192 protein-coding genes, 2 tRNA genes, 3 pseudogenes and 2 riboswitches are annotated in these 230686 nt (G+C 71.9%); of the genes and pseudogenes, 72 read left to right on the top strand and 125 right to left on the bottom strand.

Annotated features, from left to right (window positions below):
- Positions 1–577: 577 nt before the first annotated feature.
- Positions 578–705, top strand: a pseudogene (locus tag ACIBJE_RS06825) (IS5/IS1182 family transposase); the annotation flags it as partial.
- A gap of 52 nt (positions 706–757) precedes the next feature.
- Here ACIBJE_RS06825 and ACIBJE_RS06820 read toward each other — a convergent pair.
- Together ACIBJE_RS06820 and ACIBJE_RS06815 are read right to left on the bottom strand one after the other, a co-directional pair.
- On the bottom strand, positions 758–967 hold the full coding sequence (locus tag ACIBJE_RS06820; RefSeq protein WP_396744043.1) for a DUF397 domain-containing protein: 210 nt from the start codon (positions 965–967) through the stop codon (positions 758–760).
- Entirely contained in the window at positions 964–1740 is a 777-nt protein-coding gene (locus ACIBJE_RS06815; protein WP_396744040.1) for a Scr1 family TA system antitoxin-like transcriptional regulator, read from the bottom strand. The genes ACIBJE_RS06820 and ACIBJE_RS06815 overlap by 4 nt, the downstream gene beginning before the upstream one ends.
- Positions 1741–2048: 308 nt before the next feature.
- On the opposite strand from ACIBJE_RS06815, the gene ACIBJE_RS06810 reads away from it, so the two are divergent.
- The 3 genes from ACIBJE_RS06810 (at position 2049) to ACIBJE_RS06800 (ending at position 4112) form a co-directional block, all read left to right on the top strand.
- Positions 2049–2327 carry a hypothetical protein gene (locus tag ACIBJE_RS06810; protein WP_396744037.1) on the top strand — a complete coding sequence of 93 codons (279 nt, stop codon included), beginning with the start codon at positions 2049–2051 and terminating at the stop codon, positions 2325–2327.
- Positions 2328–2451: 124 nt separating this feature from the next.
- Complete coding sequence (locus ACIBJE_RS06805; protein ID WP_396744034.1) at positions 2452–3165, top strand: class I SAM-dependent methyltransferase; 714 nt, start codon at positions 2452–2454, stop codon at positions 3163–3165.
- A gap of 41 nt (positions 3166–3206) precedes the next feature.
- On the top strand, positions 3207–4112 hold the full coding sequence (locus ACIBJE_RS06800; RefSeq protein WP_396744031.1) for a MerR family transcriptional regulator: 906 nt from the start codon (positions 3207–3209) through the stop codon (positions 4110–4112).
- Positions 4113–4233: 121 nt separating this feature from the next.
- Here ACIBJE_RS06800 and ACIBJE_RS06795 read toward each other — a convergent pair whose 3' ends face one another.
- From ACIBJE_RS06795 to ACIBJE_RS06760, 8 genes are all read right to left on the bottom strand, one after another.
- Positions 4234–5163 (bottom strand): ROK family protein, encoded by a 930-nt coding sequence (locus tag ACIBJE_RS06795; RefSeq protein WP_396744028.1) that lies wholly within the window; start codon positions 5161–5163, stop codon positions 4234–4236.
- Positions 5164–5200: 37 nt separating this feature from the next.
- Positions 5201–6658: an argininosuccinate lyase gene (locus ACIBJE_RS06790; RefSeq protein ID WP_396744025.1), complete on the bottom strand. Its 1458-nt coding sequence runs from the start codon at positions 6656–6658 to the stop codon at positions 5201–5203.
- A gap of 60 nt (positions 6659–6718) precedes the next feature.
- On the bottom strand, positions 6719–7672 hold the full coding sequence (locus ACIBJE_RS06785) for an amidohydrolase family protein (RefSeq protein WP_396744022.1): 954 nt from the start codon (positions 7670–7672) through the stop codon (positions 6719–6721).
- Positions 7669–8586 (bottom strand): creatininase family protein, encoded by a 918-nt coding sequence (locus ACIBJE_RS06780; protein ID WP_396744019.1) that lies wholly within the window; start codon positions 8584–8586, stop codon positions 7669–7671. Before ACIBJE_RS06780 ends, ACIBJE_RS06785 begins: the two co-directional genes overlap by 4 nt.
- A complete protein-coding gene (locus ACIBJE_RS06775) occupies positions 8583–10376 on the bottom strand; it encodes an ABC transporter permease (protein WP_396744016.1) in 1794 nt (597 codons plus the stop codon). Before ACIBJE_RS06775 ends, ACIBJE_RS06780 begins: the two co-directional genes overlap by 4 nt.
- Positions 10373–11446: an ABC transporter ATP-binding protein gene (locus tag ACIBJE_RS06770; protein WP_396744013.1), complete on the bottom strand. Its 1074-nt coding sequence runs from the start codon at positions 11444–11446 to the stop codon at positions 10373–10375. Before ACIBJE_RS06770 ends, ACIBJE_RS06775 begins: the two co-directional genes overlap by 4 nt.
- Positions 11447–11544: 98 nt before the next feature.
- Complete coding sequence (locus tag ACIBJE_RS06765; RefSeq protein WP_396744010.1) at positions 11545–12597, bottom strand: extracellular solute-binding protein; 1053 nt, start codon at positions 12595–12597, stop codon at positions 11545–11547.
- A gap of 36 nt (positions 12598–12633) precedes the next feature.
- Complete coding sequence (locus ACIBJE_RS06760; RefSeq protein ID WP_396744007.1) at positions 12634–13797, bottom strand: ROK family protein; 1164 nt, start codon at positions 13795–13797, stop codon at positions 12634–12636.
- 419 nt (positions 13798–14216) lie between these two features.
- Here ACIBJE_RS06760 and ACIBJE_RS06755 point away from each other — a divergent pair, with 419 nt between their 5' ends.
- Positions 14217–16916 (top strand): sugar-binding protein, encoded by a 2700-nt coding sequence (locus ACIBJE_RS06755; protein ID WP_396744004.1) that lies wholly within the window; start codon positions 14217–14219, stop codon positions 16914–16916.
- 177 nt (positions 16917–17093) lie between these two features.
- Here ACIBJE_RS06755 and ACIBJE_RS06750 read toward each other — a convergent pair whose 3' ends face one another.
- The 4 genes from ACIBJE_RS06750 to ACIBJE_RS06735 all read right to left on the bottom strand — a co-directional run bounded on the left by ACIBJE_RS06750 (position 17094) and on the right by ACIBJE_RS06735 (position 23015).
- Complete coding sequence (locus ACIBJE_RS06750; protein WP_396744002.1) at positions 17094–19361, bottom strand: hypothetical protein; 2268 nt, start codon at positions 19359–19361, stop codon at positions 17094–17096.
- On the bottom strand, positions 19358–20368 hold the full coding sequence (locus ACIBJE_RS06745; RefSeq protein ID WP_396743999.1) for a glycosyltransferase family 2 protein: 1011 nt from the start codon (positions 20366–20368) through the stop codon (positions 19358–19360). Before ACIBJE_RS06745 ends, ACIBJE_RS06750 begins: the two co-directional genes overlap by 4 nt.
- Positions 20369–20539: 171 nt before the next feature.
- Positions 20540–22273, bottom strand: coding sequence for a glycoside hydrolase family 3 protein (locus tag ACIBJE_RS06740; protein ID WP_396743996.1), 1734 nt, complete (start codon positions 22271–22273; stop codon positions 20540–20542).
- 250 nt (positions 22274–22523) lie between these two features.
- Positions 22524–23015 carry a DUF3145 domain-containing protein gene (locus tag ACIBJE_RS06735; protein WP_396743993.1) on the bottom strand — a complete coding sequence of 164 codons (492 nt, stop codon included), beginning with the start codon at positions 23013–23015 and terminating at the stop codon, positions 22524–22526.
- 451 nt (positions 23016–23466) lie between these two features.
- Here ACIBJE_RS06735 and ACIBJE_RS06730 point away from each other — a divergent pair, with 451 nt between their 5' ends.
- The 7 genes from ACIBJE_RS06730 to surE all read left to right on the top strand — a co-directional run bounded on the left by ACIBJE_RS06730 (position 23467) and on the right by surE (position 31649).
- The gene (locus ACIBJE_RS06730; RefSeq protein ID WP_396743990.1) at positions 23467–23796 is read left to right on the top strand and encodes a hypothetical protein; all 330 of its coding nucleotides are present in this window, start codon (positions 23467–23469) and stop codon (positions 23794–23796) included.
- 212 nt (positions 23797–24008) lie between these two features.
- Positions 24009–24935 (top strand): alpha/beta fold hydrolase, encoded by a 927-nt coding sequence (locus ACIBJE_RS06725; RefSeq protein WP_396743987.1) that lies wholly within the window; start codon positions 24009–24011, stop codon positions 24933–24935.
- A 123-nt stretch (positions 24936–25058) separates the two neighbouring features.
- Entirely contained in the window at positions 25059–27176 is a 2118-nt protein-coding gene (locus ACIBJE_RS06720) for a HelD family protein (RefSeq protein WP_396743985.1), read from the top strand.
- A gap of 207 nt (positions 27177–27383) precedes the next feature.
- Positions 27384–28298 (top strand): cation diffusion facilitator family transporter, encoded by a 915-nt coding sequence (locus ACIBJE_RS06715; RefSeq protein WP_396743982.1) that lies wholly within the window; start codon positions 27384–27386, stop codon positions 28296–28298.
- A 153-nt stretch (positions 28299–28451) separates the two neighbouring features.
- A riboswitch (cyclic di-AMP (ydaO/yuaA leader) is annotated at positions 28452–28583 on the top strand.
- Between the two features lie 13 nt (positions 28584–28596).
- Positions 28597–29661, top strand: coding sequence for a coiled-coil domain-containing protein (locus ACIBJE_RS06710; RefSeq protein WP_396744542.1), 1065 nt, complete (start codon positions 28597–28599; stop codon positions 29659–29661).
- Between the two features lie 165 nt (positions 29662–29826).
- On the top strand, positions 29827–30813 hold the full coding sequence (locus ACIBJE_RS06705; RefSeq protein WP_396743979.1) for a PfkB family carbohydrate kinase: 987 nt from the start codon (positions 29827–29829) through the stop codon (positions 30811–30813).
- Positions 30810–31649: a 5'/3'-nucleotidase SurE gene (gene surE / locus ACIBJE_RS06700; RefSeq protein WP_396743976.1), complete on the top strand. Its 840-nt coding sequence runs from the start codon at positions 30810–30812 to the stop codon at positions 31647–31649. Before ACIBJE_RS06705 ends, surE begins: the two co-directional genes overlap by 4 nt.
- A 31-nt stretch (positions 31650–31680) precedes the next feature.
- Here the strand turns inward: surE and ACIBJE_RS06695 are convergent, their stop codons facing one another.
- Complete coding sequence (locus ACIBJE_RS06695; protein WP_396743973.1) at positions 31681–32052, bottom strand: STAS domain-containing protein; 372 nt, start codon at positions 32050–32052, stop codon at positions 31681–31683.
- Positions 32053–32386: 334 nt separating this feature from the next.
- Here ACIBJE_RS06695 and ACIBJE_RS06690 point away from each other — a divergent pair, with 334 nt between their 5' ends.
- Entirely contained in the window at positions 32387–32530 is a 144-nt protein-coding gene (locus tag ACIBJE_RS06690; protein ID WP_157748954.1) for a hypothetical protein, read from the top strand.
- Positions 32531–32755: 225 nt separating this feature from the next.
- The gene (locus ACIBJE_RS06685; protein ID WP_396743969.1) at positions 32756–33163 is read left to right on the top strand and encodes a hypothetical protein; all 408 of its coding nucleotides are present in this window, start codon (positions 32756–32758) and stop codon (positions 33161–33163) included.
- A gap of 69 nt (positions 33164–33232) precedes the next feature.
- Here the strand turns inward: ACIBJE_RS06685 and ACIBJE_RS06680 are convergent, their stop codons facing one another.
- The 3 genes from ACIBJE_RS06680 to ACIBJE_RS06670 all read right to left on the bottom strand — a co-directional run bounded on the left by ACIBJE_RS06680 (position 33233) and on the right by ACIBJE_RS06670 (position 38753).
- Positions 33233–33871, bottom strand: coding sequence for a maleylpyruvate isomerase N-terminal domain-containing protein (locus ACIBJE_RS06680; protein WP_396743966.1), 639 nt, complete (start codon positions 33869–33871; stop codon positions 33233–33235).
- Positions 33872–34010: 139 nt separating this feature from the next.
- Positions 34011–36755 carry a cellulose binding domain-containing protein gene (locus ACIBJE_RS06675; protein ID WP_396743963.1) on the bottom strand — a complete coding sequence of 915 codons (2745 nt, stop codon included), beginning with the start codon at positions 36753–36755 and terminating at the stop codon, positions 34011–34013.
- Positions 36756–36977: 222 nt separating this feature from the next.
- Positions 36978–38753 (bottom strand): hypothetical protein, encoded by a 1776-nt coding sequence (locus tag ACIBJE_RS06670; protein ID WP_396743960.1) that lies wholly within the window; start codon positions 38751–38753, stop codon positions 36978–36980.
- Between the two features lie 186 nt (positions 38754–38939).
- Between ACIBJE_RS06670 and ACIBJE_RS06665 the strand changes: the two genes are divergently transcribed.
- Together ACIBJE_RS06665 and ACIBJE_RS06660 are read left to right on the top strand one after the other, a co-directional pair.
- Entirely contained in the window at positions 38940–39629 is a 690-nt protein-coding gene (locus tag ACIBJE_RS06665; protein ID WP_396743957.1) for a BON domain-containing protein, read from the top strand.
- Between the two features lie 113 nt (positions 39630–39742).
- Positions 39743–40294, top strand: a complete 552-nt coding sequence (locus ACIBJE_RS06660) for a DsbA family protein (RefSeq protein ID WP_396743955.1) — start codon at positions 39743–39745, stop codon at positions 40292–40294.
- 24 nt (positions 40295–40318) lie between these two features.
- Here ACIBJE_RS06660 and ACIBJE_RS06655 read toward each other — a convergent pair whose 3' ends face one another.
- Complete coding sequence (locus tag ACIBJE_RS06655; protein ID WP_396743952.1) at positions 40319–42979, bottom strand: LuxR C-terminal-related transcriptional regulator; 2661 nt, start codon at positions 42977–42979, stop codon at positions 40319–40321.
- A 149-nt stretch (positions 42980–43128) separates the two neighbouring features.
- On the opposite strand from ACIBJE_RS06655, the pseudogene ACIBJE_RS06650 reads away from it, so the two are divergent.
- From ACIBJE_RS06650 to serS, 5 genes and pseudogenes are all read left to right on the top strand, one after another.
- Positions 43129–43452: pseudogene (locus tag ACIBJE_RS06650) on the top strand (hypothetical protein); the annotation flags it as partial.
- 191 nt (positions 43453–43643) lie between these two features.
- Positions 43644–44786, top strand: coding sequence for an alcohol dehydrogenase catalytic domain-containing protein (locus ACIBJE_RS06645; protein ID WP_396743949.1), 1143 nt, complete (start codon positions 43644–43646; stop codon positions 44784–44786).
- A 149-nt stretch (positions 44787–44935) separates the two neighbouring features.
- Positions 44936–46135, top strand: a complete 1200-nt coding sequence (locus ACIBJE_RS06640; RefSeq protein ID WP_396743946.1) for a saccharopine dehydrogenase family protein — start codon at positions 44936–44938, stop codon at positions 46133–46135.
- A gap of 35 nt (positions 46136–46170) precedes the next feature.
- A complete protein-coding gene (locus tag ACIBJE_RS06635; RefSeq protein WP_396744539.1) occupies positions 46171–47244 on the top strand; it encodes a MerR family transcriptional regulator in 1074 nt (357 codons plus the stop codon).
- Between the two features lie 223 nt (positions 47245–47467).
- The gene (serS, locus tag ACIBJE_RS06630) at positions 47468–48757 is read left to right on the top strand and encodes a serine--tRNA ligase (RefSeq protein ID WP_396743943.1); all 1290 of its coding nucleotides are present in this window, start codon (positions 47468–47470) and stop codon (positions 48755–48757) included.
- Positions 48758–48925: 168 nt separating this feature from the next.
- Here serS and ACIBJE_RS06625 read toward each other — a convergent pair whose 3' ends face one another.
- Positions 48926–49780 (bottom strand): alpha/beta fold hydrolase, encoded by an 855-nt coding sequence (locus ACIBJE_RS06625; protein ID WP_396743940.1) that lies wholly within the window; start codon positions 49778–49780, stop codon positions 48926–48928.
- A gap of 44 nt (positions 49781–49824) precedes the next feature.
- Between ACIBJE_RS06625 and ACIBJE_RS06620 the strand changes: the two genes are divergently transcribed.
- The gene (locus ACIBJE_RS06620; RefSeq protein WP_396743938.1) at positions 49825–50364 is read left to right on the top strand and encodes an NAD(P)/FAD-dependent oxidoreductase; all 540 of its coding nucleotides are present in this window, start codon (positions 49825–49827) and stop codon (positions 50362–50364) included.
- 33 nt (positions 50365–50397) lie between these two features.
- On the opposite strand, the gene ACIBJE_RS06615 is transcribed toward ACIBJE_RS06620, so the two are convergent.
- Positions 50398–50619, bottom strand: a complete 222-nt coding sequence (locus ACIBJE_RS06615; protein ID WP_396743935.1) for a hypothetical protein — start codon at positions 50617–50619, stop codon at positions 50398–50400.
- A 125-nt stretch (positions 50620–50744) separates the two neighbouring features.
- Between ACIBJE_RS06615 and ACIBJE_RS06610 the strand changes: the two genes are divergently transcribed.
- The 6 genes from ACIBJE_RS06610 to ACIBJE_RS06585 all read left to right on the top strand — a co-directional run bounded on the left by ACIBJE_RS06610 (position 50745) and on the right by ACIBJE_RS06585 (position 58426).
- Complete coding sequence (locus tag ACIBJE_RS06610; RefSeq protein ID WP_396743932.1) at positions 50745–51956, top strand: helix-turn-helix transcriptional regulator; 1212 nt, start codon at positions 50745–50747, stop codon at positions 51954–51956.
- A gap of 332 nt (positions 51957–52288) precedes the next feature.
- On the top strand, positions 52289–53485 hold the full coding sequence (locus ACIBJE_RS06605; RefSeq protein ID WP_396743930.1) for a helix-turn-helix domain-containing protein: 1197 nt from the start codon (positions 52289–52291) through the stop codon (positions 53483–53485).
- A 238-nt stretch (positions 53486–53723) separates the two neighbouring features.
- On the top strand, positions 53724–54434 hold the full coding sequence (locus ACIBJE_RS06600) for a hypothetical protein (protein ID WP_396743927.1): 711 nt from the start codon (positions 53724–53726) through the stop codon (positions 54432–54434).
- A gap of 251 nt (positions 54435–54685) precedes the next feature.
- A complete protein-coding gene (locus ACIBJE_RS06595; protein WP_396743924.1) occupies positions 54686–56134 on the top strand; it encodes an alpha-amylase family glycosyl hydrolase in 1449 nt (482 codons plus the stop codon).
- A gap of 126 nt (positions 56135–56260) precedes the next feature.
- On the top strand, positions 56261–57184 hold the full coding sequence (locus tag ACIBJE_RS06590) for a L,D-transpeptidase family protein (protein WP_396743921.1): 924 nt from the start codon (positions 56261–56263) through the stop codon (positions 57182–57184).
- Between the two features lie 102 nt (positions 57185–57286).
- Positions 57287–58426: a site-2 protease family protein gene (locus ACIBJE_RS06585; RefSeq protein WP_396743918.1), complete on the top strand. Its 1140-nt coding sequence runs from the start codon at positions 57287–57289 to the stop codon at positions 58424–58426.
- A 27-nt stretch (positions 58427–58453) separates the two neighbouring features.
- Here the strand turns inward: ACIBJE_RS06585 and ACIBJE_RS06580 are convergent, their stop codons facing one another.
- From ACIBJE_RS06580 to ACIBJE_RS06530, 11 genes are all read right to left on the bottom strand, one after another.
- Positions 58454–59095 carry a DUF2306 domain-containing protein gene (locus ACIBJE_RS06580; RefSeq protein WP_396743915.1) on the bottom strand — a complete coding sequence of 214 codons (642 nt, stop codon included), beginning with the start codon at positions 59093–59095 and terminating at the stop codon, positions 58454–58456.
- A 390-nt stretch (positions 59096–59485) separates the two neighbouring features.
- Entirely contained in the window at positions 59486–62848 is a 3363-nt protein-coding gene (locus ACIBJE_RS06575; RefSeq protein WP_396743912.1) for a BTAD domain-containing putative transcriptional regulator, read from the bottom strand.
- A gap of 51 nt (positions 62849–62899) precedes the next feature.
- The gene (locus tag ACIBJE_RS06570; protein ID WP_396743909.1) at positions 62900–64168 is read right to left on the bottom strand and encodes an FAD-binding protein; all 1269 of its coding nucleotides are present in this window, start codon (positions 64166–64168) and stop codon (positions 62900–62902) included.
- A 52-nt stretch (positions 64169–64220) separates the two neighbouring features.
- Positions 64221–65150 carry an LLM class F420-dependent oxidoreductase gene (locus ACIBJE_RS06565; protein WP_396743906.1) on the bottom strand — a complete coding sequence of 310 codons (930 nt, stop codon included), beginning with the start codon at positions 65148–65150 and terminating at the stop codon, positions 64221–64223.
- A 92-nt stretch (positions 65151–65242) separates the two neighbouring features.
- Positions 65243–67498: a heavy metal translocating P-type ATPase gene (locus ACIBJE_RS06560; protein WP_396743903.1), complete on the bottom strand. Its 2256-nt coding sequence runs from the start codon at positions 67496–67498 to the stop codon at positions 65243–65245.
- On the bottom strand, positions 67495–67701 hold the full coding sequence (locus ACIBJE_RS06555; protein ID WP_396743901.1) for a hypothetical protein: 207 nt from the start codon (positions 67699–67701) through the stop codon (positions 67495–67497). Before ACIBJE_RS06555 ends, ACIBJE_RS06560 begins: the two co-directional genes overlap by 4 nt.
- Positions 67702–67970: 269 nt before the next feature.
- Entirely contained in the window at positions 67971–68201 is a 231-nt protein-coding gene (locus ACIBJE_RS06550) for a ferredoxin (RefSeq protein WP_396743898.1), read from the bottom strand.
- Positions 68202–68212: 11 nt separating this feature from the next.
- Positions 68213–69418, bottom strand: coding sequence for a cytochrome P450 (locus tag ACIBJE_RS06545; protein ID WP_396743895.1), 1206 nt, complete (start codon positions 69416–69418; stop codon positions 68213–68215).
- A 365-nt stretch (positions 69419–69783) separates the two neighbouring features.
- On the bottom strand, positions 69784–70617 hold the full coding sequence (locus ACIBJE_RS06540; protein ID WP_396743892.1) for an ABC transporter ATP-binding protein: 834 nt from the start codon (positions 70615–70617) through the stop codon (positions 69784–69786).
- Positions 70617–71708 (bottom strand): FecCD family ABC transporter permease, encoded by a 1092-nt coding sequence (locus ACIBJE_RS06535; protein ID WP_396743889.1) that lies wholly within the window; start codon positions 71706–71708, stop codon positions 70617–70619. The genes ACIBJE_RS06540 and ACIBJE_RS06535 overlap by 1 nt, the downstream gene beginning before the upstream one ends.
- The gene (locus ACIBJE_RS06530) at positions 71705–72673 is read right to left on the bottom strand and encodes an ABC transporter substrate-binding protein (RefSeq protein ID WP_396743887.1); all 969 of its coding nucleotides are present in this window, start codon (positions 72671–72673) and stop codon (positions 71705–71707) included. The genes ACIBJE_RS06535 and ACIBJE_RS06530 overlap by 4 nt, the downstream gene beginning before the upstream one ends.
- Before the next feature lie 334 nt (positions 72674–73007).
- Here ACIBJE_RS06530 and ACIBJE_RS06525 point away from each other — a divergent pair, with 334 nt between their 5' ends.
- The 7 genes from ACIBJE_RS06525 (at position 73008) to ACIBJE_RS06495 (ending at position 82677) form a co-directional block, all read left to right on the top strand.
- A complete protein-coding gene (locus ACIBJE_RS06525) occupies positions 73008–74459 on the top strand; it encodes an MFS transporter (protein ID WP_396743884.1) in 1452 nt (483 codons plus the stop codon).
- Positions 74460–74499: 40 nt separating this feature from the next.
- Positions 74500–75150 (top strand): sulfotransferase family protein, encoded by a 651-nt coding sequence (locus ACIBJE_RS06520; protein ID WP_396743881.1) that lies wholly within the window; start codon positions 74500–74502, stop codon positions 75148–75150.
- Positions 75151–76626: 1476 nt separating this feature from the next.
- Positions 76627–77853, top strand: a complete 1227-nt coding sequence (locus ACIBJE_RS06515; RefSeq protein ID WP_396743878.1) for a cytochrome P450 — start codon at positions 76627–76629, stop codon at positions 77851–77853.
- Positions 77854–78003: 150 nt separating this feature from the next.
- Positions 78004–78957 carry an L-tyrosine/L-tryptophan isonitrile synthase family protein gene (locus tag ACIBJE_RS06510; RefSeq protein ID WP_396743875.1) on the top strand — a complete coding sequence of 318 codons (954 nt, stop codon included), beginning with the start codon at positions 78004–78006 and terminating at the stop codon, positions 78955–78957.
- Entirely contained in the window at positions 78954–80000 is a 1047-nt protein-coding gene (locus tag ACIBJE_RS06505) for an HAD-IIA family hydrolase (RefSeq protein WP_396743872.1), read from the top strand. Before ACIBJE_RS06510 ends, ACIBJE_RS06505 begins: the two co-directional genes overlap by 4 nt.
- 74 nt (positions 80001–80074) lie before the next feature.
- On the top strand, positions 80075–80644 hold the full coding sequence (locus ACIBJE_RS06500; protein WP_396743869.1) for a copper resistance protein CopC: 570 nt from the start codon (positions 80075–80077) through the stop codon (positions 80642–80644).
- Positions 80641–82677, top strand: coding sequence for a cytochrome c oxidase assembly protein (locus ACIBJE_RS06495; RefSeq protein WP_396743866.1), 2037 nt, complete (start codon positions 80641–80643; stop codon positions 82675–82677). Before ACIBJE_RS06500 ends, ACIBJE_RS06495 begins: the two co-directional genes overlap by 4 nt.
- A 73-nt stretch (positions 82678–82750) precedes the next feature.
- Here ACIBJE_RS06495 and ACIBJE_RS06490 read toward each other — a convergent pair whose 3' ends face one another.
- The 11 genes from ACIBJE_RS06490 to ACIBJE_RS06440 are packed head-to-tail and all read right to left on the bottom strand — an operon-like array spanning position 82751 to position 93583.
- Positions 82751–83644: a methyltransferase domain-containing protein gene (locus ACIBJE_RS06490; protein ID WP_396743863.1), complete on the bottom strand. Its 894-nt coding sequence runs from the start codon at positions 83642–83644 to the stop codon at positions 82751–82753.
- A gap of 32 nt (positions 83645–83676) precedes the next feature.
- Complete coding sequence (locus tag ACIBJE_RS06485; RefSeq protein ID WP_396743860.1) at positions 83677–84270, bottom strand: NADPH-dependent FMN reductase; 594 nt, start codon at positions 84268–84270, stop codon at positions 83677–83679.
- Positions 84267–86024: an AMP-binding protein gene (locus tag ACIBJE_RS06480; RefSeq protein ID WP_396743857.1), complete on the bottom strand. Its 1758-nt coding sequence runs from the start codon at positions 86022–86024 to the stop codon at positions 84267–84269. Before ACIBJE_RS06480 ends, ACIBJE_RS06485 begins: the two co-directional genes overlap by 4 nt.
- A 27-nt stretch (positions 86025–86051) precedes the next feature.
- Positions 86052–87530 carry an aminotransferase class III-fold pyridoxal phosphate-dependent enzyme gene (locus tag ACIBJE_RS06475; protein WP_396743854.1) on the bottom strand — a complete coding sequence of 493 codons (1479 nt, stop codon included), beginning with the start codon at positions 87528–87530 and terminating at the stop codon, positions 86052–86054.
- A 37-nt stretch (positions 87531–87567) separates the two neighbouring features.
- The gene (locus ACIBJE_RS06470) at positions 87568–89037 is read right to left on the bottom strand and encodes an aminotransferase class III-fold pyridoxal phosphate-dependent enzyme (RefSeq protein ID WP_396743851.1); all 1470 of its coding nucleotides are present in this window, start codon (positions 89035–89037) and stop codon (positions 87568–87570) included.
- A 47-nt stretch (positions 89038–89084) separates the two neighbouring features.
- Complete coding sequence (locus ACIBJE_RS06465) at positions 89085–90161, bottom strand: type III polyketide synthase (RefSeq protein ID WP_396743848.1); 1077 nt, start codon at positions 90159–90161, stop codon at positions 89085–89087.
- Positions 90158–90634 carry a hypothetical protein gene (locus tag ACIBJE_RS06460; RefSeq protein ID WP_396743845.1) on the bottom strand — a complete coding sequence of 159 codons (477 nt, stop codon included), beginning with the start codon at positions 90632–90634 and terminating at the stop codon, positions 90158–90160. Before ACIBJE_RS06460 ends, ACIBJE_RS06465 begins: the two co-directional genes overlap by 4 nt.
- 3 nt (positions 90635–90637) lie before the next feature.
- Positions 90638–91429 (bottom strand): bifunctional 2-polyprenyl-6-hydroxyphenol methylase/3-demethylubiquinol 3-O-methyltransferase UbiG, encoded by a 792-nt coding sequence (gene ubiG, locus ACIBJE_RS06455; RefSeq protein ID WP_396743842.1) that lies wholly within the window; start codon positions 91427–91429, stop codon positions 90638–90640.
- Positions 91429–92127, bottom strand: coding sequence for a hypothetical protein (locus ACIBJE_RS06450; RefSeq protein ID WP_396743839.1), 699 nt, complete (start codon positions 92125–92127; stop codon positions 91429–91431). The genes ubiG and ACIBJE_RS06450 overlap by 1 nt, the downstream gene beginning before the upstream one ends.
- Positions 92128–92132: 5 nt before the next feature.
- Positions 92133–93305, bottom strand: a complete 1173-nt coding sequence (locus ACIBJE_RS06445) for an acyl-CoA dehydrogenase family protein (protein ID WP_396743836.1) — start codon at positions 93303–93305, stop codon at positions 92133–92135.
- Positions 93302–93583 carry an acyl carrier protein gene (locus ACIBJE_RS06440; protein WP_396743833.1) on the bottom strand — a complete coding sequence of 94 codons (282 nt, stop codon included), beginning with the start codon at positions 93581–93583 and terminating at the stop codon, positions 93302–93304. The genes ACIBJE_RS06445 and ACIBJE_RS06440 overlap by 4 nt, the downstream gene beginning before the upstream one ends.
- A 417-nt stretch (positions 93584–94000) precedes the next feature.
- Between ACIBJE_RS06440 and ACIBJE_RS06435 the strand changes: the two genes are divergently transcribed.
- Entirely contained in the window at positions 94001–96211 is a 2211-nt protein-coding gene (locus ACIBJE_RS06435) for an MMPL family transporter (protein WP_396743830.1), read from the top strand.
- 370 nt (positions 96212–96581) lie between these two features.
- On the opposite strand, the gene ACIBJE_RS06430 is transcribed toward ACIBJE_RS06435, so the two are convergent.
- The 3 genes from ACIBJE_RS06430 to ACIBJE_RS06420 form a co-directional block, all read right to left on the bottom strand.
- Positions 96582–98903 carry a glycosyl hydrolase 53 family protein gene (locus ACIBJE_RS06430; RefSeq protein WP_396743827.1) on the bottom strand — a complete coding sequence of 774 codons (2322 nt, stop codon included), beginning with the start codon at positions 98901–98903 and terminating at the stop codon, positions 96582–96584.
- A 654-nt stretch (positions 98904–99557) separates the two neighbouring features.
- Positions 99558–102107 (bottom strand): FtsX-like permease family protein, encoded by a 2550-nt coding sequence (locus ACIBJE_RS06425; protein ID WP_396743824.1) that lies wholly within the window; start codon positions 102105–102107, stop codon positions 99558–99560.
- Positions 102104–102853 carry an ABC transporter ATP-binding protein gene (locus tag ACIBJE_RS06420; protein ID WP_396743821.1) on the bottom strand — a complete coding sequence of 250 codons (750 nt, stop codon included), beginning with the start codon at positions 102851–102853 and terminating at the stop codon, positions 102104–102106. Before ACIBJE_RS06420 ends, ACIBJE_RS06425 begins: the two co-directional genes overlap by 4 nt.
- Positions 102854–102995: 142 nt before the next feature.
- Here ACIBJE_RS06420 and ACIBJE_RS06415 point away from each other — a divergent pair, with 142 nt between their 5' ends.
- From ACIBJE_RS06415 to ACIBJE_RS06405, 3 genes are all read left to right on the top strand, one after another.
- On the top strand, positions 102996–104222 hold the full coding sequence (locus ACIBJE_RS06415) for a sensor histidine kinase (RefSeq protein ID WP_396743819.1): 1227 nt from the start codon (positions 102996–102998) through the stop codon (positions 104220–104222).
- Positions 104219–104860: a response regulator gene (locus tag ACIBJE_RS06410; protein WP_396743816.1), complete on the top strand. Its 642-nt coding sequence runs from the start codon at positions 104219–104221 to the stop codon at positions 104858–104860. The genes ACIBJE_RS06415 and ACIBJE_RS06410 overlap by 4 nt, the downstream gene beginning before the upstream one ends.
- A gap of 79 nt (positions 104861–104939) precedes the next feature.
- Positions 104940–107078, top strand: coding sequence for a TPM domain-containing protein (locus tag ACIBJE_RS06405; protein ID WP_396743813.1), 2139 nt, complete (start codon positions 104940–104942; stop codon positions 107076–107078).
- A 444-nt stretch (positions 107079–107522) separates the two neighbouring features.
- Here ACIBJE_RS06405 and ACIBJE_RS06400 read toward each other — a convergent pair whose 3' ends face one another.
- Both ACIBJE_RS06400 and ACIBJE_RS06395 read right to left on the bottom strand, forming a co-directional pair.
- A complete protein-coding gene (locus ACIBJE_RS06400) occupies positions 107523–108254 on the bottom strand; it encodes a hypothetical protein (RefSeq protein WP_396743810.1) in 732 nt (243 codons plus the stop codon).
- A gap of 85 nt (positions 108255–108339) precedes the next feature.
- On the bottom strand, positions 108340–108942 hold the full coding sequence (locus ACIBJE_RS06395) for a hypothetical protein (RefSeq protein ID WP_396743807.1): 603 nt from the start codon (positions 108940–108942) through the stop codon (positions 108340–108342).
- 354 nt (positions 108943–109296) lie between these two features.
- Here ACIBJE_RS06395 and ACIBJE_RS06390 point away from each other — a divergent pair, with 354 nt between their 5' ends.
- On the top strand, positions 109297–110757 hold the full coding sequence (locus ACIBJE_RS06390) for a multicopper oxidase family protein (RefSeq protein WP_396743804.1): 1461 nt from the start codon (positions 109297–109299) through the stop codon (positions 110755–110757).
- Positions 110758–110820: 63 nt separating this feature from the next.
- On the opposite strand, the gene ACIBJE_RS06385 is transcribed toward ACIBJE_RS06390, so the two are convergent.
- Genes ACIBJE_RS06385 through ACIBJE_RS06365 form a run of 5 tightly spaced genes read right to left on the bottom strand, consistent with a single transcriptional unit; the run spans position 110821 to position 116486 of the window.
- Complete coding sequence (locus tag ACIBJE_RS06385) at positions 110821–111999, bottom strand: acyl-CoA dehydrogenase family protein (protein ID WP_396743801.1); 1179 nt, start codon at positions 111997–111999, stop codon at positions 110821–110823.
- On the bottom strand, positions 111996–112952 hold the full coding sequence (locus tag ACIBJE_RS06380; protein WP_396743798.1) for a hydroxyacid dehydrogenase: 957 nt from the start codon (positions 112950–112952) through the stop codon (positions 111996–111998). Before ACIBJE_RS06380 ends, ACIBJE_RS06385 begins: the two co-directional genes overlap by 4 nt.
- An 8-nt stretch (positions 112953–112960) precedes the next feature.
- Complete coding sequence (locus ACIBJE_RS06375) at positions 112961–114397, bottom strand: aldehyde dehydrogenase family protein (protein WP_396743795.1); 1437 nt, start codon at positions 114395–114397, stop codon at positions 112961–112963.
- A 2-nt stretch (positions 114398–114399) separates the two neighbouring features.
- The gene (locus tag ACIBJE_RS06370; protein ID WP_396743792.1) at positions 114400–115443 is read right to left on the bottom strand and encodes an ABC transporter ATP-binding protein; all 1044 of its coding nucleotides are present in this window, start codon (positions 115441–115443) and stop codon (positions 114400–114402) included.
- On the bottom strand, positions 115443–116486 hold the full coding sequence (locus ACIBJE_RS06365; RefSeq protein ID WP_396743789.1) for an ABC transporter ATP-binding protein: 1044 nt from the start codon (positions 116484–116486) through the stop codon (positions 115443–115445). The genes ACIBJE_RS06370 and ACIBJE_RS06365 overlap by 1 nt, the downstream gene beginning before the upstream one ends.
- 122 nt (positions 116487–116608) lie before the next feature.
- Between ACIBJE_RS06365 and ACIBJE_RS06360 the strand changes: the two genes are divergently transcribed.
- From ACIBJE_RS06360 to ACIBJE_RS06345, 4 genes are read left to right on the top strand one after another with little or no spacing between them, the layout of a single operon-like run.
- Entirely contained in the window at positions 116609–117139 is a 531-nt protein-coding gene (locus ACIBJE_RS06360) for an Lrp/AsnC family transcriptional regulator (protein WP_396743786.1), read from the top strand.
- A gap of 20 nt (positions 117140–117159) precedes the next feature.
- Positions 117160–118107: a nickel ABC transporter permease gene (nikB, locus tag ACIBJE_RS06355; protein WP_088982628.1), complete on the top strand. Its 948-nt coding sequence runs from the start codon at positions 117160–117162 to the stop codon at positions 118105–118107.
- A complete protein-coding gene (locus ACIBJE_RS06350) occupies positions 118097–118990 on the top strand; it encodes an ABC transporter permease (protein WP_396743782.1) in 894 nt (297 codons plus the stop codon). Before nikB ends, ACIBJE_RS06350 begins: the two co-directional genes overlap by 11 nt.
- Positions 118991–119017: 27 nt before the next feature.
- Positions 119018–121201 carry a thiamine pyrophosphate-dependent enzyme gene (locus ACIBJE_RS06345; protein WP_396744536.1) on the top strand — a complete coding sequence of 728 codons (2184 nt, stop codon included), beginning with the start codon at positions 119018–119020 and terminating at the stop codon, positions 121199–121201.
- A 230-nt stretch (positions 121202–121431) separates the two neighbouring features.
- On the opposite strand, the gene ACIBJE_RS06340 is transcribed toward ACIBJE_RS06345, so the two are convergent.
- From ACIBJE_RS06340 to ACIBJE_RS06320, 5 genes are all read right to left on the bottom strand, one after another.
- Positions 121432–122412, bottom strand: a complete 981-nt coding sequence (locus ACIBJE_RS06340) for a D-2-hydroxyacid dehydrogenase (protein ID WP_396743780.1) — start codon at positions 122410–122412, stop codon at positions 121432–121434.
- Positions 122409–122609 carry a 4-oxalocrotonate tautomerase family protein gene (locus ACIBJE_RS06335; protein ID WP_396743777.1) on the bottom strand — a complete coding sequence of 67 codons (201 nt, stop codon included), beginning with the start codon at positions 122607–122609 and terminating at the stop codon, positions 122409–122411. Before ACIBJE_RS06335 ends, ACIBJE_RS06340 begins: the two co-directional genes overlap by 4 nt.
- Positions 122610–122614: 5 nt before the next feature.
- The gene (locus ACIBJE_RS06330; RefSeq protein ID WP_396743774.1) at positions 122615–123487 is read right to left on the bottom strand and encodes a tetratricopeptide repeat protein; all 873 of its coding nucleotides are present in this window, start codon (positions 123485–123487) and stop codon (positions 122615–122617) included.
- A gap of 68 nt (positions 123488–123555) precedes the next feature.
- The gene (locus tag ACIBJE_RS06325; RefSeq protein ID WP_396743771.1) at positions 123556–125169 is read right to left on the bottom strand and encodes an ABC transporter substrate-binding protein; all 1614 of its coding nucleotides are present in this window, start codon (positions 125167–125169) and stop codon (positions 123556–123558) included.
- 29 nt (positions 125170–125198) lie between these two features.
- Positions 125199–126254, bottom strand: coding sequence for a dipeptidase (locus ACIBJE_RS06320; RefSeq protein WP_396743768.1), 1056 nt, complete (start codon positions 126252–126254; stop codon positions 125199–125201).
- Between the two features lie 333 nt (positions 126255–126587).
- Here ACIBJE_RS06320 and ACIBJE_RS06315 point away from each other — a divergent pair, with 333 nt between their 5' ends.
- Positions 126588–129605 carry a CHAT domain-containing protein gene (locus ACIBJE_RS06315; protein ID WP_396743765.1) on the top strand — a complete coding sequence of 1006 codons (3018 nt, stop codon included), beginning with the start codon at positions 126588–126590 and terminating at the stop codon, positions 129603–129605.
- A gap of 122 nt (positions 129606–129727) precedes the next feature.
- Positions 129728–130009, top strand: a complete 282-nt coding sequence (locus tag ACIBJE_RS06310) for a hypothetical protein (protein WP_396743762.1) — start codon at positions 129728–129730, stop codon at positions 130007–130009.
- Positions 130010–130260: 251 nt separating this feature from the next.
- Here ACIBJE_RS06310 and ACIBJE_RS06305 read toward each other — a convergent pair whose 3' ends face one another.
- Positions 130261–131151 carry a hypothetical protein gene (locus tag ACIBJE_RS06305; protein WP_396743759.1) on the bottom strand — a complete coding sequence of 297 codons (891 nt, stop codon included), beginning with the start codon at positions 131149–131151 and terminating at the stop codon, positions 130261–130263.
- A gap of 180 nt (positions 131152–131331) precedes the next feature.
- Here ACIBJE_RS06305 and ACIBJE_RS06300 point away from each other — a divergent pair, with 180 nt between their 5' ends.
- Positions 131332–132363 (top strand): beta family protein, encoded by a 1032-nt coding sequence (locus ACIBJE_RS06300; protein ID WP_396743756.1) that lies wholly within the window; start codon positions 131332–131334, stop codon positions 132361–132363.
- On the opposite strand, the gene ACIBJE_RS06295 is transcribed toward ACIBJE_RS06300, so the two are convergent.
- Positions 132329–132898 (bottom strand): sce7726 family protein, encoded by a 570-nt coding sequence (locus ACIBJE_RS06295; protein ID WP_396743753.1) that lies wholly within the window; start codon positions 132896–132898, stop codon positions 132329–132331. The genes ACIBJE_RS06300 and ACIBJE_RS06295 overlap by 35 nt on opposite strands.
- A 357-nt stretch (positions 132899–133255) precedes the next feature.
- Here ACIBJE_RS06295 and ACIBJE_RS06290 point away from each other — a divergent pair, with 357 nt between their 5' ends.
- Positions 133256–133558 (top strand): hypothetical protein, encoded by a 303-nt coding sequence (locus ACIBJE_RS06290; RefSeq protein WP_396744611.1) that lies wholly within the window; start codon positions 133256–133258, stop codon positions 133556–133558.
- 127 nt (positions 133559–133685) lie between these two features.
- Here the strand turns inward: ACIBJE_RS06290 and ACIBJE_RS06285 are convergent, their stop codons facing one another.
- A complete protein-coding gene (locus tag ACIBJE_RS06285) occupies positions 133686–134750 on the bottom strand; it encodes a DUF5937 family protein (protein ID WP_396743751.1) in 1065 nt (354 codons plus the stop codon).
- Between ACIBJE_RS06285 and ACIBJE_RS06280 the strand changes: the two genes are divergently transcribed.
- Positions 134749–136083, top strand: a complete 1335-nt coding sequence (locus ACIBJE_RS06280; protein WP_396743748.1) for an MFS transporter — start codon at positions 134749–134751, stop codon at positions 136081–136083. The genes ACIBJE_RS06285 and ACIBJE_RS06280 overlap by 2 nt on opposite strands.
- Positions 136084–136441: 358 nt before the next feature.
- On the opposite strand, the gene ACIBJE_RS06275 is transcribed toward ACIBJE_RS06280, so the two are convergent.
- A complete protein-coding gene (locus ACIBJE_RS06275) occupies positions 136442–138520 on the bottom strand; it encodes a helicase-associated domain-containing protein (RefSeq protein ID WP_396743746.1) in 2079 nt (692 codons plus the stop codon).
- 795 nt (positions 138521–139315) lie between these two features.
- Between ACIBJE_RS06275 and ACIBJE_RS06270 the strand changes: the two genes are divergently transcribed.
- Positions 139316–139555 (top strand): hypothetical protein, encoded by a 240-nt coding sequence (locus ACIBJE_RS06270; protein WP_396743743.1) that lies wholly within the window; start codon positions 139316–139318, stop codon positions 139553–139555.
- Positions 139556–139560: 5 nt separating this feature from the next.
- Positions 139561–139947, top strand: coding sequence for a hypothetical protein (locus ACIBJE_RS06265; RefSeq protein ID WP_396743740.1), 387 nt, complete (start codon positions 139561–139563; stop codon positions 139945–139947).
- 197 nt (positions 139948–140144) lie between these two features.
- Here the strand turns inward: ACIBJE_RS06265 and ACIBJE_RS06260 are convergent, their stop codons facing one another.
- From ACIBJE_RS06260 to ACIBJE_RS06200, 13 genes are all read right to left on the bottom strand, one after another.
- Positions 140145–140330, bottom strand: a complete 186-nt coding sequence (locus ACIBJE_RS06260) for a hypothetical protein (protein ID WP_396743737.1) — start codon at positions 140328–140330, stop codon at positions 140145–140147.
- A 1046-nt stretch (positions 140331–141376) separates the two neighbouring features.
- Positions 141377–142756, bottom strand: a complete 1380-nt coding sequence (locus ACIBJE_RS06255) for a DUF3631 domain-containing protein (RefSeq protein WP_396743734.1) — start codon at positions 142754–142756, stop codon at positions 141377–141379.
- Complete coding sequence (locus ACIBJE_RS06250; RefSeq protein ID WP_396743731.1) at positions 142753–143520, bottom strand: DUF6884 domain-containing protein; 768 nt, start codon at positions 143518–143520, stop codon at positions 142753–142755. Before ACIBJE_RS06250 ends, ACIBJE_RS06255 begins: the two co-directional genes overlap by 4 nt.
- Positions 143517–144419: a bifunctional DNA primase/polymerase gene (locus ACIBJE_RS06245; RefSeq protein ID WP_396743728.1), complete on the bottom strand. Its 903-nt coding sequence runs from the start codon at positions 144417–144419 to the stop codon at positions 143517–143519. Before ACIBJE_RS06245 ends, ACIBJE_RS06250 begins: the two co-directional genes overlap by 4 nt.
- Positions 144420–144701: 282 nt before the next feature.
- On the bottom strand, positions 144702–144941 hold the full coding sequence (locus ACIBJE_RS06240) for a hypothetical protein (protein WP_396743725.1): 240 nt from the start codon (positions 144939–144941) through the stop codon (positions 144702–144704).
- A 122-nt stretch (positions 144942–145063) separates the two neighbouring features.
- Positions 145064–147022, bottom strand: a complete 1959-nt coding sequence (locus ACIBJE_RS06235) for a conjugal transfer protein TraB (RefSeq protein ID WP_396743723.1) — start codon at positions 147020–147022, stop codon at positions 145064–145066.
- The gene (locus ACIBJE_RS06230; protein WP_396743720.1) at positions 147019–147399 is read right to left on the bottom strand and encodes a hypothetical protein; all 381 of its coding nucleotides are present in this window, start codon (positions 147397–147399) and stop codon (positions 147019–147021) included. The genes ACIBJE_RS06235 and ACIBJE_RS06230 overlap by 4 nt, the downstream gene beginning before the upstream one ends.
- A 149-nt stretch (positions 147400–147548) precedes the next feature.
- The gene (locus tag ACIBJE_RS06225; protein ID WP_396743717.1) at positions 147549–148013 is read right to left on the bottom strand and encodes a Pycsar system effector family protein; all 465 of its coding nucleotides are present in this window, start codon (positions 148011–148013) and stop codon (positions 147549–147551) included.
- 86 nt (positions 148014–148099) lie between these two features.
- Positions 148100–148975 (bottom strand): ABC transporter permease, encoded by an 876-nt coding sequence (locus ACIBJE_RS06220; protein WP_396743714.1) that lies wholly within the window; start codon positions 148973–148975, stop codon positions 148100–148102.
- A complete protein-coding gene (locus ACIBJE_RS06215; RefSeq protein WP_396743711.1) occupies positions 148975–149313 on the bottom strand; it encodes a hypothetical protein in 339 nt (112 codons plus the stop codon). The genes ACIBJE_RS06220 and ACIBJE_RS06215 overlap by 1 nt, the downstream gene beginning before the upstream one ends.
- A 112-nt stretch (positions 149314–149425) precedes the next feature.
- Positions 149426–149794 carry an RRQRL motif-containing zinc-binding protein gene (locus ACIBJE_RS06210; RefSeq protein WP_396743708.1) on the bottom strand — a complete coding sequence of 123 codons (369 nt, stop codon included), beginning with the start codon at positions 149792–149794 and terminating at the stop codon, positions 149426–149428.
- On the bottom strand, positions 149794–150027 hold the full coding sequence (locus ACIBJE_RS06205; RefSeq protein WP_396743705.1) for a DUF6284 family protein: 234 nt from the start codon (positions 150025–150027) through the stop codon (positions 149794–149796). Before ACIBJE_RS06205 ends, ACIBJE_RS06210 begins: the two co-directional genes overlap by 1 nt.
- Positions 150027–150266 carry a helix-turn-helix domain-containing protein gene (locus ACIBJE_RS06200; RefSeq protein WP_145836502.1) on the bottom strand — a complete coding sequence of 80 codons (240 nt, stop codon included), beginning with the start codon at positions 150264–150266 and terminating at the stop codon, positions 150027–150029. Before ACIBJE_RS06200 ends, ACIBJE_RS06205 begins: the two co-directional genes overlap by 1 nt.
- 136 nt (positions 150267–150402) lie before the next feature.
- Between ACIBJE_RS06200 and ACIBJE_RS06195 the strand changes: the two genes are divergently transcribed.
- The gene (locus ACIBJE_RS06195; protein WP_396744533.1) at positions 150403–151161 is read left to right on the top strand and encodes an XRE family transcriptional regulator; all 759 of its coding nucleotides are present in this window, start codon (positions 150403–150405) and stop codon (positions 151159–151161) included.
- A gap of 4 nt (positions 151162–151165) precedes the next feature.
- On the top strand, positions 151166–151636 hold the full coding sequence (locus ACIBJE_RS06190; RefSeq protein ID WP_396743701.1) for an NUDIX hydrolase: 471 nt from the start codon (positions 151166–151168) through the stop codon (positions 151634–151636).
- On the opposite strand, the gene ACIBJE_RS06185 is transcribed toward ACIBJE_RS06190, so the two are convergent.
- The 7 genes and pseudogenes from ACIBJE_RS06185 to ACIBJE_RS06155 all read right to left on the bottom strand — a co-directional run bounded on the left by ACIBJE_RS06185 (position 151624) and on the right by ACIBJE_RS06155 (position 157984).
- Positions 151624–152187, bottom strand: coding sequence for an HD domain-containing protein (locus ACIBJE_RS06185; RefSeq protein WP_396743698.1), 564 nt, complete (start codon positions 152185–152187; stop codon positions 151624–151626). The two genes, ACIBJE_RS06190 and ACIBJE_RS06185, sit on opposite strands and share 13 nt — an antisense overlap.
- A 157-nt stretch (positions 152188–152344) precedes the next feature.
- Positions 152345–154378 carry a hypothetical protein gene (locus ACIBJE_RS06180; protein WP_396743695.1) on the bottom strand — a complete coding sequence of 678 codons (2034 nt, stop codon included), beginning with the start codon at positions 154376–154378 and terminating at the stop codon, positions 152345–152347.
- Between the two features lie 323 nt (positions 154379–154701).
- Complete coding sequence (locus ACIBJE_RS06175) at positions 154702–155634, bottom strand: hypothetical protein (protein WP_396743692.1); 933 nt, start codon at positions 155632–155634, stop codon at positions 154702–154704.
- Between the two features lie 103 nt (positions 155635–155737).
- Positions 155738–157009 carry a tyrosine-type recombinase/integrase gene (locus tag ACIBJE_RS06170; protein WP_396743689.1) on the bottom strand — a complete coding sequence of 424 codons (1272 nt, stop codon included), beginning with the start codon at positions 157007–157009 and terminating at the stop codon, positions 155738–155740.
- A 68-nt stretch (positions 157010–157077) separates the two neighbouring features.
- A tRNA-Ile gene (locus ACIBJE_RS06165) sits at positions 157078–157154 on the bottom strand.
- A gap of 250 nt (positions 157155–157404) precedes the next feature.
- A pseudogene (locus ACIBJE_RS06160) lies at positions 157405–157831 on the bottom strand (FAD-dependent oxidoreductase); the annotation flags it as partial.
- A gap of 80 nt (positions 157832–157911) precedes the next feature.
- Positions 157912–157984, bottom strand: a tRNA-Asn gene (locus ACIBJE_RS06155).
- Between the two features lie 263 nt (positions 157985–158247).
- On the opposite strand from ACIBJE_RS06155, the gene ACIBJE_RS06150 reads away from it, so the two are divergent.
- Complete coding sequence (locus tag ACIBJE_RS06150; RefSeq protein WP_396743686.1) at positions 158248–158676, top strand: hypothetical protein; 429 nt, start codon at positions 158248–158250, stop codon at positions 158674–158676.
- Between the two features lie 91 nt (positions 158677–158767).
- On the opposite strand, the gene ACIBJE_RS06145 is transcribed toward ACIBJE_RS06150, so the two are convergent.
- From ACIBJE_RS06145 to ACIBJE_RS06075, 15 genes are all read right to left on the bottom strand, one after another.
- Positions 158768–159778 (bottom strand): sugar phosphate isomerase/epimerase family protein, encoded by a 1011-nt coding sequence (locus ACIBJE_RS06145; protein WP_396743683.1) that lies wholly within the window; start codon positions 159776–159778, stop codon positions 158768–158770.
- Positions 159779–160190: 412 nt separating this feature from the next.
- Positions 160191–162299 (bottom strand): ThuA domain-containing protein, encoded by a 2109-nt coding sequence (locus tag ACIBJE_RS06140; RefSeq protein WP_396743680.1) that lies wholly within the window; start codon positions 162297–162299, stop codon positions 160191–160193.
- Positions 162300–162328: 29 nt separating this feature from the next.
- Entirely contained in the window at positions 162329–165163 is a 2835-nt protein-coding gene (locus tag ACIBJE_RS06135; protein WP_396743677.1) for a PQQ-dependent sugar dehydrogenase, read from the bottom strand.
- 1332 nt (positions 165164–166495) lie between these two features.
- Entirely contained in the window at positions 166496–167722 is a 1227-nt protein-coding gene (locus ACIBJE_RS06130) for a Gfo/Idh/MocA family protein (protein ID WP_396743675.1), read from the bottom strand.
- Positions 167723–167742: 20 nt separating this feature from the next.
- Positions 167743–168795, bottom strand: a complete 1053-nt coding sequence (locus tag ACIBJE_RS06125) for a substrate-binding domain-containing protein (protein WP_396743672.1) — start codon at positions 168793–168795, stop codon at positions 167743–167745.
- 121 nt (positions 168796–168916) lie between these two features.
- A complete protein-coding gene (locus tag ACIBJE_RS06120; protein ID WP_396743669.1) occupies positions 168917–170026 on the bottom strand; it encodes an ABC transporter permease in 1110 nt (369 codons plus the stop codon).
- Between the two features lie 40 nt (positions 170027–170066).
- Positions 170067–171575: a sugar ABC transporter ATP-binding protein gene (locus ACIBJE_RS06115; RefSeq protein WP_396744530.1), complete on the bottom strand. Its 1509-nt coding sequence runs from the start codon at positions 171573–171575 to the stop codon at positions 170067–170069.
- A gap of 65 nt (positions 171576–171640) precedes the next feature.
- Positions 171641–172819, bottom strand: coding sequence for an ROK family protein (locus tag ACIBJE_RS06110; protein WP_396743666.1), 1179 nt, complete (start codon positions 172817–172819; stop codon positions 171641–171643).
- Between the two features lie 258 nt (positions 172820–173077).
- Positions 173078–174220, bottom strand: a complete 1143-nt coding sequence (locus ACIBJE_RS06105) for a YihY/virulence factor BrkB family protein (protein WP_396743663.1) — start codon at positions 174218–174220, stop codon at positions 173078–173080.
- 87 nt (positions 174221–174307) lie between these two features.
- Complete coding sequence (locus tag ACIBJE_RS06100) at positions 174308–175117, bottom strand: ABC transporter permease (RefSeq protein WP_396743660.1); 810 nt, start codon at positions 175115–175117, stop codon at positions 174308–174310.
- A gap of 9 nt (positions 175118–175126) precedes the next feature.
- Positions 175127–175936 carry an ABC transporter permease gene (locus tag ACIBJE_RS06095; RefSeq protein ID WP_396743657.1) on the bottom strand — a complete coding sequence of 270 codons (810 nt, stop codon included), beginning with the start codon at positions 175934–175936 and terminating at the stop codon, positions 175127–175129.
- 14 nt (positions 175937–175950) lie between these two features.
- A complete protein-coding gene (locus tag ACIBJE_RS06090) occupies positions 175951–176880 on the bottom strand; it encodes an ABC transporter ATP-binding protein (RefSeq protein ID WP_396743654.1) in 930 nt (309 codons plus the stop codon).
- A gap of 63 nt (positions 176881–176943) precedes the next feature.
- The gene (locus tag ACIBJE_RS06085; RefSeq protein ID WP_396743651.1) at positions 176944–177477 is read right to left on the bottom strand and encodes a hypothetical protein; all 534 of its coding nucleotides are present in this window, start codon (positions 177475–177477) and stop codon (positions 176944–176946) included.
- Positions 177477–179342, bottom strand: coding sequence for a DNA primase (gene dnaG / locus ACIBJE_RS06080; RefSeq protein ID WP_396743648.1), 1866 nt, complete (start codon positions 179340–179342; stop codon positions 177477–177479). Before dnaG ends, ACIBJE_RS06085 begins: the two co-directional genes overlap by 1 nt.
- A 109-nt stretch (positions 179343–179451) precedes the next feature.
- Positions 179452–181083, bottom strand: coding sequence for a BCCT family transporter (locus ACIBJE_RS06075; protein WP_396744527.1), 1632 nt, complete (start codon positions 181081–181083; stop codon positions 179452–179454).
- A 127-nt stretch (positions 181084–181210) separates the two neighbouring features.
- On the opposite strand from ACIBJE_RS06075, the gene ACIBJE_RS06070 reads away from it, so the two are divergent.
- On the top strand, positions 181211–181891 hold the full coding sequence (locus ACIBJE_RS06070; RefSeq protein ID WP_396743645.1) for a hypothetical protein: 681 nt from the start codon (positions 181211–181213) through the stop codon (positions 181889–181891).
- Between the two features lie 47 nt (positions 181892–181938).
- Positions 181939–183819, top strand: a complete 1881-nt coding sequence (locus ACIBJE_RS06065) for a glycerophosphodiester phosphodiesterase (RefSeq protein ID WP_396743642.1) — start codon at positions 181939–181941, stop codon at positions 183817–183819.
- 150 nt (positions 183820–183969) lie between these two features.
- Here ACIBJE_RS06065 and ACIBJE_RS06060 read toward each other — a convergent pair whose 3' ends face one another.
- The 3 genes from ACIBJE_RS06060 to ACIBJE_RS06050 all read right to left on the bottom strand — a co-directional run bounded on the left by ACIBJE_RS06060 (position 183970) and on the right by ACIBJE_RS06050 (position 189289).
- On the bottom strand, positions 183970–184833 hold the full coding sequence (locus ACIBJE_RS06060) for a peptidoglycan DD-metalloendopeptidase family protein (protein WP_396743639.1): 864 nt from the start codon (positions 184831–184833) through the stop codon (positions 183970–183972).
- A 115-nt stretch (positions 184834–184948) separates the two neighbouring features.
- Entirely contained in the window at positions 184949–185785 is an 837-nt protein-coding gene (locus tag ACIBJE_RS06055) for a siderophore-interacting protein (RefSeq protein ID WP_396743636.1), read from the bottom strand.
- Positions 185786–185800: 15 nt separating this feature from the next.
- Positions 185801–189289, bottom strand: coding sequence for a tetratricopeptide repeat protein (locus tag ACIBJE_RS06050; RefSeq protein ID WP_396743633.1), 3489 nt, complete (start codon positions 189287–189289; stop codon positions 185801–185803).
- Positions 189290–189430: 141 nt separating this feature from the next.
- Here ACIBJE_RS06050 and ACIBJE_RS06045 point away from each other — a divergent pair, with 141 nt between their 5' ends.
- Both ACIBJE_RS06045 and ACIBJE_RS06040 read left to right on the top strand, forming a co-directional pair.
- Positions 189431–190852, top strand: coding sequence for an FG-GAP-like repeat-containing protein (locus tag ACIBJE_RS06045; protein WP_396743630.1), 1422 nt, complete (start codon positions 189431–189433; stop codon positions 190850–190852).
- Positions 190853–190911: 59 nt separating this feature from the next.
- Entirely contained in the window at positions 190912–192153 is a 1242-nt protein-coding gene (locus ACIBJE_RS06040) for an FG-GAP-like repeat-containing protein (RefSeq protein ID WP_396743628.1), read from the top strand.
- Positions 192154–192294: 141 nt separating this feature from the next.
- Here ACIBJE_RS06040 and ACIBJE_RS06035 read toward each other — a convergent pair whose 3' ends face one another.
- Entirely contained in the window at positions 192295–193545 is a 1251-nt protein-coding gene (locus ACIBJE_RS06035) for a deoxyguanosinetriphosphate triphosphohydrolase (protein WP_396743625.1), read from the bottom strand.
- Between the two features lie 5 nt (positions 193546–193550).
- On the bottom strand, positions 193551–193910 hold the full coding sequence (locus tag ACIBJE_RS06030; RefSeq protein WP_396743622.1) for a VOC family protein: 360 nt from the start codon (positions 193908–193910) through the stop codon (positions 193551–193553).
- 292 nt (positions 193911–194202) lie between these two features.
- On the opposite strand from ACIBJE_RS06030, the gene ACIBJE_RS06025 reads away from it, so the two are divergent.
- Positions 194203–194703 (top strand): roadblock/LC7 domain-containing protein, encoded by a 501-nt coding sequence (locus ACIBJE_RS06025; RefSeq protein WP_396743619.1) that lies wholly within the window; start codon positions 194203–194205, stop codon positions 194701–194703.
- Between the two features lie 227 nt (positions 194704–194930).
- On the opposite strand, the gene ppdK is transcribed toward ACIBJE_RS06025, so the two are convergent.
- Complete coding sequence (gene ppdK / locus ACIBJE_RS06020) at positions 194931–197666, bottom strand: pyruvate, phosphate dikinase (protein WP_396743616.1); 2736 nt, start codon at positions 197664–197666, stop codon at positions 194931–194933.
- A 313-nt stretch (positions 197667–197979) separates the two neighbouring features.
- On the opposite strand from ppdK, the gene ACIBJE_RS06015 reads away from it, so the two are divergent.
- A complete protein-coding gene (locus tag ACIBJE_RS06015; RefSeq protein WP_396743613.1) occupies positions 197980–199716 on the top strand; it encodes a beta-N-acetylhexosaminidase in 1737 nt (578 codons plus the stop codon).
- On the opposite strand, the gene ACIBJE_RS06010 is transcribed toward ACIBJE_RS06015, so the two are convergent.
- Positions 199647–200420 carry a response regulator gene (locus tag ACIBJE_RS06010; RefSeq protein WP_396743610.1) on the bottom strand — a complete coding sequence of 258 codons (774 nt, stop codon included), beginning with the start codon at positions 200418–200420 and terminating at the stop codon, positions 199647–199649. The genes ACIBJE_RS06015 and ACIBJE_RS06010 overlap by 70 nt on opposite strands.
- A gap of 372 nt (positions 200421–200792) precedes the next feature.
- Between ACIBJE_RS06010 and ACIBJE_RS06005 the strand changes: the two genes are divergently transcribed.
- Positions 200793–203657: an AfsR/SARP family transcriptional regulator gene (locus ACIBJE_RS06005; protein ID WP_396743607.1), complete on the top strand. Its 2865-nt coding sequence runs from the start codon at positions 200793–200795 to the stop codon at positions 203655–203657.
- A gap of 53 nt (positions 203658–203710) precedes the next feature.
- Here ACIBJE_RS06005 and dusB read toward each other — a convergent pair whose 3' ends face one another.
- The 4 genes from dusB to ACIBJE_RS05985 all read right to left on the bottom strand — a co-directional run bounded on the left by dusB (position 203711) and on the right by ACIBJE_RS05985 (position 207778).
- On the bottom strand, positions 203711–204877 hold the full coding sequence (gene dusB / locus ACIBJE_RS06000; RefSeq protein ID WP_396743604.1) for a tRNA dihydrouridine synthase DusB: 1167 nt from the start codon (positions 204875–204877) through the stop codon (positions 203711–203713).
- A gap of 463 nt (positions 204878–205340) precedes the next feature.
- Positions 205341–206720 (bottom strand): glycine--tRNA ligase, encoded by a 1380-nt coding sequence (locus ACIBJE_RS05995; RefSeq protein ID WP_396743601.1) that lies wholly within the window; start codon positions 206718–206720, stop codon positions 205341–205343.
- Between the two features lie 142 nt (positions 206721–206862).
- Positions 206863–207411, bottom strand: coding sequence for a hypothetical protein (locus ACIBJE_RS05990; RefSeq protein WP_396743598.1), 549 nt, complete (start codon positions 207409–207411; stop codon positions 206863–206865).
- 25 nt (positions 207412–207436) lie between these two features.
- Entirely contained in the window at positions 207437–207778 is a 342-nt protein-coding gene (locus ACIBJE_RS05985) for an antibiotic biosynthesis monooxygenase family protein (RefSeq protein ID WP_396743595.1), read from the bottom strand.
- A gap of 28 nt (positions 207779–207806) precedes the next feature.
- On the opposite strand from ACIBJE_RS05985, the gene ACIBJE_RS05980 reads away from it, so the two are divergent.
- The 8 genes from ACIBJE_RS05980 (at position 207807) to ACIBJE_RS05945 (ending at position 212615) form a co-directional block, all read left to right on the top strand.
- Entirely contained in the window at positions 207807–208064 is a 258-nt protein-coding gene (locus tag ACIBJE_RS05980) for a DUF6703 family protein (RefSeq protein WP_396743592.1), read from the top strand.
- A gap of 251 nt (positions 208065–208315) precedes the next feature.
- The gene (locus ACIBJE_RS05975; RefSeq protein ID WP_396744524.1) at positions 208316–209329 is read left to right on the top strand and encodes a metal ABC transporter substrate-binding protein; all 1014 of its coding nucleotides are present in this window, start codon (positions 208316–208318) and stop codon (positions 209327–209329) included.
- Complete coding sequence (locus ACIBJE_RS05970) at positions 209326–210090, top strand: metal ABC transporter ATP-binding protein (protein ID WP_396743589.1); 765 nt, start codon at positions 209326–209328, stop codon at positions 210088–210090. Before ACIBJE_RS05975 ends, ACIBJE_RS05970 begins: the two co-directional genes overlap by 4 nt.
- Entirely contained in the window at positions 210087–210953 is an 867-nt protein-coding gene (locus ACIBJE_RS05965) for a metal ABC transporter permease (RefSeq protein WP_396744521.1), read from the top strand. The genes ACIBJE_RS05970 and ACIBJE_RS05965 overlap by 4 nt, the downstream gene beginning before the upstream one ends.
- 43 nt (positions 210954–210996) lie before the next feature.
- Positions 210997–211296, top strand: coding sequence for a metalloregulator ArsR/SmtB family transcription factor (locus ACIBJE_RS05960; RefSeq protein ID WP_088982587.1), 300 nt, complete (start codon positions 210997–210999; stop codon positions 211294–211296).
- A 64-nt stretch (positions 211297–211360) separates the two neighbouring features.
- Positions 211361–211762, top strand: coding sequence for a Fur family transcriptional regulator (locus ACIBJE_RS05955; RefSeq protein ID WP_396743585.1), 402 nt, complete (start codon positions 211361–211363; stop codon positions 211760–211762).
- Positions 211763–211832: 70 nt separating this feature from the next.
- The gene (locus ACIBJE_RS05950; protein WP_396743582.1) at positions 211833–212438 is read left to right on the top strand and encodes a hypothetical protein; all 606 of its coding nucleotides are present in this window, start codon (positions 211833–211835) and stop codon (positions 212436–212438) included.
- Positions 212439–212447: 9 nt separating this feature from the next.
- Positions 212448–212615 (top strand): hypothetical protein, encoded by a 168-nt coding sequence (locus ACIBJE_RS05945; RefSeq protein WP_396743580.1) that lies wholly within the window; start codon positions 212448–212450, stop codon positions 212613–212615.
- 61 nt (positions 212616–212676) lie between these two features.
- Here the strand turns inward: ACIBJE_RS05945 and ACIBJE_RS05940 are convergent, their stop codons facing one another.
- The 6 genes from ACIBJE_RS05940 to ACIBJE_RS05915 all read right to left on the bottom strand — a co-directional run bounded on the left by ACIBJE_RS05940 (position 212677) and on the right by ACIBJE_RS05915 (position 218900).
- Positions 212677–214650 (bottom strand): acyl-CoA dehydrogenase family protein, encoded by a 1974-nt coding sequence (locus ACIBJE_RS05940; protein ID WP_396743577.1) that lies wholly within the window; start codon positions 214648–214650, stop codon positions 212677–212679.
- Positions 214651–214774: 124 nt separating this feature from the next.
- On the bottom strand, positions 214775–215278 hold the full coding sequence (locus ACIBJE_RS05935; protein ID WP_396743574.1) for a DUF6328 family protein: 504 nt from the start codon (positions 215276–215278) through the stop codon (positions 214775–214777).
- A gap of 271 nt (positions 215279–215549) precedes the next feature.
- Positions 215550–216341, bottom strand: a complete 792-nt coding sequence (locus tag ACIBJE_RS05930) for a sugar isomerase domain-containing protein (RefSeq protein ID WP_396743571.1) — start codon at positions 216339–216341, stop codon at positions 215550–215552.
- Positions 216338–217168, bottom strand: a complete 831-nt coding sequence (locus ACIBJE_RS05925) for an alpha/beta fold hydrolase (protein WP_396743568.1) — start codon at positions 217166–217168, stop codon at positions 216338–216340. Before ACIBJE_RS05925 ends, ACIBJE_RS05930 begins: the two co-directional genes overlap by 4 nt.
- A 44-nt stretch (positions 217169–217212) precedes the next feature.
- Entirely contained in the window at positions 217213–217947 is a 735-nt protein-coding gene (locus tag ACIBJE_RS05920) for a TIGR03943 family putative permease subunit (RefSeq protein WP_396743565.1), read from the bottom strand.
- Complete coding sequence (locus ACIBJE_RS05915) at positions 217947–218900, bottom strand: permease (RefSeq protein ID WP_396744518.1); 954 nt, start codon at positions 218898–218900, stop codon at positions 217947–217949. Before ACIBJE_RS05915 ends, ACIBJE_RS05920 begins: the two co-directional genes overlap by 1 nt.
- Before the next feature lie 310 nt (positions 218901–219210).
- A riboswitch (TPP riboswitch) is annotated at positions 219211–219316 on the top strand.
- Positions 219317–219392: 76 nt separating this feature from the next.
- Between ACIBJE_RS05915 and ACIBJE_RS05910 the strand changes: the two genes are divergently transcribed.
- The 3 genes from ACIBJE_RS05910 (at position 219393) to ACIBJE_RS05900 (ending at position 222355) form a co-directional block, all read left to right on the top strand.
- Positions 219393–219983: an ECF transporter S component gene (locus ACIBJE_RS05910; RefSeq protein WP_396743562.1), complete on the top strand. Its 591-nt coding sequence runs from the start codon at positions 219393–219395 to the stop codon at positions 219981–219983.
- 123 nt (positions 219984–220106) lie between these two features.
- Positions 220107–221558 (top strand): ABC transporter ATP-binding protein, encoded by a 1452-nt coding sequence (locus ACIBJE_RS05905; protein ID WP_396744515.1) that lies wholly within the window; start codon positions 220107–220109, stop codon positions 221556–221558.
- Complete coding sequence (locus ACIBJE_RS05900) at positions 221555–222355, top strand: energy-coupling factor transporter transmembrane component T family protein (protein ID WP_396743559.1); 801 nt, start codon at positions 221555–221557, stop codon at positions 222353–222355. The genes ACIBJE_RS05905 and ACIBJE_RS05900 overlap by 4 nt, the downstream gene beginning before the upstream one ends.
- A 167-nt stretch (positions 222356–222522) precedes the next feature.
- Here ACIBJE_RS05900 and ACIBJE_RS05895 read toward each other — a convergent pair whose 3' ends face one another.
- The 11 genes from ACIBJE_RS05895 to ACIBJE_RS05845 all read right to left on the bottom strand — a co-directional run bounded on the left by ACIBJE_RS05895 (position 222523) and on the right by ACIBJE_RS05845 (position 230294).
- The gene (locus tag ACIBJE_RS05895) at positions 222523–223065 is read right to left on the bottom strand and encodes a DUF6886 family protein (protein WP_396743556.1); all 543 of its coding nucleotides are present in this window, start codon (positions 223063–223065) and stop codon (positions 222523–222525) included.
- Positions 223066–223126: 61 nt separating this feature from the next.
- A complete protein-coding gene (locus ACIBJE_RS05890) occupies positions 223127–223876 on the bottom strand; it encodes a hypothetical protein (protein WP_396743553.1) in 750 nt (249 codons plus the stop codon).
- A 73-nt stretch (positions 223877–223949) separates the two neighbouring features.
- The gene (locus ACIBJE_RS05885) at positions 223950–224183 is read right to left on the bottom strand and encodes a hypothetical protein (protein WP_396743550.1); all 234 of its coding nucleotides are present in this window, start codon (positions 224181–224183) and stop codon (positions 223950–223952) included.
- A gap of 341 nt (positions 224184–224524) precedes the next feature.
- Positions 224525–225334, bottom strand: coding sequence for a class F sortase (locus ACIBJE_RS05880; protein WP_396743547.1), 810 nt, complete (start codon positions 225332–225334; stop codon positions 224525–224527).
- Complete coding sequence (locus tag ACIBJE_RS05875) at positions 225318–225989, bottom strand: hypothetical protein (RefSeq protein ID WP_396743544.1); 672 nt, start codon at positions 225987–225989, stop codon at positions 225318–225320. Before ACIBJE_RS05875 ends, ACIBJE_RS05880 begins: the two co-directional genes overlap by 17 nt.
- Before the next feature lie 323 nt (positions 225990–226312).
- Positions 226313–226849 (bottom strand): alpha/beta fold hydrolase, encoded by a 537-nt coding sequence (locus ACIBJE_RS05870; RefSeq protein ID WP_396743541.1) that lies wholly within the window; start codon positions 226847–226849, stop codon positions 226313–226315.
- A complete protein-coding gene (locus ACIBJE_RS05865) occupies positions 226825–226956 on the bottom strand; it encodes an alpha/beta fold hydrolase (protein ID WP_396743538.1) in 132 nt (43 codons plus the stop codon). The genes ACIBJE_RS05870 and ACIBJE_RS05865 overlap by 25 nt, the downstream gene beginning before the upstream one ends.
- 100 nt (positions 226957–227056) lie before the next feature.
- Positions 227057–227245 (bottom strand): hypothetical protein, encoded by a 189-nt coding sequence (locus ACIBJE_RS05860; protein ID WP_396743535.1) that lies wholly within the window; start codon positions 227243–227245, stop codon positions 227057–227059.
- A 92-nt stretch (positions 227246–227337) separates the two neighbouring features.
- On the bottom strand, positions 227338–228147 hold the full coding sequence (locus tag ACIBJE_RS05855) for an isoprenyl transferase (protein WP_377654447.1): 810 nt from the start codon (positions 228145–228147) through the stop codon (positions 227338–227340).
- 28 nt (positions 228148–228175) lie between these two features.
- The gene (gene recO, locus ACIBJE_RS05850; protein ID WP_396743531.1) at positions 228176–228997 is read right to left on the bottom strand and encodes a DNA repair protein RecO; all 822 of its coding nucleotides are present in this window, start codon (positions 228995–228997) and stop codon (positions 228176–228178) included.
- 52 nt (positions 228998–229049) lie between these two features.
- A complete protein-coding gene (locus tag ACIBJE_RS05845; RefSeq protein WP_396743528.1) occupies positions 229050–230294 on the bottom strand; it encodes an acyltransferase family protein in 1245 nt (414 codons plus the stop codon).
- Between the last annotated feature and the right edge of the window lie 392 nt (positions 230295–230686).

Here is a 230686-nt window from a genome sequence, read left to right as displayed (position 1 = left end):
GGCGGACACATGGCCATGATCCATCAGACGTGCGGTAACGAGACCACGACGGGGAAGTGTGCAGCGCCTGCGGCGAAGCCCTCGTCCCCGAGCACATGACCTGGGTGAAGCCCTGGAAGAACGCACGGGACGCGCTGGTCCCCCAGGCGTCCCAACCGACCCTGACGGAGCGCACGCACGACCGACGCCACACCGCCGCCGCGAACCTGATCGGGGACCTCGCTCCCGACGCCACGTGCCGGGGCCGCGCCGACCGGCCGCCGGCCCGACGATCGACTCCCCTTGCCGCAGTCCGGGGTGTCCGAGGGCCGGGACACACCAAGATGCCGCACATCGTGTCGATCACCAAGCGGGGCTGACGCGCGGGCCGGGGTGTGGAGCGTGAGGTCAGCCAGTGCCGCGGGCGTGGGCCGTAAGGGCGCGCGTGGGCCGTAAGGGCGCGCGTGGGCCGTAAGGGCGCGCGTGGGCCGTAAGGGCGCGCGTGGGCCGTAAGGGCGCGCGTGGGCGTAGGCGACGAACATCCACCAGGCGAGGCCAGGATGCCGCCGTCGCGGTCCCGTGGTGGGACCTACCGGAACGCAACCGACCCGATGTGCTGATCACGGATGAGGGTTGCGCCCACGGTTCTACCCGGCGAGGTTGCGGCAGCGCGGGATCCGGCATGCCATCCCCGAGCGCTCGGATCAGAACGCGCATCCCTCAGCCACTCGGGCACCCTGGCCATGATCGCCAGGACAACGCCTGGTTGAGAGTCGATTCAGCCGGCGGCGTGGGATCCACTGGTGACGCGGGCGAGGGCGACGAACGCCCGCCACGCGTCGCGGTCGACGGCCAGGGTGCCGCCGTCGCGGTCCTTGCTGTCCCGCACGAGGACGACGTCGGGCATATTGTCGGCCACCTCGACGCATTCGCCGCCGTTGGTGTTGCTCCGGGTGGCCGTCCGCCAGACGGGGTGCTGGGTGCTCACAGCTCGTTCACCTGCTTCAGGATCAGGTCTCTCGACTGGTCGCGGGGCAGGGCGACCGCGCGGACAGCATCCCACGCCCGCTCCAACGCGGAAACCTGCTTCGGGTCGGCCAGCACCCGCCCCTCCAACTGGTCCTCCAGGAAGGCCAAGTGCTCGCCGCCGCCGGTGGCGGCGATGGTGAACGGCCCGGACTGTCCGATGTAGGGGCCCGCACCGAACGGCACCACGTGGACGTAGACCCGGGCCCGCAGCCCGATCTCGGCGAGGTGCAGCAACTGATCCTTCAGCACCGTCGGCTCGCCCCGGCGCAGCGCCGCCTCGTCGACCACGAACGTGGTCAGCGGCGGCTCGGCCCGGTCGAGCAGCGCCTGCCGTTCCAGCCGGAAGGTGACGTGCTCCTCCACCTTGCCGGGCACGTGCAGACCGCTGGCGAGCGTCGCGCGGGCGTACCCCTCGGTCTGGAGCAGACCCGGGATGATGACGGGCTGAAAGCAGCGCAGCGAGGTGGCCTCCCGCTCCACCTCCGCCCACGGCCGGAACCACCGGGGCTGCGCGTCCCGGCGGGCCTCGGCCGCCATCTTGGCGATCAGGTCACCGGTCTCCAGCAGCCCGTCGAGCGCGCGGGCGGTGTCCGGGTGCGGAACCCGCCGACCGGTCTCGAACATCGCGATCAGCGAACCGGAGACGTGCACCGCCTCGGCGGTCTGCTCCTGGGTCAGCCCCCGGGTGCCCCGGGCGTGCTTCATGACCAGGGCGAGATACGTACTCACCACTCACCGCTCCTCACCGTCTGCGGCCCCTTCATCACCAACCGTCGCGTACGCCCCGCCATCCTCGACCCCGGCAGCGGCGAAGTCCAGGGTGGAGACACGCGATTCGGCTGGTGGAGGCGACGCCCGGCAGCCGGATCAGCGCGGGGGCCGCCCCGGCTGCGGCGACCGCCCGGCCCTCCCCCGGCCGTGGCGACCGCCGGGCCTTCCCCGGGGGCGGCCCCCACACCGGCCACGACCGACCCCGGCAGGCCAGCGAGGGTGCGGGGCCGGCCGGACCGCCGCCCGGCGTCGACCTGAGAGGAGATGCCATGGACCGACCCGACCAGCGGCCACATCCGCCGTTACGCCCGCTCTGGCTGTGCCGGGTCTGCCTGACGACCTGGCCCTGCCCGGCGGCGCGGGAGGCGCTGCTGCGGGCGTACGCCGAGGACCGGGTCGGACTCTGCCTGTTCCTCGCCCCGCTGATGCTCGACGCCGACGCCGACCTGCGGGCGCTGCACCCGGCGGACCCGCCGTCGCCGGCCGAGCTGTTCCGCCGTTTCCTCCGCTGGGTCCGCCGTCCGCGCCCCGCTCCGCCGAGGTGGTAGCAGGGGCCCCCTGCGGTGCAAAAATCACCTGTAGGGGGCCCCTGCTACCAACCCGGCGAGAGCCGGGTGGAGGCGCGGGCCGGCGTGGATAGGGTGAGGGTCGCCCGATCTGCGAGGAGTACGCGTGGAAGCGACCGAGATCCGCAAGCTCGCCGCGCTCGAGGACACCCACTGGTGGTACCGCGAGCGCCGCACGCTGCTGGGACGGGCGCTGCGCCGGCTCGCGGCCTCGGGTCACCGTCCCGGCCGGGCGTTGGACGTCGGCGCGGCCGGCGGCGGCAACACCCGCGTGCTGCGGGCGTACGGCTGGCGGCCGGTGGCGCTGGAGTTCAGCGTGGACGGCGCGGAGGTGGCCCAGGAACGTGGGCTGGACGTGATCCGGGCCGACGCCCGGCACCTGCCGGTCGCCTCGGCCGGGCTGGACCTGGTGGTCGCCTTCGACATCCTCGAACACGTGGACGCCGACCACCTCGCCGCCGCCGAGATCCACCGGACGCTGCGGCCGGGCGGGACGGCGTTGATCGCCGTACCGTGCGACATGCGGCTCTGGTCGGCGCACGACGTGGCGGTCGGGCACGTCCGCCGCTACGACCGGGAGTCGCTGCGGGCGACGGTGGAGAAGGCCGGCCTGGTCGTCGACGAGTTGTGGAGCTGGAACGTGCTGCTGCGGCCGGTCGCCGCGTGGCGGCGGCGCACCTCCACCGGCAGCGACCTGGGTGACCTGCCCACCGTGGTCAACCTGGGGCTCCGGGCGGTCGTCGCCGCGGAACGGTACCTGCCGGTGAAGGGGCTGCCCGGGGTGTCGCTGATGCTGCGCGCCCACCGCCCGCCCGCTTGACGACTTGAGTCTCCAGCGGCTGGAGGGTGCACGCTGTGGTCGTGGACGACCGAACCGAGCTGTTCGCCATCGGGCAGCTCGCCGACCGTACCGGCCTGACCGTACGCACCATCCGGTTCTGGTCGGACCAGGGGCTGCTGCCGCCGACCACCCGGTCCGGCGGCGGGTACCGCCTCTACGACGCCGTCGCCGTGGCCCGGTTGGAGCTGCTCCGGACCCTGCGGGACCTCGGCGTCGGCCTGGACGACGTCCGGCGGATCCTGGACCGGCAGGCCGGCGTCACGGACGTGGCGCGAGCGCACGTCCGGGCGTTGGACGCCGAGATCCGGACGCTGCGGCTGCGCCGGGCGGTGCTGCGGTCGGTCGTCCGTCGCGGAAGCACGACCGAGGAGTTGAGACTCATGCACGACCTGGCCCGCCTCTCCGCCCGGGAGCGGCAGCAGATCATCGACGACTTCGTGACGGAGGTGTTCGCCGGCATCGACCCGGACTCCCGCTCCGGCGGTATCGGCGCGGCGATGCGGGGAGCCATCCCGGCCGACCTGCCCGACGATCCCACCGACGAGGAGGTGGACGCCTGGGTGGAGCTGGCCGAACTGGTCGGCGACCCGGCGTTCCGCCGCCGGGCCCGGGAGATGGCGGTGGTCGGGGCGGCCGGTGAGGATTCGCCGCCGGAGCCGATGCCCGACGTGTCCCCGGCCCGGGACGCCCTCGCCGCCGGCATCGCCCCGGACTCCCCCGCCGCCCGGGAGATCGTCGACCGCATCGTCGACCCGGCACTCTCCGCCGGGGAGCGGGTCGCGCTGGCCGACCGGATGTCCACCTTCACCGACCGACGGGTGGAGCGGTACTGGGAGCTGGTCGGGGTGCTCCACCGGCGCCCACCGTTCCCGCCGATGGTGCCGACGTTCGAGTGGCTGATCGAGGCGCTGCGCGCCGCCCGCTGACCGGAAGCGGGGCGAGGCCCGCGCGCCGGGGCCGCCCTGGTCGACTCCGTTCCGGCGAAGTGGGGCCGTCCAGAACGGTGGAGGCCACGGTTTCGGCGGAACGGAGTCGACCAGCCCCGACTCAGCGGGACGCGGGCACCGCCTCGCGGGCGAGGATCACCGCGCCGTGCAGGGCGGCGTCGTCGGCGAACCGGGAGAGCACCATCTCCGGCCGGTAGGGCAGCACCGCGCCGAGCCGCTCGGTCAGCAGACCCCGGATCAGGTCGCTGCCGGCCACCCCGCCGACCAGCACCACCCGCTGCGGGTCGAGCAGCAGGCAGCAGGTGGCCAGGTGGCGGGCGAACTCGTCGACCCGGGCGGTGAGCGCGTCCCGGGCCGGGCCGGGACGCGCGGCGGCGGCGGCCAGCCCGGCCGCCCCGCCCGGCACCCCCTGCTCGTCGGCGACCAGGTCCAGCGCCCGGCCGGAGAAGTCGAGTTCCAGCATGCTGCCGGGCCAGGGGCCACCGGCCACGGCGTACCCGATCTCGCCGGCCGCGCCCCGGTGGCCGGCGACCACCCGGCCGCCCACGGTGACCGCCGCCGCGACGCCGGTGCCGATACCGATCACCAGCCCGGGGTCGGCGTCGCGCAACGCGCCGAGGCGCAGTTCGGCCAGGGCGGCGGCGTTCAGGTCGTTGTCCACCGCGACCGCCGGCACGCCGAACCGGTCGCGGACGGCGTCGGCCAGTCGCAGCCGGTCCCAGCCGGGCACGTTGGGGGCCAGGTCGATGCCGTCGGGCCGGATCACGCCCGGCGAGGCCACGCCGGCCGCCGCGACCGGGCCGCCGACCCGCGCCACCAGTTCTGCGGCCAGCGCCAGTGCCCGTTCCAGAGCCTGTGGGGCGCCCTGTTCGGCGTGCGTGGGAACCCGTTCGCGGGCCAGGAGCCGGCCCTGCCCGTCGGCCACCCCGACGGCCATCTTGGTGCCGCCGAAGTCGATGCCGAGCAGTACCGGCCGGTCACCGGCCGCCGGCGCGGGCTGGGCAGCTCGACCGGACAATCCAACACTCACCGGTCACAACCTCCGGTAGACAGGGCGGGACGCGCGCTCACCGCGCCGCTCGCTCGACGGCGACGGCGTCCAGCGCCGCGTCGGCCCGGGCCAGCCGGCCACGGACCGCGTCGAGGCGGCCGGCGACCGCGTCGAAGGCGACGCGGAGGGTCGCCACCTGGGCCCGTACGGCCTGCGTGCCGGGCCCGTCGACCTGGGCGCGGTCGAGGACCTGCGCGGGACGGACGGCGGCGGCGATCAGGTCGTCGATCGCGCCGTCGTCGAGCCTGTCGGCGATCCCCTCGGCCGCCGCGCGGACCCCGTCGACGGTCCAGGTGCCCGGGGCGCCACCCCGCACCAGCCGGCCGACCACCGAGTGGGCGGCGCGGAACGGCACCCCGTGCCGGGTGAGCGCGTCGGCCGCGGCGGTGGTGGTGGCCCCGGAGGCGACGATCTCCTCCGCCGACGGCGGCTCCAACGGTTCGATCTCGGCGAGGAAGCCGCCGAGCAGCGCGAAGAACCGGTCGGTGCGGTCGTTGCTCTCCCAGAGGCGCACCTGCACGTCGGTGGTGGCGTTGTTGGAGTCCTCCCACCAGGCCGCGCCGACGTTGTTGAGCACGCTGGCGGCGTCGGCGGCGGTGGCACCGGCCATCGAGACCAGGTGTTCCAGCACCACCGGGTTGCGCTTCTGCGGCATGATGCTGCTGCCCTGGGTGAAGTCGCCGGGGGTGGTCACCCAGCGCCAGCTCAGCCAGTCCATCAGGGTGCGGGCCAGCCGGGCGCCGGTGGCGAGGGCCTGCGCGTTGAGGGTGCCCACCCGGACCAGGTGGTCGGCCCCGGCCACCGCCTCGTACGAGTTGGTGACCAGGCCGCCGAAGCCGAGCAGCTCGGCCACCCGGGCGGGGGCGATGTCCAGGTCGGTGCCGGCGAACGCGCAGGAGCCCAGGGGCGAGACGTTGAGCGCCTCGATCAGGTCGGCGTACGCGACGGCCTCACCGGCGAGCGCCTCGGCGTAGCCGGCGAGGGCGTGCCCGATGGTGGTGGGCTGGGCGGGCCGGCGGTGGGTGTAGCCGGTGATCACCACGTCGGCGTACCGGTGCGCGGCGTCCAGGGTGGTCGCCCCGGTGGCGAGAATCCGGCCGAGTACGCCGACGAGCTGGTCGCGCAGGAGCATCCGGAACACCCCGGCGTCCAGGTCGTTACGGCTACGGGCCATCTGCACGTCCAGTTCGGACGCGGGGATGCCGCACGCCTCGGCGAGCCGCTTCTCCAGCAGGTAGTAGGTGTCCTCGAAGGTGCCGTCGAACTCCGGCGCGGGCGTGTCGTCGGCGCGCAGTTCGGCGAGGCCGCGCAGCAGCCGGGCGCCCCGGGCGGCGGGGACGAGTCCCTGCTCGGTCAGCATCACCACGTGCGCCTGGCTGGCCCGCACCATCGCCGGAAACAGGTACCCGACGTGGTGGTCGTACGTGGGCCGCAGGTGGTGCCGCTGGTAGGTGGTCAGCGGGGGTGTGCTCATGACGGGTGTCCACTTCCTTCCAGGCCGGGTGCGTCGCTCGCCGCGCCCGACGTCAGCCGGTCAGTCGTCGAGGCCGAGCAGCCGCTCGGCGTTCCCGGCGAAGATGGCGCGCAGGTGTTCCTCGGGCAGGCCCAGCTCCCGGCAGATTCGCAGCTGGTCGTCGAGGTAACGGGTGACGTAGCCCCGGGGGAACCAGGACGAGTCGCTGCCGAACACGATCCGGTGCGGGCCGATGGTCTCGTAACAGCGGCGGAAGAGGTCCTCCAGGGTCAGCTTGTACGGCATCCAACGCACCCACTGGTTGGAGCCGGAGGTGTCGACGTGGATGTTCGGGCAGCCCCACGCGGCGAAGAACAGGTCCTGCACGTGCTGGACGCCGAAGTGCGGCACCACCACGGCCAGCTCGGGGAAGCGCCGGGCCATCCGGGCCAGCTCGTCCGGGCCGCCGTACCGGCCGTGGGAGAGGCCCCCGGCGCTGCCGTAGTGCCCGATGTGGACCAGCACCGGCACGCCGAGCCGCTGGGCGGTACCCCAGAGCGGGTCGAGGGCCTCGTCGTCGAGGGGGCCGCGCAGCAGCGGGGCGAAGAGCTTCAGCCCGCGCAGGCCGCGTTCGACCACCGCGCGTTCCAGCTCGGCGGCGGCCCCGGGGGCGTACGGGTCGTGGTGGGCGAATCCGAGCAGCAGGTCGGAGTGCCGGTCGACCACGTCGGCGAGGGTGTCGTTGCCGCCGCCGGTGACGAAGACCGCCCGCCGGACGTTCACCGCCCGCAGCTCGTCGGCCCACCGGTCCGCCTCGTCCTGCCAGCGCTCGGCCGGTGGTTCCGGGTCGGGGAAGCCCCACGCCTGCCGCCACTGCCCCGCGTACGGGGCGGAGCCGGCAGCCCGGACGGCCCGCTCGTGCTCTCCGCCCGGGTGCATGCCGGCGGTGTGCTCGCAGGACCGGATGGTCTCGTCCGCGCCGATCCGGAAGTGCAGGTGGAAGTCGACGATGTCGAGTCCCCGGTCGACGGTCATCGGGGCTCCTTCGGTAGCGGGTCGGCGGTGGGCGGATCGGACAGCGGGTGGGCGGTGGGTGCGGCCGGAGGTTCGGCGGACACCCAGGCGGCGACCAGCTCGCGCAGCCGTCCGCCGGCCAGTTCCCGGACCCGTCGCCCGATCGGCTCGTCGGCCAGCGAGATGTGCCCGGACCAGCCCTGCCACGGGTCGGGTCGGGACTCGACCAGCACGTACGGGTGCGGCACCGGCAGCTTGGGCTTCGGCGGCAGGTCGTCGACCGCGCCGAGGCGGACCGCGTCCGGGTCGAAGCCGAGCACCCCGGAGGTCTCGTACGCCCCGCCGTGCCCACGCGCCGGCAGCGGACCGTACAGCGCGGTGGTCTCCTCCGGGGTGACCAGCTGGAACCAGTTGACCAGCAGCAGGCTGGCGGTGCGCCGCCCGGAGACCCACTCCATCGCGGCCCGGACGGTCGACATGTTCGCGTCGTGCCCGTTGACGATCAGCAGCCGGCCGAAGCCGGCCGCCACGATCCCCTCGATCACGTCGGCGAGGTAGCCGACGGCGATCTCCGGGCGGATCGCCACGGTGCCCGGCCAGGGGCGGGTCTGCCCGGGGCAGGCCGCGTACGGCACGGCGGGGAAGAGCACCCCGCGCGGACCGGGTCCCCCGTCGGCCGGCACGTCGTCGCCCGCTGTGCTCCCGCCGGCCGGCGCACCCGCCTCGCTCTCGCCCGCCGACGCGTCCACCGCGCTCTCGCGGGCGAAGCCCTCGGCGAGGATCAGGTCGGTGCCGAGCGGCAGGTGCGGGCCGTGCCACTCGACCGCGCCGACCGGCAGCACCGCGAAGTCGGCCGCGGCGGCGACCGCCGCCAGTTCACCGCCGGGGATCCGGGTGGCGGGGATCAGCCCGCCCCCGGCCGGCCAGGTCGTCACGCCGTCCACTTCGCTGCCTCCCGGCTGGACCGCCGGCCGCCCTCGAGGCGACCGGAGAGCACCATCACCACGAAGATCAGCACGACCTGGAGCATGCCGTACGCGGCGGCGGTGCCGACCTCGAACGAGTACATCCGGTTGTTGATCTCCACGGAGATCGGTGCGGTGTCCGAGGTGTAGATCAGCACCGAGGCGACGAACTCACCGACGCCGTGCACGAAGGCGAGCAGCGCGCCGGCCAGCACGCCGGGGAGCATCAGCCGCAGGGTCACCGACCCGAACGCCCGCCACCAGGACGCGCCCAGGTTGCGGGCGGCTTCCTCCAGCGACGGGTCGATCTGGGCCAGGGTGGCCGAGCTGGACCGGAACACCAGCGGCAGGAACCGGACGAAGTACGCCAGCGGCATGATCCAGAAGGTGCCGATCAGCACCTGCCCGAAGCTGAACGCATTACCGGTGCTGAACGCCGAGATCAGGTTGATCGCGACCACCGTGCCGGGCAGCGCCCAGGCCAGCATGACCGCCACGTCCAGCAGGCCCCGACCACGGAAGTCGAGCCGGCGCACCGCGTAGGCGATGAGCACACCGACCACGATGCAGCCGACGGTGGCGAGCAGGCTCATCCGGAGCGAGTTCAGGATCGGCTGGAACGCGTCCGGGTCGGAGAAGATCGTGACGAAGTTCTGCCAGGTGTAGGCGGCCGGGATCACCTCGGTGGTCCAGGTGCCGTCCTCGGAGAAGGCCACCAGGGCGATGGTCGCCACCGGTGCGAGCAGCACGGCGGTGGCCAGCAGCGACGCGGCCAGCGCCGCCCAGCGCCCGAACGGGTTGGTGATCTCCCGTCGGTGGCTGGCCACGCCCTTGGACTGGGAGCGGTAGCTGCGCCGCCCCTCGTACCAGCGCATGCCGAGCAGGAACAGCACCGAGACCACGCCGAGCACCGAGGCGTACGTGGAGGCCATCGGCAGGTCGCCGTTGGTGCGGTTGATGTAGATCTGCATGGTCATCGTGCGGTCCACCCCGAACAGCAGCGGGGCGGTGTACGACGCCAGCGAGGTCATGAAGACCAGAAGCGAGGCGGAGACCAGCGCCGGGGTGAGCATCGGCAGCAGCACGGTGCGCCACACCCGGACCCGACCGGCCCCCAGGTTGTACGCCGCCTCCTCCACCGACGGGTCCATCCCGGTCAGCGCGGCCGAGGTGGCCAGGTAGAAGTACGGGTACATGGTGAAGGTGTGCACCACCAGCACCCCGGCGATGCCGCTGAACGGCAGCACCGGGTTCTCGGTGCCGAACATCTGCTGGAGCCCGCGCGGCAGGATGCCGGTCTCGCTGTAGAGCAGCTGGAACGAGATCGCCCCGATCAGCGGCGGCAGCGCCGCCGGCACCAGGATGATCGCCTCGATCAGTCCCCGCCCGGGGAACTGGAAGCGCTTGAGCAGGAAGGCCATCGCCACGCCGACGATGCCGCAGAGCAACACGCTGGCCGCGGAGATGATCAGCGAGGTGACCAGGGCGGACCGGGCCACCCCCGCACCGCTGAGGAAGGCGGTGTAGTTCTCCACCCCGTCCACGCCGACGCTCTCGGCGAAGGTGGCGAACATCGGCTGGACGACGTACCCGAAGAGGATCAGGGCGAGCGGGAAGACCAGCACGTACGGGAACCAGCGGGAGCCGGCGCCGCCGCCGAGGCGGTCGGCGAGCCGGCGGCGCGGGGCGCGCGGCGGCGTCGGGTCCCCGGTGACCGGCGGGACCGTGGCCGGGCTCGGAGTGGCGGGGATGGTGCTCACGGGCGGACCACCCACATCCGCTCCGGGTTGGGCCGCAGGCCGACCTGGTCGCCGACGGAAAGACCGGCCGGCACGTCCACTGCGGCCACCTGGACCGGCTCGCCGGCCACGTCGACCACGAGGTTGGTGGCCATGCCGGTGAACTCCACCTCGGTGATCCGGCCGGGCAGCGCGCCCGGGTCGGTGGTGGAGGTCAGGGCGATGTGCTCGGGCCGGACGGAGACCAGGGCGTTCTCCCCGGCCTTGCGGCCGTGCCCGGCGGGCGCGCCGACGGCAACGTCGCCGCCGCCCGGCAGCCGGACGGTGACGCTCCGCTCGGCCGCGTCGACCACGGGCAGGTCGAGCACGTTGCTGCGGCCGATGAAGCGGGCCACGAAGGCGTTGGCCGGCTGGTGGTAGATCTCCTGCGGGGCGCCGATCTGCTGCACCCGGCCGGACTGCATGACCGCGATCCGGTCCGACATGGCCATCGCCTCGGCCTGGTCGTGGGTGACGTAGATCGCCGTGGTGCCGGCCTCCTGCTGGATCCGGCGGATCTCGGTACGGGTCTCCTCGCGCAGCTTGGCGTCGAGGTTCGACAGCGGCTCGTCGAGCAGCAGGGTGCGCGGCCGGATCACCAGGGCGCGGGCCAGCGCGACCCGCTGCTGCTGGCCGCCGGAAAGTTCGTCGATGCGCCGCTCGCCGTAGCCGCCGAGGTGCACCTCGCCCAACGCCTCCTCGACCCGCCGCCGCGCCTCGGCCCGGCTCACCTTGCGGATCTTGAGTCCGTACGCGACGTTCTGCGCGACGCTCATGTGCGGGAAGAGCGCGTAGTTCTGGAAGACCATGCCGGTGTCGCGCTTGTTCGGTGGCCGGCGGGTGACGTCCTCGGTGCCGAAGCGGATCCGCCCGGAGGTGGGGAAGTAGAACCCGGCCACCATGCGCAGGGTGGTGGTCTTGCCGCAGCCGCTCGGGCCGAGCAGGGTGAAGAACTCCCCGGCGGCGATGGTGATGTCGACGTCGTCCACGGCTGCGGTGTCGCCACCGCGCGCGAAGCGCTTGCTCACCGACTCCAGCGTGACATCGATCATGAGGCCCTCTCCTTCGTGCGGTACGCCGCCTGATCGGACGCACCACTGACGGGCGGGTACGCCGGACCGGGGTCGACCCCGGTCCGGCGTCCGCGCGGTCAGCCCTTGTTCTTGATCTGGCTGTTCCAGTGGTTGATCCACTCGGTCTCGTTCTTGCCGATCACGTCCCAGTCGACGTCGAGCGGCTTGAGGTCGAGGTTGGCCAGCCACTCCGGCTGCTCGGCGATCTCCACCGCCGGGATCTGGAAGTACTCCTTGGCCAGCTCACCGCGGAGCTTGTCGTCGAAGAGGAACTCGAGGAACTTCTGCGCGCCCTCGGTGTTGCCGCCCTTGACCGCAGCGAGGCCGTCGACCAGCACCGGAGCACCGGAGGCCGGCATCACGTACCCGAAGGGCATGTTCGACTGGTTGGCCTGGAGCAGGACGTCCTGGAGGTTCCAGGCGCTGAGCGTGCCCTGCTGCCGGGAGAGCTTCAGGTACAGGTCGGCCGGGTTGGCGGCGTACGCGCCGGTGTTGGCGTCGAGCTTCTTGAGCCAGTCGTACCCGGGCTGCGGGTTGCTGCCGTCGGGCGACTGCCGCACGATCATCGCGGAGTAGATCGACCGCATGGTGCCGGAGGCGGCCACGTCCCGGATGATGATCTTGTCTTTCCACTCCGGCTTGAGCAGGTCGTCCCAGTCCTTCGGGGCCTGCTCCGGGGTGAGCGCCTTGTTGTTGTACATGATGACCTCGGGCAGCAGGATCTCCCCGAACCAGCGGCCCTCGGCGTCCTTGTACTTGGCGTCCATCTTGCCGGCGAAGCTCGGCTGCATGGGGGCGAGCAGGTCCTCGGACGCGCCCGCGGAGAGACCCTGCTGGGTGCCACCCCACCAGACGTCGGCCTGCGGGTTGGCCTTCTCCGCCCGGACCCGCTCCAGGATCTCCTGCGCGCCCAGGTTGAGGATCTCGACCTTGCCCTTGTACTCCGGGTACTTGGCGGTGAACTGCTCCACCACGTAGTCGGAGACCTTCTTGTCACGGGCCGTGTAGATGGTCAGCTTCTCGGCGGTCGCACCGCTGGCCGCGTCGTCACCGCCACCGCCGCCACCGCAGGCGGTGCCGGCGGCGAGCACGGTGGCGAGTGCCCCGGCGAGGAGAAGGCGACGTCTCATGGGGTACCTCCGAAGGGGGTGATGGGGAACTGCGGGTCAGGGAGTGGGAAGCAGGTGGGGCAGACCGGCGGCGGCTGCGGAGAGCGCGTAGCTGACCGCGCCGTGCAGCACCGCCCGGTCGCCGAGGACCGCCCGGCGAACCTCGGTCGGGCTGGGCACAGCGGCGGCGACCAGCCGCTGGAGCCGGTTGACGGCCGCGTCGTCGAGCTGGGCGGCGGCCCCGCTGAGCAGCACCCGCCCCGGGTCGACGACGCAGACGCAGGAGACGATCAGCCGGGACCAGGCGGTGAGCACCTCGTCCAGGTAGGCGGCGGCCCGCTCGTCGGCACCGGCCAGCTCGACCAGGGCGGCGACCGGGGCGTCCGGCCGACGGCCGGGGACCAGGGCGACCATCCGCTCGGCGATGGCGTTCTCCGACCAGCGGGCCTCGAACGGGCCGATGCCGTCGTGACCCCGGTCGGTCGGGTCCAGCGGCAGGAAGCCGACCTCGCCGGCCGCGCCGCCGGAGCCCCGGCGGACCTGCCCGTCGAGCACCAGGCCGGCACCGATGCCGTCGGCCACGTGCAGCAGCAGCAGGTCGGCCACGTCGCTGCCGGCCCCGCAGGCGTGCTCACCGGCCGCCATCAGGTTGACGTCGTTGTCCACCACCACGGGCACGCCGAGCCGCTGCTGCACCGACTCCCCTATCGGGAGCCCCTCGACCAGGCCGACCGAGGGGGCGAGCCGGACCGCCCCACCGGAGGAGACCCCCGGCGCGGCGATGGCCACCCCGCGCAGTGCGGGCAGGCCGTCGCCGGCCAGTTCGGGCACCGACCGGCAGACGGTGTCGACGATGTCACCGGCGAGCCGGACCGTGCGGTGAGCGACAACGGTACCGTCGCTGTCGGCGATTTCGCAGCTCAGCCGGGACGGCTCCAGGGAGACCGCGGCCACCAGCTCGGCTCGGGGGTTGAACTCCAGCATCGCCCGGGGACGGCCGGTCCGGGACGTCCCGGGTCCGCGCTCGATGAGGTAGCCCTCGGCGATCAGCTCACGGACCAGCGGGGTGAGCGTGGCCGGACTCAGCCCGGTGAGCTCGGTCAGCTCGGCGCGGGAGAGCACCCGCACCTGGCGGGCGGTGGAGATCACGGAAAGCCGCTTGATCTCCTTCGCCCGCTCCCGGCTCACCGGGCTCGTCGGTGGCGTCACCACGTCAGTCACACTTCCTTCCTACGGCGAACGAATTAACGAGTCAAGTCACGAAAGCATCTCGGGACCCCGAGAAACACCTTGACTAGCTGGCAAAACGCCCTACCGCCGAGCCGCTGACCGAGCGCGACCGCGCCGGATGCGCCGGGTGATCATGACCTCTGCAGGGTGACTTTATTTCTTCCACAAACAAAGAAAGACCTTGCAAAGGATTGACGCGCCGGTGCACCGGTCCTTAGCGTCACCGGCGAAGGCCTTCCAGTGTGTACGGATGCCCGTACCGCTGCGTACCCCGGTGCCCGGTGCCCTTGCCGCGCCTCGCGCCGGCCGTCCCCCATCAGCCGTCCGAACGCGACCGGAGCGTCGAACGCCGCCGTGCGCCCGACGCCGCCGGTCGCTGCCCGGACACCGCCTTCAGCGGAAGGATCTGCATGCGATTCAAGGCGTTCCTGTTACCCACCGCGCTCGCCCTGGCCCTGTCCGGGGCACCCGCCGCCTTCGCCGCCCCCACCGGTGCCACCGGCGCCAAGCCGACCGACGCGGTCGACCTGGACGTGCTCTTCGTCAGCGCCCACCCCGACGACGAGGCCAGCAGCCTCGCCACCCTCGGCCAGTGGAAGGAGAAGCACGGCGTCCGCTCCGGCGTCGTCACCATTACCCGTGGCGAGGGCGGCGGCAACGCCGTCGGCCTGGAGGAGGGCCCCCCGCTGGGCATCATCCGGGAGGGCGAGGAGCGCACGGCCATCGGCCGCGCCGGGGTCGAGAACCTCTACAACCTGGACCGGGTCGACTTCTGGTACACCGCCTCCGCGCCCCTGTCCGAGCAGATCTGGGGCCACGACGACACCCTCGCCCAGATCGTCCGGGTGATCCGGACGACCCGGCCCGAGATCGTCATGACGATGAACCCGTCGCCGACCCCGGGCAACCACGGCAACCACCAGCAGGCGGCCCGGTTCGCCGCCGAGGCGTTCCACGCCGCCGCCGACCCGAAGGCCTTCCCCGAGCAGATCCGCGAGGAGGGGCTCAAGCCCTTCCGGGCGGCGAAGTTCCTGCGTACCGGGGGCACCGGCACTTCCTCGGCCGGCCCGGCCTGCGCCACCACGTTCCGGCCGACCGTCCCCACCGACCAGGTCTTCGGCGTCTGGGAGGGCACCCGGAGCAAGTCCGGTAAGACCTGGGGCGAGATCGAGGTGGACGCCCGCCGGGACTACGTCACCCAGGGCTGGGCGAACAGCGCCGCCGCCCCGACCGACCCGGCGCAGGTGCGCTGCGACTTCTACACCCTGGTCGACAGCCGGGTGCCGTACGACCCGGCGGACACCTCCCCCGAGGCGATCCTGCGCGGCTCGGTGCTGCCCGCCGCCAAGGGCGCCCTCCCCGAGGACACCGAGTTCTACCTGACCGCCGACCGGTTCGACCTCACCCCCGGTCAGACCGTCGAGGTCACCGCCCACGTGCGGACCGCGAAGCGGGCGCTGACCAAGCCGACCGTCTCCCTGCGGCTGCCCGACGGCTGGACCGCCAAGGGCTCCGGTGCGCTGCACGGCGCGGTCGCGCCGGGCAAGGAGCGGACCGCCACCTTCACCGTCACCGTCCCGGCCGACGCCGCCACCAACCAGCAGTCGCTGCTCGGTGCCACCCTCGCCACCGCCCAGGGCACCGGTCGCACTGACCGGGCCGTCCGGGTCGTCGCCGACGTCCGGGGCACCCTGGAGCCGCTGCCCGAGGTCGGCATCTTCCGCGACTGGGCCGGCGCGGAGGGCTACCCGCAGCTCGACACCCTGATCAAGCCGGTGCTCACCCTCGGGTCCGGCAAGAGCCGCGAGGTCCGCGTCGACCTGCGCAACCACGGCTCGACCGCGCAGAGCGGCAGCGTCACCCTCGGCCTGCCGGCCGGCTTCACCGCCGACTCGGCGACGAAGAACTACACCAGCCTGGCCGCCGGGGCGACCGGCTCGGTCACCTTCACGGTGACCAACAGCGACCCGTCGCTGCCGACCGCGAACCAGGGCGGCGTCAACGGCGACTACGGCATCACCATCACCACCACCAGCCAGTCCGGCACCAACGTGGAGGCCGGCGCGCTGGAGATCGTGCCGACCAGCGAGGTCCCGCACGCCGGCCACGACCACGAGGTCGACGGCGAGGCCGGGCCGGGCGAGTACCCCGGCGAGGAGCTGGACTTCTCCCGGATCTGGGAGGGCCAGTCGGTCACTCCGCAGGACGCCTCGGCCAAGGGCCGGATCGCGTACACCGAGGACGCGCTGAAGGTGATCGTGCAGGTCACCGACGACGTCCTCGGCAAGAAGGTCGTGCCGCAGGACTGCAAGCGGCAGCGGCGTACCGACAGCGTCGAGATCATCGTCGACCCGAAGGGCGACTCCTCGGACACCTCCACGGTGTTCAAGGCCGGCATCTTCCCGATCACCGACGACCCGGCCAACGGCAACCCGCCGTGCTGGCAGCGCGACGCCGACAACCGGCAGGGTCCGGGCGCCCAGACCGCGCCGGGGATGACCGTGGTCAGCAAGGTCAGCGAGCCCTACACCGGCTACACCATCGAGGCGAGCATCCCGTTCTCGGTGCTGCCGGACGCCGTCGACCCGCAGCGGATGGGCTTCAACGTGCTGGTCTACGACTCGGACACCCAGGACCTCAGCTCGCAGTCCCGGCTCGGCTGGTCCACCTTCACCGGGGTGCGGGCCGACCCGTACCGCTACGGCCTGGTGACCCTGCCCGGCTACACCCCGGCCGACCGGGAGCCGAGTGAGCCGATCTTCCCGGACACCGCCGCCCGGAGCGTGCACAGCCCGCAGACCATCGCGCAGTCCGCGGTGGACGGGGTGGCGCCGGCCGCCGTGGCGAAGCTCCCCGAGCGGGCGCTGCGCCTGAGCGACCAGCGGGTCACCCGGGACGGGGTGCGGGTCACCCTGCGCGCCGACCGGACCGGCACGGCGTACCTGTACACCTGGGACGGTGACAAGGCGCTCGGCGAGAAGACGGTCGAGCTGACCGCCGGCCGCTCGGTGACCGTCACGGTTCCCGTCGAGGACGGACAGGCCGGCTCGCTGCTGGCCGCCTTCGAGTCCGGCGACGCCGCCCGGGCGTACCAGGTCAGCGTGCGCTGACCCGAGGCGGCCCAGCCACCACCGGGCCAGGTGGTAGGAGGGGTCCCCTGCTCACGCTTCTTGATGAGCAGGGGACCCCTCCTCACGCTTTTTGATGAGCAGGGGACCCCTGCTACCACCGAACCGGCGGGCCGGCGGGCGGGCAGGGGTGGGGTGGGGTGGGGTGCCGGTGCGGGGTCAGCGGAGGCGGTAGACGCTCATCCGGTCGTTGCGGAAGCGCTCGTCGGCCAGGGTGGCCAGGGCGGGCGGCTCCGGGGTGACCGAGCGGTCCAGCACCAGCCAGCGGACGCCGTACCGGTCGCGCAGGTGGGTCAGCCCGGCGACGGTGGGCGCGGTGAACGCCGCGTCGTTGGCGCGCAGCCGTTCCGGATCCCAGAACGGGGCGTAGGCGCCACCGGGTCGGCCCACCATCCGGGGCGCGAAGGACCATCCCTCCACCAGCACCGCGCGCTCGGCGTAACCGCTGAGCCAGAACGAGCGGGCGTCGCACCAGCCGTTGTCCACCACCCGGCAGTGCACGTTGGTGGCGAGCACATCACCCGGGGCGCTGTGGTCCCGCACCCACCGGGCGGCCTCCACCCGGGACGCCGGCATCGGCACCACCGCGTACGCCCCGCCGTTCGGGAAACGCCGGGCGGCGGCGGCGTCCAGCACCAGCCCCGGGGCACCGGCCACCAGGACACCGGTCAGCAGCACCGCCGCGCCCCGTCCGGCCAGCGCCGGCCAGCCACCCACCAGCGCCGGCCAGAGCAGCCCCAGCACGGTCGCCAACACGGCCAGCGCGACCGCCCAGCGCAGCAGCGGCAGCACCGGCTCGTACGCCGGGTCGGACCCGGCGGTCGCCGGGTGCCGCAGCTGGATCACGGTGAGCAGCAGCGCGAGGCCGGCCGCCCCGGCGGCGAGCGCCACCCGCGCGCGCGGCGACAGCGCGGCCCGGTCCAGCACCTCGGCGTACCCCCAGGCGGAGAGGACCACCCCAAAGGCGAATCCGGCCCGGACGAAGTACTGGTTGCTGCTGCCCGGGTGACCGACCAGGAGGTAGATCGCCGGCCCGGCGAGGGCCCCGCCGAGCAGGAAGAGCTGCACCGGCTCCAGCCGACCCCGGCGCAACCCGACCAGGGCCAGCACCCCGGCCAGCCGGAGCTGGAGGTTGAGCAGGAACGCCACCGTGACGGCGACCCAGAACAGCGCGGTGACCGAGCCGGACGACGGCACGTACGCACGCAGGCCGGAGAACGGGTCGACGGTGACCCCGTGGCTGACGAACCGGAACAGCACGGCGGTGGCGAAGAGCTGCGCGGCCAGCGTCAGCCCGACCGCGCCGAGCAGCGCGCGGGGCACCCGGCGGCGCACCACCAGCAGCACCACGGCGGTGAAGCCGAGCGCGCCCAGCGCCACCGGCACGGAGCTGGCCTTCGCTCCGGTGGAGGCGACCAGGAAGAGCGCGGCGAGCACCCACGCGCCCCGGCCCAGCGGCGGCACGGCGCTGCCCCTCGCCCGCCCGACGACCTCGGCGAGCGCCGCGACGAGCGGCAGCAGCAGCACCCAGGAGTACGTCATCGACGGGCTGCCCCAGACGATGAACGTGGCCTGGGTGCCGAAGAGTTGACGGACGCCGTTCTCGTAGCCGAACTCGCCGACGGTGAACATCAGCGCCGCCGCGCCGACGCCCGCGTACGCCCGACCGCTGATCCGCCAGCCGACCACCGCGACCAGCACGGCGGCCAACGCGCAGAGCGCCGGTACGGCCAGCCGGAAGAAGACCGTGGGCAGGTCGACCCCGCTGACCAGGCTGGCCGCCGCCAGGTGGGCGAAGCCGAACCAGTGGTAATGCAGCGGCTCCCCGGCCACCTGCGGCACCTCGGGCGGCATCTGGTGGGTGGCCGCTCCGGCCAGCGAGAGCTGGAACGCCAGGTCGATGTACTGCGCCTGCCCCTCGCTGGTGGGCAGCACCGGGTTGGGACGGAGGAACGACTCGGCGAGGTACCAGGTGAAGCCGGCGACGACGGCGGTCAGCGACCGCGCCCAGCCGGCCGGGACCGGGGTGTACCCGGTGACCCGCCAGTGCCGGCGCAGCCGGGGCACCGCCACGAACGGCGTCACCACCGCCAGCGGCCAGAGCCAGAGCAGATGCGGCACGCCCAGGCCGGTGAACACCGCCCAGCCGGCGAGTTCCAGCACCAGCCCGACCGCCGCGCCGACCGCCAGGTCCTCGACCAGGGTGTGCGGGCGGACGCGGAGCGCCCGGTAGACCAGCGTGCCGGGCAGCAGCACGCCGAGCAGCGCGTACCCGGTGAACCGGGCCAGGTCGACGGCGGGGGTGCCGGTGGCGAGCAGGACGGCCGCGACGACGGCGTACCCGACCAGCGGCGGGGCGACGCGGACGGCGACCGGGCGGCGGGCCGGCGCGACGCCCGACGGCGTTCCGGTGGCGAGCGCGGTCACCGCAGGCTGTCGGCCAGGGTCGTCGGGCCGCCGACCTTCCGCGGGGCGGCCGGGCCGCCGGCTTCCCGGTCGGTCGCGGTGTCGCTGGCCACGACGTACGCCGGGCGGCCCTGCACCACGGTGTAGATCCGACCGACGTACTCGCCGAGCAGGCCGAGGCAGAGCAGTTGCACCGCGCCGAGGAAGAGGATCGCCACGTAGAGCGAGGGCCAGCCGTCCACCGTGGCCCCGACGGACCAGGCGACGACGGTGAAGACCACCAGCAGGCCGCAGACCGCCACCCCCGCCAGCCCGAGCCAGGTGGCGAAGCGCAGCGGCGCGGCGGAGAAGCTGGTGACGCTCTGCGCGGCCAGCCCGGCCATCCGGGACAGCGGGTACTTGGTCCGCCCGGCGGCCCGGCGGTGCCGGTGGTAGGTGACCTCCCCGCTGGGGAAACCGAGCCACGGCACCACCAGCCGGAGCACCGGGGCGGGCTCGGGCAGTTCCCGCAGCGCCTCCACCACGTCCCGGCTGAGCAGCCGGAAGTCGCCGGCCTGCGCGGGCACCTGCTTGCCGACCAGGCGACGCATCAGCCGGTAGTAGCCGGCGGCGGTCCACCGCTTGAACGGGCTGTCGGTGCTCCGGTCGGTCCGGACGCCGTAGACCACGTCGAGGGCGTCGGCGCGGGCGGCGTGGAGCATCTCGACGATCGTCTCGGGTGGATCCTGGAGGTCGGCGTCGATGCTGACCACGTACCGGCCCCGGGCCCGGAGCACCCCGGCGACCAGGGCGGCCTGGTGTCCGCTGTTGCGCCGCAGCCGCAGCACCCGCAGGTGCGGCCAGTCGGCCCGCAGCCCGTGCAGCGCGGTGGCGGTGCCGTCGTCGCTGCCGTCGTCGACCGCCACCACCTCGTACGTCTCGCCGAGGTCGTCGAGGACGGCGCGGAGCCGACGGGCCAACGACGGCAGCACGCTCTCCTCGTTGTACATCGGCACCACCACGGAGAGGACGGGCTCCGGTCGCGTCACCGCACTCGCCCCCCGTCCACCCGCTCCGCCGGTGCTCGGGGCGAACGCTACCAGCCGGAACCGGGTCGCCGGACCGAGCCGCGCGGGCCGGCACCCGACCGCGCGCACGCAGGTCAGCGGGCCCTCAACGACGCAGGTCGCCATCGCTGCACCCGGCCTCGCGCACGCCGGTCAGCGGGAGCAGTTCGGGGCGCGCAGGCCGGTCACCGGCACCGGGGTACGCCCGGTCGGGCGGGCCTTGCCGGCCAGTACGGCGGCCAGCCCGGCCATCGACGCGCGGCTCGACGACCAGGTGGCCAGCAGCGTCGGCGAGGTCGCCTTCGCCAGCACGTACGGGGTGTCCATGGCGACCGTCACGTCGGCGCCGGCGCGCAGGTCGGCAGCGCCGTCACCGTAGCCGACCAGGTGCACCACGGTGCCGCCGCTGGGCACGACCCGCACCCCGGCGGCGGTCAGCGCCTCGGTCAGCGCGGCGCGGGTCCGCTCCCGCCCACCGGAGGCGGTGACGGTGACCGGCCCGGTGACCTTCGCGGCGGTGCACGACCCGCGCAGCACGGTCACCGCGGCGGCGGCCAGGTCCTTCACCGCCCGGTCGTGGACGTCGTCGGCCAGGGTGGACATGTCCGGGGTGGGCCGGTCGGCCAGCCGGAACTTCAGGGTCAGCACCCGGGTGACCGCCTCGACCAGCCGGGTACGGGGCAGCGAGCCGTCCCGCAGCGCGGCGAGCAGACCGTCGTAGGCCTGGGTCACGTTCGGCGGCATGAGGATCAGGTCGTTGCCGGCGTTGAGCGCCCGCACCGCCGCCTCGCCCGGCGGGTAGCGCTTCGCCGGGGCCATGTTCATGCCGTCGGTGATCACCACGCCCTGGAACCCGAGCTGGCCACGGAGCACGTCAGTGAGGAGCTTGCGGGAGAAGGTGCCCGGGGTGCCCGGGTCGACGGCCCGGACGTCGAGGTGGGCGGACATGACCGCCCAGGCGCCCGCGTCGATGCCGGCGGTGAACGGGGGCAGCGCCCCGGTGTCGAGGACCTTGCGGGACTGGGCGAGCACCGGCAGCTCGGCGTGTGAGTCGGCGGAGCTGTGCCCGTGCCCGGGGAAGTGCTTGAGGGTGGCCGCCACGCCCGCGCCCTGTAGCCCCCGGACCGCCCCGCCGACCTGGGCGGAGACCCGCTTCGGGTCGGCCCCGAAAGAGCGGGAGCCGATCACCGTGCTGCGGGTGGCGAGCACGTCGGCGACCGGGGCGAAGTCGAGGTTGATCCCCATGGCGGCGAGTTCGGTGCCGGCGGCCCGCCAGGCGGCCTCGGTGAGCGCCGGGTCGTCGGCCGCCCCGGCGGCGAGGGCGCTGGGCAGCTGGGTCACCCCGTCGGTGATCCGGGTGACCACGCCGTACTCCTGGTCGGTGCCGATCAGGAAGGGGGCCGTACCGGCGGGGAGCTTTCCGGCGGCGGCGCGCAGTCCGGTGGTCAGCCCGTGAACCTGCTTCGGGTTGTCGACGTTGGTGGTCTCCTGGTTGCCCGAGGTCGGATCGTCGGCGGAGAAGCCGACCAGGATCAGTCCGCCGAGCCGGTACTTCGCGATCATCTCGGCCGGCGTGGCGACCCCGGCCAGCGCCTTGTTCCCCTGCGCCGACCCGGCGGAGACGTCCGTGGCCGAGCTGCCGTAGGCGTACGGCATGAGCACCTGTCCGACCAGGTCCTCGTCGCCGAGCGTCGCCACCAGCGCGGCGGCCCGGGCGGCGGGGTCGCCGACCGGCGCCGGAGCGGCCGACGGGGTCGCGGTCGCGGCGTCCGGGTTCTTCGGTGTGACGGGGCGCTCCGACGAGCCCGTGCACCCGGCGGCGGTCAGGACGGCCAGCAGGACGGACGCGACGCCGACGCGTCGGAGGAGACTCGGCACGCGCCCCATCCCATCAAACTCCCTCCGCACCCACCAAATCTGCCGCACCCCCGTACCTACCCGACCGGCACCGGCAATCGGGCCGGGAGTCCGCACCGGTCACCGGTCCGGGGGATGACCCGCGACCCGGCACGACGCGCGGCCGGGGTCGGCGTGGCTCCCGGCCGGTCGGAACGGACCGGGCGGACCCGGGCGGGAGCTGGCGGCCTCGGACGGACCCGGGCGGGAGCGGGACGGTGCGGGTGGCGGCAGGGCCGGGTCAGCCGACCCGGGTGAGGAGGGTCACCGGCGCACCGTCACCGGCGTAGCGGTACGGCTCCAGCTCGGCGTCCCACGCGCTGCCGAGGGCCTTGTCCAGGGCGTGGGCGAGCGCCTCCGGCCCCCGGGCGGCGGCCATGATGCTGCGCAGCCGGTCCTCGCCGAGCTGGATGTCCCCGGCCGCGCCGATCGTGGCCCGGAACAGCCCCCGTCCGGGCACGTACATGAAGCGTTCGCCGTCGGCTCCGGGGCTGGGGTCCTCGGTCACCTCGTAACGGATCATGGGCCACTGCCGGAGGGCGGCGGCCAGTTCGGCGCCCGTACCGGGACGGCCGGTCCACCCGCACTCGGCCCGGCGGGCGCCGGGATCGACGGGTTGGGCCGTCCACTGGAGATTGACCGGCGCGGCGAGGACGCGCGCGATCGCCCACTCGACGTGTGGGCACACGGCGAGCGGGGTCGAGTGGACGTATACGACGCCACGCGTAGGCACGGTGGACCTCCCGGAGAGCGAGGTGCGTCTTCCCCTACGACCTCGATCACCAAGTGGTACCAGGACACACATGATGACTGGTGTGGCGGATGGTGCGCCAGGGAATCGGAAAATTCGCCACGGGAATAGCGGGCCGCGCACCCGCCGTTGCCCTCTGCGACGGCGGGACACCGTTCTCGTCGGCAGCGCGGGCGGCGGCGACCCGGTCACCCCGCCCTACCGGTGACGGCGGCGACGCCGTCGCGCGACGGTTACGACCAGCCGGTCGGCAGGGCACACCGGCCGAGCCGGATGGCGTGGTCGTGTACAGTTCACTCGGCGGTCTGTGCCGCCGTGCATCACCTCGTGGCTTCGTCGCCGCAGGTGACCGCGGGCTCGCCTCCTACCCGGGGGTCGTCCGCACCGCCCCCGGACGTTCCGTCCTCCCGTACGTCTTGCAAGGAGTACCTCCGTGGCGAGCAACACCTCTAAGACCGCGCGCGCGTCAGTCCGGGCCGGCCAGGCTGGCCAGGGTGGCGCCCTCAGCGTGCTGGGCGAGTTCAAGTACCTCATCCCGCTCAACGGCGGCAAGCACGCCTACGTGCGGAACCTGACCAACGGCAAGACCGCGCACCTGCGCACCGACTCCGAGGCGTTCGTCGAGGAGATCCGGGTGCTGGCCGCCGCCGGCCACGCCGCCAAGATCCGGGCGGAGATCAGCAACCTGAACGCCAGCCACCCGGGTGACGGCTGGGACGCGACCGAGAAGCGCCTGGTCGAGGCCGGCGTGTTCGAGGCCTGAGCCGCCCCGTCCGCGACACCCAGAGCCGCCCGCCGGATCTTCCGGCGGGCGGCTCTGTCGTGAGCGGCATTCGCATCGGTAGATTTCCCTCGGGGCGCGAACCCGGGACGGCGATTCTTTCCGTCGGACGATTCGCGTGGTGCCATGGCGGGTAGCCGTTGGTTACCGCCGGGTACCCCCGTGCGGGTCGGTCCGGCCTTGGGGAGGTGGCGATGCCGGAGGGGTTCGAGGTGCGGCTGCCGGACGGTGTCCGGTTGCACGGAGAGACGACCGGGCCGGCCGACGCCGAGGTCACCGCGGTCCTGCTGCACGGCTGGACGCTGGACGGACGCAGCTGGCACCGGCAGCTCGCCGGCATCGGGAAGCAGTTCGGCGACCGGGTACGGCTGGTCACCTACGACGCCCGGGGACACGGCCGGTCGAGCTGCATGGCGCTGCGCACGGCGACCCTGGCGCAGCTCGGCGACGACCTGGCGGCCGTCCTGGACGAGGTCGCGCCGACCGGACCGGTGGTGCTGGTCGGGCACTCCATGGGCGGCATGACGATCATGGAGTACGCGCACCGCCACCCCACGCACTTCGCCACCCGCACGGCGGGCCTGGTCTTCGTGGCCACCACCGCCGAGGGGCACACCCACACCGCGTACGGACTCTCGCCCCGGATCGCCCGGCTGATCCGGCTGGCCGAGACCACCGGGGCCGGGGTGCTGGCCCGGTGCGGCTCGTGGCGGCCACCGCGCGCCCTGCTGCGCGCCCTGCGGCCCTCCCTGCGCTGGCTGCTCTTCGGCGACCGGTGCGACCCGACGGACATCCGACTGGTCACCTCGGCGGTGGCCCACGCCTCGCTGCGCTCGATCGGCGGCTTCCGGGCCTCGATCGGCGCCCAGCACCGCCTGGACACCCTCGCCGAGCTGGGGGACGTGCCGGCGGCGGCGCTGGTCGGCGACCGGGACCGGCTCACCCCGCCACCGTGCGCGGAGTCGATCGCGCAGGTGCTGCCGGCCACCGAGCTGACCGTCTGCCCCGGTGGCGGCCACATGCTGATGATGGAGCGCCCGGACGAGGTCAACGCGGCGGTCGTGGCCGTGCTCCGGCAGGCGCTGGCCACTCCCGGCACCACTTCCTCCATCAGGTTATAACGGGACTGGTCGCGTCCGGATCGGGATGGCCCGACCGCCGGTCGAGCCGCTGCCCGTACCCTCGGCCGGGTCAGGTTGGCGCGGGTCCGCGCCGTCCGCCACCGCCAGCACAGGAGCCCGTGCGTGACCGACCAGAGCACCCTCGAGCAGGAGATGGCCGCCGAGCAGCGGCATCTCGACCGGGTGTACGCCCGGCTGGCCGAGCTGCGGCGGTCGGCCGCCCAGGCCGAACGCGAGGGCTACCGGCTGGCCAAGGTGGGCAACTTCGGGGCGCTGGTCGAGCGGGACGCGATGGTCTTCCACGCCGCCCAGCGCCGGCACCTGCTCGACGCCGAACACGAGGGGCTGGTCTTCGGCCGGCTCGACCTGCGGGACCGGTCGGTGCTGCACGTGGGTCGGCTCGGCGTACGCGGCGAGGACGCCGAGACCCTGGTGGTGGACTGGCGGGCCCCGGCCGCGGCGGCGTTCTACCAGGCCACCCCGGCTCAGCCGCTGGGCGTGGTGCGGCGGCGCACCATCGGGTCCTCCGCCGAGCGGGTCACCCGCATCGAAGACGACCTGCTCGACCCGGCCTCGGCCCCGCCGGAGATGCCGGTGGTCGGCGACGGCGCGCTGCTGGCCACCCTCTCCCGGGCCACCGGGCGGGGCATGCGGGACATCGTCGCCACCATCCAGCGGGAGCAGGACGAGGCGATCCGCTCCCCCGGCTCGGGCGTGACGATCGTCTCCGGCGGACCGGGCACCGGCAAGACGGCGGTGGCCCTGCACCGCGCGGCGTACCTGCTGTACTCCGACCGCAGCCGGTACGCCGGCGGCGGCATCCTGGTGGTCGGCCCGTCGACGGTCTTCGTCGAGTACATCGCCTCGGTGCTGCCGTCCCTCGGCGAGGAGACGGCCACCCTGCACTCCCTCGGCTCCCTCTTTCCCGGCATGTCCGCCACCCGCACCGACCCGCCGGAGGTGGCGGCGGTCAAGGGCTCGCTGCGGATGCGCCGGGTGCTGGAACGCGCGACCCGGGACGCCGTCCCGGACGGCCCGGACGAACTGCGCCTGCTCTACCGGGGGCAGTTGCTCCGGCTGGCCCGTCCCGAGCTGGACGCGATCCGCACCCGGGCACTGCCCCGGGGTGCCCGCCGCAACGAGGTGCGCCGGGCCGGCTTCGACGGGATCTTCGCCGCGCTCTGGGCACAGGCCCGCCGGATCGGCGTCTCCGGCCTACCCCAGCAGCGGGTCTTCGAGGACGAACTGGCCGACCGGACGGAGTTCCGCGAGTTCCTCAAGGCCTGGTGGCCGCGTCTGCACCCGCGTCACGTGCTCGGTTGGCTGGCCCGGCCGGAGCGGCTGCGCGCGTACGCCGGGGGGATCCTCTCCGGCGCGGAGATCCGCACGCTGACGGCGGCCTGGCGGACGCTGGACCGCGACGGGCTGACCATCGCCGACATCGCGCTCCTGGACGAGCTGGACACGCTGCTCGGCCAGCCCATGAAGCCCGCCCGTCGTCGGCGCGACCCGTTCCAGCTCGCCGGCGGCGTCCGGGAGCTCAGCACCTTCGCCGACCGGCAGCGCGCCCAGCGGGCGGCGGCCCGGGAGCGTCCGGCCGACTACCGCGACTACGCGCACGTGGTGGTGGACGAGGCACAGGACGTGTCGCCGATGCAGTGGCGGATGCTCGGCCGGCGGGGTCGGCTCGCGTCCTGGACGGTGGTCGGCGACCCGGCGCAGACCGCCTGGACCGGCGACCCGGCGGAGCTGGGCCGGGCCCGCGACCAGGCGCTCGGCCGGCGCAAGCGACACGAGTTCACCCTGACCACGAACTACCGCAACTCGGCCGAGATCTTCGCGGTGGCGGCGGCGGAGATCCGCACCGTCCACCCGGACCTGCCGCTGCCGACGGCGGTCCGCTCCACCGGCGTGCACCCGGTGGCGCTGACCGTGCCGGCGGCGCAGCTGGCGACGCGGACGGCCGAGGCGGTCGGCGCGCTACTGGCGGAGGTGGCCGGGACGGTGGGCGTGATCACGCCGGTGCCCCGCCGGGACGAGGTGGCCGGCTGGCTGGCCCACCTGGACTCGCCGCGCCTCCAGGTGGTGACCAGCCTCCAGGCCAAGGGCATGGAGTACGACGGCGTGGCACTGGTCGCCCCGGGCGAGATCCGCGCCGAGCCGGGTTCGGGCGTGCGGACCCTCTACGTGGCCCTCTCCCGGGCCACCCAGCGGCTCACCACCATCGACCCGGTCACCTGACCCGTCCCACTCCCACCTCCTACCTTGCACCCCCGCCTCGGCCGCCTGCCTGCCGAGGCGGGGGTGCGCTGGTAGCAGGGGTCCCTTGTTACCTACCCGTGCTACCTCCGCGGCTTTCGCTCCGGCCAATGACCGACACTTACTTGCATACATAGCGATGTGAACATACATTGGGTCCGGACCGAACGGGGAACGGAGGGTGGGGGCGTGGGCGCAGGTCATGACCACCACGGCGGGATCGCGCACGCCGCGCAGCGGCACACCGGCCGACTCTGGGCCGCGTTCGGCCTGCTCGCCACCCTGATGGTGGTCGAGGCGGTGACCGCGCTCGGCACCGGGTCGCTGGCCCTGCTCTCCGACGCCGGCCACATGTTCACCGACGTGCTCGGCATCGGCATGGCGCTGGCCGCGATCACCGCCGCCCGACGGGCCGGCCGGGATCCGCAGCGCACGTTCGGCCTCTACCGGCTGGAGGTGCTCGCCGCCCTGGCCAATGCCGTCCTGCTCTCCGGGGTCGCGGTCTACGTGCTCGTCGAGGCGGTCCGCCGGTTCGGCGACCCGCCGGAGGTGACCATCGGCCCGATGCTGGTGGTGGCGGTGCTCGGCCTGCTGGCGAACCTGGTTGCCTTCGCGCTGCTGCGCGAGGGCGCGAAGGAGAGCATCAACCTGCGCGGGGCGTACCTGGAGGTGCTGGCGGACCTGCTCGGCTCCGTCGGCGTGATCGCCGCCGCGGTGGTCATCGCGCTCACCGACTGGTGGTGGGCCGACCCGCTGGTCGCGGTGGCGATCGGCGTCTTTATCCTGCCGCGCACCTGGCGGCTGGGCCGGGCGGCGCTGCGCATCCTGGTCCAGGCCGCGCCGGAGCACCTCCAGGTCAGCGCGGTACACGACCGGCTGAGCGCCGTACCGGGCGTGGTCGAGGTGCACGACCTGCACCTCTGGACGCTGACCTCGGGGATGGAGGTCGCCTCGGCCCACCTGACCACGGACCCGGCGGCCGAGGTCGGCAGCGTGCTGGCCGCCGCGCGGACCGCGCTGCACGAGGATTTCCACATCGACCACGCCACCCTCCAGGTCGAACCCGGCGAGTCACCGGGCATCTGCGGCCGGGTCGAGTGGTAATTAGGACAGACTTAAATCTCGGAGTGTATTGTCCCGCTATGTCAGTTATGCCGGTGTCATCTCGCGGGAGTGGTGTGGCCAACGCTGCCCGTGGGAGACCGGCTTCGGTAGTCTCGGACCCGGCCACCGCCAGGCGGCGCCCTCCGGCGCCTGCGGTGACCGCCGCCTAATCGCCGGTGACGGCGAGCCGGGGAACCACGTTCTTGGGGTGCATCCGCGTGAGCGGTAGGGATCTTCCGTCCCGAACCCGTCAGCTAACCCGGTCGGCGGCTGACGGAAGGACATGTGCATGCCAGTAGTGGCACCCGTACGACGTACCGCCGCCCGGATGGCGGCACTGATCGCCGCGACACTCGCCCTGGGCGTCGCGGCCACGCCGGCCGTCGTGGCCCCTGTCGCGGCGGCGCCTCCGCTGGCGGCCAGGGCCCCCGGCGACGATCCCGAGGGAGGCACCCCGGCACTGCGCGCCCAACTCGAGGCGGCCAGCAAGGGGTGGCTCGACGCGAAGGACGCGCTCGCGAAGTCGGTCACTCGCCAGCAGAAGATCAACGAACAGCTCGTCACCATCGAGAAGGACCTGGCGATCCGCGACGAGAAGGTCGGCGTGATCGCCGGGCTGGCGTACCGGACCGGCCGACTCGGGCCGGCCTCGGCGTTGCTGACCAGCGACTCGCCGGACAGCTTCATGGACCGGGTCGCCGCGCTCGACGCGGTCGCCGCCAACGAGGACCGCGAGCTGCGGGGCCTGCTCAGCACCCGGGAGCAGGCCAACCGGGCCAAGTCGGCACTGAACCGGGAGATCACCGAGCAGCGCAAGCAGGTCGCGGTGATGGAGAAGCGCAAGCAGCAGGCCGAGCAGGCACTGGTGGTCGCCAACCGGAAAGCGGCGGCCACCACCCCCAGCGGGGGCAGCAAGTCGACCCGGTCCGCCACGGCGAAGCCGGCGCCGCGCAACGCCGACGGCTCCTGGCCGTCCGAGTCGTGCAGCGTCAACGACCCGACACCCGCCGACGGCTGCATCACCCCGCGTACGCTGCACGCGCTCAACCAGGCCAAGGCCGCGGGCTTCACCCGGTACGTCTCCTGCTACCGCCCCGGCGGTTCCGGGGAGCACCCCAAGGGCCGGGCCTGCGACTTCGCCGCGCAGAAGAACGGCTTCGGTGGCGACGCCACCGGCGGCGACAAGACGTACGGCGACAACCTGGCGGCGTACTTCAAGAACAACGCCAGCCGGCTCGGCGTGCTCTACGTCATCTGGTACCGGCAGATCTGGTTGCCCAGCAGCGGGTGGAAGTCGTACAGCGGCGCCAACGGCGACCCGTCCAGCGACCACACCAACCACGTCCACCTGTCGGTGTACTGAGCCACCCGGCGCGGCCCGTCACCCCGACCGGGGTGGCGGGCCGCACGGCTGTCGGCCCCCCGGCCGGCGAACCCGGACACCTCCCGCCACAACCCCCGAAAGGGGTCGCATGAGCGCCCCCGGGAGGGGAAACCGGGCCGCGCGAGCGGACGAGAGGCGGCACCCATGGACGGCCCCGACGGGTACGTGATGGTCTTCGCGCCGGCACCCGTGCTGACGGTCACCATCGACCAGCCGAGCGACGAGACCGAACTGCACCTGCATCCGGGCGGGCAGGGGGTCTGGCAGGCTCGGATGATCATGTCGCTCGGGGTGCCCGTGGTGCTCTGCGCCAGCCTCGGCGGCGAGATCGGTCAGGTGCTCGAACCCCTGCTGGTCACCGAGGGGGTGCGGCTGAAGCGGGTGCTGCGGGACACCGCCAGCGGCGGGTACGTGCACGACCGCCGGGACGGGGCCCGGCGGGAGGTAGCCGACGTCCCCGGTCACCCGTTGACCCGCCACGAGCTGGACGAGTTGTACAACCTGGCGCTCGGCGAGGGACTGCGCGCACCGGTCAGTGTGCTCAGCGGCCCCGGCGCGCCGTCCCTCGTTCCGCCCGACCTCTACCGACGGTTCGCCGCCGACCTCGGCGCGAACGGCGGCCGGGTGGTCGCCGACCTCTCCGGTGAGCACCTCGACGCGGTGCTCGCCAGCGGCCTGTTCTTCCTCAAGGTCAGCCACGAGGAGTTGCTCCGCGACGGGCGGGCCCGCTCGGCGGACGAGGACGAGCTGACCCGCGTCATGTACGACCTGCACGCCGCCGGGGCGGAGACGGTGGTGGTCAGCCGGGCGGAGCAGCCGGCGTTCGCCCTGGTCGACGGGGAGGTCCTCGAGGTCGTCATGCCCCGGCTGGAAGCGGCCGATCCCCGGGGCGCGGGCGACTCGATGACCGCCGGAGTGGCTGCCGTCATCGCCTGCGGCGGCGACATCCGCACCGCGATCCGCACCGGCGCGGCGGCCGGCGCCCTGAACGTCACCCGGCACGGTCTGGGCACCGGACGTCTCGACTCGATCGCCGGGCTGGTGGACCGGGTACGGCTGGCCCCGGCGGGCAACCGCCCCCAGGAGCGAACCACCCCGGAGGAGCTGGCCGACCGGGCGGCCGGACGATGAGCCTGCGGGTGCTGGTCACCAACGACGACGGCGTCGCCGCGCCGGGGCTGGCCCGGCTCGCCCAGGCGGCGGTCGCGCACGGGCTGGACGTGGTGGTCGCGGCCCCGTTGGAGGAGGCGAGCGGCACCAGCGCCTCGATGACCGCGCTGGAACGCGAGGGACACGTGGTGGTCCGGGAGCACCCGCTGCCCGAGCTGCCGGACGTGCCGGTGTACGGGGTCGGCGGCTCCCCCGGTTTCATCGTCCTGATCGCCGTGCACGGCGCGTTCGGTCCGCCGCCGTCGGTGGTCCTCTCCGGGATCAACCGGGGGGCGAACGCCGGCCGGGCGGTACTGCACTCGGGCACGGTCGGCGCGGCGTTCACCGCCGCCGCCAACGGGTGCCGGGCGATGGCGGTCTCGCTGGACGTGCTCTCGACCGCCGACGTCACCGCCGGCAGCGGCGGCGCGGCGGTGCACCCCGCCGCGCGGGTACGTGACACCGAACGGCACTGGTCCACGGCCGCCCGGGTGGCCCTGGACCTGCTGCCCCGACTGACCGCCGGGCCGGTGGAGAGCGTGCTCAACGTCAATGCCCCCGACCTGCCGTTCGAGCGGATCCGGGGGGTGCGCCGGGCGTCCCTGGCCAGCTTCGGCCAGGTGCAGATGACGGTCGCCGAGGCCGGCCACGGGTTCATCCGCACCTCGCTGGAGGAGCCGGGACAGGCGGTGCAGCCGGGCACCGACCTGTTCTGGCTCGCGGAGGGGTACGCCTGCGCGACCGCGATCCGGGCGGTCACCGAGGTGACCGACGTGGACCTGTCCGGACTGAGCGGCGAGGAATGGCGACCGGCCTGACCCGCCGGCGACGGCCGGCGCGTGGGGTCGGTCAGGCGCCCGGCAGCACCTCGGGTTCGGGTGCGGCGGTGGCACCGGCGAAGTACGGCTCCGGCGCGCCGAAGAGGCCGAGCAGGCCGGTCACCCAGAGCTGCCGGTGGACGAACCGGCTGGGCTCGGTGACGACCAGCTTGACGCCGCTCACCCCGGCGGTCTGGAAGCCGGCGACCATCGCACTGATGCCGACCGAGTCGATGAAGGTCACCAACCTCATGTTCAGTTCGATCCGTGCCGGGCGGCTCTTGGCGAGCACCTCGACAACGGCTTCGCGTACCTCGTACGCGGTGTCGACGTCGATCTCACCGCGCGGGGCGATCTCGACGACGCCACCGGCCAGGACCGACTTGACAATCGACAGGCTCACGCGAGCACCTCCACTCGCCCGTGTCCGGGCGCCTCATCAGTACGCGGGCCGCGACCGAGAGTATTCCTCCGACAGCCTCGGTCGCCACCCCCGGGGATGAGCAATTCACGGATCAGGAGCGACAAGTCGCCCATTTCCGACTCCCCTTCCCTCCCCGAACCCCCGGTCCCGGGTCCCGCGCACCACGAACAAGGTTAGCGGTCGCTTTCCGGGGCGGTGCGCATCCGTCCGGTCTGGCGCGTTCGACCGGACGGATGCGCCTCCGACCAGCCATTGACCGACCTGCCTAGCATCAGCCCCACGGAACCGACCGGCATCGACGAAGGAGCCATGGATGATCAAGAGACTGCTCGGACTGGCGGGCGTGGGCGCCCTCCTGGCCCTCGTACTGGCCTGCGGCTTCGGCGGGGCGGGGGACGACGATGACGATGACGACGACGACTTCGCCCGCGGTGTCGCCGTGGTGACGCTGCGCTGATCCGGCGACCCCGTCCGACAACCACACCCGGTGGCGCCCGTCACGCTCGGTGATCGACATCACCGGGCGGGTTTGTCGGGGTGCCGGACGGGGCACGAGGTAACCCGCGCTTGCCCGACCGGGTCGTCCACCCGGACGGGCGACATGGCGGACGGGTGGCGCCGACCGCGCCGGCCCGACGCCGTGGTCCGCCGTGACCGCCGGTATCCCGAGGAGGTAGCCAGGATGATCGGATCCACCCTGCTGGAACGCCGTAGCAGGCCCGAGCGGATCGCGGACCAGGCGTGGCGACACCTGACATCCGCGGTCAACTCGGCCGGCGACAGCGTCCGCGACACCGCCCGTTCCGCCCGGCGGAACGGTCTCACCTTCGCCGACGACGCGGGCGACCTGGTCGGCACCGCCGCCGAGGAGGCCCGTCGCCGGGCCGTGCGCGCCTTCGACGCGCTCGCCGGCCGCCGACCGGCGCTGCCCTGGGCGCTGCTCATCGGCGCCGCCCTGGCCGGGGCGGCGATCGGCTGGGCGGCCGGCTCGGCGGCCCGTGCCGTGGGCAGCCGGGGCGACCAGGAGACGGACGACATCGAGTTCGTCGACGTCGACCGCCCCAACTCGCCGGCCGGCCTGGACACCTGAAACCGGCCCGACCTGTCGGACCCCTGGCCACCGCCGTGGTGACCAGGGGTTCGCGCTGTCGTGGCGGGTTCAGATGGCGGTGATGTCGGCCGGGGCCCGCTCCGCCCGGGACAGCGCCCGCAGCACCGCCGGTTGGCCGTGCCGCCGGACGGCGAGCCGGGTGAGCAGGTCGAGCACCGGGTCGATCACCTCGGCGGGCAGCTCGGGCGGGTCGATTCCGACGCTGACCGCCAGGTCGTCGGAGTGCACGGCGATCTCCAGCAGCCGGGTGACCAGGTAGTCGTCGAGGGTCAACGCCCAGCTACCGAACGGCACCGCCACCACCCGGTCGGCCGGGGCGGCGACCAGCGCCGAGGCCACCTCGTCCAGCGTCGCCGTGATCTGCGCCAGCAGCGCCTCCGGTCCGACCTCGGCCGCCGCCGCTCCGATCCGCCGGACGGCCACGTTGGCCTCCGCGTCCGGCCCGGCGTGGATCCACGGCACCCGACCGAAGTGGGTCAGCAGGTCGACCGGCTCCCCCGGCGGGGCCGGCTGGTCGAGCACCGTCGGAACCCGGAGGACCTGCGCGCCGAGATGCGCCGCGAGCCCGCCCACCCGGAGCCCGTCGAGCGCGCTCGGCTCGGCCCAGCGCCGGGCGACCACCGGTTCGGCGATCAGGGCCACCGCCGAGCGGGCCCCGGTCAGGTACGCCGTCCTGGTCTGATTCATCGACACACCCCTCCGTGGTCAGCGGCACGATCGTACCGGCGGACGGCGAACGGCCCCGGCACGTGCCGGGGCCGTTCGGGTCGGGCCGGACGGTCGGGCCGTTCACGTCAGCCGGACCGGACCGGTCGGGCCGGTCGGGTCAGCGGGCGAGGCAGGTGAGTGTCGCGGGCACCCCGTTCGTCCCCGTCCAGCTCGCGAGAAAGCCGAATCCGGTACTGGCTCCGGCACCGAGTGCGCCGTTCCAGCCGACGTCCCGGACGGAGACCGAGGCACCGTTCTGGGTGTGCTGGCCGCCCCAGATCTGGCTGATCTGTTGGCCGTTCGGGAACGTCCAGCCCACTGTCCAGCCGGAGATCGACGTGGTGCCGGCGTTGCGGACGGTCACCTCGCCCTGGAAGCCGCCCTGCCAGGAACCGGTCACCGTGTACGTCGCCGCGCAGCCGGTGCCCGGCGGCGGGGTGGTCGGGGGAGGCGTGGTCGGGGGAGGCGTCGTGGGCGGAGGCGTCGTGGGCGGAGGCGTCGTGGGCGGAGGCGTGGTCGACGGTGGGGTGCTGGTGGGCGGCGGGGTGGTCGGGTCGGTGCCCAGCCGGTCGGCGACCAGGATGCCCCGGCCGTTGGTGCCGAGGTAGACCCGGCCGTACACGCGCGGGTCACCGGTCAGCGCCTCGCCCGCGTTGCCGTACTGGTGCCGGTCGTCGTTGATCCGCACCCAGTTCGCGCCGGTGTCGTCGGAGCGGAACACGCCGTGCTGGCCGTCGACCGTGCCGAACAGGTACAGCGCCGGGTAGGTCCGCCCGGGAGCGGCCCGGCCGAAGCCGATGTTGCCGGACGTGCTGACCTTGGCCTGCCGGGTGAAAGTGGCACCGGAGTCGGTGGAGCGCCACAGTCCTCCCTCGCCGGCCAGCCAGATGTCCCCCTCCCGGCCGGGCAACGCCTTGAACTTCACGTTTCCGGTGGCGGGCAGCCCGGTCGCGGCCGAGACGGTGAAGCTCGCCCCGCCGTTGGTGCTGACGTAGAACCTGCCGTCCTTGAAGCCGTAGAACTTCTGGGGGTTCACCCGGTCGGACTCGATGGTCGCGTTCGCCGGGACACCGGTCGAGGCGGCCCACGAGTTGCCGAAGCCGACCGAGTGGACGACCTGCTGGCCGGCGTCGCCCGGGGCCCAGACGAACCGGCTGCCGTCGGCGGCGGCGGCGACCGTACCGCCGTTGTTGATCCCGCCCGGCTCGCTGCCCTGGAACCAGTTCGCGCCGCCGTCGGTGGAGAAGGCGACGTGGCTGTCGCCCGGACGGTCGGCGTCGGCGAAGTTGCCGGCCCGCACCATGACCGACGGCTTGGTCTCGGCGAAGTCGACGCTGGTGCTGCTGGTGAAGACCGGCTGGGTGAACATCTTCGCCGGTACGGCGGTCAGGTCGTCGTGCCGGAACCCGCCGATGTCGCCCAGGGCGCTGACCAGCGGCGCGCCGGTCGGTGGGCTGACCAGGTCGAGGACGGCGGTCTCCTCGAGGCCCTTGACCATCGGCTTGATGGTGAACGTGCCGCCGGTGTCCCACTTCGTCAGGTCGGTGCTGCCGTAGATGGTGGCGCCGGTGCCGTACAGGAAGCGGTTGGAGTCGTGCGGGTCGATTTCCACCGACTCGTTCATCCAGCCCAGCTTCGGGGTCTCCTCCGGCGGGTTCGGGTTCGCGCCGAAGTCCAGCCACGGCACCGAGCTGATGTCCATGGTGTACTTCTTGGTCTTGTTCGGGTAGCTGCTCCAGTCCCAGATCCGGGTCCAGGTCGTGCCCCCGTCGGTGCTGCGCCAGAAGATCGCGTCCGGCCACCAGGAGATCTGCGTCGCCACCATCAGCGTGTTCGGCTTCTGCCGGTCGATGGTCAGGCCGCTGTAGCCGAAGTACGCGTCGGTGCTGCTCGACGGGATCGGGCTGATCTGCGTCCACGCGCCGGTGGCCCGGCTGAACTTCCAGACGTCCCCCTTGGCCCCGTCGTACGGGCCGCCGGTGTCGCTGGTGGCGATGTAGAGATGGCCGCCGACGTGGTCCACCACCCCCTTGTGGGCGAGGTAGCCGGTCGGCTGGCCGGGGATCCGCTCCCAGGTGGTCCCGCCGTTGGTGCTCCGGTAGACCGGGTTCTGCTTGTCCGCCACGCCGACGTAGACGGTCTGCGTCGGGTTGCCGGCCGTACCGGTGCTCTTGTCGAAGCTGACCCAGGTGAGGCCCTGGTTCTGGCTCTGGTAGCCGCTGGAGTCGTTCGGGTCGGCGACGTAGTTGCCGACGTTCGGGAAGTTCGCGACCTTCGCCCAGGTCACCCCGTGGTCGGTGCTGCGCCACAGGCCGTTGCCGCCCTCGGCTCCGTAGTAGACGATGCTGTTGCGGTTCGGGTCGACGGCGAGCCGCTCCCCCATGCCCCGGCCGGGCATGTTGCCGCCGTTCTTGAACGGCAGCTCGGTGGCCTGCCAGGTGGCACCCTTGTCGGTCGACCGCAGGATCGCGCCGTTGTTCGGGTCCCAGCTGTTGGTGTACATCCCGACCGCCGCGTAGACCCGGTTGGTCTGCACCGGGTCGGTGGCCAGGCTGACCACGCCGTTCCAGCCCCACCTGTCGTTGCCGACCCAGTCCAGCAGCGGGGTCCAGGACTGGCTGGCCTGCTCCCAGCGGTACGCCCCGCCGATGTCGGTGCGGGCGTAGATCAGGTTCTTCTCGGTGGGGTTGAAGACGATGCCGGGGACGAAGCCACCCCCGTCGATCCGGACGTTCTTCCAGGAGTAGGGTTCGGCCGCCGCGGCGGCGGCCGAACCGGAGGGGGCGACGGTGACCTGGACGGCCAGCACGGCCGCCGCGGCTGCCAGCACGGACGCGGCCGCGCCGGCGACACTTCTCCGCATCAGCGGTTCCTCTCGGGGAGTACGCACCCCGGGCAGGGCTCCGGGGCACCCGGCACGCCGGCCTGACGGCCGCCGCCGGGCGGGTGACTGGTCCGGGGAGCTGCCCGACTCCCCCCACCGGCGCGCTGGCTCCCGCAGCCGAGGAAGGACCTCACCCTAACCGGTCAAACCCCGGTTTGGAAACGTTCCCAACTAAGTATCCCCACCCCCGGGCGGGTCCGGTCACCCCAGGTGGTACACGAACCCGTCGCCGACCTGCTCCCGCCGGACGTCCGGCACGTCCACCGGCCGGTCCGCCACGTCCTGCCACGGCGTACCCACCGCGTACCCGGGCAGCACGACCACCGTCCGGATCCCCCGCTGTCGCAGGTACGCCACCGAGCCCGCGTCCGGGAAGCTGAGGCTGGCCGCGCGGATCTCGGCCTGGCTCGCCGGGGTGAACGAGGCCAGCCCGTTGACCATCCGGGGGAACCCGTCGGTCGACCAAAGCATCACGTGCAGCTCCCGGATGCCGTCGCTGGGCAGCACCAGCAGCGGCCCGTCCACCCCGCGCAGCGCCGCCGGCTGCTCCGGCACCGGCACGTGCGGGGTCCGGTTCACTCCCTCCAACAGCACCAGCGCCAGCGGCACGACCAGCACCAGCCGCCCCCAGCGGGCGAAGCGCCCGTCGGTACGCGTGGCGGACGCGGCCGGCACGTCCCCTCCGCCGGACGGTTCGCGGGTGAGCGCCCCGGCGGCCAGGATGCCGAGCAGCAGGGTGGTCCAGAGCACCAACCGCCCGGGGGTCCGGATGCCGTCCCAGCCCGGCGCGTGCTCCACCAGGGTGGCGTAGCCCGGATCCCCGTCGCCGAGGAAGGCGGTGCCGGCGGCCAACGCCACGCTGACCAGCACCCCGACCAGCAGCAGCAGCCGGTGCCGCAGCCGCCAGGCGGAGAGGAAGAGCCCGGAGAAGGCCAGCCCGAGCAGCACCACCCCGGGCAGCAGGGTCATCTCGTTGGGGAAGCCGAGGGCCTCCCGGGCGGCGGTGTGCCGCTCACCCCAGAGCCAGCTCTCCGGCGGCGCGGTCAGGAACCCGCGCAGCGGCGGGGAGAACATCTCGATGTGCGCGACCGTGCGCCGCCCCTCCGGGTGGCGTTCCACCACCTCGAAGTAGGGGGCGGCCATCAGCAGGGCCACCCCGGCGAAGAGCACCCCGCCGGCCAGGTCGGCCAGGAGCAGGCCGCGCGGAAACGGTCGCCTGCCCCGCCGCCACCAGGCCCAGGCGTAGCCGGCCCCCGCGACCAGGCAGACCAACGCCAGCACGTACGCGAAGGGCAGGCCGATGCCGAAGCCCAGGCTGATCTGCCAGGCGGCGACCAGCCACCCGGTCGCCGCCCAGCCGGGACGGACCCGCTCCGGGCGGTATCCGTGCCGCAGCGACCAGCCGTGCCCCCGGGCCAACATGGCCAACGACAGCGCGATCCCGCCCACGGAGAGCACGTGCAGGTGACCGGCCTGGGCGAGCTTCCACGGGGCGTACGCGAACGCCGCCCCGGCCACCGCCGACCCGGCCCGACCCGCCCCCAACTGCCGGGCCAACGCGTAGGCCCCGACGAACGCCAGGGCGTGCACCAGCACGTAGAGCAGGTTGTAGCGGACCACCGCGGCCACCGGACCGTCCCCGACCATGCCGAACGGGGCGTACCCGAGCAGGGTGTCGGAGTACGCGTAGGTGTACGGCTCGGGATGGAAGGTGTTCGAGTGCCAGAGGCCGGTCGGGTCCGTCAGCAGGGCGTGCCCACCCCAGGCGATCTGCCAGGCCTGGAGGGTCGGGTCGCCGGTGTCCTGCGGGATCGTCCCGGTCAGGTCCCGCAGCGTCGGCCAGGTCAGCACCGCCGCCAGCAGCAACGAGCCGAGCACCACGAGGGTCCACTCGTGCCGGGCCAGCCGCCACAGCGCCCAGCCGACCCGGTCCCGGACACGGGCCGGGGTGGAAGCCGTCTCCCGTTCGGTGCTCATCGCCCGCCCTCGTCGCCGACTGTGACTCGATCGATCCAGATCGTGCCGTACGGCAGCCCGGCTGTCACGCCCGTCCCATCCGGCCGGCACCACCCCTCCGGTCCGGGTGAGGGCGGCTCACCCTCCCCGGGGGCAGCATCGCGGCCGACGGGCGAGGACACCACCCCTGCGGAGAGGAGCCTTCCGATGGGCAGCGCGACGATCATCCGTACCGACCAGGACATCCAGACCGACGTGCTGGACGAGCTGACCTGGGAGCCCCGGGTCCAGCCGCACGAGATCGGCGTGACCGTCACCGAGGGCGTGGTCACCCTCACCGGCTGGGTGGACGGCTACGCCAAGAAGTGGGCCGCCGAACGGGCCGCCCACCGTGTCCCCCGGGTCCGGGCGGTCGCCAACGACCTCGCCGTCCGGCTGCCCACCTCTGCCCGCCGGACCGACCAGGAGGTCGCCACCGCCGTCGTCCGGGCCCTGGAGTGGGACGCTTTCGTGGCGGTGGAGGAGCTGGACGTGACCGTCGCCGACGGCTGGGTGACGCTGCGCGGTCAGGTCGAGTGGGAGTACCAGCGGCGGGCCGCCGACCGGGCGGTGCGGCAGCTCACCGGCGTGCGCGGCGTCAGCAACGGCATCGCCGTACGCCCACGGGCCACTGCCCCGGGCCCGGAGGTCGCCGCCGGCATCCTCCGGGCGCTGGAGCGCGGCGTCGCCGCCGACACCGTCCGGGTCTCGGTCGACGTGTACGGCGACACCGTCGTCCTCGACGGGGTGGTCCGATCCACGGCGCAGCGGGAGGAGGCCGAGCGGGCCGCCTGGTCCGCGCCGGGCGTGACCGAGGTGCACAACCGGCTCGCGGTGCGAACCACCCCGGCGGGGTGAACCGGCCTCACCCGAAGCGCCACCAGGCTGGAAGGCGTGACCGGCCCGCGTCGGCTGCGCCGACCGGCGCGGACCACCGGGCCGGGCCGACCGGGAGGAGGTGAGCGGCGCACATGACCACGTCGCTCCAGGTCACCGTCGCCCGCCTGCGGGCACCGGTCACCGACGCCGACCACGCGCGGGGGCCGGTGGACGCCCCGGTGACCCTCGTCGAGTACGCCGACTTCCAGTGCCGCCACTGCGGCGCGGCCTACCGCAACCTGCGGGACGTGCTGCGCCAGCGGGGCGACCTGGTCCGGCTGGTCTACCGGCACTTCCCGATCGCCAACGTGCACCCGTACGCGGACAGCGCGGCCCAGGTCGCGGAGGCGGCCGGCCGGCGCGGCCGGTTCTGGGAGATGCACGACTGGTTGTACGAGCACCAGGACCAGCTCGACCCGGTGCACCTCACGGTCGGCGTCGAGCAACTGGGGGTCTCCCCCGACGAGGTGAGCACCGAGGTGGACCAGCGGGTGCATGCCGACCGGGTCCGGCGGGACTTCGTCGGAGGCATCCACAGCGGGGTGACCGGCGTGCCGGCCCTGTTCGTCAACGGCGTCTGCCACGAGGGCGGGTACGCCGTCGCGGACCTGCTCACCGCCGTCGACCAGGCAACCGAGGACTGATCCGTCCACCTACCACCTCAGCGCTCAGATCAGGTGGAGTTCGCGGGCCCGGCGCACCGCCTCGCGACGCCGCGTGGCGTCGAGCTTGCGGTAGATGTTGCGGACGTGGGTCTTGACGGTGTTCACCGACAGGGACAGCTCGCTGGCGATCTCCACGTTGGACAGGATGCTCTGGAGGTACCGGAGGATGGTCAGCTCCCGTTCGGTCAGCGGCTCGTCCAGTTTCCGTCCGGGCTCGCCGCCGCACCGCACCGGCTCGCCCGCACCGGACGGGTCGCCTCCGCGGAGCAGGTCGGTGACGAACGCCCAGTACGCGGTGCCGGAGTCCAGGTGCTCGGCGAGCAGGTCCCGCACCCCGGGGACGGCCCGGCTGAGCACCCGCCGGTGCCCGTCCGTCGCGGCGAGCTCCAGCACCTGTTCCACCACCCGGCCGACCCGGCGGGTGTCCCCGGCGTGCCGGGCGAGCAGGGCGTCGAGCAGGCCGGCGTCGAGGCGTACCGGCACCGGCCACCGGTCGGCGTCCGGGGTGTCCCACGGGGGCAGGGCGCGGCCGGCCGCCGCCGGGTCACCGGCGTACGCCTCGACCCGGGCACGCGCCACGGCCAACTCCGGGTGGGTAGTGGCCGGACCGGCGGTGGCGTCCAACAGTTCCCGCGCGGTCCTCAGGTCACCGCGCGCGGCGCAGTGGTCGGCCTCGGCGGCGAGCAGCCGGTCGGCCAGCGCGCGGGCACGGGGGCGGTCGGCCAGCCGGTGGCGTGCCCCGGCCAGCGCACGCTGGGCGGCGGCCGGATCGCGTTCGAGCTGTGCCCGGCAGAACGCGGCCACCGCCGCCACCGTCGGGTCGTAGCCGGGGCTGTCGACGCGCGCCAGGTCCGCCTCGGCCTCGTCGGGCCGGTCCCGGTACAGCGCCACCACCGCCAGGGCCAGGTACGCGTGGCTGCGGTCGGCCGGGGTGACGGGTCCACCGAGTGTCTCCCGGGCGTTCTGCTCGGCCTCGCGCAGGCGGCCGTGCCAGGCCGCCGCCAGGGCGGCCCGGCTGCGGCACAGCAGCTCGGTACGGGTCCGTCCCGCCTGCCGGGCCTCGGCGGACAGTTGGTCGAAGGCCGCCCAGGCGCCGGGCAGGTCCCCCTCGGTCAGGTCGGCGAGCGCGTCGGCGGTGCCGGCGACCAGGTGCCCGTCAGCCCGGTCACCGGCACCTGAGCGGGGGTCGTCGGCGGGACCGGAACGGGAGCCGCCGACGGGGCCGGCCGACGAGCCGGTCAGGGCACGCAGCCGGGCGGCGGCGGCGCGTACCCCGGTGGGGTCACCGGCCAGACGGGCCAGGGCGACCTCCAGCGCGACGGCCAGCCACCGGAGCCGGTCCCGGCGCGGCGCGGGCAGGTCGCGGGCGGCGGTGACCGCAGTGCGTAGGTGCTCGGCAGCGGCGGAGGGATCGGCGGACCGGGCATGGTCGACGGCGAGGGCAAGGGCCAGTTCCGGATCCCGGTCGGTCCGGGCGGCCGGCGGGGCGGGTGGTGGCGGTCCGGCCGGCTCCGGGTCGTACGGAAGAAGCTCCGGCCACCCGACGAGCAGCAGGTCGGTGGCGTGGTCCCAGTCGCCGGCGGCGAGCGCGTGCCGCAGCGCGTCGCCCGGCTGGCCCCGCCCGGCGTACCAGCCGGCGGCCCGGATGTGCAGCTCGCGCAGCTGTCCGTCAGGAAGCTTGGCCAGCTCGGCGCGGAGCAGGTCGGCCAGGAGCGGTTGGCAGCGGTACCAGCCAGGACGCAGGCCGTCGGGATGGAGGAAGCCGGTCGATCGGGCGAGGTCGGCGAGGCGACCGTCCCCGCCGGCCGGTCCGGTCAGCGCGGCGGCCAGGTCGTCGCAGACCGTCCCGGCCACCGCGAGCCGGCGCAACAGGTCGACGTCGTCGCCCGGCAACCCGGCGAGGACCTCGTCCCGCAGGTACCCGGCGACGTCCGGCTGTTCCCCGCCGAACCCGGTGACCACGGCGGCCGGATCGGCGGCGCTCCGGGCGGCCAGCGCGGCCAGGCACAGCCCGGCCGGCCAGCCGCCGGTGCGCTCGCGGAGGGTGGGCACCGATGCGGGCGGCACCACAACCCCGTGCGTGGTCAGCAGGTCGGCGACCTCGTCGGCGCTGAAGGCCAGGTCGTCGGCGTCGATCTCGGTCAGCTCCCCGCGCAGCCGCCACCGGTGCAGCGGCAGCGCCGGATCGGTGCGCGCCGCGACCACCAGGCGCAGCCGTTGACCGGCGTGCCGGAGCAGGAACTCCAGTCCGGCCAGGGCCGCCGGTTCGGTCACCCGGTGCAGGTCGTCCAGGATGAGGACGACCGGCCGGTCCCGGCCGGCGAGAGCGGTGGCGAGCAGTTCGAGATGGTCGGGCCGGTCGGCCGGCAGGTCGGTGGCCCCCAGCGCGGCGGCCAGGTACGACCAGAGCCGCGTCGCGGTGTCGCCCGCCTCGACGGAGAGCCAGGACGGCGGCGACCCGGCGGCCCGTGCCCAGGCGGCGAGCAGGGTGGTCTTACCCCAGCCGGCGGGGGCACGGACCAGGGTGAGCGGTCCGTCGGTGCCGGAGTCCAGCCGGCGCAGCAGCCGGGGACGGAGCACCACCGGCTCCGGCGGCGGCGGTGCGGCCAGTCGGGACGCCAGCAGCGGCACGGTCGGACCCACCCCGCTCGACTGCTCCGGCATCTGTCGGCCTCCCCGTGGTCCCCCGGTCGCGGGCGGCGGTTACCCGGCCTCACGCCGTTCACCCCTTCCGGGGGAACCGGCTTCACCCGACCCGTCGGCAGGGTGCGGGTGGGAATCGGCGGGGAGGACGGAAGGCGGGTGGGACGACCGTGGTACGCGGTAGACGGCCGGGGCCGGTCGGGCGTTGGCAGGTGGTGACCGTGGGCCGTCCGGCGGACGAGGTACTGCCCGGTGGGCGGCTGCCGGAACCGCTGGCCCGGCTCGGCGACGGCGTGCAGGTGCGGTTGCGTGCGGCCCCGGGTGACCGGGGCACCGAGCTGGCCGCCCGCGCGCCGGACGGCCGCTTCGCCGGGATGGCCGCGCACCTGGTCGGTGACGACCCGGACCAGGTGCTGCGGGCCGCGCTGCGCGAGGTGCGCCAGCTCGCCGAGACCGGCGAACCGCTCCGGCCGGACCGGCCCCGGACCGAGCGACTCGCGGACCGACCGAACCTGCCCCAGGTCCGTCAGCCGGTGCAGGATCGCCGGCCGGGTTGGCGCCGTCGGCTCGGCGGAAACCGCTGGCGGGCGGACTGGCGCCGTCGGCTCGGCGGAAGCCGCTGGCGGGCGGACTGGCGCCGTCGGCTCGGCGGAAACCGCTGGCGCGGACGACGGGCGGTGCCCGGGTGAGGGCGCTGTGCTGGGAGGGCGACCGGCTGACCGTCGCCGAGGTGCCCGACCCGGAGCTGCGCAACGGGCACGACGCCATCGTGCGGGTCCGGTGCAGCGCCACCTGCGGAAGCGACCTGCACCTGATCGACGGCGGCGACCTGGGCCCCGGGGACGTGCTCGGGCACGAGTTTCTCGGCGAGGTGGTCGAGGTGGGTCCCCGGGTGCGCCGGCACCGGGTCGGCGACCGGGTGGTGGTCGCCTCGGCGGTGGCCTGCGGCCGGTGCCGGTACTGCCGGCAGGGACAACACTCCTGCTGCGACAACGGCAGCGTCGACCCGGCCGCCGGTGAGCTGGCCTGGGGGCAGGCGCCGGCCGGCTGCTACGGCCACCCGCCGTCCGGTGGCGGCTTCGCCGGCGGTCACGCCGAGTACGTACGGGTGCCGTACGCCGACGTCGGAGCGTTCACCGTGCCGGACGGGGTTCCCGACGAACGGGCGGTGTTCGCCTCGGACGCGGCACCGGCCGGCTGGACGGGGGTGGACGTCGGCGGGGTGCGCCCGGGGGACGTGGTCGCGGTCTGGGGCGCGGGGGCGGTCGGTCAACTGGTCGCCCGAGCAGCGGTGCTGCGGGGCGCGGCCCGGGTCGTCGTCATCGACCGGTACGACGAGCGGCTCCGCATGGTCGAACGGCACACCGGCGCCGAGACGGTGCACTACCAGCGCGCCGACGTCACCGCCGAACTCCGTGAACGCAGCGGCGGGCGGGGTCCGGACGTGTGCGTCGAGGCGGCCGGCACGGTGGACGGCTCCCGGTCGCTGGCTGATCGGCTGCGCCGCGCTCCCCGTACCCCGTTGGCGTTGCGGGAGGCGGTGCACGTCTGCCGCAAGGGCGGCACCGTGGTCGTGCTGGGCGACGTCACCGACTTCGTGGACACCTTCCCGATCGGCGCGGTGGTGCAGAAGGAGCTGACCGTACGCGGGACGCGACCGCACGGCCCGCGGTACATCCCGACGCTGCTGGAGCACATGACCCGGGACGAACTGCGTACCGAGCACCTGGCCACGCATCGACTGCCGCTGGACCGGGGGCCGGAGGGGTACGCCCTGTTCCGCGACCGGACGGACGGCTGCGTCCGCGTCCTGTTCACCCCTCGCTGAGGTGGTTGCAGCCCCGGCTGAGGTGGTGCAGCTTCCGGCTCAGGTGGTTGCAGCTCTCAGCTCAGGTGGTTGCAGGGGTCCCCTGCTACGCAAAAAGCGGTAACAGGGGACCCCTGCTACCAACCCAGCCGGGTGGGAGACTCGGCTTCGTGCCCGATCCCCGCCCGTACGACCTCGTCCTGTTCGGCGCGACCGGCTTCACCGGCGCGCTGACCGCCGCGTACCTGGCCCGCACCGCCCCGACCGGGCTCCGCTGGGCGCTGGCCGGACGTAACCCGGAGAAGCTGGCCGGGGTACGCGACCGGCTCGCCGCCGTCAACCCGGCACTGGCCGGGTTGCCGCTGCTGACCGCCGACGTGACCCACCCGGAGTCGCTGCGCGCGGTGGCGGAGAGCAGCCGGGTGGTGGTCACCACCGTCGGCCCCTACCTGCGGTACGGGGAGCCGCTGGTGGCCGCCTGCGCCCGCGCCGGCACCGACTACGTGGACATCACCGGCGAGCCGGAGTTCGTCGACCTGACGTACCTTCGGCACCACGCGGAGGCCGAGCGGACCGGGGCGCGACTGGTGCACACCTGCGGCTTCGACTCGATCCCGTACGACCTGGGGGTCTGGTTCACCCTCAAGCACCTGCCCACGGACGGGCCGGTCGCCGTCGACGGGTTCGTCCGGGCCGGTGGGCGGTTCTCCGCCGGGACGTACCACTCGGCGCTGACCGCGTTCGAGCGGTCCACACAGATGAGCCGCACGGCGCGGGAGCGCCGGGCCGCCGAGCCCCGGCCCGAGGGTCGCCGGGTCCGGGCCGTACCGGGCAAGATTGGTCGCCGGGCGGACCTGGGCTACTGGGCGGTGCCGTTGCCGACCATCGACCCGCAGGTGGTCCGCCGGTCGGCGACGGCCCGGCCGGAGTACGGCCCGGACTTCACCTACCGCCACTTCGCGGCGGTGAAGCGGCTGCCCACCGTGCTGGCCGGCGCGGTCGGTCTCGGGGCGGTGGCGGGGCTGGTCAAGGTGCCGCCGACCCGGCGGTGGCTGCACGGGCGGCTCGCCTCCGGGCAGGGGCCGACGCCCGAGCAGCGGGCGAAGTCGTGGTTCCGGGTGCGGTTCGTGGGCACCGGCGGTGGCCGGCGGGTGGTCACCGAGGTCGCCGGCGGCGACCCGGGGTACGACGAGACCGCCAAGATGCTCGCCGAGTCGGCGCTCTGCCTGGCGTACGACGACCTGCCGGCCACCGCCGGCCAGGTGACCCCGGTGACCGCGATGGGGGACGCGCTGCTGGAGCGCCTGCTCCGGGCCGGGATCACCTTCCGGGTCGTCGAGGAGACCGGCCCGGCCGGTAGAACGGTTTGACCCTCGACCAGGTCGAGGGACCAGCATCGGTGCCCGTGGAGAGGGAACTGCTCAGCATCGGCGAGCTGGCCCGGGCCAGTGGCCTGACGGTGAGCGCGCTGCGCTTCTACGACCGGGCCCGGGTGCTGGTGCCGGCGTGGGTGGACGCGCACACCGGCTACCGCTGGTACACCGCCGACCAGGTGCGCGCGGCGCGGCTGGTCGCCGGGCTGCGTCGGGTGGGGATGCCGCTGGCCGGCGTCACCGCCGCCGTCGCCGCCGCCGAACCGGCGGTGGTGCACGGGTTGCTCGACGCGCACCTGCGCCGGCTCGAGGACGGGCTCGCCGACGCCCGCCGTGAACTCTCCCGGATCCGTGCCCTGCTCGATCTCGAGGAGACCGTCATGACCACCCGACTCACCCTGCCCCGCACCGCCCTGGCCGCCGCGTTCGACGCGGTCCGGTTCGCCGTCGGCTCCGACCCGGAGCTGCCGCAGCTCGCCACCGTCCTGGTCGACGTGGGGGCGGACGCGGTGACCCTGGTCGCCACCGACCGGTTCCGGCTGGCGGTGGCCGGTGCGCCCGCCGCCGTCAGCGGCCCGCCGGTGCGGGTGCCGGTGCCGGTCGACGTCGCCGACCGGGTCCGGGAACTGCTCGTCGCCGCACCGGCCGGGGACGTGTCCCTGACCGTGGACGCCGACGGGGTCACCGTCACGGTCGGCGGCGACCGGGTCACCGGCCCGGCCGTCGACGTCGACTACCCCGACCACCGGCGGCTGCTGCGCGACCGGGTCGCCGCCACGCCGGCCCGCCGGGCGACGGTGGACGTGCCGGCGCTGCGGACCACGCTGGGCGGTGCGCCCACCGTGCTGCGCGAGCACGACGGCATCCGGTACGAGGTGACCGTGCTCAGCCTGGACGACCGGGGTGCCCTGAACGTGGTCGGCGAGGACGTCCCGACCCGGGACGACCTGCGGGTCGGGGTGAACCGGGAGTTCCTGCTCGACGCCCTGGACGCGGCGGACCGGGGGCAGCTCGTGCTGGAGCTGGACGGGCCGATCACCCCGCTGGTCGTACGCCGCCCGGACGACGAGCTGACCTACTCGCTGCTGATGCCGATCAAGCTCTGACCCGTCCCTGCCCTTGGGCGCGGTTTCGGCGATATCGGGGCCTCCTGCCGGCTGATGCCCCGATATCGCCGGAACGGAGGGTCGCGCCCTGTCCGCACGGCGCTGGGCGGCTCGGCGCCCCCCGCCGGCCGGCGGGGGCGCGAGGGCGCCCCCGGCCGGCGGGGGCGCGACGGTAGCATCTGGTGGTCCCACCCGACGGCCCGGACGGAGCGTACGGAGCAGCATGCTCGACATGGAGTTGATCCGGAAGGATCGGGAGGCGGTCGCGTCCGCGCTGGCCAAGCGGCTCGATCCGGCCGAGGTCACGCGTGCCCTTGACGAGATCCAGCAGCTCGACCAGGACCGACGCGCCCTGATCAGCGCCATCGACGCCGAGCGGCAGCGCCGCAAGGCGGAGGCGCGGGCGTACGCGGCGGCCAAGCGCGCCGGCACCGAGCCCGAGGTCTCCGCCCCGGAGGCGGGCCGCAAGCAGCTCGCCGAGCTGGAGGCCGAGCTGGACGAGGTGCAGTCCCGGCTGCGCGCCAGCATGAGCGAGCTGCCGAACCTGCCCGCCGACGACGTGGTTCCCGGCGGCAAGGAGGCCAACCAGGTCGTCAAGGTCTTCGGTGAGCCGCCGACGATCGAGAAGGTCCGCGACCACGTGGAGCTGTCCCGCGCGCTCGGTCTGGTGGACCACGAGCGCGGCGTCAAGCTCGGTGGCTCCGGTTTCTGGATGTACACCGGTCTGGGGGCCCGGCTGGAGTGGGCGCTGCTCAACTGGTTCGTCGACCGGCACATCGCCGCCGGGTACGAATTCCTCCTCCCGCCGCACCTGCTGCTGCACAGCGCCGGCTTCGCCGCCGGGCAGTTCCCCAAGTTCTACGACGACGTCTACCACCTCGACCGGGAGTCCGCCCCGCGCGGGCAGTTCCTGCTGCCGACGTCGGAGACGGCGATCCTCGGCGCGTACCAGGACGAGATCCTCGACCCGGCGAAGCTGCCGCTGAAGGCGTTCGCCTACACCCCCTGCTACCGGCGCGAGTCGGCCGGGTCGCACTCCGACGAGCGCGGCACCGTCCGGGGCCACCAGTTCAACAAGGTGGAGATCTTCCAGTTCACCCTGCCCGAGCAGGCGGAGGCGGCGCTGGAGGAGATGCTCGCCCACGCGGAGAGCCTGGTCGAGGGTCTGGGGCTGCACTACCAGCGCAGCCTGCTCTCCGCCGGGGACGCCAGCGCGTCCATGCGGAAGACCCTCGACATCGAGGTGTGGATGCCGAGCACCGGGAAGTACAAGGAGGTCTCGTCGGTCTCCTGGGCCGGCGACTACCAGGCCCGCCGGGCGGCCATCCGGTACAAGGAGCCGGGCGGCAAGCAGACCCGCTTCGTGCACACGCTGAACGGGTCGGCGCTGGCCACCAGCCGGCTCTTCCCGGCGATCCTGGAGCAGTTCCAGCAGGCCGACGGCTCGGTGCTGGTGCCGGAGGTGCTCCGCGACCGTCTCGGCACCGACCGCCTCGTCCCCCCGGGTCGCTGACGGGCCTCGGAGTCCAGCAGCCCGAGCGACCCGAGCGGGGGCCGAGTCCGGCGTCGAACAGGTCCCCTGCGAGATTCCTTCGCGGGGGACCTTTCGTCGACCGGTCGACCGGCAGCTCACGATGGCGACGCCGCCACCAACACCGGGCGCTCGGGTGCCGTCGGTGCGTCACCCGGTGGGTCGTGCGCTCGTGAGCAGAGCACGCAGCGCCGCGCCGAACGCCGCGGGGTGTGTCCGATACCCCTCGTGCCCACCCGGCAGGTCGGCCAGACGTTCACCGAGCACGCCCGCGAGCCTGGCCGCGGAGCGGCTGGGGAAGGTGTCGGTTGGTCGGCCGCTGGCGGGCACGATCGTCGTGGCACCCGCGCGTAGCGCCGCCCAGCCAGCGGCGCTGACCCGGTATTCCCACGTCGCGCGCGCCTCCCCGGTGAGGAAGGCGTTGATGTTCGCGACAGTCCGACTGCTGGGCGGCTCCCACACCACCCCGTCCTCGTGGTCGCGTGGATCGTGGGAGGGGTCTCCGAAGCCGGCCCTCAGGATCTTGAGCGCCGCCTGCCACCCCGACTCCGTGTGGACCCGGCGAGCGTCGCGGTGCAACCTGTCGTACCTGGCGCGCTCGGACGCGGTGGCGAGCGACCGCAACGGCGGTTCGTGGGCGATGAGGACACTCACCCGCCGTGGCCGGCGCCACGCGAGTTCCAGGCCGATGACCGCACCGGTGCTGCACCCGAACACGCTGACGGGGGCCTCGCCGAAGATGTGGTCGGCCAGCGCGGCGGCGTCCTCGTCATGCCGCTCGAGTGACACCGGGCGCCCCGGGTCGTCCACCACGGTGCGGGTCTGGCCCCGCCGGTCGTAGGTCAGGACGGTGTGGGTCTCGGCGAGCCGGGTGGCGAGCAGATCGGCGGAGTGCGCGTCACCGCCGCCGCTGGGCAGCAGCATGAGGGGTGGGCCGGCACCGCGCGCGACGTAGTAGAAGTCCGCGCCGTCGCCCCGGAACGTTCCGAAACGGTCAGCGGCCACCGTCGTCCCCGCCGTGGGTCTGGAACTGCTTCTTCGACGCGTGGGTGAGCACCCGGCCACCCCTGGCACAGGCCCTACGCGCCGCCCGACGACTGCGCCCATACACCGCGGAGGGCGACTACAGCTACTCGATGCGCGAACTGTGCGGCGACGGATGGGTGCTCGTCGGCGACGCCGCGCGGTTCGTGGACCCGATCTTCTCCAGCGGTGTCGGCATCGCGCTCAGCAGCGCGCGGCTCGCCGCGAGCAACATCATCGCCGCCGCACCGCTCGGTTTCGACAGGTCCGCGTTCGCCGAGTTCGAGCGCAAGTCGCGCAACGCCACCCAGTGGTGGCGCAACTTCATCACGCTCTACTACCGGCTCAACGTGTTGTTCAGCTCCTACATCCGCAACCCCGAGTATCGGCTCGATCTCATCCGGCTCCTCCAGGGCGACTTCTTCGACGACGACGAGGAGCCGCCGGTGCTCGGGAAGATGAGAGAGAAGTTGGCGTTGGTGGAGAGCAACCCGAACCATCCCTGGCACAGCGGCCTCCGGTCGTTGCAGCCGCAGGCATGGCGGGACGGCTCCGTGCAGCGCTGACCCGACGGACTTTGAGCGGGGCTGGTCATCCACTCACCGCGTCCGGGTCCCAGGCGGTGCCGCCTCACCCGAATCGGCGATCCCAGCCTCGATCCGGAGCCCCAGTCCAGTGAGGACAAGCAGGCCCGCCAGGACGTAGCCGCCGCTCTGGGGGTTCGACGGACTCACCATCAGCAGGGCGATGAGCAGGCCGGCTGCCAGGGAGACGCTGCCCATCGCTCTGGTCGAACCGCTGCGGGGGTACCGGAGATTCATACAGCTCACGGTATAGCGGGGTTCGCTGCCGACGTTCTCTCCGCAGAGCGCGGTCATCCCGATCAAGCCATACGGGGAGTACCGTCATGGGTACACGATGTACCCGATTCGGGTGAGGTGACCCCATGGTCCATCAGGAGCAACCGACGCCAGGACAACGTGTCGAGCGGCTTCGCCGAGCCGCCGGCCTCTCCCGTGAACGCCTCGCCGGGCTGGCCGGGCTCAGTCCGACCACTGTGAAGTTCATCGAGAACGGCCGGCGCAGCCTTACTTTGCGAGCGGCCCAGCAACTCGCTCCACACCTCGGCGTACGCGATTTGGCCGACCTCTTCGGTCCAAGCGTTACCCTCTCCCTCGACGGCCGCCCAAGCCATCCCGCCGTCGAGGATGTCCGCCGTGCGCTCACCGCCTGGCACATCACCGTCGACGGCCCGCCGGAGTCCCCTGAGTACCTGCGCGGTGCGGTGGATTCCGCATGGCAGACCTGGCACACCTCCCGGCTTCAACGGACCGAGGCCGGGCTGATCCTGCCCGGCCTGCTCGACAGCACCCAACGTGCCGCCCGACTGCATACCGGCGAGGACCGGCGGGCCAGTCTCGCCCTGCTCGCGCAGGCGTACCACCTCGCCCAGGCGTATCTGGCCTGGCATGGCGACCGGGAGCTGTGCTGGCTAACGGTGGACCGGGGCATGACCGCCGCGCTGGACGCAGACGATTTGCTGGCCATCGCCCAGTCCATCTGGTACGCCGCCCACCTGCTGCGTGCCGTCGGTCGGGGCGACGAGGCCCTGGATCGGCTCCGGGAGGCCCGTGCACTGATCGAACCGAAGGTGGGCGATGGCGGCGTGGAGTACGCGGAGATGCTGGCCGACCTGAACCTCTGTGCCGCACTGACCCGGGCTCGCACCGGGGACCAGGGCGCCTGGTCGGACTGGGACACTGCCCGGCAGGTCGTCGAGCGCGCACTACCCGACGGGTACGTGGGCCTGCGGACACGAGTGTCCCGGCCGCTGGTGGACGTCTACGCGGTGATGTGCGCCGTCGACCTGGGCGACCCAGACGAGGCACAGCGGCGGGCGCACGCCCTGGATCCGATGTCGATCCCGTCGACCGAGCGGCGGGGCCGGCACTACGTCGAACTTGCCCGCTCGGCCGACCTCGAAGGCGCTCCGGAGGCGGCCCTGCACCTGCTCGGCCGGGCGGAGGCGACGTCACCAGAGACGGTTCGGTACTCGCCGGCCGCCCAGGACATGCTGGTCCGGCTGACCCGGGAGGCACCGGCCTCGGTCCGGAGCGAAGCCGTCGAGTTGGCCCGCCGCGTCGGCGTGACCGACTAGGTACGTCCCGTCACTGGGTACGCGGTGTACCCACGAGCATTCTGCGCACTACTTAACGTCACCTCCGTTGGGCGTTGGGTGAGCGGTAGCGCGTTCACCCCCGCCACGTTCGAGCCGGTGTGGTCCCGATGCCTCCCTTGAGGCGTCGGGCCACGCCCTCCTCGGGAGGTCTTAGGTGGACGGTACAGAAAGTGCTTCACAGCGAAGCCGGGGCGAGCAGATCGAGGCGACAGAGCGGGAGGCGGCGAAGCAGCGGCTCCTTGCGCAGGCCGAGGCGGATCGGATACCCGTGGAGGACATGACCCGGGCGGTACCCGACCGGCGGTGGCGCAGTGGTGGATGAACTGCCGATAGGTCGACGGGTGGCGCAGTGGCGGGTGCGACGACGACTGTCGCAGCAGGTGTTCGCCGACCGGCTCGGCAAGTCGAAGAGTTGGGTGGACAAGGTCGAGCGGGGCGTCCGCGCGCTGGACAAGGTCTCCACGCTCCAGGACATTGCCGCCGTCCTGCGCATCCACACCGCTGTTCTACTGGGTCGAGAGGTCCAGCCCGTCGAGGTGACCGAGCGGACCGCCGACGTGGAGCACATCCGGGCGGCGTTGTCCCGGTACGAGATCCCACTCGGCAGGCCGGCGGGCCGCCGTCCCGTCCTGCCCGTCGACCGGATGGCCCGCGAGGTCGCGCACGCCTGGACCATCTTCCAGTACGCCCGCTACCCGCAGGTGATCGGCCTGGTACCGGACCTGCTGGCCGACGCACAGCGCACCCACGCCCGTAATCCGGTGGCGGGGCGGGTGCCGCTAGTGGAGGCGTACCGGATCACCGCGTCACTGCTGGTCAAGCTCGGTGCCGCCGGCCTGGCCTGGGTGGCGGTCGACCGCGCGATGATTGCCGCGACCGGTGACCGGACTTCGGTCGCCGCCGCCGCCGTACAGCTCGGGCAGGTGCTGCGTGAGGTGGGTCGGGCGAGGGAGGCGAAGTCGGCGATGCTGGCTGCCGCGTACCGGATCGTCCCACCCGTAATCGAGTACGGCACCCCGCCGGAGCTGTCCCTGTGCGGAACGCTGCTCATTCAAGCTGCCCTGGCGGCAGCCCGCTCCGGGGATGACACTGCCGTCGCCGAGTCACTCGACGAAGCCGCTGACATGGCCGAACGGGTCGGCGACGGACACGACCACCACCACACCGCGTTCGGGCCCACCGCTGTGGACCTGGCCCGCACCGCTACAGCCGTCGAACTGGGCGACGCCAGCGAAGCGGTGACCTGGCACGAGAAGGCCATCCAGCGGGACGGCTGGCGATGGCTGCCCGTCGAGCATCGCGCCGCGCACCTGATCGACGCCGCCCACGCGTACCTCCAGGTCGGCGACCCGGTCAACGCCGGCCGGGTCCTGGTCGACGCCGAGCGCACCGCACCGGCCGAAATCCGTCACCGGCCCGCCGCCCGAGACGTGCTTGCCCAAGTAACTCGCAACCCCGATGCCCCCGCAACGGTCACCCAACTCGCCGACACTCTCGGGGTGGGCTGAACGGTGACCGGCCCGCACCTGTCCCTGGCCCAGATCCGCAATCGAATCATCCTCACCGCGCGTGCCGTACTCCGTCAGCACCGACCCGAACCCGACGGCCACTGCCCGGTCTGCCGCACATCGGACTGCCCGGTAGCGACCGTCGCCCACAACGTCCTCCGCACCGCCGAGGAGGCACAGCAGCGGAGCAGGGCAATACCGTCGACCGCACCCGCACCCGGACTGGCCCAGCAAACCGATGACCTCGAACAGCGCCCCAAGCCGTGGTTGGAATGATCTGGATGTGAAGACTGGTGGCACAGGTCGGCCCAACCTGAACGAGGTACGCGATTACCACGTGGCGCGACTCAACCATGCCCTGCGCCGGCCAGGGATGTGGGCCCGCGAAACCACCTTGCGACTGTTCCTGGACGCGGTGGCTTTCGTCGATGGAATCGACCAGGTCTGGCAGGCGGAGTGTGAGCAGCTCAGGGCGCGGGGAGCGTTCACCTCGCTCGGCGTGCCCGGGGCCTTCGCCAGAATCCTGCCCGGATACCACGACGACGGCGCAGCGGTGGCCTCGGTGTACGCCGACATCGCCTGGCGCCATGGTTGGCTCACGGTCGATCGGACCCTTTCCGCCGAAGACCTTCAGCGGCTGGGTGACGGCGTTGCCCACTGGTGTTCCCGAGACCGCAACCTGGACGAGGTCCTAGCCGAATTTGGCTCACCCTCCGTGCTGCTTGGCCCCAGCGATGCCCGTTCCTCCAAGACCCTGGTCTACGCCGCCAACCGCGCCACCGGCCTGATCTGCCTGCACTTCGTCGGCACTCACGACCGGAACGCCACCAAGCCGCAGTCGGAATCCCCGCCGGCGCTGCTGGCGATCCGCCACGGCGACGGCGTTTTCGCGGACACCTTCACCTTCACCCCGACCGGCACCGTCTACCGCCAGCAAGTCGACCGCTGACCACGAGGCGGACGCCCCGACCTGCGGGGTCGGCGGGAGGGTCCAAAGAGAGCCGCGCACCGGAGTATGTGGCAACCCTTGCAGTGACGGCACATCCGCCCCAGCCAGCAGCGATGGGTGTCCATGCGTTGACATGCACTGCAACACGCTCGTAACCTTTCGGCAAGTTTCCATTGCCGCCGCAAGAACGGCACCGAGGTTTCCCTGGCGCGTCCACCATCCGTCCCCCGTACCCCCGTCAGGAGTTCAGGATGCTTCGACGTCGACGCCGCTCGGCGCTGCTGGCCGTGGGCCTGCTCGCCGGTCTGCTCGCGCCGGTCACCGTGGCGGCTCCCCCGGCCGCCGCGGCCCCCTCCGGCACCAAGAAGGTCATCGCCAACCTGTTCGAGTGGAACTGGCCCTCGGTGGCCAGCGAGTGCACCAGCACGCTCGGGCCCAAGGGCTACGGCTACGTCCAGGTCTCGCCACCGCAGGAGCACGTGCGGGGCAACCAGTGGTGGCTGGCGTACCAGCCGGTCAGCTACCGCATCGAGTCGCGCAAGGGCACCCGCGCGCAGTTCCAGTCCATGGTGAACACCTGCCACGCCGCCGGGGTCAAGGTGATCGTGGACGCGGTGGTCAACCACATGTCCGGCCAGGACGCGGGCGGTACCGGCTGGGCCGGCTCGTCGTACCAGCACTACACCTACCCGGGCATCTACCAGTCGCAGGACTTCCACTACTGCGGGCGCAACGGCAACAACGACATCGCCAACTACGGCGACCGGTACGAGGTGCAGAACTGCGAGCTGGTCAACCTCGCCGACCTGAAGACCGAGTCGGAGTACGTCCGGTCGCGGCTCGCGGCGTACCTCAACGACCTGCTCTCGCTCGGCGTGGACGGCTTCCGGATGGACGCCAGCAAGCACATGCCGGCCGCCGACATCGCCGCGATCAAGAGCAAGCTCTCCCGCTCGGCGTACATCGTGCAGGAGGTCATCTACGGCGCGGGCGAGCCGGTCCAACCCGGTGAGTACACCGGCAACGGGGACGTGCACGAGTTCCGCTACGGCAAGGACCTGGCCCGGGTGTTCCGCTCCGAGCGGCTGGCGTACCTGAAGAACTTCGGCGAGGGCTGGGGCCACCTGCCCGGTGGCGTGGCGTCGGTCTTCGTCGACAACCACGACACCCAGCGGGACGTCGGCGGCGTGCTCACCTACAAGGACCGGGGCATCTACGCCCTGGCCAACGCCTTCATGCTGGCCTGGCCGTACGGGTCACCGACGGTGATGTCGAGCTACACCTTCACCAACCGCGACGCCGGTCCGCCCTCGGACGGCAGCAACAAGACCCTGAACACCACCTGCTACTCCGGCTGGGAGTGCGAGCACCGCTGGCCGGTGATCGCCAACATGGTCGGCTTCCGCAACGCCACCGAGGGTGCCGGCGTCTCCAACTGGTGGGACAACGGCTACCAGCACATCGCGTTCAGCCGGACCGGCAAGGGCTTCATCACGATCAACGACGAGGACTTCGCGGTCAACGGCCGGTCCTACCAGACCGGTCTGCCGGCCGGTCGGTACTGCGACGTCATCCACGGCACCTTCAGCAACGGCTCGTGCAGCGGGCCGGTGGTCACCGTCGACTCCGGCGGCTGGTTCGTCGGGAACGTCCCGGCCCACGACGCGATCGCCCTCCACGTGGGCGCACGCGTGTCGTAGCGCCACCGGCTCCGGCCGCCGGGTGTCCGGCGGAAACGTCATCCGTCCTCCGTCATCCGGAGATCCCTTCCCCGACACCGGCGCGGGGAGGGGGTTTTCGGGTTTTCGCCACCGTACAGTCCGTTTGTGCGCTATGACGGACCGAGCCCGGATCGCCGTACCCGCGCGATGGTCACCACCGGCGGCCTGGTCGTCGCGGCGGTCCTCGCCGCCGGAGTGGCGCTGCTCCCCCGGTCGGTTCCCCTGGCCGACGCGTCGACCCCGACCCGCAGCCCGGTCGGCACATCCCCGACCGCCCACGCCCCGGCCGCCGGCCCGGTCCCGTCGCCCACGCCGAGCCGGATCCCGGTCGCCCCACCCGCACCGGACGATCTCCCGGTCGTCACCTACCGGCCGGCACCGGACGGTTTCCCCGCCGACCCGGACCCACTGGACACCGCGCCGTTGACCCAGGGGCTCCGTCCCCTGCGCCGGATCACCGCCCACACCGCGCCGGGTGGCCGTCCGCTGGCGTTCCTCACCCCGCAGATCAGCGGGTACGACCTCGTGGTGCCGATCACCGCGCGGCGGGCCGGCTGGGTGGCGGTGCTGCTGCCCTCGGCGAACCGACGGATCGCCTGGGTCCCGCCGGGCGGCTGGCACACCGTTGCGCTGCCCGACCAGCTCGTCGTGGAACGCCGCACCCACCGGCTGACCTGGCTGCGCCACGGACGGCCGGTGCGTTCCTGGTCGGTCAGCCTCGGCATGCCGGGGCAGGTCACCCCGCTCGGGCGGACCTTCGTGCTGGCCCGCACCCCACCCGCCGAGGCGACGTTCGGTGGCGTGGACGTGCTCGCCCTCGGTGCCGTGCCGGAGGACCCCGCCGCCCTGCCCGCCCGGCTGCGCGGCGCGCACATCGGCATCCACAGCTGGTACCACGACCGGGAACTGGGACGGGACACCACCAACGGCTGCGTCCGGTTGACCCCCAGCGCACAGCAACGCCTCGTCGACGCGCTGCCGCACGGCACCGGGGTGGTGGTGGTCGACCGGCTGCCGGCGTCCCGCTGAGGTCCCGGCCGTCGTCCGCCGCCGTCGGCGACGCGCCCGCCGGGGCGGTGCCAGATCGGATACGCCGGCATGCTCCGCGCCGACTGGGGTATCCGTCCGCCCATGAGGGCGAGTTTCCGGCTCGGCCGGGTGGCCGGCGTCCCCGTCGGCGTCAACTGGAGCGTGCTGGTCATCTTCGCGCTGATCGCCTGGGCGCTGGCCGCGCGGCAGTTCCCCCGCGCCTACCCCGGGGAGCCGGTCTGGGCGTACGTGCTCGCCGGACTGGCCGCCGCGGTGGTCTTCTTCGTCGGCCTGCTCGCCCACGAGGTCGCCCACGCGGTGGTGGCCAGACGGAACGGGCTGGGGGTCGAGGGCATCACGCTCTGGCTGTTCGGCGGAGTCTCCGAGCTGAAGGGCGAAGCGCCGAACCCGGGCGCCGAGCTGCGCATCGCCGGTATCGGGCCGCTGGTCAGCCTGGTCATCGGCGTTCTCTTCGGCGGCGTCGCGGTCGTGCTGGCGCTCGCCGGAGTGCGGGGGCTGCCGGTGGGCGCGCTCTCCTGGCTGGCTGGCATCAACCTCCTGCTCGCTATCTTCAACGTGCTTCCGGCCGCACCGCTCGACGGCGGACGGCTGCTACGGGCGGCGGTCTGGAAGGCCACCGGCGACCCGACCCGCGCCTCGGTGGTGGCGGCCCGCGCCGGCTGGGTGCTGGGCGTGCTGCTGATCGGGCTGGGCCTCTGGCAGTTCCTGGTCGGGGCCGGCATCGGCGGGCTCTGGCTGGTGCTGATCGGCTGGTTCCTGATCGGGGCCGCGACCATGGAGGAACGGCAGGCCCGGATCGGCTCGGCGCTGCACGGCGTACGGGTCGCCGACGTGATGACCCCGCAACCGCAGACCGCCTCGGCGGGGATGACCGTCGGCGACTTCGTCGACAACTACCTCTTCGCGTACCGGCACTCGGCGCTGCCACTGACCGAGGACGGACGGCCGATCGGCCTGGTCACCCTGGACCGGGTCCGGCACGTCGCGGCCGACCGGCGCGGCGCGACCACCCTCGCCGAGGTGGCCTGCCGGGCCGACGAGCTGGTGCTCGCCCGGCCGGAGGAGCAGTTGACCGACCTGCTCCCCCGGCTCAGCGCGTGCGCCGACGGGCGGGCTCTGGTGGTGGTCGACGAACAGCTGGTCGGGATCGTCTCCCCCAGCGACATCAGCCGGGCGGTGCAACGCAGCAGCATGCGCGACCAGCTCGCCGCCCGACGGTGACGCCGCCCGCCCAGCGGCGCGGGCCGGTCAGCCGGCGCGGGCCGCACGGGGGCGGGGGTGACGGTCCAGCCACCACTGCGCGGCCAGCAACGGCAGCGTCCAGCCGAGCCAGGCGGTCGCCCCGGCGATCATCCAGCTCATCAGCTTCTCGTCACCGTGGAAGGTGGTCTCCAGGTGCGGGTTCAGCATGATGAAGAAGACCACGCCCCAGATCCGGTTCGTGATGATCGAGACGGTCAGCGCGAAGCTGCGGACCATCCACCGGCGGTGGTCGACGAACCGGCGCTGCCGGGCCCGCCGCCAACCGACCATGGTGCAGATCAGCCAGAGAGGGGCCAGCACCAACCCGCTGGCCTGGGCCGCCGGTCCGAACGGGGTCACCGCACCGAGGTAGAAGCCGATCACCCCGGCGGGGAGCACCCCGGCGAAGACGTACACCCGGCCGATCCGACGGTGGGCATCCGGGAAGCGCTGCCGGAACCACGGCCACACCTGGAACCAGCAGGTCAGCGTGGCCACCGAGGCGAAGAGGACGTGCGCGACCAGCAGCGGGTAGTAGAGCGGCGCGCCCTCCGGCGGAGTGACCCGTGACTGCCCCTCGTCGAGGGTCAGGTACGGAGGCAGGGAGAACGCCACGAACAGCACCAGCACCACACCCAGGGGTGCCATCCAGGGGCGCCGCCACCACCGGCGGCGCATCCGCCCACCCGTCCCGGCGGCCGGCGCGCGGCTGCCCGGTCGTGGACCGGGGTCCGGCCCGGACGGCGTCGAAACGGTGGGCGGGGTGGTTTGCGTCGTACCGGTCTCGGCCACGGTGGGCTCCTCGTCGACAGGGGACAGTGTGCTGCCGACGAGGGTGGTCGTGCAGGCTGACCGGACACGCACCGGACGCTGACCGCCACCCCCGTCGCCGGTCAGCCACACGTGGAGTCCGGGAGGGTGCCGCCCGGTCAACGGCTTCGTCACGCCGGCCCGGGGGCGCGACGCGGCACGGTTCGGGGGCGCGACGCGGCACGGTTCGGGGGCGCGACGCGGCACGGTTCGGGGGCGCGACGCTGGTCAGGCGCGGAGCAGGTCCCGCAGGGCGGCACGGCCCCGGGTGTGGTCGAGCGCGGCACCCCGGGCGAAGGCGACGGCATAGGCGTCCTCGCCGAGCGCCGTCCGTGTCCCCTCCACCACCCCGGCCACGTCCTGGCTGGCAGTCACCCGCAGGCCGCGTACCGCCGTGGCCACCCCGAGCAGCCACGCGGCCCGCTCGGGTGCCCCGTCGTCCAGCACCACCCCGGCCAGACCCTCGGCCGCATCGGCGATGTCCGGCCCGTTGTGCTGGTGAAGGGCCGCGTCGAGCGCCTCCCGATGCCGGCGGCGGGCCTCGCCGGGATCGCCGCCGGCCTGGGCCACCCGGCCCAGCGCGGTCAACGCGGCGATCCGGACCTCGGCGCCGGTCCAGTCCTCCGAGACCCGGGCCAACGCTTCGATCTGCCGGCGGTGGGCCTCCACCAGGTCACCGGTCAGCCGGGCCACCTCGCCGAGGCCCCAGACGACCTGGGCCGCCGTCGCCGACATGCCACCGCGCCGGGCCAGGTCGGCGGCCTGCCCGTACTCGACGCGGGCGGCGTCGGCGTCACCGGCGCGCAGCAGCCGCTCGGCCCGCCGGCAGTGCAGGTCCGCCACCTCCTCGTACGCGCCGAGTTGCCGGACCAGCCCCAGGGCCTCGTCGCGCAGGGCGAGGCACTCGTCGTCCGCGCCCCGCCAGGCGGCAATGGTCGCCAGCCCGTCCAACGCCTGCGACACGCCCCACCGGTCCCCCACCGACCGGAAACCGGCCAGCGCCTGCCGCAGCTCCGACTCGGCCGAGTCGACGATCCCCCGGAACAGGGCGAGGAAGCCGTTGCCGAAGTGACCGAGCGCCTGCGACCACGGGTCCGTGCCGATCAGCCGTCTGCGCCGGGGCAGTTCCGCGCCCGGCGGTCCGGCGAACTGTGCCCACAGGACGTTGAAGAACGGCTGCCGGGGCGGGTGTTCCATCGCGTCGACCAGGACGGTGGCCCGTCGTACGTGGTCGGCCAGACCGGCACCGGCGCCACCGGACACGGCGTACACCACGCAGAGCACGTACTCCTCGACCAGATCGTCGGGAGGTTCCGGCCCGACCGCGCGCAGCACCTGTTCCGCCAGCGGCGCGATCTCGCCGCGGAGGCCGCGTAGGTACCAGTAGGCGCTCGACGCGCCGATCAGCCGCATCGCCATCGGCGGGTCGGCGGTGACCGCCCAGCGCAGGGCGGCATCCAGGTTGCGGTGCTCGGCGCGGAGCCGGTGCAGCCAGTCGACCTGCTCCGTGCGGCGCAGGTAGCCGTCGGCGGTGGCGGCCAGGTGGAGGAAGTACGCGGCATGGGCCCGACGGAGCGGATCGTCCTCGCCGGCCTCGACGAGCCGATCGGCGCCGAAGGTCCGCACCGTCTCCAGCATCCGGTACCGGCCGGCGGCGTGTTCGAGCAGCGACCGGTCCACCAACGCGGCGAGCAGTTCGGCGGTGTCCGGTCCGCGCCCACGCCCGCGCTGGGTGGTTGCAGGGGACCCCTCCTCGGCAAAATGCGGTAGGAGGGGTCCCCTGCAACCACAAACCTGCTCGGCAGCGGAGACGGTCGTCCCACCGGCGAAGACGGTCAGCCGGCGCAGGAGTCGCCGTTCCGCGTCGCTGAGCAGGTCCCAGCTCCAGCGGACCACGGCGTGCAGGGTCTGGTGCCGGGGCGCGGCGGTCCGGTCCCCCCGGGAGAGCAGCCGGAACCGGTCGTCCAGCCGGGCCGCCACCTCGGACAGGGGCAGGGCCCGTACCCGCACCGCCGCCAGTTCGATCGCCAGCGGCAGGCCGTCCAGCGCGGCGCAGATCCGGCGTACGGTGTCGACGGTGTCGGGGTCGAGGACGAAGTCCGGGCGTACCGCGGCGGCCCGGTCGGCGAAGAGGCGCAACGCCGGGGCGGTGACGGCGGTCCCGGCCGGCGCCTCCGGCGGCGGTACGGGCAGCGGGGGCAACGGGCAGAGCAGTTCCCCGGTGAGGCCGAGCGGCTCCCGGCTGGTGGCCAGGATCCGCAGCTCCGGGCAGGCGGCGAGGAGGCGGCGTACGACCGGCGCGGCGTCGGCGACGACGTGCTCGCAGTTGTCGAGCACGAGCAGCATCCGCCGGTCCGACAGCGCGGTGACCAGACGGGTCACCGCCGGGTCGGCACCGCCGGCCGACACGTCGGCACCCGTCGGTCCACCGCCGTCGGCCGGCGCGCTGTCACCGTGCGGGCCGGCAACAGACGAACCGGTGCCATCCGGGCCGGCAACAGACGAACCCGTGCCACGCGAGCCGGCGACAGGGCGGCCGGCGAGTGGGGTGCGGGTCACCCCGGGCAGGCCGAGGCCGGACTCACGCAGGCCGAACGCGTCGAGCAGGACGGGCACGACCCGTGCGCCGGCCGGTAGCGGGGCGAGGTCGACGAAGCAGACCTCGCCGGCACGCCGGCTGGCCGTTTCGACCGCGAGACGGGTCTTGCCGACCCCACCCGGACCGGTGACGGTCACCAGCCGGCCGGCGTCGAGCAGTCCGGCCACCCGGGCCAGTTCACCCTCCCGGCCGACGAAGCTGCTCAGCTGGGCCGGGAGCCGGGCCGGCGGCGGTGACAACGGGTCGCCGCGCTCGTCGCGCAGCACCGCCAGGTGCACCGCGGCCAGCTCGGCCGAGGGTTCGATGCCGAGTTCCCCGGCGAGGGTGCGGCGCAGGTCGGCGTAGACCCGTAGCGCCTCGGCCGACCGGCCGGTGGCATGCAGCGCCCGCATGAGCTGCCCCCGGGGGCCTTCCCGCAGCGGGTGGGCGGCGACCACCTCGCGCAGCAGGGTGATCGGCGCGTGCGGGTCCCCGGCGGCGAGCGTCGCCTCGGCGTACTCCGCCACGATGCCCAGCCGCAGCTCGGTCAGGCGCGCGACCTGGACGGCGGCGAACGGCGCGGCGGTCACGTCGGCGAGCGGCTCGCCCCGCCAGAACGTGAGCGCCTCGCCGAGCAGGGCGACCGCCCGTGCCGGTGCCCCGGCGGCGAGGGCCTGCCGACCGGCCCGGTCGAGCCGGGTGGCCCGGTGCACGTCGACGTCCTCCGGGTCGACGACCAGCCGGTAGCCGGCCGGGTGCGCCTCGACGGTCACCGTGGTGCCGGTGGCGCGCAGCGCCCGGCGGAGCCGGGACACCTGGGACTGCAACGCGTTCGCCGCGCCGGCCGGCGGGTGCTCCCCGTGCAGGCCGTCGATCAGACGGTCCGCGCCGACCACCCGGCCGGCGTCGAGCAGGAGCAGGGCGAGCAGGGCCCGCAGCTGCCGCCCGCCCAGGGGCAGGGGCGTCCCGTCGACGGTGCGCGCCTCGACCGGGCCCAGGATGCCGAAGAACACGGCCCCGATTCTGACGTACCCGGTCCCGCACGCCGACCGCGTCGTACGGCGTCAGCGGGGGAGGTAGCGATCCACCAGCTCGTTGCGGAACTTTCCGGTCGGGTCGACGGCGACGGTCGCGGCGACCGCGTCGGCGAACCGGGGGTACGCGGCGGCCACCGCCGCCGGGGAGAGACCGAAGACCTTCCCCCAGTGGGGACGGGGGTCGAACGGGGCCAGTCGCTCCTCGACGGCGGCCACCACCGGGGCGACCGCCCCGGCGTCGGCGATCCAGGTGAAGTGGATCGCCACGGTGTCCCGGTCGTACTGGGGGCTCAGCCAGAGCCGGTCGGCGGCGACCGTCCGCAGCTCGCAGATCTGCAACACCGCGGCGATCCGGTCGCGGACGCCGTCCAGCGCGGCCAGCGCCTCGGCCGCCGCCGCCCTCGGCAGGTGGTACTCGGACTGCAACTCCGCGCCGCTGCTCGGGGTGAAGCCGGGTCGGAAGTGCGGTAGCCGCTCGTGCCAGGGACCGGGCACCCCGAGCTGCGCCGTGCAGGTGTCGCCGGGCAGTCCCGGCACCGGGTGCCGGGGCGTGTCGGCCGCCGTCGCTCCGAGCCACCGGACCGGCGGCGGCTCCTGGTCGGCCAGCTGTTTACGCCACACCTGGTCGAACCCGGGGCCCCGCCAGTCGGTGAAGAGGCTCACGCTGTACGCCGAGGCGAGCGCCTCGTCCATCGCCGCGCGGGGCAGGCCCAGGTGGACGTACTGACGGACTTCGAAGGTCGGCACCAGAGCCAGTGTGAGCCGGGTGACCACCCCGTACGCCCCCAGGCCGACCACCGTGCCGGGGAAGCGGGCGTCGGTGGAGTCCACCCGGACCAGATCACCGTCGGCGGTGACCAGTTCCAGGGCGACGACGGAGGTGGCCAGGTTGCCGTGGCGCTCACCGGAGCCGTGGGTGGCGGTGGCGACCGCCCCGGCGACCGAGATGTGCGGCAGGGAGGCGAGGTTCGGTAGGGCGTACCCCTGCTCGTGCAGGCGCGCCGCGACCTCGCCGTAGCGGAGCCCGGCCGCCACCGTGGCCGTGCCCGCGACCGGATCGATCTCGACCGTGGGCGGCAGGCCGTCCACCGCGACCAGGTCGCCGGTGGTGTCGGCGAGCCGGTTGAAGGAGTGCCGGCTGCCGACCGCGCGGATCCGCCGGCTCGCCGCCACCAGGTCGCGCAGTTCGTCGACCGTGGCCGGACGGTGCCGGCGGGCCGCCGCCCAGGTGACGTTGCCGGCCCAGTTCCGCGTGGGCACCCCGGTGTCCGGTGTGGCCCGCCCGTCATCTGGCATGACCTCTCCCCTCGGTCGTCGGCGGTGCACCCGAAGTCGGCGCCGGGAGGCCTCAGACGTGCGGCATGACCTCGGCGGCGACCAGTTCCAGGTGGTCCAGGTCGGCCAGGTCCAGCATCTGGAGGTAGACGCGCTGGCTGCCGACGCCCGCGTACCGGCCGATCTTGTCGACGACCTCGGCGGGCGAGCCGGCTAGCCCGTTCTCCCGCAGCTCGTCCGGGTCACGACCGATCGCCTCGGCCCGTCGCCGGACCTCCGCGTCGTTCCGGCCGCAGCACAGCACCAGCGCGTTGGACCAGCGCAGCTCCGCCGGGTCCCGGCCGATCGCGGCGCAGGCGTCGCGGACCCGGCCGAACTGCGCGGCCGTGTCGTCGACCGAGACGAAGGGCAGGTTGAACTCGTCGGCGAAGCGGGCGGCGAGCCGGGGCGTCCGCTTCGCGCCCAGCCCGCCGAGCAGGACCGGCGGCCGGGGCGACTGCACCGGCTTCGGCATGGCCGGGGAGTCGGTGAGGGTGTAGTACCTCCCGGAGAAGTCGAAGGTCTCCCCCACCGGGGTCTGCCAGAGGCCGGTGATGACGGCGAGCTGCTCCTCCAGCCGGTCGAACCGCTCGGCCAGCGGCGGGAACGGGATGCCGTACGCCTGGTGCTCCGCCTCGAACCAACCGGTGCCGACACCGAACTCGATCCGGCCGCCGCTCATCGCGTCCACCTGGGCCACGGTGATGGCGAGCGGGCCGGGCAGCCGGAAGGTGGCGGCGGTCATCAGCGTGCCGAGACGGATCCGGCTGGTCTCCCGGGCCAGGCCGGCCAGGGTGGTCCAGGCGTCGGTGGGGCCCGGTTCCCCGCTCGCCTCGCCCATCATCAGGTAGTGGTCGGAGCGGAAGAAAGCGTCGTAGCCGGCGTCCTCCGCGCAGCGCGCCACAGCGAGCAACTGGTCGTAGCTGGCCCCCTGTTGGGGCTCGGTGAAGACGCGCAGTTCCATGAGCCGAGCATAGGGAACCGGCCGTCGGTCCGGCGGGCGCACCGGAGGAGGTCCCGGTGGGCGGGCGCCGGGACCGCGCCCGCCCACCGGCGTCACGACGGCGTCCGTGCCGGTTGGAACGTCCGCAGCCGCAGGCTGTTGGAGACGACGAAGACCGAGGAGAGTGCCATGGCGGCACCGGCGATCATCGGGTTGAGCATGCCCACCATGGCCAGTGGCAGGGCGCAGAGGTTGTAGGCGAACGCCCAGAAGAGGTTGCCCTTGATGACCCGGAGGGTGCCCCGGGAGAGGTGCAGGGCGTCCACCACCGCGAGCAGGTCCTCCCGGACCAGGGTCAGGTCCGAAGCCTCGATGGCCACGTCGGTGCCGCTGCCCATCGCGATCCCCAGGTCGGCCTGGGCCAGCGCCGCCGCGTCGTTGACCCCGTCCCCGACCATGGCGACCGTCCGCCCCTCGGCCTGCAACTCCTTGATGATCTGGACCTTCTCGGCGGGCAGCACGTCGGCGATGACGTCGTCGATCCCGACCTCCGCGGCCACCGCCCGGGCCACCTTCTCGTTGTCCCCGGTGAGCAGCACCGGCACCAGACGCAGAGCCTTCAGCTCGGCGACCGCCCGGGCGCTGGTCTCCCGTACGGTGTCGGCCACCACGAAGACGCCCCGGACGACGCCCGCCCAGCCGACCAGCACGGCGGTGCGACCGGCCGCCTCGGCCGCCTGCCGGGCCTCGTCGAGCACGGTCGGGATCTCCAGCCCGGCCTCGGTGAGCAGCCGGGACCGCCCGACGAGGGTCGGCCGGTCGGCGACGGTGCCCCGGACGCCGAGCCCGGGGAGGTCGGCGAAGTCGGTGACCGGCAGCAGCCGCGCGGGGTCCCCGGCCCCGGCCACGATCGCCCGGGCCACCGGGTGGTCCGAGGCGGACTCCAGCGACGCGGCGACCCGCAGCACCTCGTCCCGGTCGGCGTCGCCGACCACCACCTCCAGCAGACTCATCCGGCCGGTGGTGACGGTGCCGGTCTTGTCCAGCACGACGGTGTCCACCTGGCGGCTGTTCTCCAGGATCTGCGGACCCTTGATCAGCACTCCCAGCTGGGCGCCCCGGTTCGTCCCGACCAGCAGGGCGGTGGGCGTGGCCAGGCCGAGCGCGCACGGGCAGGCGATGATCAGGACGGCCACCGCGAAGGCGAAGGACGGCGAGCCCATCCCGGTGCCCAGCCAGAAGCCCAGGGTCCCGACGGCGAGCCCGATCACCACCGGTACGAACACCCCGGCCACCTGGTCGGCCAGCCGCTGCACCGGGGCCTTGCCCGACTGCGCCTCCTCGACGAGCTTGGCCATCTGCGCGAGCTGCGTCTCGGCGCCGACCCGGGTGGCGCGGACCACGAGCCGTCCACTGCGGTTGACCGTCGCCCCGGCGACCTCGTCGCCCGGCGCGACCTCCACCGGCACGGACTCCCCGGTGAGCATCGACACGTCGACGGTGCCGTTGCCCTCCTCGACCACCCCGTCGGTGGCGATCTTCTCGCCGGGACGGACCACGAACCGGTGCCCGACCACCACCCGGTCGATCGGCAGCCGGACCTCAGTTCCGTTCTGCAGGACGGACGCCTCCTTCGCGCCCATCTGGAGCAGGGCGCGCAGCGCGTCCCCGGCGCGGCGCTTCGCCCGGGCCTCGAAGTAGCGGCCGCTGAGGATGAACATGGTGACCCCGGCGGCGACCTCCAGGTAGATGCTGGCCGCCCCGTCGGTCTGCGACACGCTGAGCGAGAACTCGTGCCGCATGCCCGGCGTGCCGGCGACGCCCAGGAAGAGCGCCCAGACCGACCAGCCGAACGCGGCCAGCGTCCCCAGCGACACGAGGGTGTCCATGGTGGCCGCGCCGTGGCGCAGGTTGACGAAGGCCGCGCGGTGCATCGGCCAGCCGCCGTACACCACGACGGGAGCGGCCAGGGTCAGCGACAGCCACTGCCAGTAGGTGAACTGCCAGGCGGGCACCATGGCGAGCGCGATCACCGGTACGGAGAGCGCAATCGACACCATCAGCCGCTTCCGCAGGTCGTCCAGCGGATCGGCCGGCGCGACGCCGCGCCCCACCTCCTCCGGCGGGGGCGGCACCTCGGCGGTGTAGCCGGCCTTCACCACGGTGGCGATGAGGTCCGCCGGGGTGACGTCGCCGGGGAACGCCACGCTGGCCTTCTCGGTCGCGTAGTTCACCGTGGCGTGGACGCCGGGCATCCGGTTGAGCTTCTTCTCGATCCGACTCGCGCACGCCGCGCAGGTCATACCGCCGATGACCAGGTCGATCCGGTTGGCCGCAGGAGACACGTCGGGGGGCGTGGTGACGCTCATCGCGCCACCTCTACCGGGGCGCCGACCAGGGCCGGCGCGGAGGAAACCCGGTCGACCTGCCCGGCCGACATCATCATGTCGTGGCCCTCCCCGCTCTCCGCCGGGGAGCTGATCGGGCCGATGAGCCGGCCGATGATCAGCATCACCGTGAAGACCACGAGCAGGACGAGCAGGTAGGTGCCGAGTCGCCAGATCGCGTTCATGACAGGTCCTCCTCGGGAGAGCCGCCGGGACCGGCCGCCCGCCGGCGGTCGGGGCGTGGCCGGCCGCCCCCGTCACCGACGTCGTCCGCGTCGGGGTACGGGGTCCGCCCACCGCCGGGCGACGGGGTGGCGGCCACCCTCCGGTCCGGACAGAAATTCATGTTCCACACTCCAGCCCAGCGGGCTCCGAAGGCCGGGCGATACCGACCCTGCCACATTCCAGCCGATCCCGACGACACGGCTCCCCCGACCAATTCACCGTTGCTTTTCTAACCGATTATCCGCTGCTCGGCCCCGGTCTCGGCATCGCGTACGCCGATCGCGCTGACGGGGCAGAGCTCCGCCGCCGCGACGACCATCGGATCGCCCTCCGGAACCACCTTCTCCACCGGCTGCGACCACCCGTCCACCAGCCGGAATCGGTCAGGCGCGGTGGCCAGACACATTCCGGAGCCGATACACGAGGAATCGACCTCCACCTTCCACCGTCGCTCCGTCACGGACGGTCCTTCTACCACTCGACCGGCAGCGCCGACGGGCACCGCGCGATCAGTCCGGGCTTCCACGGAACCTCGTCGGCGGGCACCGCCAACCGCAGTTGCGGGAAACGCCCGATGAGTCCCTCCAGGACAAGTTGGATCTCCAGTCTCGCGATCGACGCGCCGAGGCAGTGGTGCGCACCGTGCCCGAACCCCAGGTGGGGATTGTGTGACCGGGCCAGGTCGATCTCCTCCGGGTTCTCGAAGATCCTTTCGTCGCGGTCCGCCGACGCCCGCTGGAAGATCACGGTGTCACCGGCACGAATGGTGACCCCGGCGATCTCGACGTCCTCGACCGCCACCCGGGGGAAACTGCCCACGGAACGGAGCGGGATGATCCGCAACATCTCCTCGATGGCACTGGGCACCAGGCGTGGGTCGTCCCGCAACTGGGCCCAGAGTTCGGGCTGGGCCAACAGCAGGTAGAGCACATTCGCGATCATGCTGAGCGACGTCTCGTGGCCCGCCATGAGGATGCCGATGCCGGTTCGCAGCATCTCCGTCTCGCTGAGCCGGTCCTTCCGCTCGAACGCCTCGAGCAACGTGGTGACGAGATCCTCCCTGGGCTCCCGTCGGCGCTGGTCGGCGAGCTCGCCCAGGTACGCCTCCAACTCGTTGCGCGACCGCTCGATCTCCTCCGGCGGCGCGCCGCTGGTGGCGACGAAGACGTCCGAGAACTGCCGGAACCGGTCCCGGTCCTCGTACGCGATCCCGAAGAGTTCGCAGATCATCGTCACCGGCACCGGAACGGCGAGGTATTCGACCGCGTCGGCCGGGGCGCCGTGCTTCGCCATCGCGTCGAGTTGCTCGTGCACCACCTCCTTGATACGCGGTGCCAGAGCGTCGATCCGACGCTTGGTGAACGCCCCGGCGACGACCCGCCTGATCCGGGTGTGCTCGGGCGGATCCATCGAGAGCAGGTTTCCCTTGCGCAGGGGCAACGGGGTCACCCGCGCGGTATCCGGTTCGGTCGCCCGCAGCGAGCTGAATCGACGGTCGGCGAGGAACTGCTTCAACTCGGTGTAGCCCGTGATCAACCACGCCTCACCCCCGTAGGGCATGCGGACCCGGGTGATCGGTTCGGTACGGCGCAGCTCCGTGTATCGGGGATGGAGATCAAGCTTGTTGACCGGCCCGAAAGGATAGGTGGGCACTTCCGTGGTGTTGTCGGCCGTCATCGTACCCCTCTGGCAGCAATCAGCAGGATCGGCCCGCGCCGACCCCGGCGGGAACGAGGACGAACGTGGTCTGCCGGTGGCCGGTCATCGTCGACCAGGTCATCTGACGGAGCCTCCGGCCGACGTGCTTCCGCGCGTCCCCAGGTACGGCAGCAATCTACCAGCAACATCGATGAACATCCCAGAGCAATGACCACAAGAGCGAGATTGCCGACACGTCCTTCCAATCACTGAGGTCTATTTGTTGTGTTGCCGGAAGCAGCGCCTTTGACCCAATCTTCCGATGTTTCGATGGTCCTTCCCGACGATTCTCGGCATGCTTCGCGCGCCCGCGACAAGGCGGGCGTCGACCGTGGGTTTCGGCGTTACATCTGACTCACCCGTGACGCGTCCGACGGCTTGCAACTCCAGTGACAGGTCCGGGTGGGGCAGACGCACAGCGGGCGGGTGTTGAGCAACGCCCGGCCGGTGTCGGCGTCCGTGTCGATCCGGCCGTCGACCCCGAAGACCGTACGGAGGACCTCGGGGGTGATCGTGCTCTCCGCCGCGCCGGTCGCCACCACCCGTCCCTCCTGGAGCACGACGACCGAGTCCGCGTAGGTCACGGCGAGATCGAGACTGTGCAGCGCCGCCACGGTGGTCACCCCGAGACCCCGGACCAGCTCCATCAACTCCAGTTGGTGACGGATGTCGAGGTGGTTGGTCGGCTCGTCGAGCACCAGCAGTTGCGGCTCCTGCGCCAGGGCACGGGCGAGGAGGACCCGCTGCCGCTCGCCTCCGGACAGCTGACCGACCCGGCGGTGCGCCAGGTCCACCAGCCCGGTCTGCTCGAGAGCCTCCTCCACCGCCTGACGGTCGACGCTGCGGAACCGGTCGAACGTGCCCAGGTGCGGTGAACGTCCCAGGCAGACCGTCTCGAAGACGGTGAACTCGAAGCCGGAGTGCTGTTCCTGGGCCAGCACGCCGGTGTGCCGGGCCGCCTCCGCCGCGGTCATCTTCCAGACGTCACGGCCGCCGACCAGCACCGTCCCGGCGTCGGGCCGGTACGCCCGGTAGACCGTACGCAACAGGGAGCTCTTGCCGCTGCCGTTGGGCCCCACGAGCGCGGTGAACTCACCCGCCCGGTTCGACAGGCTCACCTCGTCGAGGATCCTTCGGCCGCCCCGCGTCACCGACACCCCGTCGACGGACAGGTCCATCACATCTCCTCCCCCGCCAGGCCCCGGGCCCGCATCACCAACAGGAAGAACGGCACGCCCAGGAAGGCGGTGAGAATGCCGATCGGCAGCTCCGTCGGCGAGATCAGCATCCGGGCGGCGACGTCCGACCAGATGAGGAAGAGCGCCCCCAACGTGACGGTCACCGGCAGCATCCGTCGGTGGTCGGCTCCGACGATCATGCGGGCCAGGTGCGGCACGATCAGACCGACGAACCCGATTCCGCCGGAGACCGCGACCACCGTGCCGGTCAGGAGCGTGACCAGGATCAGCAGCTGACGCCGCAGGATGGTGGCGGACACCCCGAGGGCCGCACACGCCTCCTCGCCGAGCACGAGGACGTTCAGCCGGCGACTGACCAGCATCAGCAGCGCCGTGCCGACCAGCACCACCACTGCGGGGACGGCCAGCGACTCCCACCGCGCTCCGGAGAGGCCACCGAGCAACCAGAAGATGATCTGCTGCTGGACGGCCGCGCTCTCCGAACGGGTCAGCAGGAAGGAGGTCACCCCACCGAGCAGGTGCGCGCAGGCCACCCCCACGAGCACCAGCCGCAGGGGCAGCAGGCGGCCGTGCTGCCGCGCCAGGACCAGCACCACCGCCATGGCGGCCGCCGCGCCGAGGAAGGCCGCCGTGGGCAGCGTCAGGGCACCCAGCACGGCCAGCCCGGTGGTGAGTACGACCACCGCACCGACCGACGCGCCGGAGGACAACCCGAGGAGGTACGGGTCGGCGATCGGGTTGCGTACCACGCTCTGCACCACGGCGCCGGAGAGCGCGAGTCCCGCGCCGACCACCGCACCGAGCAGCACCCGGGGGAACCGGATCCGCCACACGATCAGATCCGAGGTCGACGCGCTGTCTCCGCCGCCGGTCAGGTGGTGCAACAGGATCCGACCCACCTCGTCGGGGGGCACCCGGACCGGCCCGATCCCGGTCGCCGCGACCAGCGACACCAGCAGCATCACGAACAGTCCACCGAGCACCACGGCGTACGGGACACGGTCCGGCCGCCGGGCGATCCGCCGCTCGGCCCCGGTGCCGGGGACGGCGCGGGTCTCCGCGACCGTCACGGCTGCCCCGTCCACAGTCCGGTCGCGAGTTGCTCCAGGCCGTCGAGGTTCAGTGGGGTGGGAAAGGAGACCAGGAACTGCGAGGTGCCGACGACGCGCCCCTGTTTGACCGCGCTCGTGTTGGCCAGCAGCGGGTTCGCCTTGACCTGCCGCAGCAGTTCCTCGCCCTTCACCTTGGCGAACGGGTAGTCACTGATCACCCAGATGACCTGCGGATCCCGCTTGAGCACCTCCTCCGGTGAGACGTCCGCGTGCATGGACGTCACGTCGGTGAAGGCGTTCTGGCCGCCGGCCGCCTCGATGAGGGCATGGGCGATGGTCACCGTGCCCGAGGTCTTCAGCGGCTGCCCGGCCACCGGGTTGTCCTGGAGGATCAGCACCCGCGGCTTGTCGGAGCCCCGCTTCGCGACCACGGCCTGTTCCCTGGCACGCAGTTCGGCGATCACCTGCTCGGCCCGCTCCTCCACCTGGAACACCTGGCCGAGGCGGGTGAGGAAGTCGTACGTCGAGGAGAGACTCGCCGGCCCGCCGTTCTTCTCGTCGCCCAGGCAGGCGGACAGACCCTTGGCCCGCATCGTCTCCAGGTCGGCGTCGCTCGGGCTGCCGGGCGCCTGGCCGAAGGTGGAGAAACCGGTCACCACCATGTCCGGGGTGGCGGCGGCCACCACCTCGGTGGTCGCCACGGTCCGCCCGAGCACGGACAACTTCTCCAGCTCGCCCCGGAAGGGCTGCTGGTCGGCGCCGAAGGGGGCCGGATAGCCCGTTCCCACGATCCGGTCGGTCAGCCCCAGCCTCGCCATGGCCTGGGCGGCGTAACCGTCCACGGTGACCACCCGGCGCGGCGACGCGGGCACGGCCAGGTCCCGGCCCTGGCAGTCCTTGATGGTCACGGTGCTGGTCACGCTGGTGTCGGTGTCCGCGCCGGCATCGCCGCAACCGGTGAGCACCACGACGCCACTCATCATGACGGCGAGCCAGGGGGCGGTTCTCGGGAACCGGCGCCGCAGGCCGGCACCGGATGGCCGAGACCGCCGCGCCCGTCCCACCCGATGGAAAGGACGGGCTACCCGTGCATCCCCGCCGGCCCGCCTCCCTGCCAACATCTCAGTCATGTTCCGTTAGTCGCGCTCCGTACCCGGGAAGTTCCCGACGGTTGTGCGATCAGGATCGGACATACCGGTCCCGCCGCAGGTCGTGGGGATATCCAAGAATCTCTTCATCCGTGTGAACCAAATCTGGTAGTGGAGCGACTACCTTCAGACACGAACCCCCCGACGACCGCGCGGATGGAGCTGGAACGTGACGCAGAGCCGGGAGATCACACCTCCGCCGAACGGACCAGCCGCGCCGCGCCAGCGCAACAGCTGGGCGGTCGTGCTCACCGCGGGTCTGATCTCCTTCCTCGTGATGTTGGAGATCAACGTCGTGCACGTGGCGCTCCCCGTCATCCAGCGGGAACTCGGGACCACCCAGGGGGTGACGCAGTGGGTCGCGGTCGGCTACCTGCTGCCGGCGGTGATCCTGGTGCTGCCCTGTGGGCGCTGGCTCGACCAGATCGACCGCAGGACGGCGTACGCCTTCGCGGTCGGCGGTTTCGGGCTCACCAGCCTCGCCGCCGGCCTGGCCCCGGGCATCGAGACCCTGATCACCGCCCGGGTCCTCCAGGGCGTCTTCGCCTCGTTGATCTTCGCGATGGCCCCCGCCCTGGCCGCTCTCGCGGTCCGCGCCGACGCGCACGGGCGGGCGATGAGCGTCATCGCCACCATGGGACCGCTCGGCGCGATCACCGGCCCGTCGCTCGGCGGCCTCCTGCTCGACTCGATCGGCTGGCGCGCGGCCTTCCTGGTGGTCGTGCCCGTGTGCGCCGTGGTACTCCCGATCGGCCTCCGGACGATTCCCGCCACCGGCAAGGCGTTCCGGCTGCCGGACCGGGAGTGGCTGCTGGCCGCCGGACTGATCGCCGTGGCGGTCGGCGCCCTCCTGGGCGGCATCTCGCTGGCCCCGGACCGGGGCCCGGCCTGGCTGCTGCTGTCGCTGCTCGCCGTGCCGGCGCTCCTGGCCTGGCACCGGCTCGGCACCAACCGGCCGGTGCTGGACCTGCTGCGGACGCGGGACATCTCGATGGCGGCGCTCGCGATCGTGACCGGTTCGCTGGGGTACGCGATGCTGGCGTTCGTCGTGCCGTACTTCCTGCTCCAGGTGCTCGACACCAGCGCTGCCGTCGCCGGGCTGACGGTCCTGGCCTACCCGCTGGCCATGGCGGTGTTCGCGCCGCTCGGCGGCACCCTGGCCGACCGCTGGGCACCGGGTCCGGTGGCGCTCGTCGGGGCTCTCCTGGTCGCGACCTCGGTGCTGCTGGTCCAGCCGCTCGCCAGTGACTGGAGTCCGATGGACCTGGCCTGGCGGCTGGCGGTCGGCGGGGCCGGCACCGCCCTGTTCGGCGGGCCCGTCCAGGCCATGGCGATGCGGGCCGCCCCGCGCCCGCTCGCCGCGACCGCCGCAGGCACCCTCCAGTCCGGGCGGATGCTCGGCTTCACCCTCGGTCCGGCCGTCGCCACGGCCGTGTGGGCCGCTTCCGACCACTCGGTCCCCGGCATGAGGAACGCCCTGACCACCTCGCTGACCATCGCCACGCTCGCCGCCGCCGTCCTCGCCGCGGGTCTGCTGCTGACCGCCCGCCGAACCCGGCGCGCCGTGGCGCCCGCCGCCGCCGAACCGATCGAGGTGATGCCCCAGAAGGCTCTGGACTGACCCACCGGCATTTGTCTCCACCGTGGAAGGACGCAATTCGATGGACGTGATCGGGGTCGGCTTCGGCCGGACTGGCACTCTCTCCCTACGGGCAGCTCTCGTGCAGCTCGGCTTCGACCCGTGCTACCACTTCGCCACGCTCTTCGAGAAGCCGGACCAGGCCAAGTACTGGCTGGCCGCCGCGGAGAACGATCTCACCTCGCTCCGTACGGCACTCGAGGGGTACCGCGCGACCGTGGACTGGCCCGCTACCTCCTTCTGGCGCGAGCTGGTGCAGGAGTACCCGCACGCCAAGGTAATCCTGACCACCCGCGACTCGACCGTCTGGTACGAGTCGATGGAGAGGACCATCCTGAGCATGCTGCGGCACGGGAAGCAGACGGGCGCGTTGGTGGCCAACTTCCCGCACCTGCCCGCCGAACAGGTCGTCCAGACCGCGACCCTGGTCGGCCACCGGGTCACCGTGCCCCTCAGTTTCGACGGCCGGGTCGACGACCGTGACCACGTCATCGCCTGCTACGAGCGGCACAACGAGGCGGTCCGCCGGGAAGTGCCCGCCGATCGCCTTCTCGAGTACCAGCCGGGTCAGGGATGGGAGCCGCTCTGCCGGTTCCTCGGCGTGGCGGTGCCGGACAATCCGTATCCGCATCTGAACGAACGTCCCGCTGCACTGCGCGGCCCCGACAGCTGACCGGTCGGCCCGGATGGACGCGACCCGGCGCGAGTTCCGCCGCCGGGTCCCGTCCATCCGGCACTCCGGGCGGGGCGGGGGACGATCACCGGCAGCGGAGCTGCCGTCTCCGCCCCGGCACCCGGCCTCGTCCGTCGGCGCGACCGGTGGACACCCCCGCACCGGACCACCACCGACAGACCCCGCCAGCGTGACCGCACCGCCAGCAGGGTGACCGCCGAAGCAGCTGACCGTTCCGAGCGGAGCCGGCAGCGGGGAGCCCCACCGCGTCCGAACGGATCCGCTCGACTCGGGCACGGGCGGCGCTCGACCCGTTCATCCGAGACTGGGCACACCACCCCGGGCAGGACAGCCCGACCGGCTCCTTCCCGGCCCGACCGCCGTCCGGCCCGGCCGTCAGGTCCATGTCGATGGCGGACCGGACGAGGAACGACCGCCGCCTCCACCGTCGTTCCTGCCCTCGTCCCACCCCGCTGAAGCCCTCGACAGCGGTCCCCGCCGCGCCCGGGCGACATCTCAGCACATTCTTCAACTGATTGATGGCGACATTTCGCGACGCCGCCCGCATTTCCATCATATTGATATATTTCATTTTATATCGGGCAGTCGTTGATGACCTCCAAATGGTTCCCTCTGACATCTTCAGCCATGGGAACATCGGACACTACCGGCGTCGCACAGCGGCGCGCCACCGAGGATCGCGAACGACTCGGGCCGCAACGACGCCAGCGGACGGCAAAAAATGCGAGCAAAGTGCAGCAAAGGCGGCACGCTTCGTGCAACGTTACTGGGCGAACATTCGATTTGGGCGATGATGTGAAAATTCCGTCAGCCCATTCAAGGTCAATAGGTGAGTGATTAACTGGTGTTGGGGCGTTACATTCCCTTGGGGGATGACTTCGCCTGACAGATGGACCACCGGTTCGGCGCGAGCCAACCCCATCGATAGACTCGCGTCGATACCAGAGGAGAGCGGATGCACAAAGTCAAGCGGCGGGTGCCGTGCAGCCACGACCTCCGGTCGTGGCCTCACCCGCCGCACGGGGGCAGCACTCCGAACAGGCGGGACGCCGTTGGGACGACGGCAGGGAAGGGGCTTTTCCCGGCCTCGGACCTCGCTGCGCATCCGTCCGGCTCGACGCGGCGACACCTTTTCCGGCGCGACCACCGGCAGGCCCGGGGCGACACCATCGTTGTAGGTAAAGGTGCCTGATCACTGAGGATGGCCGGGGGTCGAACCGCCATCCCGCCAGTCGACGATTCCCCGTAGAACCAATCTGCGAAGTAGGCCATTGCCTCGTTCCTGATCTGAGGAGACAGGCATGCGGTACCGCATGGCACCGTCGTGTCGACATCGCAGGAAAAAGAATTCCCCGATCTGAACCGATCGCGGCCGGTGCCGCCCGTGCCATCGGTTACGCGGGGCGGTCCGATCGGCCATCATCCGCGCCGCGACTTCCTTACCTGGAGACACCGATGACCTCAGAAAATCCCTATCCGCTCTACGGGCCGGAGTTCAAACGCTGCCCGTACACCACTTACCAGCAGCTACGTGACAAAGGCGAGGTCCACCCCGTCGAGTTTCCCAGCGGAGTGACCGGCTGGCTCGTCACCGGCTATGACGCGGCGGTGCGTACCCTGACCGACCCACGACTCGGGAAGAACCACGACCTGGGTAACGACGCCTGGCGCAAGCTCGCCGCCATCATGCCGGAGCCGCAGCACTCGCAGCTCCAGGTCCACCTGCTGCACCAGGACCCGCCCAAGCACACGTTCATGCGGCGGTTCGTCACCGAGGCGCTCAACCCGCGACGCCTCGAGGCGCTCCGGCCGCAGTTCCAGGCCATGGCCGACGAACTCCTCGACGACCTGGCTCCGGTCGGGCACGGTGACCTGGTCGAGAGCTTCAGTGCCAAGTTCCCGTTCCTGGTGCTGAGCACGGTGATCGGCCTACCGCCCCACCTCGCGCGGCGATTCCGGCGGGAGTGGTGCCGGGTGGTCCAGCCGGTCGGTCCCAAGTCGCCGCACCGCGCGCACTACATCGGCCTCCTGCACGGCCTTCAGGCGTACATCGCCGAGGTGGAGGCGGACCGCCGGGCCGACCCCGGCGACGACCTGCTCTCCAGGCTGGTCGAGGCGAACGACGACGGCCGGTTGAGCAACGAGGAACTCGCCTCGATGATCTTCCAGCTCCTGGTGGCCGGCCAGGAGCCGATGACCAACCAGATCAACACCGCGATGGTGGCCCTGCTGACCCACCCGGAGGCCCTGGAGCGACTGGCCGCCGATCCGGCACTGCTGCCCCGCGCCGCCGAGGAGCTGATGCGATACGACAGTGCCTTCGAGCTGACCACCTGGCGGTTCTTCGCGGAGGACAGCGACCTCTTCGGCACCCGTATCCCCGCCGGTGACTCGGTCATCGTCTCCCTCGCCGCCGCCAACCGGGATCCGGCTCGCTTCGAGCGGGCGGACGAACTCGACCTCGATCGCTCACCGAACCCGCACATCGCCTTCGGGCACGGCATCCACTTCTGCCCGGGGGCCGGTCTGGCCCGTACGGAACTCCAGATCGCGCTGGAGACGATCCTCCGGCGCCTGCCGCACCTGAAGCTCGCCGCGGAGCCCGACGAACTGGGCTGGATCCCGGCCGTCCTCGGCCGGGGCGTCGAACGCCTGCCGGTCACCTTCACGGCGACTCCCTGACCCGTCCACCACCATCCCACGCGGCCGACGCCGTCGGCCGTGCGCGAGCGCGCGCTTTTCCGAGCCACCGGGCCACCCACGCCCGGTCACCGATGACCGCGGGCTCGGACCCCTCCCCTTCCGTAGCGTGATGTCAGCTGGGAGAAGACCATGCCAAGCTCCACCCGATCCGCGCCGCAGGACCACACCAGCGCCGAGCTGATCTCGAACGTCATCCTGCGGTTCCTCCTGCCGCACCGCCGGTCGGAGGCCGGCGAGCACGAGCACACCGACTGCTTCGCCGAGCAGCTCAGCGCGATCCGACACTTCGTCGACCGGCAGGAGCCCATCCTGTTCACCCTGCCGGCCTTTCCCTGCAAGTCGCCCAACCGGCGCAAGGTCCTCGGTCACCTGCCCGACATGGGCGAGCTGCTCTCCCTGCAGTTCCTCAACCAGCTCTGCGACCAGGTAGCCAAGGTGCACACCCCCGGCGCGCGGATGCTGCTCTGCAGCGACGGGCACGTCTTCGGCGACCTGATCCGCGTGCCGGACGACCACATCACCGAGTACGGCGACGAGATCCAGGCGATGGTCGAGCAGTACGGACTGTCCCACATCGAGGCCTTCAGCCTCCAGGACGTCTACGCCGGTCACGACTACGACGGCAAGCGCAAGCTGCTGACCGAGCAGTACGCCCAGTCGCTGGAGAGCCTGCGGGACGAGGTCCGTTCCGACGACAAGACGCTGAGCCTCTACCGGGGGATCACCCGTTTCCTGGTCGAGGACGTCAGCGAGTGGCACGACAGCAAGGCGGCGCTCCAGCGGGACTGCCGGCAGCGGGCGTACGGCGTGATCCAGCGCAGTCGCGCCTGGGGCGACCTGATCGCCGACCACTACCCCGTGTCGGTCCGGCTCTCCATCCACCCGCAGCCCTGCGGGGCGGCGAAGTTCGGCATCCGGCTGCTGGAGATCCGGGACATGTGGCTGACCCCCTGGCACTCAGTGGCGGTGCTGCGGACCGACGGCCGGTTCGCGCTGATGCCCCGGGTCGAGGCCGAGAAGATCGGCAAACTGGTGTACCGGGACGGCCGGCCGAGCCACTTCGTGGTTGACTCCTCTGAGTGACCACTGTGGAGCCGACACCGTGGGGCGACGACCGCCCGCTGGTCGAACGCTACCGGACGATGCTGTTCGACCTGGACGGTGTGGTCTACCGCGGTGCCGCCGCGGTGGACCACGCCCCGCCGGCCCTCGCCGACCTGGTCCGGCACGGGCGGGAGCGGATCTTCGTCACCAACAACCCCTCCCGGACGCCACCCGAGGTGGCCGCCCTGCTGGACCGGCTCGGCGTCCCGGTGCCGGCGGAGTCGGTGGTCACCTCGGCGCAGGTGGCGGCCGCGATGGCGGCGGCCACCGTGCCGGCCGGGTCCCGGGTGCTCGCGGTGGGCGGGGCAGCGGTGCTGACCGCGCTGCGCGAGGAGGCGTTGACCCCGGTCCGCTCGGCTGCCGACGACCCGGTGGCCGTGGTCCAGGGGTCGGCCCCCGAGGTCGACTGGCGGCAACTGGCCGAGGCGTCCTACGCCGTCGCCCGGGGGCTGCCCTGGATCGCCACGAACATGGACCTCGCGGTGCCCCGGGAGGGCGGCATGGCACCGGGCAACGGCGCACTCGTGCACGCCGTGACGCTGGCCACCGGACGGGTGCCGCTGGTGGCCGGCAAGCCGGAACCGGCGATCTTCGGGTACGCCTGCCGGCGCGGGCCGGGTCCACACGTGATGATCGGGGACGGGTTGACCACCGACGTCGAGGGTGCCCGACGCAGCGGTCTGGACAGCGTGCTCGTGCTGACCGGGGTCACCTCCGTCGACCACCTGCTCGACGCGCCGCCCCCGCACCGGCCGACGCACGTCGTCACCGACCTGCGCGGTCTGTTCCGGGCGCCACCGCCGGTGCGGGGCGCGGACGACCGGTACGCCTGCGGCCCCTGGCGCACCCGTCGGGAGGGCGACGACATCGTCCTGACGGGTGGCCCCGGGGACCCGGCCGACGGCGTACGGGTGCTGTGCCACGCGGTGTGGGCCGCCCGGGACGAGGGACGTCCCGCCCTCGTCGCGGCCGGCTCCCGGGAGCTGCTGCGGCCACGGCGCCGGGAGAGCCTGCGGACGTGATCCCGACTCGTGATGGAACCGGACGGGCACGAGGAACGACTCCTGATCGTATGGCCTGAGTAGAGGAGTTCCGAATGCCCCGATGGTCCGGCCCGGCCGGCCTGGTGATCCGACAGGTGGGAGCGGCGGCCGCCGCCATGGCGGTCGTGCTGGCGGTCTCCGCCACCCCGGCCAGCGCGCACGCCCGCCTGGTGGACACCTCCCCCGCCAAGGACGCCACCCTCTCGTCTCCGGTGGAGACGGTGGAGTTCACCTTCGACGACCGCGTCCGGGACGAGTTCGTCACGATCGTGGTGGCCGGACCGCAGGGGCGGTCGTACCTGCGGGGCGAGGTCGAGGTCGACCAGTTCCGGCTACGCCAGCCGGTCTATCCGACCGGCTCCGGTTCGTACCGGGTCGCCTGGCGCGTGGTCGGCTCCGACGGGCACCCGGTGCAGGGCGAGTTCCGCTTCCAGGTGACCCTGCCGGCCGGTCAGGAGCCGGCGGTCCTGCCCCCGGCCGAGGCGGAGGACGGCCCCACCTCGCGCTCCGGCACACCCTGGGTGCTGCTGGCCGGCGGGGGGCTCGTGCTGCTGGCGGCCGGCGTGGCGCTGGCCTCCCGCACGCGCATGCCCCGGCGGCTGACCAGGAAGCTCCCGAGGTGACCCGGATCGAGCAGCGCCCGGCCGACCCCTCGCTCACCGTCCGGCGCGACTCCGGCCCGGCCCGGCTCGTCGCCGCGACGGCGGCCGTCGGGTCCGTGGTCCTCGCCCTCGCGCTCTGGTACGGCGGCGGCACGGACCGCGAGCAGATCCTCGGCCTGCCCGACGGTGGCGCGTTCACCGCCTGGGCGCTGCCGGTCGCCCGGACCCTGAGCTACGTCGGGGCGGTCCTGACCGTCGGCTGGACGGTCGCCGCGGCGTTCCTCCTGCCCGGCCTGGACCGGCTGGTCGGTCCGGTCGGGTACCGCCTGCTGCGCCGGGCGTCCTGGACGGCGGCGCTCTGGCTGGTGGCGACCGTGGTCGCGCTGCCGCTGACCGCCTCCAGCCTGCTCGGCAACCCGGTCGACCAGGTCAGCACGGTCACCGTGTTCAGCCTCGCCATGTCGGTGTCGCAGGGGCAGGGCCTGGTCATCGCGGCGGCCATGATCGCCGTGGTGTTCGCCGCGACCCGCTGGGTGATCACCCGCACCGGTGCCGCAGTCACCGCCCTGCTGGCCGTGGCGGCGACCCTGCCGGTGGTCCTGACCGGCCACTCGGCGGGCTCCGGCAACCACGCGATCGCGGTCAGCAGCGTCGGGATCCACACGGCGGCGGCGGCCCTCTGGGTCGGTGGCCTGGTCGCGCTGCTCACCCTTCCCAATCACCGTGACCTGCCCCTGGCGGCCCGGCGCTACAGCACGACGGCGCTCTGGTGCTTCGTGCTGATGGGGCTGAGCGGGATCGCCAACACCGCGATCCGGCTGTACCGGCCCGACGAGCTGTGGAGCACCCGGTACGGCACGCTGGTGCTGGTCAAGAGCGTCGTGCTGGTGGCGCTGGGCGCCTTCGGGGCCGCACACCGGTGGCGTACCCTGCCCCGGCTCGCCGCCGGCGGGGCGTGGGCGTTCCGCCGGCTCGCCGCAGTCGAGGTCCTGGTACTCGCCGGGATCGTGGCCGTCGGGGTCGCCATGTCCCGGGCCCCCTCGCCGGTGACCGTCGACCCGGCGGAGCCGGACGTCTACACCGAACTCCTCGGCTTCCCGCTGCCTGCCGCGCCGACCGTGGCCCGGCTGCTGGGCCAACCGGTCCCGGACGCGTACTTCCTGCTCATCGCCGTGATCGGCGGGGGCCTGTACCTCACCGGCGTACGTCGACTGCGGCGGGCCGGCCGGGTCTGGCCGACGGCCCGTACGCTCTGCTTCCTCGCCGGCATGCTGGTGCTGGTGGCGGTGACCTGCCTGGGCTTCGCCCGGTACGCGGCGGTGACCCACGCCCACCACATCGGCCAGCACCTGGCCCTGCTGGTGGTCGTCCCGCTGCTGGTCTGCGGCGGGGCGCCCGGCGCCCTGGCCCGGGCGACACTGCGCTCCGGGCCGACGTCCGACCTGCCCGGGGCCCTCCAGTGGTGGGAGACGCTGCGCCGCAGCGGCCCGGCCCGGGCCCTGGGACACCCGGTCAGCGCGGTGGTCGCCTTCGTGGCCTGCCTCTACCTGCCCTACTTCGCCCCGGTGTTGAGCTGGCTGATGCAGCGGCACGTCGGGCACCTGGGGATGCTCACCGCGTTCCTGGCCGCCGGTGGGGCGGTCGCCACGGTGCTGCGCCACCGCCCCCGTCGGGTCGGCGGGGGCGTCCTGGCGGTCGTCACGGCGGCGCTGCTGCTCTTCGCCCTCCTGGTCCGGCGCAGCGACCGGTTGCGGTCGGCCGAGTGGTTCGACCTGGTCCGCACGGGCTGGGCACCGGTCCCGGCCGTCGACCACCGGTACGCGGCCTGGACCGCGCTGGTGGCGGCGGTGGTGCTGACCACGGCCGGGCTCGCCCTGCTCGGGCGTTCCGCCGACGCGACGACCGGCGCGGACCGGCCCACAACGGCCGGCGCGGACCGGGTCGCGACGACCGGTGGCGACCCGCACGCGGTGCCGAGCGCCGACGACTCCCCCACGGTGACGGTCGGCGACGAACGCGCCGGAGCCGGTGGCGGGGACGGTCCGCGGCGCTGAGCACAGCGGCTTCCCGTCGGGTGGCGCGCGGACGCGTCCCCGACGGGAAGCCGGTGTGGTGGCGGGGCGGCTGTCAGCCCGGCTTGACGGCGGTGTAGACGCCGTAGTGCATGACGTCCTTGTCGTACGCCTGCTTCATCAGCGGCACGGAGTTGAGGAAACGGAAGATGTCCGCGCCCTTCGCCCGCACCAGCTTCCAGACGTACGAGGGGTCGCGCATCAGCGGCTTGACGATGTCGGCCGACAGCGCCCAGGTGGCGCGGACGTGCTCGGTCCAGTCGGCGGTCCGCACGTCGGCGTAGCCCAGCTCGCCGCAGAGCCTCGCGTAGTGCTCCAGCGGCAGCACGTGCGAGATGGCGAAGTCCCGGTAGAGCCGGCGCAGCAGCTTGACCTCCTTCGGGTCGAGCCGGTCGTCGCGGCTGGTCCAGGTGGCCACCACGAGCCGGCCGCCCGGCTTGAGGATGCGCAGGTTCTCCGCGAGGTAGGCCCGCTTGTCCGGCATGAGCTCGCAGCTCTCCATCGACCAGACCACGTCGAAGGTGTCGTCCGGGTAGTCGGTGTGCATGGCGTCCAGCACCCGGAACGACGTGCGGTCGGCGACACCCGCCCCGGCGGCCTTGTCGGTGGCCCGCTTGACCTGCTCGTGGCTGAGGGTGATGCCCTCGACGGTGCAACCCAGGTCGGCGGCGAGCATCACCGCGGACGCGCCGATCCCGCAGCCCGAGTCGAGCACCTTCGCGCCCTGCGGGATGCCGCCGAACCGCATCAGCTCCTGGGTGGTGCGCCGCTGCGCGACGTCCCGCGACACGTTCGGCGCGTCGAGGTCCCAGTAGCCGTGGTGGATGTGCTCGCCCCACAGGTCCTCGTAGAGGTCGACGAGCTTGTCGTAGTGGTCGCGCACGGCCCGGTGCAGATCCTCGACCGAGCCCTCCTGGCTCATGCCGGTGTCGGTGGTCTGGGTGCTCACGTGGCGCTCTCCTTGTCGCGAAAGGGGGTGGTTCAGGCGCTGGGAACCAGGCGGGCGGCAGAGCCCCGGCCGGCGAAGTCGGTGACCTGGCCGACCAGGATCGTCAGCCGGCGCATCAGTCGGGCGTCGGCGCGGATCGCCGCGTCCACGTCCTCGACGGCGGCCAGCTCGATCGAGTTGACGGCGACCGCCATCGGCGTGACCCAGCCGCGCAGCGACGTCACGGTGGTGCGCAGCGCGGCGACCGCGGTCGCCGCGCCGTGCTCGCTCCAGCCCACCGCCGCCGAGCCGACCACCTTCCCGTCGAGGTAGGCCGGTCGGTCGGCGGCCAGGTCCTCCAGGTGGTCCAGGGCGTTCTTGAGCAGTCCGGACATGCCGCCGTGGTAGGTGGGCGACACGACGATCAGGCCGTCGGCCCGGCGCACCGCGGCCAGCAGCGCGGCGGCGGCCGGCCGGCGGTGCGGGGCTCCGGGCTGATAGAGCGGCAGGTCCAGGTCCGCCGCGGTGAGCACCGTGCAGCGGGCACCACGGTCGGCGGCGAGGTCGGCGCAGGCGCGCAGCACCCGCTCGCTCACCGACCCCGGCCGCAGCGAGCCGCCGAGCAGTGCCAGCTCCACGGCGGTCACGGAAGCGGTCCGGCGGCCACCATCGCGGCCACCTGGGGACGCTGGAGCTTCCCGCTGGAGGTCTTGGGCAGGGTACGGGGAGCGACCACGACCACCTTCCCGGGGCGTACCCCGGTCAGGTCGCTGACCGCGCGTTCGACGGCGCGGGCGGTCTCGGCGGCCCGCTCGGGATCCCGGTGGGCCCGGCTCTCCACCACCAGCACCATCCGCTCGGTGCCGCTGCGCGGGTCCGGTACGCCGACCGCCACCGCGCCGCCCGCGCGCACCCCGTCGACGGTCTCGGCGGCCCGCTCGAAGGTCTGTGGCTGGTAGTTCCGCCCGGCCAGGATGATCAGGTCCTTGCTCCGGCCGGTGACGTAGAGCTCGCCGTCGAGCAGGAAGCCGAGGTCGCCGGTGTCCAGCCAGCCGTCGCGCAGTTCGAGCAGCGGGTCGGCGGGACCGTTGAGGTAACCGGTCATCATCGACTCGCTGGCCACCAGCACCCGGCCGACGTGCCGGTCGGGCAGGTCCACGTGGTTGCCGTCGGCCACCCGGACCTTGGTGCCCGGCACCGGAATGCCGGAGGAGACGTAGTGGTGGGTGTCCTCCGCCGACTCCGGTGCCAGCGCCCGGCCCTGCGCGGCCATCGCGGTCCGGGAGACCGGCTCGCTCCGGGGCGGGGTGCCGACCGGCGAGAACGTCGCGGCGAGCCCGAGCTCGGCCATGCCGTAGCAGGGCCGCAGGTGCTCCGGGCGGAAGCCGAGCGGCGCGGTCACCGCCAGGAAGTCGCGCAGCGTGCCCGCGTCGACCACCTCCGCCCCGTTGAACGCCGCCCGCCAGCAGCTCAGGTCCACCCCGGTCAGGTCGACCTTCCGGGCCAGCGCGGCGACCAGCCGGTACGCGAAGTTAGGCGCGGGCGAGATGGTGGCCCGGTACTGGTGGATCAGCCGCAGCCAGCGGTCCGGCCGGGTGCCGAAGGCCAGCGGACGGATCAGCACCGACGGCAGGGAGAGCAGGAACGGCGTCATGGTCGCCCCCACCATGCCCATGTCGTGGTGCAGCGGCAGCCAGCTCGCCATCACGTCGTCGGCGTAGAACGGCCCGCCGAGGCCGATCGCGGAGGCCGCCGCGAGCACCGCGCGGTGGCTGAGCACGATGCCCTTCGCCGCCGAGGTGGTGCCGGAGGTGAACTGGATGAAGGCCGGCTCCTCCGGCCCGGCCGCCAGCACCGGGTCGGCGACCACCCCGTCGCCGAACGGCGGGCTGATCACCGCGACGTCCAGACCGGCGAGGGCCTCGACGGTGTCCTCGCGCAGTTCCTCGTCGCAGACCAGCACCTCCGGCTGCGCGACCGCCACGATGTGCCGGACCCGGTCCAGCCAGAGCTGCTTGCGGCCGGCGCTCAGCGGCGGTTCCAGCACCGACGGAACGGCACCGAGCAGTTCCGCCCCGAACAAGCCGGCCAGCAGCGGGGCCGAGGTGTCCAGGCAGAGGCAGACCCGGCCGCCCCGGCGCAGCCCGGCCGCGGCCAGGGCCGCGCCGGCGGCGTGCGCCCGGTCGAGCATCCCGGCCACCGTGATGCGCTGGTCGGCCTCGGGCTCGTCCGGCAGGTAGTAGGCGACCGCGTCGGGTTGCCGGCGCGCCCGCTCCACGAGCGCGCCGGCCACCGTGCCGGCCGGGGTGAGCCGGGCGATCCCGACGGCGGGGTTGTGGGTGTAACCCCGCCGGTCGGGGTGGATCGCGAGGTCGGGGCCTGTGCCGCTGTCGATGCTCATGATGGGCTCCGATGGGGTGGCGAACGATCAGGGAATGACGAACGGGAAGTCGTTGCGGCCCATCTCCCGGGCCGCGTCGATCACCGCGTCGCAGATGGCGTCCACGTCGGCGTCGGAGTGCGCGTCGCCGGTGTAGAACATCGGCATGCTCAGCGTGTAGACGCCGCGTTTGCGCAGCATCAGGGTGAGCACGGCCGGGCCGAGCGGGTTGGCCGCCGCGCCGAAGTCCCGGTAGGTGTCGTAGGAGTCCCGGGCGGTGAAGCCGAAGGTGCCGGCGAAGGCGCCGAAGCCGAGCAGCCGCAGCGGGATGCCGGTCTCGGCGCGGAAGTCCGCCAGCCGCGACTGCACCCGGGCTACCTTGGCCTCGGTCCGCTCGTAGAACGCCGGGCCGGCGTCGCGGAGCATGCTCAGCGAGGCGTACGACGCGGCGATCGACAGGTGGTTGCCGGAGTGGGTGTTCACCACGAAGGTCTTGCTGCCGATGTCGGTCAGCGGCATCCCCGAGGTGTGCGCCACCTCCAGCAGTTCCGCCTTGCCGCCGATGGCCGCCAGCGGCAGGCCGAGACCGGAGACGACCTTGCCGTAGCAGTGCAGGTCGGCGGGGATGTCGAAGTGGCCGGCCGCGCCCGCGGTGCCGAACCGGAAGCCGGTGAGCACCTCGTCCAGGATGAACGGGACGCCGAGGTCCTTGCAGCGGTGCGCGACCTCCCGCAGCTCGGGGATGGTCTGGTCGGTGAACGGCCAGGACTGGCAGGCGGCGTCGGCGATGACGCAGGCCAGCTCGTCGGCGTACTTCTCGACCAGCTTGCTCGCGGCGGCGGCGTCGTGCGGCAGGATCAGCATCTCCAGCTGCGGCACGCCGGTGAAGGCGGTCAGCGGCTCGATGCCGTCCGGGCCGATCTCCGGGAACGGGTTCACCTTCGGGTGACCGTGGGCGAAGAACGAGGTGTTGTGCGCGGCCACGTCGCCGGTGCCGTGCCAGCAGCCCTCGAACTTGGCGACCAGCCGCTTGCCGGTGTACGCCCGGGCCAGCCGGGTGGCGATGGCGATGGCGTCGGTGCCGGAGTTGAGCAGGGCGAACTTCTCGCAGTGCGGGACGAGTTCCTTGAGCAGCTCGCCGAGCTTCAGTTCGAGCGGGTTGAGGTAGCCGTTGCCGGTGCTGCGCAGCGCCTGCTCGCGGACGAACTCGACCACCTGCGGCGGGTTGTGCCCGAACAGCGACTGCCCGCCGAAGCCCAGGTGCGAGTCGAGGTACGTGTTGCCGTCCACGTCGGTGAGCCGGCTGCCCTGGGCCTCGGCGACCCCGAGCGGGAACATCGGGGCGTGGAAGGGCAGGAACACGTGGTTGGTGACCACGTGTTCCCGCACCTCCTCGGCCAACGCCAGGGAGTTCTGCTGCCGCTCCGTCAGCTCGGCGAAGAGGTCACCCACCCAGGGCTGGGACATGACATCGGCGAGGATCTCGGCCGGGGTACGGGTGTCGGGGGTGGTGTCGGCGATCGTCATTGGCGTTGGCCCATCCGTGTTTCGGGGATTTGAGTGGTCAGGCCGGGAGCACGAACGGGAAGCCGTGCTTGTCCAGTTCCCGAGCCGAGTCGAGGACGGCGGCGAGGAGTTCCGCCACGTCCGCGTCGCTGTGCGCGTCGCCGGTGAAGAACATCGGCAGGCTGAGGGTGTAGATGCCGCGACGACGCAGCATCAGGGTCAGCATGAACAGGCCGATCGGGTTCACCGCGCCGGCGAACTCCCGGTAGTCGTCGTACGACTCGCCGGCGACGAAGCCGAACGAGCCGATGAAGTCGCCGAAGCCGAGCAGCCGCAGCGGGATACCGGTCTCGGCGCGGAACTCGGCGAGCCGGTTCTGCACCGTGGCGACCTTGGCCCGGGTCCGCTCGTAGTAGGCCGGGCCGGCGTCGCGGAGCATGCTCAGCGAGGCGAACGAGGCGGCCAGCGAGAGGTGGTTGCCGGCGTGCGTGGTCTGCACGCAGGTCTTGCGGCCCAGGTCGGTCAGGGGCAGACCGGTGGTCTGCATGTGGTCGACGATGTCGGCGCGACCGGCCACGACGGACAGCGGCAGGCCGAGTCCGGTGACCACCTTGCCGTAGCAGTACAGGTCGGCCGGGATGTCGAAGTGGCCGGCGGCGCCGGAGAGGCCGTACCGGAAACCGGTGAGCACCTCGTCGAGGACGAACGGCACCCGCAGGGTCCTGCAGCGCTCCGCAACCGCCTTGATCAGCGGGACGGTGTGCTCGGCGTACGGGAACGACGAGGAGACCGCCTCGCCGAGCACGCAGGCCAGCTCGTCGCGGTGCTTCTCGATCAGCGCCAGCGCGGCGGCGGTGTCGTTGGGCAGGATGAGCAGCTCGGTCCGGTCCGCCGGGGCCACGCCGGTGAGCGCGGGCATCGGGGCGATGCCGTCGGCGGTCACCGCCGGGAAGGGCTGCGTCGGGTGGCCGTGGTACCAGAAGGCGGTGTTGTGCGCGGCCAGGTCGTGCACGCCGTGCAGGGCACCCTCGAACTTGGCCACCAGCCGGCGGCCGGTGTGCGCCCGGCAGAGCCGGATCGCCGCGCTGGTGGCGTCGGTGCCGGAGTTCAGGAAGGCGAACTTCTGGCAGTGCGGCAGCATGTCCTCGAGCAAGTCGACCAGTTGCAGTTCGGTGAGGTTGAGGTAGCCGTTGCCGGTGGAGCGGCCCAGGTGCTCCCGGACGTGCTCGACCACGGCCGGCGGGTTGTGCCCGAACAGCGCCTGCGCCCCGAAGCCCAGGTGCGAGTCGAGGTACGTGTTGCCGTCGATGTCGGTGATCCGGCTCCCGGACGCCTCGGCGACGACCAGCGGGAACTGCGGCGCGTGGAACGGCCAGAAGACGTGGTTGGACGCGGCGCGCTCCCGGACCTGGCCGGAGACCTCGATCGACTGGCGCTGACGCTCCCCGATCTCGGTGAACATGTCGATCACCCAGGACTGGGTGAGCAGGTCGGCGACCAGGTTCTCGGTCGGGTTGGGGGTGGCCATGTGCCGACTCCGTTTCTCGGGTTTCTCTGTGTGGGCAGGCGGCGGAATCAGAAGCGGACCAGGGCGGATTCCATGGTCAGGCCGGGTCCGAAGGCCATCAGGACGCCGTACTCCCCCGGCTTCGGGCGGGAGGTGCGCAGGATGTGGTCGAGGATCAGCAGGACCGTCGGCGAGGAGCAGTTGCCCCAGGAGTTGAGGATCTCCAGCGACGGGCGCAGCGCCGCGACCGGCAGTTCCAGCCGCGCGCCGACGAAGTCGATGATCTTCGGGCCACCGGGGTGGATGCCCCAGTGCGTGATGTCGCCGACCGTGAGGCCGTGCGGCTCCAGGAGCCGGCCGACGAAGGGCCGGATCGTCTCGGCGAGGTAGACCGGCACGTACGGCGAGAGCGTCATCCGGAACGCGTCGTCCATGACCTTCCAGGTCATCGCCGCCGAGGTCTCCGGGTGGGTCTCGGTGTGCGTGCCGAGGACCACCGGCCCCTCGACCGCGTCGACGTCCCCCGGCACCGCCTCCAGCAGCAGGGTGGCGGCGGCGTCGCCGAAGAGGCCGGTGACCACGACCTGCTCCTTGGTCGCCTCGGGACGCAGGTGCACCGAGCAGACCTCGGCACAGGTGACCAGGGCGAGTTCGTCGGGGCGGCCGGCAAGCGAGTCCAGGGCGACCTTCAGGCCGTTGAAGGCCGCGTAGCAGCCCATGTGGCCGACGAAGGTCCGGCGCAGGTTCTTCCGCAGACCGAACTCCTTGGCCAGCAGCATCTCCGGGGTCGGGCCCGCGTAGCCGGTGCAGCTGACGAAGGTGTAGCTGCCCACCCGGTCGGTGTCGACGTCGTCGAGCACTCCGCCGACGGTCTGGCGGCCCATCGCCAGGACGCCCTGTTCCCAGGCCTCGATCCGGGCCTGCATGCCGGGCCAGCCGTCGCCGTAGTGGGCCTTCGGGGGCCAGAGCAGCCGGCGCTGGTCGACCTGGGTGCTCATGAAGAGCTTCTCGGCGTCCGGCACGTCGAGGTAGAGGCCCTTGTAGAAGGAGTCGAACATCTCCCGCTGGGAGATGGCCGGGCCGGCCTGCGCGGTGCGCAGGCCGACGATCCGCGCCGACCGGGTCGGCTCTGTCGCGGTGATCATCCGGACACGCTCCCGGACTCGACCGCCTCCCGGATCGCCTTCACGAAGCCGCCGGTGACCTCGTCGCTCTCCTTCTGGGCGAACGGCTCGATCAGGACGACCACCACCCGCGCGACGTCGACGGACGCCTCGGAGCGGGTGTCGATCTCCAGCACCTGCTCGTCGGGGGTCGGGCCGTCGGTGATCCGGAACGTGCCCCAGGAGCGGAAGTTGGACTCGCCCACCGGCTCCCAGGTGATGGCGTCCGGGTCGGAGGTGTCGAACCGGGCGGTGTACTCCGGGGTGAACCGGACGACCCCGTTGGAGACCTCGGCGAGCCGGTAGTGGTAGAGGTCGTCGCCGACCTGGGACAGCTCCTCCACGCCCGGCATCAGCCGGCCGGTGCCCACGATGTCGAGCATCGTCTTGCGCAGCTCGTCGCGGCTGGTGCGGATGACCGTGTCGCGCCTGGTCTTGGTCCTGATCCAAACCATGTGTCAGCTCTCCTGGGACTTGACGGCCTGGCCGATGTAGCTCACGGCGGTGGACGGGGTGAGGTGGAAGGGGCCGACCGCCCGGCCGCGCAGCGTGGCGGGGACGAGCCTGTGCGGTGGCGCCACGGGTTCGAGGCCCTTGGTCTCGGTGAGGCTCAGGCCGTGCTGGGCGAAGACCGCGCGCAGTTCGTCCGGGCGGATGAACATCTTCCAGTTGTGCGTACCCGGATAGATGATCTTGAGAATCTTCTCGGAGAGCACGATCGCCTTCAGGTAGCTGGCCACCGTGCGGTTGATCGTGTCGAACACGACGATGCCGCCGGGACGCAGCACCCGGGCGATCTCGGCCACCGCGCCGGGCAGGTCGTGCAGGTGCTCCAGCACGTCCGAGACGACCACCAGGTCGACCGCGCCGTCGGGCTTCGGCAGTTCGTACGCCGAGCCGACCTGGTAGTCGACGGTCACGCCGCTGGCCGTGGCGTGCCGGCGGGCGGTCTCGATCGAGCCGGCGGAGAGGTCCACGCCGGTGACCTGGTAGCCCAACGCGGCCATCCGCTCGGAGACCAGTCCGCCACCGCAGCCGATGTCGAGCACCCGCACCCGCGAGCGGTCCTCGCCGAAGGCCCGCCGGGCGGTCGCGTCGAAGTAGGCCACCCGGGCCGGGTTCATGTCGTGCAGGGCGCGCAGCGGGCCGCTCGCGTCCCACCAGGAGTCGCCGACCTCGTGGTAGTACTCGTTGTCGATCGCGACGGCGTCCGGGTCGAGCGCGGCCAGGTGCCGGTCGTTGCCCGCCATCACACCCACCTCGGGGTCTCGTCCGGGTCGATGCCGAAGGCGGCCTTGCCGACCAGTTCCCGGGCGAGCGCTCCGGGGACCGGGGCCGGGGTGGCCTTCAGGTCGTGCCAGATCTGACCGATCCGCGCGGCGGCGTCGGCGTCGACCAGGTCGTACGCGGCGGAGACCACGGCCTCGGCCTCGCCGGCCACGAACAGCCCGGCGGTGCACGCCTCGGCGAGCGCGGCGGCGTCGTCCCCGACGGCCCGGCCGGCCTGCCGGTCCAGCAGCGCGGTCATGGTGTCCAGCGACCCGCGCATCCGGGCCACCGCGAACTGCGGGCCGGGCTGCCGGGCGACGTCACCGAGCTGCCGCACCCGCTCGACCGCGACCGCGTACGCCCGTTCGGCCAGACCGAACTGGACGGCCGCGTGGTGCAGCACCGCCTCGGCCCGCCCCGCGGCCAGCGCCGCGCCGAGGGCGAAGGCCGTCGCCCCACAGCCCCCCGCGAGGGTACGCAGCACCTGCCGCCGCCCCGCGCCGTCGCCGTCGGCGGCGGCGATCACCCCGGCCGCGTCGAGCGCGGCCAGGTTCTCGGCGACCAGGTCCCCGGCGTCCACCCGGCCGGCCCGGCGCTTCTCGAAGTCCGCGGCCAGGTCGGCGGCCGCCCCCACACCCGCGCTCGACATCGTGGCCTCCCCGTTGGTCGTCGTGGTCATCCGGCTCACCCGACCCAGCGCGGCTCGGCGAAGATCGGCACGTCCAGGGCCAACTTGCCGGCCCACTCCAGGACGACGTCGGTGGCCGGCGGCACCAGCAGGCCGGCGACGACGTCCCGGTACATCCGCTGGAGCGGGTCGCTGGAGGCCAGGCCGGATCCGCCCTGCACCTGCATGCCGAGGGTGACCACCTCGTGCGCGAGCCGGGTGACGGTGGTCTTCATGACGCTCATGTCGATGTAGTGCCGCAGCGGGTCCACGTCGTCGTGCTCGGCGTGGACGGCGGCCTCCAGGTGAGCCCGCGCGGCGGCGACCTTGGCGGCCATCTCGGCGACCTTGAACTGGATGCCGGGCAGGTGCGCGTTCGGCTTGCCGATCACGCTGATCACCCGCTGCTGCTGGGTCCGCACCACGTGGTCGAGGGCCGCGCGGGCGATGCCGACGAAGCAGGAGGCGAAGCTGCACCAGGCCCAGTGCACGCCCGACATGAACAGCAGCGGCAGGTTGCCGAGCTCCCCCACCATCCATTTCTCGTCGATGAAGAGGTCCTCCAGGGCGAGCGAATGGCTGCCGGTGGCACGCATGCCGGCGGCGTCCCACTCGGCGGTGACCCGCACGCCCTTCTCCGGCTTGGGGATCAGGAAGGCCATCGGCTGGGGCAGGCCCCGGTCGTCCATCATGGCGGCGGAGAGGAAGAGGTGCGTCGCGCCCGGGAAGCCGGTGAAGAAGCCCTTGCGGCCGTTGAGGACGTAGCCGCCCTCGACCTCTTCGGCCCGCGTGGTCGGGTGCCACCAGTTGCCGCCGACGCCCGGCTCGCTGAAACCGCCGGAGATCACCGCGCCGTCGCGGACCGCCCGGCAGGCCCACTCGGCGCTCGGACCACCGAGGCGGGCGATCATGGCGAGGCCGTGCACGTGCATGTTGACCGCGAACGCGGTCGACGCGCAGCCACCGGCGAGGATCTGCTGCGCCTCGCACAGCTCGGCCAGGCTGGCCCCGTCGCCACCGAACTCCGGTGGCACGGTCATCGCGGTGTAGCCGGTGCGGACCAGCTCGGCCATGTTCTCGTGCGGGAAGCTGAGGTCCCGGTCGTGCCGCGCCGCGTTCTGGGCGAACGTCGGCGCCAGCTCGTGGGCCAGGGCCACGTAGTCGGTGCGGGTGGCGGCTGCCGTGCTCATCTCTTCTCCTCCCCGGCGACACCGGAGCGCGCCAGCAGCTCCGCCATCGATCCGACGCTGTCCACCTCGGAGGACATCGCGTCCTCCAGCCAGCGCAGGAGGTCGAAGTCGGGGTACGCGTCGCGGATGCGGGCGGCCAGCTCGACCAGGTCCAGCGAGTCGAAGCCGAGGTCCCGGGTGATCGACGACTCGGGCCGGATCTCCTCGGGACGCAGGGTCGGCTTCACGGCGACCAGGTCGTCGACGAGCGTCCGCACGTGTCCATCGAGACCGATCATCGTCCCTCCTCGCCAAAAGTGATAAGGTCACAGCGAATCTGCTGAATCCCACAAAGTCTTCCGAGCACGTGGGTATCTCCGATCCGAAACAATGAGGACGCCTTCGGAGGCGGACGCGGCGACAGTCGGAGCGCCCTGAGGCGACACACTCCCGGGGTTGGCGACCTCGGCCGTGCTGGCTCCGCAACGGGGTTGAATGCTTGGACGGGCCACTCGCGAATCACTCAAGGCTCACTCGAGGATTCCTCAACAATCACTCACGGTGCATGAGAGCCAAGTGGTGCTACACGTAGGGTAGCTACGTGTAGCGCTCTCCAGTGAGACTCGAGTGCGACACGAGTCAGCCACGAGACCCTGCTGGACGGCGACCGGGTGGATCGGTCGCCCTGTCGAGAGCGACCAGGGAGCACAACGTCCGTGAACGCCATCGTCCGGTTCTCCATAGCCCGTCCGAAAACCGTCATCGCGATCTGGGTCGTGCTCGCCGCGATCTGCGTGCCCCTGATGATCGCGCTCACCGGGGCGCTGAAGGCCGGGGGTTTCGACAATCCCCGGGGCGAGGCCGCCGCCGGCCAGAAGGTCATCGAGCGCACCTTCGACGAGGCCCCGGAGAGCCTCCAGGTCGTGCTGACCAAACCGGACGGTGACGTCACCGCCGAACTGGCCGAGGCGACCCGGGTGGCCGAGGAGACCCCGCACGTGGCCTCGGTGCAGGACTACCGGCAGGACCCGGAGTGGCTCTCACCGGACAAGCACACGACTTTCCTCCAGCTCGGCTTCCGCGTCGACAAGTCGACGATCCAGCACGAGATCGACGGCCTGCGCGAACGGATGACCGGGGCGATGCGGGACCGGGGCGTCCAGGTGCACGTCACCGGCGCGCAGGCCCTCGACTACGACCTCAGCGTGCAGTCCGAGAAGGACGCCATCACCGCCGAGATGATCGCCTTCCCGCTGCTGATCGTCGTCCTGCTGGTGGTGTTCCGGTCGGTCGGGGCGATGCTGCTGCCGATCGTGCTGGCCGGTCTCGCGCTGGTGGTCGCCTCCGCGATCGGCTACCTGATCACCTTCGCGACGGACCTCTCCACCCTCTACACCAACGCGGTGTCGCTGATCGGCATCGCCGTCGCGGTCGACTACTCGCTCTTCATCATCAAGCGGTACCGGGACGAGCTGGTCGCGGGCGACACGTACGTCCCGGCGCTGCGCACCGCGATGCGGACCGCCGGACACGCGGTGCTCTTCAGCGGCCTTGCCGTGGTGGTGGCCCTGCTCGCCCTCTTCATCCCCCGCATCATGGTGTTCAGCAGCATGGCCATCGCGGGTGTGGTGGTCACCCTGGTCGCCCTGGCCATGTCGATGAGCCTGCTCCCGGCCGCGCTCACCGTGATGGGGCGGCGGATCAACTGGCTGTCGCTCAAGCCGCGCGCCGCGCGCACCGGGCGGGGCGGCGCCGGCCTGCTCACCCGGCTCCAGCGCCGGCCCGCCCTCACCCTCGCCGTCCTCGTGGCGATCTTCGGGGTGATGGCCTGGCCGATGACCGACATCCGGCTCCAGTCGCCGGTGGCCAGCGCGACCATCCTGCCCGAGGACGCCGACTCCCGGCAGGGCATCGAGCGGCTCCAGGCCGCCCTGGAGTTCCGCAACCTCTTCCCGGTGCAGGTCGTGGTGAGCGCGCCCGAGGGCACGTCGCCGGCCACGCTCCTCGACGCCGTACGCACGGTCGCCGGCACGGTCCGGGAACAGCAGAGGATCGACACGGTCACCGACGTGACCAGCATCGGGCTCCCCGCCGAGGCGGTCACCGCCGCGGTGAGCGGCCAGTCGGCGGCGCTGCCGCCCGAGGCGAAGGCCGGTTTCGACCAGCTCTGGGGGGTCGACGGCGACCGTCTGGTCAGCCGGGTCGTGGTGATCCCCGGCTCCGACCCGGACAGCGACGCCGCCCACGACCTGATCCACGACCTGCGCGACGAGCTGCCCGGCGCCGTCCCGGACGGGGTACGCGTCCAGGTGGCCGGAGCGACCGCCACCGGCGTCGACTTCGACGAGATCCTGATCGACACGCTGCCGGCCATCCTCATCGCGGTCGCACTGATCACCATCGCCCTGCTGGCCCGCGCGTTCCGCTCGTGGCTGCTGCCGCTGCTGGCACTGGCGCTCAACGCGCTGGTGGTCGCGGCCAGCCTCGGTCTGCTCACCGCGATCAGCCAGAACTGGCTCGGCCAGCGGATCGACAGCACCACCCCGGCGCTGGTCTTCGCCATCATGTTCGGGCTGAGCATGGACTACATGGTCATCATGATCTCGCGGATGCGGGAGCACTTCGTCCAGCACGGCGACCACCACGCGGCGGTCACCAACGGACTGCGCGACACCGCCGGCCTGGTCAACGGCGCCGCCCTGATCATGGTGGCGGTCTTCGCCTCGTTCCTGGTGGCGAAGGTCAGCGTGGTCCAGCAACTCGGCCTGGGCCTGGGCATCGCGGTCGCCCTCGACGCCGTGGTCATCCGACTGCTGGTGATGCCCGCCGCGCTGAACCTGATCGGGCCGCGCGTCTGGGGCCGCGTGGCGAAGCGCGCCACCGACGGCCAGCGCACCACCGACCCGGAACCGGTGCCCGCCGCCTGACCGACCCGCGTCCGGCCCGAGTCCCGACCAACCTCGTTCCCGTACCGTCCGCCGTCTCCGGTAGCCCTGGCTCCTTCGCCAGGGCTACCGGCGCGTGTGCCCTAAGCGGCACGGCGGGGATCACCAACATCCCCACCAATCCATGAATCGTTTCACATCCCCGAGAAAGACCACCCATTGACAGACGTCAAAGCTACGGCAAGCGTCGTCGGCTGCTGGCGCGTAGCCCCACGGGTCGATGCGGTGGATGATTCCAGGCTGACGGGAACACGCGCCGACGAGTTCCGCTAAATGGATCTTCTGGTACCGGCAGGGTTGCCGGGCCCGGTCTCCCGGGCCCGGCAACGCCTCGGCGGTCCGCCTCAGACCACTACAGGCTGCGGCACTGTCCTGACTTCGGACCGGCCGCCGTGTTGCTGGAGCCGTTGTTCACCGGCGGCGGAGTGTTGTTGCTGCACGCCAACGGGCCCGTGATGGCGTTCCCTGCGATCACGTTCCATCCCACTGTCCCGGTCACCGTCACCGGGCCGGTGATCGCGTTCCGACCACAACCGAGCACCGGGTTCCCGAGGGTCACCGACGAGCCCCCGGAGATGCTCACGGGGCCGGTGATCCGACTGTCGCAGACAACCACCGCCTTCGCGCCGACCGCCTGCACCGGACCGGAGAGAGTCGCGTTGCGGATCTGCAGCGACGCACCGGCACGCACCGACACCGGACCCGACACCTTCGCTCCGTCCAGACACGTCACGCCTCCGGTCACGGTCAGCGGCCCGGCATGCCGTCCGGTGATCACCCGGTCACAGTCAAGTCCAACGTATGCCTCGATGACGTCGACCATCGCGGTCACGGCTCCGAACCGGGTCGAGCCGTGGATGGTGAGCCGGCCGGCCGTGTCGGTGGCGCCGTCGGGCACCGCGTCCCAGGTGACCGGGGTCTGCACCTCCGAACCATCCGCCATTGTCAGCACCTGGACCGAGTCAGGCAGTACGACATCGCCACCGATCAGCACGGCCGGGTAGAGCGTGTCCTCCACCACGTGGGTCGCGTGACTCTTGCTGAAGACGTCGATCGACGCGTTCGGTTCCCAGGTACGCGTCATGCCAGGAACGGGGCTGAACAGGGACTGCCACCTCGCCGGCTCCCACGCCAGAACTCCCAGCCCCTGGTTGTTCGGGATGTCGTTGGCGATCTGGAACACGCGCTGGAGGGCGTCCGCCTGGCCCTGGACGGTCCGCGGGTACGGCGAGTTGGGCATCGGGGTTCCATCGCCACCCGACGCCGGGTACGACGTTTCGGCAATGTCGATCTTGTAACCCGGGTGTGCCGCCGCCACGGCGTTGACGTTGTGCTCGTAGTGGTCGGGCGACCCGTGGTACTGCGGGTAGTACGAGTGGGCGAGGACGTCCGGGTTGGCGCCCTTGGCCTTCACCCGGGTGAGGTACTGGTTCCAGAACTCGAGTGTCCTGTCGAGCTGACCGTTGTCGATGATGATGTGCGTCTCGACGGCGATGTTCTTGCCCTGGGCTGCCGACACGTCACGGACGGCACGGATCCCGGCTGCGGAGAGCGTGGTGAAGCGGTCCCACGCCTCGTCGTACAACCGCTGCTCGGCAGGGTCCTCCGATCGCCAGTAGTTCCAGAGCAGGCCACCACCGGGCTTCGACTGATAGACGTCAGCCTGGTTCCGGAAGTACGCCGGGTTGGTGGCACCGATGTGGGCGTTCTCGCTGCCGTACATGAAGCCGTTCAGGATCTCGTTGCCGATGGCCACCTTGTCCGGCGTGGTGCCCTGCTCGATCAGCTGCTCGAGGTAGTCGTAGGTGTAGTCGTAGACCGCTTTGGTCAGGTCGCCGAACTCAAGCTCCGCCCATGCCCGGGGCTTCGGTTGCTTCACCGGGTCGGCCCACGAGTCCGCGTAGTGGAAGTCGATGCCCAGCCCCATGCCCCGCTCGGCCTTGACCCACTTGGCTACCTCGCGCGTCCGGTCCGGGCCCTGGTACGGGATGGCCTGCACGGCCCCGCTGCTCTCGTTTCGCGGTTCGTTGAAGACACGCAGCCGGGTGTACTCGAAACCACGGTCCTTCAACACGTCCAGCAGGTGAGGACCCGCGCCCCGGTCCGCCGCGAGCGGACTCACCCAGTAGTTCCGTCCTTCCGCGACGTCGTTGTCGACCCACGAGGCGTCGCCGCCGAGAACGAGATCCTCGCGCAGGTAGTTGTAGACGCCCAGTTCACTGATGCCCACGGTCGCTCCGGGCGAGGCACCCGTCACCGTCACCCGGACGTATCTCGTGCCGGGCTGGGTGAAGAGATCGACCGATCCCCGCGTGGGCTCGTGGTTGGCCGAGTGGTCGGCGATGACCGCCCAGTCGTCGCCCTTCGCAGACGCCTCGATCACGTACTGGTAGACCGCCCCGGGGTCCGGGAAGAGGACCCTGACCTTCCTGACGTTGTCGTAGGCGCCGCCGAGATCAAGGGTCAGCCACTGCCTGGGCGACGTCCCCTCGGCGATCCATGCAGTCTGGTCGTTCTGGTCGATCGCCAGAGCTGCGGTGGTCGCGCCACTGCTGACCTTGACGCTCGCCCATGACTTCGCGCCGATGTTGCTCTCGATCGGCGAAATCTCGGCCTCACCGGCAAGCGCGGAAGCCGGGGCGGCCGGCCCGAGCAGTGCCACACCACAAGCCATCACCACTGCAGATGTGAAACCAAGTGTCGTCCGAATGGGATGCTTACGCGTCACTGCTTGCTCCCCGTCTCTGCTGCGGCGATGCAGCAAAGTGCCGTCCGGATGGGATGCCTGCGCGTCATTGCTTGCTCCTCACCTTTGCCACTCGATGAAGTGAAGACCGCCTCGATCCGGCAAGATTCTCGAACGGATCTGGGCAGCCCGGCGTTCGCCGCTGGCCGGGGTCAGCCGCCGGCGGGCCGTCATGTCGCTCCTGCTTCCCGCGAGGGTCGCCCGGGTCGAGGAGAGACGCTCCCCGCTCTGGTGCTGCCACGGCCTGCGCCTGTGGGGCTGCACACGGGACATCCCGGCACGCCATTCCACAGGCGCGCCAGGACCTTCCGAACAGGAAGCCCCTCAGACATGAAACGTTTTAATGCGCCAAGTATGGGGACGCTGATTTCTGATGTCAACCGCGTGTTTCCGGGATGTCTCGAGCGATGTCATCCACCTCCGGCCGCCTGGCCGTGGCTCTCGCCGGGCACGCCGCCGGTGTCCTCGACCAGGAACCTGCCTTACCTCCGCCGACGCGGTCGCCGTGTACTCCTCGCCGGCACCTGCTCCGAGTCGCGCATGGTGGCGGGACCTGTCGGCCCCGCCACCAAAGCTTCTTCGTCAGTCGCCGGCGCCGAGGGCCATCACCGGGCTGACCCGGGCGGCGCGGCGGGCCGGCAACAGACCGGCGAGCGCCGTCGCCGCCGCCAACGCCACCACCACGAGCGCGAGCCGTCCGGCCGGGAACTCGACCGGCACGTTCCCGCCGAGGGCGGCCATCGTCAGCCACGAGTACGGCAGCGCCAGCACCAGGCCGATCACCGCACCGAGCAGCCCGTACAGGCCGGCCTCCACGGTGAGCATCGCCCGGAGCCGGTTCCGGGACATCCCGACGGCCCGCAGCAGTCCGGACTCCCGGATCCGTTCCACCACGGACAGCGCGGTGGTGGTGCCGACACCGACCACGGAGACGATCACGGTCAGCCCGAGCAGGGCGAGCATCACCCCGAAGATCTCCCGCAGGTCACCGTCGGCGTCCTCGCGGGCGTCGGCGAGCACCTGGACCGCCACCCCGCCACCGCCGAGGGTCCGCAGTGTCTTCAGCGCCGCCGTCCGGGCGTCCTCGCCGTCGGTGACCAGGTCGGCCAGCAGACCGGTGGGCTGTGCCGGCACACCGAGCCGGTCCAGGTCGGCCGGGTCGAGCAGGACACCCGCGTCGACCGGGGTGTTGTCCAGGGTGGCCGCCAGGCGCAGCTCGACCGTACGGTCCCCCAGGGTGAGCGTGAGCGTCTCCCCCGGCCGCACCCCGACCACCTCGGCGTAGTAGGAGAGCAGCACCACCCGCCCCGGGCCGAGATCGTCCAGGGAACCGCTGCCGGCCCCGAAGTCCGCCCAGGTGGAGAGCCGGCGCAGATCCAGGTCGACGGCGGTCATGCTCTCGACCTGCCCACCGGACACGGTCACCCCGGACACGCCCCGGTACGGCACGACCGTGGTCAGGTCCTGCTCCGCGCGTACCCGCTCGACGAACCCGTCCGGGAGGAACCCGCCGCCGCCATCGGGGTTCGCCGCCACGTGCAGGTCGCCCGGGGCCATCCCGGCCAGCTCCCGCTTCGACAGCGCGGTGAGCGAGGCGCTGCCCACCAGTGCCCCGGCGATCAGGGTGACGCCGAGGGCGACGACCACGCTCACCGCGGCGGCCCGGCGCGGCGCTCCCCCGACGCCCCCGACGGCCAGCCGACCGACCGGACCGAGCCGGCGCAGCGGCCACCCGATCGTGGCCAGCACCGGCCGGACCAGCACCGGCCCGAGCGCCACCAGGGCCGTGTACGCCAGGGTGCCGGAGGCGACGATCAGGAGCAGCAGCCGCATCGGGTCGTGGGGACCCGGGGTCGGGCCGGGCAGCCGGCGGAGCACCGTCAGGAACACCAGCGCCGCGCCGACCACGCCGAGGATCCCCACCACGGCACGCAGCCGGTTGACCCCGCGCTGGGCGGCGGTGGTGCTGGCCGTACGCAGCGCCTCCAGCGGCGCGACCCGGGCCGCGGTGACCGCCGGGGCGGTCACCGCGAGCACAGCGACCAGCACGGTGCCGAGCACCACGGCGACCGCCGCGCCGACCGGACGGCCCGGGAGGGCCACCTCCCGGCCGAGGCCCCGCAGCACCAGCGGGACCGCGTACCCCAGGCCGGTGGCCGCCAGCACTCCGGTCAGGCCGGCGACCAGTCCGGTGAGCGCCCCCTCGGCGACCAGCGCGCGGAACAGGTGGGACCGGTCGGCCCCGACCGCCCGGAGCAGGGCGAGCTGCCGCATCCGTTGGGCGAAGACGATCCGGAACGTGGAGGTGGCGACCAGGGTGGCGGCGACGACGGCGGTCGCCACGAACATCGCGATCACGGCGAAGAGGTCGTGCACCCGTTCGCTGACCGCCTCGGCCTCGGCGAGCCGGGCCTCCTCGCCCGAGCTGACCACCGGTGTGCTGCCCTCGTCCCCGGTGCCGGCGAGGGCCCGGTCCAGGGCGGCGCGGACGGCGTCCGGGTCGGCGTCGGGCGCGAACCGCACCTCGACCTGCATCAGGCCGTCGTGCCCGGCCAGGCGGGAGAGTTCGCCGTCCGAGGTGTACGCCAGCTCGCCGGTGTCCTCCGGCACCTCCAGCACCCCGCTGACGGTGAGGGTGACCGGCTGCTCGGAGACCCCGGTGGAGACCCGCACCGTCGCGCCGACCGACAGGTCGAGCCGGTCGACGGTACGTTCGCTGACCGCGATCTCGCCCGGCGCGTCCGGGTACCCGCCGGTCAGCACCCGGACCGTGGCGAGCGGGCCGGTGCCGGGGTCGGCCAGCAGGGAGAGCCCGGTGCCCGGCTGACCGTCGATCTCGACGTACACGTCGGTCCGGCCGACCGCCTCGGCGACCCCCGGCACCTGCCGGGCGGCGGCAAGCGCCCGGGTGGTGGCCCCCTCCTCGTCGCCGGGGCCGACCACCACGTCGGCCGCCGCCGGAGTGCCGCTGAGCCGGCCCAGCACCGTGCGCTCGGCGATCTCCTCGGCGAGGACGGTGCCGAAGGCCACGAACGCCGCAATGACCATGGCCAGCCCCATCAGCAGCAACCGGGCCGGGCGGCGGGCGGCGTCACCGAGCTGGGTACGCAGGACGGTGTTGCGCCGGCTCACCGGGCACCGGCCAGGTCGCGCAGGGCCGCACTGATCGTGGCGCCGTCGGGGCGGTCGAGGTCACCGGCGATCCGGCCGTCGGCGAGCAGCACCACCCGGTCGGCGTACCCGGCGGCCACCGGATCGTGGGTGACCATGACCACGGTCTGCCCGAGGGTCCGCACGCAGCTGCTCAGGAAGGTGAGCACCTCCGCCCCGGAGCGGGAGTCCAGGTTGCCGGTGGGTTCGTCGGCGAAGACCACCTCCGGGCGGGAGACCAGGGCGCGGGCCAGCGCGACCCGCTGCTGCTGGCCGCCGGAGAGTTCACTCGGGCGGTGCGCCAGCCGGTCGCCGAGCCCCAGCACCTCCACCAGGTGGTCGAAGAGCTCCCGGTCGACGTCGCGGCCGGTCAGGTCGACCGGCAGGGTGACGTTCTGCTCGGCGGTGAGCTGCGGCAGCAGGTTGAACGACTGGAAGACGAATCCGATCCGCTCCCGGCGGACCTTCGTCAGCACCTTGTCGCTCTGCCGGGTCAGGTCGGTCCCGCCGAGCAGCACCTGGCCCGAGGTGGCCGTGTCCAGCCCGGCCAGGCAGTGCATCAGGGTGGACTTCCCGGACCCGGACGGCCCCATGATCGCGGTGAACCGGCCCCGGCCGAACCCCACCGACACGCCGTCGAGGGCGCGTACCGCCGTCTCGCCCCGGCCGTACACCTTGACCACGTCGACGGCCGCGACGGCGGCCGTCCGGGTGGGGTGCGTCGTCATGCTTCCTCCTGTGCTGGACGTGTCCGGCCAGCGTCGCGGGTCGGCCCCGGTCGGCACATCCGCCCACGGTCGGGGCCCGGCCGTGCGGGGTCTGTCTTTCGGTAGATCCCCCGTCCCGGACCGGCGGCTACCGTGGGTCACGATGATGGAGCGACTGGACGCCTGGGGGCGCCGGGCCGCGCAGACGGTGGCCCTGGCCGGGATGGCCCTGCTCGGCATCCTCGACGTGCTGAGCGGCGGCATCTTCGTGCTCGGCGGCGATGCCGCCCTGCTGGTCGCCCTCTGGCACGTCGCGCTGGCGGTGGCCGCCGCAGCGGTGTGGCTGCCCACGCACCGGCAGGGCTCCCGGCTGCTGCCGGTCGCCGCCGCCGTGGTGGTGGCCGGGTCGCTGGTCACCACGTTCGGACGTCTCCTCCTGACCCGTCACCCCGACCTGCCGGGCCCGTGGGACGTACGCAGCGTGTCGAGCTTCTGGGGGCTGGCCGAGTCGGTCGGACTGCTCGGCGTCGTCTTCGTGGTGGCCCGCCGGGCTGCCCCGGGACCGGCGCTGGTGCTGGTCGCCGCGACCGGGCTGGCCGTGTCGGTGCTGCCGCTGCGGGTCGCCACGACCGGCGTGTACCCGATCATCGCGATGGGCTACGCGCTGCTCGCGGCGGGCAGCGCCACCGCCGGCATGTACTTCCGGATGGCGGCCAGCGCCCGGGAGCGCCAGCTCGACACGGTACGCGCGGAGCAGCGCGCCGAGTTCGCCCGCGACCTGCACGACTTCATCGCCCACCACGTCACCGGGATCGTGGTGCAGGCGCAGGGCGCCCGGTACGTCGCCGAGCGGGACCCGCAGCGGGCAGTGGCCGCCCTGGAGCAGATCGAACGGGCCGGTACGGAGACCATGACGGCGATGCGCCGGATGGTGGGGGTGCTGCGTGGGCAGGACGCGGCACCGGACGCGCCGCTCGCCCCGCTGGCCGGGCTGACCGAGCTGCCGGAGTTGGTGGAGAACTTCTCCGCCGCCGGTGAGGTCGGGGCGCACCTGCACACCGAGGGGCACCTCGATGGCCTGCCGGTCGAGGTGACATCCTCGGCGTACCGGGTGGTGATGGAGGCGCTGACCAACGTCCGGCAGCACGCCACCGGGGCGCGGCGGGTGGAGGTGCACGTGACCCGTACCCCGGACTGGCTGCTGGTGCGGGTCGGCGACGACGGACGCGGGCAGCGCCCCGGGCGGACCCGGGAGCGACCCGGATTCGGTCTGGTCGGCCTCACCGAGCGGGTCGGCGCGCTCGGCGGCCGGCTGGCCGCCGGTCCGGGCGTGGACGGAGGATGGGTGGTGGACATGGCGCTGCCGGTGGACGCGGGCCGCAGCCGGTGATCCGGGTGTTGGTCGCCGACGACCAGGCGATGGTCCGGACCGGCTTCGGCATGATCATCGACGCGCAGCCGGACATGACGCTGGTCGGCGAGGCGGCCGACGGTGTCGAGGCGGTCGAGCTGGCCCGCCGGCTCCGACCGGACGTCGCCCTGCTGGACATCCGGATGCCCCGGATGGACGGGCTGGAGGCGCTCCGGCTGCTCGCCGGCCCCGGGGTCGCCGACCCCGTCCGGGTGGTCGTGGTGACCACCTTCGACCTCGACGAGTACGTCCACCAGGCGCTGCGCAACGGCGCGTGCGGATTCCTGCTGAAGGACTCCGGCCCGGCGTTGCTGGTCGAGGCGCTGCGCGCGGCCGTCTCCGGGGACGCCCTGATCAGCCCGTCGATCACGGTACGTCTGCTGGCGCACCTGAACCCGCCGGCCGCGCCCCGCCCCGGCGAGGTAGCCCTCTCCCCCCGGGAGTTGGAGGTGGTGCGGCTGGTGGCGCGGGGTGCGACGAACGCCGAGATCGCCGCCCGCCTCTTCATCACCGTCGGCACGGTGAAGACCCACCTGGGCAGCGTGCAGACGAAGCTGGGCACCCGCAACCGGGTGGAGATCGCCGCCTGGGCCTGGGAACGCCGCCTGGTCGGCTGATCCGCCGGCCGGCGGCTCGTGGTCACCCCTGCCCGGTGACCCGGTCGCCGGATCCGCCCCGCCTGGCTAGCCTGGGCAAATGTGGATATTGCCGCGGATGGCGGTGACCGTGGCTCTCGCTCTGGGCGCGCTCCTGCTCGCGCCTTCTCCTTCCGCGGCGGTCGAGACCGTCCGTCCGGGCGGCGCGGCCCAGCCGGCCGGACACGGCGCGATCGTGTCGCCCGAACCGCCGCCGGCACGGCTCGCGCGTCCCGGACCGCTGACCGACCGCCCGTTCCGCCTCGCCGACGAACTCACCGACGAGGCCGAGGTGCTCGGATCGCGGCGGGACGAGGCCCAGGCGGCACTGACCAGCCTGCGCCGGGACAGCGACGTCCAACTGTTCGTCGTCTTCGTCCACACCTTCAGCGGTCGCGACGCCCGGGACTGGGCCGACGACACCGCCGTCCGCAGCGGTCTCGGCGACCGGGACGCCCTGCTCGCCGTCGCCACCCGCGACCGGTCGTACGCGTACTCCGTCCCGCAGAACTTCCCGCTGACCGACGCGCAGCTCGCCGAGGTGGCCCGGGTGGCGATCGAGCCGGCGCTGAGCGAGAACGACTGGGCGGGGGCGGTGGTCGGCGCGGCCGACGGCTTCCGCGCGGCGCTCTCCGGCCAGCCCGTCCCCCGGCCCCGGATCACCCCCGGTCCGCCCGACACCCGCAGCACCGGTGAGGTGGTGTCCTCGATCGCCTGGGTGGCCCTGCCGATCCTGCTGGCCCTCGCGGTGATCGGCGGGATCGTCGGGTGGCGCCGGTCCCGGCGCAGGCGGGCCGAACGGGCGGCCCGCGAGCAGGAACGGGCGCGCACCGAGGAGGTGTCCGTCCGGGCCAACACCCTGCTGGTGGAGCTGGACAACGAACTCCGGGCCAGCGAGAACGAACTGACGCTGGCCGTCGGCGAGTACGGCGAGGCGGCGACCGCCGCCTTCACCGCGGCCGTGGCAGCGGCTCGGCAGGAGGTCGCCGAGGCGTTCCGGTTGCGGCTGAGCGTCGACGAGCCCGGTCTCGACGACCGGACGCGGCGGGCCCGCCTCGAAGAGATCATCAGCCGCTGCGAGGCGGCGGACCAGCGGCTCGACGCCGAGGCGGAGCCCTTCGACCGACTCCGCGCCATCGAACCCCGGGTCGCGGAACTGGTGGTGGCGTTGCGGGCCCGGCAGGCGGCCACCCGGCAACGACTGGAGCCCGCCGACTCCACCCTCCGACAGCTCCACTCCCGGTACACCGCCGAAGCCCTGGCGGAGGTGACCGCGAACCCGCAGCTCGCCCGGGAGCGACTGGAGTTCGTCGCCACCGTGCTCGCGGACGCCGACGAGGCGGTACGCGACGACGCCCGGCCGCAGGCCGCCCTCGCCGTCCGCTCGGCCGAGGAGGCGCTCGGCCAGGCCGACATGCTGCTCGACGCCGTGATGGAGGCCGCCGAGGATCTGCGGGCCGCCCGTGCCGCCGCCGACGCCCTGCTCGTCGAGATCGACGGTGAGCTCGTCCAGGGTCGGGCCGCGCTCGCCGGGCCGTCCGCCCGGAACACCGCGCTGGCCGCTGCCGTCGCCGAGGCCGAACGGGTGGTGGCCGCCGTACGGGCCGCGTGCTCCGCGCCGATCACCGACCCGCGCGCCGCTCTGCGGCGGCTCGAGGCGGCGGACGAGGCGCTCGACGCCGCGTTGGCGACGTCGGTGGAGGAGGCGCAGCGGGCGGTGCGGGCGCGGGCGATGCTCGGCCAGGCCGTCGGGTTCGCCCAAGCCGAGATCCAGACCGCGAGCCGGTACGTGGCCACCCGGCGGGGTGCGGTGGGCGACCATGCCCGCGCCCAGCTCGCCGAGGCGACCCGGCACCTGGACCAGGCGCACGCGTTGGCCGGCCCGGACCCGGTGGCCGCGCTGGCGGCGGCCCACCAGGCGGCGCGGCTGGCGAACGAGGCGGGCCGGTCGGCCCGCTCCGACGTCGACAGCTGGCCGTCCGGCGGATACGGCGGCTACGGCGGGCGTTCCCAGGGCACCGAGGCGCTGCTCGGCGCGGTGCTCGGCGGCATCCTGGCCGGTGGGATGGGCGGTGGAGGAGGCTGGGGTGGCGGGTTCGGCGGCAGCGGCAGCCGCTCCCGGCGCGGCGGGGGCGGTGGCTTCGGCGGGGGTGGCTTCGGCGGTGGAGGCGGCCGGCGCGGTGGAGGCGGCCGGTTCTGAGGACCGTGACCGCACGGCCGTTCGACCGGGGAAGCCCCACCGACGGAACAGCGGAACCCCCGGCCTACCCAAGCCGGGGGTTCCAGGTTTCCGCCCAGTTCGCACGTCGGACGCGTTTAAAGCCGTGGGTCAGTTTGAAAGTCGTCGCCTCTACCATTGGGCTACCGCGCCACGAAGAGAGGCGCGGGTAGGATTCGAACCTACACTCCACGAACCCTTTCCACGGCTGCTCCATCCGACGATCGGCGGTAATGCTGAGTCTGGAGCGAGAGTCTGAGTTTTATCGGACGGTTTGCCTCTGCCAATTGGGCTACCCCGGCCCGGGAGCCGGGGGCAGGAGTCGAACCTGCACTGATCACACGTCCAATTCAGTCTGACGTTTCAGTCTCAGCTTTTCGCGCTTGCGCGCGTCCCTCCGCGCTCCCACGGAGGGCGTCTTCGAGGCTACCCGAACAGGTAGCCGAACACCCGCTCGCCGGCCTTCTGGTCCTCCACCTCGGTCATGTTGGCCTGCTCGCGGGCGAACTTGACCGCCTGCTGGAGCTTCGCCACCCGCTCGCGCAGCTCCTTGACCCGGGTGGCGGGCAGGGCACCGGAGAGCTTGACCGTGGTCCAGTAGCCGACCGGCACGTCCTCGGTGTACACCTCGACCTGGGCGGGGTGTTTCTCGGTGGCCTCGGCCTTGACGTGGTTGCGCATCACCTTCCGGCTGCGCACCGTCTTCACCGGGTCCGAGGCGTACGCTCCGGCGGCGTCGTTGAACGTCCAGGTCTCGGCCGGGTCCAGCACGGGCAGCTTGTCGACGAAGGCGTACAGCTCGACGAGCTGCTTCTCCAGGAAGAGCAGGTAGGTGACCGGCACGTCGGCGAGGATCGTCCGGCCGTCCACCACCACGTCGGCCTTCGCCCGGGTGTTCGCCACGTCCTGGGTGAGGACCAGGTCGAAGAGCCGGGTCAGCGACGTCGACACCTCGCCGATCACGTCGGTGGCCGACACCTGCACCCGGGTCGACTCCGGCGGGAGCTGCTCACCCTCCTCGTCCTTCGGCTGGTAGCTGCGGGAGATACCGGACAGCATCGGCGCCTTCTGGACGTTGCGCTGCGCCTCGGTGAACTCCCGGGTGGTCTGGGCCTTCACGCCCTTGGTGACCGCGATGATCTGGTTGAGCTTCGCCATGCCGATCTTCCCTTCAGCCGGCCGGGACACTACCAATGACCGTCCGAAGGTGACCACCCGGTTTCCGGCGCCGCCGGACAGCGGATCAGTCTCCGCTCAGCTGCACCTGGATGCCCTCGTTCGCACACGCCGTCTTCAGGCCGGCCATGTGGGTGCTCATCGGGCCGAGGTAGGCGAGCGCCCCGGCCGCCTCGTCGCCCTTCATCCTCGACACCTCCCACACGATGTCGACCAGGGCGGTGCCGTGCTCCCGGATCTTCTCGTGGTCGGAGTCGGCGAACTGCTTCCGCAGTTCCTGGTACTCGGCCTCGCTGAGTTCGTCGTCCCCGTCGTCGTCGAACGCCTTGTTCCCTTCGCCGCCGCTGGCCATGGCCTTGCAGGCGGTGATGCCGGAATCCTCCTTGACCGCCTGGTAGATGGCGGTTCCGGCGACCCCCGCCAGGAGCAGGGCCAGCACCGCGCCCGCCGCGACGAGCGGCACCCGGTACGCCGCGAGCGGACCGGGTGCGGACCCGCCGGGCGGGACCGCACCGTCGGTGGGGACGAAGCCGGGCGGCATCGCCGGGCCCGGGGCCTGCTGCGGTACGACACCGTGGTCGGGGCCGGGCTGTGGTGACGCACTGGTGTGGTCGGGGCCGGGCTGCGGTGGCGCGACGGTGTGGTCGGGGCCGGGCTGCTGGTCGGTCACGGGTTCTCCTCGATCGGGAACGTACTCGGTGGTGTCCTTCGCACCCGTTCCGCGCGGCCCGTACGGACGCGTCGGCCGCGAGGACCGTCGAGAGTGGATGGTAGCCCTGCGCGCCGGTGACGTCGCAGCCCGTACGAGGGCAGCCCACAAAAGCCCCGACCGTGACCCCGCCGGACTGGGGGCCCAACCCCGTTCAGCAGCGAATTCTTGGGAGTTGTCCGGTCTCAGGGGGGTCATTTTCAGGGGTGACCGCACTCCGGCATCTCCGACATCATCGAGGCCTGGGACAACCGCCGACGTCTTCGGGTCTCCGGTTGACCGGGACCACCGCGCGGCTCCTAGGGAGGGACTACCGTGTCCACTCGTCGTCAACTGCTGCGTCTCGGCGCGGCGTCAGGTTTCCTCGGCGTGACCGGTGGCCTGGTCAGCCTCGCCGGACGGTCCGGTGCGGCCCCCGCCGCAGCGCGCCCCGTCCGGGTGGGCAACCAGACCCTGACCCCGTTCACCGTCCCGTTGACCGTGCCGCAGACCCTGCGACCGGTGCGGCGGACCGCCACCACCGACTACTACTCGGTCACCATGCACCGGCGGCGGCTGGAGATCCTGCCCGGTACCCGCACGGAGGTGTACACGTACAACGGCGACCTGCCGGGCCCGACGATCCGCGCCACCTCCGGCCGGCAGGTGGTGGTACGGCAGCGCAACCGGCTGGGCATGCCGACGGCGGTGCACCTGCACGGCGGCGCCACCGCGCCCGGTGACGACGGCTCCGGTACCGCCACGATCCCGCCCGGCGGGGAGCGGGTCTACACGTACCCCAACCGGCAGCCGCACGCGACGTTGTGGATGCACGACCACACCCACCACATGGAGGCCGAGCACCTCTACCGGGGTCTGGCCAGCCTCTACCTGCTCAGCGACCGCACCGAGGCGAAGCTGCCGCTGCCCCGGGGCCAGTTCGACGTCCCGCTGGTGCTGCGTGACGCGCACCTGGACGCCGACGCCCAGCTGGTCTGGACCATGGACGACGCGGACAACCGGACCACCCTCCTGGTCAACGGCCGGCCCTGGCCGCGCTTCGAGGTGCAGGCCCGCCGCTACCGGTTCCGCCTGGTCAACTCCAGCAACCTGCGCTTCTTCCTGCTCCAGCTCGCCGACGCCGGGGAGATCACGGTGATCGGGTCCGACGGTGGCCTGCTGGAGGCACCGGTCACCGTGCCGTACGTGCTGCTCTCGCCAGGCGAGCGGGTGGAGGTGGTGGTCGACTTCTCCCGCTACCAGCCGGGCACCTCGGTGGTGCTGCACAACCTGATGGGGCCGGGCCCGTTCGAGCAGGTCGGCTCCGTGATGCGTTTCGACGTCGTACCGGCGCGGGGGCGGGACCGCAGTTCGGTGCCGCAGAAGCTGCGCACCCTGCCGCCGCTGCCGAAACCGACCGTACGGCGCACCATCGAGCTGCGGATGGACGAGCCGGGCACCGGGCACCGGGCGTACATCGACGGGAAGGTCTTCGACCCGAACCGGATCGACACCACCGTCGCCTGGGGCAGCACCGAGGAGTGGACGGTGACGAACGGCAACGTCTTCATGCCGCACAACTTCCACATGCACCTGGTGCAGTTCCGGGTGCTCGGCCGGGGCGACGGTCCGGCCGACCCCACCGAGTCCGGATGGAAGGACACCGTGGTCGTCTGGCCCGGCCAGCCGGTACGCCTCCAGGCCACGTTCGACACCTGGCGCGGCGTCTACCCGTACCACTGCCACATGGTCGACCACAGCGCGATGGGCATGATGGCCAATCTCCGGATCGTCTGAGCCGGTCGTTGCGGGACGGGCCCACCGGCACGGAGCCGGTGGGCCCTCCCCGTGTCGGCGGGGTCAGCGGAAGGCGGAGTGGCCGGTCAGCACCTGCCCGACGACGAGCTGGTGCACCTCGGAGGTGCCCTCGTAGGTGAGCACCGATTCGAGGTTCGCCGCGTGCCGCATGACCGGGTAGTCGAGGGTGATGCCGGCCGCGCCGAGGACGGCCCGGCACTCGCGGGCGATGGCGATGGCCTCCCGCACGCTGTTGAGCTTGCCGAGGCTGATCTGCCGGTGGTCGAGCGTGCCGGCGTCCTTCAGCGCACCGATGTGCAGCGCCAACAGCATCCCCTTGCCCAGTTCCAGGCCCATGTCGGCGAGCTTGAGCTGGGTCGCCTGGTACCCGGCGAGCGGCCGGTCGAAGATCTGCCGACTGCGGGCGTACTCGATCGTCGTCTGAAGGCAGTCGTGGGCCGCGCCGAGCGCCCCGAAGACGATGCCGAAGCGGGCCTCGTTGAGACAGGACAGCGGCCCGGAGAGCCCGGCGGCCTCCGGCAGCATCGCGTCGGCGGGCAGCCGGACGTCGTCGAGGACGAGTTCCGAGGTCACCGAGGCACGCAGGGAGAGCTTGCGGGTGATCTCCGGGGCGGTGAAGCCGGGGGTGCCGGCGGGGACGACGAAACCCCGGATCCCCTCGTCGGTGCGGGCCCAGACCACCGCGACGTCCGCGATCGACCCGTTGGTGATCCACATCTTGGTGCCGTTGAGCACCCAGTCGCCCCCGTCGCGGCGGGCCCGGGTCCGCATGCCGGCCGGGTCGGAGCCGAAGTCCGGCTCGGTCAGGCCGAAGCAGCCGATCGCCTCGCCCGCCGCCATCGGGGGCAGCCACCGCTGCTTCTGCTCCTCGGAGCCGAACCGCCAGATCGCGTACATGGCGAGCGATCCCTGCACCGAGACCAGCGAGCGCAGGCCCGAGTCGCCCGCCTCGAGCTCGAAGCAGGCCAGCCCGTACGCGACGGCGGAGGTGCCCGCGCAGCCGTAGCCCTGAAGGTGCATGCCGAGCACGCCGAGCTGCCCGAGTTCGCGGGCCAGGTCCCGGGCCGGCAGGTGGCCCTCCTCGTACCAGGTGGCGACGTGCGGGCGGATCCGCCGGTCGACGAAGCCGCGCACGGCGGCCTGGAGTTCCCGGGTGTCGTCGTCGACGAGCGCGTCGACACCGAAGTACTCGAGCGTGGACGCGGGCACGGGCAGGGTCACGGTTCGGTTCCTTCCGGGGCTTGCAGGTGGGCGATCACGCCGCGCGCCACGGCGACGGCCATCGCGTCCAACGCGTCGTGGGTCATCGCCGCCATGTGCGGGGTGGCGAGGACCCGGGGATGGCGCAGCAGCGAATCGTCGGGGTCCGGTGGCTCGGGGGCGAAGACGTCGACCGCGTAGCCCCGCAGCCGTCCGGCGTCCAGCGCGGCGAGCACGGCCGCGCGGTCCACGACCCCGGCCCGCGCGGTGTTCACCAGGAGGGCGTCCGGCCGCATCCGGGCCAGCGCGTCGGCACCGATCAGCCCGGTGGTCTGCGGGGTCTGGGGCACGTGCAGGCTCACCACGTCGGCCTCGCGCAGCAGGTCGTCCAGGTCGACGAGGCGGACGCCCTCCGGTGGCGTCGTGAGGGCGACGTCGTACCCGAGCACGGTCATGCCGAGCCCGCGCGCGCGGGCCGCGACGGCCCGGCCGATCGCGCCGAGCCCCACCAGGCCGAGGGTGCGGCCGGCCAGCATGGTCCCGGTCAGCCCGGCGGCGACGACCGAGGAGGGCAGGGAACGGCCGTCCGGGAAGTCGCCCCCGGCCAGCGACGCCACCGCCCGCGGCAGCTGCCGGGCGAGGGTAAGGGCGGCCAGGACCACGAACTCGGCCACGGATTCGGCGTTGGCGCCGGGCGTGCTGACCACCGGGATGCCCAGGCGGTCGGCGGCGGCCAGGTCGATGCCGTCCAGCCCGGCGCCGTGCCGGCCGACGACCCGCAGCCGTCGCGCGGATTCGAGCATGGCGGCCGTCACCGGGGAGGAGCGCACCACGAGGGCGTCGGCGGTGGCGAGCGGTCCGGCGGCCAGCGCCGCCGGGTCGGTGACTCCGGCGACGTGCACGTGGCCCACGGCGCGCAGCAGCTCCATGCCGGCCGCCGCGATCGGCTCGGTGAGCAGGATCCTGGGGGTCATGGTCGTCCTCACCAGCCGGTGTAGCAGGTCACCGGCACGCTGTAGAAGTCCTGGGCGTAGCCGCCCTGCTCCCGGGGACCGTGGTTGGAGGCACCGGTGCCGCCGAAAGGCAGGTGCAGCTCGGTGCCGGCGGTGGGCAGGTTGACCGTCACGATCCCGGCCCGCGCGTCCCGCTTGAACCGTTCGGCCGCGGCCAGGGACGTCGTCACGATCCCGGCGGACAGTCCGTACGGGGTGTCTCCGGCCACGCCGATCGCCTCGTCGAGGTCGTCGACCCGGATCACGCAGGACACCGGACCGAAGATCTCCTCCCGGGCGAGCCGCATGTCGTTGCGGGCGTCGGCGAAGAGGGTGGGTCGCATGAACTGGCCCTGGTCGTCGCGGTGCGTCCCGCCGGCCACCACGGTCGCCCCCTCGTCCCGGCCGATCCGGACGTAGTCCAGGTTCTGGGCGAGCTGGTCCGGGCTGACCACCGGGCCGAGATCGCTGTGCGGGTCGAGCGGGTCGCCGACCCGCAGCGCGTCGGCTGCCGTGGCCAGCGCCTCGACGAACCGGTCGTGGATGCCGGCCTGCACGATCAGCCGGCTCGACGCCGTACACCGCTGGCCGCTGCTGAAGAAGCTGCCGTCCAGGGCGCAGCGCACCGCGACCTCCAGGTCGGCGTCGTCGAGGACGACGAGCGGGTTCTTGCCCCCCATCTCCAGCTGGAACCGCTTGTTGCCGTGGGCAATGCACTGCCGGGCGACGTGGGTGCCGGTGCCGGTGCCGCCGGTGAAGGAGATGCCGTCGATGCCGGTCGAGGCCAACAACTCCTCGCCGACCTCACGGCCCGACCCCATGACGAGGTTGAAGACGCCGGGCGGCGCACCGGCCCCGGCCACGATCCGGGCGAGTTCCCCGGCCGAGGCGGTGACCAGCTCGGCGGGTTTGAGCACGACCGTGTTGCCGTACGCGAGCGCGGGTGCGACCTTCCACGCCGGGATCGCGAGCGGGAAGTTCCACGGCGTGATGATCCCGACCACGCCGAGCGGCCGGCGCCGGACCTCGGCGTGGACGTTCTCCCGGGTGGACGCGTACACCTCGCCCTGCGGTTGGAGCAGTTGGTGGGCGTAGTAGCGGAAGGTCTGCCCGGCCCGGGTCACCTCGCCACGGGCCTCGGCGAGCAGCTTGCCCTCCTCCCGGGCGAGCAGGACGGCGAGGTCGTCCACCCGGCTCAGGACGGTGCTCCCGATCCGGTCGAGGATCGCCATCCGTTCCGCGACCGGTAGGCGGGCCCAGCCGGGCTGCGCGGCGCGGGCGGCGGCGACGGCCGCGCGGGCGGTGGCCCGGTCGGCCCGGGCGTACTCGCTGACGACCTCGCCGGGCCGGGCGGGGTTGTGGTTGGGTCGGCGTTCGCCGTCGACCCACTCGCCGCCGACGAGGTTGAGGTGGTACGGCACGGTCATGGTCACCGACCCCCGGCGGCGGAGGCGACCGGCTGTTCCGGCGAGTCGACGTTCTCCGGGAAGTGGCAGGCGACCTGGTGGCCGGCGCCGGTGGTGGTCAGCGCGGGGGTCTGCGTCGCGCAGACCTCCTGCGCCTTCCAGCACCGGGTCCGGAAGCGGCACCCGCTGGGCGGGTCGAGCGGGCTGGGCACGTCCCCGGTGAGGATGACCCGCTTGCGCTCGGTCTCCACCAGCGGGTCGGGGATCGGCACCGCCGAGAGCAGGGCCCGGGTGTACGGGTGCTGCGGCCGACGGTACATGTCGTCGCACTCGCCCACCTCGACGACGGTGCCGAGGTACATCACGGCGATGCGGTCACAGAGGTGCCGCACGACGGCCAGGTCGTGCGCGATGAACATCATGGTCAGCCCCAGTTCCTCCTGGAGCTGCTCGAGCAGGTTCACGATCTGCGCCTGGACCGAGACGTCCAGGGCGGACACCGGCTCGTCGGCGACGACGAACTCCGGGTTGCTGACCAGTGCCCGGGCGATGCCGACCCGCTGGCGCTGCCCGCCGGAGAACTCGTGCGGGTAGCGGTCGTGCCACTGTTCGCTGAGCCCGACCAGCTGCATGGTCTCCAGCGCCTTGGCCCGACGGCCGGCGGCGGGGAGGTCCGAGTGCACCAGCAGGGGCTCCTCGATGAGTTCACCGATGGTCATGCGCGGGTTCAGCGAGGCGTACGGGTCCTGGAAGATCATCTGCATCCGGCGGCGCATCGCCCGCATCCGGCCCCGGCCCAGGCCGGTCAGCTCGGTGCCGTCGAAGGTCACCGTCCCCCGGCTCGGCTTGAGGAGTTGGAGGATGGCCCGGCCGGTGGTGGACTTGCCGCAGCCGGACTCCCCCACCACACCGATGATCTCGCCGCGCCGGATGTCCAGGTCCACCCCGGACACGGCGCGCAGGCGGGCCGGGAGCAGCGAGCCGCGCTTCGGCACCTTGAAGTCGACCGCCAGGTCGCGTACGCGCACCAGGGTCCGGTCCGGTCCGGGGGCGGGGGCTTCGGACATCAGCTCTCCTCCGTCGATTGGTTCGCGAACCGGTCCTTCGTGGACAGCCAGCCGCCCTCGGTCGCCGGCCGCATGCCCCAGCACCGGGTCAGCTGGCCCCGGTCCGGGCTCTCCCAGGTGGTGGTGAGCTGCGGGGCGTCGTCCTGGCAGGTATCCCGGGCGTGCACGCAGCGGGGGGCGAACCGGCAGCCGGCCGGCATCTCCGACAGCTCCGGCGGACGGCCGGCGATCGGGCGCAGCCTGCCCCCGCGTACCAGGTCCAGCCGGGGCACCGACCCGAGCAGGCCCCAGGTGTAGGGCATCTGCGGTCGGTGGAACAGGTCGACCGTCTCGGCCCGCTCCACGATCTGGCCGGCGTACATCACGTTCACCCGTTCCGCCATGCCCGCGACGACGCCGAGGTCGTGGGTGATGAACAGGACGGCGGTCCGGGTTTCCAGCGCCAGGTCCCGCAGCAGCTCCAGGATCTGGGCCTGGATGGTGACGTCGAGGGCGGTGGTGATCTCGTCGGCGAGGATCAGCCGGGGGTTGCAGGAGAGCGCCATGGCGATCATGACGCGTTGCCGCATACCGCCGGAGAGTTGGTGCGGATAGGACCCGAGCCGGGTCTCCGCGGCCGGGATGCGCACCATGTCCAGCAACTCGACCGCCCGCGACCGCGCGGCCCGGCGGTTCAGTCCCAGGTGCAGCCGCAGGGACTCGGTGAGCTGCCGCCCCACGGTGAGCACCGGGTTCAGCGAGGTCATCGGATCCTGGAAGATCATCGAGATGCCCTTGCCGCGCACGGCCCGCAGCTCGCGGGGGCGCAGGCGCAGCAGGTCCTGTCCCTCGAAGAGCACCTGCCCGCCGGTGACCTGACCGGCCGGCGGAACGATCAGGCCCATGATGGACTGCGCCGTGGCCGACTTGCCGCAGCCGGACTCGCCCACCAACGCGACCATCTCACCGGCGTCCACAGTGAAGGAAACACCGTCGACCGCCGTCACCGACCCCCGCGCCGCGCGGAATTCGGTACGTAGGTCCCGCACCTCCAACAAGGCCATCGAACCCCCTGGTGTTTAGACTCCTGAACGCCGCCATTCGTCAACCCGGAGTGTTGCACAGACGATGTTCGTCGTCTAGGCTCCCGGCAGCGACGAATTACGTCACTATGAGTTGGAGCGAGATGGCATCGAAGAGCTCGATCGAGAAGGATCGCAGCATCATCCGGGAACTCGTCCAGGACCCGAGGCAGACAAACGTCGCGTTGGCGGCGAAGGTCGGCCTCTCCGAAGGTTCGGTGCGACGGCGGGTGGAACGGCTCGTCACCGAGGGACAGCTGCAGTTCGCCGCGATCCCCAGTGCCGCCTTCATGGGCCGGCCGGTGCACACACTCTTCGAGATCCAGAGCGCTCCCGGTGCCACAGAGCGGCTCATCGACAAGCTCGCGGGCATGCCGGAGATCGCGTACGTCTACCACGTGACCGGCCAGTTCGACATCATCGCGGTCGGCTACTTCGCCTCCAGCAACGCCATGCGCCGGTTCTGGACCGAGCGGCTGGGCCACCTCGACGGGGTGATGGAGAGCCGGTCGGTGATGGTGCTGCGGGTCGCCAAGCGGGCCCACGAGTGGGCGCGCGACATCGCCGTCACCGGCGACGAGGAGTCCGCCTGGGATGCGGACTCGGACCCTGGCGTGCCCGGTTCGGATACCTGACCAGACCGGAGAAACAAGCCATGCTGCGCATCACGCTGATCCGCCTGTTATCGGTTATTCCGGTCCTGCTCGGGATCTCGGTGATCTCGTTCCTGGTGATCCGCATGATCCCCGGCGACGTGATCAGCTCGATCATGGGCCAGGACTTCGGCGACCCCGCGATCGAGGCGGAGATGCGCCGCTACTTCGGGCTCGACATGCCCGTGTACGAGCAGTTCCTGAGGTGGTTGGGTGCCCTCGTCCAGGGCGACCTCGGCACCTCGATGCGCACCGGCCAGCCGGTGCTGGAAGAGATCATGCAGCGCTTCCCGTCCACGCTGCTGCTGGCGGTGTCGGCGCTGCTGGTCTCGATCCTGATCTCCATCCCGTTCGGCGTGCTCAGCGCCACCAAGCGCAACGGGCTGCTCGACGCGAGCACCCGGGTCGCCTCGCTGATCGGGTTGTCGCTGCCCAACTTCTGGCTGGGCATCCTGCTGGTGTACGTCTTCTCGGTCTCGCTGGGCTGGCTGCCGTCGCAGGGCGCGGGCGAGGGTGAGGGCTTCTGGGGCAGCCTGAAGTACCTCATCCTCCCCTCGGTGACCCTGGGCGCCAGCCTCGCGGCGATCAGCATGCGGATGACCCGGTCGAGCATGCTGGAGGTCCTCAACCAGGACTACGTCCGTACCGCCCGCGCCAAGGGGCTGGGCGAACGCGCGGTCATGGTCCGGCACGCGCTGCGCAACTCGCTGATCCCGGTGGTGACGGTGCTGGGCATCCAGGCGGGGGCGCTGCTGGGTGGCACCGTCATCGTGGAGCAGGTCTTCGCCTGGCCGGGGCTGGGCACGATGGTCATCCGGGGCATCAGTCAGCGCGACTACCCGGTCGTCCAGGGCACCCTGCTCTTCCTGGCCTTCTTCTACGTCGTGGTCAATCTCCTCGTGGACCTCATCTACACCTACCTGGATCCGAGGTTGCGCAGTGGTCACTGAAGTGGTTCCCCCGCAGACATCCCCGATCAGGACCGGACGTCGCGGCGGTCAGCTGCTGCGGCTGATCATGCGGGACAAGGTGGGCGCGATCGGGCTGGTCATCGTGGTGGTGATGACCGCAGCCGCGGCCCTCGCCCCGCTGATCGCGCCCTACGACCCGACCGCCATGTCCAACCAGCGGCTCGCCCCGCCCGGCGGGGACTTCCTGCTCGGCGCCGACGAGGCCGGGCGTGACCTGCTCAGCCGGGCCCTCTACGGCGCACGCACCTCGCTGACGGTCAGCCTGATCGTGGTCACCTGCGCCGGGGCCATCGGCGTCCTGCTGGGGCTGCTCGCCGGCTTCTACCGGGGCGTCCTCGACGCGATCATCACCCCGGCGACCGACATCATGTTCTCCTTCCCCACCCTGCTGCTGGCCCTCGCGGTGGTGGCCGCCCGGGGCCCCGGCACGGAGAACCTCATCCTGGCCCTGGTCATCGTCTTCATCCCCAGCTTCGCCCGGATCGTGCGCGGCACCGCGATGTCGGTCCGCCGGGAGCCGTACGTCGAGTCGGGGCAGGCGGTCGGGTTGAGCAACACCCGCCTCATCCTGAAGTACATCCTGCCCAACTCCATCGCCCCGATCGCGGTGCAGTTCACCACGAGCCTCGCCTACGCGATCCTGATCGAGGCGTCGCTGGGCTACCTCGGGCTCGGGGTGCAGCCACCCCAGCCGTCCTGGGGATCGATGCTCTCCAGCGGCAAGTCCTTCATGGAGATGTCGGTCTGGCCGTCGGTCGTGCCCGGTGTCTGCATCATGATCGCCGTCCTCGGGTTCAACCTGCTGGGCGACACCCTCCGCGACGTCCTCGACCCGCGACTGCGGGGCCGATCCGGTCGCTGACCCGCAAGGAGCACGCGCGTGGAATCCATCGACGACCACCTGGTTCGCCGCCTCACCGGGTGGTCGGCGGGCCAGCCCCTGCCCGAGGATCCCTCCCCGGACGTCGACGTCGACCCGGGGTTGCTGCTGGACCACCTCGACGCCCAGATCCAGAGCCGCCACCTCGACCTCGCGCTGCGGTGGTTGCAGTCCCGGCAGGAGGGCTTCTACACGATCGGGTCCAGCGGCCACGAGAGCAACGCCGCGGTCGCGCTGGCGCTCCGCCCGACCGATCCGGCGCTGCTGCACTACCGGTCCGGCGGCTTCTACGCCGCGCGGGCCGGTCAGGTGCCCGGGTCCACCCCGATCACGGACGTGCTGCACTCGGCCGCCGCGTCCCGGCAGGACCCGATCTCCGGTGGACGGCACAAGGTCTTCGGCCACCGGGCCCTCAACATCATCCCGCAGACCTCGACGATCGCCTCCCACCTGCCCCGGGCGATGGGCCTGGCGTTCGCGCTCGACCGGGGCACCACCGACACCGGCTACCCGGCCGATGCCCTGGTGGTGTGCAGCTTCGGCGACGCGTCGGCCAACCACTCCACCGCCGCAGGCGCGTTGAACGCCGTGGGCTACAGCGCCCACCAGGGGATCCCGATGCCGCTGCTGTTCGTCTGCGAGGACAACGGCATCGGGATCAGCACCCGCTCCCCACGCGGCTGGGTCCGGCGGATGCTGTCGGCGCTGCCCGGCATCGACTACGCGCACGCCGACGGCACCGATCCCGCTCGCCTGCTGGCCGTCGCGGCCGAGGTGGCGCACCAGGTGCGGACCCGACGACGCCCGGCCGTGCTGCACCTGGGCACCGTACGGTTCATGGGCCACGCCGGCTCGGACGCGGAACTGGCCTACCGCAGCCAGGCGGAGATCCTCGCCGACTACGCCCGCGACCCGATCCTCGCCACGGCGGCGCTGCTCGCCCGACGTCGGATCCTGAGCCCCGCCGAGAGCCTCGCCCGCTACGAGCACGCCCGCAAGCTGGTGATGGACCAGGCCGAGTCGATGCTGGGCCGGGTCGACCGGCTGGCCGACCCGGCGGCGGTGACCGCCCCGCTGACCGCCCGTCGGGTGAAGCAGGTCAGCGCAGCCGCACGGCGCGTCGGCTCCGGCCGGGAGCGGGTGTTCGGCGGACGGCTACCCGAGGCCCGTGGCCCGCTCACCCTGGCCCAGTCGATCAACGCCGCGCTGCACGACGCGCTGCTCACCTGGCCGCAGGCGCAGGTCTTCGGCGAGGACGTGGCCCGCAAGGGCGGCGTCTACGGCGCCACCCGGGGGCTGCGGAAGGCGTTCGGCGCGAACCGGGTCTTCGACACGCTCCTCGACGAGCAGACCATCCTCGGGGTGGCGCTCGGTGGCGCCCTCGCCGGTACCCTGCCGATCCCGGAGATCCAGTACCTCGCCTACCTGCACAACGCCGAGGACCAACTGCGCGGCGAGGCCGCCTCGCTGCGCTTCTTCTCGGCCGGGCAGTACGCCAACGGCATGGTGGTGCGAATCGCCGGCCTGGCCTACCAGAAGGGGTTCGGCGGACACTTCCACAACGACAACTCGGTGGCGGTGCTGCGGGACATCCCCGGCCTGGCCCTGGCGGTCGCCTCGCACCCGGCCACCGCTCCGGCCCTGCTCCGCCAGTGCCTCGCGCTGGCCGAGCAGGAGGGGCGGGTGTGCGTCTTCCTCGAACCGATCGCCCTCTACCACCGGCGGGACCTGCACGCCGACGGCGACGGCGGCTGGCTGGCCCGCTATCCGGAGTCGGCACGGTGGGCCGCCACCGAGAACCCGCTGGGCCAGGTCCGGACGGTCCGCGAGGGCACCGACCTGGCGATGGTCACCTTCGGCAACGGCGTCCCGATGAGCCTGCGGGTGGCCGGTGAGCTGGCCCGGGACGGCATCGGCACCCGCGTCGTCGACCTCCAGTGGCTCGCGCCGCTGCCGACGGTGAGCATGCGCGCCGCGCTCGACGGCGTCTCGCGGGTCCTGGTCGTCGACGAGACCCGCACCAGCGGTGGTGTCTCCGAGGCCGTGGTGGCCGCCCTGGTCGACGCCGGCTTCACCGGCCGGATCGCCCGGGTGAACAGCGTCGACAGCTACGTGCCGCTCGGCCCCGCCGCCGACCAGGTCCTGCTCCGCGAGGAACACGTACGGGCGGCCGCCCGCGCCCTGCTCGCCTGACCCTCGGGGCTGCGGCTGCTTCCCGGCCCGCCGTTCGCGTGACATGTCCGATCGACCCACCCCACCACTCCCTACCCCCTTGCGGTTGTCGCCCTGTGCATGGGGCAGCTCGACAGGGAGGGACCAGGGACATGTCTCCAGCAGGGCGGTGCGGAACCGTCCCCACCGGCACGGACGACACGGCGGCGGCCCACCCGATGTTCGGGTGGGCCGCCGGTCGACACTGCGGGTCAGTACCCCAGGTCCGGTTGCCGCTTCGTGCCGGCCAGTTCCTCGCCCGCGAGATAGCGGTCGAGGTTGGCGCAGAAGTCGGCGCAGAGCCGTTGCAGGTTGCCGGAGCCCCGGAACGAGGTGTGCGGGGTGATCGTCGTGTTCGGCAGGCTCCACAGCCGGTGGTCCGCCGGCAGCGGCTCCTCCTCGAACACGTCGAGCACGGCACCGGCGATCCGTCCCTGGTGCATGGCGTCGACGAGCGCGTCCTCCACGACCAGCGCGCCCCGCCCCACGTTGACCAGGACCGCCGTCTCCTTCATGGCCGCGAAGCGCTCGGCGTCGAAGAAGTACCGGTTCTCCGTGGTCAGCGGCATGGCCAGCACCACGGAGTCGGCTTCGGGCAGCAGCGCGAGGTGGTCGGCGTACGCTTCCACCCGCTCGAACCCCTCGGCGGGTGCGCCGGTGCGGTTGACCCCGATCACGGTGGCCCCCAGGGCCCGGGCCCGCCAGGCCACCTCACGTCCGATGCCGCCGGTGCCGAAGACCACCATGGTGCTGCCGATGACGTCGCGGGCGACGATCCGGACCCACTCCCGGCGCTCCTGCGCCGCACCGAGCGCGGGGAACGCCCGGAAGTGCATCAGCACCGCGCCGACGACGTACTCGGCGATCGGCACGTTGTAGGAGTTGGGCGACCGGGTGTAGACCAGTCCCTCGGCGAGGCGGCGCTGCATGATGTCGCCGCCCACCCAGTCGAAGCCGGCGGCGGTGATCTGGACCCAGCGCAGCCGGTCGCACTTGCCCAGCAGTTCGTCGAACGTGTCCTCGTTCATCGCGCTGCGCAGGATCACCTCGGCGTCGAGCCACTCCTCGCGTACCGGCTCGTCGTCCGGGACGGGCGTGAACCGGCAGTGCGGGTAACGCTCGCGCAGCTGGGGCAGCAGGTCGGCCAGGTTCGGGGTGAGCAGGACGTGCGGTCCCCGGCCGTCGACGGTCATGACGACTCCTGCGCACGCTTCCGGTTGTTGTACGTCACGCCGCCCTTGGCCCAGTTGTCGTACGAGACCTCGTAGAGGATGACGTGGGTGTTCTCGCGCGGCGAGCCGTACTTGACCAGCACGTCGGTCAGCTCGGCGATGATCGCTTCCTTGGTTTCCTGGTCGCGCTTGCCGATCTCGGCACGGATGATTGCCATGGTCGTCAGTTCCCCTTCGGTGCGGTGGCCCCGACGAAGTCGGGGTTGCGGGAGTACTCGGCCTTGACGGCCAGGTAGGCGAAGGCGTGCGCGACACCGGTGCGTAGCACCCCGTCGAAGACCTCACGGGCAGCGTCGACGTCGCCGTTGTAGTAGTGCCAGTTGCCCAGGCCGTAGCCCTGGGTGACGGTCTTCAGGCTGTTGCCGTCGCACATCGCCCAGAGCTGCTCGGGGGTGATGTCGCCGGTGTAGAGGCGCATCCGGCCCTCGTAGCCGACCAGGTGGTCCTCCTCGACGAGGGCGATCTCGCGGAACCGGTCGAGCACCTGCTCGGCCTCGTCCGGCCGGCCGAGCCGGCGCAGCGCCATGTACTGCCAGTCCTGCGACGCCACCAGACCCTCCTGGTGCCGGGCCGACCGCTCGGCCTCCCGGAAGCTGGGCAGGCAGCCCTCCAGGTCGCCGGCGAGGTACTGGGCGACGCCCAGGTGGTACCAGACGGAGGTGTGCAGGGTGGTGTTGTACCGGTCCAGGGCCTGCGGGTCGGCGGCGGCCTCGGTCTCGGTGAGGTGCTGCGGCCGGACCTGCTCGGGGCGGCCGAGAATCAGGCTGACGACGTCCTTCTCCACCTCGGGCTGGTACATCTCGTACTCTTCCTCGACGCCGGCCAGCCCGTCGGCGGCGGCGCGCAGGTCCTCGATCGCACCGGCGTAGTCGCCGGTCGAGATCCGCCGATGGCCCCGGAAGCGCAGCAGCCGAGGGCTGTTCGGCTCCAGTTCGAGCGCCTCGGTGAGCAGGGCCACGGACTCGTCGTGCTTGTTCAGGTAGCCCTTGAGCCGGGCGGCGATGACATAGCGGTGGGTCAGCGGTACGGACGTCATGGGGCTGCCTTTCGTGGTGGGGGTGGTGGCGGGGGCGCCCGCGGGATCGGCGCCCCCCCCACGGCTCCTCATCGGTCGAGCCAGATGTTCCGGTAGAAGCGGTAGGTCGGGGTCGGGTCGCCCTGGTAGCCCATGACGTCCTTCTGCACGACGTCGAAGTCCGCGTTCAGGAAGGTCATGGCCACCGGACCACGCTCGGCGAGGATCTTCTCGGCCTGCTGGTAGAGCTCGCCGCGCTTCTTCTTGTCCAGCTCGGAGCGGGCCTGCACGATCAGGTTCTCGTACTCCGGGTCGCTCCAGCCGCCGTAGTTCAGCCCGCCGCCGGCGAGGAAGCTCGCGCTGAACCGCTCGTCCGGGTCGTAGGTCAGGCCGAAGCCGGACTGGTACATGTCGAAGTCGGCGGCCTTCGTCTTCGAGTCGGCGATGGTGGACTCCACCGACTCGATGGTCACCTTGATGCCGATCTTGGCGAGTTGCTGCTGCTCCACCTCGGCCGAACGCACCTGGAACGCCGACGTGGCGATCACCATGAGCTTGGCCTCGAAGCCGTTCGGGTACCCCGCCTCGGCCAGCAGCGCCTTGGCCTTCTCGATGTCGGGCTTGTCGTAGATCGGCTCGGTCACCGCACCGAACCGGTCCGGCGGCAGGTAACCCGCGTTGAGCGCGGTCCCGAAGCCGGAGTTGGCCACGTTCAGGATCTCCTGACGGTCGAGCGCCAGGTAGATGGCCTGCCGGACCTTCACGTTGTCGTACGGGGCCTTGGAGGTGTTGAGCCGCACGTGCAGGGAGAGCGAGCCGGAGCCGCCGTACCACTTGAGTTTCTCGTCGCGCTTCAGCGCGTCGATGAACTCGGGCGCGGGACGCCAGAGGAAGTCGACGGTGCCGCTACGGATCGCCGCAGCGCGCGCGTTGTCGTCCGGGTTGAAGGTGAAGTCCAGCCCGTCGAGGTAGGGGACGCCCTGTTCCCAGTACTTGTCGTGCTTGTCGAGCTTGATCGCCTGGCCGGTGACCCGGGAGGCGATCTTGAATGGGCCACTGCCGCCGTCGACGCTGCCGTTGAGCCCACCCGCCGCCTCGGCCACCGTGCGGTCCACCACGGACGAGGCGGCGGTGGAGAGCAGGGTCAGGATGGCCGCGTTCGGCTTCGCCAGCTTCATCTCGACGGTCCGCTCGTCAGGCGCCTCGACCGAGGTGATGCCCTCGTAGCTGCGCGCCCGCGGGGCCCGGGTGGCCGGGTCCTTGATCCGCTCGATGGAGTACTTCACGTCGGCCGCGGTCACCTTGCGCCCGCTGTGGAAGAAGGCGTTGTCGCGGAGCTTGAACGTCAGGGACGTCCCGTCCGCGCTCTGCTCCCACGACTCGGCGATCGCCGGCTTGATCTCGCCCCGGTACGACTGCACCAGCGACTCGTAGATCTGCTCGTTGATGACGAAGGCCGAGGTCTCCGACATCCGGTGCGGGTCGAGCTCGTTGGCGTCCAGCCGGATCATGATCCGGAGCCGCCCACCGGACTTCGGGGTGCCGGCCTGCGTCTCGTCCTCCAGGCGGACGTTGCTGCTCAGGCCGTCGTTGGAGCTGCTGCCGCCGTTGCTGTTCGGAGGCTCACCGCCTCCGGAGCAACCGGCCGCGAGCGCCGCGACGACGCCCACCGCCAGCACTCTGGTGAAAATTCGGGTTCGCATGGGTCTCCTTGGCTGGTGTCACGATCGCGCTAAAGGTCAGCCGGCTTCCATGCCTCCCCAAAAACCCGAAGCCAGTTGCCACCGAGAATCTTGATCACGTCCTCCGGCGAGAAACCGCCGGCCAGCAGTGCCTCGGTGAAGTTGGGGAACTGCGAGGCGTCGTCCATGCCGATCGCCCGTCGCTCGTTCCATCCAAAGTCACCGAGCAGGTTCTGTTGTTCCTTGGAGTTGGACTGGGCGATGGCCTTCAACTGCGCGGCCCGCATCGGCTCGGTCCACGTCTCGTCGTAGTCGGTGGCGATGGCGACGTGGTCGACGCCGGCCACCTCCACCACGCGGCTGACGTGCTCCACGAAGCGGGCCAGATCCGGACGCCGGGACGGGTCCTCCGGGTAGTACAGGAACCCTGACAGGGTGGTGATGCCCATGACGCCGCCCTGCTCGGCCATCCGACGCAGGTACGCGTCGGACTTGGCCCGGATGTGCGGCGACATCGCGTCGCAGAACGAGTGGGTGACGACGACCGGCTTGTCGGAGGCGTCCATCGCGTCCAGGCCGGTGCGCTCGCCACAGTGTGAGACGTCGACCAGGATGCCCAACTCGTCCATCGCCTGGACGAAGCGGCGACCCCGGTGGGTCAGACCGGAGTCGGTCTCCTCGCCGCAACCGGCACCGAGCAGGTTCTGCCGCTGGTAGGTCAGCTGCAGGATGCGGATGCCGAGGTCGTAGAAGGTGCCCAGCAGGTCGAGGTCGACACCGATCATCTCGGTGTCCTGCGGGCCGAGGATGACGGCTTCCTTGCCCTCGGCCTTGGCCCGCTCGATGTCGGCGACCGTCAGCGCCAGCAGCACCCGGTCGGAGTGCTCGTCGATCCACCGACGGCACCGGTTCACCTCCCGCAGGGCGGTGACCGTGTCCGCGTACGGCCTGGTGACCGTGTGGTTGACGGCGGTGACACCCCCACGCCGGATCCGGTCGAGGTGGGCGTCGCTGAGCTCGATGACCGTGCTTCCGTCCACCACGGTGGCAGCGGCGTGCAGCTCGGTCGACGAGTGGACGGGACGTTCCGGGGCGGCAGTGTTCACGTCATCTCCAGGATCATCGGAAGATGCTGGGACTCTACGAGAACTGTTCGTTGCTGTCCATAGATCCTCGGGAACTCGTCACCTGACGGCTCAACTCTGACGAATTTCGTCGCTAACGCCGGCCCATACCCGCTCTCGGCGACCAGCCGGGCACGAATGCCGCAGAACGATCGGTACAAGCCGCAAATCGCAGAGAACCCGCGATGAGGACGGAGCACCCGAAGAGGGATGACCAGCTTCAGCCCCGGACCCGCGTGGCGACGTCCCGACGGACGCCAATCCGACGCTCCGCGTCCGTAGCGAATCGGCCGGAGACTTGCGAAGGTAGATACCGTGGCTGACCTGGCCGACGCACTACGCGCGAACTTCGCCTCCTGCGGCGTGTTCTTCCGGGACACCACCCTGCCGGAGGCCGTGCTGGCCAGGTACCGTCCGGGTCTGCTCCTGCGTGAGCCGACGTTCTGCGACGTCTCGCACCGGGCGGGCGGATTCGTCGCCCCGCACCGGTACCTTGTCTTCTCCGCCAACGCCCGCGTGCTGCCCGACGCCGAGGGCTGGGGCCTGTGCCTGTGGCCGCGCGGTCGGATCTTCAAGGTCCTCGACCAGGTCAGCGACGGACGGTACGCCCAGGTCACGCTCCTGGAGATCCCGGAGCACCTGATCGAGGTCTTCCTCACCGCCGAGCCCAACACCATCGAGCGGGCGTACGCCGGGCACGGTCGCGACCTCTTCGAGGAACTGCGGAACGCGCCGCCCGTTCCGGAACTCGACACCGACCGGTGGCGTGATCGGCTCACCTACCCGGTGGGCGTCGACGACGAGGGCCGCTACTTCCCGCTCTACCGGCCCGGGGGATACCGCTCGGACGGGAACGGTCCACCCCTCGTCCACGCCGTCCGGCACCTGACGCACACCCTGCTCGACGCGGGTGCGTACGCCGACGCGGAGGCTCAGGTACGCGCGGCGGTCGAGGCCGCGCGGCCGTTCGCGGACCGCTCTCCCGAGACGCTCGCCGCGCTCCTGGTCACCCAGTCCGACCTGCACATCCGGATGGCGGACCACCGGGCGGCCGAGACCGACCTGCACGAGGCGTTCCACCTGTACCGACGCCTCGACGAGGACCGGCTGCCCGTCGCCGACGTGCTGAGCAGCCTGGGCCACCTCTACCAGTCCACCGGCGACGACGCCGCGGCCGAGCGGCACCACCTGCACTCGCTCGGGATCCGGCGACGGGTCGCGGGCGAGCGTGACGTCACCGTCATCCCGACGCTCGTCTCGCTCGGCGCGCTCTGCGAGGGGCAGAACCGTTTTCCGGAGGCACGGCAGTGGCTCGCCGAGGCGCGGGACATCGCCCGCGAAACCGGTCATCCCGAGAGTCCCGTACTGCTCAACAACCTCGCCCGGCTGCACCAGGCGACCGGGCAGTTCGAGGCCGCGGAGCGCGACCTGTGCAGCGCCCTGGCCAACCTGGCACCCGAGAGCCGGGGGACACAACAGCTCACCCTGCTGGCGAACCTGGCAGAGGTGCGCGCCGCACGGGGGCAGGCAACCGAGGCCCTGCGCCTGCTGACCGAGGTAATCGCGCGGCATCGGGAGACCGTGGAGCAGTTCGGCTCGTTCGCCTCCGAGGAACAGCGGCTCGCCATGCTGCGGGTCGCCCGGAACAGGTTGGCACAGTACGTCTCGCTGGTCCTGGCGTCCTTCTCCGACCAGCCCGAACACGTCCGACGGCTGGCTGACCTGATCCTGGACTGGAAGGGTCTCGGGATCGACGCGTTGGCCCGGGACCGGGATGCCCTCGCGAGCGGCGGTCACCCGCAGTTACGCCCGATGCTCGACGAACTCGGCCGGCTGCGGGCCTGGATCGCGCGGCGTCGGCTGGACGGCCCGGACCCGCGTGACCCGCACGGGTCCGCAGAGGAACTCCGGCGGGCCACCTGGCAGCTCCGGGAGTTGGAGAAGGCGCTCGCCCGCGCGCTGTCCGTGGCCCGCACCGACCGACCGTCCGCAGTCGACGCCACGGCCGTCGCGCGGGCCACCCCGAGCCGCGCGGTGACCGTCGAGTTCCTCCGGTACGCGCCGTTCGACTTCCACGCCGTACGCAGCCAGGGCGACCGTCCGTGGCAGCCACACCGGTACCTGGCGGTGGTACTCACGCCGGCACGTCCCGACCAGCCGGTCCTGGTCGACCTCGGTGCCGCACGCACGATCGACGAGCTTGTCGCGGGCGTACGCACCCAGTTGACCGGATACCGCGAACACCCGGCCGACGGGCGTGCCGACGCGGCCGAACGGCTCCACGACGCGGTGTTCGAGCCGTTGCGCGCCGCCATCGGAGACAGTCGGCGCCTCCTCCTGGCACCCGACGGCGAGCTGCTGCGTCTGCCCTTCGAGGTGCTGCCCGACCGGAACGGTGGGCGGCTGATCGACGGGTACACCATCTCGTACCTCACCGCCGCGCGCGACCTGCTCCGGCTGCGCGCCGCCGCACGCCCCACCACCGGGCCGCCCCTGGTCGTGGCCGCCCCTGACTTCGACCTCGGCGGGGTGCCGTCGGTACGACGGCCGCTGCTACCGCTGGAGGGCGCGCGGCAGGAGGGCGAAGTCGTCGGTCGACTGCTCGGCGCCCCGCCCAGTCTCGCCGGCGAGGCGACGAAGACCCTGGTCAAACGCACCTCCTCGCCCCTCGTCCTCCACTTCGCCACCCACGGTTTCGTGCTCCGGCACCAGCCTCCGCTGCCGCCGGAGGAGTTCACTCCGGGCATGACGATCCGCCCTGCGGACCCGGACCGGGAGATGCTGGTGCTCAACGGCATCCTGGCCACGCCGACCGCCTTCGTCCCCGCCGAGGACAACTTCGCCCGGCTCACCGGCAAGGGGCTGGCGAATCCGCTGCTGCGCACCGGGCTCGCCCTGGCCGGTGCCAACACCTGGTTGGAGGGAGACGAGGCACCTCCCGCCGCCGGCAACGGCATCCTGACCGCGCTGGAGGTGACCGAACTGACGCTGGCCGGCACCGAACTCGTCGTCCTCTCCGCGTGTGACACCGGACTGGGTGACGTGGAGCCGGGCGAGGGAGTCCTCGGGTTGCGCCGCTCGTTCCTCATCGCGGGGGCCCGTACCCTCGTGATGAGTCTGTGGAAGGTGCCAGACGAACCGATCCGGCACCTCATGGAACAGTTCTACCGTCTGCTGCGGGACGGCCGGTCACGCGTCGAGGCACTCCGCGAGGCACAGCTGCTGACCAGGGAGTCCTGGCCCGCTCCTCGCCACTGGGGCGCGTTCGTCTGTCAGGGCGACGATGGGCCGCTGCCAGGACTGCCACCGGCCGTCCTGGATTCCGAGGGCTGATCCCGCCGTAGCCAGTTCGTGAGGGTCCGTCTCGGCCGGCGAACCACCCCTGCGACTTCACTGGCGACACGGCTGGTACGTCCCCTGCCACCGGATAATCCACCTGGTGCGCCGAAGCCGACGTGCTCGAACGCCTCTGGTCGCTGCCCACACTCGGTCGAGCGTTCACCGAACCGTTTCGGGACGCAGGCGCGTCGGCCGCCAAGCTTGCCGCAGCTCGCAAGGTGCTCGCCAACGGCCGCCGGCTCATCTGGACCGACGACCTGGAAGTCCCTCACTCCGGCCCGCTGTACGACGAGCTGACCGCAGACGGGCGCGGGCTGCTGATCCGCCCCAATTCCAGCCGGGGGTTACAACGCTCCGAACTGAATGACATCCACGTCTTCGCGTTGAAGGACCGGTGAACGAGCCCACCTCCGCCGTCCGCCGGCGGCAGGACATCGCATCCGTCAAGGCCAACCACCTCGGGAGGCATGGAGACGTTTTGGCTGGTGGGGCGGGCGGGCTCGAACCCGCGACCGAGGGATTTTGCGTGGCTTTCAGCACGATGACCAGGACCTTACGAGGTCACCTAGCTGTCAGCGTGACCCACTAGAGGTCACTCCAGTCACTCAGTCATGCACGGCTTCGCACCACAACCCGCACCACGGATGACCTACGGATCCAGGCGCACGAAACCGCCACCCTCCTGTTCGTAGATGCAGGCGACGTTCACGCTGTGTAACAGGTCAACGAGATCGGGGCCCGGGTAGGACGGAAGCAGGACAGCCCTGGACTTGTGCTCGAAGTAACGCGCGTAGTCCAGCAACTGGCCGAGAGCCAGGCGCACGTGGTGGCGAGCCGCGGAACTCTTCGCCTCGACCAACTCCGCCCGTCCTCCGTCGAAGAGATCTATGTAGAGAGCCCTACCGAGGTCGGGAAGCTTGATCTCCTTGCGCGTCGCGGTGCCGCCTTCCGCCTTCACGGCGCCTACGTATCGATCCACGAGGCCAGCCTCACGCCGCTCAGCGGTCGTCGGTTCACGCTTGGGCTCCACCTGGAAAGTCTCGGCAAGGTGGGCCTCCATCGGAACATCCCGCACTGTTGGCTTGCCCGCGCTCGTCGCACCGAACTCGGGCGCCTCGGCATCGACGGGCAGGAGCCGGAACACGATGACCTTCCGCAGGTCCCCCAGCCGGTCCCTTGCCTCTTCGGCGCACCAGGGGTGCTCCGGGTCCACCCGGAACTCGCCAAGATAGCGCACGACCGAACGCTTGACCTGGTCGAAGAATCGGAGTCGTAAACCACGGTCAAGGTGGTCCCTCACTGCTGCGTTGCCACGCACAAAGGTCTGATCGCCGACCTGCCCCTCACCCGTGTAGTGGAACGCCCCATCAGGCCGCCACCCATCGAAGTCGTACCCGAAACGAGCACCAGCCGGGGACGAGAAGAGAAGTACGTCCGCGCTCTTAGCCGGCCGCGTTACGCCGCCCTGCCAGGAGCCGCCCACACGCTGATGTAGCTGCCGCCGAACGACCACGTCGCCTATCTGAATGTCCCACGCCACCGCTAGAGCGATAGAGCAAGCCAGTTAGGGACAGAAGCCGCAATTACCGCAATAAAGTCATTCGCCCCTCCCATATAACTCCCACCATGCCTATCGGCCAATGTCAACTCGTTACATTGAGGGATCGCTCAGCTACCTTAGGTAGCTAGTGGCGCAACCGGCGATCTTCAGGGGGCGGCTATGGCTGGATACTGGCCCGTACTCAAGGCGCGCGAAGGCGAGTTCAAAGCGCTAGGGCGACTACGGGACCACGAGGTCAGTCGCATACACCCCCTGTTTGAGGTCTGCCCCTCGGATGGCGGTCCAACCAAGTCCGGTCTTAAATTCGTTCGTAAGGTTCGGGAGGCTGCGCCATCCGGCCTGACCCTGGGAGTGGACACCACGCACGTCAGAGTCAACGATGACGGTCGACCATTGATCAGGGAGATCGCCGAAGACCTGGCCCAGTGGGGAATCCCCATCGCACCGGTCATTCGTCTACACGACTCTGACGAACAGTTGTCCGCATGCGGTGAGGCGGCACGTCTCCACAACGGCACAGCCATCATCCGTCTCGGCAGCCCGACCGCGGACCCGGACCCTGTCGCCGACACCCCTCGAATATCCAGAGCTCTGTCCGTCACCAAGATCAGCCCTGACCGGTGCCACTTGGTGGTAGACATGGGCGAAGTCGCATCCGAGAGAGACGTCAGCCGAGCAGAGCAGGTCATTAGGAACGTGCTTGACTCGCTTGACAACCAACCTTGGGCATCCATCGTGGTCGCATCAGGTGCCATGCCGCCCGCCATTACGAGCCTCCCGCGCAACGAGGCGACACCCCTAACGAGGTGGGATTGGAAGCTCTGGAGACGCTTAACCGACCGCGGTCCAGATTTTGGTGATTACGCCATCGCACATCCAGCTATGCAGCCGAGCGGGGCCCGCGGCCCCCTGCCCAGTCTCAGATACACCGCCAGCGACAACTGGTGGATCTATCGTTGGGCTCGCTACGAGACCGGCGGTAACGACAGCTTTTACGATTTGTGCCAAGCCCTGACCTCATCCGACCACTGGCCTGTTGAGGACTCAGATTTCTCATGGGGCGACAGCGAGCTCGCGCGCTGCGCGAGACGTCAGCCTGGGCCCGGGGGCGCTACGCAGTGGCGAGCTTGGGGAACATCCCATCACCTCGCGCATGTCATGGGCGAGTTGGCCAGTCCTCCCGCGTCCTAAGCACACGCCGCACCTCCGCCTGCAACTCCCCCAACTCTAGGGTTTCAGCGAGGCGTTCCCAGACGAACCATCTCGGCGCCTTGGACAAGCCGCGGTGGTTGCTTCGCTCACGGAGGAGAGCCATCGCTTCGTCCCGCCAGAGCAACTGGGCTACCGAAAAAGGATTCGGACTTGGATTTCGGCCACCGCGGCGGACATTCCGAAGCCGGACCGCCCGCTTACCAGGAAGAGCGAGCCACACCCCCCACCAAGATGGGATCATCTCGGAAGCCTGGTCCAAGTACCGTTCCGTCGTCACTAATGAGGCTCGATCCAACACTCGGCTATACAACTCGGCCTGAACCTCTAGCCGGGTTAGCTTGTCCTGGTCGCTCTTAATCTCGAAACCTGAGATGCGGCCGTTAATGACTGCCACATCTACCCGGGTCCGACCAGCGCAGAGACCCAATTCGTGCCGGATCTGAGTGTCCGGCTGCGAGTCGTACTTAGTGGCGAGACGAGCCGTTAGCGCCTGACGGATATCGCTATCGCGCATCGCACCCCACCCCGATCATCCGCTGCCCCGACGGCCCGCCAATACTTCCATACGCGGTTCCCCGCTTCTAGCGCAACGTCTCCGTGTTCCTCCGACGGCGCCTCAAGGCAGATGGGCTGCACCGACACCGAGAGGCACCGACCGCGCGCCTATCGCCGCCGGAACGAGGACGTCACGCGGCGGTGCACACCTTTCAGCGTGGACGACCGCTGCACTACGCCAGCGGAGATCACCTCATCGCCTCCGAGAGCACTAGGGGTACCCGTCCACCCCAAGCTTGTTTTGCCTGATCAGGGCCGGGACGGGTAGGGGTGACGGGACCGGTGGGCAGTAGCGGTTCCAGGCGTCGGTGAAGACGTGGACGAAGCCGACACCGTTTTCGGCGGGAAGAACGCCGACGCGAACGAAGACCTACGCGGCCTGCTCAACGCCGGTCAGCAGCGCAACCGGCCCGCGATCCGGTGGGACGCTGGCACGCAACGGCTGGAGAAGATCCCCACGGTCGCCGTGGCGGCCCTGGCCGCTACCGCTGACGTTGCCCAGCCGGCGAGCCTCGGGCGATGCTCTATGACCTTCACCTGCCCGACCGGCACGGTCCGCCGGAACCACTGGTCTCGCCGTGGGCCATGTCGTCGGGTTCGCGGAGAGCAGGAGATCTGACGGAGGTGGCTGCCGTAGTCGAAAATGATCCGCGTCCGGGCGCTCAATGCTCGTGCCTACCGGTTGAGGGTATGCCTGGCCCATCATCACTCGGCCTGCCTTTCCTCAGGGTCGGATCGCGGGTACTTCAGTCGTCAATGGCGCGCCCGCCGGGTCGGGTGCTTAAACCGTTGTCGCCGGACCGATATGGCTCGCTGGATGGCAGCGGATCGGATCGCAGGAGGGCGGCGGCCAGCGGGGTCTGTCGGTAGAGGACTTCACGGCCGTGCCGCTTGGGGGTGACGAGGCCGGCATCGCGGAGAACGGCGAGGTGTTGCGAGACGGTTGCCGGGGCGAGGTCCACCCGCTGAGCGATGCCACTTGTGGTGCTGGGGATGACGGTCTCGGCAAGCACGGATGCGCGTCCGGCGCCGAGGAGTCGGATGATCACGGGTGGTGGTGTGGCGGGTTCCCAGAGCCGCGCCGCACCGAGCATCGGGTACACGAGCGCCGGGGGTGTGGTGGAAACGTCATCCGTAGGCCCGATCCCGAGATTCGGCCAACCAAAGGCTGTCGGGACGAGAACGAGGCCACGACCGCGTAGATCCACGGTCCCGCGCTGGAAGCCGGTGAGGTGCAGTTCGTCGTTCTTCCATACTGCTCGCTGGTGCAGGCCGGCGAACAGCCCTTCCAGGCCCCCGTCGGCTAGTTGCCGGGATCGGCTGGTGATGTCGGCGTCGAGCAGTCCACGCATTCGGTCCCAGAGCGGTGCGACCAGTGCCTGCCAGGCCAGTCGCTGTTGCGCGACCAATGTGTCCCGGGCGGTGACGGGGTCGCCGATTAGAGCACGGTAGACATCGACAGGCACCGTGCGGGAGGCGAGGCGGCGTGCATGGGCGACTAGCTGCGCGGTGACGATGCGGGGATCGGTGGCCTGGACCTGAGCGAGATCGTCTTCGATGGTGGTGAGCGGGCTGGTCGGGCTCGGCCACAAAAAGTCGGGCCCGTGTCCGTGGCTCGGCGCGGCGACGCTCAGCAGCCGCAGGTCGAGCCCCGCGAGGTCGCGCCGAACATCGCGGAGCCACGTCGGGTACCAGCCGTGGCGGCCCGGATTCTTCAGCACCAGAAGCGCCGTCATCGTTTCCTGTAGCGGTGAGACCGCAAAGCGACACCGGGCCGCGTCACCACGTCCGAACCTCAACACCAGCGCCATGACGCGGATAACGATAGCCACGATTCGGCCTGTGCCGAATCACAGCGGTCCGTGGTCCGCTGGCCGCACTCTGCTGGTCATGGCCGAACCGCCGCCGGCAGCTGCCGGCCCTGCTCCCCGAACGCGCCTGCTACGGGGTAATCCTGCCTTCCGGTCGTTGTGCGCGGCGCGGGCGGTGTCGTTCGTGGGTGACGGGATCGCCACGACGGCCCTGGTACTCCTCGTCGCGCCACGAGACGGTCCCGCAGGGGTGGGTCTGCTGCTTCTCGCGAACGCGCTGCCACGGCTCGGCGGACCGTTGGCAGGAGCTCTGGCCGACCGTGTCCAGACACGGCGGTTGCTGGTGAGCTGCGAGCTGGCTTCGGCGCTGGTGATCGGACTGATCGCGGTCACCCTGCCGCCGATGCCGGTGCTGATCGCGCTCGTCGCGGCTGTCGGGATCCTGGCCACCATCCGCAACCCGGCAGGTCGCAGCCTGGTTCCGATCCTGGTCAACCCCGTCGACCTCGCGCCGGCCAACGCCCTGTTCGGGCTCACCCGAACCCTTACCCTCACCGTCGGCCCGGGATTGGGCGGGCTGTTGATAGCCGCTCCCGGGGGTGTCCACACCGCCCTGGCTGTCGACACGGCCACCTTCGTCGTATCAGCCCTCCTGCTTACCGGACTTCCGGCGATCGCGCCGGCCCGCGACCCCGCGGCGGTCACCGGCCTGTGGGCCGAAACGATCGAGGGGTTGTGCTACGTCAGGGCACACCGACAGATCCGCGTACTGGTCATCAGCCTCTTCCTGCTCGTCGCCTTCGCCGCAGTGGACAATGTGGCACTGGTCTTCCTCACCAGCGACGTGCTCCTCGCCGGCCCGGCCGGCTATGGACTGGCAGCCAGCGCATTCGGCGTCGGGATGCTCCTGGCCTCACTAGCCTGCACCCGACTCGCCCGGGGGAGCTCACCGATTGTTCTCCTGATCGGTGCCGTCGCGGCCACCGCAGCGGCCAGCATCGTCAACAGCCTGGCCCCGGTTCTTGCCGTCGTCATCGCAGCGCAGCTGATCGGCGGCGCGGGCAATGCCGTGGAGAACATCGGCTACGACACCCTCGTCCAGGGTCTCGTGCCCCGCCCGTTCCTCGGCCGGGTGTTCGGCACCATGGGTACCGCCGCCCAACTGGGAGCTGCCTCCGCCTACGCCGGAGGCAGCTTCCTGGTCAGCCTGATCGGCGCCCGCGCCACCTTCGTCCTGGCCGGCGTCGGGACGCTCGCGGCCCTGCTCCTCCTCGTGCACGCCCTCGGCCGTCAACCGCGTGGCGAATCGTCCACATCTACCAGTTTGCAGTAATTCGGGTGCTTTCTTGGCAATGTGATCGGTGAGGCGGATGCACCATGCGAACCACACCCACACGATCGCCGGTGACCCGCTACCAGTGAGTCTGCCCAGGCCACAGGCCTCGGGTGGTGCCCGGTGACTTCGACCCGACCCACCAAACCGTCGGCCTGTTTTCGCCGATGCTGACGACGAAGACCGAACCAGTTCAACGCTTTCCGGCTCGCTCAGTGACACGAGGGTCAGACGCGGGATCGAGTCGGTCGCCGCTCGGATGTGCCAAGGCCGCAGGTTTACCCGTAGCAAGTCCCGGCCAGAACTGACCCTCGACTGCAGAACTCGGACTACTCAAGATAGTCGGGTGGCAGGGGAGTCAGCGGTTACCGACCAGAGTCCGTGCGACGTCGACCGGGTCACTCAAGCGCGGCAGCGGGAACATATCACCGCTATCCGGACCGGTGGGTGACGGATCGGCGCGGCGTCCTTGCGGGATCTCGAGGGCTAGGCTGCCGTCGAGGTGGAGGCTGGCCGGGGCGTGGCCGGCGGCACGCAGTGCGGCCAGGGTTTCGGCCGGTGTTTTCGCACTGGCGAGCACGGTCGGGGCAAGCTGGACCAACTGCAGGGCTTGCAGCGAGCGGGTGTTGAGCAGCTCGGTGAGCAGGGTCTCGTCGTCGCTGCACAGGCAGCAGCCGGCTGGGCGCACCTGCACGCGGCCGTACCGGCGGGCTACGTCCTTGATCAGGTACGTGAGTGTCTGTGGCACGAGGCCGCCGTCGGCCACCTCGGTAATCCGGGCCAGCAGATCTGCCGGGGTCTTTCCGGCGTCGAGCGCGCCACGAATGCTGGACGGCGAGAAACGCCATGTCCAGGCGCCGCTGCGGGACTCTGGCGTGGCCGAGCCGTCCAGCAGAGCCAACAGGTTGGCCGACGGGGTGCCGGTCACCACCGCGGTGAGGTCGTTCTGCAATAGGACCATGCCGCAGGAGCGGGGCAGCATGGCCTGAGCTTGCCGATGGGTCGCGTCGGCGTCAGAGTTCAGCAGGCTACGGCAGAGGCTGGTCGCTGTTCCGTGAGCAAGTAGACCGAGCCGGTGGGCTTCTCGCCAGATGCCGGTGACGTAGCGTTGCAGATCCTCGTCTGCCTGGTCGGTCAGGACAGGGCTCTGCCAGGCCAGCCGGTCGGCGAGCATGCTGGCATCGGTGGCGTGACCTTCGGGTAGAACGTCGGCGAGAGTGCGCAAGGTCAGGGCGCGCAGGCCCGTCAAAATCATCTCCTCGTCCTTGTCCCAGTAGAGGGCACGGGAGGAGACCGCGGTGGAGTTGGCCGGGGCGAGCGGGCACGCGGGCATCGCCAACCAGGTCTCGACGATGTCCAGCAGTTGGTCGGCGGGTTCGGCTGCGGCGAACGCGTCATAGGCCCCCGAGAGGGCCAGACCGGTGTCCGAGGCCTCGGTGAGGCCGCCCGCGGCGAGCAGTTCGATGGTCAGGCGGGTGCGATCCTCGTCCTGGCCGGACGACTTAGCCATCCGACGGAGCTCGCGTACACCGAGACCGCCCGTCTTGAGCAGGGGCACCGAGCCGCCGCTTATGGTGGCGGCGATCGCGGCGACTGCGGCGAGGGTCTCCGAGGCAGCGGCCGCAGCCTCCCGTTCTACGCCCTCTGGCTCGACCCGCATGATCGACACGGCCGGCGGCTGCGGATCGAACGCAGCCACGTAGCCCTCTCGTAGCGCGAGAGCCACCTCGCGGGGCATCTCCTCGACGCCCCAGGCCGAGCCGACGACGAGACCACGTTCAGCGGCCCACGGCAGCGCCACCCCGGCCGAGCCGAACGTCATCCCTCGCCCATCGAAGGGACGCGCCTGCCGCGAGGCGAGCGCGGTGAGCCGGGCGCGAACGTCGGCGGGGGCCTGCGCCACGAGCCGACGCACGTTCTCCGGCCGCGCCAGCCAGCCGACCAGCGCAACGATCAACGTGTCCTTGCCCCAGCCCGTCACGGAAACGCCGTACACCTTCGCCAGCTTGCGCAGCCTGTTCATGTTCCAGGTGGCGAGCAGATCGGCGGCGCCGGGTCCTAGGTTCAGCGGGTGCGGCCACAACGGGCTCAGATGTGCTGCCGCGAAGCCGTCGGCGTACGGCCAGATCAGAGCGAGCTCGGTGAGCCGACGCAGCGCCGCGACCAGGTCCGCATCGCCCTCCGGCACGCCCAACAGCGTCGCCAGCCGGGTAAGGGTGCACCCGTCGCCCAGCGCCGCAGCGACCTCGCACACCTGGAGCTCTGGCAGGGTAAGCAACGCACACGCGGCCGCCATCGACGACGGGTGAAGCAGCCGGACAGCGAGCTCGTCGGCGGTGGTCGGCGCAGGCTCGATGGCCGCGTCGCGACGGTCCGCGACCAGACTGGTGAGCTGTTCTTGGGTCAGGGTGCGAAGGTAAGCCGCGACGGAGTGCACCGTGCCAAACTACGACGCCCGCGCTGACAGAAGACGACCGGTACGCCTGCCGGCAACCGTGCCACACGATGTGGATCAACAGCGCCATCAGGCTTGTGGCGCGTGTGGCTGTCCCCCTCGCCCCTCCGTTTGGGTATCCGTTTCGGTGGGCCGGAGGTACCACCATGCGAACCACGCCGACACGATCGCCGGTGACCCGCTAGTACTACGTCTACCCGAGTTGGCAGCGCCGAGGCGGCAGCCAATGAGTATCGTGCCGTCGCGGCCACAGCGGCCACGTCCCCGGGCAGTACACCTAGGGGAACGACCTGAGGTCGCCTACGCGCTGCCGCTGCCAGTCGACGGGATGCTCGTTGTCGCCTCCACAGCGATGATGGAGAGTGGGTGCTGCGGGATGCCGCAGACCGCGGCGAATGGGCTGCGGCGCTTCGGTCGGGGCACGCAAGTGATCCGCGATACGAGAGGAAGGCATACCGACGGTGAACGATGAAGTAGCGCAACTGGCTGAGAAATGGGGACCTCCAACCTATTCCGATCTGGTCAGTGCTGATCGGCTGGCCCAGTTCGCGGACGTTGTGCCCGATCTACTGCCGACGTGGGCCGCGTGATGTCAAACGATGGCCGCAATGACCGGCTCTACGCGCTGTTGACGTGCCAGGACGGCCGCAATGTTGTGACCAGCCCGGGCGCTGCAGACGACCGGACGGTAACTGAGCACCGCCGAGCACGGCCACGCCTCACCGGCGTGCGCCCGTCAAACAGCCGACGAGGCCAGCGTTGACGGTGTGGCGGCCAGTGCGGGCCACCGACACGGGCCTGAACGGACGTGCCGCGCGTCTACTGACCAGTGAGCCGACCGACGATGCGGGATGGCCGGCCGACCTGCCGGCCGGTACGACGGAAGTGGTCATCGTCGAGGACACTCCCAGCCCGACAGCCACTCTGAAGGTACAGACCAGCGGGGACGCCACGCCGAAGAATGTGCGGGTGAGGTTTGACCAGCTCGCCGTACGTGATGCGTCCGCGGAAGGGTGACTGCGGTGTCAATGGGACTGGTTCAGATCGCGGTCGTCGGACTGGCTGTGCTTCTGCGACTGACAGCTTTCGGCTGGTTCGCCATCATCGCGGCCATCGTGAGCGCCATATCACTCGGCATCGTGCCCGCGATCGTGCTGGGGCCGCTGATCTACGCCGGATTCTCCGCGCCCCAGTCTGCATGGCCCCTGCTCATCGCGGCCGACGTCCTGCTCCTGGTGTGTGCGTTGATTTTCGAAGACGGCGGCGACAACACATCAGCAAGTCCACTGCAGGTGCTCACCGTCAGTCGCGGACTGTCCGGTCGCGCCACGGACAAAACGTTCCGGTTCTGCGGCATCGCCTACCTACTAACCTTGCCGGCACTGGTGATCTGGACAATTGCCGGTTAGCACTCCAGCCGTGGTTGGTGGATTCGCTGTCGTCGCTGGTAGTGGGCCCGTTTGGCGCGGTACTGGTGTCGGCGGTTGCCATCGTGACCATCGATGTACGTGGTCGAAGGGCGGGGTGGTGGTGATCAGGTGTGCGATGAGACGGCGGACCTCGCCGAGGCTGAGGGGCGCGAGGTGCTCGTTCTGTGTGCCCACGCCTACCTCGCCGTCACCACCGCCCAGGCGAGAAGGGGAACCCGGGCCGGGTGGGTGGCATCAAGCTCGTTGAGCTGAAGGTGGGCGGTCGCCTGGTAGACGTGGGCCAGTGCCCCGTCATCACGTGAGCGGGCTTCGGGCGTCTCGCTCTCCCACATCTCGATGGCCTGCCGGGTCGAGCGCTGCACTCGCCCCGTTGGAGTCTCCGAGATTGGCGCGACGTTGAGGAGCAGCGGCGTGGAGCCTCAGGGGGTGCAGAAGGCGCTGAGGCACGCCAACCTGCGGATCACGTTGGAAACCCCACGTTCACTCGCTGCCGAAGAAGGACCGGCCGCGCGGCCTGGTCGGTGACCTTCTGCGGAAGGCAGGCAGCCAGCGGCGGGAAGCTCCCGCATGCCAGGCTCGGAGCTGAGTTGTGCCCTGGTTGTGCCCAATGATCTCCGCTCGGCGTTCTCGCAGCTCAGCGGCGGAGTGGAGTGGGGCGGGCGGGGCTCGAACCCGCGACCGAGGGATTATGAGTGGCGTCCATGGTCAGGACGGACGCCCCTACCTGTAACTCTGGTGGCATCCGGCAGGACCCTGGCCGCTTGACCAACGCTGGTTGACCGTAGTTCGCACCACGCGCCGCACCACGAAGACTCGGCGTTCCGATCGTTCACTCACACCAGGGAGTTCGGGGAGAAGCCCGGAGGGACCGTCCAGCGCTTCGCGCTCCGGGGTCGGCGGAGCGGCCATGCCTCGTCGGTGGTCTACAGTATTCCTTGCACATCCGAAACCACCTCGTGGTCGATGCATCGATGGCCGATCGCCACCATCGAGCTCGGGAGGCGATCGCCTTTCGGCCCGTCGATCAAACGAGGAGGTGAACTATGTGCGTGCACCCTGGGGAACCGGTTACGCCCACCGGCGTGGCTACCCCCACCCCATCGGCTGAGCCAACCCGGCGCCGGAAGATGGGGAGAGCAGCACTCCTGGTGCTCCAGGGGGCTGCTCAGCTGGCCACGATCGCTAGTGCTGCGGTCGTGATCACCAGCAAACTCACCTGACCAACCGGTCAGGTGAGCCCGCTTGTAACGCGCGAACGGCCTCCGTCGGGGCGGCAATCCATGGCGGGGGCCCTTCGTCTTGCACAGTCAGATGCAACCCACTTCATCCATGATGACATGGATGAGGTTACACGGACCGCTAGAAAGTCTCCCGCATGGTGTCGGAGATTTCTAGCGGTCCGGTGTACCTAGAAGTGACCCACGTGCTGTACACCCGGCGGTCCCATCAGCGGATCACCCGAGAAGAACGCCTCTGGGGTACCCGTCCCATCCGTCCCAAGCTCGTTTTGCCTGCTCAGGGCCGGGACGCATTGAGGTGCTGGGACGCTTAGATCCGTCCCACGGCCGGTGTCGGTGCGGGTGGCCGGGACGGTTTGATCCGTCCCGAGGGTGCAATCCGTCCCGGGGCTGAGCTGCGGAAACGAGGATGGGACGCTTGGGACGTTAGGGGGTGCTGGGGCGGGTGGGCAGTAGCGGGTCCAGGCGTCGGTGAAGGCCTCTCGGGTGTAGCCCTTGGCCTGGCCGACGGGAAACCGGACGTTGCCGGAGGTGATCCCGAACTCTCGGAGCAGGTCGCCGAGCTTCTTGCCGGTGAGCCCAGCGGGGCCGAAGCCGGCCCACGGTGCTTCGTCGTCGTCGTTGAGCACCTTGAGGAGTTGGGTGGTGGCGACGGCGGGCGGGTCACCAAGGGCAGTGAACGCGGCGCGGATGTCGGCGAGCAGCCGGATGCGGGTCGACACGTTCGCCGACTCGTCGGCTTCGGCGGTGAGGATCGTGACGGCGTGCCGGGCGCGTGCCGGCCAGGTTCCCCCGGCCAGGTCGGCGACAGCCACGAGGGGTTCCCAAGTGTCGGCGGCCCGGTCCTCTACGGGCATGGGCGGTTCCGCGGCTTCGAGAGTGGCGAGGTTCGCGCCGAGCCATCCGGCAAGTTGCTGCGCGACGGCGCGCAGGGCGGGGCCGTCGCGGCGGTGCCGGTACGGGGCCACGGTCTCCCCCGGTGCGCGGCGGCGCATCCGGATGACCACGGCGCGATCCTCGATGGTGTCGGGCATCGCGCCGATACCGGCGAGTGCGGCCATGGCGAACGTGGGAATCTTCTCCAGCTTCTGGCTGCCGGCGTCCCAACGGATGGCGGGTCGGTTGCGTTGGTGTCCGGCGTTGAGCAGGCCGCGTAGGTCTTCGTTGGCGTCGGCGTTCTTGCCGCCGAAGATGGTGTCGGCTTCGTCGACCAGCAGCGTCGGCGGGTGGCCGGTGCCGATGGCCCGGTACACGGCGGCCGGTGAGGCGTTGACGGTGATCAGCGGGTCGTGGCAGCAGCCTTCCACCACGTCGAGCAGGCGGGACTTCCCGCACCGCTTCTCGGGCGCCCGGATCACGAGCCGGGGCGCGTGTGCCCACGCGGCTTGTGCGTGGGTGGCGGCGATCCACAGCGCCACCGCGTCGACGGCCTCGGGTGAGGGCAGGATGACGTACTTGGTGAGGCAGGCGTGCAGGGCGTCGAGGATCGCCGCGCCGTCGCCGAGCTGGTCCGTCGGGCGGCAGCTCGGGTTGTCGTCGTGTCGGGTCATGCGGCTACTCCTCTGAACCGGGCGGGTTGGTGGTGTGTGTCAACGGGGGTTGTCGGCGCGCGCGCCAGCTGCGCGAGACGGGCCATCTGCTCGGGCATCCCGCGCGTGCCGTCCAGCGGTCGGGCGGCGTGGGGCCAGACGGCGGTGGCGGGGTCGGCGTAGTCGCGGCCGGCAAGCACGGTCACGGTGCCGGCGGTGTCGATGCCCATGCGGCGGGCTTGCGCGCGCAGGGTCGGTACGGTGACCGCGCCGGGTTGGCCCATCCGCAGGTCGTACGGCTCGATGACGGTGTCCGGGTCGAGGAACCCGTAGCGGGCGGACAGAATGACCAGCTGCCCACCGAGGCGGGCGGCGGCGCGGCGGCATGCCTGGTGGTAGCTGCCCGTGTACATCCGCCCGGCGGGTGTCGAGCGGGTGAGTTTGGCGGTGCCGCAGGGCACGATGACCACCCGGTCGTCGCGGCCCATGACGGTCCGGCGCATCCGGGCGTTGACCGGGTCGGCGTATGCCTTGCTGGCTGCTTGCCGGCTGATGCCCAACGCCCTGCCGACGTCGGCGTAGGACCAGCCGTCGATGAGGACCAGGTCGACAGCGAGCCACTCGCGTGCCTCACGGCACGCCGCTTCCAGGTCGGCGAGCGCGGCCAGGGCGGCGGACGGCGTCGCGGCGGTTTCCACGGCGGTGGCGGCGGCGGCCAGGTGACCGGTTACCGCGTGGAGCTGGGGCGCGGGGCGACAACTGCGGTTGTCGCCGGCCCGACTCATGCAGCGAGTCCTTCCGCGCGGAACCCGCCTCGGATGGCGGCCCGGATGTCCCGGTCGGTCTGCTCCGCCCGACGGCCGGCTGCGGTGAGGGCGGCTACCGCGTCGTCGCGGCTGATCGCCTCGGCGGCGACCATGCGGGCCACGCCCCGTGCCGCGCCGTAGAGGGTGGTGCGGCGGCTGCCTTCCGGAGCGTCGGCGACGGCGTGCAGGTGTGCGGCGAGTAGCCGGTCCGGATGGGAGATGCCCCCCGCCGGGCGGGTGCTGGTCGGCACGTGTGCCGTGGCCGTGGCCGGGGTCGGTGCCGGCACGGCTGGTCGGCAGGCATCGACCAGCGCGGGGGGCATCTCCTGCATTACCCGGCCCGATGCCCACCGGTAGGGGCGGCCGGTGCGCGGGTGCACCGACGGCGGGAGCACGACGTACCCGCCATCGGCCTTCACATCGATACCCGGCCCCAACCCCTGCCCCGGTTTGCCCTGGCTGCACTGCACCATGCCGCCGGGGTGCCGGTAGTACAGGTGCAGGCCACCCGAGCCGGTCGCCACGTACGCGGTGGGCGGGAGCAGACCACGGCCGATCAGGTCATTCATGGTGTCCCGTCCGCCGTGGGCGGGGTCGACGTCGACCACGACCGTGCCGGACGCGGCACCGGTCCGAAGGGCGAGCTGCCCGGTGGGGACGGCGTCGAGGATGGCGGCGATCCGGTCGGGGTCGGTGGTCGCGGCGTAGAAGCCGTGACAGGTCAGGCAGGGGCATGCTTCCCGGTCGTGGCCGGGGTCGGCATCGGCGCAGGGCGGGCAGTTGGCGACGGGTCGTTTCGACCGGGCGAGCATGAACACCGGCCACCCGTGGGTGGTGTAGCCGAGGGCGGCGGCGAGCAGCGGTGACGGGTCGGGCATTGGGCTCCTGTCCGGTGCGTGGATGGGAAGCGGGTTGGGTTCGGGTCGGCCGGCGAGCGCGGCCGGGGTGTGGTCGGGGCAGCGGGGGCCTTGGATGTAGCGGCGGACACGATCGGGGTGGTGGCAGTAGCGCCGGTCAACGCCGATCCAGTGCCCGCACCAGGTGCCAGGCGGAGTCATCGGCTAGTCGCTCCTTCCCGGTGTGGCGGTGGGTGGCCAGCGCCGTGCGACGTCCGGCCACCAGGTGGTGAGCGCGCGAAGCGCGCCGCTCTGCTCTTCTGGTCAGCGGCGGTGGGTCATCAGCGCCCACACGACGAAGCCGGCGACGGCGAGCACCAGGGCGGCGGTGCCGGCGAGTCCGCCGAGGTCGCGCAAGAGCCAGCCGGTGACGCGGGCGCGGGTGAGGGCGGCGTCGGCGTGCCAGGCGACCCGCTCGACGCGACGGCCGAGCGGTACACCGAGGGTGACGCCGAGGATGGTGCCAAGGGCGAGGGCGAGCAGGGCGGCGGTGGCGGTGTTCACGGGTTGGCTCCGTTTCGGGGCAGGGTCGGGTGGCCGTGGATTCCACGGCGGGTTTGTCTAGGTGAGGGGCCGTGGAATCGGTGTGGATTCCACGTGGATTCCACGGCCCCGACGGGGCTGCGTCAGGCGGTGCGCAGGATGCGGTAGCGGCCGTTGCGGTTGACGGCCATCAGCAGCGGTTGGTTACCGGCGGTGAGTTCGGCGAGGGCCTTGGAAAGCCACTTGGCGGTGTAGCCGGTCGCGGCGAGCACGTCACCCAGGTCGGCCGGTCGGACCTCGGTCTGTCCCTGCTCGGCGAGCGCGATGATGTGGTCCCGGAGGATCTGACGGGCCTGTTCGGGGGTGGTCGGCTTGGGCAGGGCGAGGGAGAAGCGGCGCGGCGTCGGGGTGGTGTCGAGTTCCTTCGAGGGGTCGACGTCGTCGGGCGGGTCGGTGGGGTTGACGCCGGGGCGGGTAGCCATGGCGGGGACCTCCTGCTCTGCGTCGCCCTCGGCGGCCGGTGCCGGTGCCGGGGTGGGTCGGTGGCCGGGTGAGGGCTTGACGGTGTCGGTGGGCATGACGGGGGCCAGGGCCTTGGCCGTGACGGGGTCGAGCTGCTGTCGCACCTGTGCCCAGCCGGTGACGGCGGCGGCCAGGTCCGACCGTTGGGCGAGTTCCGACCGGCAGGGGATGGGCCACCGTCCGGTGGGGATGCCGGGCGACTCGATGTACAGGTAACCCGGCTTGGTGCTGCCCCAGGACTCCGGTGCCGCCCCGGCGTCGACCGTCTCGCCGGAGAGCGCCAACGACGGGTCATCGCGGCTGTCGATGCCGAAACAGACGTTCGTGGCGAACTGCGACCGCAGGGACGTCGGAGCCCGGTCGTGCGTCCACCGCTGCTGGGACAGGACCAAGCTGATGCCGGCCGACCGGGCGCGTTCGGCGACCTGCACCAGGGCGGGGTGACCGGACCAGGCGGCGGATTCCTCCACCCACACCATCAGGTGCGACAGCGAACAGCCCGGCATCCACTCCGTCAGGTCCTCTTTGCCGAGGGCTTCCGTGCGGGCGGGGATGACCTTCTCGGCGAGGACGTCGAAGAACGCCTCAGCGTGCTCATCCTCGGTGACCAGCAGGGCAAGCCCGTCCTTGACCGGCTTCACCGTCTGGTCACGCTTGACGGTGTCGACCACCACCAGCGCCCCATCCGAGCGGGTCAGGTAGTCGGTCATCACGACCAGGGCCCATTCGGTCTTGCCGGAGCCGGTCATGCCGGTCGCGCGGACGTGGGTGGCGGGGCGGACACCGGGCCGCCCGGTCAACCACAGCGCGACCTTCTCCCCGTCCTCGGCGACCCCGAACCGCAACGGGGCGTCCCCGACGGACCGGCCGGGGGCGGAGGGGCCTGCCCACTCGATGGTGTCGCGGAGCTGGTCGACCGGCACCACCTCGATCCGGCCGGTGCGGACGCTGTCGGGGTCGCGGTGCACCCGCACCGCCGACGGCGCGACGTCGAGCGCCGAGGCAATCGATTCGCGGGAGCCCTCCACCTCCGACAGCGTTTCGCCGGGCGGCATGGTGATGGTGGCCTTGACCTTCGCCCCGTCGACCTTCGGCCGACCGATCCGCGCGTCCCGCAACGCGGCGACGGCCTCGGCGAGCCCACCCCCGGCGGTGGCCTGCTCGTCGGGGTTGGCCTTGGCCATCAACCGCATCACCGCCACCGCGACGGAGGCGGCGGCGGTGCCACCGGCCCACAGGTCCAGCCACGGCCGCTCCCAGGGTGCGCCGATGGTCGCGCCGAGCGCCCACGCCGACCCGGTCGCGGTCAGCAGCGTCGACACCCGCTGCCGGATCACCCCACGGGCGCGACCAGCCGCCCAGGTGAGGGCGGTCAAGCCACCTCCGGCGGCGGTGATGCCGGCGGCGGCCCACGGGTTAGTGCCCCACCAGTGGTGCGACGCGGCGGCAGCCGGCCAGGCGAGCGCGCACCCGGCCGGGCAGACGAGGTAGGGCAGGGCGGCCGAGCGGAGGTCGACGCTGTAGGACATCGACGACAGGCCGCCGTTGCGGGGCATCCGGGACGGGCGGGGCCGCTTCATCGGCCACCCCCATCGGTGAACCGGAAGTCGGTCTTACGCGGCCGGTGGCCGACCGCTTCGAGTTCGGGGAGGTAGACGGCTTCAAAGCGGGTCGACGCGGTCACGATGTACTGCGACGCGACCACGAGGGCGTCGGAGGCGTGGGTGATGGGCTTGGCGACCTGGCGGGCACGCGCCCGGCCGGTGAGCCCGCCGATGACCACCCCACCGGACACGGCGCGAAGTCGGGCGTCGAGTTCGGAGGCGGTGACACCGAGTTCCAGGGCGGCGGCGTGCAGAATGCGGCGGGTCTCGTTGAACCAGTGCGAGAGAGCGACGTTGTCGGTGAGGGCGTCGGCACCGGTGAAGATGCCCCGCTGGTCGTTGATGCCTGCCATGCTGATGGTTCTCCTTCAGGGGAGGGCCGGGCGCGGATCGTTGTCGAGGCGAAGGCCGCGCCCGGCGCGAACAAGGGGGACGGTGGGCCGGTCGGCCCCCGCACCCATCGACCCGGAAAGCGGGTCGAGGGGCACGGCCGGGAGACCGGTCAGCCGAGAGCCAGGGCGAGTCCGGCGGTGGCGGCGGTGCCGACCAGCCCGGCAAGGAGCAGGTCGACCGCCGTACGGACCCGCCGGTACTTGGCGAGGGTGGCGGCGGACAGCCACACCAGTTCGTGCGCCCGGTACGCGGCCAGGTCGAGGGCCGGCATGGCCGCTTCGGTCATCAGGTCACCGGGCAGAGCGGTGGCGTAGCGGACCAGGCCGTGACTGCCGCCGAGCGACGGCCGAACCGCGTAGGCCAGCAAGCCGACCGCGACGCCGATCATGGCGACGGTCACTGCGCCGACGGCCAGGGCAGGGGCGGGCAGGCCGGCTCGGGCGAGCACGGCTAGGCCGACCGTGAGCGCGGTGCCGGCGATGGTGAGCAGGGTCGAGGCTTTCGCGTCCACGCGGACGAGTTCGGCGCGTACGGTGGTCAGTTCGGTGGTGAGGAACGGGGTGTCTGGCACCATCAGAGGTCTCGCCTTCCCTAGAGGTGGGTTGAGGGCCGGCGGCACGGCACGGTTTCCAGGCCGAGGGGCCGTGCCGCCGGGCAGAGCTACTGGTCGGCGTGCATCAGGTGAGCCAGCGCCGCGCCCATGCCGAGCACGGCCACCGGCAGGCAGGCGACGAGGGTGGTGATCCACCACGGGGCGACGGTGATCCCGGCGGCGATGAGCAGGTGGTAGGCGACCTGTCCGAGCGCGCCGATGCCGAGGGAGCCGAGGGCGGACCACTTCGCGAACCGGGCCGCCCGTGCGGGTACCCGGCCGGACAGCCACACGTAGAGGGCGAACGCGCCGTACGTCTCGACGCCGATGGGGAGGGTGATGGCGGTGTCGATGACCCACCCGGACCCGATCCCCGGAAGCAGGTTCACCTTCCCGAACCCGGTCAGCTTCCCCAGCCCGACCCAGCCACCCCAGATCGCGACGAACGCCGGTAGGGCGAGCAGGATCACGGGCCACACCACCGCCCGCCGGGACCGGCCGGGATCGATCTTCGTGTCCGGGCTTTCGACCGGCGTGGCCTGCTCGGACGGCTCGGACGGCGCGACGGCCACCATCGGCAGAACGGGTTCCGGGATAGGGATCGGGTCCGGTGCGGTCTGCTCGGTCCGGTCGACGGTGGCCAAGTCCGCCTCGGGGGTGCCGACGGTCGGGGCGGGGTCGACCGGGAACAGCGTCGGGCGGTCGGCGAGACTGCCCCGGACCACCAGGGCGGCATGCATCCGGTCCGACCGGGCCTGCTGGTCGCGTTCCTCACGCAGCAGGGTCAGCAGCTCGTTGGCCTTCTCCGACCCGATCCGGAACCGCTTCATCAGCCGGTTCCGCGACGGCAGGCCACCGAGTTCGTGGGTGAGCTTGCGGGCAGCGGGCAGCAGGTCTTCCACCGGCTGCGGGTAACGGGTGCCGTTGATCGTGGGAGCGGTCATCAGGCCACCGCCAGACCGGTCAGCGCGGTCACCGTCGCCGGGTCCAGCGGCGGCACGTCGACCGGCTCGACGGCATCGGCGTAGATCTCCCAGCCGTGCCACGTCGGGTAGGCGTTCGTCGACCGGACAGGGCGACCCTCGTGGTCGGTGCGCTCACGCTCGGCGGCGAGCAGATCCGGGGCGTTCAGGCCAGCGGCGTCGAGCCAGGCACGCAGTTCCGCGACCGTGGCGAACGTGAAGGCCATGGAACTGCCGTCGCTGTGCACACGGATAGCGATCGGGGCAGCGAGCAGCAGCAGTTCAGCCATCACCGCGCGGTAGCTTCTGCGGTCGGTCATCGCAGGGTCTCCTTCATCCTCGGGGCGGGCTTGTTCAGGGCGTGGCCGATCGCGAAAGGCGCGAGCATCACGGCCGGGCCGCCGAGCAGGACCAGCAGCAGAACCAGCAGGGTCATCGGGGGCCTCCGGGGGCGCAGTCGACGCACTCGCCGAGCGAGCGCGGGATGCAGTAGGGCTGCACGGTGCGGCACGTCGGGCATGTCTTCCGGGCCGTCAACGCGGCGCGGACGGCGCGGAGCTGAGCGGGGGTGGCGGTGCGCTTCGGACGGGCCAGGTCCAGCCGGTAGAGGTAGGCGGCGCGGGTGCCGCCGACGCCGCGCCAGAGGATCTGCGCGGCCACCGGCTGACCGGCGGGCCGCAGACCGGCGGCGCGCAGTTGGCGGCGGGTGGCGTAGCCGGCGGGTGCGCCGCGCCACCAGTACGTGGGGATGCCGTACCGCGACCCGTCCGGATCGTGGAAGACGGCGCGGATGCGGGACATCAGGCCGCCTGCCGCTTCGACGTGGCGCGTGCCGCCAGTAGGGCACGCGCTTCCCGCAATGCCCGGCGCTGCGCCCGACGAAGGCGCTGCCAGTCCAATTCGGTCGGGCCGGCGTCGCAGGTCAGCACGACGATCTGCGCGTCGAGCAGCAGCACCTCAGCCTCAATCAGCGGCAACTCCTGCTCAATGTCGGCAAGGTCAGAGGCGCTCGGCTCGTATTCGGAGGTCGTCATCACGCCACGCTCCGGGTGGTGTAGTCGGCGGCGTCGACCAGGCCGTTCGCCAGGGCACCCGCCTCCATCGCGTCGATAGCCTTTGCGGGCACGACGTACCGGCCGCGAATACGGATGGCCGGAAACTCGCCCACGCGGATCGACCGGTACAGCGTCATGTCGCAGGTACGCAGCAACCGGGCCGCTTCGGCGACGGTGTAGAACCGCTGAGGGTGGCCAGCAGGTCGATCGGTCTTCATCGGTGTCCTTCCGTCTCATCGATCGGGGTGCACATAGGTTCCGATCACGAGGGGTGACGCCTTCACCACCACACTGGACGACTAGGGACGTCCTTGCTATCTTCAAGTCGTCCCTAGATGTTCCTTGGAGGCGATGATGCCGAACGATCGGCTACGTGACGCGATGCTCCGCAACGGCTTCACGCCATCGGCCGTAGCCGAGCAACTAGGGGTGGATCCAAAGACCGTGGAACGGTGGATCACGCAAGGGCGAGCTCCGTATCCGCGCTACCGGCACGCCATCGCCGCCTTGGTCAAGGAAAGCGAGTCGTACCTGTGGCCGGGTGCCGTGCCGCAGGAGCGCGCGAACCGCGTAGCGCAGTCTGAGGTGGTGCAGGTCTACCCACGACGCGCGGCCGTGCCGGACGACCTCTGGCGACGGCTGATCTCGGGAGCGCAGGAGCGGGTCGGCATCCTGGTCTACGCAGGGCTGTTCCTGCCCGAACAGCAACCGCAGCTGGTGGCCACGCTCAAGGCGAAGGCAGCGACCGGTACGCGGGTTGAGATCCTCCTCGGTGATCCGGACAGTCCCGAGGTGGCGCAACGCGGAGCGGACGAGGGCATCGGCGACGCGATGGCCGGCAAGGTGCGGAACGTGCTCGCCTTCTACCAGCGGCTACGCGACGTCCAAGGCGTGAACGTGCACTTTCACCGGACGACGCTCTACAACTCGATCTTCCGGTTCGATGACGAGATGCTCGTCAACTCGCACGTCTTCGGCTTCCCGGCCGCGCACACGCCCGTGCTGCACCTGCGACGGCTTGCCGGTGGCGACCTGTTCGACACGTACGCGGACAGCTTCGACCGGGTGTGGGAGTCCTCGTTGCCAGCGTGGCAGCCGGCGGTGGCAAGCTGATCTCATGGCGAGAACCGAGTACTACAACGACCCTAGAGCGCCCAAGCCGAACAGCATCGTTCCAGCGGTGACTGTGTTCGTCCTCGATGCACAGGACCGGGTACTACTCATCCGTCGAACCGACAATGGCCTGTGGGCAATCCCTGGCGGTGCACAGGACTTCGGCGAGTACATCGCGGAGACCGCCGTACGCGAAACCAGGGAAGAGTCCGGGATCGACGTCGAGGTGACAGGAATCGTCGGAATCTACACGGACCCGAAGCATGTCATGGCCTACAGCGACGGCGAAGTTCGTCAACAGTTCTCCATCTGCTTCCGTGCACGATATATTGGCGGCGAGCCCACCCCGAGCAGTGAGTCGTCCCAGGTGAGGTGGGCTGGTAGAGATGAACTGGACGCCCTTTTAATCCACCCATCTATGCGCTTACGTATTCAGCACGGCTACGAGCAACACCCGCAGCCCTACATCGGCTGATAATCGATGGCAGCAAGCCGTTCCTCCGTACGCCGCACGGCGGCGACAAGCGTCGGTTCAGCCCGCGCCCAGAACCGCGATACAAGGTGATGGGGGCCGTAGCGCGACCTAACCTCGGCGAGACGTTCCAGCACATCGAAATTCTGGCCGTCTGGGCCCGTCGTCATATCCACGTACCACAGGGCATCACGCGTCGACGTCTCCTCATCAACAAATTCGGCGCGCAAGACGTCCGCCAATCCGCGTTCCTCAGCCTCAAAATGCGCGCATGAGTGGTAGGCAACAAGTGCTGCCACACGCTCATCAAAGCCGTTTTGACGGAGCCACCGGGCACCATCGAGCGCGTGCAATCCCGAACTGATTATCTCGGGCGCGTAGCCGATGTCATGCAACCAGGCAGCGGCTACCAGAAACGGCCGGTCGACTTCGTCCAGGATCATCGACACTTCAGACGCCTTGACGGATACCGCCTTGACATGAGTCCACCGACGCGGCAGCGCCTGCGACAGCAGGCGCTCAGCGGTCGTCCTAGCAGCAGTCACAAGGTCCACGCCTCCACAATACGTACAGGCGGTTGTCGGCGGTAGGCACCCGACGACGTACCCAGCGTGGATGACCACTCTCTTCGCGAGTCTCCTCCGGATCTCGCTGAGAATCTCCGTACGCGCACCCCAGGCAGCCTAAGCATCGGAGCTACTCCCGGCTCGATTACACAAGAACTCTCTTAGCGCGAGCGCGCACAATTCGTGAATTGTGCCTTTCAGAGACTTGCTCGACTCGTCGTTGCAGCGACGACGGCAGCGGGCCCGACAAGTCACCCAACTCCCGAAGCACAACCATAGGAACCAGGATGCCGTCTTCGAGGAGAAGATCGGCTATACGGCGGCGTGCGACCACACCAAGGTGATCGTCCGGAGACTGCAGAAGCACTAGGGAACCCCCCGCAACGGCTCGGACCTCTGGGTTTTCATCGCACGCCAGTGGCAGAACCAGCGCAAGAAGCGCCGGCAGCGACCGCTTTCTGGCGAGAACGGCCGCCGTAACAGCCGCTTCTCGACGACCGGCTGCGCTACGGCCACCGGCGAGTGCCGCAATGGCATCATACACATCGACATCTGACAGAAGTTCGAATGCAGCCAAAAATCTCAATGCAGCAGGGTACGGAAAAACTGGAGAGCCAGATTCGAAGGATGATTCTCCGTACAGCAACTGCTGAGCGTGCGCACGAAATAACTCGGCCGGCCCTTGCGGGATAAATACATTGGCGCGCGCAAGCCGCTCAAAGCCAGGCGTTCGAGCATCACGTGGCACCCGCATATCCGTTAAGAACCCCGCCAGAGATTCCCAGAGACCACGGGAATCGGCGGCAATGACTAAGGCGGCTGCGATGTCACCCGGGCTCACCCCACCGAAGGAGTACATTCCTCGTGCCGCCTGCGAGCGATCACTCTCAAGCATATCCCGGACCAGTTCGGCACCCTCGATTGGATTCCGATCAGAAACTCCACCCTTTAGAGCGAGGTTAAGTTGGTGCACCGTTACATCGAGCGGAGAAGCATCCGCAGGAAGCGGTTCTATCCTACCGAGGCGATCCGCAACCAAATTTGCCACACGAGGTAAACGATCGTGATATGACAACATGATTGCCGCCCAAGCCTCTTTTGTCTGCTCCGGCAAGGGTTCCCAGTCAAGCACACCCAAGGCTCGCTGCACTGCCGTGTCCAACAGTTCTTGATCGCGGTGTTCTGCCTTCACTTCAGCTAGCAGCATGTCGGAGACTTCAACCCCCGCATCGCACTCATTCGCCAATGCGGCTGCTGCCCGCCAAGCTACTTCGCGACGCAGCACAGCGAGTTGCCACATCCCTGGCAAGTCCGGCGGGCCACCTGCAGCCAGACATGCCTTAATGGCTTCAAGGCCTAGGCGGGCCTCGGCCGGGGTGAGCAAGTCCGCCGCCGCCTCTAGAACTTGCAACTCGACTGTCCGCAGCAATTCCGACGACGTCCTTCTCTGCAAGATCTGACGGCCATCCCGGCTTATTGCGGCGAGAGGACCATCATCACGCAGCCGCCGGAGCACTAGACCAAGATCTTTCTTCGCTGCGGCTTGGCGTAGCAGGCGCAAGGCGTCCGCCAAGTCACTTTCTCTGCCTTGCGACTGCAGGAGCCGCAGAAGGGCTAGTTCGCGACGCATAGTATAGACAGCGCCATCACCAATAAGCTCAAACAGCAGAACATTCGGAAAGAGATCGACGTACCCCGGGCCGCCCATTATGACACGTGACCGAGTATCAAACTCACGGCTGAAGGAGTTGCGGACGAATTCCGCATAGCTATTAGCGCGACTTTTCGCCGTTCGCACAGCAACGCTAGCCTCTCGACTGAGCGCTTGCATTTGTCGCGTTGGCAGTCCGGGCATTTTCTGCCGCTCAGACGCATCAACGGGAATAAGGCTACCGATAGCATGTTGGAGGCTGTCCCGCATTCTCGCTAGAGTCACATAGGGTGAATGCGAGACCGAAGGCCCCAGTCGGAATCGGCTGCAGCGCTCGATGACCAGGCTCGCCAGAGTCCTTCCCGCATCGTCCGATATCGCGAGATGAGGCTTGCCAGCATCACGCATCCTGAGAGCCTTCTGCTGCAGCAGCACGGCGGACAGCAGGGCATCATCGGCAGTCGATTCCTTTTGAGTTCTACTCAATTGTGAATCCAGAACCCCGAGACAAGTGCTGTAGTCATCCAACTCGCCGGCAGCGCTAGCAACGACTAGGGCCAGAGCGGCCGACTCGGCTCTGTCGGCAGGGGGAGATTCAATGAGAGCAGCCGCAAGCTGCGGTACAGACTGTGCAATTAGGTCACTCCTCAAGCACCCTTGAGCCAAATCCACCAAGTCGTGCGGTCCGGCCGCAGACAAGTCAGACTTCAACTGGCGCCGCTGCCATTGCCGCCCAAGAACAGCAGCGGCCAGTCGGGCCGGACCGGTATTGTCGTACTCGTCATCAGGGAAGTGTGGCCTCAGAGCGATATCCAGCGGCTCAAGGACTGCTGCAATCCAAGCCATATTCATCAGTAATCACCCAATCTTGCATCGTACAACTCGCCCGGTCCATCAAAATCGTCGGCCTGAGCGGAAGGACGACTGCGCCGGGGGTCACGATCGATAACCAAGTACAGCAGGCGGGCCATTTCGTCTCGGAGGTCACCCGCCGACTTAACGCCCATGAGGTATATCGACGCTATAGGCGAATCCAAGTCGATCCAATGGTTCACACTCTCCGCGGCTGGTTCGCACTCCGGCCCGACCAAGTAAATACCAATCGACATCGACGGGTGCTCCTGCAGCGCAGCACGCGCGTGGCGAACGGTGGTTCGAAGAGGGCTTTGTGATACAAACACTAACCGCGCCTCATGCACAATTATCAAAATGTCGACTGGAACACTCGGCGCATTCCTCGCGTCCTGGACGGTAATTTCCGTTGTAGTTGCGCCTATTCGGACTTGGTTGTATATCTCTTCCCACTGAAAGCCTGAAGGGTCACTCATGAACCGAGTCACCACTAGGCCGATGCGCGTTCCGGCTACTGCAGGGACTACAGAGGCTTCAGCACGGCCAAGTTGCCTCGGCAGATCTAATTGGGCCAGGTCTCCGCTTGGCATCGACTGCGCGTGCACCGGCCCGGTGAAGACTGGACCAGAAGGAGAGTTAATGACTACTTTACCTGCGCCAACCTGATCAACAATCTCCTGCTGCCCATTGTCATCGCCCTCGTCGCTACCAGAACGCATATCGATAACAGCCGCGACAGATATCACGATGACCAGGAAGCCGGCTGCAGACCACACGGCGACCGGCTTGTCCAACCACTCCCAGTCGGGTAATGGCAGATTGGTACCGATGTTCGTCACCGCACTCAATGCAGCAGCGGCGAGCACGCCTACAACACCCGCCAAGTAGCGTCCCCACCTACGCCCACCTCGACGCGTGTTGTTGGCGGTCATGCAGACATGGTGGCATGCAGCCGTCAGGCATGGAGGATCGGGCAGTACCGGAACGGGGAGGCAAACCTCTGCCTGGACGGGCACACGCCTGACGTCTGTCCCCTCACAACCCTGGTGGCATCGGCCGTGCAGGCATGCGAGCCGCCAGGGTAGCGGCGGCTCTTTGATCAGACTCCGACAACCAGGCTGCGTAGACGCGCAACGTTGTCGCGCCGCCCCCGCAATGTCCTAGCCGGCCGGCAACAGTCCGAACGTCGACACCGGCCGCGATCAGCTCCGTTGCTGAGTAGTGGCGCAGAGCGTGTAGGTTCGTGGTCATGCCAAGTCGCCCGGCCATCCGGCTGAAACGCTGGGTGGCTGTGTCCGGTACGAGCGGGCTACTACCGTCCGGGTCTGGTGAGAAGACGTAGCCGCCATCGGACAGTGAGTACCCAAAGGCCGACGCGCGCTCCTTGCAGCGCGCGAGCTGGTTGCGCAGTACCTCTACCGTCTCCGCGTCTAGGGCTACGCGCCGCTGCTGGTGCGTCTTGGTGTCCTTCTCCCGCAGCTTCCCCGCGTCATCCACGTACAGGGCGCTCCGCAGCGTCAGCACGGCCGCGTCCAAATCGACGGCAGACCACCGCAGCGCGCACAACTCACTCCGTCGCGCCCCGGTCGTCATGGCCACCCACAAGAACGCGCCCCAGTCGGGGTCCTTCCACGCCTGGGTGACCAGTCGGGCCGCTTCGGACGCCGTTGGTGGGTGTGGGTTGGGCTGAGGCATCCCCGGCTTCTCCGCTTGGTCTGCCGGGTTGACCGCGATCCACCGCCACCGGACGGCGCGGTTCAGAGCGCCGGACAGGATCCAGTGAATCTGCCGGATCGAGGCTGGCGCGAGCGGCTTGCACTCGTGCGGCCGGCACTTGTCGGTGCAGTCGTGCGGCCCCGCTTTCCGGTGCTCGATGGCCTTCCGGGCACCTCCACAGTGGTCCCGGCATTTCCGCAGCACGGCGTAGAACGACTCCAGCGTCTCGGCGTCCAGCCGGGCCACAGGCAGCTTGCCGAGCATTGGTCGTATGTGCTTGTTCAGCTTCTTGACGTAGCCCTGCCGGGTCGACGCCTCGACGTCGAGGACCTCAAGCCACCGGTCAAGCAGCTGGTCGACGGTGGCGCGGGTGCGCGGGTTGCGCCGCTCGTCCACCTGAGCGAGGAAGCGCGTACGCGCCTTCTCCGCTTCCTTCCGGGCCGTCGGACCGGGCGGGATGGTCTCGGTGAGGTAGTGCCGCTTCTTCGTGATGGGGTCGATGCCCGCGTAGACCTTCACCCTGAGTGAGCCGCTGGGCAGTTCCTCGATCTCGCCGCGCTGACGCTTCGCGCGCCCGTTCGCCGTCGCCATGGGGCCGACCGTAGCGCGCTCGCACCACGAGTAGCACCACGGAGAGATCGTGGATCTAGTGTTTTGCCTGGTGGGGCGGGCGGGGCTCGAACCCGCGACCGAGGGATTATGAGTCCCCTGCTCTAACCTGCTGAGCTACCGCCCCCTGCCGGCGCCGGGATACTAACCCGGCCGCCCGAACCCCGGCCACCACCATGCAGGGCGACGGCACCGATCTTCCGGCACGATGGGCAACGCGAGGATAACAGCCTGCATCGAGCGTGGCTGACCCGTCCGTGCTCACTTTTCCCGTTGCTTCCCGCCGCGCCGTTCCGACCGGTTCTCGGCCCACGCGGGTGGCGATTGTTCCGCGCCGGTGTGGAGCCGGCCGGACACCCGAGGGCGAAGGGAGGAGGTCAGGGACGGAGGTCGTGGATGAGGGTGCCGGCGGCACGCCAGCCGCCGGCCAGGGCGCCCTGGATGGAGAGGCTGTCCCGATGGTCGCCGGCGACGTAGAGGCCGTCGCCGAGGGCGACCGGCTTGCGCAGGCCCCTGCGGCGGAGGCGCGGCCGGCAGGGCGTGCGGAATCGAGACCGTGGTCAGATGCGCCCAGTCGTCGGTGGAGCGACCATAGAGGCGGGCCAACTCACGACGTACGACGGGCTCGGGCGGGGCGGTGGGGCCGACCACGGAGGTGGCGACGAGGTGCCGTCCCGGTGGGGCGTAGCCGGGAACGGCCCGGCTGACCACCATCGTGTTGGCGACGGTCTCACGGCGGTCCCCGTCCAGCACCAGGATCGGCTCGTCCAGCGGCGGTTCGGCGGTGCTGTGGTAGTAGGTCGTGTCTATGCCGGCCCCGTTCGCCCTGCTGGGAAAACGGCGACGCCCGCCTGGCAGTGCCGGGCGGGCGTTGGTGGAGTGAGCTCCCCCGATTGGACTCGAACCAATAACCTGCCGGTTAACAGCCGGCTGCTCTGCCAATTGAGCTACAGGGGATCGCGCTTCCCGGAACCGGATCTCTCCGACACCGTGCGACGGGGACAAGAGTACAGGACTCCCCCGGGTGTTGGTCCAGGGGGTTACCACCCAACTTCGAACCGCAAGAAGCCGGGACAAATCGCCATCCGGACACAAGGAGGCATGAGCAGAGAGCAGGATGGGTAGTTAGCTGCGGACAGAGGACGCAGGCGCGACACGACCGCTCCCGACCGGGTCCCCGGCACGGGATCGGTAGCGCGTCAGGTACGAAGGGAGCCGCCATGCGCGGAAAGATCATGTTCCTTGGCGGGCTGGCTGCGGGATTCGTCCTGGGCGCCCGTGCCGGCCGGGAGAAGTACGAGGAGCTGGTCGTCCGGGGCCGTAAGGTGCTGGACCACCCGACCGTGCAGGAGGCGGCCGGCGTCGCACAGGCCCAGGCCAACCGGCTCTACAGCGAGGGCAAGGACAAGCTCAGCCACTCCAAGCTGGGCGAGAAGCTCGGCACCGGCAGTGGGGACGGCCGGCAGGGGCTGACCGCCGCCGACGACGCCTTCGCCGGCACGCCGGCCACGGTCGGGGCGAAGACCGGCAGCAGCTCCGGCTCCGCCGGCACCGGGTCGTCGAGCACCAGCTCGACCGGCACCAGCTCGACCGGCAGCGCCAACCGGGGCAAGTCGTCCGGTGGCGGAGCCAACGGCAGCACGTTCTGAGCAACGGTGTTTCCGATGGGCCGGCCGCCTCGCGCGGCCGGTCCATCGGGCGTCGTACGGGTCCGGTCAGTCGGACGTCTTGCGGCTCCGGTCAGTCACGGCCGCTGCTGAAGGCGGCGTCGAAGGCCGCCGCCGGGGCGTCGAAGGCGAGCTGACGGACGAACTGGAGCGCCTCGGGCGCGCCGACGAGCCGGTCCATCCCGGCGTCCTCCCACTCGATCGAGAGCGGGCCGTCGTACCCGATGGCGTTCAACGCCCGGAAGCAGTCCTCCCAGGGCACGTCGCCGTGTCCGGTGGAGACGAAGTCCCAGCCCCGACGGAGGTCGGCCCAGGGCAGGTGGGAGGAGAGCCGGCCCCGCCGCCCGTCGCCGGTACGCACCTTCGCGTCCTTGCAGTCGACGTGGTAGATCCGGTCGGCGAAGTCGAGGATGAAGTTGACCGGGTCCAGGTCCTGCCAGACGAAGTGGGACGGGTCCCAGTTGAGGCCGAAGGCGGGGCGGTGCCCGATCGCCTCCAGGGTCCGCCGGGTGGTCCAGTAGTCGTAGGCGATCTCGCTGGGGTGGACCTCGTGGGCGAACCGCACCCCCTCCTCGTCGAAGACGTCGAGGATCGGGTTCCACCGGTCGGCGAAGTCCTGGTAGCCGCGCTCGATCATGGACGGCGGCACCGGCGGGAACATCGCCAGGGTGTGCCAGATCGACGAGCCGGTGAAACCGACGACGGTGTGGACGCCGAGTTTCGCCGCCGCGCGGGCGGTGTCCTTGAGCTCCTCGGCGGCCCGCTGTCGGACCCCCTCGGGCTCGCCGTCACCCCAGATCCGGGCCGGCAGGATGTCCTGGTGGCGCTCGTCGATCGGGTGGTCGCAGACCGCCTGGCCGACCAGGTGGTTGGAGATGGCGAAGACCTGGAGATTGTGCTTCGCCAGCGTCTCACGCTTGCGATCGACGTACGAGTCGTCGGCCAGTGCCTTGTCGACCTCGAAGTGGTCGCCCCAACAGGCGATCTCCAGTCCGTCGTAGCCCCACTCGGAGGCGAGTCGGCAGACCTCGTCGAACGGAAGATCGGCCCACTGGCCGGTGAAGAGTGTGATCGGTCGCGCCATTGTCCTTCTCCCCTGTGGTGATCAGGGATTCCGTGGGCGGGACCGGGGCGAGGGTGACCGGCCCCGGGACGAGGGGCCGCGCCGGAGGGAGGGGACCGGTGGGTGCCGCCCCGCCGGGTCTCCGACGGATCGCACCTGGCACCCAGCGGGTTGCGCCTCCCGCCGGGCCACCGGCCGCCTGTCACGGCTGCCATCACCCACTCTAGGACCGCCGTCGCCGGTTCGGAAGGGCCCGGCGACACGGGACCGGGCAGTCGTACGCCCGGGCGACGGCGTACGTCGCGCCACTCCACCGGCGACGCTGTCGAGCTGCCCGCACAGACGGGGCGGGGTTGCAGGGGTCCCCTGCTCATCACCAGGCGGTAACAGGGGACCCCTGCTCACACATCGGCGAAAACACCCGAGCTACGAGCTACGGCAGGGTCCACTTCTGGTTCGCACCCGCGTGACACGTCCACAGGTGCACCGCCTGACCATCGACAGCACTACTGCTCGACACGTCCAGACACTTACCCGACTGCGGATTACGCACCGAACCATCCGCCTGCGCCGACCACACCTGCGCACCCGAACCGTTACACGTCCACAACTGGATCTTCGTACCGTCCGCCGCACCACCACCCGACACATCCAGACACTTCCCCAACGCCCGCACCGGACCATCCGGCGTCACCGACCACGTCTGCGCGGCACTGCCGTTGCACGAGTAGATCTGGATCTGGGTGCCGTCGACGGTGGCCGAGTTCCGCACGTCGAGACACTTGCCGCCCAACCCGACGACCGGCCCGGTGCCGGTGCCGCCGCCGGACCGCACGAGGGTGACGTCGTCGACGTCGAAGAGGCCGGAGCCGCTACCGGTGAAGGTCAGGTACAGGTTCTGCGTCCCGGACGGCACCCCGGCGAGGGTGGTGCCGACGTCGGCGAAGGTGGTCCAACCACCGGTGTTGGGCACCGCCACCTGGCCGAGCACGGTGCCGGTGGCGGAGCCGGTCCGTACCTGGATGGTGCCGCCCGGCCCGCCGGAGACGACCCGGGCCCGGAAAGCGTTCACCCCGGTCAGGTCGAGGCCGTGGTACGCGGCCCAGTCGCCCGGGTCGACGTGCCCGAGGGTCTGCCCGCCGTTGGCCCCGGCCTTGGGGTACGGACTGACCCCGCTGGCGGCGCTGTACGCCTCGGCCTGCACGGTGGTGTTCCCGCCCGGTGGGGTGCCGCCCAGTTCCTTGATCCGGATGTTGCGGAACGAGACGTCGTCGCCCGTACCGTGGTTCTGGAGGCCGATGTGGCCGGCGAGCGAGCGGGCCGGGTCGGTGTTCGTGAAGTCGTTGATCTTCTGGCCGTTGAGGAAGACCTGGAGTCGCTCTCCCTCCACGAGCAGTTCGTAGGTGTTCCACTCCCCCGGCGGGTTCAGCGCGGCGTCCCGGGCGGCGAGGTCGGCGGACCTGAACGTGTAGACCGCGCCGGTGGTGCGGTCGGGCGCGTCGGTGGCGTCGATCTGGATCTCGTAGCCGTTGTTCACCGCCGACCAGGGGTCGCCCGACGGCGGAAAGCCGACGAAGACGCCGGAGTTGTCGTCCCCGGCCATCCGCCAGTCGAGCTTGAGGGAGTAGTTGGTGAACTGTTTCGCGCTGTACCAGTACAGGCCCATCCCGCCGACCGAGGTCAGGGTGGAGTCGGCATTGGTGAAGCTGCCCGGTCCGGCCTGCGACCAGCCGGTGGTGGAGCCGTCGTAGAGGGTGGTGTAGCCGGTCTCGGGGCGGCAGTCGGCCCTGCTGCGTCCGGCCGCGTACCGGATGCCGCCGAGCAGGTGCGCCCGGAAGGCCGGATCGGCGTACGACGCCTGGGTGTGCCCACCACCGGTGTAGAACGACCGCCCGGCGCTGACCGTCCGGCACCAGGCGATCGGGTGGTCGGCCCCCATCGACCCGCCTGAGTACGACGACTCGTCGAGCGTGGCCAGCACCCGGACGGACGGCCGGGGGTTGGTCCGGTAGTCGTACCACTCGTCCGTGCGGGTCCAGGTGCGTGGCAGGTGGGCGGTGGCCGCGTGCGCCCGGTCCGTCACGTGGACGTGGGCCTGCTGGATGGCCGGGTGCGACGCGAAGTAGCCGCCGACCAGGTTGCCGTAGAACGGCCAGCCGTACTCGGTGTCGGCCGCCGAGTGGACGCCGACGAACCCGCCGCCGCCGTTGACGTACCCCTCGAAGGCGCTCTGCTGAGCGGCGTCGAGCACGTCACCGGTGGTGTTGAGGAAGATCACCGCCTCGTACTGGGCGAGGTTGGCGGTGGTGAAGCGGGTGGCGTCCTCGGTGGCGGTGACGGTGAAGCTGTGGGCCGCGCCGAGTTCCCGGACGGCCTGGGTGCCCACGGCGATGGAGTCGTGTCGGAACCCGGCGGTCTTGGAGAAGACGAGCACGTCGTACGGGGCGTCGGCGGCGCTGGCCGGGGTGGCGGGGGTGGTGCAGGCGAGGACGGCGAGAACGGCGGTGGCCGCGCCGATCGTGGACCGGAGGGGTCTGCGCATGTCGGTCTCCCGATGGAGGGGGCGGATTCTCACGGCAGGACCCACTTTTGGTTCGCGCCCGCGTGGCACGTCCACAGGTGCACCGCCTGACCGTCCACGGCGGTGTTCCCCGAGACATCCAGACACTTACCCGACTGCGGATTACGCACCGACCCATCCGCCTGCGCCGACCACACCTGGGCAGCCGAACCATTACACGTCCACAACTGGATCTTCGTACCGTCCGCCGAACCACCACCGGAGACATCGAGACACTTCCCCAACGCCCGCACCGGACCATTCGGCGTCACCGACCACGTCTGCGCCGCCGTGCCGTTGCAGGAGTAGATCTGGATCTGGGTGCCGTCCGCCGTGCCCGCGTTCCGCACGTCCAGGCACTTGCCACCCATGCCGACCACGGGGCCGCTGTTGGCGGTGCCGGTGACGAAGCCGAACGCGTCGACGTCGAAGAGCGCGCCGGTGCCACCGGCGAAGGTCAGGTAGAGCCGGCCGGTGGTGGCCGGCGCGCCGGAGATGGTGCCGGTGACGGTGGTGAAGGTCTCCCAGCCGCCGGTGACCGGCACGGTGGCCGAGCCGAGCACGGTGCCGGTGGGCGAGCCGACCCGCACCTGGATGGTGCCGCCGACGCCGCCGGAGGAGACCCGCGCGTGGAACGAGGTGACGGTGTCGAGTCGGTACGGCTCGAACGCGATCCAGTCCCCGTTGTCGATGCTGCCGATCGTCCGGCCGCCCTCGGCCGTGGCCTTGTCGTGCGGAGACACCCCGGAGGAGTCCTTGTGGTGCTCCGCCTGGCGCTTGCGCGGCTGGAGGATGTGCTGCTCGTGGGTGGTCAGTCCGCCGGAGTCGGTGTATTCGGCGTCGAAGACCGCGAAGATGTTGGCCGCCTCGTCGTGCTCACCGTCGACCGGGATGGTGATCGAGCCGGAGCAGCCGTTCTGCGAGGTGATCGCGTGGCCGTGCTGGTCGTGGCCGAGCACGTAGGTCATCTTGACCTTGGTGCAGTCGATCGTCCCGTCCTCCGGGTCGGTGACGGTGATGTTGAACGGCACGGTGTCGCCGTAGGAGAAGAGCCGGCCCATCAGGGGAGAGTTGATCCGCACCGTGGGAGCCGTGTTGCCGACCCTGATCGACACGCTGGCGGTGCCGGTCGCGCCCTGCGGGTCCCGGACGGTCAGCGTGGCGGTGTACGAACCGTCGGTGGTGTACGTCTTGCTCGGGTTCGCCGACGTCGACGTGGTGCCGTCGCCGAAGTTCCAGGTGTGGGTCAGCGCGCCGCCGTCCGGGTCCGACGACCCGGCCGAGGAGAAGTTCACGGTCAACGGGGCCACCCCGGAGGTCCGGTCGGCGGTGGCCACGGCGGTCGGCGCGCGGTTGCCGCCGCCGATGTGGTCGTAGCGGTAGAGCGCCGAGTTGGCGTCGCCGTTGAAGTAGCCGGTGCCGTAGTCGAGCACGTAGAGCGCGCCGTCCGGACCGAAGGCCATGTCCATGACCTGCTTGCCGTTCCACGGGAAGGTGTCGATGACGCCCGGGGACCCGTCGGTGTTCAGGTGGATCGGCTTGACCCAGCCCCGGCCCAGCTCACCGGCGAAGAACTGCCCGTGGAAGGACTGCGGAAACTTGGTGGTGGAGGGGTTGGTGGCGTCGTACCGGTAGACCGGGCCGGCCATCGGCGACTCGGAGCCGCCGCCGAACTCGGGTGGGGTGCCGGCGTCGCCGGCGTACCGGATCCAGGCGGACTTCGCCCCGGGGAGCGTCGACAGGCCGGTGTTACGGAACGAGTTGTTGGTCGGCCCGCCGGTGCAGTTGTACTTCGCCCCGGCGGTGCCGGCGGCGAAGTCCCACTCCGCGTACGTCTCGGTGGCGGTGTTCGTGCCGGTGCAGTACGGCCAGCCGTAGTTGCCCGGACCGGTGATCCGGTTGAACTCGACCTGACCGCTCGGTCCCCGGGCGCTGGTGGTGCCGGCGTCCGGGCCGTAGTCGCCGACGTAGACGATGCCGGTGGCCCGGTCGACGCTCATCCGGAACGGGTTGCGGAAGCCCATCGCGTAGATCTCCGGACGCGTCTTCGGGTCGGAGTCGACGAACATGTTCCCCGCCGGGATCGAGTACGTCCCATTGGTGTTCACCTTGATCCGCAGGATCTTGCCGCGCAGGTCGTTGGTGTTGGCCGAGGTGCGCTGGGCGTCGTACGCGGGGTTGCGGTTGGTGCGTTCGTCGATCGGGGCGTAGCCGGCGGAGTCGAACGGGTTGGTGTCGTCCCCGGTCGACAGGTACAGGTTGCCGGCCGCGTCGAAGTCGATGTCCCCACCGACGTGGCAGCACATCCCCCGGTCGGCCGGTACGTCGAGCACGGTGACCTGGCTGGACATGTTGAGCGTCCAGTCGGCGTTGAGGGTGAAGCGGGAGAGCCGGTTGACGCCCTGCCAGGCGGAGAAGTCGGTGCCGGTGGCCGGGGCGTCCCCGCCGGGGGTGGCCAGCGGCGGCGCGTAGTAGAGGTAGACGTGCCGGTTGCTGGCGAAGTTCGGGTCCGCCCCGACGCCCTGGAGGCCCTCCTCGTCGTGGAGGTAGACCGGGATGGTGCCGAGCACGGTGGTGGTGCCGGCCGAGTCGGTGCGGCGCAGGGTGCCGTTGCGGGCGGTGTGCAGCACGGAGCGGTCGGGCAGCACCGCGATGCTCATGGGTTCGCCGACCTCGGCGACCCCTTTGGCCAGGGTGACCTGCTGGAAGTCGGTGGCGTTGACGGGGTGGGCCGACGCGGGGGCCGCCGGGCCGCCGAGGGCGACCAGCCCGGCCGCGGCCACCAGTAGCAGCGCGGAGCCGGCCGACGGCGTTCGCCGGCCGGGGGTTCCGTCGTGTGTGGACATGCCTGGGTCCGTCCCTTCCTGACGTTCGACTGCCAGGGCGGGCGCGCGCCGTCGCGCCGGATGCCGTAGCGGGGGATGTGCGCGGCCCGTGCCGGGTGCCGTCCGGTCGAGCCGTGTCGTCCGGGGGCGTGGCGCAGGTGCGCGCCGACGCTCGGGGACGGTCGATGGATCACCGCGCCGCCGGTTCACCTCGACGGAACATGTTCGTGATGGCGACGACATTAAGGGGTTTCGATGTCGGTGTCCATAGCTTCTGACGGTTCTCGCTGAACTTCTGCTCAGTTCACGAAAAGTGCCCCTCGGGGCCCGTGACCCAGGCGCGCGCCGGACCGACCACGGGGACCGGCACCGTCGACGTACTCGCACTCTGCGTCCTTTGGAGCTGCCCGCACAGACGGGGCGCCAGGGACGGCGGGGACATCCAGGACGACGGGACAGGCCGGGACGGGCCCGGACATCAGGGACGGCGGGGGCACCGGTCGTCTCTTCGGAGCAGCTCGACCGCCGGCGCGTGGGCGCACGGACGGGGCAGCTCGACCGCCGGCGCGTGGGCGCACGGACGGGGCAGCTCGACCGTCGGCGCGTGAGCGTACGGACGGGGCAGCTCGACCGCCGGCGCGTGGGCGCACGGACGGGGCAGCTCGACAGCGTCGTTCCGGGTGTACCCCGACCTGCTCCCCGCGGGAACGCGGGCCACTCTGACCTCGACGCAGGCGGCGTCGTGGTTCCGTCCTCAGCCGGGTGGGTGTGCGGTTCCGGACGCGGGAGGACGCCCCGCCCGTCCCACCGGGCTGGGAGAACACCCGCCGGCCGGCGGCGACATCGGCGGTGAGGACGCCGGTACGCGGGCCCGGTTCGGTGGGACGGACGGGGCAGGTGGACAGGGTCGGTCGGCGTCTCGACCCTGCCCACCCGTGCCGTCCGGCCGGGACGGGTGCGTTCCGACCGGACGCCTGGGGCCCCGCGCCGGCCGGTCCGCCGACGTCGGGACCGGATGTGACACCGGATCGACGTCGGGGCCGGATGGGACGGGATCGGAGGGTTCGCGGTGGGTGGCCGTAGAAGGACGGAGGGTCCGGTCCTCCGGCGCGACCGGGGAATCCCGGTCCGGCCGCGCCGGACGACCGTCGTGCTGTCGTGCCCCACCGGGCCGGACACGGTCCGCCGGGGCACGCCCTTCCGGATCGAACCTCGTCTCCGGCCGCGGGGCGCAACCGCGGCCGGCCCTCGCCGGTCAATCCGGAAAAGTCGCTCGGGTGGGACGCCGGTGGCGGTCCCACGGTGGGCGGGAGGGGCGGCCGGTGGTGGGCACCGCTACCGGCCGCCCCGGGGTCAGGCGGCCACCGTCACCAGGGCCGGTTCCACCTCGGTCCAGGACGAGCCGAGTTCCGCCGAACGGGTCACCGCGTCCAGCACGAGCTGGACCTGCAACGCGTCGGCGAACGAGGGGGCCGGGTCGGTGCCGGTGGCGACCGCCTCGAGGAAGTCGCGCATCTGGTGGGTGAAGGAGTGCTCGTAGCCGATGATGTGCCCCGGCGGCCACCAGGCCGACATGTACGGGTGGTCGCCCTCGGTGACCAGGATCCGGCTGAAGCCCTGCTCCGCCGGGGGCAGCGCGGCGTCGTAGAACTCCAGCTCGTTGAGGCGCTCCAGGTCGAACACGACGGTGCCGAGCGAGCCGTTGATCTCGACCCGCAGCGCGTTCTTCCGGCCGGTGGCGAAGCGGCTCGCCTCGTACGTCGCGAGCGCCCCACCGTCGAGCCGGGCGACGAAGACCGCCGCGTCGTCCACGGTGACCGTCCCGGTGCCCCCGGCGGCGCCGTCCGCCCCGACGGAGCCGTCCACGGTGCCGGTCAGACCCCGCGCGTCGACCGGCAGCGGTCGCTCCTTGACGAAGGTCTCGGTGACCGCGCTGACCCCGGTGATCCGCTGGCCGGTGACGAACTGGGTCAGGTCGATGATGTGCGCCCCGATGTCGCCGAGCGCGCCGGATCCCGCCCTGTCCTTGCGCAGCCGCCAGACCAGCGGGAACTGCGGGTCCACGATCCAGTCCTGGAGGTACGTCGCGCGGACGTGCCGGATGACGCCCAGCCGGCCGGCGGCGACCAGGTCCCGCATCATGGTGACCGCGGGCACCCGGCGGTAGTTGAAACCGCACATCGACCGGACGCCGGCGGTCCGGGCCGTGGCCGCCGCGGCAGCCATCGCCCGGGCCTCCTCGACCGTGTTGGCCAGCGGCTTCTCGCACAGCACGTGCTTGCCGGCGGCCAGCGCGGCCAGGGCGATCTCGGCGTGGCTGTCTCCCGGGGTGCAGACGTCGACCACGTCGATGTCGTCCCGGGCGACCAGGTCACGCCAGTCGGTGGTGTGTCCCTCCCAGCCGAGCCGGTCGGCGGCGTCGGCCACCTTTCCGGCGTCCCGGCCACAGATCAGTGCCATCCGGGCCCGGGCCGGCAGGTCGTACACCCGGTTCACGGTGCGCCACGCCTGCGAGTGCGCGGCGCCCATGAACGCGTAGCCGACCAGGCCGACCCGCAGTTCCCGTGGTGATGTGGACAAGGTGGGTCTCCCCCCGTGTGTCAGAACCCGAGCTTGAGGTAGCTGCCCGCGTTCTCCTTGGTGATCGTCTCCGAGGCGAGCACGATCTCCTTCGGTACCTGGAGCTCCACCAGGTCGGACATGCCCTTGCCCTGACCGATCAGCCGGGCCAGGGAGATGGCCGAGGAGGCCATCGACGGGCTGTAGGTGACGGTCGCCTTCAGCGCGGTGTTGTCGGCCTGGATGTCCTCCATGGCCTTCTTGGAGCCCGCGCCGCCGACCATGAAGAACTCCTTGCGGCCGGACTGGTTGATCGCGGCGAGCACCCCGATGCCCTGGTCGTCGTCGTGGTTCCAGAGCGCGTCCATCTTCGGCAACGCCTGGAGGAGGCCGGTCGCCGCCTGCTGGCCGGAGTCGGCGGTGAACTCCGCCGGCCGCCGGTTGGCCACCTTGAAACCGAACGAGGCGAGGGTGTCGGTGAAACCCTTCGACCGTTCCTGGGTCAGCTCCAGCGAGTCGATGCCGGGGATCTCCCCGATGATCGGGTTGGTGACGCCCTTGGCCCGCAACTGCTCGACGATGTACGTCGCGGCGGCCACTCCCATGCCGTAGTTGTCGCCCTTGATCTGGGTGCGGTAGGCCCGGGCGTCCGGGAAGGCGCGGTCCAGGTTGACCACCGGGATGCCGGCCTTCATCGCCTCCAGGCCGAAGGCGTTGAGTTCCTTGCCGTCGTGCGGCAGCAGCACGATCACGTCGGGCTTCTGGGACAGCAGGGTGGACAGCGCGGCCCGCTGGGCCGCCGCGTCCGCGCCGGCCTCGACCGTCTTGAACTCCACGTCGGAGTACGCCGCCGCCTGCGCCTTGGCGTTGCTGGTGATGGCGGCGATCCAGCCGTGGTCGGCGGCCGGGGCGGAGAAGCCGATGGTGACACGCTTGCCGGGCTCGGCGTTGCCGCCCGACTCGGCGGCCTTGGTCTGCGCGGCGGTCGGCGCGGTCTCGTTGCTGGTGCAACCGGCGAGCAGCGCGCCGGCGCCGAGCGCGGCCGTACCGAACAGCAGCCGGCGGCGCGGCAGGTCGCGGCGTTGCTGGGTCATCGTGACCTCCTGGGTGCGGGGGTGGTGGAGGAGTCCGGGAAATGGGTGCGTTCGTCCCGGCCACCGTCGGGTGCGAGGTGGCCGCCGGTCGGGCGTGGTGTGTCCGGATACCGCCGCCGGATCAGGCGGTGGTCATCCGGTTACGGCTGAGGAACTGGGAGAGACTGCGGAACTGGACCTGCTGGACCAGGACCGCAGCGACGATGATGCCGCCCTTGACCATGTTCTGGGCCTCGGTGGAGAGCCCGTTGATGGCGAACAGGTTGGTGATGGTGGAAAAGATGATCACGCCGAGCAGGGAGCCGACGATGGTGCCCCGACCGCCGCTGAGCAGCGTCCCGCCGATGATCGCGGCGGCGATCGCGTCGAGTTCGTAGAGGTTCGCCATGGCCGCCTGGGCCGAGGTGGCCTGGGAGGTGAGCATGACGGCGGCGATGCCGCAGCAGAGGCCGGAGAGCCCGTAGAGCAGCAGGGTGTGCCGCCTGACGTCGATGCCGGCCAGCCGGGCCGCCTCCGGGTTGCCGCCGACGGCGACCGTGCGCCGGCCGAAGGTGGTGCGGTTGAGCAGCACCCATCCGGCGATCACCACCGCGGCGAGGATGTAGACCAACAGTGGAATGCCGAGCAGGTCGGTGCTGGCGATGCCGTTGATGGTGGCGTTGTCGGAGACCTGGGTCTGCTTGTCGGAGATCTCTGCCGCGAGGCCTCGGGCGGCGACCATCATGGCCAGGGTGGCGATGAAGGGCACCAGCTTCCCGTACGCGACGAGCAGGCCGTTGACCAGGCCGACCGCCAGTCCGACGGTGAGCGCACTGAAGATCATGCCGCCCGCGCCGTAGCTCTGGGTGGCGACGGTGGTGCACCAGACCCCGGCCAGCGCGACGATCGCCCCGACCGAGAGGTCGATGCCCCCGCCGATGATCACGAAGGTCATGCCCACGGCCACCACGCCGACCACCGAGGCCAGCTTGAGGATGGTGAGGATGTTGTTCCAGACCCAGGACGAGTCGCCGTAGAGGTCGGGGCGGGTGGCGATCCCGATGACCACCAGCACCACCAGCACGGCGATCAGGCCCAGGTTGCGCCGCGCGCCCTCGCCGTCCTCGCCCCGCCAGAGGGAGAGGACGCCCCGGCCGGCGGCGGCGTCGGTGCCCGCCTTGTGCACCGGGGGCGACTGTGCCGGCAGGTCGGTGGGACGGTCCGGGGTGGTCGTGCCTGTCGCGTCGCTCATGCCGTCGCCTCGCTTGTGCTTGTTCGGCCGCTGCGCCCGGTCATGCCGGCGCGCCTTCCAGGAGGGACCCCGCCATGACGAGGTCGAGCACGGTGTCTTCGTCCAGTTCGCCGGCCGGCGCCTCGCGCACGACCCGCCCTTCCCGCATCACCAGCACCCGGTCGGCCAGACCGAGCACCTCGGGGACCTCGCTGCTGACCAGCAGCACCCCGACGCCCCGGGCCGCCAACTGCCGGATCACCTGGTACAGCTCGGCCCGCGCGCCCACGTCCACGCCCCGGGTCGGCTCGTCGAGCAGCAGCAGCCGGGTGTCGCCGAGCAGCCAGCGCCCGACCACCACCTTCTGCTGGTTGCCGCCGGAGAGGGTGCGCACCGGGCGGCGCACGTCCTTCGGCCGCAGGTCGAGGATCTCGGCGATCCGGTCCGCCTCGGCCCGTTCCCGGCCGGCGTCGGTGAAGCCGAGCCGGGCGTACCGGCCGAAGGTGGCCAGGGTGACGTTCCGGAAGATCGGTTCGCCGAGCAGGAGCGCCTGGCTCTTGCGCTCCTCCGGAGCCATCCCCATGCCGGCGCGGACCGCCGCGCCGACGCTGCCCGGCCGCACCGGTCGGCTGTCCATCCGGACCGTGCCCGCCTCGGCGCGGCGGGCGCCGAAGATGGTCTCCAAAAGCTCCGACCGGCCCGAGCCGACCAGCCCGGCGATGCCGACGATCTCCCCGGCCCGGACGCTCAGCGAGACGTCGGCGAACTCGCCGGCGCGGGCCAACCCGTCGACCCGGAGCAGTTCCGCGCCGGGGGCGGTGTCCGGGCGTTCGGGGAAGACGTACTCGATGGTGCGGCCGGTCATCCGGTTGACCAGGTCGCGGGTGGGGGTGTCCCGGGCGGGCAGGTTCGCCGCGGTCGTCCGGCCGTCCTTGAGGACGGTGACCCGGTCGCCGATCTCGCGGATCTCCTCCATCCGGTGGGAGATGTAGATGACCGCGATGCCCTGCGCGGTCAGCTCCCGGATGATCCGGAAGAGGTTGCCGACCTCGTCGTGGGCGAGGACCGCGCTCGGTTCGTCCATGACGATCAGCCGGGCCTGGTGGGAGAGGGCCCGCGCCATGCTGACGATCTGCTTGCCCGCCGCCGGCAGCGCGCGGACCATCCGGCCGGGCGGGATCTCCGGGTGGCCGAGCCGGCCCAGGATCTCCCGGGTACGCCGGGCCGTGTGACCCCGGCGGACGAAGCCGAACCGGCGCGGCTCGTGACCCAGGAACGCGTTCTCCGCGACGGAGAGGTCCTCGACCAGGTCGAGTTCCTGGTAGATGGTGGCGATGCCGGCGCGCATGGCGGCCTGCGGGTTGGCGAAGGTGGTCGGCTCGCCGCGCCACCACACCTGCCCCGAGTCCGGCCGGTGCACCCCGGCGAGCACCTTGATCAGGGTGGACTTGCCGGCGCCGTTCTGCCCGAGCAGGCAGTGCACCTCGCCCGCCCGCACCTCCAGCTGCACCCCGTCCAGGGCCCGGACGCCGGGGAAGGTCTTGACCACGTCGGTCAGCCGCAGCACCACGTCACCGGGAACGGTGTCGGCGGGCGCGTCGACCAGGGGCCCGGGTTCCGGCCGGGCACCGGTGCTCACGACGCCTCCAGGAAGGCGACGTCGCTGGCGAGCACCGCCGCACCGGCGACTCCGGCGCGGGGACCCAGTTCGGAGAGGACCACCGGCAGGTTGCCGGTGGCCAGCGGCAGCGACCGGCGGTAGACGACGCTGCGGATCTCGGCGAGCAGGACGTGGCCGAGCTGCGCCAGTCCCCCGCCGATGACGATCATCGACGGGTTGGCGAAGCTGACCAGCCCGGCCAGCACGCCGCCGACCCGCCGTCCGCCCTCGCGGATGAGCTGGATGCAGGTGACGTCCCCCTCGATCGCACCGGCGGCGACGTCGAGCGCGGTGACCCGGCCCCGGGCGGCGAGCCGTTCGGCCAGCGCCGGGGAGGCGCCGCTGCGCGCGGCGGCGGTCGCGTCCTTGGCCAGTGCCGCGCCGCTGAACAGGGCCTCCAGGCAGCCGGTGTTGCCGCAGGAGCACACCGGGCCGTGCGACTCGACCTGGATGTGGCCGATGTCGCCGGCACAGCCGTCGCTGCCCCGGTAGACCTCGCCGCCGAGGAAGATCCCGCACCCTATTCCGGTGCCGATCTTCACGAAGAGGAAGTCGTCCACCGAGTGGGCCACCCCGCCGTGCCGCTCGCCGATCGCCATGATGTTGACGTCGTTGTCGACCACCGCCGGGCAGCCGTGCTCGCGGGTGAGCAGTTCCCGGACCGGGAACCGGTCCCAGCCCGGCATGATCGGCGGGGAGACCGGCACCCCGTCGCGGAAGCTCACCGGGCCGGGCAGCCCGACGCCGATCGCGTCGAGCCGTTCGTACGCCCCGTCGGCCTTCGCCTTGTGCAGCAGCTCGTTGACCCGGTGCAGGGTCGCCTTCGGCCCGGAGCGGATGTCGGCCTGTTCGGCGTAGGCGGCGACCGGTTCGAGCCGCCCGTTGACCACCTCGACGTCGATCGAGCTGGCCCCCATGTCCACCGCGGCGAACCGCAGGCGGGGGTCCAGCTCGACCAGGGTGGACCGGCGACCGCCCCGGGACTTGGCCAGGCCGGCTTCCGCGACGTAGCCGAGGGCGACCAGCCGTTCCAGCTCGGCGATCAGACGCGGGCGCGGGATCTGGAGGCGGTCGGCGAGCTCGGCCCGGGAGAGCGCGCCTTCGTCGCGGAGCAACCACAGCAGTCGCAGGTGCAGCGGATGGGCCTTCCGCACCGGACTCACCTCGCTTCAAGCCGTTCACGTCGACGTGACGTCGTCGTGTCGTGCCCGTCACAGTAGGAGGCTTCCGGCAGACCTGTCCAGAGCTTCGGACGATCTGGATTCAACTTTTGTTCTCCACAACAAAAGATTTGGTCGACTCGTCGAAACTTGTCGGTAACGTGCGGCCCGTCCCGACCTGCCCCGGAAGGGCACCGACACGACACCGCCCCCGCCACGGTGTGCGGCGGGGGCGGTGCGGCGGTGCGGGTGTCAGTGGGCGTCCGGGTGACGCTCCCGCTGCCGTTCCCGCTCCTGCTCCCGCTTGCGGGCGTTCCTGCGAAGCTTGCGGTCGTCGCGCAGCTCGACGTAGGGCTCCTTCTCCGGGGAGTGCCCGGCCGCGATCGCCCGGCTGCGTTCGAGCTCGGCGTCGAACTCGGCCCCGAGCAGGATGGCGATGTTGCTCAGCCAGAGCCAGATCAGGAAGACGATCACGCCGGCCAGCGCCCCGTACGTCTTGTTGTACGAGCCGAAGTTGCTGACGTAAAGCGCGAAGAGGCCCGACACGACCAGCCAGATCAGCACCGCCAGCACGCCACCCGGGCTGACCCAGCGGAACCCGCCGTGCCGGGCGTTCGGCGAGGCCCAGTAGAGGAGCGCGAACATCAGGCTGACCAGTACCAGCAGCACCGGCCACTTGGCGATGTTCCACACCGTGACTGCCGTCGAGCCGAGCCCGATCGCGTCCCCCGCCGCCTCGGCCAGCCGGCCGGTGAAGACCACGATCACCGCGCTGACCAGCAGCATCACCCCGATCACGGCGGTCACCCCGACCCGGATCGGCAGGGTCTTCCAGATCGGCCGTCCCTCCGGCACGTCGTAGATCGAGTTGGAGGCACGCATGAACGCCGCGACGTACCCGGAGGCCGACCAGAAGGCAGCGAGCAGACCGATCACCGCCGCCACGCTGGCCAGGCCGCCGGACGCGCTGGCCTGGTCGATGGCCCCCTCGATGATCCGGCGGACGCTCTCCTCCGGCACCGCCTCGGTGACCGTGTCCCGGACCTCGTTCGTGGCGCTCTCGCCGAGCAGTCCGAGCAGCGAGACCAGCACCAGCAGGCCGGGGAAGATCGAGAGCACGCCGTAGTAGGTCAGCGCGGCCGCCCAGTCGGTCAGGCTGTCGTCGGAGAACTCCCGTCCCGTGCGGCGCAGCGTCGCCAGCCACCCCGTACCGGAGAGTTCGGTGGGGCTGTCCGGTCCGTCGTCCGGGCCGACCGGACGGTTCCGGGTCGACGCGTCCCGCTCCGCCGGCTCCGCGTCCGCGCGGGGCTCGCCCGGATCGGCCGGCGCACGCCGGGCGGTAGTGGTGGAGCGGTCGCGGTGCCCGCCCCGGCCGGGGGACTCGTCGGAGGCCATCGCCCCTCCCTCAGGTCGGCTGTCTCCCCCTGCTCATGCCCCGACCCGGCCCAGGGTAACCACCCACCCGCCCCACCCCGCCGTTCGCTACCGGTAGAGCAGCCGGGATGTCCGGCGGGACGCCACGACCAGGCACAGCACCGTCAACCCGACCAGGTAGAGCACGTCGACCAGCCATCCCCCGCCGCCGGTGCCGAGGGTGACGTCCCGGAGCAGGTGCACCGCACGGTAGAGCGGGGTCACCTCCACCACCCAGCGCAGCAGGTCCGGGTACGCCTGCGCCGGGACGAAGGTGCCGGAGAAGAGGAAGAGGGTGAACTGCGCCGACCCGAGCAGGTCGAAGTCCTGCCAGCTCCGCATGAGGGTGGCGATGGTCATGCCCAGCGCACCGAACGCGAAGCCGACCAGCAGGGCCGCCGGCAGCGCCGTCGCCGCCCGGGCCACGGTGGTCAGGTCCATCGCCACCATCACCACGAGGAACGCCGCCGAGTAGAGCGACCCGCGCAGCATCGCCCAGGCCAGCTCACCGAGGGCGATCTCGAACGGCTGCACCGGGGTGGCGATCACGCCGTCGTACAGCTTCTGGTACTTCATCTTGCCGAAGAAGTTGAAGGTGGTCTCGGCCAGCGCGCCGGTCATCGCCGACGAGGCGAGCAGCGCCGGGGCGACGAACGTCGCGTAGGACACCACGGAGCCGTCGGGGAGGGTGAAGTCGCCGACCAGCGCCCCCACCCCGACGCCGATGGAGAAGAGGTAGAACACCGGCTCCAGGAAGCCGGAGACGAGCACCAGCCAGTACGCCGTACCGAGCGTGTCGACGTTCCGCCAGGCCACGGCGGAGGACCGGCGGGCGGCGGCGCGGGCGTCGAGCAGCCGGGGCAGCACCAGAGCGACCACGGGTCCTCCCTAGACGACGAGGGTGCGGTGGAACACGCGCCGGGCCAGCACCCAGCCGGCCAGGGCCCAGGCCGCGAGGTAGAGCAGGTGCCCGGTGGCGGACCACTGCGGGGCCACCCCGAGCGCGGCGGCCCGGCACAGGTCGACGCCGTGCCAGAGCGGGGTCACGTAGGCCACCCAGCGCAGCCCCACCGGCAGCGACTCGACCGGGAAGAACACCCCGGCGAACAGCGTCGCCGGGATCACCGCGAACCGGAACAGCAGCGCCAGGTAGCTGTCGCCGGGCACGCTGCCGGCGAACGCGAAGACCGGCGCGGCCACCGCCAGGCCGAGCAGCGCCACCACCGGCACGGCGAGCAGCACCCACCCGGAGCGCACCGCCCCGAACAACGCCGCGACCAGCAGGAACGCGGCGGCGGAGGTGAGCACCCGGAGCAGGACGAAGATCAGGTGCCCGCCGAGGATGTCGCCGGCCCGCAGCGGGGCGGCGCTCTGCGCGTAGTAGAGCTTGGTCCACTGGAAGTTGCCGTAGACCGGCCAGGTCGACTCGCTGACCGCGACCTGGAAGGCGGTGGAGGCGACCAGTCCGGGCAGGATCCATTCGAGGTAGGACACCCCGTCGACGCCCTGGTCGACGTACGCGCCGACGCCCACGCCGAAGCCGAGCACGGTGAGCACCGGCAGCAGGAACGACGAGAAGACGCTCGACCGCCAGGTGCGGCGGTACCCGACCAGGTGGTACGCCAGGACCGCCAGCGCCGGCACCCGGGGCAGCGCCGGTCGGGCCGCCTCCCGCCGGGTCTGCTGGGTCACGCTCATCCGTGCTCCCGCCCTCAGTCGACCAGGGTGCGGCCGGTCAGGTGGAGGAAGACGTCCTCCAGGCTGCTGCGCCGGACCAGCACGCTCGCCGGGGCGAGTCCGCGCGCGTGGACCTCGGCGACCGCGTCGTCCCCGTGGGCGACGTAGAGCAGGACCCGGTCGGGCAGCACCTCGACCCGTTCGCCGAGGTCGGCCAGCTTGCCGGCGAACGCCTCCTGCGACTCGGCGGCGAAGCGCAGCTCGACCACCTCACGGGTGGAGTACCGCTCGATCAGCGCCCGGGGCGACCCTTCGGCGGCGATCCGGCCGCCGTCCATCACCACCAGGCGGTCGCAGAGCTGTTCCGCCTCGTCCATGTAGTGCGTGGTCAGCACCAGGGTGACGCCCTGCTGCTTGAGCCGGAACAGCCGTTCCCAGACCAGGTGCCGGGCCTGCGGGTCCAGCCCGGTGGTCGGCTCGTCGAGCAGGACGATCTCCGGCTCGTTGACCAGCGCGCGGGCGATGGTCAGCCGGCGCTTCATGCCGCCGGAGAGCGGTTCCACCCTGCTGTCGGCGCGTTCGGCGAGCTGCACGAAGTCGAGCAGTTCGGCGGCGCGGTCCCGGGCCACCCGGCGGGGGATGCCGAAGTAGCGCGCATAGGTGGTGAGGTTCTCCCGGACGGTCAGCTCCGGATCGAGGTTGTCCAGCTGCGGGCAGACGCCGAGACGGGCCCGGATCGCCGGCCCGTCGCGGACCGGGTCCCTGCCGAGAATGCGCAGCTCGCCCCCGCTGGGCGGGGAGATGCAGCCGACCATCCGCATGGTCGAGGACTTGCCCGCGCCGTTCGGCCCGAGGAAGCCGAAGGCCTCCCCGGCGTGGACGTCGACGTCGATCCCGTCCACGGCGGTGAAGTCGCCGAACCGTTTCACCAGGCCCCGGGCCCGGATCAACACCTCTGCCGTCACGCCGAAGACCCTAGCCGGCACCACCGAGGCGTCCTACCCCTTTTCCGAGGGGCCGGTCCGCCCCTACAGCTCGCCGGGGCTGGTGGCGATCCGGGCGGTGGCCACCAGGCGGTCGGTCTCGGCGACCACCTCCGGGTCGTCGGTGGGGGTGCCGGGGTCGTAGCGGACCGTCCAGGTCAGGCCGTCCACGCCGGGCACCCGGCGGGCGGCGATCCGGCCCGCGCCGCCGGGCACCGGGTGGTGTTCGGTGTACGCCACCGACTTGGTCACCCGGGCGCGCACCTGGTGCGGCAGTTCTCCCGGATCGAGGAGGAGGTAGGTGTCGGTGGGCGCGTCGGCGACCACCAGGTAGCCGTCCCGCTCGGCGAGGCGTTCCGCCGGGGTGACCCGCAGTTCCCGCCCGGACCAGACCGCCTTGAGGATGTCGTGCCAGCCCAGCCGCTCGGCCCGGCCGGGCAGCCAGAGCCCGAGGTTGGTAGCGACCGAGGCGGCCTCGTCGCCGTCGCCCACCCGGGCCCAGGCGAGCATCCGCTCGTCGGCGGCCAGTTCCGGCCGGTGCCGGGCGGGCAGCTTCGGTCGACGGTTGAACAGTCCCATCACAGTCCTCCCGCGGCCTGTTCGCGCAGCGCCCGGGCGTGCTGCTCCAGCGAGAGCAGCTCGCCGAAGAGCGCGAAGTACTCGTCCTTGTGCGCCACCGGGTTCACCCGCTGGATCTTCGACTTGAGGTCCGTGATCCGGCTGGTCACCGACCCCCACTGCAACTGGGCGAGGGTGATCGAGACGTACCTCGGGTCGGGTTCGCCGTCGATCCGCAGCGGCTCCACGGCCAGCTCCGCGACGAGGGCCTGCGCGGCCAGATCGGCGCAGGCGTCCTGGACCTGGCCGACCCAGACCGCGCCGCCGGTCGCCGACGACACCCCGCCGGCCTCCGCGACGGCCGCGCGCACCACCTGGTGGATGGGGTGCCGGTACTCGTCCGCGTCGACCGCGTCGAACATCGGGCCGGCGAGCACCGGCTCCTGGAGGGCCAGCTTCAGCGCCTCCCGCTCGACCATCGACTGCGGGCTGTCCACCGCCGGTTCCCGCCGGACCGGGGCGGAGCGCGACGCCTCCCGGCCGACCGGCGCGCCTCCGGCGGCGAGCACCGCCCGTTGCACCGGTTCGAGCTCCATGCCGAGGTCACCGGCGAGCTTGCGGACGTACTCGGGGCGTTTCTCGGCGTCCTTGAGCTTGGCGACCAGCGGGGCGGCACGGCGCATCGCCTCCACCCGACCGTCGACGGTGTCCAGGTCGTACCGGCCGATCACGTGCCGCAGCGCGAAGTCGACCAGCGGCTCGCGCCGGGCGACCAGGTCCCGGACGGCCAGGTCGCCCTTTGCCAGCCGCAGCTCGCACGGGTCCATGTTGTCCGGGCTGACCGCGATGAAGGTCCGCCCGACGAAACGCTGGTCGTCCTCGAAGGCGCGCAGCGCGGCCTTCTGCCCGGCGGCGTCCCCGTCGAAGGTGAAGATGATCTCGCCGGCCACGTCGTGGCTGTCCAGCAGGAGTCGACGCAGCACCCCGATGTGGTCCCCGCCGAAGGCGGTGCCGCAGGTCGCCACGGCGGTCGCCTCCCCGGCAAGGTGGCAGGCCATCACGTCGGTGTACCCCTCGACCACGACCACCCGGCCCTGCTTGGCGATCTCCCGCTTGGCCTGGTCGATGCCGTAGAGCACGTGGGACTTCTTGTAGATCGGCGTCTCGGGGGTGTTCAGGTACTTCGGGCCGTCGTCGTCGTCGAAGAGCTTCCGCGCGCCGAAGCCGATCACGTCGCCGCTGAGGTCCCGGATCGGCCAGAGCAGCCGGCGGCGGAACCGGTCGATCAGCGAACCGGAGCGGGCCGGCCGGGACAGCCCGGCGGTGACCAGCTCGTCGTGGCTGAAGCCCTGTTGACGCAGGTGCTTGGTGAGCAGGTCCCAGGCGTCCGGGGCGAAGCCGCAGCCGTACCGCTGGGCGGCGGCCCGGTCGAAGCCGCGCTCGGCGAGGAACTCGCGTGCCGGTCGGGCCCCGGCGGTGCCGAGCTGGGCCTGGTAGAACTCGACGGCGGCGGCGTGCGCGGCGACGAGGCGCTGCCGCTGCCCCTGCTGCTGCCGGACGCGGGGGGCGGGCTTGCCGTCCTCGAGGTAGCGGAGCTGGATGCCGGCCCGGCCGGCGAGCCGTTCGACCGACTCGACGAAGCTGAGGTGGTCGGCGTCCATCAGGAACTTGATCGCGTCGCCGCCCGCGCCGCAGCCGAAGCAGTAGAAGACGTTCCGGGCCGGCGAGACGTTGAACGACGGGCTCTTCTCGTCATGGAACGGGCAGAGCCCCTTGAGGTTGCCGCCGCCGGCCGACTTCAGCGTCACCGTCTCCGAGATGACGTCCGCGATCGAGGTGCGTTCGCGTACCAGCGCGATGTCCTCGTCCCGGATCCGCCCAGCCATCCGCCACCTCCTCCGGCGTACATCCTGCCCTGCGGGACCGGAGATCGGCCCGGCGGGGGCACGGCGTGTGACGGGGCCGTCCGGTCAGGGGGCGCACCGGCGTCGACGGTCAGGAGCGGCGTCGCCACAGGTGCCGGGTGACCGGCGGCGGGTCCTCCTCGTCGTACGACCGGGCGGCCCGCACCGCCGCGGCCAGACCGTACGGACGGCGGGTGCGGGTGGGTTGGACCAGCGGGTCCCGGGCCATGTCCCGCAGCAGCGCCACGGCGAGCCCGAGCATCACCAGCACGAACGGCAGCGCCACCATGATCGTCGCCTGTTGCAGCGCGTCGAGCCCGCCGACGAGCAGCAGCGCCGCCGCGACCGCGCCGATCAGCACACCCCAGAGCACCACCACCGGTCGGTGCGGACGCAGCGCACCCCGGGAGCTGAGCGACCCGAGCACCAGTGAGGCCGAGTCGGCGCTGGTGATGAAGTAGATCCCGATCAGCACCATGGCCAGGACACTGGTGAGACTGGCCAGCGGGAGTGAGTCGAGCAGTCCGAAGAGGGCCTGTTCACTGCCGGCCGCCGCATCGGCGACCAGGTCACGGGCACCGGTGGCCTGGGCGCGCAGCGCGCTGCCGCCGAGCACGGCGAACCAGATGGCGCTGGCCCCGCTCGGCACGAGCAGCACCCCGACGAGGAACTGGCGGACCGTCCGTCCCCGGGAGATGCGGGCGATGAAGATGCCGACGAACGGCGCCCAGGAGATCCACCACGCCCAGTAGAAGATCGTCCAGTCGCCGAGCCAGGACGGGTCGGAGAAGGCCCCGGTCCGGGTGGACATGGTCAGCAGGTTGCTCAGGTAGTCGCCGACGGCGGCGGGGAGCACCTCGAGGGTGTAGACGGTCGGGCCGAGCACGAAGACGAAGAGCAGCAGCGCCACCGCGAGCACCACGTTGGTGGTGGAGAGCCACTTGATGCCCCGGTGCAGCCCGGAGAAGGCCGAGACGACGAAGGCCAGGGTGAGGGCGCCGATCACCACCAGTTCGACGGTGGTGCTGTCGGGCACACCCGCCACGATGTCCAGCCCGGCGGCGACCTGGAGCGCGCCGAGGCCGAGGCTGGTCGCCGAACCGAAGACGGTGGCGAAGACGGCCAGCAGGTCGATCGTCCGCCCCACCGGCCCGTCGACGTGCCGGCCGAGCAGCGGGGTGAAGGCCGCCGAGATCCGGTTGCTCCGCCCCCGGCGGAAGGTGGAGTAGGCCAGGGCCAGCGCCACCACCGCGTAGATCGCCCAGGGGTGCAGCGTCCAGTGGAAGAGGGTGTACTGCATGGCCGCGGCGGCGGCCGGGCCGCTCTGCGGCGCGACGCCGGTGGCCGGGGGCGGGGTGGCGTAGTGCTGGATGGGTTCGGCCACGGCGAAGAAGACCAGGCCGATGCCCATGCCGGCGCTGAACATCATGGCGGTCCAGGCCAGCGTGCTGAACTCGGGCTCGTCGTCGTCCGCGCCGAGCCGGATCCGGCCGAACCGGGAGGCGGCGAGCACCACCGCGAGGACCAGAAAGGCGTCGGCGGCGAGCACGAAGAACCAGCCGAACGTGCCGATCACCCAGGCCAGGCCGGAGGTGCCGAAGGAGGCCAGCGAGGTCCGACCGAACACCCCCCAGGCCACCACGGCGAGCACCCCGCCGACGCCCAGGGCCAGCACCAGCGGGTCGACCGGCTGGCTCGCGGGCTGCGTTCTCTCCTCGGCCATGGTCACCCTGCCCATCCTGTCGGGACCGTCGGCTATGCCCCCATACATAACATCTGCGGCGTCCCGGGCGGCTTACTCCCGGTTGTGGATCTTGACTACGCTCGTGGCCGGAAACGGACGGAGGACCATGGCCGAGGAACCGGACGCACCGCTGACCATCGCGCTGGCCGAGTACGAACACCTGCGGGAGGCCAGCCGCGCCATCGACGACCAGACGACCGCCCGGTTCACCTTCTTCCTGACCGTGGCGACCGCCGCCACCGCCGTCTCCGCCGGCATGGTCACCACCGGCACGCCGGCCGGCGTGATCCGGCCCACCGTGCTGGCCGGGCTGGGCGCGCTGGTGCTGATGCTGGGCAGCGCGGTCTTCGCCCGGCAGGTGGAGCTGAACGCCCGGGGCCGCCGGTACGCGGTCGCCGCGACGGTGCTGCGCACGTACCTGGCCCGGCGTGCGCCGGATCTGGCGCCGTACCTGATGATGCCGACGTTGGACGACCCGGGGCCGTTCGCGCCGGAGCCGTTCCGCCGGCACTGGGCGCGCGACCTGGTCGGGCAGGCCGGCACCATCGGGCTGATCAACAGCGTGGTGGTGGCGGTGGCGGCCGGGACCGGCCTGGCAGCGGTCGCGCCGGGCTGGCTCGCGGTGGCCGGCGCGGTCGCGGCCCTCGCCGGTGCCGTCGCGGCGCACCTGGTCGTGGTGCGTCGCCGGGTGGCCCAGTCCGCCCGGCTGGTCGGCGAGGTGCTTGCGCGGCGCACCACCCTGCGCCCGGCCGACAACGCGGTACACGAGTCGTTCGCGCGGGAGTAACCGCAGGTCACGGTCGCGTTAGTGGGCCTACCCTAGGGTCTTCCCTCATGATCATTTCTAGTACCGGGCCGACGTCGGCCCGGCGGCGCGCGGTCGCCGGCCTGGCCACGCTGGTGGTCGCCGGTGGCCTGCTGACCACGCTGGGCAAGGCCACGCCCGCCGGTGCCGAGCCGGGTGACGTCGTGGTCGCCGAGAACTTCGACAGCGGTACGCTCCCCGCCGGCTGGCGGGCGGTCGACGGGGACTGGAAGGTGGTGGACGGCCGGCTGGTCGGCACCGCCACCAGCGGCACCCGGAAGATCACCTTCGGCCGGCACCTCGAACACTTCCGGTTCTCCGCCACCGTCCGCTTCGAGAAGGTCAACGAGGCGACCCGGTGGACGGCCCTCGGCCTGGACGTGCCGGCCAGCGGGGCCAACCCCTGGTGGATCGCCACCATGCGCAGCGGCAGCACGGCCGCGAACGGGCTGGAGTTCGCGCAGCTCACCCCGGCGGGCAGCTGGAACGTCACGAACACCACCTCCGCGCCGTACGCGGCCGGGACGGGTCGGGACGTCACAGTCGCCATCGAGGTGCACGGCAACCAGGCCCGCTGGTTCCTCGACGGGCGTCAGCTCATGCGGACCAGCAGCCTCCAGCGCTCCCCCGACGGTGGACAGGCCCTGGTGGTCAACGGCGCGACCGTCTCGTTCGACGACGTCACGGTCACCGAACTGGCCCCGAACGGGCTGCTCCGCCCCGACGGCGCTCCGCTGACCGTGATCGCCCACCGGGGTGCCTCGGCGGCGGCCCCGGAGAACACCCTGGCCGCCCAGGAGGTGGCCCGCCGGGCCGGGTCGGACTGGATCGAGAACGACGTGCAGCCCAGCCGGGACGGCGTGCCGTTCGTGCTGCACGACGGCACCGTCGACCGCACCACCGACGGCACCGGGGCGATCCGCAACCTCACCTCGGCGCAGCTCAAGGCGCTCGACGCCGGGTCCTGGTTCGCCCCGCACTTCACCGGCGCGCGGCTGCCCACCCTCGCCGAGCAGCTCGCCGACCTGCGGAACCGGGGCGGCAACCTGCTGTTGGAGATCAAGGGCGCGCACACCCACGCCGAGGTCGCCCGGATCGTCGAGGTGATCCGCGCCGAGCGGATGACCACCCGGGTCTTCGTGCAGAGCTTCGACGAGACGCACCTGCGTCACGTCCGGGAACTGGCGCCCGAGCTGCCGTTGGGGCTGCTGCGGAGCACCCTCGACGCCGACCCGGTGGCGCTGGCGAAGGAACTGGGGCTGGCCGCGTACAACCCGAGCGACGCCGCGCTGACCGCGCGCCCGTCGGTCGTCGCGGACCTGCACGCCGCCGGGGTGGCGGTGATGGTCTGGACGGTGGACTCGGCCACCGCCTGGCAGCGTCTGGAGGGGTACGGCGTGGACGGCATCATCACCAACCGTCCCGCCGAGTTGACCGGCTGGAACGCCGCGCGGCTCCAGGACGACGTGGCGCGGCCGACCGTCAGCGTCTCCTCGCCGTCCGACGGGGCCCGGCTGGACCGCGCCCAGCGCCCGGTGCTCGGCGTGGTCACCGGCGACGCGGACACCGTCACGGTGACCCTGGACGGCGAGCCGGCCACCCCGGGCCAGGTGCTCGACCCGACCCGGCTCACCGCCGGCACGCACACGATCCGGGTCGAGGCCACCGGTCCGGGCGGCCGGACCACGGCGACCACCACCTTCACCGTGGTCGCCGACCCGACCGGCCTGGCGCACCTGGTGCTCACCCCTGCGGTCGCCACCGGTGCCCGGAACGCGATGCTCACCGCCCTCGCCGGTGGCCGGTACGCCCAGCTCGCCCGGTACGCCGAGCAGCACGCCGGCAAGCAGGTCCCGAAGGACGTGGCGGCCCTGATCGCGGCGGACGCCCGCGCTCTCGCGGCCGGCTGACCCGCGTCGGTGACCGGGCCGGCCCGTCCGGCCCGGTCACCGCGTCACGGCCCGGTGCCCGCGCCGTCGACCAGCCCGAACCGTCGGCCGGCGCGCTCGCCGACGGCCCTTTCCCCCTGCGGTGCCGCCGGTCCGGCCGCACCGCCCGGGTCAGGCCGTCCGGTCGTAGCGGTCCTGGTTGAGGAAGCGGGCGAAGCCGCGCCACGAGTTGGGGCCCATCACGCCGTCGACCGGCCCGGTATAGCCCCAGCGGGCGGCCAGCCGCTGGACGGCCGCCCAGGTGTTGGCGCCGGGCACACCGTCGATCGGGCCGGTGTAGCCGTATCCGCGCATCGCCCGCTGGAGGGCGGCGTAGGTGTTCGGCCCCGGCGCACCGTCGATCGGACCGGTGTAGCCGTGCTCCATCCGCAGCCAGTTCTGCGCCCGCTGCCACATGATCGGGCCGGGGATCCCGTCGGACTCGGTGGAGGTCTTGGGCAGCGTGCCGCCGATCCCGGCGAGGTAGGTCAGCGGGTTGATCCGCACCCCGGACGGGTTGATCATGTGCCAGTGCACGTGCGGTCCGGTGGAGGAGCCGGAGCCGGGCGCGCCCGCCGCGCCGCCGGAGAGCCCGACCGTCGCCCCGGCGTCGACCACCGCGCCGTTGCCGAGGCTGAACGCGGAGAGGTGCATGTACTGGGTGCGGTAGCCGTTGGGGTGGTGGATCGTGACGGTGTGCCCGCCGGTGCCGTTGTACGGGATGTTCTGGATCGTGCCGCCGCCGCAGGCCGGCAGCCGGGTGCCCACCGACATGACGTAGTCGATGCCGCCGAGCGAGCCCCGGTCGAGGTGCGCCTGCCAGCCGTCGGAGATCGGGTAGCCGGTGAACGGGTTGTGGAAGCCGGAGGCGTACGCGGGAGTACCGCCCGCGAGCGCGCCGCCGAGACCCACCGCCGTGCCGCCGAGCACCACCGCGCCGGCCACGGCCCCCCGCAGCAGTGTCCGCCGGTCCGTCCCGTTGCCCGTCCCGCACATGGCGCCCCCTCCTCCGGTCCCGGTCACGGCGACCGTCACGTACCGCCCGGGTGCCGGACGCAAGGGGTCAATATATCGACGTCGATCGACCTTGATCAAGGGTTGCGGGCGGCGCTCACCCGATCGCGGCGGCCTCCTCCACCTCGACCTGGCGGTTCCAGTCCGGCTTGCTGGCCCGCCAGCCCTCGTCGCTGAAGCCACGCCGCCAGTAGCCGGAGATGGAGAGCATCTCCCGGGGCACCCCCCGCTCGACGCGGAGCAGCCGGCGCAACTCCTTGACGAAGGACGCCTCGCCGTGCACGAAGGCGTGCACCGCGCCGGGTGGGAACTCCAGCGCCCGCACCGCCGCGACCAGCGCCTCACCGACCGGACGGCCACCACGGTGCAGCCAGACCACCTCGACCGCCCCCGGGCTGGGCAGCGGCTGCTCCTCCGCCGGCCCGTCGATCTCCACGAACACCCGGGCCGGCGCGTCGAGCGGCAGGCGCTCCAGCGACGCCGCGATGGCCGGCAGGGCGCTCTCGTCGCCGACCAGCAGGTGCCAGTCCGCCGCCGGGCTCGGCGCGTACGCCCCACCGGGGCCGAGGAAGTGGACCGGATCACCGGGGCGCAGCGCGGCGGCCCACGGCCCGGCCACCCCCTCGCCGCCGTGGTGCACGATGTCGATCGTCAGCTCGTTGACCACCGGGTCCCAGGCACGCACGGTGTAGGCGCGCAGCCGGGGCCACTGCTCGCGGGGCAGGTCCCGGCGGATCGTGTCCAGGTCGAACGGGGTCGGGTAGACCACGCCCGGCTGGGGGAAGAGCAACTTGACGTAATGGTCGGTGTGTTCGCCCACCGGCAGCCCGACCAGCCCGTCCCCGCCCAGCACCAGGCGGATCACATGCGGGGTGGGACGCGCGGTGCGCACGAGGTGCGCGGTGGTGGTGACCTTCTTCGGACGGTCCGTCATGCTGGTTAGGCTAACCTAAGCCGACTGGTTGCGGCTTCCGGGCGGATCCGAGGGGACCGCTGTCATCGGTGTTACGGCGGCCAGCCGGGCGAGCACCGTGGCCGTCTCGCGCACGAGTGTCGCCGCGCCGTCGGACCGGTCGATCGCCAGCGCCTCGCGGCAGCACCGGGCCGCTTCCTCGTCCCGTCCCACCGCAACACACGCCCGAGCCAGCGCGAGCAGCGCCTCGCCTTCGAGATTGCGGTAGCCGATCCGCCGGGCCTGGTCGACGGCGGCCGTGGCCTCCGACCTGGCCGCGTCGAGGAGCCCACCGACCACGTGGATGCGGGACAAGCCGATCCGGGCCTGCACCTCAAAGTACGGCGAGGAGAGTTCGCGGGACAGCCGAAGTGACTCCCGGAACCGCTTCCCCGCCTCGCTCAGGGTCCCGGCGCAGAGCAACGCCACCCCAAGGGTGCTCAGCACCGCCGCCTCGCTCCGCCGGTCCCCGAGCAGCCGGGTGAGTTCCAGCGCCCGGACAGCGGCGGCCACGGCGGCTTCCGGCTCGCCCCGCTGGGCGTGCAGCTGACTCAGCTCGTCCAGAATCGACAGCTCGCCCTTGCGCCCGCCCGAACGCCGGTAGTGGTCGAGCGCCGTCTCCAGGTGCTCACGGGCGGCGTCGAACTCGCCGAGTTGGCGCAGCATGATGCCCAGGTTGCCGCGATTGGCCATGGCGGACTGGCGACGCGAGCCCCCTTGGTTGATCTCCAGCGCCGCAGAGAACCAGGCCACTGCCGCGTCCAACCGTCCCCGCTCGTGACAGAGGGTGCCCAGGTCGTTGAGGGTGACCGCCCGGACGTGGTCGAACGGCCCACCCACACCGACCCTCAGGGCCCGGCGGTACGAGTCCTCCGCGTCGTCCAGTCGGCCCAGTTCCGCCTGCACCAAGCCGATGTTGTGCCACTGGTAGGCCAGACCGACCCGCCAGCCGGCCTGCTCGGCGAGGGTGGCGGCCTCCTCGTACGCGGCCAGGGCGAGTTCGTGCTGTCCCACCGACCAGTGCGCCTGGCCGATCGTCTGCAGCATCGCCGAGCGAGCGGTCGGATCGTCCGCCCGCTCGGCGGCGGCCAACCCGGCCCGGCCGGTGACCAGCCAGGGCACCCCCTGCCGGCGGAGGAAGAAGTAACCCCGGAGTTGGTCGGCGAGCTGCCAGGCCCGGACGGGCGAATCCCCGTCGGCGGCTACCTGGATGGCGGCGGTGAGCCCGACGACGTACTCATCGAGCCAGGCCAGGGCGGCGTCCTCGGTCGGAAACGGGGTCACCACGGAAACGTCGACGGGTAGCCGCACCATCTCCGGGTAGGCCAGCCGCATCGCGGCGGCGACGTGCTCCAGATACCAGGTGAGCAACCGGTCCAGCGCGGCCGACCGCTCCGCAGCAGGGTCCTCGGCCTCGGACCGGCGGCTGGCATAGAGCCGCAGCAGGTCGTGGTACCGGTAGCGGTCGCCGCCGGTGAGCTGCACCAGGTTGCCGTCCACCAGTTCGTGCAGGTCGTCGTCCACCTCGTCGGCGGCTCGACCGAGCAGGGCCACGGCAGCCGGCTCCGAAAATGTCTCGCCGGGCAGAAGCGCGAGCAGGCGGAAGGTTCGGGCGGTTTTCGGGCTCAGTTCCTGGTAACTGAGGTCGAAGCTGGCGTCCACCGCGACATCACCGACCCGCAACTGGTCCAGCCGGTGCCGACGGTCGGCCAGACGCTCCAGCGCGGAGCGCACCGTCCACCGGGGCCGGCTCGCCAGCCGGCCCCCGGCCACCCGCAACGCGATCGGCAGCAGGCCACAGGCCTGGACCAGCTCACCGGCCGCCGCCGCCTCGGCGGTCACCCGGGCGGATCCCGCGACGGAGGCCAACATGTCCAACGCCTCCTCGGCGGAGGGCAGGCCCAGCTCGACGACGAGCGCACCGGCCAACCCGGCCAGCCGGTTACGGCTGGTGATCAGGACGGCATTGCCGCCGGTGCCCGGTAGCAGGGCGCGTACCTGGGCGGCGTTACGGGCGTTGTCGAGGACCACCAGCATCCGCCGGTCGGTCAGCAGGCTGCGGAACAGGGCCGCGCTCTCCGCCTCTTCGCGGGGTATGCGGCGGTCCGCCACGTCGAGCGCGCGCAGGAACCGGGCCAGCACCTCCACCGGAGGCACCGGCCGGGACCCGAAGCCCTGCAGGTCGACGTGGAGCTGACCGTCCGGAAAGGCCGGCCGAAGCAGTTGCGCGGACCGGAGCGCGAGTGCGGTCTTCCCCACGCCGGCCGTCCCGGAGACCACGGCCACCACCATGGTCGATGGCGCTGGCAGGTTCGGGTCCCGACTCAGCAGGCCACCGAGTCGGCGCAGATGGTCCCGGCGGCCGGTGAAGTCGGCCGGCGGTGCGGGCACCTGGAACGGTCGGACCTGCACCGGTCCGGTAGCCGGCCGCCCCACCGGGACGGCGGCGGCCGGCTGGGGCCAGTCCTGCCCGAGTACGGTGCGGTGCGCCGTCGCCAATTCCGGTCCGGGGTCGATGCCCAACTCGTCGGCGAGCCGGCGGCGGATCTCCTCGTACGCACCCAGCGCTGCGGCCTGCTGTCCGGCTGCAGCGAGCGTCACCACCAGGCAGGCCTGCAGTGGCTCGTGGAGTGGATGGTGTCGGGCCAGTTCACGCAGCCTGGGCAGCATCTGATCGCCGCAGGTGAGCCCCACCGCGAGCCGCGCGGCGAGGATCGTCGCACCGATCTGTTCCTCGCGCAGCCCGGTAACCAGCGGATCGTCCCGTAGTTCCGGGATGTCCGCCACGGGCGACCCGAGCCAGATCAGCGCAGCCCGGTCGAGCAGGGCCAGGGCGGCGTCCGGTTCGGCGTCAGCCGCCCGGGCAGCGGTCACCAGGCCCCGCCAGGCCAGCAGGTCGAGTTGCTCGGTCGTGACGGTGAGCCGGTAGCCCCCGGAGCCGAGGGTCAGCGTCTCCGGACGAGCCCCCGCCGTCCGTTGCGGTTCGAGGATCCGTCGCAGCCGGCTGACGTACGTCTGCACGAGGTTGACCGCGGACGGCGGCGGCTCCTCGCCCCAGAGCAGGTGCACCAGTTCGTCCCGGGAGACGGCCGTGTTGGGCGTCAACGCGAGCCGGCCGAGGACGACCCGGTGCCGGCCGGCGCTCAGCGGCACGGCCCGGTCCCCCCGGTGGACCGTGAGCGGGCCGAGAACCGTCACCCGGAGCGGTCCATCGCTGCTCCCCTGATCATCACCGTTCGGCCGGACGACCTGCGCCGCCGCGCGGAACACCCGCGCCTCCTCGTCGGCGAGCCCGAGCGCGGCGACCAGTGGCCGGACCGAACGCTGCCGTGGGACGCGACTGCGGCCCTGTTCCAGGTCCCGTACGGCGGCGGCACTGAGGCCGGCGGCCCGGGCCAGTTCCCGCTGGGTGAGGCCGGCCCGCTCGCGCAGTCTCCTGAGTCTGTCTCCGAACCTGTCCGTCCGATCCGGCGCAGCATCGATCATCACAACACCCCCGTGTCAGTGGAGGCAGCGTAGTACGGGTCCGGTACGGGTTGCCGACCGTCAGCGCGCGGACAGCGCCGGCTCGCAGACTCGCCGTGTCCGGGAGGAGTTCCCGGGACGAGCACCACGAGGAGAGCAGCAATGAATCGACGTGTGTTCAGAGGCGGCGTGTCCCGCCTGCTGACGATGGCGGTCGCCGTCTCGGCCGCGGCGGTCGGCGCGTTGGCCGTCGCCACGCCGGCGCAGGCCGGCACGATCACACCGACGCCCTGCGCCAACAACGGCGGCGACGAGTACATCACCCGGGGTGCGGCGCTCGTCCGGGCCCGGAGCTGGCTGGCTCCGAAGGTCCCGTACAGCCAGACGCACTGTCACCAGAACGCATACGGCGACTACCGCACCGACTGCTCCGGCTTCGTGGCGATGGCCTGGGGCGTCGGCGGCTACGGGCACGCCTGGTGGACCGGGAACTTCGACCAGCTCACCACCCCGATCGCCCGCAGCAGCCTGCTTCCGGGAGACGCGCTGCTGCGGCACACCGGGGACCCGAGCCAGAACCACGTGGCGCTCTTCGTCCGGTGGGCGGACGCGGCCCACACCATGCCGGTCGTCATCGAGCAGACCGGTTCCGACGCGATCGAGGGCACCGTCGAGCGGACCTGGTCGAGCAGCACGGCCTCGGTCTACACGCCGGTCCGCTACGACCGGATTTCCGATGAGGACGCCTTCGGCGGGGGCAGTATCAGCGACGTCAGCGGCGACGGCCACGCGGACATCCTCGCCACCAAGCCGGACAGCACGCTGCACTACTACCCGAACAACATCAACACCAACCCCGACAACCGCCCCTACACCAGCGGCCGGGAAATCGGCGACAGCGGCTGGAACGGCTTCAACCGGGTGGTCTCCGGGGATGTCAGCGGCGACGGCTACGCCGACGTCATCGCCACCAGGCCCGACGGCACGCTGCACTACTACCCGAACAACATCCGGTCCAACCCGGACGGCCGCCCGTACACCAGCGGTCGGCAGATCGGCACCGACTGGAACAGCTTCAACCGGATCGTGATCGGCGACGTCAGCGGCGACGGCCACGCCGACCTCGTCGCCACCAAGACCGACGGCACCCTCTGGTACTACCCCAACAACATCAACACCAACCCCGACAACCGCCCCTACGCCAACGGACTGGAGATCGGCGACAGCGGCTGGAACAGCTTCAACCGGATCATGATCGGCGACGTCAGCGGCGACGGTTACGCCGACCTGCTGGCCACCAAGCCGGACGGGACGCTGCACTACTACTCCAACAACATCAACACCAACCCCGACAACCGCCCGTACACCAGCGGACGCGAGATCGGCACCGGCTGGAACAGCTTCAACCGGATCATGGCCGGCGACGTCAGCGGCGACGGTTACGCCGACCTCGTCGCCACCAAGCCGGACAGCACGCTGCACTACTACTCCAACAACATCAACACCAACCCCGACAACCGCCCGTACACCGGCGGCCGGCAGATCGGCGACAGCGGCTGGAACGCCTTCAACCGCGTCTTCTGACCCATCCGAAGGCCGGTCGCGCCGAGGCGCGGCCAGCCTCCATCCCACGGGGGAATCTCATGTCACAGATCCGTTGTCGCCGGGTGGCCGCGGCCCTGGTCGCGCCCCTGCTGGCCGCAATGGCGGTGGTGGCGACCGCGGCTCCCGCGCAGGCCGCCAGCCCGCTGCCCTGCGTCCCTGGTGGACCGTCCGCAGCGGACGGCAACCTGGCGAGCCAACTGAACCAGCAGCTCGGCGGCACTCTGGACGGCTACATGACCGCCTACCGGGTCTCCTGTGCCCGGGCGGTCGTCGACCAGGTGAAGCAGCGGGGCCTGCCGGTCCGGGCGGCGGCCATCGCGGTCACCACCACGATCGTCGAGACGACCGTCCAGAACCTGGACGGTGGTGACCGGGACAGCGTCGGCCTTTACCAGCAACGCGAGTCGTGGGGGTCGTTCGCCCAGCGGACCGATCCGGTGTGGGCGACCAACGCCTTCCTCGACAAGATGCTCCGGGAGGTGCCGGACTGGGAGACCGAACCGATCGGCGAGGTCTGCCAGACGGTGCAGGTCTCCGCCTTCCCGGACCGGTACCAGGAGCAGGCGGGTGACGGGACGATCATCGCCAACGCGCTCTGGAACGGCCACGGCGCTGGCGGCAGCATCAGCGACGTCAGCGGCGACGGCCACGCGGACATCCTCGCCACCAAGCCGGACAGCACGCTGCACTACTACTCCAACAACATCAACACCAACCCCGACAACCGCCCCTACACCAGCGGCCGGCAGATCGGCGACAGCGGCTGGAACGCGTTCAGCCGGGTGATGACCGGCGACGTCAGCGGCGACGGCCACGCCGACCTCATCGCCACCAAACCCGACGGCACCCTCTGGTACTACCCCAACAACATCAACACCAACCCCGACAACCGCCCCTACACCAGCGGACGCGAGATCGGCACCGGCTGGAACAGCTTCAACCGGATCATGATCGGCGACGTCAGCGGCGACGGCCACGCCGATCTCGTCGCTACCAAACCCGACGGCACGCTGCACTACTACTCAAACAACATCAACACCAATCCGGACAACCGTCCGTACACCAGCGGCCGGCAGATCGGCGACAGCGGCTGGAACGCGTTCAGCCGGGTGATGACCGGCGACGTCAGCGGCGACGGCCACGCCGACCTCATCGCCACCAAACCCGACGGCACCCTCTGGTACTACCCCAACAACATCAACACCAACCCCGACAACCGTCCGTACACCAGCGGACGCGAGATCGGCACCGGCTGGAACAGCTTCAACCGGATCTTCTGATCCCACCCCCCGGCGGGGCCGGTCGCGCAGGCAGCGTGACCGGCCCCGCACCGCTGCGTCCCGCACGTGGACGGCGACGCACCAACAGGCCCCGAACGACAGGCTGCGGAAGCGGTGGGTCGGCCGGCGACTCCGGTGGGCTCAATCGACCAGGCGGGTGTGCCAGGTCACCGCCGCCGGGTCGGTGAGCGACGCGACCTGGTCCACCACCACCCGCAGTCGGGCGGTGTCGTCCGGGGCGGCCCGCCAGAGCGGGGCGAAGACCGGGTCCAGGGCGTCCGCGCCCCGGTCGGCGAGCACCCGGACCAGATCGGCGAGCACCGCACGCTGCCGGGCGTAGCGGGCCTGGGCGCCCGGACGGCGCATCACGTACCGCAGGGCGATGCCCTTCAGCAGCGCGCACTGGGCGCGGATCCGCCGGGGCACGACCAGGTCGGCGGCGTAGCGGCGGTGCGGGCCGGGGCCGTGGCGGTCCCGGGTGGCGCGGACCGCCTCCGCCACGAACCGCCCGGTGAACGTGCTGGTCGTCGCCTTCAGCGCGACCTGGGCCCGGTGACTGCCGTCGTAGTCGACGACCGGCCCGAACACCGGGTCGGCGAGCAGGTCCACCAGGACCGCACCGAGGTCGGTGGCGCTCTCGACGGAGTAGACGGCGGCGACGTCGGCGCAGAGCGCGGCCCGTTCGTCGGCGTCCCGCAGCAGCGGCCGGAGCGTCAGGTAGCCGCCGTGGATGCCGTCCTCCACGTCGTGCACCGAGTACGCCACGTCGTCGGCCCAGTCCATCACCTGCGCCTCCAGGCAGCGCCGCCGGTCGGCGGCGCTGCCTGAGCGCAGCCAGTCGAAGACCGCCCGGTCGTCCGGGTACACCCCGAACTTGCGCTCTCCGGCGCGACGCGGCCAGGGGTACTTGGCGACCGCGTCGAGCGAGGCGCGGGTGAGGTTGAGCCCGGCCGAACGGCCGTCCGGGGCGAGCACCTTGGCCTCCAGCCGGGTGAGCACCCGCAGGGTCTGCGCGTTGCCCTCGAAGCCACCGCAGCCGGCGGCCAGCCCGTCGAGCGCCCCCTCGCCGTTGTGCCCGAACGGCGGGTGCCCGAGGTCGTGGGCGAGCCCGGCGGTGTCCACCACGTCCGGGTCGCAACCGAGCCGGGCACCCATCTCGCGGGCGATCTGGGCCACCTCGAGCGAGTGGGTGAGCCGGGTCCGCAGGAAGTCGTCGGTGCCGGCGGTGTGCACCTGGGTCTTGGCGGCGAGCCGCCGGAACGCCGCGGAGTGCAGCACCCGCGCCCGGTCCCGCTCGTACGGGCCTCGCCCGGAGCCGGTGTCCTTGGGCGACTCGGGCACCCACCGCTCGCTGTCCGCCGGGTCCGGTCCCCCGCCGACGTCGACGCCCAAGCCGCTCAGCCGGCCTGGTCGCGCTGCCGCAGGACGCGGAACTCGTTCCCCTCGGGGTCGGCGAGCATCGTCCACCCGGAGCCGTTCCGCCCGGCGTCGACGTGGCGCGCACCCATGTCGACCAGCCGTTCCACCTCGGCCTCCTGGTCCTCGGGACGCAGGTCGAGGTGGAGCCGGTTCCTCGTGGTCTTGCCGTCGGCGACCGGGACGAACACGATCGCGGGCGCCCGGGGCGCCGCCGCGCGGATCTCCACCGCGTCGGGCCGCTCGTGCACGACCTGGTAACCGAGCGCCTCGGCCCACCAGCGGGCCAGCCGGGCCGGGTCCTCGGCGTCGATCGTCAGGCTCTCCCAGACGCTGGTCATGCGGGCCCTCCTTCGGCTGCCGGTCAGCGGTGTCACCGGCCAGCCCAGGTTACGCCCGCCGCGTCGTCGGGGCTCGGCGACGAAGCCCGGACCGGTCCGCCACCGGATCGGCGGTACCGGGACCGGGAACTGCCGTTCGGCGGACGGCACATCGGCCGATCGGACCTCGGTTGCGGACCGATCGCGGCCCGTTATGGGATCGCAGCTTTCCGTGGCCGGCGGTAGCTTTCCAGGAGCGGAACGTCACCGGCGTCACCCCCGCCGGTGCGGAGCGACCCTGGGGAGGGCGATCGTGGACGCTGGCACCCTGATGGACGCGGAGCTGCGCCGGTTGCGGTCGCACCGGCCCGAGGTCTGCGGCGCGGTCCTGGCCGGCACGGACGGCCTGCTGATCGCCAGCGACCTGCCGGCGACGGAGGCGGCCCACCTCGCCGCGCTCGCCGCCGCCAGCTTCGGTCTCGGCCAGCGGGTCGCCCAGGCGGCGACCCGGGGCGAGTTCCGTGAACACGTGGTCCACACGACGGACGGCAAGGTGGTCATCTACCCGGCCGGGCGGCACGCGCTGCTCACCCTGGTCGCGCGCCCGGACGCCGACCCGGAGGCGCTGCACGAGGCGGCTCGCGCGGTGGCGCGGCGCACCGGTGGGTTCTTCGACGCCCACCGCCGGGGGTACGACGAGCCCCAGCCGCCGATCACGCCCGGCCCGCTGGCCGTCCGCACCCCGCTGGCGACGATCCCGAACCACCTGCGTCGCTCCACCGCCCCGGGTGGCTGGCAGCGGCCACTGATCTGACCGCCCGGGGGCCGGTGCGGGAAGGACGAGCCCGTACCGGCTGACCCGGCACCTTGCTGCCCGCACGCCGGTCCCCGCCCGGCGTCGGGCAGCCGCCCGGTGGCGATCCCCGAGGGTCGGGCAGCAGCCGACACGCCGGCTCGGCGAGCGCCTGGGCCGCCGGCGATGCGCCGCCCACACCCCACCCGCCGAGAGGGACGGCGACGGGTGGGGTGTGGGCGGCGGGGTCAGCGGCTGTCGGAGCCGGTGGTCTCCACGGCGGCTCGGCCGGCCTCCAGCCGGGCGACCGGCACCCGGAACGGCGAGCAGGAGACGTAGTCCAGCCCCACCTCGTGGAAGAAGTGCACCGAGTCCGGGTCGCCGCCGTGCTCGCCGCAGACGCCGAGCTTGAGGTCCGGCCGGGCGGCCCGTCCCTCCTCGGCGGCGATCCGCACCAGCCGACCGACCCCGTCCCGGTCGAGCGACTCGAACGGCGAGATGCCGAAGATGCCCAGCTCCAGGTAACGCCAGAAGAACGCGCCCTCGACGTCGTCCCGGGAGAAACCCCAGCCCATCTGGGTGAGGTCGTTGGTGCCGAAGGAGAAGAACTGGGCCGCCTCGGCGATCTGGCCGGCGGTCAGCGCCGCCCGGGGCACCTCGATCATGGTGCCGATCAGCACCTCGACGCCGCTGCCCCCGACCACCTCGGCGATGATCCGCTCCGCCTCGGCGCGTACCGTCTCCAGCTCCTGGACCGCGCCGACCAGCGGCACCATGATCTCCGGCCGGGCGGTGACGCCGTCCCGGGCGCACTGCACGGCGGCCTCGGTGATGGCCCGGACCTGCATCGCGAACAGACCGGGGATGACCAGGCCGAGGCGGACGCCCCGGAGGCCGAGCATCGGGTTCTCCTCGTGCATCCGCCGTACGGCGGCCAGCAGCGCCTCCTCCTGTGCCACGTCCTCGCCGCGCTCCTGGGCGACCGCGACGTTCACCGCGAGCTGCTCCAGCGGCGGAAGGAACTCGTGCAGCGGCGGGTCGATCAGCCGCACGGTGACCGGCAGCCCGTCCATCTCGCGGAAGATCTCCACGAAGTCGGTCCGCTGCAACGGCAGCAGCGCGGCGAGCGCCTTCTCCCGCTCGTCGTCGGTGCGGGCCAGGATCAGCCGCTCGACCAGCTCCCGCCGGTCGCCGAGGAACATGTGCTCGGTGCGGCACAGGCCGATGCCCTGCGCCCCGAAGCGCCGTGCCCGGGCGGCGTCCGCGCCGGTGTCGGCGTTCGCCCGGACGGCCAGCCGCCGCCGCTGGTCGGCGTGGGTCATGATCCGGTGCACGGCGCGGACCAGCGCGTTGTCGATGTGCTCCGGGTCGAGGCTCCCCTCGAAGTACTGCACCACCTCCGACGGCATCACCGGCACCTCGCCGAGGAAGATGTTGCCGGTGGTGCCGTCGATCGAGACCACGTCGCCCTCGGCGACGGTCTGCCCGGCGACGGTGAAACGCCGCGCCGGGACGTCGACCTCCAGCGCGTCCGCGCCGGAGACACAGGTCTTGCCCATGCCCCGGGCGACCACCGCCGCGTGGCTGGTCTTGCCGCCCCGGGAGGTCAGGATGCCCTGGGCGGCGATCATGCCCTGGAGGTCGTCCGGGTTGGTCTCCCGACGGACCAGGATCACCCGCTTCCCCTCGGCGGCCAGCTCGACGGCACGGGCGGAGGTGAAGACCACCTGGCCGACGGCCGCGCCCGGCGACGCCCCGATGCCCCGGGCCACCGCCTGGAACTCGTGGTCGAGCTGGAACCGGGGGAACATGAGCTGGGCGAGCTGCGCCCCGTTGACCCGGTGCACCGCCTCGTCCAGGTCGATCAGCCCCTCGTCGACGAGCTGGCCGGCGATGACGAAGGCCGCCGCCGCGGTGCGCTTGCCGACCCGGGTCTGGAGCATCCAGAGCTTGCCGCGCTCGATGGTGAACTCGATGTCGCACAGGTCCCGGTAGTGCCGTTCCAGCCGGGCCATGAAGTCCAGCAGCTCGTCGTAGGAGCGCTTGTCGAGCCGTTCCAGCTCCTGCAACGGGATCGTGTTGCGGATGCCCGCGACGACGTCCTCGCCCTGGGCGTTGGCCAGGTAGTCGCCGTAGATGCCCTGCGCGCCGCTGGCCGGGTCCCGGGTGAAGGCGACCCCGGTGCCGGAGTCCGGACCGAGGTTGCCGAAGACCATGGCGACCACGTTGACCGCCGTGCCGAGGCTGGCGGGGATCCGTTCCTGCCGCCGGTAGAGCACCGCCCGCTCGGCGTTCCACGAGTCGAAGACCGCGCGGACGGCCAGGTCGAGCTGCTCACGCGGCTCCTGCGGGAAGTCCCGGCCGGTGTGCTTCCGGAAGATCTTCTTGTACGCGTCGACCAGCCCGCGTAGGTCGTCGGCGTCCAGCTCGACGTCGTCGCGGATGCCCCGGGCCCGCTTGACGTCGTCGAGGGCGTGCTCGAACTCCTCCCCCGGCACCTCGCAGACGGTCTTGCCGAACATCTGGATCAACCGGCGGTACGAGTCCCAGGCGAACCGGTCCGCGCCGGCGGAGTCCGCCTGCCCTCCCGAGCCGGCGGCCTGCCGGGCGAGTCCCACCACGCTGCGGTCGTTGAGGCCGACGTTGAGGACGGTCTCCATCATGCCGGGCATGGAGAACTTCGCCCCGGAACGGACCGACACCAGCAGCGGGTCGTCCGGGTCGCCGAGGCACTTGCCCATCGCCCGTTCCAGGGCGGCCAGGTGGGCGGCGACCTGGTCGGCCAGGCCGTCCGGCTCCCGTCCGGTGGCGAGGTACTCCTGGCACGCCTCGGTGGTAATGGTGAAGCCGGGCGGGACGGGCAGACCGAGGTTGGTCATCTCCGCCAGGTTCGCCCCCTTGCCGCCGAGCAGGTCCTTGAGGTCCTTGTTTCCCTCGGCGAAGTCGTAGACGTACTTGCGTTCCACGGTTCCCTGCACTGCCACCAGACCCTCCACGCGCACGCCGTCGGACACTTAACGAAGGTTCAGCCCCATGTACCCCGAGGTCACCGGCCGGTAATCCGGCTTGGACGGGCACCGGTGGGCGAAGGCTAAGCGACCGGGCGGGTCGGGCGGGAGCATCCGGTGACAATCGGCACAGTCATCACGACTGTGCGCGTTCGTACCAGTCGGTGGGAACGGTTCCACGCGCACGTTCACGCAGTTCAGCCAACTCCTCGTACGCTTGGCGGGCCATCTCGGCCGATGCGCGTTTTGCCAGAAGTACCGCAGTTACACCCCTGCTCCCGGAGGTTCCGTGTCCACCACCCCCTCCCCCGCTCCGTCCACCGGCCACACCGGCCCGGTCCCTGTCGACGGGACCCGGGAGCCGACCGCCGCCGACCTGGCCGGAAGCGCCGCCGAGCTCGCCACCGGCCAGCTCCCCACCGCCGACGGCACGCCCGTCCCCGGTCAGGTCCGGACGCCGGCCACCCCGGGTCCGGACCGGGCCGTCGTCACCGCCGTCCCCGGCCGGAGGGCCACCGTCGCGCTCGGCGACGTGCTGCCCGTGCCGGCCAGCGTCCGGCCGGAGCCCGGAGCGGACTTCCCGCTGACCGTCGACACGGTGATCCACGCCGAGCCGGCGGCCCGCGCCGAGGCCGACCGGCTCGCCGCGCTGCTCCGGCCGGCCACCGGCCTCCCGCTGCCGGTCACCGTCGACCCGACCGCCCCGGCCGCCGGCGCGATCACCCTCACCCTGGCCGATCCGGGGCTCGGCCCCGAGGGCTACCGGCTCGACGTCACCCCCACCGGGGTACGGCTCACCGCCGCCACCCCGGCCGGGCTCGGCCACGGGGTGCAGACGCTGCGCCAGCTCCTGCCCGCCGCCGTGGAGAGCCCGACCCCGGTGGCCGGCCCCTGGGTGCTGCCCGGCGGGACGATCGCCGACCGTCCCCGGTTCGGCTACCGGGGTGCGATGCTCGACGTGGCCCGGCACTTCTTCGGCGTGGACGAGGTGCTGCGGGTCGTCGACCACCTGGCCCGGTACAAGCTCAACCACCTGCACCTGCACCTCACCGACGACCAGGGCTGGCGGATCGCGGTCGAGTCCTGGCCCCGGCTGACCGAGGTCGGCGGGGCCACCCAGGTCGGCGGCGGCCCCGGCGGCTGGTACACCCGGGACGACTACCGGCGCATCGTCCGGTACGCCGCCGAGCGGCACGTCACCGTGGTGCCGGAGATCGACCTGCCCGGGCACACCAACGCGGCGCTGACCGCGTACGGGCGGCTCGCGCCGGACGGGGTCACGCCGCCGCCGTACACCGGCACCGAGGTCGGCTTCAGCTACCTCGACCCGGACCGCGAGCTGACCTACGCCTTCGTCGCCGACGTGCTCGGCGAGGTCGCCGCGCTCACCCCCGGGCCGTACCTGCACATCGGCGGGGACGAGGCGTTCAAGGTCCCGGCCGACGCGTACGCCCGGTTCGTCGACCGGGTGCAGCCGATCGTCGCCGACACCGGCAAGACCGTGCTGGGCTGGCACCAGATCGCCCCGGCCGCACACTCGCCCGGCCGCGTCCTCCAGTACTGGGGGACCACCGCCTCCGACCCGGTGGTGGTCGACGCGGTCCGCCGCGGCGCGCGGTTGCTGATGTCCCCCGCCGACCGGACCTACCTCGACATGCGGTACACCCCGGAGAGCCCGGTCGGACACGACTGGGCCGGTGCCATCGACGTGCGCCGGGCGTACGACTGGGACCCGGCCGGCTACCTGGACGACGTGCCGGCCGAGGCGGTGCTCGGCCTCGCCGCGCCCCTGTGGACGGAGTACGTCACCTCCCGCGCCGAGATCGAGTACATGCTCCTGCCCCGGCTGCCCGCCCTCGCCGAACTGGGCTGGTCACCGCGCGACGCCCACGACTGGGCCGCGTTCCGTGGCCGGCTGGCCGCCCAGGGGCCCCGCTGGGAGGCCGCCGGCACCGGCTACCACCGCAGTCCGGAGGTGCCCTGGCCGGTGGCCGCCGTGCCCGCGCCCCGCGTACCGGAGAGCTGACCGAGCCCGGCCTGCCGGGCTCGCCGGACGGCCTCGCTGCGGTCGGTGACCTGGAGCTTGTGCAGCACGGTGGAGAGGTGGTTGCGGACGGTCTTCGGGCTCAGTCCCAGCCGCCGGGCGACCAGCACGTTGGTCAGCCCCTGGGCGACCAGGTCCAGCACCTCCCGCTCGCGTCCGGTCAGCTCGGGCAGGGGCGGCGCGTCGGACGCGCCGGTGAGCCGCCCCACCGCCCGACCGGCGATCCCGGGGCCGAGCAGCACCTCGCCGTTGGCCACCGCCCGGACCGCCCGCTCCAGCTCCGCCGGGGCGGCCCCCTTGAGCAGGTAGCCCCGGGCCCCGGCGCGGAGCACGGCGACCACCGACTCGTCGTCGTCGAGCATGGTCACCGCCAGCACGCCGGTGTCGGGGTGACGGGACACGACGTCCCGGACGGCCGCCACACCGGCTCCACCAGCGAGGTGCGGGTCGATGACGACCACGTCCGGCCGGTGCCGATCCACCAGGGCGGGCGCACCGGCGACGTCGCCGGTGACGCCGACCACCCCCAGGCCGGACAGGGAGTCGAGCAGTGCCGCCAGTCCGAGCCGGAACACCGGATGGTGGTCGACCACCACCACCCGGATGGCCGCCTCCGCCGGGTCACCGGCCCCCTCCGGTCCGCCGGCCGACTCGACCCCACCGCTCCCGGAACCGACCGCCGCCACCCCGCACGGCACCATGGCCAGGTGCCGGGTCGCCGGCCCTCCCCCGGGGGCACGACGACGCGCCGGAGGCCGCGTCCGCCCCGGGTCCACCGGTCCCTCCGGCACGGGGTTTCGCGCGGGGCGTGCCTGCCCCTCCACGCTCACCTGTGACACCACTGCGGCCATCTCTCCACCTCGTGCTCCCGATCGGCGGTACGGGTCCGGCGGGGGCGGGGGAAGCCGGACGTGCGGGCCGAGACTGTCAGGAATCACTCGCAATCCGCGTGCAGAGGTTGGCAACCATCCGGAGTCGTCGACGCGTCCGGGACTAGAGCCGACGACTGTGCGACATGGACCGTCGGCGGGGACGGCCGGTGGCCGCGAGGGGGAATCGTGGAGTTTCGGGTCCTGGGGCCGACCGAGGTCACCGACGGCGGGCGGAGTCTCGCCATCGGTGGCCCCAAGCCGCGGGCGGCGCTGGCCGCGCTGCTGCTGGAGGCGAACCGGATCATCTCGGTGGAGGGCCTGGTCGACGCGGTCTGGGGCGAGCAGCCCCCGCCGAGCGCGGTGAACGCGCTCCAGACGTACGTGTCCCGGCTGCGCCGGGTGCTCGGGGCCGAGACCCTGTGCCGGCACCCCGCCGGCTACCGGCTCGTCGTCGAGCCGGACATGATCGACGCGCGCCGGTTCGAGCGGCTCCTCGCCGAGGGACGCGCGGCCCTGGCGGCCGGGGACCCCTCGGCCGGCCACCGGGCCGCCGAGGAGGCGCTCGCGCTGTGGCGCGGTCCGGCCCTGCTCGACGTGACCGACGCGCCCTTCGCCCAGGCCGAGATCGCCCGCCTCGGCGAGCTGCGCCTGGTCGCCGCCGAGACCCGGGTCGAGGCGATGCTCGCCCTCGGGGACGTCACCGGCGGCGTCGCCGCGGCCCGCGCGCTCGTCGCCGACCATCCCCTGCGGGAACGGGGCGTCGCGCACCTGATGCTCGCGCTGTACCGGGACGGCCGGCAGAGCGAGGCGCTGGCCACGTACCACGAGGCGCGGCGGCTGCTCGTCGACGGTTTCGGCCTCGACCCCGGTGACGAGCTCGCCGCGCTCGCCCAGGCGATCCTGCGGCAGGATCCGGAGCTGCTCACCGCCCCGCCGCCGGGCACGCCGGGCACGGTGCCGCCGACCGGGCCCGCCACGTCGCCGCCCGCCGGCCCGGCCGGCGCATCGCCGACGCCCGCTTCGCTGCCGTCCCGCGGGTCGGCGCGGTCCCGGCTGGTGGTGCCCCTGGACCGGTTCGTCGGGCGGAACCGTGAGCTGGCCGAGATCCGGCGGCAGTTGGCGGCGTACCGGCTGGTCACGCTCACCGGTCCGGGCGGCAGCGGGAAGACCCGCCTCGCCCGGGAGGTCTGCCGCCGGCTCGCCCAGCCGGTGCACGTGGTCGAACTGGCCGGTCTGCACGACGCCAACCTGCTGGAGGCGACCGTCGCGCAGGCGTTCGGGCTGGCCGTCCTCTCCGACCTGGACGCCGTGGCGGCGACGGTCGGCGACGCCGAGGTCCTGCTGCTACTGGACAACTGCGAGCACCTGGCCGGGGCGCTCGCCGACGTCGTACTGCGGCTGCTCACCGACCTGCCCGGCCTGCGTGTCCTCGCGACCAGCCAGCGCCCGCTCGGGGTGGGCGGCGAGCGCCGCTTCCCGGTGCCGCCGCTGCCGGTCGACACGATGGCGGTGGAACTCTTCCTGGACCGGGCCGGCGCGGTCGCCCCCGACTGGAGGTGCGGCCCGGAGGAACACGACGTCGTGATTCGGATCTGCGCCCGGCTGGACGGCCTGCCGCTCGCCGTCGAGCTGGCCGCCGCCCAGATGGCGGTCCTCTCCCCGGCGCAGATCCTGGACCGGCTCGGCCGTTCCCTGGCCATCACCGGCACCCGCCGCGACCTGCCGGACCGGCACCGCAGCCTGGACCGGGCCATCGACAACAGCTACCGCCTGTTGGACAGCACCCAGCGGGACCTGTTCGCCCGACTCAGTGTCTTCGCCGACACCTTCGACCTCGACGCCGCCGAGGCGGTGGCCGGAGCGGGCGAGGACGTCCTGGTCCCGCTCACCGGTCTGATCACCGGCTCGCTGGTGTCCACCACCCCGGCCACCGCCGCGACGCGCCGCTACCGGATGCTGGCGATCCTGCGCGAGTACGCCGGCCGGCTGCTCGGCCCGGTCGACCGGGAGCGGCTGCGGCACCGGCACCTGGACTGGGCGCTGGGCCTGGCACGCGCCGCCGACCAGGGGCTGCGTGGCCCGGACGCGCTGCGCTGGTACCGGACCCTCGGGGCCGAGCAGGCCAACACCCGGGCCGCGCTGGCGTTCGCCCTCGCCGCCGGCCAGCCCCTGGCCGGCATGCGGCTCGCCACCGACCTGTCCTGGTACTGGTACCACCGGGGCCACCTGCGCGAGGGGGTCCGCTGGCTGCGGGACACCATCGACGCCACCCCGGGTGCGCCGCCGGTCGACCGGGCCCGGGCGTTGACCGCACTGGCCTCGCTGCTCTACCTCGCCGGGCGGTTGGAGGAGAGCGGGACGGCCAACCGGGCGGCACTCGACCTCGCCCTGACCGCCGACGACCCCGCCCCCGTCGCACGCGCCTACATCTACGAGGCGTACTACCTGGCGATGCGGGGCCGGGCCGCAGAGGCGGCGGCGGCCGGGGAGAACGGGGTACGGTACGCCCGTCGGTCCGGTGTGGACTGGCTGCTCTCCGAGGCGCTCTCCACCAACGGCTACCTGGCCCGGGCCCGGGGCGACCTGGGAACCGCCGCGTCGACGCTGGACGAGGCCATCCGGGTGGGCACCCGGATCGGCTACCGCTGGTCGGTCAGCTCCTCGCACTGGTTCCGGGCGAAGGTGGCGGCCGACGCCGGGGCAGCCGACGCGGCGTACCGGGCGGCGCTGGCCGCGGTCCGGGGGCTGGACGACCTGGAGGACGTGACCGGCTGGCTGGCCGCCCTGCACCTGCTCGCCGGGACGCTCGGCATGACCGGCCGCGCCACCGACGGCGCGGTCCTGCTCGGCGCGGTGGCGGGCATCGGTGGCCGGGCCGGCTACTCCCCCGAGCTGATGGACCCGTACGACAGCCCCCGCGAGATCGCCGCGGTCACCTCTCCGCTCTCCAAGACCACGTACGCCCGTGCCCGCGAGGTCGGACTGACGATGGACCGGGAGGCGGTCCGCGCGTTCCTCCACCGGCTGACCGGCGACGGCTCGTCGGCGTAGTCGTGAGGGGTCACCGCTGGAGTGCTCCGGCGGTCGGGGCGACCGGCCTCCGGTCAGCCGCCGGAGTCGGCCAGCTCGGCACCCTCGGGGACACTGTCGTCGTCCCGGCTGGCCAGCCAGCCCTCGGGCAGGAACACCTTGCCGGGCGAGTTGGTCCGCCCCCGGGGCTGGCCGAGCGCGCCGAGCGGGAACGGCTCCGCCGGGTCGAGCTTGCCGAGCAGGTCGTCGAGCTGCGCCAGGCTGTCGATCATGGCGAGCGAACGGCGCAGCTCACCGCCGACCGGGAAGCCCTTCAGATACCAGGCGACGTGCTTGCGGAAGTCGGTGCAGCCGTCCCGCTCGCCCCGGGCCGGGGTCCGCGACCCGGCGGTGAACTGCTCCACCAGCAGCGCCGCGTGCCGGCGCATGGTCGTGGCCACCTCGCCGAGGGTGGGCAGCCGCCGTTCCGGACGGCCGTCGAACGCGGCGTGCAGGTCGGCGAAGAGCCACGGCCGGCCCAGACAGCCGCGCCCGATCACCACCCCGTCGACCCCGGTGTGCGCGACCATCCGCAGCGCGTCGTCGGCCTCCCAGATGTCGCCGTTGCCCAGCACCGGGACGTCGAGCGCCTGCTTGAGAGTGGCGATGGCGTCCCAGTCGGCGGTGCCGGAGTAGCGCTGCGCGGCCGTCCGCCCGTGCAGGGCCACCCAGGCGACCCCGGCGTCCTGGGCGGCCAGCCCCGCCTCGACGTACGTGAGATGGTCGTCGTCGATGCCCTTGCGCATCTTGACCGTGACCGGCACCCCGGCGGGCGACGCGGCGTCCACGGCGGCCTTCACCAGCCGGGCGAAGAGCCGACGCCGCCACGGCAGCGCCGCGCCACCGCCCCGGCGGGTGACCTTGGGCACGGGACAGCCGAAGTTCAGGTCGATGTGGTCGGCGAGGTCCTTCTCCACCACGATCCGGACGGCCGCGGCGGTGGTCTCCGGGTCGGTGCCGTAGAGCTGGAGGCTGCGCGGCCGCTCCTCGGGGCCGAAGGCGATCATGCGTAGCGTCTTCGGGTTCCGCTCCACCAGCGCCGTGGTGGTGATCATCTCGCAGACGTAGATGCCACCGCCCTGTTCCCGACAGAGACGGCGGAACCCGACATTGGTGATGCCGGCCATAGGCGCGAGCACCACCGGCGGCCACACCTCGTGCCGCCCCAGCCGCAACCCACCCGACACCCCTGCTCCACTCACCGCTCAAGTGTAAGGAGGGGTCCCCTGTTACCGCTTTTTGCGTAGCAGGGGACCCCTGCAACCACCCGACGCCGCCCTGCAACCACCCGACGCCGTTCGGAAACCACCCGACGCCGTTCGCTGAAACCACCCGACGCCGCCCGACGCCGCCCGGGGCGGCGCGTAGCACAGGTCGGTCGGTGAGCGAGGGGTCGGTACGGCATCCTCGTCCTGCACTTCACCCCGGTACAGATCCGGGGCGCGGCGCAGCAGGTGCGGCGGACCGTCGAGGACGCCTACCGCTCCCGGCGCGGGCTGGGCGCGAGCATCGGGATCGTGGTGTCGCCGACCCGGTGATGCTCTGCGGGGGGGTGCCGTCGCCCGATGCCGGCTCCGTCTGAGGTGCCTGCAGGGGACCCCTGCTCCGCAGAATGCGGATCAAGGGTCCCCTGCCACCAATCAACCCCAGCCCCGCCGCTGTCGCTCAGCAGCCGGGTAGGCGCTCGATCAGGTAACGCTCGACCTGGTCGAGGGAGACCCGCTCCTGGGTCATGGTGTCCCGGTCCCGCACCGTCACCGCGTTGTCGTCCAGGGTGTCGAAGTCGACGGTGACGCAGAACGGGGTGCCGATCTCGTCCTGGCGGCGGTAGCGACGGCCGATCGCCTGCGAGTCGTCGAACTCGACCACCCAGCGCCTGCGCAGGGTCGCGGCGAGCCCCCGGGCCTTCGGGGAGAGCGCCTCGTTGCGCGACAGCGGCAGCACGGCGACCTTCACCGGGGCCAGCCGCGGGTCGAAGCGCATGACGGTGCGCTCCTCCATCTTGCCCTTGGCGTTCGGCGCCTGGTCGACGTCGTACGCCTCGAGCAGGAAGGCGAGCACCGCCCGGGTGAGGCCGGCGGCCGGCTCGATCACGTACGGGACCCAGCGCTCGCCCTTGGTCTGGTCGAAGTACGACAGGTCGACCCCGGAGTGCTTGCTGTGCGTGGAGAGGTCGAAGTCGGTCCGGTTGGCCACGCCCTCCAGCTCGGCGAACTCGGTGCCGCCGAAGCGGAAGCGGTACTCGATGTCGACGGTCCGCTTCGAGTAGTGCGAGAGCTTCTCCTTCGGGTGCTCGTAGAAGCGCAGGTTCTCCTCGGAGAGTCCGAGGTCGGTGTACCAGTTCCAGCGCTCGGTGAGCCAGTACTCGTGCCACTGCTCGTCGGTGCCGGGCTCGACGAAGAACTCCATCTCCATCTGCTCGAACTCACGCGTACGGAAGATGAAGTTGCCCGGGGTGATCTCGTTGCGGAACGACTTACCGGTCTGCGCGATACCGAACGGCGGCTTCTTACGGGCCGTGGTCGCCACGTTGTTGTAGTTGACGAAGATGCCCTGGGCGGTCTCCGGCCGCAGGTAGTGCATCCCCTCGTCGCTCTCCACCGGGCCGAGGTAGGTCTTCATCAGACCGTTGAACATCTTCGGCTCGGTGAAGGTGCCCTTGTTGCCGCAGTTGGGGCAGTTCAGCTCGGACAGGGAGGCCGGCGGCTTGCCGTGCTTGGCCTCGTACGCCTCCTCGAGGTGGTCCGCCCGGAACCGCTTGTGGCAGGACTGGCACTCGGTCAGCGGGTCGACGAAGGCGTCGAGGTGACCGGAGGCGGCCCAGACGTCCCGGGCCAGGATCACCGCCGAGTCGAGACCGACCACGTCGTCGCGCTGCTGGACCATCGTCTTCCACCACTGCCGGCGGACGTTCTCCTTGAGTTCCACGCCGAGCGGACCGTAGTCCCACGCCGACCGGGTACCCCCGTAGATCTCGCTGGAGGGGAAGACGAAGCCTCGGCGCTTGGCGAGGCTGACGACGGCGTCGATACGGTCGGCGGGCATGTTTCCTCCTACGCCGGCTGGCGGTCGGCGGGGACAGGGAGTTGTTCCGGACAGGTTCGGGACTCACGGTACGGCCACCGTCGCCCCGAGCCCAGCAGGATACTCCCGGTGAGCTGCCCACCCGCGTGGCGGGCTGGCCCGGTCAGTTCACCCCGCAGACTTCGAACTGGCCGGTGGTGGTGCTCTGCACCAGGGTCACCCGTTGGGTCTGCATGCCGCCCCCGTCGAGGGTCACGACGACCCGCACGGTGAAGTCCTCGAGGTCGAGGCTGCCCACCCGGTAGGAGGTGATCGCCGGTTCGGCGGTCACCCGCCGTTCGAACTCCGGCCGGGACTCCCGCTGCTTCAGGTCGCGGCAGAGCAGGTCGTACGCCTCGGCGTACCGGTCGTCGACGAGCGCCCGGTAGTAGTCGCCGGTGACCGCGCGGCCCTGCTCGTCGAGCGCCTGGGTGCCGGACACCGCGAGCCCGACCAGGGTCGCCGCCCCGCCGCCGCAGCAGAGCAGCAGGGCGAGCCCCCCGGCGCCGAGGCCGAGCCACATCCGGACGCTGCGTCCCTCGGTGGGCGGTGCGGCGAACGGCGGGGCAACCCCGGGGCCGGCTGGTGGTGCGGGTACGCCGTGCCCCTCCGGCCCGTCAGGGCCGGGCAGCACGGGGTACGGCGACGGGGCTGCCGGTCCGGGTGCGGTCATACCGGAGAGGGTAGTGCCCGGGGGGTCAGCGGTACGGACCAGCGGCCCGATCACTCGTGGAGATCGTCACCGCGCCGTCCGGTCCCGCGCTGGCCAGCGTCTCGTACGCCGACGGCTCGTCGACGGACTCGGCGAGCAACGGAGTGGCCTGGATCTTGACGTCGAACCCACCCAGCGCCCGCCGGTACGCCCCGACCGACTCCCACTCGGTGACCAGGCACCAGTGGCGCGGGTCGTCGAGCGCCCGCAGCAGCTCCCCGCGCAGGTAGCCGGGGCGGGCGGCGAGCGCGGCGAGGGCGGCGTGCGCCCGCTCGGTGAAGGTGGGGGCGACGTCTTCGTCGACCACGAACCGGTTGGTGACGAGCACCGGGCGTCCTCCTCGTAGAGTCTGTGGGATGCAGCGTACGCAGAGCCCCCTGCTGGCCCGCCTGTCCCGGGTGAATCCGACCGGGGTGTTCCTGGCCGTGCTCGCGCTGGTGCTGGTGGGTCTGCTCACGCCGGGCGTCGTCGGCGGGGTGCTGCTCCTGCTGCTGGCCGCTGCGCTGGTCGTGCTGCTGCGGCTGACCTGGCCGGTGCAGACCCCGGCGACCCGGCTGATCCGGTTGCTGATGCTCACCCTGCTGGTCGCCGTAGCGCTCGCCAAGCTGCTCTGACCCCGCCCCACCCAGCCCCGCCTCACCCCGCCCTCCCTCGCCTCGCTCTGCCCCACCCCGCCTCACCTCGCCTCACCCTGCCTCGCCGGGTGCCCCCGCGCCCGCTCGGGGTTGGGTGGTTGGGTTCTCGTGGTGGTGGTTGCAGGGGGCCCTTCCTCATCAAAAAGCGGTAACAGGGGTCCCCTGCCACCACCTCACATGCAAGCATGCGTTTTTGACAATCATTGTCGTTGCAGCGGAAGGTGGAGAACATGAACATCCGCTCCACTCCGCGTGTCCTGGCCGCCGCCTCCTCCGCCCTGCTCGCTCTCGGTGCCGTCACGGCCTGCTCCTCCGACGAGGTGGCCGGCGCCGACCCGCAGCGGGTCGACGTGGTGGCCGCGTTCTACCCCCTGCAGTTCGTCAGCGAACGCGTCGGCGGGGACGCGGTGACAGTGGTCAACCTGGCGAAGCCCGGCGCGGAGCCGCACGACCTGGAGCTGAACCCGGGACAGGTCGGCCAGGTCAGCGAGGCCGAGCTGGTGGTCTACCTCAAGGGCTTCCAGCCGGCCGTGGACGAGGCGGTCGAGCAGAACGGCGGGGACCGGGTGTTCGACGTGACCACCGTGCAGCCGCTCCTGGACGCCGCAGCCGGCGGGCACGACCACGACCACGGCCACGAGGGCGAGGACGGCCACAGCCACGAGGGTGAGGACGGCCACGAGGAGGAGAAGAAGGCGGAGCCCGCCGGGGAGAAGGACGGAGCCAAGGACCCACACGTCTGGCTCGACCCGACCCGGCTGGCCACCATCGCCGACAAGCTCGCCGAGCGGCTCGGCACGGCGGACCCGGACCGGGCCGCCGACTACACCGCCCGGGCGACGACGCTCCGCACCGAGCTGGAGAAGCTGGACGCCGAGTTCACCCAGGGGCTGAAGACCTGCCAGCGGCGGGAGATCGTGGTCAGCCACACCGCCTTCGGCTACCTCACCGAGCGCTACCAGCTGGAGCAGATCGGCATCTCCGGCCTGAGCCCGGAGAACGAGCCGTCCCCGCAGCGCCTCGCCGAGGTCACCGAGGAGGCCCGCGAGCACAAGGCCACCACCATCTTCTTCGAGACGCTGGTCAGTCCGAAGGTCGCCGAGACCATCGCCAAGGAGGTCGGGGCGAAGACCGCGGTGCTGGACCCGATCGAGGGTCTCTCCGCCGACAACACCGGCGGGGACTATTTTTCGGTGATGCGCAGCAACCTGGAGACCCTGCGGACGGCGTTGGGCTGCTCGTGAGCGAACCCGTCGTCAACGTGGAGCACGGGGTGGTCGGCTACGACGGCCGCCCCGTGCTCCGTGACGTCTCACTGGCGGTCTCCGCCGGTGAGGTCGTCGCCGTGCTCGGGGCCAACGGCTCCGGCAAGTCCACCCTGATCCGCGCGGTGCTCGGCCTGGTGCCGCTCGGCGCCGGTCGGGTCACCCTCTTCGGCACCCCGCTGCGCCGCTTCCGGCAGTGGCACCGCATCGGGTACGTCCCGCAGCGCCTCGGAGCCGGCAGCGGCGTACCGGCGACGGTCGCGGAGGTGGTCGCCTCCGGACGGCTGGCCCGGCGGGGGGTCCTGCGCCCGGCCGGTCGCGCCGACCGGGCGGCGGTGGCCGAGGCGTTGCGCGCGGTCGGGCTCGCCGACCGGGCCGGCGACCCGGTGGCGACCCTCTCCGGCGGGCAGCAGCAGCGCACCCTGATCGCGCGGGCGCTGGCCGGCCAGCCGGAGCTGCTGGTGCTCGACGAGCCGACCGCCGGGGTGGACGCGGTGAGTCAGGAGGCCTTTGCCGAGGCGCTGCGGGGGTTCGTCTCCGGCGGCGGGACGGTGCTGCTGGTCGCCCACGAGCTGGGTCCGCTGCGTCCGCTGATCAGCCGGGCGGTGGTCGTCCACCAGGGGGGTATCGCGCACGACGGCGCGGTCCCGGAGCCGGCCGGCCACCACGCGGACCCCGACCACGACCACGTGCACCCGCACGGTCCCGAGGAGCCCGCCGGGCTGTGGAGCACGCCGTGAGCCTCTTCCAGTACGACTTCATGCTCCGCGCCCTGGTCGGCGCGCTGATCATCGGTCTCGCCGCCCCGGCGCTCGGCATCTACCTGGTGCAGCGACGGCTGGCGCTGATCGGCGACGGGATCGGCCACGTGGCACTGACCGGGGTCGGGGCCGGCCTGTTGTTCAACCAGTCGCCCGTGATCATGGCGGTGCTCGCCGCCATCCTCGGCGCGGTCGTCATCGAGCTGGTCCGGGAACGCGGCCGTACCTCCGGCGACCTGGCGCTGGCGCTGCTCTTCTACGGCGGCATCGCCGGTGGCGTGATGCTGGTCGGGCTCTCCGACGCCAGCAACGCCAACCTGAACGCGTACCTGTTCGGCGCGCTGACCACCACCTCGCGGACCGACCTGGTCACCATCGCGGTGCTGGGGGTGGCGGTGCTGGTCGTCATGGTCGCGTTGCGCCCGGCACTCTTCGCGGTCTGTCACGACGAGGAGTACGCCCGGGTCTCCGGCCTGCCGGTCCGTACGCTCAACCTGCTGCTGGCGGTGACCACGGCGGTGACCGTCACTATCGCCATGCGGGCGGTGGGCGTCCTGCTGATCAGCGCGCTGATGGTCGTACCGGTGGCCACCGCGCAGCAGGTCACCCGGGGTTTCCGCAGCACGATGGCGATGGCGATGGCGGTCGGCCTGCTGGCGGCCGGCAGCGGGGTCTGGGTGGCGGCGGTCGCCGACACGGCCCCGGGCGCGTCCGTCGTGGTGCTCGCGATAGCCTCCTTCCTCGTCGTCGCGGTCGGCGCGGCGGCGTGGCGGGGCCTGCGTCGACGGCGTACGCCGACCTCGCCGGAACCGGCTGAGCCGCACGAGGTGGTGCTGCGCTGATCCTGGTCCCCCCGGTTGTGCCGGCATTGGTTACCGTTGCAGGGTGACCAGCACCAACGGCTACGACGCGTACGAGGGTGCGGGAGACCTGCTGCGCGCCCTCTCCGCGCCGATCCGGCTGGCCATCGTCAGCGAGCTCGCCCAGGGTGAACGCTGCGTCCACGAACTGGTGGAGAAGCTCGGCGCGACGCAACCCCTGGTCTCCCAGCACCTGCGGGTGCTGCGCGGAGCCGGTGTGGTGCGCGGTTCCCGGCGGGGCCGGGAGATCGCCTACGCCCTGGTCGACGAGCACGTCGCGCACATCGTGGCCGACGCGGTCAGCCACGCCGGGGAGGGGACATGAGCGACCAGAGCGAGCGGACCAGCGGGGCCGGCCTCCGCGTCCGGGCCGGTGCGAGGGAGGCGGCGTGAGCGAGGGCGGTACGGCCGTGCGCAACACCCGGCAGCGTACGGCGGTCAGTGCGCTGCTCGCCGAGTTGGAGGGCTTCCACAGCGCGCAGGACCTGCACGCGATGCTCCGTGATCGGGGTGAGCGGGTCGGGCTCACCACCGTGTACCGGACCCTGCAGGGGCTGGCCGACGCGGGCGAGATCGACGTGATGCGCCCGCCGGGCGGTGAGCACCTCTACCGGCGGTGCAGCGAGGGACACCACCACCACCTGGTCTGCCGATCCTGTGGGCGGACGGTGGAGGTCGCCGGCCCGGCGGTGGAGACCTGGGCCGACCGGGTGGCCGCCCAGCACGGCTACTCCGACGTCAGTCACACCCTGGAGATCTTCGGCACCTGCCCGTCCTGCGCCGCCGGCTGACGTCGCGCGGTGTCGTCCGCCGCCCCGTCGCGGTCTGCGGCGGACGGTGCCGCGTGGCACGCTGTGCGGCGTGAGGATCTACGCCGACCGTTTTCCCACCGCCGCCCGCCAAATCGTCACCGACCTGCTCGTCGTCGCCTGGGTGTACGTCGCGATCCGGGGTGCGATGTGGCTGCACGACCTGGTGCAGCGGCTCGCCGTGCCGGGTCAGAAGCTGGAGGGGGCCGGTGGCGGCCTGGCCGAGAACCTGGCCGACGCCGGCGGCAAGATCGGCCGGGTTCCGCTGGTCGGCGACGAGCTGACCACCCCGTTCGAGCGGGCCGCCGAGGCGGCTCGGGCGGTCGCCGACGCCGGGCGTGACCAGCAGGAACTGGTCGACCAGTTGGCGTGGGCGCTGGCCGTGGCGGTGCTGGTGTTCCCGCTCGGCCTGGTGCTGTTCGGCTGGCTGCCGCTGCGCCTGCGCTGGATGCGCCGGGCCGGCGCGGCAGCGGCGCTGCGGTCCGCGCCTGCCGGCCGGGACCTGCTCGCCCTGCGGGCGCTGGCCGGGCAGCCGTTGGGTCGGCTCACCCGGATCGCCCCGGACGTGGCCGAGGCGTGGCGGCGCGGCGACCCGGACACCGTCGACGCGCTCGCCGCCCTGGAACTGCGTGAACTCGGCCTGCGGGCGGACCGCTAAGGTCGACCGGTGCTCTACTTCCTGATCGTCATGGCCCTGCTGCTGCTCGGCTACGCCGGCTACCTGATGAGTCTCGCCCGGCGCGGGCAGAAGGTGCCCACCACGGCGTACGCGGTACTCGGGGTGCTGAACGGGATCATCCTGGTGGCCGTGCTGGTCTGGGCGGTCAACCGCTGACCGGGCCCCGCCGGCCCGACCGGGTCCGGCGGAAGCCCGGCGGCCACCGGGGCGAAGGCGGTTACCGGGGCGGGATACGGCGGCGGACGTCCGGCGTCGTGGACGGGCCGGGCGACCAGCGGGTCACCCAGGGCAGGTCGTCCGGCGGGGTGAGCACGCCCTCCTCGAGGCTGGCGTACCGGCCGGCGACGATCCGCCGGGCGGCGACCACGTCCACCGGGTCGGTGTTCGACCAGAGGTTGGTGAAGAGGGCCTCGATGCGCAGCCGGGCCTGCCGGCAGAACAGGTCGGCCAGCTCGCGCCCCTCGGGGTGGGTGTCCCGTTCGGCGTGCGCCCGGACGCAGACCGCCGACATGGCGAACAGCTCCGCCCCGATGTCCACGATCCGGCCGAGGAAGGCCTGCTTGCGCTCCATCTTCCCCTGCCAGCGGGACATCGCGTAGAAGGTCGAGCGGGCCAGCTTCCGGGAGGTCTTCTCGACGTGCCGCAGGTGGCCGGCGAGCGGGCCGAACTCGGCGTACGCCCCGGGCGCCTGGCTGCGGCCGACCGCGAGGGTGGGCAGCCAGCGGGCGTAGAAGGCGCCCGCGCGGGCCCCGGCGCGGGCCTTGCGGCCGAGCCCGGCGTCCGGGTCGATGATGTCCCCGGCGACGGAGAGGTGCGCGTCGACCGCCTCCCGGGCGATCAGCAGGTGCATGATCTCGGTGGAGCCCTCGAAGATCCGGTTGATCCGCAGGTCGCGGAGGAGCTGTTCGACGGCGGCCGGGCGTTCGCCCCGGGCGGCCAGCGACTCGGCGGTCTCGTAGCCCCGTCCGCCCCGGATCTGCACCAGTTCGTCGACGATCCGCCAGGCCATCTCGCTGGCGTAGAGCTTGGCCAGGGCGGCCTCGATCCGAATGTCGTTGCGGTCGTCGTCGGCGAGCAGGCAGGAGAGGTCCAGCATGGACTCCATCGCGTACGTGGTGGCGGCGATGAAGGAGAGCTTGGTGGCGACCGCCTCGTGCTCGGCGACCGGGCGGCCCCACTGCACCCGGTCGGCGGCCCACTCACGGGCCACGTTCAACGACCACTTGCCGGCGCCGACGCACATCGCCGGCAGCGAGAGCCGCCCGGTGTTGAGCGTGCTGAGAGCGATCTTCAGACCCCGCCCCTCGCCGCCGATGACGTTCTCCTTCGGCACGAAGACGTCGTGGAAGCGGGTGACGCTGTTCTCCAGGCCGCGCAGCCCGATGAAGGCGTTACGCCGTTCGACGGTGATCCCCTCGGCGTCGCCGTCGACCACGAAGGCGGTGATGCCGCCCCGGCGGCCCTCGCCGGCCGGCACCCGGGCCATCACCACCAGCAGCGAGGCGACCGTGCCGTTGGTGGCCCAGAGCTTCACCCCGTTGAGCCGGTAGCCGGTGCCGTCGGCGGTCGGTTCGGCGGTGGTGCCCAGGCGGGCCGGGTCCGAGCCGACGTCCGGCTCGGTGAGCAGGAACGCGGAGACCTCACCGGCGGCCAATCGGGGCAGGAAGCGCTGCCGCTGCTCCTCGGTGCCGAACATCTTCAGCGGCTGCGGCACGCCGATGGACTGGTGGGCGCTGAGCAGCGCGCCGATCGCCGGGCTGACCGAGCCGGCCAGCATCAGCGCCCGGCAGTAGTGCAGGTGGCTCAGCCCGAGACCGCCGTACGCCGGGTCGATCTTCATGCCGAAGGCACCGATGCGGGTTAGGCCCTGGAACACCTCGTCCGGGATGGACGCGTCCCGCTCGATCGCCGCCCCGTCCACCTCGGACTCCAGGTACGCCCGCAGGGTGGCGAGGAACTCCTCGGCGCGGGCGGCGTCCGCCGGATCGGTACGCGGCCAGGGGTCGATCAGGTCGAGCCGGAACCGGCCGAGGAACAGTTCCTTGCCGAAGCTCGGCCGGTCCCAGGCCGACTCGCGGGCCGCCTCGGCGACCTGTCGGGCCTCCTTCTCCGAGACCTGCCCCGCCTCCTTCGGCAGCGGCCCCACCCCGTCGGGGTGGGACGCCGGGCGGTCGTGCTGCGTGGTGCTCATGCTGCCCCCTCGTACCTCGGTCCGCCTCGCGCGCCGCTCCCGGGTAGACAAAGAGCGACGCCACCCCTGTTGTTACCCAGGAGTAGCGTCGTGCAAGCCCTGCCAGTGGCGATACCGGGAGGATTCAGTCGCACTGGCCCGGAGGCGGATCGTCGTCCTCGTCGTCGAGGTCGTCATCGCCCCAGTTGCGCCGGGCGAACGGCAGGATCGCCCAGAAGGTCAGGAACCACAGGCCGGTGACCGCGCTCAGCAGGAAGGCGATCGGGCGGTCCAGGATGAAGTCGGTGATCAGCAGCACCGCGCTGACCATCGAGACCAGCATGAAGGCGAGCCCGCCGCTGGCCATCCGGTGCGCGAAACGGACCAGTTCCGGCTTCCGGCCCTGGCGGAACAGCGCCCGGTGGAACGCCACCGGTGAAATGATCATCGCGGTCGCTGCGGCGGCGGCGATCAGCGCGACGACGTAGACGTCCTTCTGGAAACCGGTGGTGTCGTCGAACCCGGCGCTGAAGGGCAGAGTGAGCAGGAAGGCGAAGAGAATCTGCACGCCCGTCTGGGCGACCCGAAGCTCCTGCAACAGGTCGGCGAAGTTGCGCTGCCAACGCTGCCGTTCGGTCTCCTTGGACAAGCCGCCACCTCCACATGAGGACCAGAACCGGCGGTACGTCCTCCGGCCGGCAGCACAGCGATTGCCCCGTGCCGCGCGCCACGAAACGCATTCACATGTCCGCTTCCGGACCGTGCGACCGACTGGCGGACCGGGACGAGACAGGACAGCGGCAGTCAACCGGACAGCCGGGCCCGGACCGGACGACCGGCCGTCTCCGGGTCAGCGCTCCGGACCGGACGACGGGCCGCCTCCGGATCAGCTCGGGACCGGACGACAGGCCGTCTCCGGGTCAGGTGCCGCGGCGCAGCCGGCCGGCGTACCGGACCTCCAGTTCGGAGTTGTGCGCGTCGCCGTGCGGCACGTTGGCGGACAGGTAGACCGGCGGCGTCTCCCCCGCCGCGAGCAGCCGGGCCACCACCTCCACCACGATCTGCTGGGCCAGCAGGGCGGCCGTGATCGAGGAGACCGCGCCGACCGCTCCCCCGTCGGGCAGCGGCAGGGTCGCGTCGCCGTACGGGGCACCGTTGTCCAGCAGCACGTCGGCGAAATCGGCGAGCCGGTGCCCGGCCGGGTGGCGGGACGGCATCCGGGCCGAGTGCGCCGCCGAGACGATCGCCACCAACCTGTGCCCGTGCCGCTTGACCAGCGAGGCGAACTCGACCACCGCGCCGTTGATGCCGGAGTTCGAGGCGATCACGAAGATGTCCGGGGGACGCACCGGGGCCAGTTCCCAGAGCCGGTGCGCGACCGCCGGATCCCGTTCCAGGGTGGAACTGAGCAGGTCGACCGGCGCGCCACCGTACAGCACCAGGTCCCGCAGGGCGATCCGGTTGGTCGGCACCAGACCGCCGGCCCGTCCGGCGATCTCCAACGCCAGCCCCTCGGAGTGTCCGGTGCCGAACGCCTGCACCACCCCGCCGGCCCGGAGCGCGTCGGTGACCAGGTCGGCCGCGCGGGCCACCGCCTCGCGCTGGCCGGCGGCGACCCGGGCGATCGTCCCGGTCAGCGCGGCCAGGTAGCCGTCGGCACTGACCGGCGGGGTCGTCGCGTCCCGCCCGGAGGGGTCCACCGGGTCGCTCATCGCACCGCCTCCACCTGGGCGAGCACGGCCTCGGCCAGCGCGCCCGGCGCCTCGTCCGGAATCCAGTGGCTGACCCCGGTCAGCTCGACGAAGCGGTAGGGGCCGGTGACGTACGGGGCGCACGCCTCGGCGGCGGTCCGGCCGACCGCGGTGTCCCGGTCGCTCCAGACGTAGGTGGTCGGCACCGACACCGGTCCGGTGCCCACCAGCTCCCGGCCGGACATCGCCCGGTACCAGTTCAGCGCCCCGGTGAGCGCGCCCGGCTCCCGCATCGGCCGCACGTACGTGTCGATCCGCTCCCGGTTCCCCACCCCGCCGAGCAGCTTGCGCAGGGCGGCGGCGTGCCAGGCGAGCAGGACCTTCTCGGCCGTGCCCTCCTTACGGAACAGCCCCATGTACGCCGACCGGGTCTTCTGTCGCCGGTCCCCGGCGATGGTCCGGGCCATCGCGGCCGGGTGCGGCACGGAGACGGCGGTGAGAGTGTGCACCCGGTCCGGGTGGCCGGCGGCCAGGGCCCACGCCACGATCGCGCCCCAGTCGTGGCCGACCACGTGCGCGGCGGGCACGTCGAGCGCGTCGAGGACGGCGACCGCGTCGGCCACGCACTCGGTCAGCCGGTACGCCTCCACCGCCGTCGGGCGGGCACCGGGCGAGTACCCCCGCTGGTCCAGCGCGTACGTTCGCAGCCCGGCGGCGTGCAGGGCCGGCAGCAGGTCGACCCACTCGCCACTGTGCTGCGGGAAACCGTGCAGCAGCAGCACGGGCTCGCCGTCGTCCGGGCCATCGGCGTGCACCTCGAACGTCAGCCCGCGCGCATCGATCCTCATGCCCGGAGCCTACCGCCGGAGCGGAGACCGGGACGGCGACGGCCCTACTCGTACTGCTGTTTCGGGGTCGGCACCTGGCGCCACGACTCGACCTCCAGGTACGGCACCTCCGCGTCGTTGACCGGGTCCCGGCCGACCCGGTCGGTGTAGCGTCCGGTCACCTCGACCCAGGTGTCGTCGGCCAGCCCGGCGGGGACCTCACCGGTCAGACCGAGCTTCACCGGACGGCCGTCGGCGGCGCAGCAGGACAGGATCATCCGGGCCAGGATCGGCTGCCCGTCCGGGCCGGTGACGACGAACCCGGTGAGCTGGACCCGACGGTCCCCGATGGACCGTCCGCCCTCGAACAGCGCCCGGGAGGCGTAGTCCAGCACGGTGATCCGGACCGGGTCCCCCTCGGGCAGCGGCGGGTAGTCGGAGGTCGCCCGCTCGGACAACACCGTTCCGGCCTGCCCGGCGGCATACGAGCCGAGGGCCGGCGGGGCGACCAGCAGCAGGCCGAGCACCGGCAGGATGAGCAGCCAGCCGACGCGTGGACCGTGGTGGCCGTGGCCGTGGCCGTCGTCGTGCTCGTCCGGGGGATCCGGAGAGTCCGGCGCGGCGGGGCGCAGTTCGTACCACAGGGTCATCGCGGCGGCGGCCACCAGCAGCAGCCCGGCGGCGACCAGGAAGGGTTGCAGTCCCTCCTTGACGTAGCGCAGGTGCAGGTCGGTGAGGCTGGCCCGCAGCACCGCACCCCCGAGCAGTAGCAGGACGACCGCCTGGGCCTGCCGGTTCATCAGATCACCACCGTTCCCACGCCGACGGCCACCAGCACGGCGACCACGAAGGTGGTCGGGGCGAACCGGGACGCGAACCGCCGGCCGAAGGCTCCGACCTGCATCGAGACGAGTTTCAGGTCCACCATCGGCCCGACCACCAGGAAGACCAGTCGGGAGGTCAACGAGAACTGGGACAGCGACGCGGCGACGAAGGCGTCCGCCTCGGAGCAGATGGAGAGCAGGACGGCCAGCACCGCCAGGGCCAGCACCGAGAGCACCGGATCGTCGGCGAGGGTCTGCAACCAGCGCTCCGGCACCAGCACGTTGATGCTGGCGGCGGCCATCGCGCCGAGCACCAGGAACCCACCGGCGTGCACCACGTCGTGGCGTACCGCCGACCAGAACGCCGCGCCCCGGCCCAGGCCGTCCAGGTCCGGACGGTGCGGCAGCCGGATCCAGTCGGCCCGGCCCAGCCGCAGCCAGAGCCAACCCATGATCATGGCGACGACCAGGCTCGCCAGGCCCCGGCCGAGGACCATCTCCGGGTTGTCGGGGAAGGCGACCGCGGTGGCGGTGAGCACGATCGGATTGATCGCCGGGGCCGCGAGCAGGAAGGCCAGCGCGGCGGCCGGGGTGACACCCCGGCGGATCAGCGACCCGGCGATCGGCACCGACCCGCACTCGCACCCGGGCAGGACCACCCCGGCTGCGCTGGCCACCGGCACGGCGAGCGCGGGGTGCCGGGGCAGCGCCCGGGCCCAGAACGAGCGCGGCACGAAGACCGCGATCACCGCCGAGAGCAGCACCCCGAACACCAGGAAGGGCATCGCCTGCACCATCACCGAGACGAAGACGGTGGTCCAGGTCTGCAGCCGCGGCGCGGAGATCGCGGTGCCGATCGGCTCCCGGAAGACCACCAGCAGGACCAGCACCGCGGCCAGGACCTCCACCGAGCCGACCCGCTCGCGCAGCCACCGGCCCGGTCCGCCGGCCCCCGGGCCCTGGCCGGGTACGGCCGAGACCGGGAGGTCCGCCGTCGCCGGGGCGGCGTGACCGGCTCCGGCGACGGTGCCGGCCCCGCCGGGCGGCCCGGCCGTCTCGGGTGTGCCGGGACCCGGCGCGGCCTGGTCGGCAGAGGTCACGGTCGTCCCTTCCGGATCGACGGGTACGGGTACGGGGAGTGCCCCACCCTAACCCGGACAGTGACGTGGCCGACGTCATCGGCGCGACGTCGCCCCTGGGTTCCGGCGCGTCGCGGTGCTAGCGTCTGCGCAACAACTTCACATCCGACAGGGGAGCGCACAGCGCTGAGAGTGCGGGCACCACCCGCAGACCCTCGAACCTGATCTGGGTAATGCCAGCGCAGGGAGTTCGGTCAGTCTCCAGCCGCGTCGTCGTCCGGTGCCACCGGGCGTACGGCGTGCGTCTTGCCTGGTTCGCACACGGACTGGGAGCACGTACACATGAGCAAGCTCGACAATCCCCGCTGGCGCACCATCGACATCGTGGTCGCCTCGGTGATCGCGGTGGCCTTCGGCGTCATCTTCTGGGCCTGGGGCCTGGTGTGGAGCGCGACGTCCGGCGCGTTCGCCTTCTTCCCGCCGGCGCAGACCCTCATCTACGGGGTCTGGCTGATGCCGGCCGTGGTGGGTGGCCTGGTGATCCGCAAGCCCGGCGCGGCCCTGTACTGCGAGACCGTGGCGGCGGTGCTCTCCGCGCTGCTGGGCAGCCAGTGGGCCGGCACAATCATCCCGCAGGGCATCGTCCAGGGTCTCGGCGCGGAGCTGGCCTTCGCCGCGTTCCGGTACCGCTCGTTCCGGCTGCCGACCGCGGTGATCGCCGGGGCGCTGACCGGCGTCAGCGCGGCCCTGTTCGACTTCTTCGTCTGGAACGCCAAGTACGACCTGACCAGCTACCGCATCCCGTACGCGCTGCTCACCGTGGTCAGCGCCGCGGTCGTGACGGGTGTCGGCGGGCACGCCCTGACCACCGCCCTGGCCCGTACCGGTGCCCTGGCCCACCTGCCCGCCGCCCGCGACCGCACCCGCGTCTGACTCCCCGCCATGCCGCGTTGATCAAGAAGTTCGCGTCGACCAGAGGCCGATTCCCCGACGCGAACTCCTTGATCGACGGGGGAGATGGGCGGGGGCGTGGTGTGAGAGGGGGGCGTGGTGAGAGTGGGGGTTGGGGTGGCCCTGGGGGTGCGGGGGTTCGGGTGGCGGCACGCGGGGCGGAAGGCGTGGGCGCTGCGGGACCTGGACCTGCGCATCGAGGCCGGCGAGCGGGTGCTGCTGCTCGGCGCGTCGGGCGCGGGCAAGAGCACCCTGCTGGCCGCGCTGGCCGGACTGCTGCCGGATGACTCCGGCGAGCGGGCGGGCACCATCGAGGTCGACGGGCTCCCGCCAGCCGAGGCGCGGGACCGGGTGGGCATGGTCTTCCAGGACCCGGAGAGCCAGCTGGTGATGGCCCGCTGCGGCGACGACGTGGCGTTCGGGCTGGAGAACCGGGGGGTGCCGGCGGAGCAGATCTGGCCCCGGGTGGACGAGGCGCTGGCCCGGGTCGGTTTTCCGTACCCCCGTCACCGCCCGACCGCCGCGCTCTCCGGCGGGGAGCAGCAGCGGCTCGCCCTGGCCGGAGCGCTCGCGCTGCGGCCCGGACTGCTGCTGCTCGACGAGCCGACCGCCAACCTCGACCCGGCCGGGGCGGCCCTGGTCCGGCGGGCGATTGCCGAGGCGGTGGACGCCGACACCACGCTGGTGCTGGTCGAGCACCGGGTCGCCGAGGCACTGCCCCTGGTCGACCGGGTGGTCGTCCTCGCCGCCGGTGGGGGTGTGCGGGCCGACGGGCCGCCCGAGCGGGTCTTCGCCGAGCACGGGGCCGCGCTCGCCGCCGACGGGGTCTGGGTGCCGGGCCACCCCGTGCCGCCCCGCCGGGCGGTGGCCCCCGCCGGGGAGGTGCTGCTCACCGCCGAACGGCTCGGCCTGCCGCCCCGGCTCACCCCCACCGACCTGGCGGTACGCGCCGGCGAGGCGCTCGCCGTCCTCGGCCCGAACGGCGCGGGCAAGTCCACCCTCGCGTTGCTCCTCGGCGGGCTGCTCCGACCGGGCACCGGCCGGTTGACCGCGAGCGCGGACCTGGCCGGCACCGACCGACGCACTCCCCCGCACCGGTGGCGCGCACCCGCCCTGGCCCGGCGGATCGGCTCGGTGTTCCAGGACCCGGAACACCAGTTCGTCACCGGTACGGTCTTCGACGAGCTGGCGCTCGGGCCGCGCCGTACGGGCCGACCGGAGGCGGCCGTCCGCACCACCGTGAACGAGCTGCTGGACCGGCTGCGGCTGGAGCGGCTGGCCGGCGCGAACCCGTACACCCTCTCCGGCGGGGAGGCGCGGCGGCTGAGCGTGGCGACCGCCCTGGCCACCGCGCCCCGCCTGCTGCTCTGCGACGAGCCGACCTTCGGGCAGGACCGGCGCACCTGGTCGGAGCTGGTCGACCTGTTCGCCGGGCTGCGCGACGCCGGGCACGGCGTCGTGACGGTCACCCACGACGCGGACTTCGTCGACGCTCTCGCCGACCGTCGGGTGACGGTGGACCGGGCCGTGCCGCCGGCCGGGTCGGAGCGACCGTGATCAGCCTCGAACCGGTCGCCGACCCGACCGCGCCGCTGGCCCGACGCAACCCGGTGGCGAAGCTCGCGGCGGCGCTGCTCTTCTCGTTCACCCTGGTCGCCACGCTCGACCCGGTCGCCCCGGCGATCGCCATCGCCATCGAACTCGCGGTGCTGCCGATGTTCGGGGTCCGGTACGGGGTACTCGCCCGACGGGTCTGGCCGCTGCTGCTCGGCGCCGTCGGCATCGTGGTCACCCTGGTCCTTTTCGCCGCCGAGCGGGAGGGCCGGGTGCTCGTCGAGGCCGGTCCGGTGCTGGTGACCTCGGGAGTGCTGGTCACCGCGCTCGGGCTGGTGCTGCGGACGCTCGCCGTGGCGCTGCCCGGCGTGATCGTCTTCGCGACCACCGACCCGACCGACTTGGCCGACGCGCTGATCCAGAACACCAAGGCCCCGCCCCGGTTCGCCATCGGCGCGCTCGCCGCGTTCCGGCTGGTGCCGATGCTCGGCCAGGAGTGGCAGATGATCAGCCTGGCCCGACGGGCCCGGGGGGTGGACGCCGGCCGCAACCCGCTGGCGAAGCTCCGGCTCTTCGTCTCCACCGCCTTCGGGCTGCTGGTGGGGGCGATCCGGCGGGGCACCCGGCTGGCCGTGGCGATGGACGCGCGCGGCTTCGACGCCGGCACCCCACGGACGGTCGCCCGCCGCCAGCGGTTCACCGTCGCGGACGGGCTGCTGGTGGTGGGGGCGGCCGTGCTGGCCGGCGCGGCCCTCGGGGTCAGCGTCGTGCTCGGCACGTTCCGCCCCCTGATCGGCTGACCCGCCCCCCTTCCGCCCCGCCCGGCCGTCGCGGTCCCGGCCCGGCCGTCGCGGTCCCGGCCCGGCCGTCGCGGTTTCGGCGATACGGGGGTGTCCCAGCACCCGTACACCGCCTTATCGGCAAAACGGGGGCCGACGAGGCGGGCCGACGGGAGGCCGGTCCGGGCTCACACCGGGGGGCGGGGTGCCGCGTTGCGCAGCCTGATCCCGCTGAAGCCCAGCGTGCTACTGGTGACGGCATCCCAGAACGGCCATAGAGCGGTCAGGACACGGAGCTGAATTCCGGCTTCGGCGTGGCATTCGAACAGGTCGCCCACGGGCTCAGGTGGGCCGAGCGGCTCGACCGGCTCCACCGCCACGTGCGCGTGGGGTTCCGGTGCGCCGAAGGGCCGGAAACGGTTCGCCGGTAGCCGGTAGGCGAACAGCCGGACCCGGCGCATCGCGTCGAGCCAGCCGTACTCGATGGCATGGACGCGGTCACCGCAGCCCGCGCCGATGATGCGGGCCCGGTCGTCCTCGGACGTGGTCGCGCATACCCAGGCCATCGCGCGGGGACAGTGTCGGGGGAACCAGTAGTCGGGAGCCCGGTCGTGGTCGACCGCCCAGACGTAGGCGTCCGGCTGCCGCGCGGTCTCGGCGACGTGCGGCATGAACCGCCTGATCGTCGGATCCTCGGAGAAGTGCAGGACCTCTCCCGCTCGTGGTCGCATCCGCCCGTGTCTACACCAGGAGCGGAAGAGGCTCCACCGGTTAACCGGTCCGCCGCTGAGTTCAGCTGTGCTGAACCCACAGGTTCTCCTCGACGTATACGCCGCGATCCTGTTCCCGATCGATCAGCACGAGGTTGAGCGCACCGGGAACCACATATTCTCCGGTGACGGGAAACAGCATGTCCGCCCAGCTCTCCCATTCAGCGACAGTTCCTTCGACCACCATCGACCGCAGAGCTGGACAGAGCACGCGGGCTCCCATGCGCTGGTGGGTGCGGATCCACGGATCGATCGAGAGTCCGTCCGGGCCAGTCCATCCGCCGTACTCGGCCATCGACACCATCGGGTAGCGGTGCTTCCACGTCGGCCGGAGCGGAGCGACCACATGCGTGAGGCCGGCACTGCACGCTCGTCGCGTCAGCTCCTCAAGCACGACACCGGCCATGCCGCGCCTGTCGTGGGATGCGCCCACGACGACCGCCATGAAACTCAGGCTCGTGGGCTCGACACCGGCTTCTCGGCCGTCCACCGCACGGATCAACGCGTCGTCGTAGCCCGACGGCAGGTCGTCGACGCTGCCATCCCAGGCCATCGGCACTCCCCAACCGCCGGCGACGACAGAACGCCCGTCGAGCACCATGATGTCGAACTGCGCGAAGTACTCCTCGGCCCGGCTCATGTATCTCTTCGGCACGTCGTCGTGGAAAACGAACTCTGGCCAACGTTCTCGGAACACGAGGGCCGCCGCCTCGTGCAGCTCGGGCCGATCGACGCGCGTCACGATCTCCACGCCGGCAAGGAACGGCTCCACCGATCACCCGGTGCGCCGTCGATGCCGGAGGGGGTGGCCGGGGCGGTGACCGCCCCGACCATCCCGGGGCCGATCAGCTGCGCCGGAAGGCATACTGGCGGCCCTGCGCGGCGGGTCGGCCACGATTGGCGGTGTAGGCCGCGCCCCGCTGGGGCGGCCCGGCCTTCGGAGCCTGCGGCGGAGTCGAGCCGGTCGGCAGGCTCACCGGAGCCACCTCGATCGCGTCCAGGTCCGGCGGGGTCACCTCCAGCAGAGACGGCTTCGGCGCGGACGGACGGGACTTCTTCGGCTTACGCTTGGCAGGCATACGGTGCCTCCTTCGGCGAGGGACCGTCCGGAGCAGCCGGTACGGTCGGCGAACGGGGAACGGGGGTAGCCCCGGGACGGCCGACCACGGATGACGTCGCGACAGCGACGAACGGGAACGCGCACGCCCGGCGGCACGGTCCACGGCGACGGCGGTGGACCTGGCTCGGCACAAGGCATCAGTAGCGCATGTCCTGGACGCTATCCCACGGCACACCCGGCGCGCATCCGAATTAAGAGGATGCGGCGGGCGGACCACGCCGCCCGGCGGCAGGTCCGCTGCTCCGCACCCTCTCCCCCGCCCGGGGCGACCTCATGCCCGGGGCGAACGTTCGCGGTCGGTCAGGGCACCAGCGTCGCGAACACCACGATGTTGTCCTTGTACGACTTCGCTGCCTTGTCGTAGCCGCCGCCACACGTGATCACGCGGAGCTGCGCCTTGCCGGTGTGGCCGTAGACCAGATCCAGCGGAAGCTTCTTCTTCGGGTAACGGGTCACCCCGTCGACGACGAAGCGGGCCTTCCTGCCGTCCTTGCGGGGCACCTCGATGGTGTCCCCCGGTTTCAGCGCGCCCAGCCGGTAGAAGACCGCCCGGCCGGTGGCGCGTGAGTCGACGTGGCCCACCACCACCGCGGTCCCCACCTCGCCGGGACTTGGTCCCAGCTTGTACCACCCGGTCGTCTCGGGCTTGTTCAGCGGTGGGACCGCGATCTGCTGGTTCTTGTCCAGCCCGAGCGGAACCGTCGGCGCGTCGACGCCGATCCGCGGGATCCTGATGCGGGTGGGCTGCGACCGCGGCATTCCGACCACCGTCGGGGAGGGGGACGGGCGGGTCGCGGCGGACCCGGGATCGTCTGCGGGACGTCCGTGGGCACTGCGCGCCTCGCCGGGGGTCGCTCCGGCGGCCGGCACCGCGTCGGCTCCGCTCGGCGTCGGCTCTGGTGTGGTGCCCGTCGACGGTGACAGCAGGGACTGCGGTGCGGCGGCGGCGTCAGGCTGCGGCGGCCCGACCGGATCGGGAGCCGTGGCCGCGACCGTGATCAGTCCTGCTCCGGTGAGCGTGATGAGGGTGACCAGGACGAGGCCAGCGGCACGCCACGGAGAACCGTGGCGGCCGCTGGCGCTCCTGGCCGCCCTAGGCGACCGTGCCATTGGCGGACCGCCGACGCAGCAGTGCGATGCCACCGAGCACGCCCACGCCCATCATGCCGGCACCGCCCGCCGTCAGAGCACCGGTGTTGGTGTCGGCAAGCGCGCCACCGTCACCGGCCGCGACGGCGGCCGTACTCGGCAACACCCAGGCTCCCTCCGGACCCGCGTACACGCCGCTGGTGCTGGCGGACGGGGCCGCCGGCGAACCAGCCTCGCCGACACCGGCCTCCACCATCCGGAGGAGGTCGGCCAGCAGGTCGGTCTCGACGTCCACATCCACGTCGATGTCGCGGATGCAGACGACGATGTTGTTGGGCTGGGTCCTGTTCTCGTTCGACGCCGCCTGCGCTGCGGACAGGTTGAAGGTGACAACGCTGTCCGTGATCGTGTTGTCCCGGATGATCTGGGAGATGCTCTGCTCGTTGCTCTGCCTGGTGCTCGCGCAGATGACCCCGTTGCCGTTCTTGTCACGCAGGTTGAACGTCTTCGGCCGGTCGTTGGACTTCTTCTGCGACACCTGCCCCTCGTTCGAGGCCGTGGGCGCGTTGGTCTCCCCGTCGGTCGCGGCGAGCGCGGTGGCGGGCGCGGCGAACAGCAAGGCGGCACTGCCCAGCAGCACCCCGCCGGCGAGCTTGGTCGACAACCTCATAGACATGTTCCTCACTCCTTCTGGTCGTCTCAGGAGGACGAGCCATGACGAACGCTAGGGGGATTCATACGAAACAAGAGGACTTTTCCGTGTTTCGTAATAATCAGCCCTTGAGGTGCCACAAGTAGTTCATTCATGTCTCATGAGGCATAAGGACGGTTCTGTCCGCATGGTTCGGCAACGGCAAAGGCCGCACGGCCACGACAGCGGCTGCGGCGGGGGCGAGCGGCCCACGCCCGGCAACCGGAGGGCCGGCACCCGAGGGGCAACCAGGCCGGGCGGAGTGCCGGAAGGAGCGGACCGGCTCCTACCTCGGCAGGGACAGGAAGTCAGTGACGACGGTCCGCCAGCGCTGAGGGCTGTCGAGGTGCACGTCGTGGCCGGCCTCGGGAATCTCCACGGCGGTGACCGTGGGATGTCGCCGCATCCGGGCGTACTCGTCGGGGCGCAGCACGCCGTCGCCGGCCCGGACGACCAGGATCGGATAGCGGATCCGGGCGAACTCGTCCCAGCGTGCCCCGACGGCTGCCGCGACGGTGGCCACCATGACGTCGCGGTCGAAGGCCGGGTACCAACCGTCCGGCCATGCCGGCGGTCTCGTCGTCGGGGCCCTGCGGAACGGCTTCGGCCAGTACCAGCCGGAAGACGAGGTCGGGGTGACGTGCTGCGGTGAGCAGGGCGGTGTGTCCGCCGAGCGACTGCCCGACGACGGTCGCACGGCCGATCGCCCGCAGGGCGGTCACGGCGTCGGCGACGTGGGCGGCCCGGGACACGTCGGTGGGACGGCGCTCGCTCTCGCCGTGGCCACGTGGGTCGAGGCCGTAGACGTGGTGCGTGTCGGTCAGCCGGGGGCAGTGGCCGACCACTCCCCCGCGTGGCCGCACAGGCCCGGCAGCAGCAGGACCGGCTCGCCGGCACCCCCGAGGTCGTGCAGGGCCAGGCGGGTGCCGTCGGTCGTCGTCAGATCGATCACCACGGTACGGACCAGCCCGGTCCTGGTGCCGGGGCGCTTCCGTGGCCGCCGTCGCCGGTGGACCCGGCGGTGCCGTGTGGAGGACGGCACCGCCGGTCGGTCACCAGAACCGACGACGCCGCTTCGCCCTCTGCGGGCGGAGCAGGTCGGCTCCCCGGCTGAGGATCCGGCTGACGCCGGACGGGCCGCGTCGGGCCTCGATGGTGTGGCTGATTCGTCGTGCGCCGGCAGCCGCCAGCGGCACCGCGACCGCCATGACCGCCCACTGCCCGATCCGCTTCTGGATCATTGTCGGTAACACCTCCTGGATAGCTGCTGACCAGGCAGTACCCAGGTCGGGCCGCCGGTAAGCACCGCTGCGGCCCGAGGCACCCAGACGGCTCAGCCGACCGGGGCCGGCGGGGCGACCGGGTTCGGCAGCGCGCCGCCGAAGCGCCGGTCGCGCTGGGCGTACAGCTCGCAGGCGTACCAGAGGTGGCGACGGTCGAAGTCCGGCCAGAGGGTGTCCAGGAAGACCAGCTCGGCGTACGCGCTCTGCCAGAGCAGGAAGTTGGAGATCCGCTCCTCGCCGGAGGGACGGAGGAAGAGGTCCACCTCGGGGACCTCCGGGTGGTAGAGATACTTCGCGACGGTCTTCTCGGTGACCTTCGCCGGGTCCAGCTTGCCGGCGGCGGCGTCCCGGGCGATCGCGGCGGCGGCGTCGGCGATCTCGGCCTGGCCGCCGTAGTTGACGCAGAACTGGAGGGTCAGCGTCGAGTTGTCCTTCGACATCTCCTCGGCGGTCTGTAACTCGCCGATCACGCTCTTCCAGAGCCGGCCGGCCCGCCCCGACCAGACCACCCGGACGCCCAGGTCGACGAGCTGGTCCCGGCGACGCCGGATGACGTCCCGGTTGAAGCCCATCAGGAAGCGGACCTCGTCCGGGGAGCGCCGCCAGTTCTCGGTGGAGAACGCGTACGCCGAAAGGTAGGGGATACCCAGCTCGATTGCGCCCTCGACGGTGTCGAAGAGGGAGAACTCCCCCGCCTCGTGGCCCTTGGTGCGGGGCAGTCCCCGCTCCTTGGCCCACCGGCCGTTGCCGTCCATGACCACCGCCACGTGCTTCGGCAGCGCCTCGGCGGGCAGTGCCGGTGGCCGGGCCCCGGACGGGTGCGGCGTCGGCGGCGTCGGCGTGCGCCGACCCGTCCTCATCGATCGGATCACTCGATACTCTCCCTGGTCACACCCGCTCCACCGACCCGTCGCTGCCGCGCGACGGGGCCGGGCCGGCCGTCGGGGTGCCCCGGTCGACCAGCGGCAGCGAGCGTAACGCGCGCTCCAGGTGCCACTGGAGGTGCGCCGCGACGAGTCCGCTGCACTCCCGGCGTACGGCGGTGGGGGTGGCGTCGGCGACCATCCAGTCGCCGGTGGTCAGCGCGGACATCAGGTCGACGGTGGCCGGGGCCGGGTGGGCCGCCCCGGGCGGCCGGCAGTCCGGGCAGACACAACCCCCGGCCGGTACGGAGAACGCCCGGTGCCGGCCGGGCGTGCCGCAGACCGCGCAGGCGACCAGGGCGGGTGCCCAGCCGGCCAGCGCCATCCCGCGCAGCAGGTAAGCGTCGAGCACCAGCGTGGTGTCGTGGGCGCCCCGGGCCAGCGACTTCAGCGCCCCGAGGGTGAGCTGGAAGAGCCGCAGCGAGGGCTCCCGTTCGACCGGGGTGAGCCGCTCGGCGGTCTCGGCGATCGCGCTGGCCGCCGTGTAGCGGGGGTAGTCACCGAGGAACCGCTTGCCGTACAGGTCGATCCCCTCGACCTGGCTGACGGTGTGCAGCGAGCTGCCCTGGTTGCCCTTCGGGTCCCCGGCGAGCTGGACGTCGACATGACCGAACGGCTCCAGCCGGGCCCCGAAGCGGGAGGTGGTGCGGCGCACCCCCCGGGCCACCGCGCGCAGCCGGCCGTGCCGGCGGGTGAGCAGGGTGATGATCCGGTCCGACTCGCCGAGCTTCTGGACGCGCAGCACCACCGCGTCGTCGCGGTAGAGCTGTCGGCGGTACCCGGCCACCGGACCATTCTCCCCGCCCGCCCCAGGCCCCCGTGACCCGGGTGGCGGGCGGTCAGCTCACCCGGATCCGGGTGTCCTCGGCCAATACCGCCTCCGTGGCGGGCCCGGCACCGGTCCCGGGGGCGGAACCGGGACGGGGCACACCGTTGACGGCGGAACCGGGAGGGGGCACACCGTTGGCGGTGGACCGGGGTCGGGGCACGACGACCGGTCCGGAGCCGGGCGCGCCGCCGGGCCCGGATGCCCCGGTGGCCACCGGGGCGACGTCGGTGGGCGTGGCCGGCCCCGGTTGGGTACGCCGCCCGCCGGGCAGCAGTTCGGGTCGGCGGCGGGCGGCGACGTCCTCGACCCAGCCGACCAGCACCGTCACCACCCCGACCAGGAGGAAGACCAGCACCACCCGGATGGCGAGGCCGAGCAGGTCCTGGTGGGACCAGCCGACCACGTCCACCAGCGGGGTGAGCGCGACCACGAAGGGCATGTGCCAGAGGTAGACGGTCAGCGCCCGCCGGTTGAACACGGTCACCGCCCGGCCGAGCACGGCGTTCCGGTCGACCCAGGCCGCCGTCGAGGGGGCGAACCCGAGGGCGATGAGGATGAACGCCGCAGCCCAGAGTGCGTTGCCGATCCGGATGTCGTTGAGGTCGTAGCCGCGCACGCCCGGATGGGTGAGGATCCAGGCGCCCCCGGCGGTGGCCAGCAGTGCCGCGACGGCGACCAGCAGCCGCCGGGAGAGCCGGCGCAGCATGCCGTCGTGGTGGGCGAAGCCGAGCAGCCACGCGCCGAAGTACAGGCCGAAGTCGCGCAGCACGATCGGGGCACCGGGAAAGCGCAGCTCGACCACGACGAGCAGCACGTACGGGGTGAGCAGGGTGGGCAGCGGGGCCCGCCGGAACAGCCAGAGCGCCAGCGGGGAGGCGAGGACGAACCAGAGGTAGTCGCGCAGGTACCAGATCACGCTGAGCGCGAGTGCGCCCCAGCCGTTGGCCGGCGGGTCGGTGATCGGGAAGAGCCAGAGCAGCAGTCGCCAGTTCACCGACAGTCCGCCGCTGATGAGCATGGCCGGCACGAAGATCACCGCCACCACCCAGAGCGAGGGCAGCAGCCGGCGCAGCCGACGGCCGACGGCGGCCGTACCGGAGCGGTCGAGCGAGGCGGCCATCAGCGATCCGGCCAGCGCGAACATCACCGACATGGCCGGGAAGACCAGAGTGAGCGTGGCCCACCCGGTGACGTGGTAGACCACGACTCGGATGATCGCGAGAAAGCGCAGCAGATCCAGGTATCGGTTTCGCATCAGCCTGCGTCTATGTCCGGGGGCAGCGGCGGGTTCCTGTCCTACCCTCCGCACCACCGGCTGGAAACGCCCTGTCCGGGGCATCGAAAGTGAGGAATCCCACAGAAGCCCCGAAGACCGAACCGCCCCTGGCGGGGTGGCCGGATGAGGCCCCTCGGTCGACACCGACTGCGGCATGTCGGCCTCTCGCCCGAGCGGAAAGTCCGACTTGCCGCATGACGAGTCGATTAACCGACGCGGGCCGCGTGTCCGCCTGCCTCCGGCGACGGGGGGGGGGGCGGGGGGGGCGCCCCCCCCCCGGGGGGCCCCGGGGGGGGGCAACCCGGCCGACGCCCGGCGGTGGGGGGCGGGGCCAAGGCCGATGCCACCCCGCCGGGAACGTGCGGGTTGAC

Source organism: Micromonospora sp. NPDC050187, assembly GCF_044459745.1.
Classification (GTDB): domain Bacteria; phylum Actinomycetota; class Actinomycetes; order Mycobacteriales; family Micromonosporaceae; genus Micromonospora.
The sequence above is the reverse complement of the archived record's forward strand: the minus strand, read 5'-3'. Positions and strand labels throughout refer to the sequence as shown.

Excerpts from the sequence above, each read along its gene's own strand:
- ACIBJE_RS06400 (WP_396743810.1), bottom strand. The coding sequence starts at position 108,254 with ATGGCGAAGCTCAACCAGATCATCGCGGTCACCAAGGGCGTGAAGGCC.
- ACIBJE_RS05975 (WP_396744524.1), top strand. The coding sequence starts at position 208,316 with ATGAACATCCGCTCCACTCCGCGTGTCCTGGCCGCCGCCTCCTCCGCC.
- ACIBJE_RS06765 (WP_396744010.1), bottom strand. The coding sequence starts at position 12,597 with ATGAGACGTCGCCTTCTCCTCGCCGGGGCACTCGCCACCGTGCTCGCC.
- ACIBJE_RS06175 (WP_396743692.1), bottom strand. The coding sequence starts at position 155,634 with ATGACCGCCAACAACACGCGTCGAGGTGGGCGTAGGTGGGGACGCTAC.
- ACIBJE_RS06545 (WP_396743895.1), bottom strand. The coding sequence starts at position 69,418 with ATGACGGCCGACAACACCACGGAAGTGCCCACCTATCCTTTCGGGCCG.
- ACIBJE_RS06595 (WP_396743924.1), top strand. The coding sequence starts at position 54,686 with ATGCTTCGACGTCGACGCCGCTCGGCGCTGCTGGCCGTGGGCCTGCTC.
- ACIBJE_RS05845 (WP_396743528.1), bottom strand. The coding sequence starts at position 230,294 with ATGCGAAACCGATACCTGGATCTGCTGCGCTTTCTCGCGATCATCCGA.
- ACIBJE_RS06810 (WP_396744037.1), top strand. The coding sequence starts at position 2,049 with ATGGACCGACCCGACCAGCGGCCACATCCGCCGTTACGCCCGCTCTGG.
- ACIBJE_RS06445 (WP_396743836.1), bottom strand. The coding sequence starts at position 93,305 with ATGAGCACGGCAGCCGCCACCCGCACCGACTACGTGGCCCTGGCCCAC.
- ubiG (WP_396743842.1), bottom strand. The coding sequence starts at position 91,429 with ATGGCGGGCAACGACCGGCACCTGGCCGCGCTCGACCCGGACGCCGTC.
- ACIBJE_RS06530 (WP_396743887.1), bottom strand. The coding sequence starts at position 72,673 with ATGATGAGTGGCGTCGTGGTGCTCACCGGTTGCGGCGATGCCGGCGCG.
- ACIBJE_RS06660 (WP_396743955.1), top strand. The coding sequence starts at position 39,743 with ATGACCACGTCGCTCCAGGTCACCGTCGCCCGCCTGCGGGCACCGGTC.
- ACIBJE_RS06570 (WP_396743909.1), bottom strand. The coding sequence starts at position 64,168 with ATGCCAGATGACGGGCGGGCCACACCGGACACCGGGGTGCCCACGCGG.
- ACIBJE_RS05855 (WP_377654447.1), bottom strand. The coding sequence starts at position 228,147 with ATGAGGACGGGTCGGCGCACGCCGACGCCGCCGACGCCGCACCCGTCC.
- ACIBJE_RS06055 (WP_396743636.1), bottom strand. The coding sequence starts at position 185,785 with ATGACGGACCGTCCGAAGAAGGTCACCACCACCGCGCACCTCGTGCGC.
- ACIBJE_RS06500 (WP_396743869.1), top strand. The coding sequence starts at position 80,075 with ATGCCCCGATGGTCCGGCCCGGCCGGCCTGGTGATCCGACAGGTGGGA.
- ACIBJE_RS06225 (WP_396743717.1), bottom strand. The coding sequence starts at position 148,013 with ATGGTGCCAGACACCCCGTTCCTCACCACCGAACTGACCACCGTACGC.
- ACIBJE_RS06665 (WP_396743957.1), top strand. The coding sequence starts at position 38,940 with ATGGGCAGCGCGACGATCATCCGTACCGACCAGGACATCCAGACCGAC.
- dnaG (WP_396743648.1), bottom strand. The coding sequence starts at position 179,342 with ATGGCTGGGCGGATCCGGGACGAGGACATCGCGCTGGTACGCGAACGC.
- ACIBJE_RS06365 (WP_396743789.1), bottom strand. The coding sequence starts at position 116,486 with ATGGCCTTGTTGGAGGTGCGGGACCTACGTACCGAATTCCGCGCGGCG.
- ACIBJE_RS06340 (WP_396743780.1), bottom strand. The coding sequence starts at position 122,412 with ATGACCGTCGACGGCCGGGGACCGCACGTCCTGCTCACCCCGAACCTG.
- ACIBJE_RS06440 (WP_396743833.1), bottom strand. The coding sequence starts at position 93,583 with ATGATCGGTCTCGATGGACACGTGCGGACGCTCGTCGACGACCTGGTC.
- ACIBJE_RS05980 (WP_396743592.1), top strand. The coding sequence starts at position 207,807 with ATGCAGCGTACGCAGAGCCCCCTGCTGGCCCGCCTGTCCCGGGTGAAT.
- ACIBJE_RS06790 (WP_396744025.1), bottom strand. The coding sequence starts at position 6,658 with ATGAGCACACCCCCGCTGACCACCTACCAGCGGCACCACCTGCGGCCC.
- ACIBJE_RS05880 (WP_396743547.1), bottom strand. The coding sequence starts at position 225,334 with ATGGCACGGTCGCCTAGGGCGGCCAGGAGCGCCAGCGGCCGCCACGGT.
- ACIBJE_RS06405 (WP_396743813.1), top strand. The coding sequence starts at position 104,940 with ATGTGGATATTGCCGCGGATGGCGGTGACCGTGGCTCTCGCTCTGGGC.
- ACIBJE_RS06740 (WP_396743996.1), bottom strand. The coding sequence starts at position 22,273 with ATGGGGCGCGTGCCGAGTCTCCTCCGACGCGTCGGCGTCGCGTCCGTC.
- ACIBJE_RS06300 (WP_396743756.1), top strand. The coding sequence starts at position 131,332 with ATGGCTGGATACTGGCCCGTACTCAAGGCGCGCGAAGGCGAGTTCAAA.
- ACIBJE_RS06680 (WP_396743966.1), bottom strand. The coding sequence starts at position 33,871 with ATGAATCAGACCAGGACGGCGTACCTGACCGGGGCCCGCTCGGCGGTG.
- ACIBJE_RS06045 (WP_396743630.1), top strand. The coding sequence starts at position 189,431 with ATGAATCGACGTGTGTTCAGAGGCGGCGTGTCCCGCCTGCTGACGATG.
- ACIBJE_RS06705 (WP_396743979.1), top strand. The coding sequence starts at position 29,827 with ATGGACGGCCCCGACGGGTACGTGATGGTCTTCGCGCCGGCACCCGTG.
- ACIBJE_RS06615 (WP_396743935.1), bottom strand. The coding sequence starts at position 50,619 with ATGAATCTCCGGTACCCCCGCAGCGGTTCGACCAGAGCGATGGGCAGC.
- ACIBJE_RS06565 (WP_396743906.1), bottom strand. The coding sequence starts at position 65,150 with ATGGAACTGCGCGTCTTCACCGAGCCCCAACAGGGGGCCAGCTACGAC.
- ACIBJE_RS06140 (WP_396743680.1), bottom strand. The coding sequence starts at position 162,299 with ATGCGCAGACCCCTCCGGTCCACGATCGGCGCGGCCACCGCCGTTCTC.
- ACIBJE_RS05910 (WP_396743562.1), top strand. The coding sequence starts at position 219,393 with ATGAGCAAGCTCGACAATCCCCGCTGGCGCACCATCGACATCGTGGTC.
- ACIBJE_RS06515 (WP_396743878.1), top strand. The coding sequence starts at position 76,627 with ATGACCTCAGAAAATCCCTATCCGCTCTACGGGCCGGAGTTCAAACGC.
- ACIBJE_RS06415 (WP_396743819.1), top strand. The coding sequence starts at position 102,996 with ATGATGGAGCGACTGGACGCCTGGGGGCGCCGGGCCGCGCAGACGGTG.
- ACIBJE_RS06560 (WP_396743903.1), bottom strand. The coding sequence starts at position 67,498 with ATGAGCGTCACCACGCCCCCCGACGTGTCTCCTGCGGCCAACCGGATC.
- ACIBJE_RS06480 (WP_396743857.1), bottom strand. The coding sequence starts at position 86,024 with ATGAGCATCGACAGCGGCACAGGCCCCGACCTCGCGATCCACCCCGAC.
- ACIBJE_RS06215 (WP_396743711.1), bottom strand. The coding sequence starts at position 149,313 with ATGACCGACCGCAGAAGCTACCGCGCGGTGATGGCTGAACTGCTGCTG.
- ACIBJE_RS06755 (WP_396744004.1), top strand. The coding sequence starts at position 14,217 with ATGCGATTCAAGGCGTTCCTGTTACCCACCGCGCTCGCCCTGGCCCTG.
- ACIBJE_RS06685 (WP_396743969.1), top strand. The coding sequence starts at position 32,756 with ATGATCGGATCCACCCTGCTGGAACGCCGTAGCAGGCCCGAGCGGATC.
- ACIBJE_RS05875 (WP_396743544.1), bottom strand. The coding sequence starts at position 225,989 with ATGTCTATGAGGTTGTCGACCAAGCTCGCCGGCGGGGTGCTGCTGGGC.
- ACIBJE_RS06070 (WP_396743645.1), top strand. The coding sequence starts at position 181,211 with ATGGCCGAGGAACCGGACGCACCGCTGACCATCGCGCTGGCCGAGTAC.
- ACIBJE_RS06040 (WP_396743628.1), top strand. The coding sequence starts at position 190,912 with ATGTCACAGATCCGTTGTCGCCGGGTGGCCGCGGCCCTGGTCGCGCCC.
- ACIBJE_RS06555 (WP_396743901.1), bottom strand. The coding sequence starts at position 67,701 with ATGAACGCGATCTGGCGACTCGGCACCTACCTGCTCGTCCTGCTCGTG.
- ACIBJE_RS05895 (WP_396743556.1), bottom strand. The coding sequence starts at position 223,065 with ATGCGACCACGAGCGGGAGAGGTCCTGCACTTCTCCGAGGATCCGACG.
- ACIBJE_RS06375 (WP_396743795.1), bottom strand. The coding sequence starts at position 114,397 with ATGACCGTGCCGTACCACCTCAACCTCGTCGGCGGCGAGTGGGTCGAC.
- ACIBJE_RS06335 (WP_396743777.1), bottom strand. The coding sequence starts at position 122,609 with ATGGCAATCATCCGTGCCGAGATCGGCAAGCGCGACCAGGAAACCAAG.
- ACIBJE_RS06330 (WP_396743774.1), bottom strand. The coding sequence starts at position 123,487 with ATGACGTCCGTACCGCTGACCCACCGCTATGTCATCGCCGCCCGGCTC.
- surE (WP_396743976.1), top strand. The coding sequence starts at position 30,810 with ATGAGCCTGCGGGTGCTGGTCACCAACGACGACGGCGTCGCCGCGCCG.
- ACIBJE_RS06170 (WP_396743689.1), bottom strand. The coding sequence starts at position 157,009 with ATGGCGACGGCGAACGGGCGCGCGAAGCGTCAGCGCGGCGAGATCGAG.
- ACIBJE_RS06380 (WP_396743798.1), bottom strand. The coding sequence starts at position 112,952 with ATGACCCCCAGGATCCTGCTCACCGAGCCGATCGCGGCGGCCGGCATG.
- ACIBJE_RS06540 (WP_396743892.1), bottom strand. The coding sequence starts at position 70,617 with ATGGACCTGTCCGTCGACGGGGTGTCGGTGACGCGGGGCGGCCGAAGG.
- ACIBJE_RS05920 (WP_396743565.1), bottom strand. The coding sequence starts at position 217,947 with ATGAACCGGCAGGCCCAGGCGGTCGTCCTGCTACTGCTCGGGGGTGCG.
- ACIBJE_RS06065 (WP_396743642.1), top strand. The coding sequence starts at position 181,939 with ATGATCATTTCTAGTACCGGGCCGACGTCGGCCCGGCGGCGCGCGGTC.
- ACIBJE_RS05940 (WP_396743577.1), bottom strand. The coding sequence starts at position 214,650 with ATGAGCACCACGCAGCACGACCGCCCGGCGTCCCACCCCGACGGGGTG.
- ACIBJE_RS06420 (WP_396743821.1), bottom strand. The coding sequence starts at position 102,853 with ATGACGACGCACCCCACCCGGACGGCCGCCGTCGCGGCCGTCGACGTG.
- ACIBJE_RS06470 (WP_396743851.1), bottom strand. The coding sequence starts at position 89,037 with ATGGCCACCCCCAACCCGACCGAGAACCTGGTCGCCGACCTGCTCACC.
- ACIBJE_RS06370 (WP_396743792.1), bottom strand. The coding sequence starts at position 115,443 with ATGTCCGAAGCCCCCGCCCCCGGACCGGACCGGACCCTGGTGCGCGTA.
- ACIBJE_RS06475 (WP_396743854.1), bottom strand. The coding sequence starts at position 87,530 with ATGACGATCGCCGACACCACCCCCGACACCCGTACCCCGGCCGAGATC.
- ACIBJE_RS06770 (WP_396744013.1), bottom strand. The coding sequence starts at position 11,446 with ATGATCGATGTCACGCTGGAGTCGGTGAGCAAGCGCTTCGCGCGCGGT.
- ACIBJE_RS06235 (WP_396743723.1), bottom strand. The coding sequence starts at position 147,022 with ATGAAGCGGCCCCGCCCGTCCCGGATGCCCCGCAACGGCGGCCTGTCG.
- ACIBJE_RS06200 (WP_145836502.1), bottom strand. The coding sequence starts at position 150,266 with ATGAAGACCGATCGACCTGCTGGCCACCCTCAGCGGTTCTACACCGTC.
- ACIBJE_RS06450 (WP_396743839.1), bottom strand. The coding sequence starts at position 92,127 with ATGACCACGACGACCAACGGGGAGGCCACGATGTCGAGCGCGGGTGTG.
- ACIBJE_RS06220 (WP_396743714.1), bottom strand. The coding sequence starts at position 148,975 with ATGACCGCTCCCACGATCAACGGCACCCGTTACCCGCAGCCGGTGGAA.
- ACIBJE_RS06690 (WP_157748954.1), top strand. The coding sequence starts at position 32,387 with ATGATCAAGAGACTGCTCGGACTGGCGGGCGTGGGCGCCCTCCTGGCC.
- ACIBJE_RS06145 (WP_396743683.1), bottom strand. The coding sequence starts at position 159,778 with ATGGCGCGACCGATCACACTCTTCACCGGCCAGTGGGCCGATCTTCCG.
- ACIBJE_RS06255 (WP_396743734.1), bottom strand. The coding sequence starts at position 142,756 with ATGACCCGACACGACGACAACCCGAGCTGCCGCCCGACGGACCAGCTC.
- ACIBJE_RS06125 (WP_396743672.1), bottom strand. The coding sequence starts at position 168,795 with ATGACCCAGCAACGCCGCGACCTGCCGCGCCGCCGGCTGCTGTTCGGT.
- ACIBJE_RS06210 (WP_396743708.1), bottom strand. The coding sequence starts at position 149,794 with ATGTCCCGCATCCGCGCCGTCTTCCACGATCCGGACGGGTCGCGGTAC.
- ACIBJE_RS06135 (WP_396743677.1), bottom strand. The coding sequence starts at position 165,163 with ATGTCCACACACGACGGAACCCCCGGCCGGCGAACGCCGTCGGCCGGC.
- ACIBJE_RS06205 (WP_396743705.1), bottom strand. The coding sequence starts at position 150,027 with ATGACGACCTCCGAATACGAGCCGAGCGCCTCTGACCTTGCCGACATT.
- ACIBJE_RS06510 (WP_396743875.1), top strand. The coding sequence starts at position 78,004 with ATGCCAAGCTCCACCCGATCCGCGCCGCAGGACCACACCAGCGCCGAG.
- ACIBJE_RS06295 (WP_396743753.1), bottom strand. The coding sequence starts at position 132,898 with ATGCGCGATAGCGATATCCGTCAGGCGCTAACGGCTCGTCTCGCCACT.
- ACIBJE_RS06250 (WP_396743731.1), bottom strand. The coding sequence starts at position 143,520 with ATGAGTCGGGCCGGCGACAACCGCAGTTGTCGCCCCGCGCCCCAGCTC.
- ACIBJE_RS06725 (WP_396743987.1), top strand. The coding sequence starts at position 24,009 with ATGCCGGAGGGGTTCGAGGTGCGGCTGCCGGACGGTGTCCGGTTGCAC.
- ACIBJE_RS06230 (WP_396743720.1), bottom strand. The coding sequence starts at position 147,399 with ATGGCAGGCATCAACGACCAGCGGGGCATCTTCACCGGTGCCGACGCC.
- ACIBJE_RS06060 (WP_396743639.1), bottom strand. The coding sequence starts at position 184,833 with ATGTGCGGGACGGGCAACGGGACGGACCGGCGGACACTGCTGCGGGGG.
- ACIBJE_RS06245 (WP_396743728.1), bottom strand. The coding sequence starts at position 144,419 with ATGCCCGACCCGTCACCGCTGCTCGCCGCCGCCCTCGGCTACACCACC.
- ACIBJE_RS05990 (WP_396743598.1), bottom strand. The coding sequence starts at position 207,411 with ATGACCGCACCCGGACCGGCAGCCCCGTCGCCGTACCCCGTGCTGCCC.
- nikB (WP_088982628.1), top strand. The coding sequence starts at position 117,160 with ATGCTGCGCATCACGCTGATCCGCCTGTTATCGGTTATTCCGGTCCTG.
- ACIBJE_RS06280 (WP_396743748.1), top strand. The coding sequence starts at position 134,749 with ATGACGCGGATAACGATAGCCACGATTCGGCCTGTGCCGAATCACAGC.
- ACIBJE_RS06075 (WP_396744527.1), bottom strand. The coding sequence starts at position 181,083 with ATGGCCGAGGAGAGAACGCAGCCCGCGAGCCAGCCGGTCGACCCGCTG.
- ACIBJE_RS06430 (WP_396743827.1), bottom strand. The coding sequence starts at position 98,903 with ATGGCTTGTGGTGTGGCACTGCTCGGGCCGGCCGCCCCGGCTTCCGCG.
- ACIBJE_RS06360 (WP_396743786.1), top strand. The coding sequence starts at position 116,609 with ATGGCATCGAAGAGCTCGATCGAGAAGGATCGCAGCATCATCCGGGAA.
- ACIBJE_RS06580 (WP_396743915.1), bottom strand. The coding sequence starts at position 59,095 with ATGGCACCCCTGGGTGTGGTGCTGGTGCTGTTCGTGGCGTTCTCCCTG.
- ACIBJE_RS06190 (WP_396743701.1), top strand. The coding sequence starts at position 151,166 with ATGGCGAGAACCGAGTACTACAACGACCCTAGAGCGCCCAAGCCGAAC.
- ACIBJE_RS05930 (WP_396743571.1), bottom strand. The coding sequence starts at position 216,341 with ATGAGCGACCCGGTGGACCCCTCCGGGCGGGACGCGACGACCCCGCCG.
- ACIBJE_RS06120 (WP_396743669.1), bottom strand. The coding sequence starts at position 170,026 with ATGAGCGACGCGACAGGCACGACCACCCCGGACCGTCCCACCGACCTG.
- ACIBJE_RS06085 (WP_396743651.1), bottom strand. The coding sequence starts at position 177,477 with ATGGGACTGTTCAACCGTCGACCGAAGCTGCCCGCCCGGCACCGGCCG.
- ACIBJE_RS06325 (WP_396743771.1), bottom strand. The coding sequence starts at position 125,169 with ATGCGAACCCGAATTTTCACCAGAGTGCTGGCGGTGGGCGTCGTCGCG.
- ACIBJE_RS06600 (WP_396743927.1), top strand. The coding sequence starts at position 53,724 with ATGACCTCGAACAGCGCCCCAAGCCGTGGTTGGAATGATCTGGATGTG.
- ACIBJE_RS05925 (WP_396743568.1), bottom strand. The coding sequence starts at position 217,168 with ATGAGGATCGATGCGCGCGGGCTGACGTTCGAGGTGCACGCCGATGGC.
- ACIBJE_RS05860 (WP_396743535.1), bottom strand. The coding sequence starts at position 227,245 with ATGATCCAGAAGCGGATCGGGCAGTGGGCGGTCATGGCGGTCGCGGTG.
- ACIBJE_RS06050 (WP_396743633.1), bottom strand. The coding sequence starts at position 189,289 with ATGATCGATGCTGCGCCGGATCGGACGGACAGGTTCGGAGACAGACTC.
- ACIBJE_RS06520 (WP_396743881.1), top strand. The coding sequence starts at position 74,500 with ATGGACGTGATCGGGGTCGGCTTCGGCCGGACTGGCACTCTCTCCCTA.
- ACIBJE_RS06655 (WP_396743952.1), bottom strand. The coding sequence starts at position 42,979 with ATGCCGGAGCAGTCGAGCGGGGTGGGTCCGACCGTGCCGCTGCTGGCG.
- ACIBJE_RS06095 (WP_396743657.1), bottom strand. The coding sequence starts at position 175,936 with ATGAGCGTGACCCAGCAGACCCGGCGGGAGGCGGCCCGACCGGCGCTG.
- ACIBJE_RS06285 (WP_396743751.1), bottom strand. The coding sequence starts at position 134,750 with ATGGCGCTGGTGTTGAGGTTCGGACGTGGTGACGCGGCCCGGTGTCGC.
- ACIBJE_RS06465 (WP_396743848.1), bottom strand. The coding sequence starts at position 90,161 with ATGATCACCGCGACAGAGCCGACCCGGTCGGCGCGGATCGTCGGCCTG.
- ACIBJE_RS06585 (WP_396743918.1), top strand. The coding sequence starts at position 57,287 with ATGAGGGCGAGTTTCCGGCTCGGCCGGGTGGCCGGCGTCCCCGTCGGC.
- ACIBJE_RS06460 (WP_396743845.1), bottom strand. The coding sequence starts at position 90,634 with ATGGTTTGGATCAGGACCAAGACCAGGCGCGACACGGTCATCCGCACC.
- ACIBJE_RS06610 (WP_396743932.1), top strand. The coding sequence starts at position 50,745 with ATGGTCCATCAGGAGCAACCGACGCCAGGACAACGTGTCGAGCGGCTT.
- ACIBJE_RS06150 (WP_396743686.1), top strand. The coding sequence starts at position 158,248 with ATGCGCGGAAAGATCATGTTCCTTGGCGGGCTGGCTGCGGGATTCGTC.
- serS (WP_396743943.1), top strand. The coding sequence starts at position 47,468 with ATGCTCGACATGGAGTTGATCCGGAAGGATCGGGAGGCGGTCGCGTCC.
- ACIBJE_RS06785 (WP_396744022.1), bottom strand. The coding sequence starts at position 7,672 with ATGACCGTCGACCGGGGACTCGACATCGTCGACTTCCACCTGCACTTC.
- ACIBJE_RS05885 (WP_396743550.1), bottom strand. The coding sequence starts at position 224,183 with ATGCCTGCCAAGCGTAAGCCGAAGAAGTCCCGTCCGTCCGCGCCGAAG.
- ACIBJE_RS06105 (WP_396743663.1), bottom strand. The coding sequence starts at position 174,220 with ATGGCCTCCGACGAGTCCCCCGGCCGGGGCGGGCACCGCGACCGCTCC.
- ACIBJE_RS06670 (WP_396743960.1), bottom strand. The coding sequence starts at position 38,753 with ATGAGCACCGAACGGGAGACGGCTTCCACCCCGGCCCGTGTCCGGGAC.
- ACIBJE_RS05995 (WP_396743601.1), bottom strand. The coding sequence starts at position 206,720 with ATGCCCGCCGACCGTATCGACGCCGTCGTCAGCCTCGCCAAGCGCCGA.
- ACIBJE_RS06030 (WP_396743622.1), bottom strand. The coding sequence starts at position 193,910 with ATGACCAGCGTCTGGGAGAGCCTGACGATCGACGCCGAGGACCCGGCC.
- ACIBJE_RS06675 (WP_396743963.1), bottom strand. The coding sequence starts at position 36,755 with ATGCGGAGAAGTGTCGCCGGCGCGGCCGCGTCCGTGCTGGCAGCCGCG.
- ACIBJE_RS06195 (WP_396744533.1), top strand. The coding sequence starts at position 150,403 with ATGCCGAACGATCGGCTACGTGACGCGATGCTCCGCAACGGCTTCACG.